191 protein-coding genes, 1 pseudogene and 1 riboswitch are annotated in these 230,686 nt (G+C 38.8%); of the genes and pseudogenes, 37 read left to right on the plus strand and 155 right to left on the minus strand.

Annotated features, from left to right (window positions below):
* Positions 1 to 13 precede the first annotated feature (13 nt).
* Complete coding sequence (locus R2R35_RS01715) at positions 14 to 1,111, plus strand: aldo/keto reductase (protein WP_317732775.1); 1,098 nt, start codon at positions 14 to 16, stop codon at positions 1,109 to 1,111.
* Positions 1,112 to 1,361: 250 nt separating this feature from the next.
* Here the strand turns inward: R2R35_RS01715 and R2R35_RS01720 are convergent, their stop codons facing one another.
* The 15 genes from R2R35_RS01720 to R2R35_RS01790 all read right to left on the minus strand — a co-directional run bounded on the left by R2R35_RS01720 (position 1,362) and on the right by R2R35_RS01790 (position 21,686).
* On the minus strand, positions 1,362 to 2,195 hold the full coding sequence (locus tag R2R35_RS01720) for a patatin-like phospholipase family protein (RefSeq protein ID WP_317732776.1): 834 nt from the start codon (positions 2,193 to 2,195) through the stop codon (positions 1,362 to 1,364).
* Positions 2,196 to 2,319: 124 nt separating this feature from the next.
* A complete protein-coding gene (locus R2R35_RS01725; RefSeq protein ID WP_317732777.1) occupies positions 2,320 to 2,874 on the minus strand; it encodes a DUF2087 domain-containing protein in 555 nt (184 codons plus the stop codon).
* A complete protein-coding gene (locus tag R2R35_RS01730) occupies positions 2,871 to 3,278 on the minus strand; it encodes a hypothetical protein (RefSeq protein ID WP_317732778.1) in 408 nt (135 codons plus the stop codon). The genes R2R35_RS01725 and R2R35_RS01730 overlap by 4 nt, the downstream gene beginning before the upstream one ends.
* A gap of 721 nt (positions 3,279 to 3,999) precedes the next feature.
* Positions 4,000 to 5,022 carry a glycoside hydrolase family 130 protein gene (locus R2R35_RS01735; RefSeq protein WP_317732779.1) on the minus strand — a complete coding sequence of 341 codons (1,023 nt, stop codon included), beginning with the start codon at positions 5,020 to 5,022 and terminating at the stop codon, positions 4,000 to 4,002.
* Between the two features lie 117 nt (positions 5,023 to 5,139).
* On the minus strand, positions 5,140 to 6,597 hold the full coding sequence (locus R2R35_RS01740; protein ID WP_317732780.1) for an extracellular solute-binding protein: 1,458 nt from the start codon (positions 6,595 to 6,597) through the stop codon (positions 5,140 to 5,142).
* A gap of 38 nt (positions 6,598 to 6,635) precedes the next feature.
* Positions 6,636 to 8,495 carry a hypothetical protein gene (locus R2R35_RS01745; RefSeq protein ID WP_317732781.1) on the minus strand — a complete coding sequence of 620 codons (1,860 nt, stop codon included), beginning with the start codon at positions 8,493 to 8,495 and terminating at the stop codon, positions 6,636 to 6,638.
* Between the two features lie 54 nt (positions 8,496 to 8,549).
* Positions 8,550 to 9,542: a carbohydrate ABC transporter permease gene (locus R2R35_RS01750; protein ID WP_317732782.1), complete on the minus strand. Its 993-nt coding sequence runs from the start codon at positions 9,540 to 9,542 to the stop codon at positions 8,550 to 8,552.
* Between the two features lie 18 nt (positions 9,543 to 9,560).
* Entirely contained in the window at positions 9,561 to 10,493 is a 933-nt protein-coding gene (locus R2R35_RS01755) for a carbohydrate ABC transporter permease (RefSeq protein WP_317732783.1), read from the minus strand.
* Positions 10,490 to 13,099: a DUF5696 domain-containing protein gene (locus tag R2R35_RS01760; RefSeq protein ID WP_317732784.1), complete on the minus strand. Its 2,610-nt coding sequence runs from the start codon at positions 13,097 to 13,099 to the stop codon at positions 10,490 to 10,492. The genes R2R35_RS01755 and R2R35_RS01760 overlap by 4 nt, the downstream gene beginning before the upstream one ends.
* 11 nt (positions 13,100 to 13,110) lie before the next feature.
* Positions 13,111 to 13,743: a YIP1 family protein gene (locus R2R35_RS01765; RefSeq protein WP_317732785.1), complete on the minus strand. Its 633-nt coding sequence runs from the start codon at positions 13,741 to 13,743 to the stop codon at positions 13,111 to 13,113.
* Positions 13,736 to 15,223 (minus strand): gluconolactonase, encoded by a 1,488-nt coding sequence (locus tag R2R35_RS01770; RefSeq protein WP_317732786.1) that lies wholly within the window; start codon positions 15,221 to 15,223, stop codon positions 13,736 to 13,738. The genes R2R35_RS01765 and R2R35_RS01770 overlap by 8 nt, the downstream gene beginning before the upstream one ends.
* A 13-nt stretch (positions 15,224 to 15,236) precedes the next feature.
* Complete coding sequence (locus R2R35_RS01775; protein ID WP_317732787.1) at positions 15,237 to 16,118, minus strand: carbohydrate ABC transporter permease; 882 nt, start codon at positions 16,116 to 16,118, stop codon at positions 15,237 to 15,239.
* On the minus strand, positions 16,115 to 17,074 hold the full coding sequence (locus tag R2R35_RS01780; RefSeq protein ID WP_317732788.1) for a carbohydrate ABC transporter permease: 960 nt from the start codon (positions 17,072 to 17,074) through the stop codon (positions 16,115 to 16,117). The genes R2R35_RS01775 and R2R35_RS01780 overlap by 4 nt, the downstream gene beginning before the upstream one ends.
* A 13-nt stretch (positions 17,075 to 17,087) precedes the next feature.
* Positions 17,088 to 20,087, minus strand: a complete 3,000-nt coding sequence (locus R2R35_RS01785; protein ID WP_317732789.1) for an extracellular solute-binding protein — start codon at positions 20,085 to 20,087, stop codon at positions 17,088 to 17,090.
* A 30-nt stretch (positions 20,088 to 20,117) separates the two neighbouring features.
* A complete protein-coding gene (locus R2R35_RS01790; protein WP_317732790.1) occupies positions 20,118 to 21,686 on the minus strand; it encodes a glycosyl hydrolase in 1,569 nt (522 codons plus the stop codon).
* 1,333 nt (positions 21,687 to 23,019) lie between these two features.
* Here R2R35_RS01790 and R2R35_RS01795 point away from each other — a divergent pair.
* Positions 23,020 to 23,700 (plus strand): transposase, encoded by a 681-nt coding sequence (locus R2R35_RS01795; protein WP_317731166.1) that lies wholly within the window; start codon positions 23,020 to 23,022, stop codon positions 23,698 to 23,700.
* 32 nt (positions 23,701 to 23,732) lie between these two features.
* Positions 23,733 to 24,599 carry an IS3 family transposase gene (locus tag R2R35_RS01800; protein WP_317734725.1) on the plus strand — a complete coding sequence of 289 codons (867 nt, stop codon included), beginning with the start codon at positions 23,733 to 23,735 and terminating at the stop codon, positions 24,597 to 24,599.
* Between the two features lie 562 nt (positions 24,600 to 25,161).
* On the opposite strand, the gene R2R35_RS01805 is transcribed toward R2R35_RS01800, so the two are convergent.
* The 24 genes from R2R35_RS01805 to R2R35_RS01920 form a co-directional block, all read right to left on the minus strand.
* A complete protein-coding gene (locus R2R35_RS01805) occupies positions 25,162 to 25,977 on the minus strand; it encodes a polysaccharide deacetylase family protein (RefSeq protein ID WP_317732791.1) in 816 nt (271 codons plus the stop codon).
* Positions 25,978 to 26,052: 75 nt separating this feature from the next.
* A complete protein-coding gene (locus R2R35_RS01810; protein WP_334309124.1) occupies positions 26,053 to 27,027 on the minus strand; it encodes an AraC family transcriptional regulator in 975 nt (324 codons plus the stop codon).
* A 26-nt stretch (positions 27,028 to 27,053) separates the two neighbouring features.
* Complete coding sequence (locus tag R2R35_RS01815) at positions 27,054 to 27,833, minus strand: ZIP family metal transporter (protein WP_317732793.1); 780 nt, start codon at positions 27,831 to 27,833, stop codon at positions 27,054 to 27,056.
* An 80-nt stretch (positions 27,834 to 27,913) separates the two neighbouring features.
* Positions 27,914 to 28,696 carry a GNAT family N-acetyltransferase gene (locus R2R35_RS01820; protein WP_317732794.1) on the minus strand — a complete coding sequence of 261 codons (783 nt, stop codon included), beginning with the start codon at positions 28,694 to 28,696 and terminating at the stop codon, positions 27,914 to 27,916.
* A gap of 284 nt (positions 28,697 to 28,980) precedes the next feature.
* Positions 28,981 to 29,406, minus strand: a complete 426-nt coding sequence (locus tag R2R35_RS01825) for a EutP/PduV family microcompartment system protein (RefSeq protein WP_317732795.1) — start codon at positions 29,404 to 29,406, stop codon at positions 28,981 to 28,983.
* Positions 29,403 to 29,780 (minus strand): BMC domain-containing protein, encoded by a 378-nt coding sequence (locus tag R2R35_RS01830; RefSeq protein ID WP_317732796.1) that lies wholly within the window; start codon positions 29,778 to 29,780, stop codon positions 29,403 to 29,405. The genes R2R35_RS01825 and R2R35_RS01830 overlap by 4 nt, the downstream gene beginning before the upstream one ends.
* A gap of 14 nt (positions 29,781 to 29,794) precedes the next feature.
* Positions 29,795 to 30,580: a glycyl-radical enzyme activating protein gene (locus R2R35_RS01835; protein ID WP_317732797.1), complete on the minus strand. Its 786-nt coding sequence runs from the start codon at positions 30,578 to 30,580 to the stop codon at positions 29,795 to 29,797.
* A gap of 112 nt (positions 30,581 to 30,692) precedes the next feature.
* Positions 30,693 to 33,269, minus strand: a complete 2,577-nt coding sequence (locus R2R35_RS01840) for a glycyl radical protein (RefSeq protein ID WP_442872281.1) — start codon at positions 33,267 to 33,269, stop codon at positions 30,693 to 30,695.
* Between the two features lie 272 nt (positions 33,270 to 33,541).
* The gene (locus tag R2R35_RS01845; protein ID WP_317732799.1) at positions 33,542 to 34,303 is read right to left on the minus strand and encodes a DeoR/GlpR family DNA-binding transcription regulator; all 762 of its coding nucleotides are present in this window, start codon (positions 34,301 to 34,303) and stop codon (positions 33,542 to 33,544) included.
* Between the two features lie 611 nt (positions 34,304 to 34,914).
* Positions 34,915 to 35,463, minus strand: coding sequence for a BMC domain-containing protein (locus R2R35_RS01850; protein WP_317732800.1), 549 nt, complete (start codon positions 35,461 to 35,463; stop codon positions 34,915 to 34,917).
* Between the two features lie 5 nt (positions 35,464 to 35,468).
* Entirely contained in the window at positions 35,469 to 36,821 is a 1,353-nt protein-coding gene (locus R2R35_RS01855; RefSeq protein WP_317732801.1) for a 4Fe-4S dicluster domain-containing protein, read from the minus strand.
* Positions 36,822 to 36,828: 7 nt separating this feature from the next.
* Positions 36,829 to 37,092, minus strand: a complete 264-nt coding sequence (locus R2R35_RS01860) for a EutN/CcmL family microcompartment protein (RefSeq protein WP_033166120.1) — start codon at positions 37,090 to 37,092, stop codon at positions 36,829 to 36,831.
* A gap of 123 nt (positions 37,093 to 37,215) precedes the next feature.
* Entirely contained in the window at positions 37,216 to 37,824 is a 609-nt protein-coding gene (locus R2R35_RS01865) for a phosphate propanoyltransferase (RefSeq protein WP_442872282.1), read from the minus strand.
* A gap of 168 nt (positions 37,825 to 37,992) precedes the next feature.
* Positions 37,993 to 38,271 (minus strand): BMC domain-containing protein, encoded by a 279-nt coding sequence (locus R2R35_RS01870; RefSeq protein ID WP_033167462.1) that lies wholly within the window; start codon positions 38,269 to 38,271, stop codon positions 37,993 to 37,995.
* A 336-nt stretch (positions 38,272 to 38,607) separates the two neighbouring features.
* A complete protein-coding gene (locus tag R2R35_RS01875; RefSeq protein WP_317732803.1) occupies positions 38,608 to 38,895 on the minus strand; it encodes a BMC domain-containing protein in 288 nt (95 codons plus the stop codon).
* 165 nt (positions 38,896 to 39,060) lie between these two features.
* Entirely contained in the window at positions 39,061 to 39,336 is a 276-nt protein-coding gene (pduA, locus tag R2R35_RS01880; RefSeq protein WP_033166117.1) for a propanediol utilization microcompartment protein PduA, read from the minus strand.
* 115 nt (positions 39,337 to 39,451) lie between these two features.
* Complete coding sequence (locus R2R35_RS01885; protein WP_317732804.1) at positions 39,452 to 39,766, minus strand: BMC domain-containing protein; 315 nt, start codon at positions 39,764 to 39,766, stop codon at positions 39,452 to 39,454.
* Between the two features lie 17 nt (positions 39,767 to 39,783).
* The gene (locus tag R2R35_RS01890; RefSeq protein WP_317732805.1) at positions 39,784 to 40,995 is read right to left on the minus strand and encodes a zinc-dependent alcohol dehydrogenase; all 1,212 of its coding nucleotides are present in this window, start codon (positions 40,993 to 40,995) and stop codon (positions 39,784 to 39,786) included.
* A gap of 33 nt (positions 40,996 to 41,028) precedes the next feature.
* Positions 41,029 to 42,363, minus strand: a complete 1,335-nt coding sequence (locus R2R35_RS01895) for an aldehyde dehydrogenase family protein (RefSeq protein WP_442872283.1) — start codon at positions 42,361 to 42,363, stop codon at positions 41,029 to 41,031.
* Positions 42,364 to 42,413: 50 nt separating this feature from the next.
* Complete coding sequence (locus R2R35_RS01900) at positions 42,414 to 43,166, minus strand: GlcG/HbpS family heme-binding protein (protein ID WP_317732807.1); 753 nt, start codon at positions 43,164 to 43,166, stop codon at positions 42,414 to 42,416.
* A gap of 53 nt (positions 43,167 to 43,219) precedes the next feature.
* Positions 43,220 to 44,020 carry a class II aldolase/adducin family protein gene (locus R2R35_RS01905; RefSeq protein WP_317732808.1) on the minus strand — a complete coding sequence of 267 codons (801 nt, stop codon included), beginning with the start codon at positions 44,018 to 44,020 and terminating at the stop codon, positions 43,220 to 43,222.
* Positions 44,021 to 44,461: 441 nt separating this feature from the next.
* Positions 44,462 to 45,220: a hypothetical protein gene (locus tag R2R35_RS01910; protein ID WP_317732809.1), complete on the minus strand. Its 759-nt coding sequence runs from the start codon at positions 45,218 to 45,220 to the stop codon at positions 44,462 to 44,464.
* Between the two features lie 136 nt (positions 45,221 to 45,356).
* A complete protein-coding gene (locus tag R2R35_RS01915; RefSeq protein ID WP_317732810.1) occupies positions 45,357 to 46,565 on the minus strand; it encodes a glutathionylspermidine synthase family protein in 1,209 nt (402 codons plus the stop codon).
* A gap of 117 nt (positions 46,566 to 46,682) precedes the next feature.
* Positions 46,683 to 47,516, minus strand: coding sequence for a hypothetical protein (locus R2R35_RS01920; RefSeq protein WP_317732811.1), 834 nt, complete (start codon positions 47,514 to 47,516; stop codon positions 46,683 to 46,685).
* A 326-nt stretch (positions 47,517 to 47,842) separates the two neighbouring features.
* Positions 47,843 to 47,943, plus strand: a riboswitch (guanidine-I (ykkC/yxkD leader).
* A 49-nt stretch (positions 47,944 to 47,992) separates the two neighbouring features.
* On the opposite strand from R2R35_RS01920, the gene R2R35_RS01925 reads away from it, so the two are divergent.
* Positions 47,993 to 48,721 (plus strand): hypothetical protein, encoded by a 729-nt coding sequence (locus R2R35_RS01925; protein ID WP_317732812.1) that lies wholly within the window; start codon positions 47,993 to 47,995, stop codon positions 48,719 to 48,721.
* A gap of 283 nt (positions 48,722 to 49,004) precedes the next feature.
* Here the strand turns inward: R2R35_RS01925 and R2R35_RS01930 are convergent, their stop codons facing one another.
* A complete protein-coding gene (locus tag R2R35_RS01930; protein WP_317732813.1) occupies positions 49,005 to 50,258 on the minus strand; it encodes an L-rhamnose isomerase in 1,254 nt (417 codons plus the stop codon).
* A gap of 143 nt (positions 50,259 to 50,401) precedes the next feature.
* Positions 50,402 to 51,811, minus strand: coding sequence for a rhamnulokinase (gene rhaB, locus R2R35_RS01935; protein WP_317734726.1), 1,410 nt, complete (start codon positions 51,809 to 51,811; stop codon positions 50,402 to 50,404).
* A gap of 300 nt (positions 51,812 to 52,111) precedes the next feature.
* On the opposite strand from rhaB, the gene R2R35_RS01940 reads away from it, so the two are divergent.
* Complete coding sequence (locus R2R35_RS01940) at positions 52,112 to 52,570, plus strand: MarR family winged helix-turn-helix transcriptional regulator (RefSeq protein ID WP_317732814.1); 459 nt, start codon at positions 52,112 to 52,114, stop codon at positions 52,568 to 52,570.
* Positions 52,567 to 53,409 (plus strand): DegV family protein, encoded by an 843-nt coding sequence (locus R2R35_RS01945; protein WP_317732815.1) that lies wholly within the window; start codon positions 52,567 to 52,569, stop codon positions 53,407 to 53,409. Before R2R35_RS01940 ends, R2R35_RS01945 begins: the two co-directional genes overlap by 4 nt.
* A 163-nt stretch (positions 53,410 to 53,572) precedes the next feature.
* On the opposite strand, the gene R2R35_RS01950 is transcribed toward R2R35_RS01945, so the two are convergent.
* Positions 53,573 to 54,904, minus strand: coding sequence for a LysM peptidoglycan-binding domain-containing protein (locus R2R35_RS01950; protein WP_317732816.1), 1,332 nt, complete (start codon positions 54,902 to 54,904; stop codon positions 53,573 to 53,575).
* 530 nt (positions 54,905 to 55,434) lie between these two features.
* On the opposite strand from R2R35_RS01950, the gene glmS reads away from it, so the two are divergent.
* Entirely contained in the window at positions 55,435 to 57,264 is a 1,830-nt protein-coding gene (gene glmS / locus R2R35_RS01955; RefSeq protein WP_317732817.1) for a glutamine--fructose-6-phosphate transaminase (isomerizing), read from the plus strand.
* Between the two features lie 250 nt (positions 57,265 to 57,514).
* On the opposite strand, the gene R2R35_RS01960 is transcribed toward glmS, so the two are convergent.
* The 3 genes from R2R35_RS01960 to R2R35_RS01970 form a co-directional block, all read right to left on the minus strand.
* On the minus strand, positions 57,515 to 60,124 hold the full coding sequence (locus tag R2R35_RS01960; protein WP_317732818.1) for an N-acetylmuramoyl-L-alanine amidase: 2,610 nt from the start codon (positions 60,122 to 60,124) through the stop codon (positions 57,515 to 57,517).
* A 159-nt stretch (positions 60,125 to 60,283) separates the two neighbouring features.
* On the minus strand, positions 60,284 to 61,675 hold the full coding sequence (locus tag R2R35_RS01965) for a sensor histidine kinase (RefSeq protein WP_317734727.1): 1,392 nt from the start codon (positions 61,673 to 61,675) through the stop codon (positions 60,284 to 60,286).
* A 13-nt stretch (positions 61,676 to 61,688) separates the two neighbouring features.
* Positions 61,689 to 62,393 carry a response regulator transcription factor gene (locus R2R35_RS01970; RefSeq protein ID WP_317732819.1) on the minus strand — a complete coding sequence of 235 codons (705 nt, stop codon included), beginning with the start codon at positions 62,391 to 62,393 and terminating at the stop codon, positions 61,689 to 61,691.
* A 201-nt stretch (positions 62,394 to 62,594) separates the two neighbouring features.
* Here R2R35_RS01970 and R2R35_RS01975 point away from each other — a divergent pair, with 201 nt between their 5' ends.
* From R2R35_RS01975 to R2R35_RS01990, 4 genes are read left to right on the plus strand one after another with little or no spacing between them, the layout of a single operon-like run.
* A complete protein-coding gene (locus R2R35_RS01975) occupies positions 62,595 to 63,350 on the plus strand; it encodes an ABC transporter ATP-binding protein (protein ID WP_317732820.1) in 756 nt (251 codons plus the stop codon).
* Positions 63,347 to 64,069: an ABC transporter permease gene (locus R2R35_RS01980; protein ID WP_317732821.1), complete on the plus strand. Its 723-nt coding sequence runs from the start codon at positions 63,347 to 63,349 to the stop codon at positions 64,067 to 64,069. The genes R2R35_RS01975 and R2R35_RS01980 overlap by 4 nt, the downstream gene beginning before the upstream one ends.
* A complete protein-coding gene (locus R2R35_RS01985) occupies positions 64,066 to 64,836 on the plus strand; it encodes an ABC transporter permease (RefSeq protein WP_317732822.1) in 771 nt (256 codons plus the stop codon). Before R2R35_RS01980 ends, R2R35_RS01985 begins: the two co-directional genes overlap by 4 nt.
* A 42-nt stretch (positions 64,837 to 64,878) precedes the next feature.
* The gene (locus tag R2R35_RS01990) at positions 64,879 to 65,154 is read left to right on the plus strand and encodes a hypothetical protein (RefSeq protein ID WP_317732823.1); all 276 of its coding nucleotides are present in this window, start codon (positions 64,879 to 64,881) and stop codon (positions 65,152 to 65,154) included.
* A 212-nt stretch (positions 65,155 to 65,366) separates the two neighbouring features.
* Here R2R35_RS01990 and R2R35_RS01995 read toward each other — a convergent pair whose 3' ends face one another.
* A complete protein-coding gene (locus R2R35_RS01995; RefSeq protein ID WP_317732824.1) occupies positions 65,367 to 67,652 on the minus strand; it encodes a beta-L-arabinofuranosidase domain-containing protein in 2,286 nt (761 codons plus the stop codon).
* A 351-nt stretch (positions 67,653 to 68,003) separates the two neighbouring features.
* On the opposite strand from R2R35_RS01995, the gene R2R35_RS02000 reads away from it, so the two are divergent.
* Positions 68,004 to 68,858, plus strand: a complete 855-nt coding sequence (locus R2R35_RS02000; RefSeq protein WP_317732825.1) for an AraC family transcriptional regulator — start codon at positions 68,004 to 68,006, stop codon at positions 68,856 to 68,858.
* A gap of 136 nt (positions 68,859 to 68,994) precedes the next feature.
* Here the strand turns inward: R2R35_RS02000 and R2R35_RS02005 are convergent, their stop codons facing one another.
* The 23 genes from R2R35_RS02005 to R2R35_RS02115 form a co-directional block, all read right to left on the minus strand.
* Positions 68,995 to 69,843 (minus strand): carbohydrate ABC transporter permease, encoded by an 849-nt coding sequence (locus R2R35_RS02005; protein WP_317732826.1) that lies wholly within the window; start codon positions 69,841 to 69,843, stop codon positions 68,995 to 68,997.
* Complete coding sequence (locus R2R35_RS02010) at positions 69,840 to 70,823, minus strand: carbohydrate ABC transporter permease (protein WP_317732827.1); 984 nt, start codon at positions 70,821 to 70,823, stop codon at positions 69,840 to 69,842. The genes R2R35_RS02005 and R2R35_RS02010 overlap by 4 nt, the downstream gene beginning before the upstream one ends.
* A 90-nt stretch (positions 70,824 to 70,913) precedes the next feature.
* The gene (locus R2R35_RS02015) at positions 70,914 to 72,332 is read right to left on the minus strand and encodes an ABC transporter substrate-binding protein (protein WP_317732828.1); all 1,419 of its coding nucleotides are present in this window, start codon (positions 72,330 to 72,332) and stop codon (positions 70,914 to 70,916) included.
* 312 nt (positions 72,333 to 72,644) lie between these two features.
* Complete coding sequence (locus tag R2R35_RS02020; RefSeq protein WP_317732829.1) at positions 72,645 to 73,655, minus strand: substrate-binding domain-containing protein; 1,011 nt, start codon at positions 73,653 to 73,655, stop codon at positions 72,645 to 72,647.
* Between the two features lie 171 nt (positions 73,656 to 73,826).
* On the minus strand, positions 73,827 to 74,573 hold the full coding sequence (gene truA, locus R2R35_RS02025) for a tRNA pseudouridine(38-40) synthase TruA (RefSeq protein ID WP_317734728.1): 747 nt from the start codon (positions 74,571 to 74,573) through the stop codon (positions 73,827 to 73,829).
* Positions 74,574 to 74,785: 212 nt separating this feature from the next.
* Entirely contained in the window at positions 74,786 to 80,206 is a 5,421-nt protein-coding gene (locus R2R35_RS02030; protein ID WP_317732830.1) for a leucine-rich repeat protein, read from the minus strand.
* Between the two features lie 244 nt (positions 80,207 to 80,450).
* Positions 80,451 to 81,578 (minus strand): response regulator, encoded by a 1,128-nt coding sequence (locus R2R35_RS02035; RefSeq protein WP_317732831.1) that lies wholly within the window; start codon positions 81,576 to 81,578, stop codon positions 80,451 to 80,453.
* Between the two features lie 215 nt (positions 81,579 to 81,793).
* Complete coding sequence (locus R2R35_RS02040; RefSeq protein ID WP_317732832.1) at positions 81,794 to 83,899, minus strand: glutamine synthetase III family protein; 2,106 nt, start codon at positions 83,897 to 83,899, stop codon at positions 81,794 to 81,796.
* A gap of 280 nt (positions 83,900 to 84,179) precedes the next feature.
* Positions 84,180 to 85,001, minus strand: coding sequence for a mechanosensitive ion channel family protein (locus R2R35_RS02045; protein ID WP_317732833.1), 822 nt, complete (start codon positions 84,999 to 85,001; stop codon positions 84,180 to 84,182).
* 179 nt (positions 85,002 to 85,180) lie between these two features.
* Positions 85,181 to 87,421, minus strand: a complete 2,241-nt coding sequence (glgB, locus tag R2R35_RS02050; protein ID WP_317732834.1) for a 1,4-alpha-glucan branching protein GlgB — start codon at positions 87,419 to 87,421, stop codon at positions 85,181 to 85,183.
* 29 nt (positions 87,422 to 87,450) lie between these two features.
* A complete protein-coding gene (locus tag R2R35_RS02055; RefSeq protein WP_317732835.1) occupies positions 87,451 to 88,101 on the minus strand; it encodes a YesL family protein in 651 nt (216 codons plus the stop codon).
* Positions 88,102 to 88,301: 200 nt separating this feature from the next.
* On the minus strand, positions 88,302 to 89,234 hold the full coding sequence (gene manA, locus R2R35_RS02060; RefSeq protein ID WP_317732836.1) for a mannose-6-phosphate isomerase, class I: 933 nt from the start codon (positions 89,232 to 89,234) through the stop codon (positions 88,302 to 88,304).
* A 341-nt stretch (positions 89,235 to 89,575) separates the two neighbouring features.
* Entirely contained in the window at positions 89,576 to 91,804 is a 2,229-nt protein-coding gene (locus tag R2R35_RS02065) for a YcdB/YcdC domain-containing protein (protein ID WP_317732837.1), read from the minus strand.
* Positions 91,805 to 91,971: 167 nt separating this feature from the next.
* Positions 91,972 to 93,210 carry a DUF1015 domain-containing protein gene (locus R2R35_RS02070; RefSeq protein ID WP_317732839.1) on the minus strand — a complete coding sequence of 413 codons (1,239 nt, stop codon included), beginning with the start codon at positions 93,208 to 93,210 and terminating at the stop codon, positions 91,972 to 91,974.
* Positions 93,211 to 93,394: 184 nt separating this feature from the next.
* A complete protein-coding gene (locus R2R35_RS02075; RefSeq protein ID WP_317732840.1) occupies positions 93,395 to 94,564 on the minus strand; it encodes a phosphoglycerate dehydrogenase in 1,170 nt (389 codons plus the stop codon).
* A gap of 13 nt (positions 94,565 to 94,577) precedes the next feature.
* Complete coding sequence (gene serC / locus R2R35_RS02080; protein ID WP_317732841.1) at positions 94,578 to 95,663, minus strand: 3-phosphoserine/phosphohydroxythreonine transaminase; 1,086 nt, start codon at positions 95,661 to 95,663, stop codon at positions 94,578 to 94,580.
* Between the two features lie 214 nt (positions 95,664 to 95,877).
* Entirely contained in the window at positions 95,878 to 97,563 is a 1,686-nt protein-coding gene (ilvB, locus tag R2R35_RS02085; protein ID WP_317732842.1) for a biosynthetic-type acetolactate synthase large subunit, read from the minus strand.
* A 66-nt stretch (positions 97,564 to 97,629) separates the two neighbouring features.
* Positions 97,630 to 99,303, minus strand: coding sequence for a dihydroxy-acid dehydratase (gene ilvD, locus R2R35_RS02090; protein ID WP_317732843.1), 1,674 nt, complete (start codon positions 99,301 to 99,303; stop codon positions 97,630 to 97,632).
* Positions 99,304 to 99,574: 271 nt separating this feature from the next.
* Positions 99,575 to 100,813, minus strand: coding sequence for a peptidase T (pepT, locus tag R2R35_RS02095; protein WP_317732844.1), 1,239 nt, complete (start codon positions 100,811 to 100,813; stop codon positions 99,575 to 99,577).
* Positions 100,814 to 101,010: 197 nt separating this feature from the next.
* Complete coding sequence (locus R2R35_RS02100) at positions 101,011 to 101,424, minus strand: EamA family transporter (protein WP_317732845.1); 414 nt, start codon at positions 101,422 to 101,424, stop codon at positions 101,011 to 101,013.
* Positions 101,425 to 101,547: 123 nt separating this feature from the next.
* Positions 101,548 to 102,024 (minus strand): GNAT family N-acetyltransferase, encoded by a 477-nt coding sequence (locus R2R35_RS02105; RefSeq protein ID WP_317732846.1) that lies wholly within the window; start codon positions 102,022 to 102,024, stop codon positions 101,548 to 101,550.
* Positions 102,025 to 102,225: 201 nt separating this feature from the next.
* A complete protein-coding gene (locus R2R35_RS02110; RefSeq protein ID WP_317732847.1) occupies positions 102,226 to 103,032 on the minus strand; it encodes a DUF5700 domain-containing putative Zn-dependent protease in 807 nt (268 codons plus the stop codon).
* A gap of 74 nt (positions 103,033 to 103,106) precedes the next feature.
* Positions 103,107 to 103,517 carry a GNAT family N-acetyltransferase gene (locus tag R2R35_RS02115; RefSeq protein ID WP_442872262.1) on the minus strand — a complete coding sequence of 137 codons (411 nt, stop codon included), beginning with the start codon at positions 103,515 to 103,517 and terminating at the stop codon, positions 103,107 to 103,109.
* Positions 103,518 to 103,754: 237 nt separating this feature from the next.
* Between R2R35_RS02115 and R2R35_RS02120 the strand changes: the two genes are divergently transcribed.
* The gene (locus tag R2R35_RS02120; protein WP_317732848.1) at positions 103,755 to 104,135 is read left to right on the plus strand and encodes an SdpI family protein; all 381 of its coding nucleotides are present in this window, start codon (positions 103,755 to 103,757) and stop codon (positions 104,133 to 104,135) included.
* A gap of 23 nt (positions 104,136 to 104,158) precedes the next feature.
* Positions 104,159 to 105,043, plus strand: coding sequence for an EFR1 family ferrodoxin (locus R2R35_RS02125; RefSeq protein WP_317732849.1), 885 nt, complete (start codon positions 104,159 to 104,161; stop codon positions 105,041 to 105,043).
* A 29-nt stretch (positions 105,044 to 105,072) separates the two neighbouring features.
* On the opposite strand, the gene R2R35_RS02130 is transcribed toward R2R35_RS02125, so the two are convergent.
* A complete protein-coding gene (locus tag R2R35_RS02130) occupies positions 105,073 to 105,708 on the minus strand; it encodes a DUF998 domain-containing protein (protein ID WP_317732850.1) in 636 nt (211 codons plus the stop codon).
* A 630-nt stretch (positions 105,709 to 106,338) separates the two neighbouring features.
* On the minus strand, positions 106,339 to 106,911 hold the full coding sequence (locus R2R35_RS02135) for a hypothetical protein (RefSeq protein WP_317732851.1): 573 nt from the start codon (positions 106,909 to 106,911) through the stop codon (positions 106,339 to 106,341).
* 116 nt (positions 106,912 to 107,027) lie between these two features.
* Between R2R35_RS02135 and R2R35_RS02140 the strand changes: the two genes are divergently transcribed.
* Both R2R35_RS02140 and R2R35_RS02145 read left to right on the plus strand, forming a co-directional pair.
* The gene (locus R2R35_RS02140; protein ID WP_317731048.1) at positions 107,028 to 107,327 is read left to right on the plus strand and encodes a transposase; all 300 of its coding nucleotides are present in this window, start codon (positions 107,028 to 107,030) and stop codon (positions 107,325 to 107,327) included.
* Positions 107,324 to 108,229, plus strand: a complete 906-nt coding sequence (locus tag R2R35_RS02145; RefSeq protein WP_317731047.1) for an IS3 family transposase — start codon at positions 107,324 to 107,326, stop codon at positions 108,227 to 108,229. Before R2R35_RS02140 ends, R2R35_RS02145 begins: the two co-directional genes overlap by 4 nt.
* Before the next feature lie 251 nt (positions 108,230 to 108,480).
* Here the strand turns inward: R2R35_RS02145 and R2R35_RS02150 are convergent, their stop codons facing one another.
* From R2R35_RS02150 to licT, 9 genes are all read right to left on the minus strand, one after another.
* The gene (locus R2R35_RS02150; RefSeq protein WP_317732852.1) at positions 108,481 to 109,143 is read right to left on the minus strand and encodes a hypothetical protein; all 663 of its coding nucleotides are present in this window, start codon (positions 109,141 to 109,143) and stop codon (positions 108,481 to 108,483) included.
* Positions 109,144 to 109,355: 212 nt separating this feature from the next.
* The gene (efp, locus tag R2R35_RS02155; protein ID WP_033166062.1) at positions 109,356 to 109,913 is read right to left on the minus strand and encodes an elongation factor P; all 558 of its coding nucleotides are present in this window, start codon (positions 109,911 to 109,913) and stop codon (positions 109,356 to 109,358) included.
* A gap of 117 nt (positions 109,914 to 110,030) precedes the next feature.
* Positions 110,031 to 110,465 (minus strand): type II 3-dehydroquinate dehydratase, encoded by a 435-nt coding sequence (gene aroQ, locus R2R35_RS02160; protein WP_317732853.1) that lies wholly within the window; start codon positions 110,463 to 110,465, stop codon positions 110,031 to 110,033.
* A 30-nt stretch (positions 110,466 to 110,495) separates the two neighbouring features.
* Positions 110,496 to 110,999 (minus strand): shikimate kinase, encoded by a 504-nt coding sequence (locus tag R2R35_RS02165; protein ID WP_317732854.1) that lies wholly within the window; start codon positions 110,997 to 110,999, stop codon positions 110,496 to 110,498.
* Between the two features lie 116 nt (positions 111,000 to 111,115).
* Positions 111,116 to 111,637 carry a YqeG family HAD IIIA-type phosphatase gene (locus R2R35_RS02170; protein ID WP_317732855.1) on the minus strand — a complete coding sequence of 174 codons (522 nt, stop codon included), beginning with the start codon at positions 111,635 to 111,637 and terminating at the stop codon, positions 111,116 to 111,118.
* Between the two features lie 512 nt (positions 111,638 to 112,149).
* Positions 112,150 to 113,772, minus strand: coding sequence for a phosphoenolpyruvate--protein phosphotransferase (ptsP, locus tag R2R35_RS02175; RefSeq protein ID WP_317732856.1), 1,623 nt, complete (start codon positions 113,770 to 113,772; stop codon positions 112,150 to 112,152).
* A gap of 45 nt (positions 113,773 to 113,817) precedes the next feature.
* Positions 113,818 to 114,075: an HPr family phosphocarrier protein gene (locus R2R35_RS02180; RefSeq protein WP_317732857.1), complete on the minus strand. Its 258-nt coding sequence runs from the start codon at positions 114,073 to 114,075 to the stop codon at positions 113,818 to 113,820.
* A gap of 267 nt (positions 114,076 to 114,342) precedes the next feature.
* Positions 114,343 to 115,098, minus strand: a complete 756-nt coding sequence (locus R2R35_RS02185; protein ID WP_317732858.1) for a glucose PTS transporter subunit IIA — start codon at positions 115,096 to 115,098, stop codon at positions 114,343 to 114,345.
* A gap of 315 nt (positions 115,099 to 115,413) precedes the next feature.
* Complete coding sequence (gene licT / locus R2R35_RS02190; protein WP_317732859.1) at positions 115,414 to 116,250, minus strand: BglG family transcription antiterminator LicT; 837 nt, start codon at positions 116,248 to 116,250, stop codon at positions 115,414 to 115,416.
* A 445-nt stretch (positions 116,251 to 116,695) separates the two neighbouring features.
* On the opposite strand from licT, the gene R2R35_RS02195 reads away from it, so the two are divergent.
* Complete coding sequence (locus R2R35_RS02195; protein ID WP_317732860.1) at positions 116,696 to 117,580, plus strand: aldose 1-epimerase family protein; 885 nt, start codon at positions 116,696 to 116,698, stop codon at positions 117,578 to 117,580.
* Positions 117,581 to 117,828: 248 nt separating this feature from the next.
* A complete protein-coding gene (locus tag R2R35_RS02200; protein WP_317732861.1) occupies positions 117,829 to 118,539 on the plus strand; it encodes a gamma-glutamyl-gamma-aminobutyrate hydrolase family protein in 711 nt (236 codons plus the stop codon).
* Between the two features lie 292 nt (positions 118,540 to 118,831).
* Here R2R35_RS02200 and R2R35_RS02205 read toward each other — a convergent pair whose 3' ends face one another.
* On the minus strand, positions 118,832 to 119,986 hold the full coding sequence (locus R2R35_RS02205; RefSeq protein WP_317732862.1) for an MFS transporter: 1,155 nt from the start codon (positions 119,984 to 119,986) through the stop codon (positions 118,832 to 118,834).
* Positions 119,983 to 121,101 (minus strand): beta-galactosidase BglB, encoded by a 1,119-nt coding sequence (bglB, locus tag R2R35_RS02210; RefSeq protein ID WP_317732863.1) that lies wholly within the window; start codon positions 121,099 to 121,101, stop codon positions 119,983 to 119,985. The genes R2R35_RS02205 and bglB overlap by 4 nt, the downstream gene beginning before the upstream one ends.
* Positions 121,102 to 121,296: 195 nt before the next feature.
* Between bglB and R2R35_RS02215 the strand changes: the two genes are divergently transcribed.
* On the plus strand, positions 121,297 to 122,211 hold the full coding sequence (locus R2R35_RS02215) for an AraC family transcriptional regulator (RefSeq protein WP_317732864.1): 915 nt from the start codon (positions 121,297 to 121,299) through the stop codon (positions 122,209 to 122,211).
* A 121-nt stretch (positions 122,212 to 122,332) separates the two neighbouring features.
* Here the strand turns inward: R2R35_RS02215 and R2R35_RS02220 are convergent, their stop codons facing one another.
* The 4 genes from R2R35_RS02220 to R2R35_RS02235 form a co-directional block, all read right to left on the minus strand.
* A complete protein-coding gene (locus tag R2R35_RS02220) occupies positions 122,333 to 123,997 on the minus strand; it encodes a hypothetical protein (protein ID WP_317732865.1) in 1,665 nt (554 codons plus the stop codon).
* A gap of 367 nt (positions 123,998 to 124,364) precedes the next feature.
* The gene (locus R2R35_RS02225; protein WP_317732866.1) at positions 124,365 to 126,017 is read right to left on the minus strand and encodes a CehA/McbA family metallohydrolase; all 1,653 of its coding nucleotides are present in this window, start codon (positions 126,015 to 126,017) and stop codon (positions 124,365 to 124,367) included.
* A gap of 371 nt (positions 126,018 to 126,388) precedes the next feature.
* Positions 126,389 to 127,354 (minus strand): ROK family protein, encoded by a 966-nt coding sequence (locus tag R2R35_RS02230; protein WP_317732867.1) that lies wholly within the window; start codon positions 127,352 to 127,354, stop codon positions 126,389 to 126,391.
* A 250-nt stretch (positions 127,355 to 127,604) separates the two neighbouring features.
* A complete protein-coding gene (locus R2R35_RS02235; protein ID WP_317732868.1) occupies positions 127,605 to 129,797 on the minus strand; it encodes a YgiQ family radical SAM protein in 2,193 nt (730 codons plus the stop codon).
* Positions 129,798 to 130,065: 268 nt separating this feature from the next.
* Between R2R35_RS02235 and R2R35_RS02240 the strand changes: the two genes are divergently transcribed.
* A complete protein-coding gene (locus R2R35_RS02240; protein WP_317732869.1) occupies positions 130,066 to 130,230 on the plus strand; it encodes a hypothetical protein in 165 nt (54 codons plus the stop codon).
* A gap of 81 nt (positions 130,231 to 130,311) precedes the next feature.
* Here R2R35_RS02240 and R2R35_RS02245 read toward each other — a convergent pair whose 3' ends face one another.
* On the minus strand, positions 130,312 to 132,402 hold the full coding sequence (locus R2R35_RS02245; RefSeq protein ID WP_317734729.1) for an elongation factor G: 2,091 nt from the start codon (positions 132,400 to 132,402) through the stop codon (positions 130,312 to 130,314).
* Positions 132,403 to 132,959: 557 nt separating this feature from the next.
* Between R2R35_RS02245 and aroF the strand changes: the two genes are divergently transcribed.
* The 3 genes from aroF to aroA all read left to right on the plus strand — a co-directional run bounded on the left by aroF (position 132,960) and on the right by aroA (position 136,497).
* Positions 132,960 to 133,973, plus strand: coding sequence for a 3-deoxy-7-phosphoheptulonate synthase (aroF, locus tag R2R35_RS02250; RefSeq protein WP_317732870.1), 1,014 nt, complete (start codon positions 132,960 to 132,962; stop codon positions 133,971 to 133,973).
* 14 nt (positions 133,974 to 133,987) lie between these two features.
* A complete protein-coding gene (locus R2R35_RS02255; RefSeq protein ID WP_317732871.1) occupies positions 133,988 to 135,091 on the plus strand; it encodes a prephenate dehydrogenase in 1,104 nt (367 codons plus the stop codon).
* Between the two features lie 116 nt (positions 135,092 to 135,207).
* A complete protein-coding gene (aroA, locus tag R2R35_RS02260; RefSeq protein ID WP_317732872.1) occupies positions 135,208 to 136,497 on the plus strand; it encodes a 3-phosphoshikimate 1-carboxyvinyltransferase in 1,290 nt (429 codons plus the stop codon).
* Between the two features lie 135 nt (positions 136,498 to 136,632).
* Here aroA and queA read toward each other — a convergent pair whose 3' ends face one another.
* The 3 genes from queA to R2R35_RS02275 form a co-directional block, all read right to left on the minus strand.
* The gene (queA, locus tag R2R35_RS02265; protein WP_317732873.1) at positions 136,633 to 137,685 is read right to left on the minus strand and encodes a tRNA preQ1(34) S-adenosylmethionine ribosyltransferase-isomerase QueA; all 1,053 of its coding nucleotides are present in this window, start codon (positions 137,683 to 137,685) and stop codon (positions 136,633 to 136,635) included.
* Positions 137,686 to 137,767: 82 nt separating this feature from the next.
* On the minus strand, positions 137,768 to 138,616 hold the full coding sequence (locus tag R2R35_RS02270) for a tRNA 2-thiocytidine biosynthesis TtcA family protein (protein WP_317732874.1): 849 nt from the start codon (positions 138,614 to 138,616) through the stop codon (positions 137,768 to 137,770).
* 48 nt (positions 138,617 to 138,664) lie between these two features.
* Positions 138,665 to 139,771 carry a cysteine desulfurase family protein gene (locus R2R35_RS02275; protein WP_317732875.1) on the minus strand — a complete coding sequence of 369 codons (1,107 nt, stop codon included), beginning with the start codon at positions 139,769 to 139,771 and terminating at the stop codon, positions 138,665 to 138,667.
* A gap of 358 nt (positions 139,772 to 140,129) precedes the next feature.
* On the opposite strand from R2R35_RS02275, the gene R2R35_RS02280 reads away from it, so the two are divergent.
* Positions 140,130 to 140,474 carry a hypothetical protein gene (locus R2R35_RS02280; protein WP_317732876.1) on the plus strand — a complete coding sequence of 115 codons (345 nt, stop codon included), beginning with the start codon at positions 140,130 to 140,132 and terminating at the stop codon, positions 140,472 to 140,474.
* 73 nt (positions 140,475 to 140,547) lie between these two features.
* Here the strand turns inward: R2R35_RS02280 and R2R35_RS02285 are convergent, their stop codons facing one another.
* From R2R35_RS02285 to R2R35_RS02395, 23 genes are all read right to left on the minus strand, one after another.
* Positions 140,548 to 141,105 (minus strand): GNAT family N-acetyltransferase, encoded by a 558-nt coding sequence (locus R2R35_RS02285; RefSeq protein WP_317732877.1) that lies wholly within the window; start codon positions 141,103 to 141,105, stop codon positions 140,548 to 140,550.
* Between the two features lie 160 nt (positions 141,106 to 141,265).
* Positions 141,266 to 142,018, minus strand: coding sequence for a hypothetical protein (locus R2R35_RS02290; protein WP_317732878.1), 753 nt, complete (start codon positions 142,016 to 142,018; stop codon positions 141,266 to 141,268).
* 88 nt (positions 142,019 to 142,106) lie between these two features.
* Positions 142,107 to 142,796, minus strand: coding sequence for an ABC transporter ATP-binding protein (locus R2R35_RS02295; protein WP_317732879.1), 690 nt, complete (start codon positions 142,794 to 142,796; stop codon positions 142,107 to 142,109).
* 74 nt (positions 142,797 to 142,870) lie between these two features.
* On the minus strand, positions 142,871 to 143,227 hold the full coding sequence (locus R2R35_RS02300) for a GntR family transcriptional regulator (protein ID WP_317732880.1): 357 nt from the start codon (positions 143,225 to 143,227) through the stop codon (positions 142,871 to 142,873).
* A gap of 398 nt (positions 143,228 to 143,625) precedes the next feature.
* Positions 143,626 to 144,162 carry a transcriptional repressor gene (locus R2R35_RS02305; RefSeq protein WP_317732881.1) on the minus strand — a complete coding sequence of 179 codons (537 nt, stop codon included), beginning with the start codon at positions 144,160 to 144,162 and terminating at the stop codon, positions 143,626 to 143,628.
* Positions 144,163 to 144,272: 110 nt separating this feature from the next.
* Entirely contained in the window at positions 144,273 to 144,428 is a 156-nt protein-coding gene (locus R2R35_RS02310; RefSeq protein ID WP_242860676.1) for a FeoB-associated Cys-rich membrane protein, read from the minus strand.
* Between the two features lie 81 nt (positions 144,429 to 144,509).
* Positions 144,510 to 146,639 (minus strand): ferrous iron transport protein B, encoded by a 2,130-nt coding sequence (gene feoB / locus R2R35_RS02315; protein WP_317732882.1) that lies wholly within the window; start codon positions 146,637 to 146,639, stop codon positions 144,510 to 144,512.
* A gap of 35 nt (positions 146,640 to 146,674) precedes the next feature.
* Positions 146,675 to 146,896 (minus strand): FeoA family protein, encoded by a 222-nt coding sequence (locus R2R35_RS02320; RefSeq protein WP_317732883.1) that lies wholly within the window; start codon positions 146,894 to 146,896, stop codon positions 146,675 to 146,677.
* Positions 146,897 to 146,909: 13 nt separating this feature from the next.
* Positions 146,910 to 147,122 carry a FeoA family protein gene (locus R2R35_RS02325; protein ID WP_033166028.1) on the minus strand — a complete coding sequence of 71 codons (213 nt, stop codon included), beginning with the start codon at positions 147,120 to 147,122 and terminating at the stop codon, positions 146,910 to 146,912.
* A 526-nt stretch (positions 147,123 to 147,648) separates the two neighbouring features.
* Complete coding sequence (locus R2R35_RS02330) at positions 147,649 to 148,968, minus strand: ATP-binding protein (protein WP_317732884.1); 1,320 nt, start codon at positions 148,966 to 148,968, stop codon at positions 147,649 to 147,651.
* Between the two features lie 116 nt (positions 148,969 to 149,084).
* A complete protein-coding gene (locus R2R35_RS02335) occupies positions 149,085 to 151,223 on the minus strand; it encodes a methyl-accepting chemotaxis protein (RefSeq protein ID WP_317732886.1) in 2,139 nt (712 codons plus the stop codon).
* 326 nt (positions 151,224 to 151,549) lie between these two features.
* On the minus strand, positions 151,550 to 153,310 hold the full coding sequence (argS, locus tag R2R35_RS02340) for an arginine--tRNA ligase (RefSeq protein WP_317732887.1): 1,761 nt from the start codon (positions 153,308 to 153,310) through the stop codon (positions 151,550 to 151,552).
* Between the two features lie 180 nt (positions 153,311 to 153,490).
* Positions 153,491 to 153,682 carry a PspC domain-containing protein gene (locus R2R35_RS02345; RefSeq protein WP_033166024.1) on the minus strand — a complete coding sequence of 64 codons (192 nt, stop codon included), beginning with the start codon at positions 153,680 to 153,682 and terminating at the stop codon, positions 153,491 to 153,493.
* Between the two features lie 241 nt (positions 153,683 to 153,923).
* Positions 153,924 to 154,925, minus strand: coding sequence for a DUF4097 family beta strand repeat-containing protein (locus R2R35_RS02350; protein ID WP_317732888.1), 1,002 nt, complete (start codon positions 154,923 to 154,925; stop codon positions 153,924 to 153,926).
* Complete coding sequence (locus R2R35_RS02355) at positions 154,922 to 155,704, minus strand: DUF1700 domain-containing protein (protein ID WP_317732889.1); 783 nt, start codon at positions 155,702 to 155,704, stop codon at positions 154,922 to 154,924. Before R2R35_RS02355 ends, R2R35_RS02350 begins: the two co-directional genes overlap by 4 nt.
* Entirely contained in the window at positions 155,701 to 156,024 is a 324-nt protein-coding gene (locus R2R35_RS02360; protein WP_033166022.1) for a PadR family transcriptional regulator, read from the minus strand. The genes R2R35_RS02355 and R2R35_RS02360 overlap by 4 nt, the downstream gene beginning before the upstream one ends.
* A 607-nt stretch (positions 156,025 to 156,631) precedes the next feature.
* Positions 156,632 to 157,504 carry an L-serine ammonia-lyase, iron-sulfur-dependent, subunit alpha gene (sdaAA, locus tag R2R35_RS02365; RefSeq protein ID WP_317732890.1) on the minus strand — a complete coding sequence of 291 codons (873 nt, stop codon included), beginning with the start codon at positions 157,502 to 157,504 and terminating at the stop codon, positions 156,632 to 156,634.
* A gap of 22 nt (positions 157,505 to 157,526) precedes the next feature.
* Positions 157,527 to 158,207, minus strand: a complete 681-nt coding sequence (gene sdaAB, locus R2R35_RS02370) for an L-serine ammonia-lyase, iron-sulfur-dependent subunit beta (protein ID WP_317732891.1) — start codon at positions 158,205 to 158,207, stop codon at positions 157,527 to 157,529.
* 328 nt (positions 158,208 to 158,535) lie between these two features.
* Positions 158,536 to 160,545: an ABC transporter permease gene (locus tag R2R35_RS02375; protein WP_317732893.1), complete on the minus strand. Its 2,010-nt coding sequence runs from the start codon at positions 160,543 to 160,545 to the stop codon at positions 158,536 to 158,538.
* Positions 160,538 to 161,305: an ABC transporter ATP-binding protein gene (locus tag R2R35_RS02380; protein WP_317732894.1), complete on the minus strand. Its 768-nt coding sequence runs from the start codon at positions 161,303 to 161,305 to the stop codon at positions 160,538 to 160,540. The genes R2R35_RS02375 and R2R35_RS02380 overlap by 8 nt, the downstream gene beginning before the upstream one ends.
* Before the next feature lie 294 nt (positions 161,306 to 161,599).
* Positions 161,600 to 162,586: a sensor histidine kinase gene (locus R2R35_RS02385; RefSeq protein ID WP_317732895.1), complete on the minus strand. Its 987-nt coding sequence runs from the start codon at positions 162,584 to 162,586 to the stop codon at positions 161,600 to 161,602.
* Positions 162,579 to 163,253 (minus strand): response regulator transcription factor, encoded by a 675-nt coding sequence (locus R2R35_RS02390; RefSeq protein WP_317732896.1) that lies wholly within the window; start codon positions 163,251 to 163,253, stop codon positions 162,579 to 162,581. Before R2R35_RS02390 ends, R2R35_RS02385 begins: the two co-directional genes overlap by 8 nt.
* A gap of 3 nt (positions 163,254 to 163,256) precedes the next feature.
* Complete coding sequence (locus R2R35_RS02395) at positions 163,257 to 164,156, minus strand: family 43 glycosylhydrolase (RefSeq protein WP_317732897.1); 900 nt, start codon at positions 164,154 to 164,156, stop codon at positions 163,257 to 163,259.
* Between the two features lie 460 nt (positions 164,157 to 164,616).
* Here R2R35_RS02395 and R2R35_RS02400 point away from each other — a divergent pair, with 460 nt between their 5' ends.
* Positions 164,617 to 165,081, plus strand: coding sequence for a transcriptional regulator (locus R2R35_RS02400; protein WP_317732898.1), 465 nt, complete (start codon positions 164,617 to 164,619; stop codon positions 165,079 to 165,081).
* 202 nt (positions 165,082 to 165,283) lie between these two features.
* On the opposite strand, the gene galT is transcribed toward R2R35_RS02400, so the two are convergent.
* The 18 genes and pseudogenes from galT to R2R35_RS02490 all read right to left on the minus strand — a co-directional run bounded on the left by galT (position 165,284) and on the right by R2R35_RS02490 (position 187,567).
* Positions 165,284 to 166,843 (minus strand): UDP-glucose--hexose-1-phosphate uridylyltransferase, encoded by a 1,560-nt coding sequence (gene galT / locus R2R35_RS02405; RefSeq protein ID WP_317732899.1) that lies wholly within the window; start codon positions 166,841 to 166,843, stop codon positions 165,284 to 165,286.
* 197 nt (positions 166,844 to 167,040) lie between these two features.
* On the minus strand, positions 167,041 to 168,033 hold the full coding sequence (gene galE, locus R2R35_RS02410; RefSeq protein WP_317732900.1) for a UDP-glucose 4-epimerase GalE: 993 nt from the start codon (positions 168,031 to 168,033) through the stop codon (positions 167,041 to 167,043).
* Between the two features lie 192 nt (positions 168,034 to 168,225).
* Entirely contained in the window at positions 168,226 to 169,386 is a 1,161-nt protein-coding gene (locus R2R35_RS02415) for a galactokinase (protein ID WP_317732901.1), read from the minus strand.
* Positions 169,387 to 169,519: 133 nt separating this feature from the next.
* A complete protein-coding gene (locus R2R35_RS02420; protein WP_317732902.1) occupies positions 169,520 to 170,440 on the minus strand; it encodes an ArsR/SmtB family transcription factor in 921 nt (306 codons plus the stop codon).
* Between the two features lie 310 nt (positions 170,441 to 170,750).
* Complete coding sequence (locus R2R35_RS02425; protein WP_317732903.1) at positions 170,751 to 172,412, minus strand: S8 family peptidase; 1,662 nt, start codon at positions 172,410 to 172,412, stop codon at positions 170,751 to 170,753.
* Positions 172,413 to 172,608: 196 nt separating this feature from the next.
* Positions 172,609 to 173,640 (minus strand): N-acetylmuramoyl-L-alanine amidase, encoded by a 1,032-nt coding sequence (locus tag R2R35_RS02430; protein WP_317732904.1) that lies wholly within the window; start codon positions 173,638 to 173,640, stop codon positions 172,609 to 172,611.
* Positions 173,641 to 173,778: 138 nt separating this feature from the next.
* A complete protein-coding gene (locus R2R35_RS02435) occupies positions 173,779 to 174,645 on the minus strand; it encodes a GNAT family N-acetyltransferase (RefSeq protein WP_317732905.1) in 867 nt (288 codons plus the stop codon).
* A 24-nt stretch (positions 174,646 to 174,669) separates the two neighbouring features.
* Positions 174,670 to 176,088: pseudogene (pyk, locus tag R2R35_RS02440) on the minus strand (pyruvate kinase); the annotation flags it as partial.
* A gap of 531 nt (positions 176,089 to 176,619) precedes the next feature.
* The gene (locus R2R35_RS02445) at positions 176,620 to 177,858 is read right to left on the minus strand and encodes a [Fe-Fe] hydrogenase large subunit C-terminal domain-containing protein (protein WP_317732906.1); all 1,239 of its coding nucleotides are present in this window, start codon (positions 177,856 to 177,858) and stop codon (positions 176,620 to 176,622) included.
* Between the two features lie 145 nt (positions 177,859 to 178,003).
* Positions 178,004 to 178,438, minus strand: a complete 435-nt coding sequence (gene sufU, locus R2R35_RS02450; protein ID WP_317732907.1) for a Fe-S cluster assembly sulfur transfer protein SufU — start codon at positions 178,436 to 178,438, stop codon at positions 178,004 to 178,006.
* Entirely contained in the window at positions 178,428 to 179,666 is a 1,239-nt protein-coding gene (locus R2R35_RS02455; RefSeq protein WP_317732908.1) for a cysteine desulfurase, read from the minus strand. The genes sufU and R2R35_RS02455 overlap by 11 nt, the downstream gene beginning before the upstream one ends.
* Positions 179,647 to 180,759, minus strand: coding sequence for a SufD family Fe-S cluster assembly protein (locus tag R2R35_RS02460; protein ID WP_317732909.1), 1,113 nt, complete (start codon positions 180,757 to 180,759; stop codon positions 179,647 to 179,649). Before R2R35_RS02460 ends, R2R35_RS02455 begins: the two co-directional genes overlap by 20 nt.
* A gap of 58 nt (positions 180,760 to 180,817) precedes the next feature.
* Entirely contained in the window at positions 180,818 to 182,221 is a 1,404-nt protein-coding gene (gene sufB / locus R2R35_RS02465; RefSeq protein ID WP_317734730.1) for a Fe-S cluster assembly protein SufB, read from the minus strand.
* A gap of 66 nt (positions 182,222 to 182,287) precedes the next feature.
* The gene (sufC, locus tag R2R35_RS02470; protein WP_317732910.1) at positions 182,288 to 183,028 is read right to left on the minus strand and encodes a Fe-S cluster assembly ATPase SufC; all 741 of its coding nucleotides are present in this window, start codon (positions 183,026 to 183,028) and stop codon (positions 182,288 to 182,290) included.
* Between the two features lie 279 nt (positions 183,029 to 183,307).
* On the minus strand, positions 183,308 to 183,478 hold the full coding sequence (locus tag R2R35_RS02475) for a hypothetical protein (protein ID WP_317732911.1): 171 nt from the start codon (positions 183,476 to 183,478) through the stop codon (positions 183,308 to 183,310).
* A gap of 36 nt (positions 183,479 to 183,514) precedes the next feature.
* Positions 183,515 to 183,649 carry a hypothetical protein gene (locus R2R35_RS02480; RefSeq protein WP_278248529.1) on the minus strand — a complete coding sequence of 45 codons (135 nt, stop codon included), beginning with the start codon at positions 183,647 to 183,649 and terminating at the stop codon, positions 183,515 to 183,517.
* 150 nt (positions 183,650 to 183,799) lie between these two features.
* Positions 183,800 to 185,506, minus strand: coding sequence for a S8 family peptidase (locus R2R35_RS02485; RefSeq protein WP_317732913.1), 1,707 nt, complete (start codon positions 185,504 to 185,506; stop codon positions 183,800 to 183,802).
* A gap of 183 nt (positions 185,507 to 185,689) precedes the next feature.
* Positions 185,690 to 187,567 (minus strand): DUF4914 family protein, encoded by a 1,878-nt coding sequence (locus R2R35_RS02490; protein ID WP_317732914.1) that lies wholly within the window; start codon positions 187,565 to 187,567, stop codon positions 185,690 to 185,692.
* Between the two features lie 826 nt (positions 187,568 to 188,393).
* Here R2R35_RS02490 and R2R35_RS02495 point away from each other — a divergent pair.
* Entirely contained in the window at positions 188,394 to 189,713 is a 1,320-nt protein-coding gene (locus R2R35_RS02495) for a hemolysin family protein (RefSeq protein WP_317732915.1), read from the plus strand.
* Positions 189,714 to 189,895: 182 nt separating this feature from the next.
* Here the strand turns inward: R2R35_RS02495 and R2R35_RS02500 are convergent, their stop codons facing one another.
* The 3 genes from R2R35_RS02500 to R2R35_RS02510 all read right to left on the minus strand — a co-directional run bounded on the left by R2R35_RS02500 (position 189,896) and on the right by R2R35_RS02510 (position 193,713).
* The gene (locus tag R2R35_RS02500; protein WP_317732916.1) at positions 189,896 to 191,986 is read right to left on the minus strand and encodes a sodium-translocating pyrophosphatase; all 2,091 of its coding nucleotides are present in this window, start codon (positions 191,984 to 191,986) and stop codon (positions 189,896 to 189,898) included.
* Positions 191,987 to 192,139: 153 nt separating this feature from the next.
* Positions 192,140 to 192,991 carry a MurR/RpiR family transcriptional regulator gene (locus tag R2R35_RS02505; RefSeq protein WP_317732917.1) on the minus strand — a complete coding sequence of 284 codons (852 nt, stop codon included), beginning with the start codon at positions 192,989 to 192,991 and terminating at the stop codon, positions 192,140 to 192,142.
* A 32-nt stretch (positions 192,992 to 193,023) separates the two neighbouring features.
* Positions 193,024 to 193,713: an N-acetylmannosamine-6-phosphate 2-epimerase gene (locus R2R35_RS02510; protein WP_317732918.1), complete on the minus strand. Its 690-nt coding sequence runs from the start codon at positions 193,711 to 193,713 to the stop codon at positions 193,024 to 193,026.
* 355 nt (positions 193,714 to 194,068) lie between these two features.
* Here R2R35_RS02510 and nagB point away from each other — a divergent pair, with 355 nt between their 5' ends.
* The 3 genes from nagB (at position 194,069) to R2R35_RS02525 (ending at position 196,313) form a co-directional block, all read left to right on the plus strand.
* Positions 194,069 to 194,782 carry a glucosamine-6-phosphate deaminase gene (gene nagB, locus R2R35_RS02515; protein WP_317732919.1) on the plus strand — a complete coding sequence of 238 codons (714 nt, stop codon included), beginning with the start codon at positions 194,069 to 194,071 and terminating at the stop codon, positions 194,780 to 194,782.
* An 80-nt stretch (positions 194,783 to 194,862) separates the two neighbouring features.
* Positions 194,863 to 196,002 carry an N-acetylglucosamine-6-phosphate deacetylase gene (nagA, locus tag R2R35_RS02520; RefSeq protein WP_317732920.1) on the plus strand — a complete coding sequence of 380 codons (1,140 nt, stop codon included), beginning with the start codon at positions 194,863 to 194,865 and terminating at the stop codon, positions 196,000 to 196,002.
* A 137-nt stretch (positions 196,003 to 196,139) separates the two neighbouring features.
* On the plus strand, positions 196,140 to 196,313 hold the full coding sequence (locus tag R2R35_RS02525) for a DUF1540 domain-containing protein (RefSeq protein ID WP_317732921.1): 174 nt from the start codon (positions 196,140 to 196,142) through the stop codon (positions 196,311 to 196,313).
* A gap of 109 nt (positions 196,314 to 196,422) precedes the next feature.
* Here R2R35_RS02525 and R2R35_RS02530 read toward each other — a convergent pair whose 3' ends face one another.
* The 3 genes from R2R35_RS02530 to R2R35_RS02540 all read right to left on the minus strand — a co-directional run bounded on the left by R2R35_RS02530 (position 196,423) and on the right by R2R35_RS02540 (position 199,920).
* A complete protein-coding gene (locus tag R2R35_RS02530; protein WP_317732922.1) occupies positions 196,423 to 197,046 on the minus strand; it encodes a DedA family protein in 624 nt (207 codons plus the stop codon).
* A gap of 879 nt (positions 197,047 to 197,925) precedes the next feature.
* Complete coding sequence (locus tag R2R35_RS02535) at positions 197,926 to 198,888, minus strand: S8 family peptidase (RefSeq protein ID WP_317732923.1); 963 nt, start codon at positions 198,886 to 198,888, stop codon at positions 197,926 to 197,928.
* A gap of 297 nt (positions 198,889 to 199,185) precedes the next feature.
* Positions 199,186 to 199,920 (minus strand): hypothetical protein, encoded by a 735-nt coding sequence (locus R2R35_RS02540; protein WP_317732924.1) that lies wholly within the window; start codon positions 199,918 to 199,920, stop codon positions 199,186 to 199,188.
* 356 nt (positions 199,921 to 200,276) lie between these two features.
* Here R2R35_RS02540 and R2R35_RS02545 point away from each other — a divergent pair, with 356 nt between their 5' ends.
* Positions 200,277 to 200,894 (plus strand): lactate utilization protein, encoded by a 618-nt coding sequence (locus tag R2R35_RS02545; protein WP_317732925.1) that lies wholly within the window; start codon positions 200,277 to 200,279, stop codon positions 200,892 to 200,894.
* On the opposite strand, the gene feoB (R2R35_RS02550) is transcribed toward R2R35_RS02545, so the two are convergent.
* From feoB (R2R35_RS02550) to R2R35_RS02565, 4 genes are all read right to left on the minus strand, one after another.
* Positions 200,883 to 202,886, minus strand: a complete 2,004-nt coding sequence (gene feoB, locus R2R35_RS02550) for a ferrous iron transport protein B (RefSeq protein WP_317732926.1) — start codon at positions 202,884 to 202,886, stop codon at positions 200,883 to 200,885. The genes R2R35_RS02545 and feoB (R2R35_RS02550) overlap by 12 nt on opposite strands.
* Positions 202,883 to 203,113, minus strand: coding sequence for a FeoA family protein (locus R2R35_RS02555; RefSeq protein WP_317732927.1), 231 nt, complete (start codon positions 203,111 to 203,113; stop codon positions 202,883 to 202,885). Before R2R35_RS02555 ends, feoB (R2R35_RS02550) begins: the two co-directional genes overlap by 4 nt.
* A gap of 50 nt (positions 203,114 to 203,163) precedes the next feature.
* Positions 203,164 to 203,973 (minus strand): AraC family transcriptional regulator, encoded by an 810-nt coding sequence (locus tag R2R35_RS02560; protein WP_317732928.1) that lies wholly within the window; start codon positions 203,971 to 203,973, stop codon positions 203,164 to 203,166.
* 201 nt (positions 203,974 to 204,174) lie between these two features.
* Entirely contained in the window at positions 204,175 to 205,932 is a 1,758-nt protein-coding gene (locus R2R35_RS02565; RefSeq protein ID WP_317732929.1) for a glycoside hydrolase family 2 protein, read from the minus strand.
* Between the two features lie 186 nt (positions 205,933 to 206,118).
* On the opposite strand from R2R35_RS02565, the gene R2R35_RS02570 reads away from it, so the two are divergent.
* The 3 genes from R2R35_RS02570 (at position 206,119) to R2R35_RS02580 (ending at position 210,513) form a co-directional block, all read left to right on the plus strand.
* Positions 206,119 to 206,928 (plus strand): AraC family transcriptional regulator, encoded by an 810-nt coding sequence (locus tag R2R35_RS02570; RefSeq protein WP_317732930.1) that lies wholly within the window; start codon positions 206,119 to 206,121, stop codon positions 206,926 to 206,928.
* 105 nt (positions 206,929 to 207,033) lie between these two features.
* Positions 207,034 to 208,356: an alpha-glucosidase/alpha-galactosidase gene (locus R2R35_RS02575; protein WP_317732931.1), complete on the plus strand. Its 1,323-nt coding sequence runs from the start codon at positions 207,034 to 207,036 to the stop codon at positions 208,354 to 208,356.
* A 369-nt stretch (positions 208,357 to 208,725) separates the two neighbouring features.
* Positions 208,726 to 210,513 (plus strand): methyl-accepting chemotaxis protein, encoded by a 1,788-nt coding sequence (locus R2R35_RS02580; RefSeq protein ID WP_317732932.1) that lies wholly within the window; start codon positions 208,726 to 208,728, stop codon positions 210,511 to 210,513.
* A 16-nt stretch (positions 210,514 to 210,529) separates the two neighbouring features.
* On the opposite strand, the gene R2R35_RS02585 is transcribed toward R2R35_RS02580, so the two are convergent.
* The 10 genes from R2R35_RS02585 to nifH all read right to left on the minus strand — a co-directional run bounded on the left by R2R35_RS02585 (position 210,530) and on the right by nifH (position 221,633).
* Positions 210,530 to 211,336: a homocitrate synthase gene (locus R2R35_RS02585; RefSeq protein ID WP_317732933.1), complete on the minus strand. Its 807-nt coding sequence runs from the start codon at positions 211,334 to 211,336 to the stop codon at positions 210,530 to 210,532.
* Positions 211,311 to 212,294: a homocitrate synthase/isopropylmalate synthase family protein gene (locus R2R35_RS02590; RefSeq protein WP_317732934.1), complete on the minus strand. Its 984-nt coding sequence runs from the start codon at positions 212,292 to 212,294 to the stop codon at positions 211,311 to 211,313. The genes R2R35_RS02585 and R2R35_RS02590 overlap by 26 nt, the downstream gene beginning before the upstream one ends.
* 54 nt (positions 212,295 to 212,348) lie before the next feature.
* Complete coding sequence (locus R2R35_RS02595; RefSeq protein ID WP_317732935.1) at positions 212,349 to 212,657, minus strand: 2Fe-2S ferredoxin; 309 nt, start codon at positions 212,655 to 212,657, stop codon at positions 212,349 to 212,351.
* Between the two features lie 92 nt (positions 212,658 to 212,749).
* Entirely contained in the window at positions 212,750 to 215,542 is a 2,793-nt protein-coding gene (gene nifB, locus R2R35_RS02600; RefSeq protein WP_317732936.1) for a nitrogenase cofactor biosynthesis protein NifB, read from the minus strand.
* A 59-nt stretch (positions 215,543 to 215,601) separates the two neighbouring features.
* Entirely contained in the window at positions 215,602 to 216,945 is a 1,344-nt protein-coding gene (nifE, locus tag R2R35_RS02605) for a nitrogenase iron-molybdenum cofactor biosynthesis protein NifE (protein WP_317732937.1), read from the minus strand.
* A gap of 118 nt (positions 216,946 to 217,063) precedes the next feature.
* Entirely contained in the window at positions 217,064 to 218,428 is a 1,365-nt protein-coding gene (locus R2R35_RS02610) for a nitrogenase component 1 (protein ID WP_317732938.1), read from the minus strand.
* Positions 218,429 to 218,430: 2 nt separating this feature from the next.
* Positions 218,431 to 220,020, minus strand: coding sequence for a nitrogenase molybdenum-iron protein alpha chain (gene nifD / locus R2R35_RS02615; RefSeq protein WP_317732939.1), 1,590 nt, complete (start codon positions 220,018 to 220,020; stop codon positions 218,431 to 218,433).
* A gap of 15 nt (positions 220,021 to 220,035) precedes the next feature.
* Positions 220,036 to 220,449 carry a P-II family nitrogen regulator gene (locus R2R35_RS02620; protein WP_331670207.1) on the minus strand — a complete coding sequence of 138 codons (414 nt, stop codon included), beginning with the start codon at positions 220,447 to 220,449 and terminating at the stop codon, positions 220,036 to 220,038.
* A gap of 17 nt (positions 220,450 to 220,466) precedes the next feature.
* Entirely contained in the window at positions 220,467 to 220,793 is a 327-nt protein-coding gene (locus R2R35_RS02625) for a P-II family nitrogen regulator (protein WP_033165984.1), read from the minus strand.
* An 18-nt stretch (positions 220,794 to 220,811) separates the two neighbouring features.
* Complete coding sequence (gene nifH, locus R2R35_RS02630; RefSeq protein WP_033165983.1) at positions 220,812 to 221,633, minus strand: nitrogenase iron protein; 822 nt, start codon at positions 221,631 to 221,633, stop codon at positions 220,812 to 220,814.
* Positions 221,634 to 222,230: 597 nt separating this feature from the next.
* Between nifH and R2R35_RS02635 the strand changes: the two genes are divergently transcribed.
* Both R2R35_RS02635 and R2R35_RS02640 read left to right on the plus strand, forming a co-directional pair.
* Positions 222,231 to 223,220: a calcium/sodium antiporter gene (locus tag R2R35_RS02635; RefSeq protein ID WP_317732940.1), complete on the plus strand. Its 990-nt coding sequence runs from the start codon at positions 222,231 to 222,233 to the stop codon at positions 223,218 to 223,220.
* Between the two features lie 37 nt (positions 223,221 to 223,257).
* Entirely contained in the window at positions 223,258 to 223,920 is a 663-nt protein-coding gene (locus tag R2R35_RS02640; RefSeq protein ID WP_317732941.1) for a CPBP family intramembrane glutamic endopeptidase, read from the plus strand.
* 161 nt (positions 223,921 to 224,081) lie between these two features.
* Here the strand turns inward: R2R35_RS02640 and R2R35_RS02645 are convergent, their stop codons facing one another.
* Positions 224,082 to 225,788 (minus strand): ammonium transporter, encoded by a 1,707-nt coding sequence (locus R2R35_RS02645; protein ID WP_317732942.1) that lies wholly within the window; start codon positions 225,786 to 225,788, stop codon positions 224,082 to 224,084.
* Positions 225,789 to 226,056: 268 nt separating this feature from the next.
* Complete coding sequence (locus tag R2R35_RS02650) at positions 226,057 to 226,602, minus strand: glutathione peroxidase (RefSeq protein ID WP_317732943.1); 546 nt, start codon at positions 226,600 to 226,602, stop codon at positions 226,057 to 226,059.
* A gap of 211 nt (positions 226,603 to 226,813) precedes the next feature.
* Between R2R35_RS02650 and R2R35_RS02655 the strand changes: the two genes are divergently transcribed.
* Both R2R35_RS02655 and R2R35_RS02660 read left to right on the plus strand, forming a co-directional pair.
* Positions 226,814 to 227,305, plus strand: coding sequence for a MarR family winged helix-turn-helix transcriptional regulator (locus R2R35_RS02655; protein ID WP_317732944.1), 492 nt, complete (start codon positions 226,814 to 226,816; stop codon positions 227,303 to 227,305).
* A gap of 280 nt (positions 227,306 to 227,585) precedes the next feature.
* Positions 227,586 to 228,446, plus strand: coding sequence for a LysM peptidoglycan-binding domain-containing protein (locus R2R35_RS02660; protein WP_317732946.1), 861 nt, complete (start codon positions 227,586 to 227,588; stop codon positions 228,444 to 228,446).
* On the opposite strand, the gene R2R35_RS02665 is transcribed toward R2R35_RS02660, so the two are convergent.
* Positions 228,437 to 228,778, minus strand: a complete 342-nt coding sequence (locus R2R35_RS02665; RefSeq protein ID WP_317732947.1) for a tyrosine-type recombinase/integrase — start codon at positions 228,776 to 228,778, stop codon at positions 228,437 to 228,439. The two genes, R2R35_RS02660 and R2R35_RS02665, sit on opposite strands and share 10 nt — an antisense overlap.
* 64 nt (positions 228,779 to 228,842) lie before the next feature.
* Positions 228,843 to 230,129 carry an Ig-like domain-containing protein gene (locus R2R35_RS02670; protein ID WP_317732948.1) on the minus strand — a complete coding sequence of 429 codons (1,287 nt, stop codon included), beginning with the start codon at positions 230,127 to 230,129 and terminating at the stop codon, positions 228,843 to 228,845.
* Positions 230,130 to 230,686: the final 557 nt, after the last annotated feature.

Consider the following 230,686-nt stretch of genomic DNA (forward strand, 5'->3'; position numbering starts at 1 on the left):
ACGGAGGTAGAAAATGTACTACAAACAATACGGTAATACTGACATGAAAGTATCTGCCATAGGCATGGGTTGTATGCGCTATGACGATGAGGATGTTAAAGCAGAACGCTATGAAAAATGTTCAGAAGTCGTTTTATATGCCCATGAAAAAGGTATAAATTATTTCGATACCGCACCTTTTTATTGTAATGATAAAAGTGAAATGATAACAGGACTTGCACTATCCCAGTTACCCAGAGACAGCTACTACATATCTTCCAAAACCAATCTGGGTACCATCGGCGGAAAAAGTACCCGCGATGCTTTTCGCAGCAGGCTTGAAACTACCTTAAGCAGATTAAAAGTAGATTATCTCGACTTTTATCATCTTTGGTGTGTTCTGAATCTGAATTCTTTCGAAAGCCAGTGTGAGTCTCTCTACGGTTTTTTTGAAGAAGCGAAAAAGGAAGGGCTTATTCGAAACATTGTATTTTCTTCTCACATGCAGGGAAATGAACTCGAGGATGCTGTTGCTGCAGATAAATTCAGGGGAATGTTAATCGGATATAACGCTTTAAACTATCGTTTCCGTCAAACCGGTATTACAGCTGCTTACGAAAAAGGTATGGGTGTAGTAGTAATGAACCCCTTAGGCGGCGGTTTAATTCCTAATAACCCCAAAACCTTTGAATACCTTGCAGAGGGTACTGATCTGACGGTTGCCCAGGCTGCTCTTAACTTTGTGGCATCCCATAAGGAAATCACCATAACCCTTTCCGGCTGTACTACCAAAGAGCATGTAGATGATGCCTGTAAGGCCGTAGAAAATCTGAAAGAGAGACCTGCAAAGGAAATCTTTGAGGAATATGAAAATAAAGGTGTTGCCTTAAATAACCTATGCACCGGTTGCGCTTACTGTAAACACTGTCCAAAAGAGATAGACATTCCTAAATTTATGGATGCCTATAATGAGAAACTTCTCGGAAATAATATGTACAACAGAATTAACTATCATTGGCATATACCTGTAGAAATGGCAGCTGAATGTATCAAATGCGGAAAATGTGAAAAGTTATGTACCCAGCACTTACCCATTATTGACCGTCTGGCTGAAATTTCAAAAGGAGCTTAAGACAGTTCCTTTTGAAATGTTTAACCTATAAAATCCATGGATCACGTTATGGCTAATTAAACCAGTCTGAACGTTGATACATGGATTTTGCTAATTTACTAAATACTTAGGTTTTTCTTTTGGAATATCGCTCAAAAGTATTCTAAGTTAATCCAATAGCTATTTAAAAAAGCTTCACAGTTCAAATTTAAAGAACCCGTCTTACGTTTTGAAGAGGCCGCTGTATCATTTATAAACTTCAAAGTACAGCTTAGAGAAGCTTCTCAATTTCTTTTAACTTACTGACAGCCATATCGTAACCATGACGATAATTCTTTTCAAGGGTATCCAAATCTTTTTCCAAGCTTTCTATTGGGTATTCCGGTCTTAATATTACAGCCTTTCCTTGCTTTTCAAGTTCTTCACAAAATGCAACTGTTTCGTTATACATTTTAGGCCGGTCTCTTAATACCTCTACCATTGCCGGATATTTATTACGCAGCATTCTCATAGCAATCTTACTGTCTTTTCCCAAGGTTCTTTGATAACCCTTTGGTCTTGTCAATATAATAAGATTCTTCTCATTACCGTCAGCAATAGCTTTTCTTATAGGTATGGAATCCGTAAGGCCGCCATCATAATACAAATTTTCTTTCCAATTAATTGCCGGAAAGAACATAGGCATCGCACAGGTGGCCTGTAATACCGTACATTTTTTATCCGTATCTTTGCCATCCAGGTATTCGACCTTTCCGGTATTGGCGTTGGTGACACCTACCACCACTTTTCCGTCGTACTGGTTAAAAGTGTCCCAATCAAAAGGATATAGCTTGTTCGGTATTTCATTGTAAACGAAATCCAGTCCAAAGAGACTTTTGTATTTGATTAAATTTCTTGTTCCTATATATCGTTTGTCTTTTCTGTAATTAAGAAGTATATCCAGGTTCCTGCCTTTCTGCTTGGACACATAGGAATACCCAAAACTTATACCAGCTGAAACACCGATACAGTACGGAAACAGAATTTCATGTTCTAATAAGGCATCCATAATACCAGCACTGAATATAGGGCGGAAGGTTCCACCTTCTAATATAATTCCAGACATTTACGTCACTCCTTTGCTAATAGCATTGTTATCGTTTATCTAAAAGTATAACAGAAGGGCAATCAATTAACAATGTTTGGAATTCACAGTAATTTCTTAAGCAACAGTATAAAAATAGTCTTTCTTACTTTTCTTTTCGTTTATAGCTGCTATTCCCCCGCTCAAAGAAGTCTTCTTCCACCATATATTTACGCAAGGTACAAAAATCATCATGAAAATCCGCCAATATAAGATTGACTTCTTTCTCCTTATATTCTCTATTATATTCAAATTTTTCTGCCAGCACATTTAAAATAATCTTACGCTTCTCCTTTTGAACCGGTATGCTCTTAAGTTTTCCTCTTTCAAAGAAGCTGTTGATAATTTTGTTCCGATATTTCAGCTCTCTTTCCATTTCAGCTTCATTTTCAGTAACCTTACTTAATATCAGTTCCTCCAGGGTATTGCCAAACACTTCCCTATTCACGCGGTAAATCATATAGTATTGCTCTTTCTCTGAGGTTACCAGTCCGCTGTCCATTAGTTTCTTCAAATGAAAAGATACCGTTGGAGGGGTTAGATTAAGCCTTTCTGCCAGAAGTTCTACATACATGGGTTCCTTGACCAGGTTTTTTACAATCTGAAGCCTGGATTTATCAGAGAGGCATTTTAATAATTTGATAACCCGCTCTTCTGTCATTGGTTTGCTCCTTCTAAGCTTTGCAGAAACAGAAGCTTAATAGCAGCAGTTGTTTCAAGTTTAATCGTTTCAATTATTCCGTCTTCTGTAATGTCATGATTTTCTGCAAAGAGAAGTTTTTCTTTCCATGGTTTACTTATCCTATCAATACAGCTTAGATACTCGTTCTTAAACCGTATAGTATATTCTGAGTCATAAAAAGCTCTATCCTTATCCAATTTATTAATACTGACCTGTAAACAGGAGAGAAAAATATTATAGACATTCAGTCTGATTTTTTCAAATACCGCCTCATCCTCTCGGTTATCTTTCTGCAGATAATTTATCTGGAATGTGATCCTTTCTTTTTCCGCTTCCATTGCTTTGCGGTAATTTGTGATTTCTGTACTATTCAATACTTCCATATTTCCTCCATTTCTACTCTTTTATAGCTTTATTTTGACTTTTAGAATGTTATTAATTTCTTCCATCATAATACCTCGAAATTGATAGAACATTTTCTATTTCATTGATAAATAACACGCTTTGTGTTAATTTTATACTATTTATGAAATTACTATCATTATATTCATCCAATTATAATTTGTCAACATATTTTTATAGTTATCTAATCATATAGTGTCTGGAAATCGTATTCGCATCCTCGGTATACAGCCAGCTTGAACATATAAACAATGATAATTCCAGAATATAAAAGCTTTTTACTCTATGAATGCAGCGTAGTATTTCACAAGCACCAAGAACGAATACGACAATCTCCATTAACGCTACCGGATAGAAATGCACACAATACAATAAGAAAGTTTAATTTATCAGAAAAGAAAAAAGGATTTTGCACCATAGATACTTAATCTATTTTGCAAAATCCCATTAATAATATTAAGATATGATTTCTATAAACTGTGCTTTTTCTATATACCAACCTTCTTCTATTATTTCAGGCTTCCTCTTTACACTAGCCTTCTTCTTTTATATCAGGTTTCCTCTTTACACTAGCCTTCTTCTTTTACGCTGGGCTTCTTTTTCACACTAGGATTCTTCCATTTCACTACAATTCCCTGATTACTATTCTTCCATTTCACTGCGTTTCTTTAAACTACGATTTTCTATTATATAACGCTTCTTCTATCTGTTCCCAACTTCCGTATCACTTCCGGATACATTGCTATGTTCCATTATATAAGCTATGATTTCATCAAATTGGGTGAAGGCCAGACCAACATAACTATCTGCTGAACCATAGTAAATGGCAATCTTACCAGACTCTGAATCGTGAATGGTAGCGCAAGGAAAAATTACATTGGGAACGAACCCTCTTTCTTCATACCACTCCTCCGGCGTAAGCAGGAAAGTCTCACAACGATATTTTACAATGGAAGGATTCTCAAGATCCAGGATTGCTCCTCCAATGCTGTATACATAGCCATTACAGGTACCGCTTACCCCATGATAGAACAGAAGCCAACCTTCACTGGTTTCAATAGGAGTTGCTCCGCTGCCGATTTTTAAGGATTCCCACCAGTTACTGCCTCTTCCCATAACATGTCTGTGTTTCCCCCAAAACGTAAGATCAGGACTCTCACTAACGAAAATATCACCAAAAGGTGTATGCCCGCTGTCAGAGGGTCTGCTTAACATAATAAAATTTCCATTGATTTTTCGGGGAAACAGCACTGCATTTCGATTATAAGGCAGAAATGGATTTTCCACTCTTTCAAAGCATTTAAAATCCTTTGTTTTAGCCATACCGATTGCCGCACCGTAAAAATCCTGACACCAAATGATGTAATAGGTATCCTCAACCTTTACCAGTCTTGGGTCATAGGCATATAGCGGCATAAAAGATTTGCCCTCACTATCCATAAAAGGTATTTTATTCTCATCAAACTCCCAGTGAATGGCATCCTTACTCCTACCCAGGTAGATATAAGGAATACCGTTCGTCTGCTCACCGCGGAAAACACCGATAAATTCATCCCCGTAGGGCATGACCGCACTGTTAAATATTCTGGCAACGCCTTTTACGGGATTTCGTCCGATAATCGGATTTTCTGTATATCTCCAAACCGGGGCATCCTTTAACCCTGCCGGACGTTCTTGCCAGGGAACATTTGGCACCGCAGGAGCTATCATTTTAATATCGCTCATAAATTCCTCCATTCTACCTTTTTACAGGGCGGCACCCCGCCCTGTAATTTCTATTTGTATACGGCAGCACTGCTGCTTTATCAGAAATAAATTACTGTTTCCGATACAATTGCTTTCTTATTTAAAATAGGCATCAAGGGCATCCTGTACCTGCTGTTTGTAGGTTTCCTGGAACTGTGCTGGCGTGGTCTCCCCTTTGATCAGTGAGTGAAGATCGTAAGAGACACCCAGCTGATTCCAAAGCTCAAAGGTTTCTCTGCTGCCGACATCTTCCATAATGGAGAAATTCTCGTTCTGTAGTGTCTCATCAGAAGCGGTAACTGCATACCACCAATACAGAGTCTCCTCATCATCTCGAACAGAAGTATCTCCGTCATACCAGTTCCACATATCATAAAGCACATTATAAACTGTTTCCGGATCTTTTACCCCTGCAGGAATAATATAGTATTCACCTGCTGATACCTTACCGGCATTGGTATCCTTATTACCGGAAGGACCTACCGGCCACTGAACATAGGCCGTATCAAATGCAAGGGTAGAGCCGTTAGCACCTGAGTAGTCATAATCCGCCTTATCCGCTGCAATCCACGCTGCAATAGGGAAGAAACCGATATTCCCTTCACGGTACTGTCCCCTCATGGTGGTAGCGTCATCGCCGCTTTCAAAATCATAAGGATAGGCAACATTATATACATTGTACATATCTGACATCATCTGCAGGGCTTCACCAGTTGCCGCAGAAGAAAGCTCCTCTTTTTTCGTTGAGGCAATATGTGCACCGTTACTCATAAGCAGCTGCTCGAAGGTCTCATTTTGGAAGCCGCAATAGCCATATTGATCCGTCTGACCATCTCCATCCGAATCCTTTGTCAGTACCTTACAGTATTCAATGAATTTATCCCAGGTCCACTCTCCACGCTCATATAGTTTCCTGGGATCTTCCAGATTATTGTCCTCCAGCATCTGCATATTGAAACCTAAAGGATAGGTTGCTTCTATCGTTGAAGCTGCTTCTACCCTCTTTAGCAGTGTTGCTTTACCATCCCCCAGGTCCAGGTATGTAATATTCTTTTGTGTGGTAAAAAGATCGTTATCTGCCGGAAGAACGGTTTTCAAATCGGTAGCCAGACCATTAAGTGCTGCCGGAATACCAAACGACAATTCTACCAGGTATATGTCACAATCGGGTGTACCTGCAAGAATGGAATTATTTATAGATTCCTGAACGCCTGCATACGTCAGGTTTTTCCAGAAGAAATCTACATTGTATTTATCATGGATCTTTTTAACATTATCAAATTTTAAATGCGCTACATCCAAACCGGAATAGGAGGGATCATCTTCTACGGACTTATGAGAGCTGTCATAGTATTGTATCCACCAGGTACCAATATTGATGGTTCTTTTCTCACCAGTATTCCTGACAGGTTCAGTTGTAGGTGCTTCTGTGGCACTTTCTGTGACTTCACTGCTGGCGGGAGTGTCTTTCTCAGCCTTTTTACTGCAGCCAAACATTGACACGACCATCATAACAGATAAGCAAAGAGCTATTACTTTTTTCAAATTTTTCATTATTCCATATCCTCCTTCAATGTCCCCTTCTCTTGCTATTATTTAGCGGCCTGACCTACACTTACGCTGTATACTTCCCACGGCGTATCCGATTCACATTGCATCATGGTTCCCCAGGTGGATTTGTCTTCTCCACAGAACTTTGCAATCTGCTCGTAGGTTATTTGTGCAATTCCATCACTGTTTGCTGCCTGCCCATTGGTACCATCACCGACTCTCATCCAGCCTGCAGCTGCTCCGGGCATTACCAGCCACAATTTCCCAGATTCACTGGAGTATTTAACAGAAATTACTGATCCTGGTACCAAGGCATCCAGGATTTCCTGCGGCATATCAAAGCCATTTTGAGCCCAAGCATCTGCTTTGCAGGCAAAATCTTTAAAGTCTACCACATTATTTAACATGTTCATAGTAGAAGCTGTTCCTACTCTCACACTATATACTTCCCAGGGTGTATCGGATTCACACTGCATTGTGAGCCCCCAGGCAGACTTATCTTCACCACAGAATTCAGCAATTTGTTCATAAGTAATGTAACTCTTGCCATTATAACTTACAGCAGAACCATTGGTACCATCCCCAACTCTCATCCAGCCTGCAGCTGCTCCGGGCATTACTAGCCACAGCTTGCCGGATTCACTGGTATAGCTAACTTCAACAACAGAACCCGGCACCAAAGCATCCAGGATTTCCTGCGGCATATCAAAACCATTCTGTGCCCAGGCATCTGCTTTGCAGGCAAAATCCTTGAATTCCACTGGATTGGATAATCCGTATACCGGTGACTTTGTGCCAATCTTTACGCTGTAAACCTCCCAGGCTCCGGAAGCCTCACACTGCATGGTCGTACCCCAGGTAGCTTTGTCTTCTCCGCAGAATTCAGCTATTTGCTCATAGGTAATCTGCGCAACGTTTTTAGAGTTGTTAATAAAAGCTTTGCTATTGGTACCATCTCCAACTCTCATCCAGCCTGCAGCTGCTCCTGGCATTACCAGCCACATATCACCATTTTCGCTGGTATACTCGATTTCTACAACAGAACCGGGTACCAAGGCATCCAGGATTTCCTTTGGCATTTCAAAACCGTTTTGTGCCCATCCGGCTCCCGTGCAAGCAAAACCTTCAAAGTTCACCGCATTGGTAACTGCTGCCAGATTGGACAGATCGATTCCGGTACTTTCAAAACCTTTAGGGGGTGCAAATGCAACTGAACTATTTGCTGTCAGTACATTACCAGAAGCGTCCAGGAAACGGATATCATCGATATACATCGTAGCATTTCCATTTCCTTCTGTAACTCCATTATCGGTCTTTAGGCAAATAATAAAGATATTGCCGGCATCTGCTATGAATTCTTTTCCAGTATCCAGCTTCGCAACTGCTTTGTTTGGATTCTTGGTATCCAGATATACAGACCAGTCATATTTAGTCTCTTCAAGTTTTTCACCGGTCCAGGTAAGGATATTTCCGGATGAAGCGCTGAAACCGCCATTACCGTAATCTGTACCAATCGTCATCTCCAAGGCAGCCACTTTAGCAACGTCAGCTCCCAGAAGGCTGGTAGCATCAAATCCAACATAAGGAACCTTTCCCTCCATGTTCTTTACCTGCAGCGCTTTACTTCCGTTGTAATCTACAATTGATAATTCTGAATTATCTGCATCCGCAGACTGGGTATACAAAGAAACAAACCCCATATTACCGTCTTCAAAATCCAGGCTTGCCGATACTGTTTCCGGAACCGGCTCTTTTTCCGTTTCCGGTGTAGCGGTCACTTCCTGAACAATCTCGTTTTTTACATTTGCGTCCGTCTTTTTTGTACCGTCACCTTTACAGCCCACGAAAGTCAAAGCCATGGTGCCCACCAATAGGCAGGCTAAAATTTTTTGGTTCTTCACCTTTTTCACTCCTCCTTTTAAGATAAAAGTTAATAGCTTCCAGGCAAGAGAAAACTACCCCACAATACCGCTTCTCTCCACACCCTCTATAAAGTATCTCTGTAGTAAAAGATAGATAATCAATATAGGTAAGATGACTAATATAATGCCGGCATTCAGATATAATTCCTGTATGGCTGTATCCAGGATCTTATAATCGTTTGCAATGGTTGCCTGCAATATGGAGATCTTTTTACTGATTACCACGTCCTCACTAATCAAAAATAACTTTGCAAAAAAAGTATCATTGAACTGCCATACCATTGAGAACACTGCTACGGTTATGACAGCCGGTGTGGCGTTTACCAGCATAATCTTAAAATAGGTATACCAAACGCCTGCACCATCTACAAAAGCTGCCTCCTCGATTTCTTTGGGAAGCCCTCTGAAAAATTGATTAAAAATGTAAATATATAAACCTGATCTCAGCCCGCAGCCCAGAACTGTCATAATATACATAGGAACCGGAGTTCCCATAAGGTTGATAGGCGAACCTGTTAGTGCGGTGGCAATGCCAAATGGATCAAACTGTCTAAAGGTTATGTACAATGGCAGCATAATAGTATGTACAGGGATAACGATCATCACCACCACACAGCCAAACAAAAGCTTCTTAAAAGGAAAATCAAATCTTGCAAAACCATATCCTACCATGGAGCATATAAGAATCTGCAACAGCATCAGGGACAAAGTGTAAAACAGATCCCTGGCCATGGTAGGCAGATAATCAAGAGACTCATAAACAAGCCGGTATCTTTCCAATGTTGGAAATTGTGGCAAAACAAATACCATTGGATTGTATGCATCCCGATCTGAGGAAATGGAGTTCACTATCATACCAATGACCGGTGACAGGATTACATATCCAACACCAATCAATATGGCAATTCTTGATACGCTGATCAGAAATTTCTTCACATTATGAAGCAGGCTCTTACCCTGATCTTTGTCACTTGCTATAGCTTTTATCTTCAGGAAACCATCCGTTAAGGCAGAATTTTTAATCATGATATGCTTCTCCTTTCCTCAATTGTAGTAGAAAGTACGCTTCTGTATCAGCCCGCAGACTGTTACCAGAATAATACAGGTAATTATGGTTGATACCAGACTGAATACACTGCTCAACCCGTAATTAAAATCATTAAATGCTGTTTTATATGCCAGATCAACTACTCCGCTTTCCGTGAAGCTGTCTACTATGGTATATACCACGTTGGTTATGATATGGGGCATTACCATAGGAAAAGTTATCTTCCAAAAGGTTTCATAACCAGTAGCCCCTTCAATCTTTGCCACCTCGTACATAGAACCCGGTATGGACTGCAAAGCAGCAATAAATATGATTATCTGCACGCCGGAAGCTGCTATGATATCATTGATACGCGCTACAGCAGTTATAATATAATCAATTAACGTTACCGGAATACCCAGATTCATGAACATATCAATAAAAAAGTCAATGTCCAGAGCAAGGGTAGAGCCAGCTGAGGCTGAAGACGATAACATCTCTGCTGCCTGGGACGAAATCCCCCCCTGCATCATCTGAGCAGATAATTCCATGGCCGCGGTAATTGCCCCGGAATTCAGGATAATAGGCAGAAAGAAAATTGCTCTTACGACGGTTCTTCCCTTAAATTTTTTGTTGAGTAGTATTGCCATAAATAAGCTGAAGAAAGTAATTAACGGAACATCCACCAGCATATCCAGTACGGAAGTCGTAAGTATCTGTTTAAAAGTACCATGAACGCGGAAGGCATAACGGAAATTCTCCCAACCCACATTTGTAAGACTGTAACCGCCATTTAAAGCATCCATATTCAACTCAGAAAAGGCAAACTGTCCTGCCAGAAGTATGGATCTGACATAAAAGACCAGAAATCCAACAAACCAGGGAAGAATAAATAAAAATCCTGTCATCTTACGTTTTTGGAGAAGGGTCATTTTTTTCTTTCTATTCATTTCGTCTCCTCCAATCGATAGCCTTCTGCCGGTACCTCATACCCATCCGTCAGCTGTGCTGTATCACTGTAGTTGATATAGATAATGACACCATTGTCATAAGTAACCTTTCTTACTCCATTTGAGAGGATTTCATGATTCTGCATCACTGCTCCCCTTACCTGACTTAATGGTTCATTAACCTGTTTGTATATTGCAATTGCATCAGTCTTCCAAACTCCGAAAGTAGTCGCATAATATCTGTTTAATCCGGTATTCTTCATCTTGTTTGATTCTTCCCAGGTGAAAATATAATGAGGCGATGCTCCGCTTTCTATCATTTTAAGCACAGTTTCCTTCATGCCTTCTTTGTCCTCATAATTTAACAGTTCTGTAGAATAGGAAATACTGCCATGAAGAATCATTTCATAAAGTGGAATCCGTTCATCTACTAGGAGGAAATTATTTTGTTCAATGGGTACGTTTATAATATCTGAACTGTATGCAAAGCTATAATCATTGGCACTATTAGTCATCAGCTTCTTACCGGTACCTTTTAGCAAGTCAAGCTGTCCTAACACCACTTTAAGCGCTTCTTCCCTGTCAATTATATTCGTACGTTTTTTATCAGAATAAACGATATTTCCCAGATCTCTTAAGGAGATACCTTCTATGTCATAGCCCTTAATTTCTTTTACGAATTTACTCACATATCTGGGCAGATATCTGGGTGATAGCAGATTGTAGACCGTCTCCATATACCCAAGACTTGAAGTACTTCTTAAGGTCGTAGGATTTACCTGCCCTAAGGCTACCACATAACCTGCTCCGTAATACTTAGAGGCTTCTGCATTATAGTTAAAATCCTTATCAGCATAGGTTATCTGTTGCAGGGCAACATCTGCATATAGTTTTCCGCCGTGTTTCTTTAAAGTTTCACCAAGGCTTTCAAGCTCCGATTTTCCTCCAAGTTTTCCAGGAATCTTTATCTTATCAGCTGTATTATGATAATACCCGCCGTTAAACCAACCTTGCAGATTCATCACCTGGTTGTTTATTCCCTGCACTGCCAGTTCCTCAGATATCTTGCCAGCCTGATCAAAAGTAGTCATGGAAAAGGTATGAAGATACTGTTTCCCAAGAAAATGAGCCGTTTCCTTTACCCCGCTGATAATATCATAATAAAAGGGGATATCTCCGGTCTGTGTGTCAGGAGTAAGTACACCTTTTGCTATCAGCTTTTCTCTGTAATAACCTGCAAGGCCTGCATAACCCTTATATTCCTCTGTCAGGAAAGTATATTTTACTTCCAGATTGGCATCATATAGCTCCGGCTCCAGTACTAATACGTCCTGGCTGGTATTTCCGAACATCCTTAGATTATCGGCTGTACGAAGCACAAACGTTGGATACGCATAATTATACTCATTATATACACCAGAAATTCCGGCTGTTATCAGCGAAAGACTTGCTCCGCTTTCAATGGTTACCAGCACAGAGGACTTCTCTCTGCAGATTCCAAACAATGGTAGTTTGGCACTTATACTGTTCTCCGTAGTCGTATAATTTGCAGCCAGCGGATCAATGTCATAGACATATTGTGAATAAGAAGCTGCTGTGATCTTTCCGTTATTAAAATCAATCAAAGAACCGGAACCATTTGGTACCACCATATAGCCATTTTCTGTTGTATTCGCAGCTGCCATATAACGCAGTAACTGAATCCGGTAAATTGATCCGCCGCCGTATTCTTCGATGGCAGACACTGGAATGGACACCTTTAATCCATCTTCCACAAGCCTGTATTCCAAAGGAATCTGAAAGGAAATGGGTAATATGGTTTCAACACCTGCAAGTTCCATTTGTTCTTCATATTCCTCATTTGTCCAGCCAATCGAATCAAGCCATTCCTGAATTTTTTTGATGGTTTTGGGATTCTTCTTAACAACACCATTAAGTTCCAGCATATCCTTTGTAGTAGAACTTTCTATGTAATACCTCTCTAAGGATACGGAATCCTTCTCTGAAAGTTTTCCAAGGATTTCTTCTAATTTTTCACTGGTAATGTATATTGGGATGATACCGGTCTTACTGCTATTAAAGTCTCCCAGACGGTAAATATAACGAAGTCCATTTTTAAGACTCTCAACCGTTACCTGTCCTTTTTCTACCGCCATGCTGTAGGAATCATAGGTACCTGATTTTACCTCGGGATTATAATAATTTAGGATAAATTGGGATTTAAGATAATTCATATTGGCATCGTTGGCAATGCTATCCTCTTCTGCCGCTGGAGGATTGGAGTAACTTATTTCTCCATTTCTCTTATCATAAATTGCAACTGCAGCAGTGGCAGTATCCGTATACAATTTTAAAAACTCATTTTCACATACTAATTCCATCCCGGGTACGTCTGTTTTATTTTCTTTTACCGGTTGGTACTCTTCTCCGGTTTCATAATCGTAACTTGTCAGATAATCTCTGTACTTGTCGTAAGCCAGATAATGAATGGCATAATAGATTAGATAGATTATTCCAACTATCAGCACAGTACTCAAGACACAAAGCACGATTTTCTTCATCAGGCTGAAGGGCCGATGGTGTTGCTTCTTAATCAAAGTCTTCATGCTTACGCCTCCTAAGTTCTAAATATTATCTCAGTGTAGATACTCCGAATAAATGTCACTACCATGCCCAGAAGATTTGACAGGAGCAATAGCAGAAAGATAATTACCAACATGGCTAAGAAGGTAATAAATAAGGTGCCTAAGGTTTTCCCCAATGTATAGTTATGTACCTGCATAATACCGATGAGCATTAAAAGGATACCAAATACAATTCCTGCCCCCAGGAGCAACACATAAAAAGGCTGTTCATCATCTGCAATAAACCAACTAATCAAGGTACCGGCAGCCAGTACCGTACTCATGGGTACGGTACTGTAGCCGACAGCTATTGCAATGTCCTTCATTCTGCCTTCACCATTCATCAGACAGGTCACAGACCAGTTGCTGACACATATCAAGGCATAGAAGGCCAGGACACCTAAAAATTCAAAATAACTATCCACAGACCTGGGATCCACATCACTTACCACGAAACTGGCAAGCAAACGGTTTGCGCTAAAACAAGCAGAAAACAGGATTACCATTAATATTGCAAGGGGAACACTGCCTCTATTTTCATGGCGAATCCAGTAGTAGCCGTCCATGGGATGAGAAATGGTGTAAAACATATAATTCCATTTGTCTTTAGAAAAATATTTACCCATTTATGTTTACCCCTTTCTTTCTATTCCTTACGTATTTATAACCCTTAAAAATTACGATGAGTATAACGATTCCTGTAAGAAAATAACTTGCATTATCTATCAGCACACTATTGCGGAAACGCTTATATGCGATGGAATAGTAGTCACGGTTCATACCAAGTTTTAGATATTTCATTGCCAGTTCATAATCTCCTGCCGTAAGATATGCTTTTCCGATACCCGTATTGGCAAGTTCATTATTCTCATCAAGCTCCAATACTCTGCGCCATAAAGCTACGGCTTCTGCTTCGTTGCCGTCAAAACGAAGCGCTACTGCTTCATTGATCAGTCTTCCGTATTCCGTTACGGAAAAGCATATTATCTCTCCCCTGTTGGCATCAAGTACTGCAAGATTTCCTCCAAGGTCCTCCACTGCCACAGGCATGGAGAATGTTCCTTCCTGAGTGCCCAAGCCGCCAAAGATATAAAGCAGGTTTCCTTCATGATCATAAGTAATAATACGCCCTCTCTTACGATCCAGGCAGGAGTATATGCCATTATCCCTGTAAACTACATCTGTAAACTGAGAAGGTCCTGAGTAATCGGTAGAACCGGCAATCCAAAGATCACCTCCCACATTTTTATTGGCACCTTTTTTTATGACATCTTCTCCTTTGGGATTTAACCTTCTGACCCCCTGTACACCGGTAGAGTCGATATTGGATGCATATACAAACCCCTCCGGATCGATGTCGATACCGGTGAACTCTGTAGGAATATATAGCTGTTGCTTAGAACGTTCTTCTTTTGTTGCAATTCTCTTCCAGAATTTTTCCCAGAGACTTATTTCAACCTTGATGGTACCAAAGAAGCTTGAAAAAGTACCGTCCGCTTCAAATACCATAATACCCTCGAACATATTTTGAGCAATAACATAGATTCTATCTGCATAATCAACCGTTATTTTTAATGGTATGAAAACATACCCCTGCTCTAAACTCTCCGACTGAGGATTCTCAACAATCTTAAACAAAGTACCGTCCTGGTTCAACACAACGATCCGCCGGTTTTGAGAATCAGCTATGTATATCTGGCCTTTTTCAGAAACACTAACCCCATATGGTTGATTAAAGGTATCCTCTTTTCCGCCGTTATCAAAGGAAGTTATAATATTTACAGCTTTTTTCATATCCTTATCCAGCACGACAATCCGGTTATTTCCCGTATCAGCCACATAGACCCTGCCATCGGCTGTCTGGCAGATATCCTGGGGTGTAAGAAACTTTCCGACAGCCACTCCCTGATAAGTCAGCTGCTCTCCGCGTATGGTACCAGCCGGAATAAAGGCTGCCGGAGTAAAATGGACATATTTGCGGTAATCGTAATTATAGGTATCATAGGGGAGTTTGGAAGCCTTAACTTCTTCTGACGCTAAAATCGTAAGCAGGAGCACGGTCAGACAAAGGGATATGATCTTGTGTGATTTTCTAATATGTTTCATCCTCTACCCCCTATTAATCTTTCATTCCGGATGATGTCATAGTTTCCAGGATATTCTTCTGACATATGAGGAAAAATGTTATCGGAACTGCGGCAATTATAAAGGTTACTGCAGCCGCAGCTCCTGCTCTTGCCATTCCGCCTGCTGAAATTTGCTGTAACGCAAATTGCAGAGGTTTAAGGCTTTCATCCCGAAGAAATGTACTGCCGGTATTTCCCCACATCTGCTGAAATTGAAAGATTGCCAGTGTAAGCCAGGCAGGCTTCACATTGGGCATTACAATTCTCCAGTAAATCTGCCATTCGCTTGCACCATCAAGTCTGGCGGATTCCATAAGGGAGTCTGGAAGTTGTTCCATAAACTGCTTCATCAGGTAAAGTCCCATTCCAAAAGAACAGGCAGGCAGAATCAATGCCCAGTAGCTGTTATTAATATGAAGCCAGGAAATGATCATATACTGAGGTGTCTGAGTTACTGTCCAGGAAAACATCATAGACAGCACTACCAGATGAAAAAGAATATTCTTTCCCGGAAAATCATGCTTTGCAAGGGGATAGGCTGCCAGGGAAGCAATAATTACATGCCCCAGCATTCCACCGCCTGTAATAATAACCGTATTTAATATGTATCTTGAAAACGGAACCCAGGAATCATTCATTAAGGTAAATAAGTCGGTAATATTCACCAGGGTAGGGTTTCTCACAAATATTTTTGGTGGAAATTGGTATAACTCATCCAAGGGTTTTAAGAAATTGTTGATTACCATGATAAGTGGCAGCATCATTGCCACACCACAGATAGCCATAATGATAAACAGCAAGGAATTACCTGCCATGGAACGGTTCAACCGCTTTTCTCTTGGTCTGAAAAAACGCAATTTCAGCTTCTTCATCATTCTCCTACCCTCCTTAGTCCCTTCTGTACCAGCAAGTTCGTACCTATCATCAAAAGAAACAGTACCGTTGCGATTGCAGAGGCATAACCCATTTCAAAACGTACCGTACCATAATCAAGCAAATGGGTAACTACTGTCGTTCCGGAGTAGTTAACGGAAGGATTACCGGCCAGCTGTATGGAGACATCTGCTATGGCAAAGGATTGCGTAATCTGCATTACCGCACCGAACATAAGCTGAGGTTTCATGGCAGGTAATGTCACATACCACAGCTCCTGCCAGCGATTTTTAACGCCGTCCAGTGCTGCTGCTTCATAAAGAGATTTATCAACAGTCTGAAGTCCGGCTATAAACGCCAGGAAACCTGTTCCAAGACTTAACCAAAGCTGCACCACAATCAGGAAAGGAAGCACCCATTTTTCTGTCTTCATCCAAACGATTGCTTGATCCAGAATACCAAGATCCATAAGCAGACCGTTTAAATATCCGTAACGGTCACCAGACAGAATCAAAGCCCACACCACATAAGCATTACCGCATATACTTGGTGCATAAAATATCAGGGTCAGAAAGGCACGCAGCCAGCCTTTGAATTCATTAATTATCCATGCAAATAAAAGACACAGAAAGTAACTTACCGGACCGGTGATGACAGCCAGTATAAGTGTATTCTTTAAGGATTTTAAGAAAATGTCATCCTCAAGGAATAGCTTTATGTAATTCTTCCAGCCAATAAATTCCGGCAGTTCCAACATATTATAATAAGTAAAGCTAAAGGCTATACTCATAACCACTGGAAGCACAGTAAAAAAGAAAAATAATATAAAGTAAGGAGCCAGCATCAAATAAGAAGCTTTGCTCTTTTTCATCCGGTATCTCAACGTTCCTTGTTTTCTTGCGATTTCCAGAGCCTCCTGGGATACATTTATCTGGGAATTATTTTTATGTTCAGTCATCTCTTTCCCTCCGTTATTTTCTCTTGCCATCCAGTTCAAGCTCTTCCCGTTTGTAAGTAATTTCCGCATTTACATAGATGATCTTATCCATTAATTCTTCTCTTGGCAAAGCTGTATCCGTATTGGTTACCACTTTGAAAAATGCATTGTAGACATTTCGCCAGGAATAATATCCCCCGGGTACCTGCGGAATACCTTTCACCCATTTCATGGATTCCTGTAACGCTTCAAAATCCTCCACAGGCCAGGGCATATTTAAAAAGGCTTCATAATTAGCTGTTGGAACTCTTGCCGCAGAGCCCATAAGCCCTTCCATTTCACGTCCATACTGTGTCTGTGTATCCTCGCTGGTCCACCATTTTAAGAATTCCCAGCTTGCTTCCTTATTCACAGTGTCTGCCATAATCATACTTGCAAGTCCTGTACTTGCCACGGAATGATCCACTGTACCGTCTGTTTTCACAGTTCCAGGTATTTGGGTAAAGCTCCAAAGTCCTGCTATATCCGGTGCTGATACCGCAAAATTATTATAGGTGGTATAATCAGCTATCATAATCGGACACTCACCGGTTCGGAAACGTTCTTCCACACTGGTTTCCTTATCCAGTTTATAATCCGTATAATATTCACAGAAATCCTTAAAGGTATTTACTGCTGTATCTGAATCCAGTGCAGATGCCGTCCCATTCTCTGTGTAATAAGCTCCTCCATTCTGATAGAGCATTGATGCAAATATCTGTTCTGTCGGCAGCATACCAAATTCCATCTGATTTTTGGCAAGGACAGCCATCGCCACCTTTACCTCTTCCCAGGTCGTTGGTACTTTCATTCCGATTTCAGCTAAGATATCTTTCCGGTAGAACATGACCGGATAAGTGATAGTTTCCGGTAACGCATAAACCCCATCGTCATAAGTAAACTGAGTAGTTGCAGCTTCCAAGAACCTTGATAGTATCTCATCTGCATCCGTAAACTGCTTGAGGTCAAGTACCGCATTCCGGATTCCGTAGTTGACCGGTGTATCATTTCCGGTGTTCAACACAGCGCCTGCAGCGCCGTTGGTATTTGCTACCTGAATAGCCACATCCGGCCCTTCTCCCACCAGTGTCGCCTTTAGCAGCGTAGACATATCCACCAGCTGTACATTCACACTGATTCCCGACTTATTGGTAAAACTTTCATCAATCAATGATTTTATAACATTAGCCTGATCACGTCCGGATCCAATCCATAAGGTAATGGACTGGGTTCCCTGCACTTTATCATCAGTCACACTTCCTATGGAGTTGTAATCAACAATAAATGAATAAAATAACCGCTTTATCTCAAATGCAGCCTTATCAAAAAAGGAATCTCCGTCATAGGTATTTTTTTGATCTGGTGAATAGACATTGATACGGTCTACCTGCAGTGGCTGATTAATGGCCTGGGTTATCCAATTCCCCAAGGCTCTTACATTGATCTTATATGCTGTAATAACTCTTACAAAATACTCTTCATCTTCAATCAGCTTATCCAGCTGGTCCCGCATGGTCAAAAGTACGGCTTTTTTATCCGTATTCTTACCCGCTACTTTTGAAAGCTCATCAATTGCCTGATTCAGTGTATCCCTTGCCTCCGTAAGCTTACCCTTTAACTCCGGCAGTACTGTCGACAGCTGATAATCACGATAGGTATCCGGTTTAACACCAATTACTTTTATAACCTGCCTGTATATACTGTTGAGCTGTTGTACAGAATCCTTGACAAGACCCACGATTTCCGAGAATTCTCCCAATACGACTTCCATCCTTAGGCTATGCTGTCCTTCTGACAGATAAAAACGATAAGCTTTATCATCTTTATCAGACAGTATATCTTCTCTCCAATCCTGGCTATAATCAAAAGCATAAGAGGACATTTCCTGAAAGGGAACTGCCCCATCGATGGTAATACGCCTGGAAACATGAATACCTCTGGAAAGACTCTGTTTATCATATAGGGATATGTAATAATATCCACTCTCCGGAACAGTAAACTCCCATTCAATCCATTGTCCTACAAGCCTCCAGGAATTACCTCCAATAGTATTATTGAGCAATTCCCTGGAGCTGGAGGGAGAAACCGCAGGAGATGATTGATCCTGTTTCGGGTAAAGCATTTGTGATGATGTTTTTGTGGCATACTCAGCCTCAATCCGTATATTGGTATTGCTCGCATCCTTACCGCCCTTAGAATCCCACTCAGCTTTTATATCTACATAGGACTTTGTGATTCCTTCGTTGTCAAGTACCAGTTTACGGATTAACATGGGCTCCTTTAAAGAAATCAATGAGATTGTATGACTGCCTTTTTCAAGGTAAATGGATAATACCTCCGTTATGTAACCGTTACTATCATACAAATATCTGCTCTGCCATTCCGGTACCTCAATACTTTGCGGTTTTACATCATTTCCCTGATTATCCTTTTCCCAATTTTTTATCGTTACACCAGCTTTATTTACATAAAAATCTTTTACATTGGTGCTCCATACTCTGGGGAAAGTAAGTAAGGCCAATTCCTGATAAGGAAGTTTTCCGTCGATAAAAACACTTCGTTCTATATCAGAATTTTTACCCTCTACCGGGTAATACAATACGGAGAGGTTATATAATCCGGTTTCTGCTACTTCTGTTTCAAACTCTATAAGGGAGTCCTCTCCTGTCAGAACACTGGTTCCTTCCATACCTTCATAATTCGTGTATATTTCTGGTTCGGTAATTTTATTGTTCTCTTCATATCTTACATAATCAGCTGCCATAACCTCCATTGTACGGCTGGGTCTGTTAGACTCTTTGTGTTCCTCCCTGTAGGTCTTATAGGAGGGAATGGAGGTATCAATGTTATAAGTACTGATAACATCATCAAATTCGTCCATCGTCATTTCTGTCTTAGCAAAGCTCTGTACTTCTCCTATTAGAAACAGAGGCAGTAAGACTGTAGCTGTTAATAACAACGCCATGATTCTCTTACAGGTTGCCCTGGATATCATATTCATTACTCCTTCCGCCGCCCCCGGCTGTTATTGATCCCCTTTAATACTGTCACTACTGCGGATTTTATATGTATTTAAGTCAGGCAGATCTTCTCTGGATATTACATCTTTGTCTTCATATACCTTTTTGATCATTGACTCCTCCGTATATTGCTCACTTAAGGTGAAAATTGCAGTATTTTTAGCAACAAATTCACCTTGCCAGGTACACCACATACCCCACATCGCTCCATCCCGTCTTGCAAGATCCGGATCAAAAAGACATCCATTTTCCGTAAGATACACCATTTTCCTCTCATTGCTGTAATTCTTTGATGCATTCAGATAAGAAGATATCTGTGAGGTATATACTTTCTCTCCAGGATAGATATCCTCACCGATGATGTCCACATATTCATCCCCTGGATACCACTCTGCATTCTGTCCGTTCCATACCCAAATAAGATTATTCAGCCCATATTCTCCTGTAAGTCTATCGTAAAGCAATATGTATAGCTTCTTATAAGCTTCCGGTCCAGATGCTCCCCACCAGAACCAGCCACCGCTTGCTTCATGGAGTGGTCTCCAGAGAATCGGAACGCCTGCTTCTTTTAGAATCATGAGCTGTTCTGCAATAGCATCAATGTCCTTCATGAGCAGTTCATATCCCTGGGTATCCTCTCCACTCATAATCTTTTCCAGATTAATATCCGTTGAATCCGCATAAAATCCCCGGTACCATTCTCCTGTCAGATATTTGGACGGCGCATTCCAGTGCCAGCAGAAAGTAACAATACCTCCGTTATCCCAATAATCGATTGCATAATTTGTTGCATATCCCTTACTTCCATTTTCCACCATAGAAGGTGTGTATTCAATAAAGTCCAGTCCCAGTACTGCTGGTGTCTTACCGGTGATCTTTTTTATTATCTGAAATTCTTTTCCATACTGCCCTGTATCACAAAACTGTCCGGAGAGAAACTTTTTACCATAGATATCACACAAATAACTATATAACCTCTTAGTTTCCTCAGAAGCATGCTTATCAGACAGTTCTGCCTTAATATTATAAATTGAGGAATCTATTGGTTCTGACGTGAGAACTTCAAGATAATCCAACCATATATAACCCCAATATTTTGAAAGGCTTATTCTATGCTCTCCTGCCGCCAGATAAACTCTTGTCAAATAAGTATCTGTAAAATCTTCTGCTTCAACAAATACTGTTCCCAGACGTTCTCCATCTACACTAACGTAATTGTGCTTTTCTCCGCCTTTACTTGCACTTCTGAAATTCAAATCATAAAAGCCCTCTTTCTGAATGGTAACTGTAAAGGTACATATATCAGTATCCTCTTCAAAACCCTCGATGTATCCGGTTCCCGAATACCCCTTAAGTATCGGCTTGGAAACCATCTTAACATTGCCGGACCAAGCAGCCTTCTCTGCTTCGTAAATTCCTACTGTTTCCTGGACAAAGGTACTAACAGTTCCAGTCTTCTCTCTCTGTTCCGTTTTTCTTCCAACAGTATTACCACTTTCATCAGTGCATCCGTTGGCCATAAAAGCCATAACAACTGCGGTGATAAAAAATACTGCCTTCTTTCTCTTTTTCATAATTCACTCCTCAAGCCTAAATTAACATAATATCCATTAAGGCATTTTACTGGTTTATCTTAGTCTTTCCCCATAAGGTTTAAACTTTGATTCTATTGTCTGAATTTCATTGATGGAGTTGTTACTGTAATTTTGTTTTTGTTTGTTGCGCTTATTTTTAAAACCAAATTGTATCTCACTTTTTTATCAGTAGGATTATACCCCTTGGTTTTAATGTTAAATTTGTTTCTCTTGTTCTTTGTCCTTAGAATAATGTCTCTTAATTTTGTTGATAGAATTGTTTCTCTTGATTTTTGTTCTTAGAATTATGTCTCTTGGTTTTGTCGATAGAATTGTTTCTCTTGGTTTTGTTCTTAGAATTATGTCTCTTGGTTTTGTCGATAGAATTGTGTCTCTTGTTTTTTGTCGATAGAATTGTGTCTCTTAATCTTTGTCGATAGAATTGTGTCTCTTGATTTTGTCCTTAGAATTGTGTCTCTTGATTTTGTCCTTAGAATTGTGTCTCTTGATTTTGTCCTTAGAATTGTGTCTCTTTAATTTTGTCCTTAGAATTGTGTCTCTTAATTTTGCCCTTAGAATTGTATCATTAGAATTATGTCCTTGATTTATGTCTTTCTCATAGTGTCTTAATATATCGCTGACACTGTTTCTTTAATTTTTTCCATTAACATCTTATATTTAATTTTGTTTTTCGAAAAAGACGTCTTTTTTTCATTGTAGTGTACGTCTATTTTCTGTTTTCAAATCATCTTGAATCTCTGGAGTTCTCATTAAGTTTATGAATTTTGTCGTTAGGCTACCTTTTACTTTTATAATTTATTCATTTAAGTCATTAATTTAAGTTAATTTAGCGTTATTTACTTTCATTTACTCTTCCAAAACGTTTCCTAACTCATATGTTAATATTACTATATAATCCTTATTACTTCAATACAAATTATACAATTTGTTAGTTTTGCTAAATACACCCCCATTTATTTGTGCACAATTACTTTTATGATACATTTACAAGAGTTTAGTATGTCGTTTTTTCTCGTATTTCATCAGCTAAAAAATTGATTAATACTGATAAGTTATTTTTTTAGCTTTTTACCCTATCTATTTAGCCTCTTTTAGCTTGTCCACATTAACTAGTACCAGCTATTGAATATCTGATCATTTATAACCGCATTAATTTATTATCCTGTCTTAGCTAATTTATAAAGTTAACTCAACGTATTATCGCATTCTTAAGAAAAGAAAAAAACAGACATGCTGCTAACGTGATATGCTTCCCTCTAAGTAGACAAGTGAAATAATAAAAAACTTGTTACTTAGGAGGAAGCATATTTTTATGGGAAGAAAAGCTAAGTTTTCTTTCGAAATAAAGATAAATATTGTTCAAAGATATTTATCAGGTAAGACCTCTGCTAATCATGAAGCGCAGTTATTAGGTATCAGCGGGACACGCATTTTGGAGTGGATTTCTTTATATCAATCTTTGGGAGAAGAAGGTCTTATTACTACTTCCCAGAATACCGCTTATTCTTCGGATACAAAAAAAAATGCTGTACTAGATTATCTAAATGGTAAGGGTTCCTATTCTGAACTCTGCAGAAAATATGGAATTCGTTCATCATCCCAACTACGAAACTGGATTTTGAAGTATAATGGTCATGAGAAGCTGAAAGCTTCCGGAACAGGAGGCCCTATTATGACCAAAGGTAGAAACACCACATTTGATGAGCGAGTGGAAATAGTACAGTATTGTATTGCACATAATCACAATTACAGAGAAACAGCAGAAAAACACCAGATATCCTATCAGCAGGCACGCAATTACACCATTAAATATGAATCAGATGGAGTTGAAGCTTTAAATGATAGTCGTGGAAAAAGGAAATCGAAAGAACAAATGAACGAGTTAGAGAAACTCCAGGCTGAAAACAAGATTTTGAGAGCAGAAAAAGAACGAGCCGAAATGGAGGTATCCTTCTTAAAAAAACTCGAGGAGATAGAAAGGAGGCGGTATTAAGCCTGATTCGCCATGAAAGTATTTACCAGGCAATCAAAGAGGAAAACGAAAAATACGGCTATCCTATACATACTTTATGTAAGCTTGGTGGTATTTCCCGCTCTGCATACTATAAGTGGATAAACAGGAATATCCCCGCATGCGAAACCGAAAACAGGCGCATAGCAGATATCATTGAACGGATCCATGAGGAATCCCCAGATAAAGGGTATCGAAGAATCCGGGATGACCTGGAACGGTATCATGATATAAAAGTAAATGATAAACGCGTATTGAGAATCTGCCGGAATCGGAATATAAAATCAACAATCAAGTACTCTAGTTATGGATGTACAAGACAAGCAGTAAACCCATACTACATAGCAGAAAATTTACTCAACCGCGAGTTTAAAGCGGATGCACCCAACAGGAAATGGCTTACCGATGTAACTGAATTTCACTATTACATTGGTATCGAAAAGCATAAAGTCTATCTTAGCGCCATATTTGATTTGTATGACCGTCGGATTGTATCGTACATCATTCGTGACAACAACAATAATTCGTTAGTCTTTGATACATTTGATGCTGCGATTGAGACCAACCCAGGTGTTTGCCCACTATTTCATAGTGACAGAGGATTTCAATATACAAACAGGATTTTCCGTTCAAAAGTTGAATCAGCAGGAATGACTCAGAGTATGTCAAGAGTGGCAAAGTGCATTGACAATGGGCCAATGGAAGGGTTTTGGGGAATTATTAAAAGAGAGCGTTATTATGGAAAACGTTTTACGAGTAAGAAAGCAGTTGTTGAAATGATCGAGAAATATATGAAATACTATAACAATAAACGCTTACAAAGAAATCTAGGTGTATTAACTCCGATGGAGAAACATGAGTTATATCTACAGGCAGCATAAAAAACTGCCAGTAAGTTATACTTTACTGGCAGAAAGATTTATATTTTTTTAATTGTCTACTTGACGGGAAGCAGTTCAACGCTTGTCTGTTTTCTTGCTATACCAAACATCAAGAAATCAATAATCCTAAAGTCGAAAAAACATCTCCTGTAGCTCCATTCTTTTTCCGATTTCCAATGTATGTTTTTTTATTTCATCAGATACGAATATCTCCATTGCCTTACCATATTCTCCCCAAGCACCGGAGAAGTCCGCATCCAAAAGTCTTTACATATTTTCCGTCTACATATACTTCATACTGCCCATCTGTACCATTGATAAACATCTGATACATTAAACCAATACTAGAGGCGGCCTCCACCGTAAAAATAATACTCTCCTCTCCGCTCGTTGTACTCTAGTTTCCTGGAAACCTGGAATTTACATCATTCTCAACAAAACTCCCCCAACTATCAGGTTCGAGAGTTTTACTATTCAAAATGGTGGCCTCCTTATATATCTCTTGGGTTATTGGGGGATTATCTCTTTTTTTGAAATTGCACTTAACCTTATGTTCGCTTAACTAGTTGTCTAAAGTTACACTTGTACCACCCTTAATTTCAAATACTTTACCATTTACACTGATCCAGACAGAATTAAAAGAAGGATTATATACCTTATCCCCGCTCACAGTAAAACAAAGTCTGTCAGCTGCTTCCATATAATCCACTATTTCTATATTGGTAGCATACCATATATCTGTTCTTCCCCCTATCATTTCACAGAACTCTTCCATCAACTCCCAGTTGTTATCAATTGTAAACTCATAACTGTGACCCCATACATACATCATGTAAAGGTATTGCGTCTTAAAAAGGTTGCAAAACTCCTTGCCAAGTTGAAGTAGATTATGATTATGGTGGCAGGTTGCTTTCCATTCGTAGTAATCAGAGGGAAGTGTAAATCCATCAGAATTACCGACAATTCTAGCGTAACGAATTCCCATTGACGGCAGGAGCTTCTTAATGGAATCCGAATAGGAGCCATTGGGATAGGACAATCCCCTGACCGGATAGCCCATGATATCCTCTAATTCCTTCCTGTCCTTTAATACCTGTATGGCCACCTGCTCAATTGGAGAACGGGCAATGGTCGGATGCGTACTGGTATGAGCGGACACCTCATGACCTCGGTAAAGCTCTATGTATTCTGAGGAGGGAATGTATTGTTCTCCCTCAAGGCCTGAATTCAAATGGAAAGAACCTTTGATACCATATTTGTTGAATATTGATATAAGTTTGCGGTCCTCTAATTTACCGTCATCGTAACTCATGGTCAATACTTTATGTTTTCCTTCCGGGTAACAAATATATATATTTTTAAGTACCTGATCGTCCACTTTTTTTCCTCAATCTTTCTGATATTCTGTATAATGGTTGTATACTTAAACTGGTATACTTTTGATTCCACTGTGTCACTGTTCCTGCTGTTTCATGGTTCGGTATTGCCTGGGCGACATATTATATTTTTCTCTGAATACCTTATGAAAATAACTGGTATTGTCATATCCAACTGCTGATATGATATCATTAACCGAAAGCGTCGTATTTCCAAGCAATTCTACTGCTTTTTGAAAACGTTTTCGCTGCAATAGTTCCTTATACGTATAGCCTGTGCTCCGTTTGACAAGTCTGCTAAGCAGATAGACCGGTTGATTTAAGTCCTTTGCCAGTACTGTCAGATTGCTGTCCCGATAATTTTCTTCTATATGGCGTAATACTGATAATGTGAGGTAATTGTCATAAGGGTCATCCTCTCCTTGCTCAATTTTATCCGTATAATTTAAGAGTTGCAGAAATAACAACCCCATGGTTGTCTGATTAATCTTTCTCTTGTTGACCTGCTCATTTAAAATAGACCATATCATATTTTCGATAAGATTCTGAACCGGCAGGATATCCGCTACTTTAAAATACAGATAACCCGCAGTTTTATTGTCTTGGCGCAGAGAGTCCACCAGGAAATTCTTCAGCAGATTCTCTCCATCCAGCATCTGAAAAGCGACATCAAAGAATTCTGTCAAAACAATAAAGTTAATGGCAATATCCTCCAAACCGGCAGGAAGTATTTCCTGATAAGCATTCTGGTTCAGAAATAGCATATCTCCCTGATTTAATACTACCCTACTGTTATCATTTATAATGTGAGTAGTACTTCCGCTTACCATATAAATAATTTCGATATAGTTATGCTTATGCTTCGGAAAATGTACAAATCGGGTATGTGTTCTGACATCTATGAGTTTACCTTTGGCTAGCATCTTCTTACTGTCAATGACAAAATCCTTTTCACTGGTATACAGATCTCTGGCTACCGTACTGTTTCCGGATAAGATATTCTGTTCTTCTTCTGTTATTTCTTTTAATTTTTCTAACAGTTCCTGGTGAATGATACCCACTTCCTTTCCGAAAAATATTAACCTAAAGCAACATCTAAAGTCATCATGATCATAAACCCGATAGCAAAACCAATAGTACCGATATTGGAATGCTCTCCTTCCGATGCTTCCGGTATCAATTCTTCAACCACCACATAGATCATTGCTCCTGCTGCAAAAGATAGTAAATAAGGCAGTACAGGAACTACCAGACCTGTTAGGAGAATTGTTATCAAGGCAGCTATAGGTTCTACAATTCCAGAGGACATACCATAAAGGAATGCTTTTCCCCTACTGGTTCCTTCACTTTTAAGGGGAAGGGATATAATTGCGCCTTCCGGAACATTCTGAATGGCGATACCGATAGCAAGTGCCATAGCTCCGGCAAAGGTTATGTCAGTATTTCCCTGCATCAATCCAGCAAATACCACACCTACTGCCATTCCCTCCGGAATGTTATGAAGTGTTACAGCCAGCACCAACATTGTGGTTTTCTTAAAGGTCGTACTGATTCCCTCCGGCTCTTCCCTGTCAAGGTGTAGATGTGGAACAATTTTATCTAGTAACAGCAAAAAAGCAATACCTAATCCAAACCCTGTTATCGCAGGCACAAATGATAATTTTCCCATATCCTCTGACATGTCAATTGCCGGAATCAGCAGAGACCAAACAGAAGCAGCCACCATTACACCTGAAGCAAATCCCAGCAGTATTTTTTGAACCAGCGGATTGATTCGATTTTTAAGCAGGAACACAAAAGCTGAACCCAGCGTTGTTCCTATAAAAGGAATTAAAATTCCCAAAGAGATAGTATTCATAATAAATCACCTTTCCTAAAATAAACTTCTAAATATCATTGATTTTATATAAACTTATTTATATAATTTCTCTGGTTTTATTAATATGAACGATAAACAATGTCTTCATATTCATATTCAAAACCTTTTTTTCTGTACAAATTATATGCCTTTTCATTTTGAGTATCCAAATCTAGATAAAAATAATTCAAGTTCTCCCTTTTCAAAACTTTTGATAGTTTAGAAAGAGTATAATCGAGGAGTTCACTTCCATAACCCTTCCTTTGATCTGATTTCGTTACAGCGATATACTCAATACGTCCATAACCAAGATTTTCGAACCATATCCATAATATAGCACCTGTAATATTACCATCACGTAATGAATAAGACATTTCATAGCCCTGTTCGAGATATTCGTACAGGCTATCAATATCTTCTTCCACCCAATCCTCCAGTACTTCTTTAAAAAGCTTGTTTATTTGAATAAGAATATCTTTATCGTCTCTTGTTGCAGAATAGATAATTCTATCTGGTTTCATAGAATAAGGCTTATTCTTATACAGCTTTATTTTCATTGTTATGTGAGAAGAAGATAAGGTAAAACCATTTTCTTCCAACACTTTGCAAAGACGTGTATTCTCCTTTATTACATCGAATGAGATTAATTTGTCTTGATATTTATACATATTTCTAAGCAGGTTTATACTCTCGAGTATATTTTCATATGTATAATTCTTTTCTTTCATAACAGGGCCAATGATAATTCCCTTTTTTTTATCAATTTCCATAAATCCTATAATTCCCAGATTTTCATCCTTTTCTTTTATCATATAAAAGCAATCATTTATATTTTGATTGTTTTCATTCATTTCATTTTCCACATCCTTAAGGTCTCCGCGAGGAAACCCAAACCCAAGACTGTTATGACTGTAACTGAGCTTTAGCATTTCATTCAGAAAGCTGTGGTCAACATCTTTAATATTACTCAAATACATAAATATCTCCTCGTAAACTACACTAAATTATAATTTTAAGAAATGTCAAGGATTAATCTCTCATCTTCTATTATAGTAAATAAAGAGAAAAAGCGCAAACATTCTTAAAAAAACTCCTGGGTTTTTATATACCCCGGAGTTTCCTGCTGTATAGCAATAATATTAAATTCCTATTGCATAAGATATTGTCTCAGTTCTATTACTCCTTCACCGGTAACTGCACTAATATAGAAAATACGCTGACAGCCTGCCAGCTTTAACCATTCTCCCGCTCTGGCACAGTTAGCTTCTCTTTTGTCTATTTGAGTCACGATACCTATTACTTCTCTGTTAACAAGACTGGTTATGTTGGGACTGAACAGGGAATAATCCTCTGTAGCACTGAGCAGCAGCCCGACAACATCTGCTTCATAAGCGTAGAGTGCCAGTGCACTTGCAAGAGATTTTGTCTGAGCATATTCACCGGGCGTATCAATCAGCATATCCGTATAAGCGGTAGCCTGAGTTTTCGCATATTGAAGTTTCTCACCTTTTAATGCCTGGGTAAGGGTTGTTTTTCCACTTTCACTTCTTCCGATCAGTATCAGTTTTTTCATGTTCTGGTAAGCTCACATACGGAAAAATTTAGTTTCTCCACCGCATACTCCAGTATTGCTTTCAGCGAAGCCTCTACTTCCGAAACACTTCCAGTTACAATCAAGGTACCGCTGAAACGATCAACAAATCCCAATTCCACACCAGAGGTCTTAATTGCAATATCTCCTGCTATTATAGCTGTTTCACTGGGTGATACCGTAAGAATGCCAATGGCAGCTTTCTGATAATCAATTTCAGGATTCAGACCCAGCTTTTTATACAGAACCTGATCCGGTCCTGCAATAATATGCGCCAGTGTAATCTGTTTGCCGGGAACGATTTCCTGAATGATTCTCATTTTATTGTCATTGGATATCATATCCTGAAAATTCATCTGTTTCTCCTTCCTTATCCGCCTATCTGACAATTAAGACCTGATTTCAATGCTGCCTGAAGGAGCTCCTCCAGGGTTTCGTTGCTCAAAGGTTCTGCGTGCCGCATCTTATATTCTCTGCCAAGTCCGGTGTATTTGTCCTGACCTAATCTATGATAAGGCAGCAGATGTAAATCGGTGACTCCCGGAAGTGATTTTGCAAATTCTGCTATAGCACTGATTTCCTTGACAGAAGCATTGAATTCCGGGATTACCGGTATACGGATAACCAGGCGGGTCCCGTCGTTATTTTTATTTTTTTCTGCTATCTTTCGGGCATTTTCAAGTATCAGACCATTGGGTCTTCCGGTATATTCTTCATGCTTGAATGAATCCATGTGCTTTATATCCAGCAGATAGACATCCAGCCAGGGAAGATATCTCTCGATTACAGAAAACTCAGAATAACCTGTACTTTCCATTGCTGTATTTATACCATATTCCCTTGCCGTTTTTAACAGTTCCACCGCAAAGTCCGGCTGGCAGAGAGCTTCACCTCCAGAAAGAGTAAGCCCACCACCAGACCTCCTATAGTAAGGAAGGTCCTTCATAACCTCTTCCATTACTTCCTCTACGGTTACATCTTTCCCAATAACCTTCGGCTTTCCGTCCACAATCATGGTCTCAATCTCACGTTCCTGAGATTCCGGATTACAGCACCATCTGCATCTTAAATAACATCCCTTCAAAAACACGATAGTCCGTATGCCGGGACCGTCATGAATGGAAAATCTCTGTATATCGAATATTCTTCCCGTCATTATAATTCCTTTCGTGAATATCATTCTTTATTAGATATTCCTGAATCAACCTAATCCCTTTTTTACGGAATGTCCTGCTTTTTTCTTCTTTTACAAGCATCTGCTTATCTCTTTATCCCGGAAATCCCTGTTCCGTTCTGGCAATAATATCATCCTGCAGCGACCTGGACAAAGTCGTAAATAACGCACTGTAACCAGCAACTCTGACTACCAGGTTTTTATAGTTTTCAGGATGCTTTTGTGCATCTACCAGGGTATCACGGCTAACTACGTTGAACTGCATGTGACTTCCCTTCTGGTCAAAATATGCTCTTATCAGTGAGATAAAGTTATCAATTCCTCTGACACCGCTAAGAGCAGAGGGATGGAATTTCTGATTGAATAAAGTACCATTAGAGGCTATAAAATGATCAAGCTTTGCCACCGAGTTAGCTGCTGCCGTAGGTCCGTGAGTATCTCTTCCGGATGCCGGGGATACACCATCGGCAATCGGCGTACAGCTTAATCTTCCATCAGGAGTAGCTCCGGTCTGAGCTCCTAAAGGTACATTGGCCGATACAGGATATAATCCGGCCTGATAAGAACCACCTCTGGGATTCTTATAATTCTCCATGGGTTTCGTATAGGTATAGGCTATTTCCCTGGCAAAAAGATCCACATCTTCTATATCGTTACCAAACTTTGGAAGCTCGTTTATGTCATTTAACAGTTGTTCCCATCTGTTTTCCTGGGTGCTTGAAACTCCGTCCTTTAAAGCAACAGCGAGGATGTCTTTTATCTCTTTTTCTCCTACCTTGACTCCCTGTTCCAGCAGTTTCCTCACAACAGCTTTTGTTGTTTCTTCTGCTTTTAAGGCGGATATTTTTACTGCTTCTGAAGAGGATATTTCATGTCCAAAATTGCTCTCCATAGCATTTTTGAAATCAAGAAGCGTATATTTCTTTTGCTCGAATACCAGTTTCTTAATTGCATAAAGTGCATCCGTCATATTGGCGATACCAAAACCTTGCGGTCCGGTAAAGTTATAGATGGCTCCGCCTTCCTGTACACTTTTTCCTCTTCCGATACAATCCTCCACCATGGAAGAAAGATAAGGCAGGGGGCACCTTTCACAATGTGCAAGATCAATGGAATTATCTGCATTGACCAGCAGCTCTATCATATAATTCATTTGCTTTTTATAAGCTTCAAAGAGTTCCTCAAAAGAGCTCATCTCTTCTACTTCACCGGTTGGAACGCCCACCATTACTCCATTGTCTCTACCGTTATGAAAGGTAAATTCCAAAGGACGTAACATATTAAAGAAAGCAGCATCATGCCAACCATCAGTCTTGCCAGCCTTTTGTGGTTCCACACAACCAATGATATTGTATTCTCTGGCATCTGCGAGAGTCAGCCCTCTGTTTACCAGGGAAGGAATCACAACTTCATCATTATAGTAAGCCGGAAGTCCAATCCCCGTTCTAGTAAGCTTTGCTGCTTTTACCAGAAACTCGTGAGGTGTTTTATTCCATACCCTTACGGACAACGATGGCTGAGGGAGCATTACATGCATGGAGGCCTCTATGCTCATATAGGAAAGATCATTGGTCACATCAATGCCTTCTCTGTTTTGACCACCTGCTATAAGGTTTTGAAAAAGGCTGTATCCTGCAAATCCTTCTGCAGAAGCCGCATCTCTAACTTTATTCAGATCATTTAACTTGACCCAGATGCAATCCATCAGTTCCTGGGCAAAGTCTATGGTTATTTTCTCTTCTTTCAAATCCTTTTCATAATATGGATACATATATTGATCGAATCTTCCAGGGGATATGGAATGTCCGCTTGATTCCACCTGCAAAAGCATTTGAACAAACCAGAAGGACTGGCAGGCTTCATAAAAGGAAGTAGCACTGTATCTTGGCACTCTGCTGCAGTTTTTAGCTATCTGAAGCAATTCTTCTTTTCTCTTTAGATCCTCGCAGGCTGCTGCTTCTTCCTTTGCCAGTACAGCATAACGTTCGGCATAGAGACAGGCAGCTTCACAGCTTAAAATAACAGCTTTTAAAAATTCACTGCGTTTTCCGTAATCCATATCGGAGACTTTAAGCTCAGCCAGCGCTTTAACCGCTTCTCCTTTAATTCCTTCATAACCCTTTTCCAATACTTTCTCATAAGCTACTGTAACGTGACCAACCCCATTATAGAAATAGTTTCCGGGGGTAAAAACATTATGTTCCATGGCAAGCTTTGTTTCCGGTGCCATATAAGAGGTTGCCAGCTCACTGGTTGTTTTGCCCTCCCAGTATGTATAAACCTTTCTTAAGGTTTCTTTTGTATCTTCCGTAATATAGAAAGGATCGGCACTTCTCTTCTCAATTGTATCAAATTCTTCCAGCAGCCACTGATAGGAGAACTCAGGAAAGACCTGACAGCCCCTTGGTGCCTTGGTAGCGCTACCAGCTATCAGCTCTAAAGGACGTATGGTAATGGGAATATTCTTTAATATATGATAAAAAGCTTTGGCTCTTCTTCTGATAATCGGTTCTCCTTCGGTACTTTTATAGCTTTCCGTAAGAAGAACTGCTCTGTCAGCTTCAATTTCCGGCATAGAGGCATATAAATTCTCTATGAGCATTGAAATACGGGGGCTTTTTACAATTTCTTTTGAAGGATGAAAGCCTTCTCTATCCTTTACATTAATCATGCCAATACCCATTGCTTACTGCCTAACAGGCAGACATAGCAAGCAACCTATCCTTTCTATATTGTTCCTATAATACCTAATTGACTTCCTTATCTGTACAGTATCCTTATCTCATTGCAGGATTCTGATTCGAGTAAAATCCCTTGCGTATTTTTATTACTTTCTATTTGATAAACTGTAATTCTAATCTGTTATCGTAGATTTCAATAATTCCTTAAAAACAATTAGGATGTTTTTTCATATCTGATTTTTTAGAAGGTAATTACAGTGTTTTATTCATATTTTAATGATATCTTCGTTGACTGAAATACCTGTTTCCAGGTATCTGCAGGTTCTTTGTCTGTAATAACATAATCCAGATTGTCCAGTCCGCCGATACGGGTAAAGGATATCTTATCAAATTTAGAGGAGTCAGCAGCAAGTATCCTGGTACTGGCTGATTCCAGCATCAGTTTCTTGATCTGGGCTTCCATTTCATTGGAATCAGTTATTCCCCGTTCCATATCAAGGCCTTTGCAAGAAATGACCGCTTTATCCACATGGTAATTCTCCAGCATTTTTTCTGCCTGATAACCCACCAGCGAAAGTGAACCTTCCTTCAGCATTCCACCGGTAGATAGCACTTTCCACCCTGCCATTTCGGATAATTCGAGAAGGATTTCAATGGAATTGGTAATCAAAGTGATATTCTTTTTGTTTTTGAGATGTTTTGCTGCATAGACAGCAGTAGAACTGGCATCCATCATTATGTGATCCCCGTCCTCGATCATAGAGCATATAATATCTGCAATGTATTCCTTATTGGATACATTGGCTTTTTTTCTTACAGTAAAAGGTAGGTCTACATTAAAACTTTCATTTAGAATAGCTCCTCCATAAGTTTTTCTGGCAAAACCTTCTTTTTCAAGCTTTTCCAGATCCCTTCTTATGGTTTCCTCTGTCACTTCAAAAACTGAACTCAAATCACTTACCACAACTCTCTTATCCCTCTGCAATATCTCTAATATCTGATTTCTTCTTTCTATTGCAAGCATTGTCTCTACCTACTCTCTTTTATAGTTAGCCCCTCTAATCTTTACTTGACGATTAAATGGTGTTTTGACACCAAAGTAACATCTGTTAAAGTTCCGGGGATGTGAAAGCTCATTCTCTTTCACTCTAGCATCTTTGGTATTATAAGAGTTTTGTATCTTTCTTATAATAAGGATGCCGGCATTTTATAACACTGCCTTTTATTGGTATTTTAATAGAATTTTTTGATAAGTTCTATTATAAACAAGTTCATAAGATGTTGTAAAGTAACTGTTACGTTCTTTCTTTTGAAGTACTGTCCGCAGTTCCTTTGAAAGTTCTGTGTTGCTTCTTCTAAATCTCTGTATTTTTCAGTTCAGTATTTTTTTAAATTCTTTATTGTTTTTCGAATTATATTTTATTCTTTTCGAATTCATTGTCGCGTTTTCAAATTCTGTGTTGTACTTTTCAATTTTTGTTCGTACTTATCAAATACTGTGTTGTTCTTTTCGAATTCTGTGTCATTCTTTTAAAGGCTGTGCTATTTCTTGACAGTACCGAAGTTTTATCTCTAAGTAAGAAGGTACCATTATCAATAAATTGCAAAGTAAAAATATAAACTACAAAATATCTGCTATATAATACTCTCACACAGCTTTCTGTCAGGATTTGCAATAATTGCAGAATCAAGCAGCATTGCTGATTCACTGACTGCCGCTTTAGCTTTGTCAATGGCGGCTTCTACTGCTGCAATCTCACCGGTTAACAACATATAGGATTTTCCGCACATCCCTCTTGCAATTCTTAGTTCAATCAGTGTAACCTCTGCAGATTTTGCCGCTTCATCTGCTGCCACTATTATAGAAGCGGCGGAAAAGGTCTCAAGAACCCCTAGTGCCTTTATACTTTCTATTGAAGCTGCTCCATAAATGGCGGCAAATATGGAATCATGAGGATTTCCAAGTATGAAACTGTCAATTAAGTGTTCCCTGTATTTAAGCCTGGCAGCTTCAATAGAAGCTTTCACTGCAGAAAGTTCACCTTTTAACAGGATTATATATTTACCGGGACATACCGTCTGAGCTTCCAGAATCTCAACCTGCGCTGTTTTTAACATGGTATCTGCGGCAAGAAGTCCCGTGGATACTGTCTTGTATTCTACCATTCCGATTGCCTTGCTCATAGCGTTTACATCCTCTCATTACTGTTTCGTATTATTATGTAATCCTCTGTTATTTCAATTACCTCACCATTTATGGAAGAATGGATCGGCAAGGAAAGCTTATCATCTGCTGCCTCAGCAATCTTACTGCCAAATATAACTGTATCACCTTTCTTTACCTTCGCTACCGCTTTTACTCCAATGTGCTGAGCAAGCTTTATCTTAACCTGGTTCGTTTGTAGCAGGGTATCCACCAAAGGTGCTTCTTGGTTATACTCTGTTAATCCGATTCTTGCTGTAAGCCTCTCCATAGGAACTTTCCGGTATTCTCTTAAAGATAAGGGCTCTTTGTATTTTACTTCTTTATCCGGTGTAACACCTTTGCCCCTTAGCCCATTCTTATACTGGGTTATCAGCCTTCTGGGAGACAGATCCTGTGGACAGGCATATAGCTCACAGATACCGCAGGAACAGCAATAAAAAGTATGAAGAAAGGGACTCAGATCCTGATGCACAGCACCGACACCACTTGTGGCCGACCGCATAAACAAATGAGGTGTTATGGGGTGACCAAGGAGATTCCTGGGACATAAATCGGTGCACATTTCGCATTGACAGCATACAGACATTGCCCGCTTCATATCAACGGAAACATCGGAGAGCATTCTCTGAACCAGTTTATGGTTTCTGTCCAATACAAGGATAGCATTAGTGGTCTTAGTAACACAGTCATAAGAAGAAACCACCCTGCCGGTCATAGGCCCACCCATAATAAAGACCGGAGATTTTACTGTTATCCCTCCTGCTGCCTGAATGACTTCTCTTACTTCCATACCGACAGGTGCTAATACTGTCTTGGGAGCAGTAACTTCTCCGGCTATGGTAAGATACTTTGCATTCACCGGCCCATTGTTTTTTAACGCCTTATGAATATTGAAAATTGTTTCAACATTAAATACAGCAACACCCTTCTGAATAGGAAGTCCACCAGGCGGGATTGTTATACCAAGGGTTTCATGTATCAGTACTACTTCATCTCCCATGGGATAAACTTCCGGAAGAAGTTTTACTTCAATTTTGGGATAAGAGTGCCGGTTAGCCTGTAACGCCTCAACTGTCCCTTTATACGCTTCCTTCACGGCAATTATTGTTCTCTTCGCCTCCAAAACCTCTCCTATCAAAGCAAAGGTTTCCATGATTTCATAAGCATATTTTTCAAGGAGCTGTCTATGCACCTTTAGCAAAGGTTCACATTCTGCACAGTTTAACAGGATTGCCTCTGCCCGTTTATCAAGTTTGGCATAGGTAGGAAAACCTGCTCCGCCTGCGCCTGCCACTCCATGCTCTTTTACAATACCGATAAGTTCCTGTATTTCCATGCTGAAATTACTCCAATCCGATTCCGTCGTCTACAATGCCTACAATAGCTGCATCCACCGGAGCACTTTCCATACGGCATCCGATGCGGGCACCGCTGCCCTTTACCACCAGTACAACTTCCCCAATACCTGCTCCTACATTATCAATGGCTACGAATCTTCCGCTTTCTTCCATTTTATCAAAGGGTTCCACAATAAGGAACTTACAGCCTATGAGGTTCTCATTTTTTCTGGTTGCTACCAGGGAACCAACTACTTTGCCGACTATCATACAAACTCCCATCTGCGTGCTTTCACACACGAACAAATCAGGATGCAACCTCTTTCCAGGATAATAGGGTATATTATTCTTGCTTCTATCATACCCCAGCCTGATTTGATATTCCTGACCGTCTTACTTTATGATTATTGCAGTATCGCCTGTTGCGATACCAGCTGCATTTGCTTCATCTGTGTCAATATGCATTTCCAGCGTATAACTTGCATCTACTCTGATTGTCACATGATTAAAGGTTGTTCCTCTTTCATTATCTGCTTTCACAGATACCACCTGACCATTTACAACTCCGGCGGCTTTTGCATCAGTGGGAGCCATATGGATATGGCGTTTGGCAACGATACAGCCCTCCTCCAGATAAACAGCACCTTTCGGTCCAACAATAGAAATCGGTGCAGAACCTTTTATATCACCGGATTCTTTAATTGGTGCTTTGATTCCCAGTTTGATAGCATCGGTTTTTGATATTTCTACCTGGGACATTTTCCTGACAGGTCCTAATATTCTTACATTTTCCATTGCTCTTAGTTTGTAACCCACAATGGTAACCAGCTCATTTGAGGCATACTGTCCACCCATAAGTTCCTTCTTCTTTGTCAGCTCATAACCTTTTCCAAAGAGTACCTCAACATGCTCCTGTGTCAGATGTACATGTCTTGCAGAAACACCAATTGGTACGGAATAGTCGTTCTCGGAATTATTTTCCTTCATTGCTTTTAATACCATAGCCGTTATTAATTCTACGTCTTTTTCTTCCAAAGGATCCACCTGCTCTTTTAATGATTCGTGTTAAGGACAGGAGCCGATGTTATCAATGACATCTGCTCCTGTTACCCTGCATTTTTTCGTATACCTTACTGCTGCCGTTTCATTTTAAGTAATGGTTGGTTCCGATTACTTTAATGCAGGAAGAATTTTTTCAACATCTGTATGAGGTCTGGGAATTACGTGTGTTGCTACCAGTTCACCGAGTTTTGATGCACTGCTTGCACCAGATTCAACCGCTGCCTTAACTGCACCTACATCTCCTCTTACCATAACACTTACTAATCCGGATCCGATTTTCTCAGTTCCAACCAATGTAACATTAGCTGCTTTTAACATTGCATCAGCTGCTTCGATTGCTGCTACTAAACCTCTTGTTTCTACCATTCCTAATGCTTCCTGTGCCATTTTGACCTCCCTTACAGCGGTTTCCGCTGTTTCATGATTGATTTTATTATTATTTTCTGTTTCCTTGCTTGTTCTTGCTTTTCCGGCTTCCTTTATATCAGTAGCATTGCTTTCTGCTGTTACCGCTTTATCTGTTACAACAGTTGCTTTCGCATTCGCATCAGCTGTTTTTACTGTCTCAAACGCTTTTCCAACTTCAGCTGTATTACCAGTGTCAACTGTCGCTTTTACTTCAGCTGCTCTGCCTGCCTTACGGCGGCTTCTGGACTTGTTCTTTTCTGATTTGATACCATTTTCTTCTGGTCTGTTTGTTTCTGCCATGACTACCCCTTATCTCTACTGTTTGTTCAGTCTGGCTGCACTGATGTTAACCATTCGAATGGTTTCCTCATGGGGATTAGGAATAACGGCATGTACGCAAGGTTTCATAGCTGTTTTTGCGGCCGTTTCCACAGCATGGGATACTGCTGATACATCTCCCTGCACGATTATGGTTACCAAACGACCTCCAAGCTTCCTCTCCCATGTTACGAATTCCACATCAGCAGTCTTAAGCATTACATCCAATGCCTCTATAGCAGCTGTTACGCTGGGAATTTCAATAAATCCTAATGATTTCATCATTGGCTCCCATCTGCGTGTGTTGCCACGCGTCAAAATCCGGGAGAGTGAAAGATGATTTGCTTTCACTCTTACCTCTTTCAATAAAACTCTGATAAGATCATATACTTTTTATTAGCTTATAATATCTTATCAGATCATAAAATCTTATCAGATTATAAAATCTTATCAGATTTTAGGTAGTATTTTCTCAACATCTGTATGAGGTCTGGGAATTACATGAACTGCTACCAGTTCACCTAATCTGGCTGCTGCATTTGCACCAACTTCTGTAGCCGCCTTAACTGCTCCTACATCCCCTCTAACCAATACCGTTACAAGACCGGAGCCGATCTTCTCTGTTCCAACCAATACAACTTCTGCTGCCTTCACCATTGCATCTGCTGCTTCAATCGCTGCTGTCAGTCCTCTTGTTTCAACCATTCCTAATGCTTCCTGAGCCATTTTAATATCCTCCTGTTTTTAAGATTTAAACTATCGATTCATTTTTATTTGAATTATAACTTATCCATTATAATGTTTCTTACTTTTTGTTAGTCCACACAAGACTTTTTGCATTTCAGCTTTTATCCAAGCCATTTAATGAGAGCATTTTCTGGGTTCCGTCTTCCGGGTTTGCAATTACATGTTTTGTAATTACACCGGACACTGCATTAGCGGCAACTTCTGCAGCTTCCACCGCTGCTCTGACGTCCTCTACATTACCACGGAATTTCACCATAACAATTAAGGGAACCGGGAGATTATCTGCATTAGCCGGCTTATTACGGTCAAAGGTCTCCAGAACTACATTCGCAGCTTTACAGCCGGCATCGCCTGCTACAAAGGCAGCAACCAATCCGTACACCTCTATCATGCCTACGGCCATCGCCATTTTGCTACCACCCTTTCTTATGCCTCATTGATTACGGCTATTTTTAGTCCTTCCATTTTCAGATTAGTAATAAAACCTTCATTAATCTGGTTCAGTGGATATTTATGGGTAATCAGCTTGTTAAGAGGAATACCGATTCCTTTGGCTCTCTTAATAAAATCAAAAGTTGTAGCATAATCTCTCAAGGTATACACCCAGGATCCAACAGTAGTGATTTCTTTCGCACAGATATCAAAGTGAGGATTTATCGTAGCATCACCGCCGTTGATAAAGAACCCAAGCTCACAAAGTCCACCACCATTACGGATAAACTTGTAAATATTAGAATGTCCTGCCGGGGAACCGGTGCATTGGAAGGCGAAGTCTGCCAGATAACCACCAAAAGCTTCTTTCACTCCCTCAGCCAGTTCTTCTGTGCCTTTGTAATTCTTGAAGTTTACATATCTTTCTGCACCCATTTCTTTTGCAAAGGCCAGTCGCTTATCCTCTCCGTCTACTGCAACGATATTCTCGATACCCATTGTACGAAGAACAGCAATACAGATTAAACCGATTGGTCCGCATCCCTGAACCACAACACGGCTGTTGAACCTTAAGATACCTGTGGTCTTGGCTCTTTCAACTGCATGAATCAATACGGCACAAGGCTCTATAAGAATTCTGGATTCCAGATCCAAATCACTTACGTTAAATACCGTTGAGCCGCCTCTGATAATGATGTAATCAGAGAACCATCCATTTAAATGAACCTCGTCATCAGGCAGAAGACCATAAACATCTGCTCCGCCTACATTCTGTTTATTCAAATCAAACATAGTAATGTCCGGATTATCTTTAAAAATCATACAGGTTACAACCTTATCACCGACTTGCAGTGACTTGCCCGCACTGTCTTTCTTAACATTTTTTCCGATCTTAACAATTTCACCAGTGCCTTCATGTCCCAGTACAACGGGAATTAAGGCAAAGGGATCTCTCTTGTATTCATGAGCGTCCGTTCCGCAGATGCCGCAGCCCTCGACCTTTACCAGGATGTCATCGTCTCCCAGCTCAGGAATCGGATATTCTTTCAGTTCAATATTTTCCAGTTTTGTAAGTACAGCAACTTTAGCAGTCTTTGGAATGAATCCAGCCTTAGCAGGAACTCCTGCATTACTGTCTGCTTTCTTATCGCTGGTCATCTCTGCCAGTACCTGTCTTACAATGTCTTCAATGTTCAAATTCTCCATTGTATCTCCTCCTGCTTTCAATATACAAATCCATTAACGGATACAAAGGCTGTCTGCCATAACACAACGTCTTTGTTTGGTAAAGGTACGGGCTGAGGTAAGTCCTTCCCCTGTTCTGCTGGCTATGGTAAAGGTACAAAAGCCTTCTCCGCCGAAACCAAGAGCTGCATATGAAGGTGCATTTTTTACAAAAATAGCCGTATCTACTGCTTTTCCAAACCTTGTCAGATTGTCTACATTCTTAGAATGCATATGTGCAGAATGACGATTGCCATGCTCCAGCCACACAGCTTTTTCTATAGCATCATCAATATCTTTTGCTCTTACAATTCCCAGTATAGGCATCATCAGCTCTTCTGCAATCAATGGATGTTCTTTCTCACCTTCAAAAATGATACAACGGATATTCTCAGATGTTTCAATACCAATCATGGACAATATTGTTCTGGCATCCTTACCTACACATTTACGATTCAGTCGGTTATCCTTAAGTACCACGGCAGTTAATTTTTCCTGTTCTGCTTTGGAGATTACATAGCAGCCGTTTTCAATGAGATAATGCAATAATTCATCCATGATCTTACCGACTGCAACAACCTCTTTCTCAGCAATACAGGGAAGATTGTTATCAAAAGTACACCCGTTAACAATATCCATTGCGGCTTTTTTGATATCAGCTGTTTCATCTACCAGAACAGGCGGATTACCTGCTCCTGCTCCAATTCCTCTTTTTCCGGAGGAAAGAACTGTCGTAACAACACCCGGTCCGCCGGTAGCTACTATAAGCGGGATATTCTGATGCTTCATCATGATATCTCCGGAAGCTAACGTAGGTTTTATGACAGATACCGCAATGTTATCCGGTCCGCCGGCTTCCCTGGAGGCTTCATTTACCATATGTACTGCCAGGTTTGATACGCCGATTGCCGCCGGGTGGGGATTGAATACCACAGTATTTCCTCCCGCTATCATGCCGATACTGTTGCAAAGAATGGTCTCACTGGGATTGGTACAGGGGGTTATGGCTCCGATTACACCAAAAGGTCCCATCTCTACAAGAGTAAGTCCTCTGTCTCCCGACCATGCTACTGTTGAAATGTCCTCTGTACCCGGTGTCTTCTCTGCTAACAATTGATGTTTTAATATCTTATGTCCTACATTACCCATTCCGGTCTCTTCCACACCCATGCGGGCAAAGAGCTCAGCATTCTCCAGGGTTTTTTTGCGGATATTAGAAATGATTTTCTCTCTGGAATCCATGGAGAGCTGCTGCATAACCTTCTGAGCTTTCATTGATGCTCCGATCGCATCGTTCATATCTGTAAATATACCCGACAGCTTCTGCTCTTCCTTGTTACCGGCTTCCATCTGCAGAAGGACTTTTCTTACGATGTCCTTCACTTGTGCTTCCTTTAAATTCACGAAAAAGCCTCCTTAAATTTTTCTTTTCCGTAAGCTGCAAGAGCCGCGTCCTGACTTTCTGTCCCTCCGCTGACACCCAGGCCGCCAAGAAGGTTCTCCTTAAGAAATAGGGGTTCTCCTCCTCCGAAAATAACTATTTTGCCTCCATTTGTATGCTGTATTCCATAAAGCTCACCGCCCGGCTGACTTAATGTCTTTAACTGCATCGTAGACATTTTAAGTGCTGCACTGGTGTAGGCTTTGTTTAAGGCAATATCAAAACTTGCAATATAGGAATCATTCATGGCATGAACCGCAATTGTTCTGGCACCCTTATCCGCCACTGCGATAACTGCTGCGACTCCGATTCTTTCGGCTTCTCTTTCTATTTCTTCCATGAGAAACCTGGCTTGGGATAAGGAAATCCTCTCCAGAGTCTTATGCATATCTTCTGCATCCCTAAGAACTGTCTGTAATATCGTCTGCGAAATCTGCTTTTCCTTTCTGGATTTTATGGAAAGGCCGGTTTCATTAATGGCTGTTCTTACGGCGTCCGCAATGGCTGTTTCAACCATATGAGCTCTGGCATTAACAACCTCCTGCAAAGCACCTGCAAGGAAAGTGCTTACTGCTTCGTTTCCGCAGTACTCCATGACATTGCTGATTCTTTCCTTTAGAAAGTTAAGCTCTTTATAAGTTCGTCCAGGTTGTTTTTTTTCCTGGCTGTTGGTTTCTATATTGCGGTTTTTGTTAATCTCTTTCTCTTTCATATTAACACCCATGCATACTGCAAGCTGACTTGCAGTGCTGTTCGAATTGAGTATTATTTCAGTCCTAACTGTTCCATGACTTTTTTTGTAATATCCGCTACAAGCTGACTGGTATCTACTTCTGCAGTTCCGTGGTTTCCGCAGTTACCATGGCAGTTTGCTTTGCCGTCCTTGTTATTCTGGCAAAGGTTTGCAGGATGTTTACCGGTCATACCGAACTGTCTGCGGATCTCGTATAATCTCTGTACCTGAGATTCGGACAGCTCTTTGGGTCCTCCAAGCTGCTTGGAGATATAGAGAAGTTTTGCATAGAACTCAACGGATTCCATCTTGTGGTAAGCGTTCAATAAGGAATCTCCAAAAGTTAAAGCCCCATGATTCTCTAACAATACCGCATCATAATAAGGGAGGTATTTAGATACTGCATCAGGAATTTCTTCTGTTGAGGGAGTACCATACTCTGCGATGGGTACGCAACCTAAGGTTATAACAGCTTCAGGCATAATAGGCTGAGTTAAAGGAATTCCCGCTATTGCAAAACCTGTAGCATACATAGGATGTGCATGAACAACAGAGGTAACATCAGGTCTTTCTTTATATACACGCATGTGCATCTTGATTTCAGAAGAAGGTTTGAAATTCCCATTTGCCTGAATTACTTTTCCTTCTTTATCAACCTTACATATGTATTCCGGTGTCATAAAGCCCTTACTTACACCGGTAGGTGTACATAAGAATTCGTTGTCACTTATCTTAACAGATATGTTGCCGTCATTGGCTGCAACCATTCCTCTGTTATAGATTCTTTTACCTATTTCGCAAATTTCCTTTTTGATTTCGTACTCTGACATCATAGTGCAATCTCCTTTAATTATGTGGTATTTATTTGTTTTATGTGCATTTATCTGTATTGTATCACTGCAAAACTAACAAGTCAATATCTATATATTGGTTTATAACAACATTATGTGGTTTTTATTTGTTTTTAATGTCCTTAATACAAGTTTTTTACAATTAAAGTAACTCTATTTCTTCCCTAAAAACCAGATTCTACCCATTTTGCAATGAGTATTGGTCACAATGGCAGTTTATTTGAAAAGTTGGTATGCTCCTTGGTATTACTACAATAATACTGGATAAATAAATTAATGATTTCAGACGAATTGATCTCAGGCAAACCATAATACTTATTATTTATCTAACTTTAAAAGAGAAGCTTTATTATCTGCTGTTTTAGGGCACACAATAAAACTTCTCTTTATAGTTAATTTAAATTCATAAATGCAAATTATATATTAGCCCAGCCCATAATACCTGCCGCCGGAACTGCTTTGGGTAGGTTCGGGTATTTTTCCACCAAATCCACCTGTTCCATTTCTTGTTAATCCGGTTATTACTCCAAAGCGATATAACAGGCTTTTAAACCCTGAGGGTTTTACCACATTAATCTCTTTTATATCAGCATTGTCTCTGGATAAATAAACCTTTATATTCTGCTCCTGATAACGCTTTAGTATATGGGACAAATCATTTTTTATTTCGTCTCCCCGAACAATTACCTTTCGAATCCCATTTTCTTTAACATAAGAAGCCGAAGGCATATCCTGTGGAAATACACACCAGCGGTTATCATATTTTCCTGGTTTTTTTCCGCTTCCTTCCATTCGGTTGGAATCCAGCATAAATACAGGAGGTGCTGTTGCCTCCAGCTGCAAAGTACTTAGAATTTCAGCTCCCCTATATAAAGCAGACACTAAATGCTCTACTTTAACAATCATATCCGAGTTATTTGGTCCATAAACACCGTTATAAAGAGGAACAGGTCGATATCCTAGCTGTGCAAGTGCAAGACTTGTTTCAACGCCTTCACCTGCCGGAAGGTCAAGAATGATCATCGTATCTTTTGCTGCTTCTGAAATCCACTCTATTTTCGGAATATTTAAGCTAAAATAATTACTTCTTGGGGCATTGGCAAATAAAACAGGTTTCGCCCATTCCACCCACAGAGTATCCATAGGTGCCCATATTTTATATACTCTTAAATTGTCCTTCATAATTGTACCCATCACAGGTTTTCTGTGATTATGCCACCAACAGGATATTATATCTTCAAATTTATTTCCTGTAAGGAACTAAACGGCATCCCTTCTTTTTAAAATTTATATTGTTTCACTTAGCTGCATATATCCTTTACTTTTCAACTAATATAGGTATATCCTTTGCTCTGGCATCAATTCTTGTATAGGGACTAATTCTACCATAAAATCCAGCACTTCTACCATCTACCGTAAACACTCCAACACATAAATGATAATTCTCCCTATTTTCAGCTGAAATCGGACTACTTATAAATTTTCGTTGAGCCAGCCAGGAACCGGGATACTTTCTGGCTGCTTTAAGAATCCTATTATATTCTTTGTCAGAAATCGCTTCTTTCATGGATATGCCTTCACCAACTCTACCTAAAGCTGGCTTAAATATGTATTCAAAATCAGTTGAATTAACTGCTTTTGGTTCCAAAGTCTCTGGCAGTAATTTCTTCCATGTAGGGATTGATATTCCTAATTTATCCCACACCAAAGGCAATCGCTTTGATTGAGCAAATATTGCTATAGGATGATTACAGGAAGGTGTTAATGTATCATAATAGCCTCTCCAGTCAGATTTTTTGGGTAGGTTCGTCAACCATTCCAGAGGAAAGAATCGTATGATACCGTCCAGTTCCCCTTCATAACCTTCTAAAATGCTAACTGCTTTTTTATCTTTCCACTTTATATGGTCAGGTGCTGCAGAAAAAGTTTTAAACTTGTTTTTGCTAAAATAATTACTTAAAAATTCCATGACCTGTCTGTCATCCGAATAGGATGTGGCATGAACAAAAGCGATGGTTCCCTGTTCTTTTATTTTCTCATGAAAGGCATTGACCATACTGTCTGCTATATTCTTACGAGGTTCATAGCCATCAAAATATTTTGCTGCTATTTGTGGCAATACCGAGGCTTCTGCCATTCCTCCTGGAACATCACTGTTAACTTCTGAGACTGCCCATCCATTATCTATCGGATGAAAATCAAAGCGCATCAGCCTAACATTTCGGCTGCTGTCATATTCATCCAACTGATCAAGTGCCTTTAAAATATCCTTTGGAAGCCCAAGTTTTTTTGCCAAAGCAAGCTTTTTAACCAAAGCTTCTTCTATCATAACAGTTTCTCTTGCCAAATCTTCTGCCCATAATTCTAATTGCCTGGCAGTTTCTTTATTCATAAGCAGGACCTGTTTCGCAACCGTATTGTGATCCTCTACCTGAGGGTCCCATTTATATGCGCGAAAAATAACTTCATAGCGATAGTCCGGATATTTTTCTTCCGGTATCATACCAAACTTTAACGGCTGTTCCATATTACACCTTTCGTAAATATCAAATCATCGATTTGATTTCCTTTTTAATAGTTTAAAGCATTGTTTATATTCCATTCCACTTTCCCATATGTCAGGTTGTCAACCATATGTCAGGTATTAGCTACCATATATTGGGTTTTCATTAGGAGCGGGCAAAACCAGTACTGTTATAATTGCAATAATTATATACAATAAACCAATTGCAATAGATGTGGTTAAAACGGAGCGGTTGTCTCTTTCATCCCCTGCTTCCGTTTTCTTGCTATAATATTTTTCAATCAAGAAAGCAAAAAGTGTTAAAGGAAGTACCGGCCACCCATCCATAAATTCCACAAGGGTCATATAGAAGGAGGTCCAGTCACCGGCAGAAGCTCTACCAAGAATTATGCCGCTTGCCAGCAAAAATAATCCATATCTTATTCCAGTATTGATGTCTCTGTCAATGGTTACACGCTCAGAGACCTGTGCATATATACAAAAAAATATCCCAATTAGTATCCAGACAATTAAACCAAGCCCGCCGGCTATCAATACGGTCCACCACCCCGGACCATCCCCTAAATTAGCACCGGAATATATGAAAGAGAGCCCAAGAAATCCTCCTGAAACAGTAAAAACCGCTGCTTTGTTCTGCAGATTAAAGCAGTCATCCTTCCAGGATATATCCCAAAAGTATGCCATCATCATTAATCCCAAGGATAAAAATGCATAACCAATCATTAAATAGAACTGTATGTAAAAGCTGCTGTTTACAACATCAAATGATGCAAGAACTTTTAAAGCAAAATAAATAATTACCAAAGCAACAACAGGAAGCCAACCAAGAACATATCTTGTAATTCTTCCTCTCTCCGGTATCCAGCTTCCAAATACCATCTGATACCACCTTCGTATAAAACGAATTGTAAGATAAACGGATGCTGCGAATACTATAAGTTCCATCTCATACATAATAAACTCCTTTACCATGATTCTTCTTTCAATGTATACAAACAAAATTAACGAACATGAATGATTGCAATAATCTAAGTATAAATTTTAACCTTTGTTTTCTTCTATTTAGTACTACTTATTTCATTTTACAAAAGGAGCCAAATAATGTCAACTATCCTAATAATATTGTAAGTAGTTCCTAACTTATTTATAATCAATACCTACGGAATTAATTATAAATAAATCCTTTTCACATATATATCTTATATTTTAAACAGCTTGAATTTTTCATTGACATTACTTACACTTTTTGATAATATAATGTCGAACATTTGAATAAATGCTAAATTGTTTTCTAGGGTTCCGTAATAATATTATTAGTCTGGTCCAAGAGAAAACGCACAACTGCTTGTTGTGTACACGGAAGGATAAAAGCCTGGGAGTATTAAATACTCCCAGGCTATTTTTTTGTCTCAATAAAGGAGGAAAACGTTATGTGGGGATTAATCATTTCAACTATTATAACAAGTGCAGCAGACAGCCTGAATCCCATTGCAATCACCCAGCAATTTGTTCTTCAGGGTATGGTTAAAAAGCCAAAACATATCTGGTATTTCATTATACCAACAGGAGTAGTAAACCTTGCCAGCGGTTATCTTGCTTATTATGGACTTATCTCGTTAATAGGCGATTATTTCGCTAAACTGATTGACAGACATGCAAGAATTGTATTTACCCTGGAACTGATTCTTGGTATTGCTTTTCTTATTGGTGTTTGCTATATCCTGGAGAATGCAAAGATTGATTCCTTAAAAAAGCAAATCAGGTTGATGCAATCCGGCGAAACAACTGACCACGACGAAGAAGTAGTAGCAAGTAAAATCAAATCCGTGTCTCCCCTTGCCCTGATTGCTTTAGGTGTTGGCGCTACAATCTCAGAACTAGCAACTGCCCTGCCCTATTTTGCTTTCCTGGCTATTTTGTTCAGTAATCCGGTATCTTTCCTGGAAGTAACCATTTTACTGGTTGTGTATAATCTAATTTATATGTCTCCGTTAATGGTCTTATATTTTGTTTATGTAAAAGCACAGGATAAATTTGATTTACTTTATACGCTAATTAAAAAACAGATAACAAAATGCTCTAATATCTTGGCTCCCACTGTTGTTGGTGCTATTGGTGTATTTCTGGTATTTCATTCTGTATCCCTTTTACTGAAATAATTTTAATTTGGTATATAATTTCAGTTTCCTTTTTGCAGCATGTTATCTGGTTTGAAGTAAACCAGTTATAATCCTGAGCCTTAAAGCTGATAAAACCTACGATTCCAATTCAAATACCAAAAACAGCATAAAAACTCCGCATCTCACACGATAGGATATCGTAGATTTGCGGAGTTCTATTTTACTTTTGTACCAACACTGACAGATGGTGGAGAAGATAATTGTTCGTTGGCTGATTTGATTAAACGATTAGATTTCTACCATTTAATTTATTATTATGCAATTAATTCCTCTTAGATAAAACCTCAGCTTCATATGCTGTAACTTCCGCAAACCAGTCTTCTCTTTCAGGTACTCCGCTGGTCTCGCAGAAATAGTTCCAGACATCGCCAAAGGGATAGAATTTTAATTCTTCCTGTAACATCATAAGCTCTGTAAACTTATTTTCATTCTGAAGGGATGCCAGCTTTTCATTAGGCAGCAAGGTAGCATAAAGCAGTGATTTCAGCATATTCCTCATACCAACTACCCAGGCAGAAACACGGTTGATGCTGGCATCAAAGAAATCCAATCCGATCAATACTCTGTCAAGTGCATTACAGCGTACAATTTCTTTTGCAATTTCCTTGGTTTCATCATCAAAAAGTACCACATGATCGCTGTCCCATCTGATTGGTCTGGTTACATGAAGAGCTAACTTATCAGAGAATAACAGCATGGAAGGTATTTTGTCTGATACAACCTCTGTAGGATGGTAATGACCATTGTCCAACAGGCAGAGAATATCATTCTTTGCTGCATAGTTCATGTAAAACTCATGAGAACCAACTGTGCAGGCCTCAAGTCCGATACCGAATACTTTGGATTCAACGGCTACATAAACTTTGGATTTATCGTAAGGTGTTGCAATTATCTGATCCAGGGAATCCTTCAGTCGTGCTCTGGGGCTTAATCTGTCAGCAGGAATGTCCTTAAAGCCGTCTGGAATCCAGATATTTAACAAACAGTGTGTGTTAAGCTCTGTTGCAAAATATTCAGCTATCTTAATGCACGCAATCCCATGATCGATCCAAAACTTTCTGATATCCTCCTTCTCACTGGATAAGGTAAGTCCATCTGCCTTAGGATGTGCAAAATAAGTGGGATTGAAGTCAAGTCCAAGGCCTCTTTTCTTTGCAAATTCCACCCATTTAGCAAAGTGCTTCGGCTCAAGTTTATCTCTGTCGACCTCTTCACCGGGTTCAAAGATAGCATAGTTTGCATGCAAATTAATACGGTGTTTTCCGGGAATCAGACTTAAGGTCTTGTCAATATCAGCCATTAATTCTTCTGGTGTCCTTGCTTTACCAGGATAATTACCTGTTGCCTGAATACCTCCAGATAACTGAGTAGCCCCTTCAAAGCCATTCACATCATCTCCCTGCCAGCAGTGCATGGAAATCGAAGTTCCAAGCACTTTCTTTATTGCTTCCTCTGTATCAACTCCTAATCTTTTATATATTTCTCTTGCAGATTCATATCTCTGTTTTGTAGTCATCGCTCTTCTCCTTATAATAAGAAATAAAATATTTATAGATTGTTATATTAAATATTGAATAACCTTAGTTACATAATCCTCTTAGCATTGCTTTTCATAAGCAATAATATTACTTGCTATTTATTTCCAGTCATTGCTTGTCATTAAAAGCTTGAATTAAAAACTCGAACACCAAAGGAATCATAAACACATTTTCTTGCTTCAATAATGTCTTCAAATACATCAGTTTTTAACATCTGTGCTAAAATATTCCCCAGTGCCGTTGCTTCAGAAGGTCCTGTACATACGTCTTTGCCTGTATGATCAGCTGTCAGCTGATTCAGATAATCAGCATTGGAACCGCCACCTACAATATGTATGCGTCGAAAGCTTCTTCCTGTGAGCGCTTCAATTTCCTTAACTGCATTGCTATAGCTTGCAGCCAGGCTGTTATAAATGCAGGCAGCCAGTTCTCCAATTGTTTCCGGCACTTTCTGCCCGGATGCTTTTAAATAATCCTTGATAGCCTGGGTCATGTTATCCGGAGCCAGGAATACCGGAGCATTTACATCAACAATTGATGGGAAAGAACTGCTTTCTTCAGCCATTGCACACAGCTCGGCAAAAGAGTATTTATCCTCCAGTTCATGTCTTACAGACTGAATCATCCATAATCCCATAATATTTTTGAGATAACGGAATCTGTAATCATAACCGCCTTCGTTGGTAAAGTTCGCAAGTCTGCTTTCTTCTCTGCAGTCAGCTTCCATTCTCTCAATACCTATTAAAGACCAGGTACCGGAACTGATATAGAGATAATCATCATCGGAAGCTGGTACTGCCAATACCGCAGAACCCGTATCATGAGTAGCAGGCAGTACAATCTCACAGTCAAAGCCAATCTCTTCCTTTATCTCCCTGCGAAGATTCCCAAGAGAGGTTTTCGGTAAAGAAATCTTCTGAAAGATCTCTTTCTTAATTCCCAATTTATCAAGCAGGGCATAATCCCAATCCTTTGTCACAGGATTTACCAACTGACCGGTCGTTGCATTAGTATATTCCTGCGCTTTTTTTCCTGTCAGCAGAAAATGAAAATAATCCGGAATCATTAACAATGCTTCTGCCTTTTGAAGTATTTCAGGACTTTTGGTCTTAACTGCCGTCAACTGATAGATCGTGTTAAAAATCTGTTTCTGAATACCGGTTCTGTGATACAGCTGCTCTTCCTTAATGATCTTATAGACCTCATCATCCATGCCCGCTGTTCTTTTGTCACGATATCCAACGGTAGGCCCAAGAACCTTGTCTTCGGTATCCAAAAGGACAAAATCCACTCCCCAGGTGTCAACACCCATACTTACCGGTATTTTATCTGCTGCTTTGCACTTTTTAAGACCGTTAAGGATTTCCTGGAATAACTGGTCCAGATCCCAGCATAGATAACCTTCTTTTTCGATAAGTCCATTTTCAAATCGGTAGATTTCCTCCAATTGAAGCTTTCCATTGTCCAATGAACCCAGAATATGCCTGCCTCCGGAAGCACCGATATCAACCGCCAAATAATAGTTTTGCATCACTATAACCATGCCTTTCTCATAACCTGCTCCTTTTCCCTTGCAGGGAAATTATGCGTGTGAAATATATTGTTTATATAGTGACATTATAACTTGATTCCCCACAAATGATAAGGACGTGGTTCAATAAATTTTACGTCCTTATTTGCAGTTTCGACAAAAGTACTTTGAATATCAAATTATTATTGACAGAAAGCATATGCTCTGATAAAATATTATTACTTTGATATTCAAAGTATTTTAATGAACGGATATTACAAATTACAGTACTTAGGGTATACCTTGGTGTAAAGGAGCCATATGAACCAATACAAAGAAGAACTAAATACCTTTCTGGTAGAAATTTTCCATGATATACTTCGACTGGAAGAAACTGCTCTTGCAAAAGACGACTTTAAGAACCTGTCCGTACATGAGATGCATGTCATAGAGGCGGTATATGACGGTAACAAAGAAGGTCTTTACTCCATGAGCGAGATAGCTGCAAGGCTGATGGTAACAGCCAGTACTCTCACTACTTCTGTTAAAACCTTAGAACAGAAAGGCTATTTAAAACGCGAGAAGCAGCTCAGCGATAAAAGATATGTAAAGGTCTGCCCAACAGATCTAGGCCTGAAAGCCTACTGCTGCCATAAGGAATTTCACCAACGCCTTGTAAACGGGGTTGCTGAAAAATTAAAGGAGGAAGAGCTCGTAACACTTACTACCGCCCTCTCCACCCTCCATCAATTCTTTCAAAGTCCAAAGGAGGACCAATGAGTATAAAAATATTAACTGATTCAACTTCCGATATGAACAGAGAACTTGCAAAAGAACTGGATGTAACACTTGTACCGCTTCGGGTTATTTTTGAAAATGAGGATTATCTGGATGGGGTTGATATAACCGTCGATCAATTTTACGAAAGATTAGTGAAAGCCAACGTACTTCCAACGACCAGCCAGCCTACACCCGAACAGTTCCTGCCCTATTACGAGGCTGCAAGGGATAATGGTGACACCTTGATTGTAATTACCGTCGCCTCAAAATTAAGCGGTACTTATCAAAGTGCTCAGATAGCGAAAGATATCGTTGATTACACTGATATTCATATTATTGACAGCGAAACTGTCACTCTTGGACTTCAGCTATTAGTACGCGAAGCGTTAGCTCTTCGAAACAGCGGATTATCCGGTGAAGATATTGTCAGAGAACTGGAGAACAGTAAGCAGAACATACGTCTATTGGCTTTAGTCGAAAGCCTTGAATATCTGAAAAAAGGCGGTCGCTTATCCAGTGTAAGTGCCTTTGCAGGCGGACTACTAAATATCAAACCCATTATTGAAGTAAAAGATGGCGCAGTAGGTGTTGCAGGTAAGGCAAGGGGTCTGACCGGTGCCTATAAGAAGCTTGCAGAACTCGTAGCTTTAAATGGGATAGATTTAAATCGTGAAATCTGTCTAGGATATTCTGCTGGTAAGGATACAATGAACGGTTTTCTGGAGCATTCTCAACATGACCTTGGTATTCAGAGTTTCCTTGAAAGCCCTATTGGTTCTGTTGTAGGTACTCATGCAGGTCCCGGCGCCTGCGGTATTGCTTTCTTTTGCAAAAGTTAATTAAATCTTAAAAGTACAGTCTGATAGCTTAATCTCAGCTTTCAGACTGTACTTAATCCAATCAATATTTTATATGCCAACTATCAAGCATAGTTTATCGAAAGCTCTATTCGTATATTACAACACCTTCTCTGATTCATCGAATAATGAATCTTGACTGCTCTTACATTTCCTGTATAAAACGATCATATCTTTTAACCTTGTAATGTGAATTAATAGCAAGCCATGTCTGTGTATAGTAATACATGATATTCCATACAGCTACCCCATGTAACCCATATACCTCTACCAGATTAAGAATTGCTTCATATGTTCTTGCATCTTTGAACCAGACGTAATGACGTGCTCCTGATTCAGTATAATAATAAAAAGGTGTCTGTGAGGTTTGATCGTAATGAATATCAACCCCTAGTTGGTTTGCAAGATTAATTGCACTGGCATTGGTAAGCAAGGCTCCCAGCGATTCATTTTCAATATAAGGTAATTCCCAGTCGTATGCTATACGGGTTAATCCAAGCATTATTTTCTCTGCCGGGATCTGTGTTACAACGAAATCAAGATATTGCTTCAAATACCATGGGGTAGTCTGTTCCATATCACTTATGTGACCTTCCTGCCAAAGATAAGTAATAAGAATTACATAGTTGGCGGCGCTGCCCATCTCTGCATAATATGGGCTGTCGTACCCAATGCCCGGACGGTATTTAAATGCATTTGGAGTAATACTTACAAAAACTACATAGTTTTCCTGATTTAATTCTACTGTAACTTTTCTTACAAATTCTGCATAAGCCGGCAGATCTTCTGTCAATAAGTGGACAAAGGACAGATTTACTCCCATATATCCTTTTGTTTTCATAGTATATAGAATGTTGAATATTAGTTTATCCTGAACTTCCGGATTATTAAAAATAGAGTGACTTGCTGCATAACTCCCTCTGCCTGCGTCTGTCATATTAGAAACACACATTATTGGTGCTACTTCATACTCCAGTGCAAGGTTTATAATCTGTGAATCGTTAATATTCTGCAGATTACCCAAAGGGTCAACCCTATAATTCAAAATAGTCAGATAAGTTAAAGATGGCAAGGTTTTTCTTAATATTGGCTCTTGAATAGTAACACTTGTATAACCCATGATATTTATTTCTTTATCCGTGTCGTAACTAATTACCAGTTCTTCTCCGACAGTTAAGCTATCTTTATCTGTAATGCTTGGGTTTAGGCGCAGCAATTGCAGAACGCTAATACCATTATCTTCAGCGATACCTTGGATAGTATCTCCCTCTTTCACTATATAAGATCTACCAGGCGGTTCAATCATAATAGCCTGCCCGATACTCGGCGTAATATCCGGAGTCAGATTATTGTCTGTAATTAGTCGTAAAAGTGAAATATTATTTTGCTCTGCTATCGTTGAAAGCGTTTCCCCACCTTGAAATACATGTATCATATTATCGTTCCTTTTTTTACTAATATATGCAATGCTTTTCATAATTCAAACCACTTTTATTATCCGAAAACCATGTATTTATGCTGATTGTTTGTATTTATAATCACTTGATGATTGTGGTTACGATTATTTGTCTGATTGACTTATTCTCTTTATAATGATAATATAGCTTAGTAACTTTCAGTTCTTTTTGATATATAGCACAGAAAGGAGTGAAACGCATATAATACTTACGTATGGTAACTATTGATCGAACCAACCCAGGGTTCTTACAACAGAAATGTTTAAAATTAGCGCCATGTACCTCTTTGGGTAATTATTCAGAGGTTAACGAGGTAGGGAGTCAGCGAAATCTTCGGCGGATGCTCTCTCATAGGCTTGGCTGTGTGAATTGCTGAAAAAACCTCCGGGTAACCGGAAAACAACAGCGGCAATACCAAGATAATTGAATTAGGAAATAGAAATCCGGTAATCTTATAGTTATACTATTTTACTATAAGATACTATCGGCTTGCTCTTTCTGCGAATTCATAAATATTCGAACTTTGAAAACAGAATAAAGGAGAATTAATATGTGTGGAATTATTGGATTTACTGGTTACGCTGATGCAAAAAAGGTTATGATCGACGGTCTTACTGCTTTGGAATACAGAGGATATGACAGTGCCGGAATTGCTTTCTTTGAAGAAAATGGTATTAAGACCCTTAAAACCATTGGTAAAGTATCTGTTCTGGCAGACAAGGTAGCGAAGGAAGTCGTAGCAAAAACATCAGAAAGTACCTGTGGTATCGGTCACACCAGATGGGCAACTCATGGAGGTGTAACTGATACAAACGCACATCCTCACACTTCCGGAAAGGTTACTCTGATTCACAACGGTATAATCGAAAATTATCGTGAACTGGAGCTGAGTTTAAAGGAATCCGGTAGAACTCCCGTATCACAGACAGATACAGAAATTGCTGCTCTTCTTATTGACAGCCTTTATGATGGTGACGCCATAAAGACAATTAAAAAAGCGGTTGAATTACTTGAAGGCGCATATGCCTTTTGTATTATGTTTGCAGACCAGCCGGATATTATCTACAGCCTTAGAAACAGCAGTCCTTTAGTAGCCTGCCATACCAAAGAAGGTTCCATTATAGCCTCTGACATGGTTGCTCTTATTGACTATTCCAAGGACTATTTTGTAGTACCTGAAATGCATGTGGTGATTTTAAAAAGAGACAGTATTTCACTAACGGATTTGGATGGAAACGAAGTCAGCCCTCGTATGCTGCATGTAAACTGGGATATGACTGCAGCCAAAAAAGGCGGTTATCCTCATTTTATGCTAAAAGAGATTCATGAACAGCCGGATTCTCTTCGTAATACTATCCTTCCAAGAATTCAGAATAAACTTCCGGATTTTACGGCTGATAATATTCCGGATTCCCTCTTTGACGGTATTTCAAGAATCATTATAACAGCCTGCGGGACTGCTATGCATGCAGGTCTTATCGGTAAGGTAATGCTTGAGAGACTGCTCAGATTTCCAGTTACAGTAGAAATCGCCTCCGAGTTCCGCTACCAGGACCCTATTATAGATAAATCCACCCTGGTTATCACAATTTCACAATCAGGCGAAACAGCTGATACTCTTGCAGCATTAAAACTTGCGAAAGAATATGGTGCTTCCACTCTTTCAATTGTAAATGTAAAAGGTTCTTCTATTGCAAGAGAGAGTGATTATGTACTCTATACCCATGCAGGCCCTGAAATAGCTGTAGCCAGCACAAAAGCCTATACTGCTCAGTTATCTTGCCTTTATCTGTTAGCCTTCCGCTTTGCTTATGCAACCGGTAAGCTTGAAAAAGAAAAATGCATAGAAGAAATGCACGAACTCTTAAATATGATACCTGCACTGGAAGAGACGATTTCTTTTGATAAGAAGATCGAAGAAATCAGCAAACAGTTAACTGAGAAGGAAGATTTATTCTTTATCGGCAGAGGTCTTGATTATGCTCTCTCCTGTGAAGGCTCCATTAAGTTAAAAGAAATCAGCTATATTCATTCAGAGGCGTATGCTGCAGGTGAATTAAAGCATGGCACCCTTTCCCTGGTAACAGAAGGAGTCCCTGTTGTAGCACTTGCAACCCAACAAAAGGTTTACTCCAAAATGATCTCTAACATCCGTGAGGTGAAGGCAAGAAATGCATTTGTCGTATTAATCACAATGAAGGGTCAGGAAGCAGAACCTTCCATTTATGATTATCACATTACCTTACCGGAGGTCAAGGATACTTACGCACCTTTTCTGGCAGCAATTGTATTACAGCTTCTGGCTTATTATACCTCCTTGCACAGAGGTTTAAATGTAGATCAGCCCAGAAACCTTGCAAAATCTGTAACCGTGGAATAATACAATTAGTATTAAAACAAACATCCGAAATCAACTTTTCTTCTAATAAAAAAACCGATGCAATTAGGATTAAGTGCTCTTGTCAATTAGACAGGAACTCTTATATCCTAATGGTATCGGTTTTTTATTTAGGTATTCTCATTCATTCTGGTGCCGAATGGGGTGCTACCGATTCTATCTGGAAAGTATCAATCTTTCAGTTAAATCGATAAATTTCAAAACTCTGACATCTGGGTATAAAACATATAAATTACCTGTAGGTTGGATAGACATCAAACAACTGACAAATGGTATTATAGATAGCATATGCTGCATTTTCCTGAAAAACTTCGTCTGTCAGAAGGGTCAGCTCGCTCTTATTTGACATATATCCAAGCTCAATAAGAACTGCTGGAACATTCGCTGCTTTGGTTACCACTAAATTCTTGCTGGAAATATAACGTTTATTTGTCCCTAACTGCTCTGTCAGATTATCCAGTACGAAATTGGCCAGTATTTTGCTGTCCAAGCCTGAGGCCGTGCGGTTACTATTGGTACTGGTATAGTATATCTCTGTTCCTTTGGGTTCACTTTTTGTATTTGCGTTCATATGCAGGCTCACGAAAATATCTGCATTTACCTGATCTGCAATAGCAGGTCTTTCATAAAGTCCCAGGGAGGAGTCATCTGTTCTGGTATAATATACTTTAACCGGTGAATCCGGGCTGTTAAAGTATTTTTCAGCCAATTCATAAAGAATCTTAAGATTTAAGTCTTTTTCATAAACCGTCTTACCATTCATGGAACGCATCGCTCCCGGAGCAGAACCCCCATGCCCGGGGTCCAGTACAACAATATTCTGATAGATATCCCTGGGGTTACCAAGTGTAACGGTAACTTCTCCATTTCCCTGATCCTCCAGACGGAATCCCTGCAAAGCAGCAGTGTCGATAACAATCTGAGTCTCCCCTCCAATTACCAAAAGACCTGCTGTGTTGATCACATCATCAGACCAGCTAATCGCATACTGGTTGTAAAAAGAAGCCCATTCACCTGGTATCTTAATGATAATGCGATTTTTCAGATACTGATCTTCTGTGGTAATTTCACTGTAAGACACTCCATCAGGAAGTTTAAAGCGCAGAGAATAATCACCGCCACCGCTACCACTCTCTTTGTTAAATACTACGATACAGGTATTGCCGTTCTGTTCTACTCGATAGTTATCCTTGGAATTCTTAACAAAGTTAATTACTGTGTTATTCCCAAGAGCAGAGGTCGTGACAGATTTTATAGCGGTTAATGAGGTCTGAATACTATTATCTCCTGTACCATTAACCGTAGAAGGAAATTGCAAAGTTACGGTATCTCCCGTCTCCTTAACCTGAGCCTTAAGGCCCTTCATACCGGTTATCTTAAGGTATTCCTTGCCCTGTGAAACTCCAGCTTCTATCCGGTTTACTATGTTTCTGTAAAGTTTTACGTATAAGATGCAGCCATCGGCAGACTGGGACAATTCATACTTAAAACCAGTCTCTGAAAGGTTAAAACCGATATTAACTGCCGTAGCAGCCGTTGTATCCATAGTTGCAGTTACACTTTGAGCAAGTAATCCGTTTGCATAAAAAATCTGATAATTTGTAGTAGCATTATTAATATGCAGATTAAGTAAACCGTTACTGCTTGTCAGGGCAGCCTTACTAAATGGTAGATTTCCATAGATCGCAAAGGTCTCACTGTTTGCAGTATTATCTGATTTTGTAATTGCTGTAATATAAGAAGTCGCACTTTTATCCTGTGAAATTTCTGTTGTTTCAGTCAAGCCATTTAATTTGTTATATTCCTCCGTAAGTGCTACTGACAAATCCCAATGAAAAGCTATGCTGTCGGGTACAGGTGTTGCTGGTGAACCAGTTCCCCCTGTAGTATCCGGAATAGGAATAATCTCGCTCTTTGTCAATACTGAGGTTTTAGAGGCAGAATTCCATATATAGTCATAACCCAGGCTGGCAGCAACAAAGCTGGCCGGAACCATAATATAATCTGTACTATTATCCAGATTGGTTATAAGCAGCGGTGCTGTATCCATGGTTCTTTCTCTTCCGTTGACAAGTGCTGTTTTCTGGCCCATGGTCAGCACCACTTCCGTGCTGTCTTTTGTAAGGGTTAATACACCGGAAGCTTTATCATACTGATATTCTGCACCCACAGCGGATTCTGAATATACCTTAACCCCTTGTACCAAAGTCGTATTATTCATAATTATTCCCGGCATGTCACTGACATCAACTGCTTCTCCGTCAACTGTCACCAGCCCTCTTGTACCTGTGTAGTTCACTTCTTTTCCATTGTATGAAATATGTAAAGGATTCGTTATGCATCCAGTTACGGTACTGTTATTCCATGTATACACGCAGCCAAAACTATTTGCAACAAATTCAACGGGGACCAGAAACTTTATCTTACCCGATTCTTTAAACTTAACTTTTACTGCCGCTTGCGGCATTGTAACTTTCTTATTGTTTAATAATGCCGTTTTACTGCCAGCCGTAAGAACAAGTTTCGTCTTGTCGGAAGACAGGGTCAGCACACCTTTTTTATCATTATAGGAAGCTGTCAATCCAATAGGTGACTTTACAAACACCTCAAGATAGGAGGCTAAGGATGTTCCGTCAATAATGACTCCAGGGGTTCCTTTCATATCAAGGTTGTTCCCGTCAAAGCTGTATTTAACCTGTTTACCTGTATATTTCAGAGTTTTTTTGGTATTGTAAAAATAAAGATTTAACTGGGTTGCTGCTGAAACCTCTGAAATAGGGATGAACAGTAGAATCAAGGTCAGTAATCCCAATATACTCCATTTGATAATTTTATTCTTCATCTTAACCTCTATTCTTGCGCACGCTCTTTGCGCATACCAAGTTTGTGGTGCACAAGCACAAACTTGCGGTTGAAAATTTTATTTTTCAACCTGCTCCCCTTTTATCTTAATTTTACTGTGAAATCTATTCTATAGATTATTACAGATTGTATTAACCCACTAATGTATTTGCTTTAGGTCTATTTCGACAGAAAAACCCCCATAAGAACTGTTTTCAATTTTTACACTTCCTTGATGGGCAGCAATAATCTGTTTTACGATCAGCAATCCCAAGCCATGCCTCTGCTCCGTTGTATTTTCATCACACACCATGTAATGTGGTGCGTTATTTAAGCTGATCAGTGTATTCTTATCTGCTCCGATTCCATCATCTTCTACTTTGATCAGACAATGACCTTGCTTCTCTTCTACAGAGACATATATACAGCAGCCTTCTTCATTGTGATTTATGGCGTTCTGAATCAGATTTGCGATTGCTCTTTTGAACAACGCCTTATCTCCAGCTATCATACAGAGGTTTATATCCTCTTTTGTTGTCCAGATAATAGGATGTTCTGCTAATCCAAGATTCAGAAAGTCAACAACAGCCTGTCGGACTATGGTTACTGCATTAATATTCTCAAGATTTACCGGCTGCATATTATATTCAAGCTTCGAGGCAAGATTCAGATCCTGTATCAGATGCTTCATCCGCTCACTTTGATGCCTTATGACAGAAGCCTTCTTCCTTGTGTCTAAGGGAAGATTTATATCCTCTTCCAATTGTCCTGCATATCCCATTACCATGGAAAGTGGTGTTCTGATATCATGAGACACTCCAGCAATCCAGTTTGCACGAGCGGTATCTTTCTTTTTCAGCTGATTGTTCTTACCCTTTAGTACCTCTGAAGTTCGGTTGATATTTGCTGCAATCTCAGACATTACACCTTTTTCAGGCAAATAGACTCCTTTTTCTTCCGGCAGATCCTGAATTCCCTCCAGAAGAGGTTTTAAGGATTTAATCAGTTTTGTATTGGCAAAAAAATAAATCAGGAATATTATCAGGATATTTCCAGCCAAAACACACAGAACTATCTGGGGCAGCTGCGCAATAAAATCATAATCCCAGCTGTTATACATGTGCTTCCAATAACTTGTTTTCGGAAAACCAACGACTGTAAGTCCCGCCGCCCCTTTTCCTGTAAAGGTTGGATAATCCTTTAAATAACCTCTGGTCAGAGACACGATATCTGAGAGGGTATATTCCTTGGGTATCTCTTCCGGTAAATTATCTGTGTGCCAGATTACCTTATGCGACTCATTATCAATAAGAATTGCCCACGCTTTATTCTGAACAAGCTTCTCTGTCATCTCTGAGGATAGTTTATAGTCCCCTGATTTCTGTACAGTAATTGCCTTAGCTGTCTGACTTGCCATCAGCCAGGGTGAGCCACCTTTATTCTGCTGTATTCCTATTATTGCAATTGCCAGTATATTAAATACCAGGAGCAGAAAACTGCTTAATACCAAAAGCCCAAGAAAGCGCCTTATAAGTTTGGGTATACTTTTCATCACACTTTAATTCTCATCTCCCCTCCGTAAGCAATCTGTAGCCAAGCCCTTTTATGGTTAAAAGCGACTGTGGTTTCGAGGGGTTTTCTTCTATCTTTTCTCTGATTCTTCTTATATGTGCCATGAGGGAATTTTCATATCCAAAAGGATTTTCTCCCCAGGCTGCTTCACAAAGAGCATCAATGGTTACGATTCTTCCTGCATTACGGTAAAGGACCTGAAGTAATTCATATTCCTTTGCTGTTAACGGAATAGTTTCCTCCTTCTTTCTTACAACCGCTCTTTCAAAATCAATTTCACTGTCTGCCAGCTTGACCAGTGGTTTCTCATACTTATAGCTCCTGTGGAGTATTGCTTTTATTCTGAATAAAAGCTCCTTGGGAAGAAAAGGTTTTACTACATAATCATCAGCACCAAGCCCAAAACCCCTGAAACGATCCTCATCTTCTCCTCTTGCTGTTAAGAAAAGTACCGGATAATCCCCTGACTTCTTTAACTGCTGCAACAGTTCAAAGCCATCCCCATCAGCCAGCATTACATCAAGCACCGCCAATTCAGGCTGTACCCTGGAAGCTGTAAGAACCGCTTCTTTCACACTGTTTGCAGTGTAGATATTTTGATAACCCTCCTCTTTTAATATGGAAACTAACATATTGATAAGTTCCTGTTCATCATCGACTAACAGGATACGTTTTTGTTTAAGGAATTCAAATTCCATCCGTTCTCCTTCAGTGTTAATACTTTATATTTATCCTAATGTACAAATTTCAGCTTTATTCCTGCTTCCAATTCAATTATACCACAAATTATGGAGAATTTTACTTGAAAGGAAAAAATGTAAGGTAATCGTAAGGATATGGGAAGGTTGCTACAAGGTTGATGTTATAGACTTAAGTTGTAATCAGAAAGGAGTCAATTTATGAATATTATTGAAACAAAGAATCTTACAAAGAGTTATTCCGATTTTACAGCCGTTTCAAATGCAAACCTTCACATTCAAAAAGGGTCTATCTATGGTTTTCTGGGTCCCAATGGAGCAGGCAAGTCTACTACTATGAAAATGTTGTTGGGACTTATAAAACCTACAAGTGGGTCTTTTTCCATTGCCGGCATGAACTACCCATATAACCGCCAAGAAATCCTAAGGCAAATTGGTTCCTTTATCGAATCTCCTGCTTTCTATGGCAATCTTACCGGAGAAGAGAATTTATATATCCTGCAAAAGATCTTGGGTCTTCCAAAGAGCAGTGTAGAAGAAGCCCTGGAATTAACAGGCCTTACGAAATATCGGAACCGACTGGCAAGAAAATATTCGTTAGGAATGAAACAACGACTTGGCCTTGCGGGAGCATTAATCGGCAGGCCACCTATTCTTATTCTGGATGAACCAACCAACGGCTTAGACCCTGTAGGTATACACGAGATAAGGACTCTTATCCGCAGCCTGCCTCAGAAATTTGATTGTACTGTATTAGTTTCTTCCCATCTGCTCTTTGAAATTGAACAAATAGCCGATGATATCGGTATTCTTAATCATGGTAATGTTCTCTTTGAAGGAACCTTGGAAGAATTGAAAACAGATGCTTTAGCCAAAGGTTTTCCCACAGAGAATCTGGAAGACACCTTTCTTGCTATAATAGATGAGGATAACAGGAAAAGGAGTAGCAATTTATGAGTCTTATGATAGAATTCAAGAAACTGAAGAGGACAGGTTTTCTCCCCGCTATTCTTATAGGCGGATTATTCGCCTCAGCAATTCCTTTGGCAAATATGTCTTTTCGTTCTTCTATTTATGTCAAGCTTTCAGAATCACCTTTACAAATACTATTTACGGCTAATTGGAATCCGGTAGCTTTGCTGAATCAGTTACTGATGATAGCTGCTGCCTGTATACTGTATCAGATTGAATTTGCGGACAATGGCAGGGATAAGATGGAGACATTACCAATAGGACAGGGGTTTGCTTTTATATATAAGTTTATCCTCTTAGGCTTATCCTACATAGCTTTTCTGTTAATGGAAGCTACTGCTCTTACTATCTGTACTGCGAAATGGTTTACAATTTCTGATGGATTTTATACAGAACTCTTAAAAAACCTCGGCTTTTTAGTTCTACTTGCACTGCCTTCCGTAGCTCTCATGACTGTTATCTCATCGGCCTGTAAGAATATGTGGATTTCCTTAGGGATTGGAGTTATACTCCTTTTTACTGCAAATGTTATACCTTCTGCCGGATTTCCACTGTCTCTATTTCCTTTTGCCCTTCCTTTTCGGCAGTTCTATCTGATAAAAGCGGCAGAAATCACTGGATATCTATGTTTCAGCCTTGTGGAGACAGTTATTTTTATATTTACAGGGGTTGTTTATAACAGGATAAGGAGGAGGTTACAGTGAAATTAATTGAATTAATCGGCATCGAATTACAGAAAATCAAACGCTCCAAGATATTATTGATCCTCATACTGCCAGCTATCATACTTTGGATACCGGCAGTAGCCAATGCTGGCATTAATTTTAACTATCATAAAGAAGGAATTTCACCAGAAAACTCATTTTTTATACAGACTCTTCTGGGTTTTGCCTGGTTTATGTATCCAGCCGGTATGGTAATTAATACCGTTCTTTTAACGCAGACGGAAAGAGGTGGCAGAGGTATGGTCAAAATGCTGTCACTGCCAATAAATAGACAGCAGTTATGCGTTGCTAAGTTTATCGTCCTGTTGATACTGGCTGCTGCACAGATTTCCATTACAACATTGTTGTATTATCCCAGTGCTCTTCTGGCATCTCATATACAGGATTATAACTTCCTCCTCTCCCCGCTGCAGGTATGGAAAGAGGCAGGGTTACTGTTTATGTCTTCCTTGCCAATGGCTGCCGTGTTCTGGTTAATTGCTGTCTGTATCCGCACTCCTGTCTTTGCAGTCGGAACCGGTCTGGCTTCCATCGTACCTTCAATCATTTTAATAAACAGTAAGGTATGGTTTATTTATCCAATGTGTTACCCTTTCTATGTAATAACCACGGAATATGGAAAACTGGCAAGTAACTTTGATACCTTTTCTTTGACTTTAATTCCCTGGATTCCTGTAGCTATTGCTCTGCTGGTTATAAGTACGGGTATTTCCTGCCTTTTATTTGGCAGAAGCGAGAACCGTTAACCTTTATAGATTTATCATTGATGAAATCAGAAAAGAGGCGTTATGAAAAAAAATAAGATAATCACTGTATTATGTACCCTAATGCTATTTATACCCTGGTCATTGATTGTTCTAAGGAGCAATGACTGGGCACTGAAATCACCTACGGCGGAAATTATGATAGGCTGTTACTCTGCTTTTATGGTATTTGGGGGGATTTTTACGATTGCTAATTATATAAAAAACCATAACCAGAATGTCCTTATGAAAATTTGCCTTATTATAAATGGAATGTATGGAATCGTTGGTGCTGTTGCTTTGTTGTTAATGTTAATTTGATTCCTGCTATAATAATTCACTATTTTCATATCAAACAAATGCCGCTATAAAAGAGGGTGCTGTTAAAGGTCAGGACGAATCCTTTAACAGCACCCTCTAACTTATTCATATCTGTACCAGCCAATTCATTAATGAATATGTTATAAGTTTAAAAAATTCAGTTTATATCAGGTACAAAGAGTTTGAGCTTTGATATTTTTCTTTCGCTCTCTCTATAACTCTCTGTGTATCGTTAAATAATCCCAGATACTAAATTCCTCATTTGTTTTCTCTGCCTGCAGTCTTATCGTTACCTGCTTCTTACCAGCAATTAAATTCTCAGGAATCTTAAAGCTTTTGCGAACCAATCGTTCTTCCTCTTCATCTCCTATAACATACTTAACGAAAAGCTCTCCATCTATCGTTATAAGGACAGTTTTTCCGGAATCCCATCTGTGAAAGCCTGCTGCTAAAATATTTACCGCTTCCGGATCTACTTCCATTTGGTAACTGAGCCAGCCCTTGGCTTTTATTACACGTCCGACAAACCCTAAACGTTCTCCATTGTGCGTAAATTCACTTTGAATATTATGAGAAAGTTCATACTGATCATTGCTGACAGGTACTCTGTCTATTACAGCTTGTTCAAACCTCGCCTTCTCTTTTTCGGCATTAATCTGCGCTGCCATCTCAGAAGAATTTTCGCCATACAGCTTCCAGTAGATTCCGTATCTTTCTTCATATTGCTTATAATGAGGAGTGAATATTAAGTTATCATCCTCATCGGTGCCTTTCAGCCGAAATACCAGTGCCCCATTTTCTTTTTGGAGATTTTCTGAAAGATTATCAAACCATTCCTTAAGATCACCTTTAATAACGATATAGTCCTTTATCTCAAATTCTTTTAAAGGGATATCAACTGCTACGCCTGTCTGTCTAATCTTCATTTCTGCTTTCCCCAGTGCAGCACTTAATACAACAGGTCCATAAGCAAAGGCATATACATTAGGGTTATCAGGCAAGGTGACTGCTCTGACTGCTAACGGAAATTCAAGGGAAACCATATCCTCTGCTTTCCACTCTTCCTCAAGTACGATATACCTATCCTTTGGTGAAATCAAGAAAGGTACTCCATTTACGCTACCTTTCACTTCCCCGTTGACCCATTCAGGAATTCGTATTTTTAGGGCAATTTTATTGTTTTCCTCTCCTGGGGATACTATCTTAATAGTAACTTCATTGCTTTCTGGAAGGTTGGCATATTGTATTATTCTGATTCCCTTCTCCTCCCAGTTGATTTCCGAGTTCACAAATCGGTTAATATACAGGCTATTTTCATCGTAATAGTAAATTCCATCATTTAATTTCGTGAAGTTCTCCATTCCGGTTCCCGTGCAACACCAGAATTTATCAAAGGGGGTACCGTACACCTTAAAAAATCCAGAGGCCATGGGTTGGAAATAGGTTGTCATTCCAGTTTCCGGATTCTGTGAGGACAGAATCGAATTTATTTGTGTCCTTTCATAGAAGTCAGCATATTTTCGTTCTCCTGTAGCCTGAAACAGCAGCTTTGACAGCTTGAGCATGTTATAGGAGTTACAGGTCTCACAATTACAATTGGTTCTTTCTTTATCAAGGATATCCGGAAGCCCGAAATGCTCCCACTCGCTGTTGCCTCCGGTAATATAGGTATGATGCTCTGTTACCATCTCCCAAAAGCCTTGTGCTGCCCTCAGATAAAATTCCTCTCCTTCTCCCAATACCATATAACGGTTTAAAGCACCGATTATTTTCGGTATGGTGGTATTGGCATGTTTATTATTTAATATATCTCTGCCCTCTGCCATTGCCTCAAGCAATGGTAGTTCATCAAAACTATGAGCAGCAGCCAGATGCTCTGGTTTCCCAGTTATCTTGTACAGTTCATACAGGGCATCATTCATACCCCCGTATTCCACCGATAATACTCTCTGTTGTAATTCTTCTGACCAGGCGGAGGTTCTCTTATATACCCAGTCACCTAATGCAGAGGCTATCTCAAAAGCTTCCTTCGATTCTGTTGTATTATAAACAGAGATGATACCTGCCAGAATCTTATGCATGGTATACCAGGGTACCCAGGCAGGTCTTCGGTTCTCCACCCTGTCAAACAATTCTTCGGTAGAGGCAAATAAAAAGCCATCTTCTGTCTGGCAGTTCTTTAACTCAGAAATAAGGTAAGCAAGTTTGTCTTTTATCTCCTCTGAGCCTGTGTTTTCATAAGCCTGAGCAAGTGCAGTAAGATAATGACCCAGGGTATGTCCCTGTATCTCCGTGCTTTCCCATCCAGGATATCTCTCCGCTCTTCCTTCTTTGCCTTGTCTTTCATAGAAACCGGCAAGTAGTCTATCTGGTTCCAGCGCTGTAAGATATTCCAGCTCTTTCTGCAATGCATTATTACTGTAAGCATCGGTTATCTTTACCTTATCCAGTTTAAAAGCCCTGATTTCAGGTGTGTGTATTCTACCCGCTATGTTCATTTATCTTTCCTCCGTTAAGATATCAATATTTGACTGCTCTCATTATAGCAACTATGAACCCCTGAGAAAATAGCAGAACACTCGATTAGGTGTCATTTCGTTATATGTACTTTAATTATATCTCAACGAACTGATATCTTTCTAATATTTTTAACCGAACATAATAACTGTTTACACATAAATTATTTACTTTTCACTTGTATTACTATATAATTTTACTATATATTTCTTTCCATCCATCATAAGATGCTTTACAAAGAAAGTTTGTTTTGGTGTAATTACGTTAGGTTTATAAGATTATCGGAATTGGAATCAGAGAGAAACACCGGAACGTGTAGAAAAGAGGTAACCATGGAGATTTTTGAATTTGATGTCAGAGAGCCTTTAGCTTATCAGTACACAGGAAAGTTTAAAGCACCATCTCCTGAATGGAAGCACGAAGCCTTTCCTCTAAATGAATATGAATTGTTTGTTATTACAGAAGGTTGTCTCTATATAGCGGATAATAACGGACGTTACACCGTCAGTAAAGGAGAGCATCTACTACTGACACCTACGCAGAATAATATGCGCACTGGTTTTCAGCCCTCGGACTGCAGTTTTTACTGGCTGCATTTTCGGGCTCCTCATGGAATAATAAAGAAAGAAAAGGATAAAGAGCTTCCCCTTGACTCTCAAAAGATCTATCTTCCTCTTCAGGGTACTTTACCTGCTGTTGAGAAGGTTATTATACTGATGAAGCAGCTGCAGGATTCTGTTCGCTCGAATTATGATCCGAATTTTATCAATTATACCACCACTATTATTTTATGTGAGATTTATAATCAGTTTTTCCCTAAGAAAGCTGCTTATATATCCGATTCCAACCGTCAGATTTACAATGATATCCTGGATTATATCAGACTTACCATCTATAAAAGCATTAAAGTATCTGATATTGCAGAGCATTTTGGTTACAATGAGAAGTATCTTTCCCATTTATTCAGTACCATAGAAGGTCTGCCCTTAAAGCAATATATCCTAAAGGAGAAAATGGATCAGGCGAAATATATGCTTACAGACACCAATGATACCATCAATCAGATCGCTGCTGCCTTAAGTTTTACAGATAATCATAATTTTATGAAAGCCTTCAAGAAAATCGTGGGCTTTACTCCCACTGAATATAGAAATGCCTACTCCAAAAGACTCCTATATGATAAATAAGGCCAAGAATTTTAAGAAGCCACCAGAAGAAGCCATAAATATACCTCGCAGATATCCTAAACGGTATATTTATGGCTTCTGTTCCAAGTTCTATATGGTGCGTATCTTTAACTGATGGGTAAACCGGCAATTGTTCTTATCCTTTTACAGCTCCATTTGTTAATCCGCTGTAGATCTGCTTCTGGGCTAAAATAAAGATAATGAGCGCCGGAATCATAGTAATCAATACGCCAGCACAGATATAGTTATACTGGCTCCCCAAGGGGCCGGTAAAGGTAAAGAGAGAAGTTGATACGGTAACCAGTGTTGTTTTCGTCTGCAGGTAGAGGTTAGACATATAATATTCGTTATAGGTACCAACCCCTTTTAAGATCATAACCGTAATAATAGCAGGTTTTAATAAGGGCAGTAATATCTTAAAGAATACTCCAAAGTAGGTGGCTCCGTCCATAATAGCCGATTCATCCAGCGAAAGTGGTATATTTTCAAAAAACTGAATGAAGATATAGATTCCGATAACATCTGCTCCCATTAGCAGTATCATATAACCCGGCAGTGAATTAATGAGATTTAATTTGTACATTATCTGATAAACTGTTACCTGTGTTGCAATTCCCGGAATCAATGTAGCAAATAGGAAAAGATTACGCAGCAGGTTGTTGCCCGGAAAGGAAAACCGGTTAAGTATATAAGCCAGCATGGTTCCAAACATGATGGACCCGGCCAGGACAACTACAAGAACAAGAGCTGAATTAAAAAAAGCAACATTCATATTAGCTTTCTGCCAGGCAATCTGAAAATTCTCAAAATACCCCCAACTCTCCGGCAAAGTCATTACATTGGTGGATCTGTATTCACTGTCTGTTTTAAACGCTGTAATAACACAGACAACAATAGGAAGTATGGATATAAAAGCCATTAGGACAAGGGAGGCGTATTTACCCAGAACTCTCAGGAAGTATCCAAATTTCTGAACGAAGGTCATTTTGTTCCCTCCTTTTTACCTAATTTTCTTGCCGTTTTTCTGGATACATCACTGTCATTATCACCGGCTAGTGAAAACCCGATTCTCTGTAGTATTGTAACAATAACAATAATAATCATTAAAAATACAGCCATAGCCGAAGCAAGGCCGACCTTCTGATACCTGTGAGCGATGTTGTGCATCATCAGGAAATAGGTAGAGGTTCCAAAAGTTCCTCCGGTAATAACAAAAGGAGGTTCAAAGGCACTTAATGAACCAGTAATGGATAATATCAGATTAAGCATAATGATTGTTTGAATACTGGGCATAATGATATATCGAAACTGCTGCCATCTATTTGCTCCGTCAAGTCCGGAAGCTTCATATAAATCATTATCCACGGACATAATAGCACCAATGAATAACACCATATTCTGGCCCATATAACGCCAGATTGATGTAGCTGCCAGAGAGTAGTTATTGATTTTCGTATCCTTCAACCAATAAGGCAGACTGTCTGTGGAAAAACCAATCCAGGACAGAACCGTATCAAGAACAAAACCTCTGGTATAAAAGAACTTGAAAATAAATCCTACTGCAATTCCGCATACCAGATAAGGAAAAAAGATTGCACCTTTAAAAAACCCTCCGGCCTTTGTCTTAAAACTTAATAAGGTGGCAAAATAAAGGGCAAGAGCTAACTGTATTATTGATGCTCCCATATAATACAAACTCAGTTTAAAGGTCTGAAGAATATCCTTTCTCGTCAATACCTCCATGTAATTGTCTAATCCCACAAAAGTTCTGCTTCCAATGTATTTCATATCATATAAACTAAACCGTATCATATTAAAAAACGGCAGATAAGTAAAGGTAAACAGTAAAAGCACCGGTATGAACATAAAACTTATTATTATAATCGTTCTCTGTACTTTTCTTCTGCCCAGCCATTTCTTCAGACTAAATGGTTCTTTTGGTGCTAGAGACCCTGTATCACTCATTGATACCCTCCTGTCAACAGAAAAACTTTTGCAAAAGTACGGTCCAGTCCGTCTTTTGCAAAAGCATTTTCTTTATGAAATTTATAAGAATTATTCGTTAACTTTGATATCCAGTTCCTTTTGAGTATCTGTCCATTTTGTATTCCATTCATCAATAATATCTTTCAGAGGTGTACCGCTAAGCGCAGCTTCTACCACCGCCTGAACATGGGCATTATCAGCATTTAAGCCAACTTCTGATTTTGTGTTGAGGTCATTAAAAAGAGTCTCTTCACCAGCAGGAGCCGGATTATCAACTACTAATTCTACATCCTTAAAAGCATCAAGTACTGCAGGATACTCAGCACCTTTTACAATAGGAATACCACCCTCATCAAAAGCAAAATTAGATTTTTCAGTTAACCATTTCACATAGAGCAAAGAAGCGATTTTATTGTCATCCGAAGATTTTGCATTGATTCCATAACAATAATCAGGTCCTGCAGATGCATACTGTTTCCCATTTACTGAGATGGGGAAAGGCATATAGCCTATATCATCCGCATTATCACCTGCCTGCTGCATCTGAACCACTGCCCAGGAGCCAAGTACCATGGTTCCAATCTCTCCTTTGTTGATCATACCTTTACTGCCTTCCCAGTCTGTTGTTGTGGGGTCATCTTCAACCAGACCTCTTTTTACAGCTTCATACAGGGTGTAATATACTGCATATGGTCCAGTTTGGTCACCTTTGTCAGTAAAAGGGTTCTTCCCATGAACCAGTTTATTATTCATATAATCTGGATCACCAGTTGCTGAACCTCCGATATATGCATCCCAGGCACCCATGGTCCAGCCGGCAGCAAAATTCGTATATAAAGGAATAGCCTTTGTTTTATCTTTGATTTTCTTAAGAGCGTCCAGGAATTCATCAGGTGTCTTTGGCAGGTTTGTTATACCAGCATCCGAAAATACTTTTTTATTATAAACTACACCTTGGGCATTACCTGTGGAAGCAATACCATACACCTGACCATCTAAGGCGAAGTTATTAATAAATTCGTAATTCGCACCTATTTTATCTGTAGTACCAAAGGACTGGAAAAGATTCGGTAATTCTTTCTTATCGACTGTGGTGGGAATCATCATGATGTCACCCCAGTTACCGGTGGTAAGTCTTATGGTAACATCATCTGCATAATTCGTAACGGCTTCATATTCTATCTTTATGTTAGGATAGAGTTTTTGAAATTCTGTGATATAATCTTTGAACTTGGTATCTACGATATCGGTTCTGTGCGTTAACACTTTGATAGTGGCGGAAAGATCTTTATAATCCTCCCCCAGCTTAACAGTATCAATCGTTGGTATTCCATTGTCAGTATTGTTATTATTACCTGTTGTACTCGTAGGCGTCGGAGTAGTGTTATTGTTGTTTCCCTGGTTTTTATTACCACAGGCAGCAAGTGAAAACACCATCACGGCAACTAACATTACACAAATAAATTGTTTCAAGAAAATTTTCTTCATTACGATGTAACCTCCCTTGGTTAGGTAATTTTAAGTTATCGATAACTTATAGTAATCTAATACAAATATTCTTTGTAGAAGATTCTCTCCTATATTTTGGCTAATTTTTTGCCAAATATACATATACTGTAAATTTTAAACACCATAAGCAGTAGGATTATTTTCTTGATTATTATCTTTTCAAAGCGTAAAAAATACGCATAACAACAAAAGAGAGAGCCAAGGCTCTCTTCTATGTTCATACGTATGAAGGATTCAAAGGTTGAAATTTATGAATAACTTTTTGATAAACAAACTTCATCATATTACTGATTAGTTGCTTATTCTTTTAACAGAATCCCTTATAATAAGCTTTCCGTTTATTACCACTCTACCTATGCGGTAATTCTCTCTCTCAATTTTACTTATTATAGCCTCAACCGCCTGCTCTGACATCGCTTGGATATCAACCTCAACCGTTGTTAGTTTGGGACTTGAAAGTGTAGCATAGATATAATTATCAAAACCTACAACAGAAATATCTTCTGGAACTTTATAACCCTTTTTCTTTAATTTATTAATTAACAGATAAGCAACACCATCATTGTTACAGACAAATGCTGTTGGCATTTTTTCCGGAAACTCTATATTTATATAGGAACCATCTTCGCTGCGATCTGCCAGAACCCATTCTTCTCTTAAGTTAATTCCATTGGAAAGCAAGGATTTGTAATAACCGAGATACCTGTCAAGAATACTGCTGGTAGATAAGATATTCCCTACAAAGGCAATGTCTTTATGTCCCTGAGCTATCAGGTGATTCGTCATAATAAAAGATCCATAAAAACTATCACTTACCACAGAATCGATTTCCAGCAGTTCATCATAGAAATCCAGGAATACCAATGGTATAGCCATACTATTTATAAGACTGACATAATCAAAGCTCATCTGCCCAAGAATGATTACACCATCAACCTTATTATTCTGGATAACATTAGGCAGAAGTAACTTTTTCTCCGTATCACGGGTAATAATTTCCATAATTCCGTAATAATCCACCTTTGACAGTGCTTTGATAACACTCTGGTACATCTTAAGGTAAAATGCATCACCATCGTCTCTGATAAACCTGTCCGCTACAATTATACCAACATTATAGCTCTTGCCTTCTTTCATATTTTTAGCAAGTGTATTATAACGGTATCCCATTTCTTCTGAGAGCTTTTTAATCCTATCCTTTAACTCTTCGCTTACTCCATCTTTATCTGATAGTGCTTTAGAGACCGTAACAGTACTAATATTCAATCTTTGAGCAATATCCTTCATAGTTACGTTCTTCATCTAAACCCTCCGTTTAATTATCCGCATCTGATATAAATTATAGCGTTTTTTCGAAGGATAATCAATGTGAAAACGTACTAAATTTAGCTAATATTTTGTTAACATTAACTAATTTTAAGTAATTATATTAATTATATTTTTTATTGAATAAATCAGAACACCCAAAACTTTTTACTCATATTTTACATCCTGTAGAAAAAGCCCCTTAGCCTCCGCAGTTTCGCCGGCTTTGCTTCTCTCACCGCTTAACAGGATTTCATCCAGGTATTCAGGTACTATCTTGCCTTCACCGATCTCCATCAAGGTACCGGCTATGATTCTTGCCATATTAGGCCAGAAATCATCTGCCTCCATAATGATGTCCACTGAATTGATATCTGCCTTAATCTGTATGCTCTTCATTACTCTGACGGTTGATTTCTTCATTCGTTTATTATCTGAGAATGCTTTGAAATCATGTTCTCCTACCAGTTTCTCTGCTGCTTTTCTCATAAGTGATACATCAAGCTTATGAAAGCAATAATAGTTGTATTTTCTATCAAAAACAGAAGGCACCTCACCCGTGGTAATCTTATAAATGTATTGAAACGCCTTTGCATTAAAGCTGCTGTGGAATCGGTCCGGCACCTCAAATACCTCCAAAACTGCAATATCTCTTGGCAGATAACGGTTCAAATAATGCTTTATTTCATATAGCTTCATATCTGTATTCGTCTTAAAATTGGCTATCTGTCCATAGGCATGAACACCTGCTTCCGTTCTTGCCGCTCCAATTACCTCGACCTTTTCATTTTCCATTTTACTAAGTATGCTCTCCAGCTTGTCCTGAATTGTTATACTTTTATTGTTGCCAGGCTGCTTCTGCCAGCCGTCATACCTCGAACCATCATACTCCAACACCAGTTTAATATTGCGCATCAAAAAATATTCCTCTCTTTTCTTATATATACTCCGGAAAAACCGGAGTTCCTTCTACCTTACATTATTATATAATTAGACACAAAAGTAAATAGAGAATAGAAAGATATTGCCGATTAAGCCTGCAGCAAACGTACACAAATTGTACGCTTCTGCACACATAACCGGCAATATCGCATTCAGGTGGTGCATGCACCAGCCTCAATATACATCTACTTCGCCTTTACGGTAACTCCCGAAGGCATTCTAAAATCTGCAAATGAATTTTTGTAGCTTTTTAATTCTTTCTTTGGTACATAGATAACACCTTTTCCATTGATGTCTTCAAACACACAAGGGAATGGCATAACTGGTGCTTTCGTGCTCTTAAAGGTTACTTTTACAAGCCCTGAGTGAGCAAAAGCACAGCCGCGGATTTCCTTTACTGTAGCTGGTATTATAACCTCTTTTAAACCTTTGTTTACACTAAAAGCATATGCTCCTATAACCTTAATCTTACTGTCAACTGTAATCTTGCCTGTCGCAGAAGGATAGGATAACAGAGTGGTTCCTGCCTTATCAAGCAGCATGGAGTTTCTAGCTGAGTAATTAGGATTCTTAGCAGCCACCTTAAAGGTTACAAGATTCTTACTGCCGGTAAAAGCAGTTGAGGAAATATCCGTTACGGTGCCTGGTATGGATACAGACACTAATCTTGATACCATATAAAAAGCACTTTCATCAATCGAGGTAACATTATATTTCTTCTCGTTGATTGTAACGACTTCAGGTATGGTAACCTTTGCAGGCAATTTGTCATTTACCTGGTTATTTGCAACTGCCACTGTACCGTTGGTAGTCTCACTGGCGTCTTTGGTTATACGGTAATTGATATTATCAACATTTACAAGGCTGTTATAATACTGAATGAAACCAACTTTCGTGGGTTTAACAGCCGACTGTACATTAACCTGGATTGTATATACTTTTGTTGCAGTTTTGTTCGTTACCGCAGCCATAAGAACCGCTTTTCCTGTTTTCTTGGCAAAAATAACACCATTTTCATCTACGCTGATATAGGTAGGTGTGGATACATGGTATTCAACTGATGCGCCTTCCGGAAGATTTTTAATCTCAACAAGAGTTGTCTGTCCTGCGGTGGCTGTTATTGTCTCCGGAATACTGATTTCTTTCGGAGTAGTGGGAGTACTGTTATTTCCGTTATCCGTCTCTTCTGCTGCTGTAGTATATACAACACCATAAGTTGAAAATCTATCTGTCTCAAATTGTAATTGAGTACCGCTATTTATAACAGTTGTAGGCAGATTCTCACTTACACCCTCATGGTATCTCACCACCTGATAGTTATAACCCGTTCTGTAAGAAGCAGGTATATCTATCATGATAGTTACCGGTTCCTGGGTATTGGAGATTTCCGTATCATTCGCAAATCCATCATAAGAAACCGTTTTTATCAGAGTTGCGTCAAAGAAAAAGCTTGTACTATTTCCAAATAATCCATCTACATATGCTTTCAAAGCATCTTTTTCTTCTGTCTTCTGTGGTTCGCGGATCAACAACAGAACCTTGATGGAAGTTACGTTTCCATCTGCAACATCAGCTGAGATATCGACTGTATTAAGCAGATTGCTGTTTCCGACAGTTGCAGTTACTACCGTAGTATCAACCTTAATCTCTGCCTTTAAATCTTTATCCAGTTTCTTGATCTTTAAGGTATAGCTGTTGTTATCACTAAATTTAACCGTAACAGAAGGGTTTGCTTTTGTGCTGTCGTATTTGACTTTAATCCTTAGAGGATTATTTAGAAGTTCAACTTCACAATCTGTACCGAACACCTCAATATCTGCTGTAGCAGTATTCAATACGGGTAAAATATAAAGTTCACCGTCTTCTGCATAAACAGTGAAGGTCTTCTCTTCTTCTGAATCAGGTATTACCTGGGGGTAACTGGTTACATCATCAATAATCTGATAAGCCTCACATCTTAGGATTTTTACATCATCCTCTTTTGTAGTATTGTCTTTTTTAGCCGTTGTAAAGGACCAGGTACTCTGAGAACCAAATTCAGCCATTGCATTATTTGTTACACTCTTAATGAAGTTTGTGTCAAGTTTAATGTAATAACTGGTTTCATATTCTAAGGCCTTTGGAAGTTCAACGGTTACTTTGGTTCCATTAACCTTCACTTTATTGTTACTGCTGTGGATATCCGTATATTTCTTTCCGGTCCTGGAATTATAAACTGTAAGATATCCGTTTCCTTTCACAACCTTCTCGCTTGCTTCAAAGCTTATGAGGGTATTAACTGGGGCATTTGCTTCTCCGTTAACTGGTGATAAGATATCAGCAATATAAGGTATAGTACCAACATAAGTAAAAGGCCCTAAATATCCGCTACTTTCATTGCCTGCTGCATCTACTGCCTTATAGTGAATATAATAAGTACCGTCTTCCGGGAAGGTGAATTTAACATCCGGCTCTGTGCCTTCAATCCAACTGTCTGTATCAGAAGGAATTTCTTTGGATTTTGTAATAATTACTTTGTAGGAAATTGGTTCCATGCTTCCTTCATCCTGAAAGCTTATAACGATTTCCTTGTCTCCAGTGGTTACATCGTTACCGATACTAGCGGTAACAGAAGGTCCAGTTATATCCGCATAGGTAAACGGCCCCATAACTCCTGTAGAGATATTCTTTTCATTATCCTGTGCATAGTAATGGATATAGTAAGTACCGTTTTCTTTAAAGTACACTTCTCTTTGTGCCGTTTCGCTGTAATCAGACCAACCATCTGCACCCATTTCTACAGGCTCAGTACTTTTACTGATATATACCCTCTGTTTCTTGACTCCGCTGTTGTCAGTAAAGGTCAACACTACTTTACCTACCTCAATAGTTGAACCCACTGGTATGTTACTGCTTACAGCAGGGCCGGTAGAATCCTTGTAGGTGATAGGTCCTAAAGTACCCTGTCCAATATTGCCAGCATAATCAATTGCTTCGTAATGAATGTAGTATTTTCCTACACCTGATAATGATACAGTACGTGTAAGATGTCTGCCCGGTGTCTGCCATATCGTTTCCTCGGAGATTTCAGGGCTGGTATCAACACTGACCCTCTGGGATTTTAATCCACTGCCACCTGCATCTTTAAAGGTAATTACTACTTTATCATCTCCTGTCGTTGCATTGTCCGCAACGTTTGCTACTGCTACAGGTGCAATCTTATCATCGATTACTTCAACAGTTCTTGCAAAGACCTCAGAAGTTCCATTTACACTGGTAACCGTAAGGCTAATCTTATATGTTCCTGCAGGATCTCCACTAAAGTCAATAACCCCGCTGGTTATAGCACTTCCTGTTACTGTTTCTACATTAATTTCTTTTTCATAAGGCACACCATTTCTTGTTACCGTATAAGTACCAGTGACCTCTTCACCATAAATATCATAACTCTTTTCTGTTAAGACAAGAGTGTCATTTATTCCTTTTAGCAGAGTAGCTTCTGATAATTCGAAATCTGCAAATGGCCTGAGCTTTCTCGGTAAATTATTTTCATCCGTATAACTATAGCTGTAACTAATCTGTCTGGTATAAGGACTGCTGACAGCTCCATTTAAATCCGTTACAATCAATGATACCAGATAACGATGGTCGGGTTCAATAATTGTTATCGGTGAATCTGAAATCACCCAGGCAGGGTTCTCAACGGATAAATCAATATATTTCCATATAGTCTTTGTAGTATCAAGACCAAATCCATCAGGATCATATGATAAATCATTGTAGGTTACAGCAGCACCTGTTACTACCGTCACTGCAGATCCGGTTGCTACCGTTACCTCTCCAACGGTTTCAAGGCTAACCTCGTCTGGTGCTGTTCTTGCTTCTTCCGAGGTTCCTTCCTCACCAGGTTCTTTTCCTGAAGGACCGGTAATTGCAGGTCCGCTGACAGTTGCTGTAAAATATGCAACGGGTTGTCTGTGGGCTATTATGGTGCGCACTAACACATCTTCATAATAGATTTCATATTTACCCGGCAGACTGAAATCACACTCCAAATCTGACATCGGAATATTACTCTTACTATAGATACCTTCTGGATTGCTAAAGCCCTCTATGCTATGAACAATCTTCCATCTTCCGTCAGGCCAATTCACATCGGCTGTGTCAGAAGCGGATGCACCATTTACATTAATCTGTACGCTTTCTGAAGTCAGTATATAAGCTGCTCCTGCTTCATCAGATACCTGTCTTGGCTGATTATCCTGCAGAATTTTTTCTGCAATGGCAGTAATCTGCTTATCATAAGTATCTGTATCCGCATTATCTACATTTATAAAACCGCCTCTTGAATCATTTAATCCAATAAATTCCTCTGTCTGCTCTTCATTGGTATCACTACCCCAGCCAAGGTATGTAACATCATCATTGTTTAAACGGTTGATGATTTCGTACTCAGTCTGAGTATCCTCAAAATCTTTTATAACTTCCTCATTCAGATTAACGATATATCTTGAAGTTTTCGGATTCCACTCAGGTTCTGTGATAACTTCCTTTAAAGTCTTTGCTTTTTCTGTTGACATGGTAAGATTCTTTAAGGCCAGACTGGTGGGTAAATTACAACCATGAGCCCGGTAACTGGACAAAGGTCCAAATCCGAAAGAAGTTGCCTTCTCAAAGCTAACCATAGTTGCCTCATTATTATTTCCATTCTGTGTCCAACTTACAATATTCGAATCATCTAAATCAGTTGTAATTTCAGCTGTACTTCCCTTATACCATACTTTTACATTTGAAGGCTGTGCTTCAATTTTAATTTTACGGTATTTAACATTTGATGAATATACAGATGAAAAAGCTAGTTTTTTAAACCCAGCTGAATTAATAATACCTGGGTTATTTAAATGATGTAAGTCTTTTGTACTTAAATTATCAAATTTATAAAGGGCAATCTCCTGACCTCTGCCATCTCCTCCATACTGCAGGAATAACAGATAACCTGACATCTTTTGTGTGTTATTTGAGTAAGTGCCTGTCATTGTCGTGTTGAACAAAAAGCCCACACCATCTAAGGCATCATAAGCTTCATTCTCAATAATATCAAACTGAAATGTTTTGGTTGTAGGGTCACTATTTTCCAGATACATAAAATCCTTGTATGCGGAGGAGCCATATCCTGTAAAGAACAAATCTGCTCCATTATTCGTAGCTTCTAAATGACTGAGATTTTTATAGTAGGGATGACCCATCTGTTCATTATTACTTCCTGTCAGTTCAGTATAATTGTGACTTTCATCACTAATGACCGGTGAGCCAAAAGTATGATCATAAACCCACCAGTTAAAGCTACTGCTGCTGGTACTTACGGATTTTGATTCCAACTTAGAAATATTAATATCCTCCTCTGGAATCTGCCCCAGTTCTAATAGCTTTGCCTTTAAATCTTTTGAAAAACCGGAGTAGTCAACATTTGTCGCTCCTACAGCCAGTGCCACATCGATTTTCTTGTTGACTGTTACAGTAACTGCCGGATTTGAATCAGTTTGAGCACTTACAGTAACATGACTATTTGAGATTAATCCAACCAGCAGGGCAATAATCAGACAAATAGCAATTCTTCTTTTCTTCATTCACATTCTCCTTTCTAGTTTCCTGATAACCCATACTATTATATTTCGTAAATTCAACAGAAAAATAATATATACTACAGGCTTCGACATATTATACCAATTAAATCTTACAAAAAACTTACATAGGCCATATAGCCTATGAATCAAAAAAACCGTTAAGGATAGCTTTCCTGCTATGCCTAACGGCTTAAAAATGTTTCTGATTTATATTATTTACGAAATTTTTTTTATAATGATACCAAAGTCAGCCGATTAATTCCCCCTGTATCTGCAGGTCCATATATTTGATAAAACGCTTGTCTATATCCAGATTCAAATCATTTTTCATAACCCTGGCATATTTATGATAAAGTGATTTATACTTTTCTTTCTTTTCTAATTCTATGTAGAAACCAAGCAATTCTTCATAACCACGACTTGACAAGGAATTAATACTTATCAGCTTTTTTAATATACTCTCATATTTTTCAGCAGATATCTCTTTGTAGTATTCAGCCATTGAGAGCATAATCTCTTCCATTTGTATATCAACCCATTCGTTGATTTCATTTGTCCAATCTGTATCCATATTGGTAAAGACCTCACCATGGTATATTCCGGTAAGCCGTTCTGCCTCCAGCAAATTCTCCTCGGTTATCCGGCTGTAATTTCTTATGAATACCGTCAAATCGTACAAATCACAAATACCTCTTTTTATAAATACTTCGAAATCCTTATTAAATTTAAAATATGTCTCGTCAATACCATAACTGCACAAAGCCGCCTTCAGTCTGGAGACCGTCACATAAAAATTATTCCGGTCCAACCCTTCTTTTCCAGTAAATAATAATGACATTAACTCGTCCCGGTAAATAGCTTTATTCGCCTTGCAAATAAGATAACTCAATAATTCCTTTGTCTTACTTGTGGGAAATTTCATTGCTTCTCTTCCACTGCACGTAACTTCAAATTTACCGAAACACTTCATTTGAATTATCTGATTATTACTGCCTTTTTCCTTTTCCAAAGTCAACAGCGTATATTGTCTCTTTATGCTGTCCATCATCTTCGTAATCTCTCTCTCTGTAACAGGTTTTAGCAGGTAATCCATAGGATGAACCTGAAAACTTTCAATGGCATACTCGGAAAATGCAGTTATAAATACAATGATAACATCGGGTAAACGGCTTTTTATACTTTGTGCCAGTTTTAAACCGTTCAGTTCCGGCATCTCTATATCAACAAACAAAATATCCGGCTTGTCTGTTTCTACATTTTTTAAAGCCAATAGCGGATTGGTATAGGCAGCCGCTATTTCCACCTCATGTTTTTTCAGAAAATAGCATAGTAAATCAATGGAATGTTTCTCATCATCAACAATTATTACCCTCAATCCCCAGTCTCCTCCTTCGCAACTACGAATAGCACACCTAAATCATATATCACATTTGCTCCTGATGCAAGTACCGATGAAGAAATTATTTATAACAAAGCATACTCCATGGTTTGACCTGATTAGAAGGAATTTAAAAGGACTGCCCTCTAAGCACCTATTATGTACTTAGCGGCAGTCCCATATTGGATGAATATATATTCTAGCTGGTGTAATTATACTTCAAATAATAAATCTCCATAAGTAGGTACCGGCCAAAGCTCTTTATCAACGATTAATTCCAGCTCATCAATAGGTGTTCTTAAAGTACTCATAGCAGGGAATACAACGTTTTTAAAGTATACAGCCTGTTCCTGACCTTCTTTATCAGCAGCTTCTGTTACAACTTCCTGTAATTTACCAAGAGCAGCTTTTGCAGAAGCTAAAAGTGTGGAGGTCTCTTTTAACAGGCTTTCCTGAACGGATACGTCTGCGTCGGGAACTGCTGCCTTAATAGAATTAATGGAGCCAGCAAGACCTGTAGCATATTTGATCGCGGCGGGAAGGAAAAGCTTGTTTGCCATTTCAATCATAGTCTTTGCTTCAATATTAATTGTCTTTGAATAGGCCTCAAATTCAATTTCCGCACGAGAATGAAGCTCAACTTCTGATAAAATTTTATATTTACCAAATACCTTGATAGCTTTCTCTGTAGTCATAGCAGGAATTGCTTCTACAAAAGATTTCAAATTAGGAAGTCCTCTTCTTTCAGCTTCAGCTACCCACTCGTCTGAGTAACCGTTGCCATTGAAGATGATTCTCTGATGCTCTGTTAAAGTCTTCTTGATCAAGTCATGTACAGCAATATCAAAATCTGCTGCTTCTGCAAGCTCATCTGCAAATTTGCCTAATACATCAGCTACAATAGCATTTAAGGTTGTATTCGGACCAGCGATGGACATGGAGGAGCCAACCATTCTGAACTCAAATTTATTACCAGTGAAAGCAAAAGGTGAAGTACGGTTTCTATCTGTAGCATCCTTCTTTAATTCAGGAAGTGTATGAACGCCAGTATTTAACTTTCCGCCTTGTTTACTGGTCTTAGCGTCACCAGTTTCAACAAGCTGTTTAACAACATCTTCCAACTGCTCTCCAAGGAAGATAGAAATAATAGCCGGAGGAGCTTCGTTAGCACCTAATCTGTGATCATTTCCTACATTGGAAGCAGAAAGACGAAGTAAATCTGCATTATCATCAACAGCTTTGATGATAGCGGAAAGGAACAACAGGAACTGAATGTTCTCATGAGGTGTCTTACCAGGATCCAGGAGATTCTTTCCGGTATCAGTTACGATAGACCAGTTGTCATGTTTACCAGATCCATTAACACCTGCAAAAGGTTTCTCATGAAGCAGGCATACAAGACCATGGCGGTTAGCAACCTTCTTCATTGTTTCCATTACCAACTGATTGTGATCAGTAGCAATATTAGCAGTAGAATAAATAGGTGCTAATTCATGCTGAGCAGGAGCAACTTCGTTATGCTGTGTCTTAGCTAAGATACCAAGCTTCCAGCATTCTTCGTTCACTTCCTTCATGAATGCAGCAATTCTTTCCTTTAAGCTTCCGAAATAGTGATCTTCCATTTCCTGACCCTTGGGAGGTTGAGCTCCAAATAAGGTTCTTCCGGAGAAAATAAGGTCAGGTCTCTTTAAGTACTTTGCTTTATCTACTATAAAGTATTCCTGCTCGGGACCTACGGAGCAAGAAACAGATTTAACTTCATCATGTCCGAATAATTTAAGTAAACGTACTGCCTGATCGCTTACTGCTTCCATAGAACGAAGAAGAGGTGTTTTCTTATCAAGCGCTTCGCCGGTATAGGAACAAAATGCAGTAGGAATGCAAAGTGTAACTCCAGAAGCATCTTCTCTTAAGAAAGCGGGTGAAGTACAATCCCAGGCGGTATATCCTCTTGCTTCAAAGGTTGCTCTTAATCCGCCGGAGGGGAAAGAAGATGCATCGGGCTCACCTTTGATTAATTCTTTGCCGGAAAATTCAAGTATGATTTTACCGTCGGAAGTAGGGCTGATAAAGGAATCATGTTTTTCAGCAGTGATACCTGTCATAGGCTGGAACCAATGGGTATAATGGGTTGCTCCTCTTTCGATAGCCCAGTCCTTCATAGCATTAGCAACAACATCAGCTACTGCAGGATCCAGTTCCTCTCCATTCTTGATTGTTTTCTTTAAAGCGGCGTAAACTTTCTTGGGTAAACGTTCTGTCATGGTTGCCTCATTAAAAACATCAACGCCAAAGATTTCAGTCAATTTCTCTGCCATAAAAATCTCCTTCCATACATTTATATTTGTGTTCTTTAACATATTTATTATGGATACAAATACAGTAGACCACTACATATACGTTAAAAAAATTATGTAATCCACATCAGTACTTGTATAAAAAAAGCGTCCCCAAAAAAGCTGGGAACGTCTTTGCTCCGGCATATATTTTGCCTATAGATAAAATACCACTTTTTCATAAAAAAGAAAAGCCCTTTTTTGAATTTTTTTTAGTTTTTTATGAATAAGTTTAAAATGTCCTTGAATTACCGGCAATTCTTTATACCATTATAACCTGTTTTTCATCAAATTCCTTCTTGATAGTCTCAAGAAGCTCACATTTACAGGTGAAATAATCTTCTGATTTAACCCATGCCCTGATTCCCATACTAATGCTGCCGGCATCAAAACTATTTATAAACACTAAATTAGACGCTTCTTTCATTACATATTTATTTTTAGCTAAAATATCTTCCAAGATATTTCTGATTCTGTCTATCTCCTCTGAGCGGCCAACAGCTACTGTAATATCAAGCCTGCGTTTTACTTCGTTGGTTGAATTTACAATATTAGCATTGGACAAAGCACCATTTGGCATAACAACAAGCCTGTTATCTGCTGTCAGCATTTTTGTATAAAAGATATCTATGGAAATGACCTTTCCTTCATTTCCAAGATGAGTGATGTTATCACCTACTTTGAACGGGCGAAGCAGCAGGATGATTACACCACCGGCAAAATTTGAAAGTCCGCCCTGTAAAGCTAAACCGATACTCAACCCTGCAGATCCTAAAATGGCAACCAGACTGGCATCTTTTACTCCAAAAATCTGAACCAAAATGATCCAGGTAAGTATTATATAAAGGATTGCCCGAAGAAAGGCCAGCAGAAAGCCTTTCACGCCTGCTTCCATTTTCCCTCTGATAAATGCCTTTTCAAACATTCCAAGCAACACTTTAATAACTTTTTTCCCAATAAAAATAACGATTAAAGCAATCAAAATATTAATAACAAATTCAAAGCCGCTGCTGATAAGACTTTTCCAGATATTATCTAAAGTTGTTACCACATCTTGTTTCATCGTTGTCAGGATTTTTTCCATACCAATCAATCCTTTCTGTATATTTTAATCTGTATATTTTTTTATCTGTCTCGTATTCCATCCATTGTATCTTTGAGACGGTTTTTCATTATCTAATAAATTTTCATCCTAAGAAGCTTTTGGTTTATCTCGTATAAATGATTAAACCTCTTAGTTCATTCTATTGTAATAAATTCACTTCATTTTTTCTTCTTAATTGCTGCAGCTGTCTCTTCGCAGGTAAATATACTGATTCCCAAAGGCGGTACTACGATAGAGAGAGAATCCTTTCTTCCGTCAGCAACGGCAGGCTTTGACTGCTTTACTCTCTTATTTACATTCCCCTGCCCGCCAAACCGAAGACAGTCACTGTTAAAAATCTCTTTGTATTTTCCCTGAAAAGGCACTCCAAGAAGAAAATGCTCATACACAACCGGTGTAAAGTTACAGATTATCAGCAGGGTTTCACTGCTCTTATCTGTTTTTCTTACAAATGCTATAATACTGTGATCGGCATCCAGACAACTGATCCACTCAAACCCTCTATTTTCAAAATCACAGGCATAAAGAGCCGGATATTTTTTATACAGATGGTTTAGCTCCTTTACGTATAAGTTCAGGGAAGCATTCCGTTCTTCTTTTAACAGTCCCCAATCGATTTCTTTCTTTTCATCCCATTCGCTGAATTGCGCAAACTCCTGTCCCATAAAAAGCAGTTTCTTACCGGGATGACACAGCATAAATCCATACGCAACTCTGAGATTTGCAAATTTTTGTTCAATTGTACCTGGCATTTTGTTAATCATGGAGCCTTTGCCGTGAACCACTTCATCATGGGATAACACCAGTATGAACTTCTCACTGAAGGCATAGACCAGACTGAAGGTAAGCTCTCCATGTCTGCCTTTTCGGAATAAGGGATCGCTTTTCATATAACCGGTAAAATCGTTCATCCAACCCATATTCCATTTCAAATCGAATCCCAGTCCCTCTTCTTTTAACTCTCCTGTTACTTTTGACCAGGCAGTTGATTCTTCGGCAATTAGTAAACTGCCGTCTTTTCTCTTCTTTACGATGGAATTTAAATGCTTTAACATTTCCACTGCTTCCAGGTTCTCGTTGCCGCCATATTTATTAGCAACCCATTCTCCATGGTTTTTCCCATAGTCCAGATATAGCATGGAGGCAACCGCATCCATACGTATCCCGTCAACATGATACTTCTCTATCCAGAAAAGGGCATTGGCAATAAGAAATAAGGAAACCTGTGGTCTTCCATAATTGTAAATCAGCGTCCCCCAGTGAGGATGGCTTCCCTGTCTGGGATCCAAATGCTCATAAAGGCAGGTCCCATCAAAATTAGCCAGTCCAAAGCTGTCTCTCGGGAAATGAGCCGGTACCCAGTCCAGAATCACACCAATCCCCTGATTGTGAAGATAGTTCATAAAAAACATAAAATCATCCGGTGTGCCATAACGGGAAGTTGGCGCATAATACCCTGTTACCTGATACCCCCAGGAGCCATCAAAAGGATGTTCCATTACCGGCATCAGTTCCACATGGGTATACCCCATCTCAATTATATAATCCGAAATGATTGGTGCAAGTTCCCGGTAATTATAAAATTCTCTGTCATCTCCCTTACCAGCATTCGGTTTTTTAAAAGACCCCAGATGAAGTTCGTAGATGTTAATAGGACTTTTACGGTAATCTGAATGTTTGCGGTTATCCAGCCACTTCTCATCAGACCACTTAAACTGATTAAGATCATGAACAATGGAAGCAGTATCTGGCCTTAGCTGGGCTCTGCTGGCGTATGGATCGGCTTTCATAACCATCATTCCGCCTTTTACTTTTATTTCGTATTTATAGAGTTCTCCCACTCTTAAACCTGGAACAAATAGTTCAAAAATACCGGAGTCCTTTAAACGCTTCATGGGATGTCTTCTTCCATCCCAGTTGTTAAAGTCTCCGACAACACTTACTCTGACAGCATTTGGCGCCCAAACAGCAAAATGCACGCCTGAAACGCCGTCAATGTCCATCGGGTGAGCGCCAAGTTTATCATATATGGTATAATGTATGCCTTTTGTAAAGCTGTTTAAATCCCCTTCCGTAAGTACCTGACCAAAAGCATAAGGATCATATAACTCCATCTTTGCATCGTTATCATAAGTCACAAGCAGAGTATAGGAAGCGATTCTTTTCAAATTCGGAATCAGAACAGCATAAAACCCGTCCTCTTCCATTGTCATGGTATATTCCTTAGCAGGTTTTTTAAGCTTCACTTTTACTGATTTTGCGGTAGGTAAATAGGCTTGTATAAGAAGTCCCCTGTCTGTAAGATGAGGGCCAAGAATATTCTGGGGGTTATCCTCCTCCGAATATACGATTGCTTCAATTCCCGCCCAATCCATTAAATCATAAAGCACATCCTCCATAAATAAAACCCTCCGCACCCTTTATTTTCTTATTCCAGATACCATTCGTCTACTCCGGTATTTTCTTCCTCATCCTCTTTCTTAGGCATATACTTTTTAAATACCCTTTCCATCAGGAAGGATATGAGCAATGCACATACTGCCGGTACAAATACAACAGTAAAAGCAAACAGATATATCACTAGCGCGAAAAATAACACGATAATAATCATAAGTATTGTACTGGGCAGATGCCTGATTGCCATAAAAAATGAGGTTTTAAATAATTGCTTTACACTTGTCTTAAATCTGGACAATACCGGGAATACATAAATACTTATGCTTAAGAGTATAAAAAACATACCCGTAAATATGCTGAATAATATAGCACCAGTCGTTGACTGCTGTACTTTTGCATAATTCCAGTCAAAAGCCAGAATTAATGCCGCAGCTGTTATTATAAGACCGCTTATTAATCCCTGCTTGAAATTTGCCTTAAATGCTTTAAAATACTCTCGCGCTATATAACCTCTGTCTCTTCTTAAAGACTTGGCTGTAGCATAATAAAGTGCAGTCAGGGCCGGCCCGATCGTAAATATCGGAATACAGGTTACCAGAAATAAAATACTTAAAAATATTGCATCTACGATCTTATTCAATCCGGTAAAAATAGGATTATCAACGTTAAAAATACTGCTCATGGGTTATCTCCTTATACTCGCCTATTTGTTTTTCATAAAATGATCTTAATGCGTATAACTGGATTTTTCTTTTGTAATGCTTCTTTCCGTTCCTTAAAGCTGCATAATAATCTTACACAACCTTATAGCTGATTATTTCCTATTAAGTTTTCTATTTTAAAATTTATACTTTACAACTTCTGACGCTTAAAATAGATTGTTTATATGTGCGAAGTAATCAGCTCAATCGTTCCCTGGATTGAATATTCACCATAACCGAAAGGCAGGATAAAATGGTCACCTTTTTTTATGTCTTTACCGTCTATTTTACCTTCACCTTCTATTACGCTGAGTATTGTAAAAGGTTCTGACTGGTTAAAGCTTGTACTGCCATTCACTTTGATTCTGTCCACCGTATAATAATCACACTGAACCAGTTCTTCAATTTCACCATCAGAAAATACTTTTTTCTTTCTTTCCGTATCTTTTAGCTGCTGAGGGCAGGTTATAACATCAATACTTTTGTCAATGTGGAGTTCTCTGGGTTGTCCATTCTGTAATCTGCCGTAATCATACAGTCTGTAGGTAATGTCACTGTTCTGCTGGGTTTCCAGAATCACGGTTCCAGCCTTTATGGCATGCACGGTTCCCGGTTCAATCTGAAAAAAATCACCTTTTTTTATGGGAATAACCCTTATAAGCTCCTCCCAACGGTTATCTCTGATCATCTCTGTCAGCTCGTCCCTGTTCTCAGCATTATGACCAATGACAATTTTACCATCTTCTTCACAATTAAGTATATACCAGCATTCGGTCTTACCCAAAGATCCCTTTTCATACTCTTTGGCATAAGTATCATCCGGGTGCACCTGAATGCTCAAATCCTGTTTCGCATCAATAATCTTTACCAGAAGCGGAAATACCTCTCCAGGCACACTTCCAAAAAGCTCTCGGTGCTGTGCCCACAGACTGCTCAAGGTCATGCCTTTATACTCTCCTGTCTTTACCGTACAATCACCGTTTGTATGGGCGCTGACTGCCCAGCACTCACCTGTATTGTCACTGGGGATATCATAATGAAAATCTGTCCTGAGTCTGTTCCCTCCCCATATCATTTCTTTAAATACTGGTTCTAAAAATAGTATTTCTTTCATAACTGCCTCCTAAAAATAAGTATAAGCCTATGTTTATATTACCACAAATCTGAAGCTTAAAAAAGTGAAAATTCTCTAAAAATATTGATTCCCGCACCAGAATCCATACATATTGCCAGCTTAACTGCGGTTCTTCCTTCCTAAAAGGTGTAAAAACCCTTATTTTACTTGCATTTAATAGTATACCCTTCTTACTTGCTTTGAGAAATCATCTATTTTATTATATTAACAGGGAGTGTGTTAGCAGAAAATCATTCTTTGCATTATAACCTGGAATAGCAAAAAAGCCGGACTTATACGGCGAACCTCATAGGGGTTTCCGTATAAATCCGGCAATTATTTTATTCCATAGAGTTTAACATTGCTACTACCAGATCCGCTGCATCCTGACGAGTAAGTGAGTCGCCGGGGCGAAGCTTATTATCAGAACCAGGCAGTAAGATCTTTAGACCGTAAGCTATTGCTGCATAACCCATATCAGACTGGCTGATAGAAGCCTGATCGGATATGTTTACGGAATAAATACCGGGAATTGCTGCTGCTTTTTCAAGCCCCAGAAGCTGAACTGCAAATTTAGCTGCATTCAATCTGCTTACTGTACTTCCGGTAAGTTTATATTTTGAAGAGTTATAGTAGAAATTAGCTTTCTCGATAAAGTTTATTAGCTCCTCCGCAGTAATTGCCTGGGTAGGTTTATAAAGTCCGCCGTCAAACCCAATCCCCATGTTGGCAAGAAGCTTAATATTTCTTGCAGAAGAATTCCCATCTATATCAGTATAAGTGTAAAGCCCTGTAGGTTTTACATATTCTTTCCCTTCATAGTCAAGCTGTTTTCCTGTAAAAGGTGAAAAATATTCAGGTGTAATATCGGTACGGTATACAAGTCGTACAGAAGGTGTCTGAGTGTAAACAGCATCTGAGGCAGTTGTATTTTTAGCAGTGGAGATACTATTCTCATAATACACTTCGTAAATCAGCCTGTAACCCTCATTTGCAATATAGTTGGTAAAAGCCTTATCAGCCGAGATAATATTCTTAGGCGCTTCAAAGGTTATATTCTTATCCCAGTTATAACCAAAGGAGTATACTTTTCCAGTTACACCATCAACTGCTCCATTAATATTATTGGCAGCATAGGCAATTCCTTCATTTACTCTCTGATAATTATAGCTGTATCCGCCATATACAGGTTTACTATCTTTGTAAGCTATAACATAATCCTCGGAACTTCCGGTATATTCCGTATTCTTAAAATAATCCGGAACCTGCTCTTTTATAAAGCTCTCAAGAGTAGCCTTCCCTTGTTTCTGTGTATATTTAACATTAACGCTTTCCCATTGTTCTTTAGCGGAGCTGTAATAATTCTTCGTACTGGAATGATAAGAAATGATCTTTCCGGTCTTGGCATCTACAACAGCATAAGCATATGCCCGGTAAGTATCCTTTGAACCCTCTTTCGCTTCTCTGGGATCAGCGAAATTAATATTCCATACATAGGAGGCATCACTGCTGTCACTATTACGTTTATACAGATTAGCGTTAACTGATGTCATATTCTTATCGAAAAGCAGCTTCGTATTATTCTTAACAGCATTAATTGCATTTGTTTTGGTAATAAGTCCTTTGATACTGTCAATTTCATTTATTTCTTCAGGAGTGAAACCTGAACTGGCATCTTTTGCAGAAGTTTCTGCTGTGGCTTGATTTAAACTGTCAGAAAGCCATTGGTTCTGCGTCGTATAGACCTTGCCGGATACTGCATCTACTGCGATATAGGAATTGTCGGGGCTATATACCAAAAAGGCTTTAACACTGCTGCTTTTACCGTCTGCATTCTTTACATAAGCACTTTGATAAGATAATGTCATTTTTATATTCTTACCAATTTTTGCTGCTGCATCTTCCTTTGTGATTTTAACAGTCGAGCCGGGAATAGAAACATCATACAGCCAGTTGACAGAATAATTTGTTACTTCACCTGTCTGGTAGTTAACGGCTACGCTAACTGTGTTATCCGGCATAGGAATGCCATTTTCAACTCTTTGATACTCATAGGTATATGTGCCATCATAAGAAGAAGCAGATGAGGTTTCTGTATATTGAAGCTTACCTGCTATATCAGAAGCAATTGACTTGATAAATGTATCTGCTTTCGTCTTCAATTCTTCCTGAAGATAAACTGGTTTATAGGATTTATCCGTATTAAAAGAATAATTCGAGATCCGTCCTTTTGAGTCACAGTTTACATTGATGGTTTTACTGCCGTCCTTATTAGACCAAGACAGATTCCAAACATATGAATTCCCACTTCCTGAGTAATAATTATAGGAAAAGTTTGATAACTCTGAGGGAACGGTTATTTTGCTTTTTACAGCTGTTATCATCTTCTCAAGTTCTGCAGAAGATGCAGTTGCTTCCGTGTCAACACCTGCTGCTGCCTTAGTGGCTATCATTTCAATCGTATTATTAGAAGCCAGAGAGCTGGCATCTGCCTTTAAAAAGGGTGTCGGAAGTGTACTAACAATAAGGGCACTGGTTAAGATTACAGTCCCTATTTTTTTTGATATCATAAAAATTCCTCCTTTACTATAATCTCTTTCAATTTCCTTGTTCAACCATTAGACGATGTAAATAATGGTATGGTTCCATTATTTTTCTAAATAATGAAATATTTTTTTTGATCTTTTCATTTTTTATATTTAAGGAGTAATTGATACCAAATATGTCTTTTCTACCGTTATATCTGGTGTATAAATAATCCGCTTCTGAGCTTAGGCTCAAACCAGGTTGACTTAGGCGGCATTAACGCTCCAGCATCGGAAACGGCCATTAATTCCTTGATTCCTGTAGGATACAGTGAAAATGCAACCCTCATATCCTCTGATGCTCTTCTCTCTAACTCAGCAAGTCCTCTGATTCCTCCAACGAAGTCTATTCTTTTATCACTTCGGGGATCATTTATACCCAGTATATTTTCAAGCAGGTTTTCCTGCAGTAAAGATACGTCCAGACCTGCAACGGGTTCATCATCTTTTCGATATTCATTTTTAATGACCAGCCTATACCATTTATTTTCCAGATACATTCCATATTCACCTTTTTCTTTTGGTGCATATGCTTTACTGCCCAGCTCCTCAAGTTTGAAATATTCCGCTGTCTTTTTAAGAAATTCCTCTTCTGTATGGCCATTTAAGTCCTTTACCACCCTGTTATATGGCATAATAAGAAGTTCTTCTGCCGGAAAAAGTACAGACAAAAAGAAATTAAATTCTTCTTTTCCGGTATATTCCGGTTGTTCCTCTCTTCTTTTTAAACCTACTTTTACAGCAGAAGCTGCTCTATGATGGCCATCAGCAATATAAACAGCCGGTATCTGTTCAAATTCTTCTTTTATATTGTTTACAGCTGCCTCTTCATCCAGTTTCCAGATATTATGGGTGATACCGTCATCTGTAGTAAAACCATAGAGTTTATCTTCCAGCTTTTTGCTGTTAATAAGTTCTTTCACTCTTTCAGATTTGCGGTAAGTCAGAAAAATAGGACCTGTCTGAGCATTGCATCTGTCAATATGATTTATTCTGTCAAGTTCCTTATCCGTTCTGGTATTCTCATGACGTTTTATTACACCATTCACATAATCATCAACTGAAGCACAAGCTACAAGCCCTGTCTGGCTTCTTCCCTCCATAATAAGCTCATAGATATAGAAACATTCCTTTTCCTCTGAAACAAATTCACCGTTTGTCAGCATTTCTTCCAGTAAATTCTTTGCTTTTTCATACACAGCAGTATCATAAGTGGAAACATGATCCGGAAAATTTGTTTCTGCCCTGTCTATTCTAAGAAAAGAATGAGGTTCTTTTGCAATTTCCACTTTGGCCTCCTCACGGTTATAAACATCATAAGGCAGCGCAGCTATTTTTTCAGCCAGATCTCTCCTAGGTCTGACTGCTTTAAATGATTTTATCCTAGCCATAGATTTTACCTCCCAGTAATAAAATATAAGTATTTTATGTTTATTTTTCATCAAGATACCTATTAATAAAAATTGCCTTTTATAATAGCCCTGAAACGTTTCATTCCTGTTCAAAAAAGGCTAATACCAGAAGTATCTTGATATCCTCTGGCATTAACCTACCTGTCAACTATTCTTTAGAGTATTAAGACAAGGTTCTTACCTTTAATACTCCGTCTATCCTTTGAAGTTTATCTGTAAATCCATTTTCAATGGTACCTTCAATATCAATAACCGTATAGGCATAATCACCTTTACTTTTGTTAATAAGGTTGGAGATATTGATATTTTCAGCTGAAAATACTCCTGTAAACTGTGAAAGCATATTGGGAATATTCTTATGATTAATTGTAACCCTGGTTCCTCCGGCAAAGGTCCCGGCATCACAATCCGGATAATTTACGGAGTTTTTGATAATACCGTGTTCCATATAATCTTTGATCTGTTTAACAGCCATCACCGCACAGTTATCCTCTGACTCTTCCGTGGAGGCACCCAGATGAGGAATAGCAATTACGCCTTCCATCCCTGCTGTCTTGTCATTGGGGAAGTCTGTTACATAGGAGGATACCTTGCCGGATTTTAAGGCTTCTTCCATATCCTCATCATTTACCAGCAGATCTCTTGCGAAGTTAAGGATTACCACGCCATCCTTGCATTTTGACAGAGTTTCCTTGTGAATCATTTTCTTTGTATCCTCTATTAAAGGCACATGAAGTGTGATATAATCGCATTCTTTGTAGATATCTTCTTTGGATTTCACTGCAATGATATCTCTGGATAAATTCCAGGCATGTTCAACTGATATATAAGGGTCACATCCATATACCTGCATCCCTAAACGATTCGCCGCATTGGCAACCAGTACTCCGATAGCTCCTAATCCGATAACACCAAGCTTCTTACCCTGGATTTCTTTCCCTGCAAACTTTGCTTTGCCTTTCTCCACCAGTTTTGCAACATCCTGCTCCTCTTTGATGGTCTGTACCCAGTTGATACCACCCACGATATTTCTGGAAGCCAGCATAAGTCCTGCAATAACTAGTTCCTTAACACCGTTTGCATTTGCTCCCGGTGTATTAAATACTACAATACCATCAGCCGCACATTTATCAAGAGGAATATTATTAACACCTGCTCCGGCTCTGGCAATGGCTTTGATACCTTCTGGAAGTTCCAGCTCATGCATGGAAGCGCTTCTTACAAGAACAGCATCTGCCGCGTCCAGACTGTCCTCTTTCTTGTACTCCTCTGTAAAAAGGTTAAGTCCAATAGAAGCTATGGGGTTGAGGCAATTATATTTAAATTTTGACATAAGCACTCCTTTTTTATTTTAGATTTCTCGCTTCAAAATCCTTCATGAATTCAACCAGTTTCTGAACACCTTCAATCGGCATTGCATTATAGATACTTGCACGCATACCGCCTACGCTTCTGTGTCCTTTTAAGTTCTCAAAGCCAGCTGCTTTTGCTTCCTTTACGAATTTGGCATCCAGTTCTTCATCTCCGGTAACAAAAGGAACATTCATAAGAGAGCGGTCTTCTTTTACAACGGTGCCCTTAAAGAGTTTGCTCTCATCCAGGTAATCATATAGCACTGCTGCTTTCTTTTCATTCAGTTCTTTCATTGATTCCAGGCCTCCAAGCTTTTTGAGCCATTTGAAGACTTTGCCGCAGATATAGATTCCGTAAGCAGGCGGTGTGTTATATAATGATTCATTGTCTGCATGAATCTTATATTTTAACATAGTAGGTGTACCGGGAAGGGTATCCTCCGTTATTAAATCTTCTCTGATAATAACGATAACAACACCTGCAGGTCCCACGTTCTTCTGCACGCCGCCGTAAATTACACCATATTTCGAAACATCCACAGGCTCTGACAGGAAACAGGAGGATACGTCAGCAACCAGGGGTTTTCCTTTGGTATTCGGAAGTGTCTTGAACTTGGTTCCGTAGATGGTATTATTCTCACATATGTAGACATAGTCTGCATCTTCACTGACAGGAAGATCTGTGCAATCAGGAATATAAGAGAAAGTCTTATCCTCAGAGGATGCTATCTTATTAGCAGTTCCGTAAATCTTAGCCTCCTGGAAGGCTTTCTTAGCCCACTGTCCGGTAACAATGTAGTCAGCAACTTTGTTCTTCATTAAGTTCATGGGAATCATCGCAAACTGCTGTGAGGCACCACCTTGTAAGAACAGCACCTTATAATTATCCGGGATGTTCATAAGTTCCCTAAGGTCTGCTTCTGCCTCATGTATTATTGTCTCATAGGGTTTGGATCTATGACTCATCTCCATAACCGACATTCCGGTTCCTCTGTAGTCTAACATCTCTTCTGCTGCTTCTCTTAGTACTTCCTCCGGTAACACCGCAGGGCCTGCTGAAAAATTATAAACTCTTGCCACTTAAATATCCTCCTTATATGTTCAGTCAGAGCACGGAAATTGAGCTCCTTTGCTCTGCCAGATTTACGCTTGACCACTTTAATCCATTACATTATAAAACTTAGTTAAATTATAGTCAATATATTATTAAAAAACAGATATTCCCAAATAATGTTACAACATATGAATGACATATAAGTTGAATGATTTAATCTTCGGAAATATCTGTTTTTGCTTATTTATTATTTGCTTTTAAGTCTTCTTCAGTAAAGACTTCTTCTATTGCTGCTCCCGGTGCAACCATGGGCCATACTTTGTCATCACTTTCAATAATACAGTCTATTACAACCGGAATATTCAGAGAAATTGCTTCCCTTATCACTCCTTCTATTTCTTCTTTTTTGCTAACCCGATAAGCCTTCGCTCCCATAGCTTCAGCCAGCTTCACAAAGTCCACGCTATCAGATAAGGTTGTGTAGGAATATCTTTCTCCATAGAACAGCGACTGCCATTGTCTAACCATTCCCAATACATGATTATTAAATATAACCTGAATGATAGGGATATTGTATCTGGTAGCCGTTGCAATTTCATTCATATTCATACGGAAACATCCATCACCGGCAATATTAAATACTGCTTTATCCGGATTGGCTACTTTGGCACCAATACAGGCGCCAAGACCGTAGCCCATGGTTCCAAGACCACCTGAGGTGATAAAAGTTCTTGGATTCTTATATTTAAAATACTGGGCTGACCACATCTGATGCTGGCCTACCTCTGTCGTAATAATTGCATCTCCGCCTGTTATCTCATATAATTTTTCGAGAATATAAGGACCAGTGAGTCCGCTTTCACGATATTTTAAAGGATACTTTTCCTTCATGGCAAGTACATGTTCCATCCACTCTTCATGCTTCTGATCAGAAAGTTTCTCATTAAGAGCCGTTAATACTTCTTTGATATCACCTATCAGAGCATGATGAACAAGTACATTTTTATTGATTTCTGCGGCATCAATATCAATTTGTAGTATTTTTGCATTTCGTGCAAAACGTGCTGTATTACCGGTTACTCTGTCGCTGAATCTGGAACCGATGGTTATTAAAAGATCACACTCCGTCACACTTAAATTAGCTGTCTTTGTGCCATGCATGCCAAGCATTCCAGTATAATAAGGGTCATCTCCGCTAAAGGCACCTTTTCCCATTAAAGTGTCCGTGACCGGAGCATCTGTCTTTCTTACCAGTTCCCTTACTTCTTCATAGGCGTCAGATATTACAGCTCCACCGCCTACAAAGATTACAGGTCGTTTGGAATTTTCAATAAGCTCCAGGGCTCCTTCAATATCTTCGGTGGTAAAGGTATTATTGATCCGCTCTATAACAGGTGGTTCTACTCTTAAATATTCTGCTTTATTAGCAGTAACATCCTTAGCGATGTCCACCAGGACAGGTCCCGGCCTTCCGGTCTGTGCAATTAAAAATGCTTTCCTTAAGGTATCTGCAAGCTGGGTTACATCCTTTACGATAAAGTTATGTTTGGTTACCGGCATGGTAATACCCGCAATATCAACTTCCTGGAAACTATCCTTACCAAGAAGATTAACGGCTACGTTTCCAGTAATTGCAACCATTGGTACTGAATCCATATATGCTGTTGCGATACCGGTAACCAGATTCGTGGCTCCAGGTCCGCTGGTAGCTAAGCATACACCTACTTTTCCAGTGGATCTTGCATAACCGTCAGCTGCATGGGAGGCTCCCTGCTCATGGGAGGTTAATATATGCCGTATTTCATCCTGATGTCTGTATAATTCATCGTAGATATTTAAAACAGCTCCTCCGGGGTACCCGAATATAGTATCCACTCCCTGCTCCTTTAAACATTCTACTAATATCTGTGATCCTGTTAACTGCATTCTACACCTCTCTATTTTAGCCTAATCGTGATCTTCCAAGTAAATGGTGCTTGTTCTTGTTCTTACTTAGAATTTACCCGGTACCTCTAATATAGCGCCTCTGCTGGCTGAAGTTACCATAGCAGTATATCTTGCCAGATAACCTGAGGTTACTTTGGGCGCTTTCGGCTGCCATTTTTCTCTTCGTTTATTAAGTTCTTCTTCAGAAACTGCAACATTTAAAACATTGGCGGTAATATCTATCTGAATAATATCACCCTCTTCAATTAGAGCAATATTTCCGCCTACCGCTGCTTCAGGGCAAACATGTCCGATACTTGCACCTCTGGAAGCGCCGGAAAATCTTCCGTCGGTAATCAGAGCTACACTGGAGCCAAGTCCCATGCCCATAATAGCAGAGGTTGGATTAAGCATCTCTCTCATACCCGGGCCGCCTTTTGGACCTTCGTAACGAATAACCACTACATCTCCGGGATTGATCTTACCGCCTTTAATTGCAACGATAGCATCGTCTTCACAATCGAATACTCTTGCTGGTCCTTCATGCTGAAGCATCTCAGGAGCTACAGCGGAACGTTTTACTACTGCGGAATCGGTAGCCAGATTACCTTTTAGGACAGCAATTCCACCTGTTTCACTATATGGATTATCGATGCTTCTTATAACCTCTGTATCCAGGTTTATACAGTGTTCTATATTTTCTCCTACTGTTTTGCCGGTTACTGTAATCAGATCGGTATACAGCAGGTCTTTCTTATTTAATTCATTCATTACAGCGTATACACCGCCAGCTTCATTCAGATCCTCCATATATATATGACCTGCAGGTGCCAGATGGCATAAATTCGGTGTCTTTGCACTGACTTCATTGGCAAGTTCAAGATTTAAATCCACTCCTGCCTCATGTGCTATGGCAGGTAAATGAAGCATACTGTTGGTAGAACAGCCAAGTGCCATATCCACTGTCAAAGCGTTTAAAAATGCTTCCTTCACCATAATGTCTTTGGGTCTGATATTCTTCTCCAGGAGTTCCATAATCTTCATACCTGCCTGTTTCGCAAGACGAATCCTTTCAGAATACACTGCTGGTATCGTACCGTTTCCTTTTAAGCCCATGCCAAGTACTTCTGTTAGGCAATTCATACTGTTTGCCGTATACATACCGGAACAGGAACCTGCTGTAGGACACACTTTGCAGGCATATTCCTCTACATCCTCTTCTGAAATCTTTCCTGCGCTGTAAGCTCCAACCGCTTCAAACATACTGGAAAGACTAGTCTTCTCACCCTTGACTCTGCCTGCAAGCATAGGACCGCCGCTTACGAAAATAGTTGGGATATTGACTCTGGCAGCTGCCATTAAAAGTCCCGGTACATTCTTATCACAGTTTGGTACCATTACAAGAGCATCGAAAGCATGTGCCATTGCCATGGCTTCGGTGGAGTCAGCTATTAAATCTCTGGTAACAAGGGAATATCTCATTCCAGTATGTCCCATGGAAATTCCGTCGCAAACAGCAATTGCCGGAAACACGATAGGGGTACCACCAGCCATTGCAACTCCCATCTTAACTGCATCCACAATCTTGTCCAGATTCATATGGCCCGGTACAATCTCATTGTAAGAGCTGACAATACCAATAAGAGGTCTGCTTAGTTCTTCCTTGGTAATGCCTAAGGCATTAAAAAGCGATCTATGGGGTGCTTGTTGTATTCCTGTTTTCACTGAGTCACTGTTCATAGCAATACCACCTTTTCTTTAATTTGACGCTGTAATGTATAAAATTACGGTGTTTCCGTATATAATAACTTAATTTAAATAAAAAATCAATACATAAATCTTTAATAAGATAACTTTAGGCAGGGGTTCAGTTAACAATATAATATGCCCCAACATTACAAAACTGCCGGAGCCTGCATATTTCCTATATACAGCCACAAAAAAGAAGTATTCACCAAAAGGTATCAGAGCCACCCTTGGTAAATACTTCGTAATGTTTGAGTTTATTCAATTATTTTGAATTTTCCTGTGTTGCATATATTTCCACAATTTTTAATAAAATTTCAACAACTTTCTCCATGGATTGTACCGGTATATATTCGTACCTGCCGTGGAAGTTGCTGCCACCGGTGCAGATATTGGGGCAAGGCAGACCCATATAGGATAATCTTGCACCATCTGTACCTCCACGGATGGGAACAACAATAGGTGTAACCCCTAATTCTTCCATAGCACGTCTTGCATTATCGATTAAATGCATATGGGGTTCAACCTTTTCTTTCATATTATAATAGGAATCCTTTACCTCAACGTTAAAAGTTCCGGCTCCATACTTGTCATTAAGGTATTCCCCAATTTTTATAAATCTGGCTTTCTTGGCCTCGAACTGTGCTTTGTCATGATCACGTATAATATAAACAGCCCTTGCAGAGTCTACGGTTCCCTCCAGTGCATTTAACATATAAAAGCCCTCATAATTTTCTGTATGCATGGGGTCTTCATGAGCAGGCAGCATGTTCTGAAATTCCATTGCAAGGAGCAGGGCATTTACCATTTTATTTTTAGCGGAACCCGGATGAATACTCTTGCCTTGAATCTGTAATTTCCCGGAGGCTGCATTGAAGTTCTCATACTCGATTTCACCTAACTCACCACCGTCAACAGTATAAGCAAAATCTGCACCAAAACCTTCCACATCAAAGAAGTCTACCCCTCTTCCTACTTCTTCGTCCGGTGTAAAACCAATCTGAATGGTTCCATGCTCTATTTCAGGATGTGTCAGAAGCGTTTCGGCAAGCGTCATGATTTCTGCCACCCCGGCTTTGTCATCGGCTCCTAAGAGAGTGGTTCCGTCCGTTACGATTAAGTCTTTTCCCTTGGAAAGAGTTAAGCTGGGATAGTCAATTGGGCTCATCTTTATGTTCAGGTCTTTGTTCAGTACGATTTCACCACCGTCATAATTCTTGATAATCTGGGGTTTGACATCCTTTCCGCTGATTGCATTGGAGGTATCCATATGAGATACAAAACCAATTACGGGAAGCTTTTTACTTGTATTAGCCGGTATGGTGGCATACACATAGCAATTATCGGACAATCTTACATTGGACGCTCCGATTTCCTTTAATTCCTTTACGAGGATATCTGCCAGATTTCTTTGTTTCTCTGTACTGGGTACAGCTTCTACATCATCCTGGGATTGGGTATCTACTTTTACATATTCTAAAAATCTGTCAATTACATTTTTCATGCTTTACACCTTTGTATATCACAGTCAGACTGTGATACTGCCGCAGACTTTATTATACAGAATGATTCCTCTGTAGGCGGCAACCTTTCTTCTATTTTTTACATAAGAGCTTTTGATTCCGATACGTTTTTGCTGCTATAGCTCTGTTTGCAGGACAGAACCTAATGCTAATATATACTTGCACTTACCTGTACACCTCATAAAACTAATACAAGCATCCCAATGGTAATAATTATACCGCCTAAAATGGTTTTGGCATTGAGAGGTTCACCGAGAAATAGAAATGCTAGAATCATAGTTATAACAACGCTGAATTTGTCAATCGGGACAACTTTGGAAGCATCTCCTATTTGCAGTGCTTTGAAATAGCATAACCAAGAAAGCCCAGTTGCTATACCGGATAAGATCAAAAAAATCCAACTCTTTTGTGTTATGTCCGGTATGTCTTTGTATTTACCTGTGAGAAAAACTATAAGCCAAGCCATGAATAGTACAACAATGGTTCTAATCGCAGTACCTACATTGGAATTCACGTTTTTCATACCGGTTTTCGCAAGGATTGAGGTTAATGCTGCAAAAAATGCTGACAATAATGCGTAAAAAATCCACATTTTACTATCTCTCCCTTCTCTGTTCTATTGTATACAAAAGAATTAAAATACTCAAGTATTATTTTGATTGTAAAATATCCGCACAGTGTTTTTTAGTCTTCTTTACTCAAATGCCATTTTCAGTCATTTGAGCACCAGTTCAAACTCAATTTCATGTTTTATCGGAATCCCTTCAAAACCATTTTGAGGAATCTGTGGTTTTAGTTCTCTTGATTTTTCAATTGCATTATGATACATGGCCGCAAAATCAAATCCTCGCTTTTGATAAAATCGCATAGCTGACGTATTATCATTTGTTGTTATCAAAAAAATTCTCCTGCAATTGTTAACTTTGGCATCATTTATAACAGTGTTAAGCAAAGAAGTACCAACCCCTCGGTTTTCTTTGAAACTGTCAAGGGAAATAACTTCACATTCCAAATTATAAATATAATATGTTATTATACCTATAAGAGAATCCTTCTCCATGGCTACATAACCATCCAGCTCGTCAGTATTATGAATCTTACCTCGGGTTATAATGATTGAACTGCCCCAAGTTTCAGTTATCGCAGCTGTTACAGCTTTACGTAATCCTTTATCTATTTTTATAAGTTCCATACATATCTCCTGTTCTCTGAATAGGATGTGTCTAAAACGGCTTGTACCGGAGGTTCCACTTTGTGGAAGCCAATTTACGAAAAACAGCAAGATGCGATTTTGGGCCGGTAGGGATATATTCCAAAAAATACAACGCAAATACTGCAAAGGGAGCCTTCCAGAAGGTACAATGAGTTTCAGATACACCTGACTTCAAATATTTTACTTTACCGCTTTAGTAGAGAAGCCGGCATATCCTTCTCTAAATACTGTCCTTAAACCTTGTATCCCATTTTTTTGCCAGCATTCCACTAAATAGAACATTCCGCTCATGCAGGCAAATTTATCATAGTAATTGCCATAAATAGCATCCTGCAGATATTTTTCCTGTTCATGTTTATCTGTTGCTTTAAGTGCTTCTTTCATTTTAACTTTGGCTGCTTCTTTCACCTTATTCCATCGCTCCTCTTTCCAGTTAATGGAACTGATATCTTTATCTTCAAAAGAAACCAAATGAGCAAAACCTTCATGAAAAGTATTAGCATCAAGATTAGTAAGGTAACAATCACTGAACGTATCGTAATCTATACCGGTAACAGTTTCACCAATACAAATATGACACAATTCATGGGTTAATAAATTATGTATAACGGACCTCATATCACAATGTTCCTCGTATTTCACCCATAAACCAAGGTCCAGAATAACATGGTTACACCCGTCGGGAGCTTTTAGCACTGTTGCATCATTAGGCTCAGGAAACCCTACGATAAGATTAACCGTTACCTCACCGATTATACACTTCCACTCCGGAAAAATCGCTTCCCAAATGTTTAAATTACGGGGAATAAAACTCTCTACGATTTCTTTGATTTTCGAATAAATTCTACTTACAGCCTCAATATGTTCCTTTTCGTAGGATGGATTCTGAAAACAATATCCTTCTTTTACGAAGTACCAGTTGTCAGAGAAAACATCGACTGATTTCCCTTCAATATATGCTTGCACTATTGCTGATTCTAATCTCATTTTGTCCCTCTCTTGCTTATCCAAATTATTTCTTGATTTCCTGTATCAATTTTTAATTAAGCCAGTTTTGTATTTCAATCCCTCTTCTTTATTAAACCGAATTTCACTCTGTCCAATTGATAATAAGATAATATTGCATCATCATAAAGATGATCAAACCCCAGTTTCTCCAACACATGCTTACTTCTATAATTCCTATGTACTGCATCGGCATAAATCGTCCTAAGGTTCAATACCTCAAAACCGTATGCAAGGATAAGCCTTTCTGCTTCAGAACCATACCCTTTGTTTTTAACTTTATCCTCAGACATGACAATACTTAGGGTCGCACAGTCATTTATAGTATCAATACGTTTTAACTGGATTTCGCCAATTACAACATCATCACAGACAATAGCAAAAAATATCCTGGAAGCATCCAGTACCTTCAGTTCATAATACTGATCTACTTTTTCTTCGTGATAGACATATTTTGTCTCTGTCATCATAGGATCAGAAATGTATTTCCTATGGAATTCATGATATAAATTATCTTTCCGAACTCATATTAATTATAGCTATTTCCATGTAATATTTCTATAAAGTAATATTTGAACCAGCTCAATCATTCTTTGAGTGGCTTTTTTTTACCTCTGTCAAATTATTGTAGTATACTGTATAATAATATAGACTTCTTTATTTTCATATTTCATTCAAATTATTATCAAAAGGAGGAATTCGTTATGTTATTTATCTTTTTAAGCATTTGGATTTTCATTGCTCTTCCTCTACTCATGGCATTCGTATGCATTTCCATGAACAGTTCAATACGGGATAATCGTAATAAAAGTGCTGGTTACAGAACCAAAGCTTCTTTAAAATCCCAGAGTAACTGGAATATGGCTAACACAACCTTTGGTTATTGCTCCTTTCTTATTGCCCTCTTAGAGATAATAACTCTTATTCTGACCTATAAGGTACTTATTCCAAGAAACCTAATAGATTCCGGAGTCCAGAGTTTATATATTAATTCTTTCGTTTTTATATTAAGTATTTCAGGCTCTATCATTTTTACCGAACTTAAGTTAAAAAAATATATAAAAGCTGATTCGGAACAACATTAATATGTCTGTTATGGAGGAATCTTATGGATATTATGAAACCCATTCATATTGCTTACTTTAGTGGAACTGGCGGTACCGCACTGGCTGTTGAAACTTTAAAAAATACTTTCCTTCGCAAAGGGCTGAAAGTAGAAACGACAGATGTCAGTAAAAATCTGTTCAAGGAAATGAAAGATGATTTTCTAATAATTATCTACCCTGTATACGCCTTTAATGCCCCAAAACCTATGGAGCAATGGCTTGATTGTATACCTCTGGTACATAAATCGTCCCCTGCTGCTGTTATTTCCGTATCCGGAGGTGGTGAAATATCTCCCAATACTTCCTGCCGTATGAGGGTGATTAAAATGTTAGAGCAAAAAAATTATGAGGTTCGTTATGAATCTATGATTGTCATGCCCAGCAACTTTGCAATTGCATATGAAGAGGTTGTTAATGCTATGTTGTTAAGGGCATTACCCTTAAAGGTGACGGAAATTGTAAATGAAATACTTTCGGGTAAACCCTGCCGTAAGAATCCACTGGTAATCGATCGCATATTTTCACGTTTAGGGTTATTCGAAAGATTATTTTCCGGTAAAATCTTTGGCAGAAACCTTAAAGCAACCGATGGTTGTACCGGTTGTTCCTGGTGCAGCAAAGAATGCCCAACAAGGAATATCAGTATGTCAGATAAGAAGCCCGTTTTTCATGATAAATGTGTTCTCTGTATGCGTTGTGTCTATGGTTGTCCCCATAACGCAATTACTCCTGGAATCGGTAAATTTCTCGTCTTAAAGAACGGATATAATCTGAAAAAGACTTCTGCCCATACTGCCCATCTAAAAGTATTTCCACCGGTAAAAAACATGACAAAAGGAATCTTATTAACGGGTGTACGAAAATATCTTGAAAAATATTATTTATAATTCAGAATTTCCATATGTATCAGTAAGTTTCATTTACGAACAAGCTTGGTATCAAAGGTATAAAGGGAAGATAAAAAGAACACAAACAACTGAAGTGTATAAATAACCAGCCTCTCAGATAGTCCCAGTATATTAAGCTCCATTCCCATGCCTATGGGATTGGTTGCCCCAAATATCGTAATAAGGAATGCTGTAAAGAGGCAGATTCGTCCTAGGATTTTTTGTTTATCTTTTCTCAGGTAGCCAAAGGCAATTATAAAAGTTGAGAGAATCGTAGTAAACACTACTACTACCGTAACAATAATATGCATCATATTTTGAAAGTTCATTTCTTTTTTATCGCCGGTTAAAGGAAATAGGTTATAACCAATCACCGTTGTGACTGCCATAACAAAAAACAGGATATAACCTATCCGAGTAACTAAATGATTTTCCTTCCAGGTTCGTAAAATCATCCCTATAGTGAATATCAGAAAAGTTACTCCATAGATTAATGTAAATACTCTTAATAAATTTGCATTGGGTGCACCATCTGCAGTCAGAGAACTAATATCTGTAGTAATTGGATTATATTCTTTCCATAACAGCTGTCCTAAAAATACATGTAAAAAATAAAAGAAGGCACTTATCATACCTAAAGGCATAAGCCATTTTGTAATTTTCATAACATTCCTTTCCGTTTTTGAAGTGTCCTTATTTAGCATTCTTATTTTTCGATCCTATTTTTTGTTCGTATTTTTTGTTCTTTAATTTATGCTCTTATTTTTGAGTTCTAACTTTTGTTCTTAACTTTTGCTCTTATTTTTCGTTCATATTTTATTATACTTATATTGAGTTTCTAATTTTTTCTATTATTTTGAATTTCTGTTTTTAGTTCTTGGGTTGAGTTTCTATATAACAATTTTTTCTATCAGTAACCATAGGTTCTATTATACAACAGCTCTTACATAAAAACTATTCTTAAAACAATTTATCGTTTGGATTGTTATATTTCTTTTGCATCTTAAGGTGTATTCGAATACTCGTTGTATTGTTCTGAATGTACCACTTTGTGGATTTCAGCATTACTTTTGGAACGTAACACCACTACCCTAAATCACGCCTTTCTGTTTTTCGCAAATAACCTCACGCAAAGTGAATTTCCAGATTTATACATATTCTTCAGATACACCCTGGTTAATAGTAAATTATATACGTGCAGTATGTATAAAATAAAAAAGCGTAATTTTAGGATCATCATATCCTTTAATCACGCCTTTTAATAAAACATTATATATATATCCAAATTTTTAGTATCAATCATTAAGCTTTAATTTTTTCGTGAATATATTGCTGTTTACCCCTGCGTCGATAGTGGCAATATATCGTATATAATCATTCATTGTTGTTTCTATCGCTTTTTCAGCCCTATAATATACTGGGTATTGTACGGCACTTTTCTGAATATCACTGCCAAGAGTTATATATTTAATTTCTTCTTCATCTATTGGTGAGAAATTATTTATCTCATATTGATCTGCAGATGTAAAACCAAAGAGTAGGATTCTTCCATTTTCCCTGCCTGCAACTAGAAACGATACTTTGCTATCCTCGATTCCTTTTGCAAGTTCACACAGGTCATAGATAACGGTTGTAGGTTTTAATGTATTAATATCAACCTTCGACTCTACTGCTAATCTACGATATTCATTCAGGATAAACTCGCAATCTTCTATCATTCCAATGTATCCTACAATACAATCGTCATTAAGGTATATTATTTTCTCATAAACTTCAGATGTAATTTCACTGGTTTCAAAATTAAGAGCAGTTCCATCACACTTTACAACTACTCTGTTCCTATTTGCTACTGCTATTACAATACTCATTTTTATCTCCTTTGTTTACACCGTTCTGTTGGGATTGATGTTAGCATCTAATTAGTACAAAACAAAATGAGACAATCCCTTGAAATAATGTATAATAACAAGAGGAGGAACTCATTATGCCAAGAAAATCAAAACAACACACTAAGCAGTTCAAGTTGGATGCTATCAACTATCGCAAGGAACATCCTGATCTTACACAGGTTGAATGTGCCAAGAATCTCGGAATTGGTATAAGTACCTTAGCCAAATGGGAGGCTCAGTTCCGTGACCATGATGGTGACATTCCCGTTAGAGGTTCCGGTAACTACGAATCAGATGAACAAAAGGAAATCGCTCGTCTCAAACGTGAGCTCCGTGACGCTCAGGATGCACTTGATGTGTTAAAAAAAGCCATCGGCATTCTGGGGAAAGATTGACAGAAGCTATCTATACCGAAGTTTCTGCCAAGGTAGAGGCATCTAAAGTCACAAAACGCCGAGTCTCTACTTCCGGAATGCTGAAATTTTTAGGCGTGTCTCGCTCTGGATATCATGCTTTTCTGAACCGAAAAGTCTCTTCCACCAAGCAACGTAAAGAGGCTGTCAAAAAGGAAATCCAGAAGATTTATGATAGTTCAAAACAGAATTACGGCGCTCCTAAAATCACCAAGGAACTTCGCAAATCTGGGGAAACCATTGCCCAGCGCACAGTAGGTAAATACATGCGTGAAATGGGTATCAAAGCTCAGTGGATTAGACCTTGGACCACTACAACCAGAGACTCTGATTTCAGTGATGAACTTCACAACATTCTTGATGAACAGTTTAATCCAGAACGCCCTAATGCTGTCTGGTGTACCGATATCACTTACATTTGGACACAGGACGGATTTGTCTATCTCAACTGCGTTATGGACTTATTTGCGAGAAAGATTATTGCCTGGACTCTTTCTGATACTATGGAAGTGTGTTCCGTTATCGAAACAATCAATAAAGCAAAAGCTTGTCGAGACACCGATTTTCCTTTGATTATACACTCAGACCGTGGTAGCCAGTATGTTTCTAATGCCTGGCGAGAAGCCACTGTAAATATGCAACGAAGTTATTCTCATACTGGCTATCCTTACGACAATGCCTGTATTGAATCTTTCCATTCTCTCATCAAACGAGAATGGTTGAACCGGTTTAGTATTCATAACTACAACCATGCATATAAGCTTGTTTTTGAATATATTGAAGCCTTTTATAACACCGTCAGAATACACAGCTATTGTGATTATTTGTCTCCAGACGAATATGAAAAACTGTATGAGAGGGCTAAGTCTCTGCCTGCTGCTTAACATGCAGAACTTCTCATTTTAATTTGTACTAAATCTTGACATAGGACCAGGATTACTATTCTCCATATCATATATAATGTTATCAATGGTTTCAATGTTTTCAGGAAATTTAATTTATATACTGTTTATCTTTTCGGTCAAATACAGATTATAATACAATTTTTATTAGAGAGAAGCAACACAATGCCGAATAAGAACAGTCATCTTTCACATTCCCAAATAAGTCATATAGTATCGTAATATCTCGCAGGTCAGAAATCTGTTAGCTTTTTTAATTGCTTTTTCCCAATATTATGGGTTACTACCTTCTTCTTACCTTTTGTATCAACAGAAGTGATAATCTGATTGCCCGTATTACAATTTGTATCAATAATTTTAGATTCTCCTGTATTCACATTTTCAGACAATTCTGTTTTACCGATTAAATACCAGTCTTTGTTTTGATAACGAAATCTATAGGTATAACCCCATCTCCAGGCACTTCCTCCATAAAAAGAAACAACAATGGTACCTTTATTATACACCATTCCGTCAAAGGGATCTCCAAATACGCCACCCTCTCCTTCTCTCATTATCAGATTGGCTGATTGAACTGCCAATTTATAAGAGCCATCTTTTTTCTGTAATATAATAAATAGGACTCTTGGCTTGCCTCTGTCTTCCTCATCATCCGTTTCATTCCCTGTATATTCAATAACAGCTGCAATATCTTTTAATTTATCTTTATTTAAATCTCCCTTAACCTTACTTATCAACTTCCAATCTTTCGGAATAAAGTCATCCAAGTTATTTCCGGAAGCTTGTATTTGGATATCTGTTGGTTTACTTTTACTTTCAGCCGACACAACCTTATCATTCAGGCAATATAAAAAAGAAAATGTAATAATAATAAAAAGTACCCTTTTTTTGAACATACCAATCCATCCCTCTCTCATTCGACATATCCTATTAAGCAATTGCTTTTGATTAGAAAATAGGCAACCTTACAAACCTTACAATAATTTGTAATATATCTTAGAATATCAGCTCTGCAATGTATTTATTTCCCTTAAGTATAAAAATTGCGTAATCCACAGAAAACCTTGATTTCCCTTGGATTACGCTCATATTATTCTGAAATATTCGATTACACTCTCTTTAAGTATTCACCAGTTCTTGTATCAATACTGATCTTGTCGCCTTCTTCTACGAATAAAGGAACATAAACAGTTGCTCCGGTTTCAACTACGGCAGGCTTTGTAGCACCCTGAGCAGTGTCTCCTTTAAAACCTGGTTCAGTGCTTGTAATAACAAGCTCAACGAATAACTGAGGCTCGATTGCAAATACTTGTCCGTTATGGGAAAGCATCTTAACCATATCGTTCTCTTTTACAAATTTTAAAGAATCTCCAACAGATTCTTCATTAAGAGCAAACTGGTCAAATGTGTTAACATCCATAAAGTTATAAAGCTCTCCGTCATTGTATAAGTACTGCATATCGGAACGTTCAATGTGAGCCTGAGGACACTTCTCAGTAGGTCTGAAAGTTCTCTCTATAACACCACCACTCTTAATATTTCTAAGCTTTGTACGAACGAAAGCAGCTCCCTTTCCGGGTTTTACGTGCTGAAATTCAATTACCTGGTAAACATTATTATCTAATTCGATAGTTAAGCCATTTCTAAAATCGCCTGCTGATACCATAAATGATATTTTCCTCCTTAAATTAACTACACTATAGTTTATCTTATTAATCATTTTTTTTCAACTATTTTTTATAAAAGCGTAAAAAAACATACAATTAGAACGATTTCATATTAGCTATTTTACCAAAGATAATATTGCATCAATCGCTAACACATAACCTTTCAGTCCAAGCCCCACTATCTGACCGGTACACACAGGCGCTGTTACAGATATATGTCTGAATTCTTCCCGCTTGTGTACGTTAGATATATGTACCTCAATAACTGGCACAGTTATAGATGCCAGTGCATCTCTAATAGCATAACTGTAATGAGTAAACGCACCGGGGTTAATAATTATACCCTGAGTCCCGTCAAAATATGCTTCCTGAATGCGGTCAATGATATTGCCTTCCGTATTGCTCTGAAAGATATCAACAGTTATGTTCTCAATTATAGCTTTTTCCTGTATGAGGGACTTAAGATAACTGTAATCCTCAGCTCCGTATACAGATTTTTCCCGAATTCCCAAAAAGTTCAGATTGGGACCGTTAATTACCAGCAATTTCATCTTAACTGTTCCTCCTGTTTGCTCTGTCCATTAAATACTTTCCAGAATACTGTTAACTACTTCTTGCAGATTTTTACCCTCTGTTATTATCTTTATATGCGCAGCTTCTTCATAATGGGGAAGACGGTAGTCATACAAAGCTTCCATACGATTGGAGCCATCCTTATCTACCAGCAAAGGTCTTGTTGTATCACTTTTTAGCCTTGCTGCCAGTACTTCCTTGGATGCTTCCAGGTAGATGACCGTTCCAAGCTCTTTTAACAAATCGGCATTTCCAGGTGTTATTGGCAAACCTCCACCTACGGATAAAACTGTTCTCTGCAATATACCCACGAAATCTCTGACAGTTTCTGTCTCCATTTGCCGAAACACTTCTTCTCCCTGGGTTTCAAATATTCTGCTGACTGGTTGTCCTTGCTTCTGTTCAATATACTTGTCCGTATCCAGAAAATCATACCCAAGTCTCTTCGCCAGCTGTTGCCCCGCTGTTGTCTTACCACAGCCCATAAATCCTATCAGTATTATGTTATTCATATGTTCTCTCTCTATATATTTGACGAATAGCCCTCTTCTCTCTAGTATAACTAAGCTTTAATAAATTGAGATTTCTACACCATAGAGAGTTTCCTGATCTAAGTCAAATCCATATTTCATTTTTTATGAATATACTTTCTCTTTTTGTGTAAGTTTTTATAAAAGAATAACACGACTTTCTCCAGATAACGCTTAAGAATTATCTGAATTTCAATGTCCTTTCCCACCGGCTTGACAAAGTAACTCTTCAGTCCTGCCCTTCTTGCTCCATAAACATCCGTGAACAATTGATCGCCCACAAATACGGTATTCTTCAGATTCGTTCCCAGAACTTTAACACCTTTTAAATATCCTGTTCTGGCAGGTTTATTTGCTTTAAAAACATAACTTTGATGGAGATCTTTATTAAATCGCTTTACTCTTTCTTCACTGTTATTGGATATAAAACAGACTTTAAAGCCTAACTCCACCAACTCTCTTATCAGTTTCTTCGCTTTATCATCCGCGTCTTTACCATGTTCAACAAGTGTGTTATCTATATCGAACAGAATCCCTCTGTACCCTTTTTTATACAGGTCAGCGTAATCTATTTCATAAGCGGAATCCGCAGATTCATCCGGGTAAAAAATATGAATCATCTTATCCTCTCTTTCCGATTTCAGCAATTGGTTTTTCCCATAGCTTTTCTCACAATTATATCAGATATGAATAGTTGTTGGCAAGACTCCTATTACGTTATATTCAGGTTGTGAAGCTACCAGTAATAATATTCATATGGAACCATAAAAACGGACGAATGATTCCAGGCTGGAATTCAATTCGTCCATTTATAAGGGTGTTTAAGAATTACATTACTTTTTGTTAGCGCTCTGGTTCTTCAGATATCAATATCTTGCAATATCTGCTTCTTATTACATCTACTACTTGTTATATTGATAGCTTGCCAAAACTAATTCTAGCTATAACAGCTTGGTATATCAGCTTTTTTATATTACTTCTAGTTGTATTAATTCTTTGTTATATTTAATTCTTGCTATATTTAATTCTGCTATATTTAATTCTTGCTATATTTAATTCTTGCTATATTTAATTCTTGCTATACTTAATCTTGCTATATCCTCTTATATTTATTTCTCTTTATATTTCCTTCTTATATCTGCTTACGAATATTATTAACTGCATTGCGGACCGGTAATATGAATGGAGAGGAAACGGATAATTCATCTATTCCCATATTAATAAATGTTTCCGTCATCGTAAGGTCAGCACCAAGTTCTCCGCAGATTCCAACCCAGCAGCCTTCTTTGTGTCCGTTGTTGATTACCATTTGAATCATTTTAAGAACTGCCGGGTGGCAGGCGTCATAGAGAGCATCCAGTTTAGGGTTTTGGCGGTCAATAGCCAATGTATACTGTGTCAGGTCGTTTGTACCAATACTGAAGAAACTCACTTCTTGCGCCAGAACATCACTTTCCATAACTGCGGCAGGAGTCTCTATCATAATGCCCTGCTCTATTTCACCATAAGCGATGCCCTGTTCTGTCAGCTCCTTCTGTACCTCACTTACAATGATTTTAATCTGCCTTACTTCCTCTACAGATATTATCATAGGATACATTACTGCTAAATTGCCATATACACTTGCTCTGAGCAAAGCTCTTAACTGCGTTTTAAAGATATCCGTTCTGTCAAGGCATATTCTGATGGCTCTGTAACCCATTGCAGGATTTTCTTCTTTCTCCAGGTTGAAATAATCAATCTGCTTATCTGCTCCGATATCCAATGTACGAATAATTACCTTTTTACCATCCATTTTTTCAAGAACGCTGCGATAGGCATTAAACTGCTCCTCTTCTGTGGGAAAAGTATTTTTCTCAAGATAGAGGAATTCACTTCGAAAAAGACCGATTCCTTCTGCATCATTTTCAAGTACCTTAGACACATCCTCTACACTTCCGATGTTGGCATAGAGATTGATTTTTCTTCCGTCTAAGGTCTTCGTCTCCTGCCCCTTAAGCTTCTGCAAGCTCCTGCTGCTCTCTATATCCTCCTGCTGTTTCTTTCTCATCTCAGACAGCACTTCATCATCGGGCTCGATAATCAGCGTACCCGAATAACCGTCCAGAACAGCCATTTTACCATTTAATTCTGATACTGCAGGAATACCTGTCAGGGCTGGAATGTTCATGGTTCTTGCTAAAATTGCAGTGTGAGAATTAACAGACCCCAGTTCAGTGAGAAATCCGAGTATTCTGGATTTATCCATTTGAACAGTTTCGCTGGGGGATAAATCTTTTGCCAGAATAATAGCTGGTTCTGTCCAGGTATCTTTATTTACCTGTTTCTTTAATAAGCAGGAAACTATTCTTTCAGAAATATCCTTTATGTCAATTGCTCTCGCTTTAAAATATTCATCTTCCAATTCAGCAAACATCTTTGAGAAATTTTCACCGGTTTGATTAACTGCGTATTCTGCATTCACTTTTTCCTGGGATATCATGTTTAATACAGAGTCGATGTAATCCTCATCTTCCAACATCATGGCATGTACTTCAAAAATAGCTGCACTTTCTTCACCGGCTTCTTTTAAGGCTTTTTGATAAAGCTCCTGAAGCTCCCTGAGGGCTTGTTCTTTTGCTTGTCTAAAGCGTATGATTTCCTTGTTCTCATCTTCAATCTGTTCTCTTTTTATTACTTGTTCTTCTTTTTCGTAATAAAAAATTTTCCCAATGGCAATACCATTATATATTGACTTTCCACTATAATTCTTCATTTATCAGCCTTTCATAACCCATAATTACTGTAATTTGCAGATATTTTATAAATTAGCATTAAAATATTCTTCCAGTCTTTCTATTGCCAGTTCTTCATCTGTTCCTTCTGCAGTAATTGTTACGGCGGCCGCATTTTTTACTCCCAAGGACATAACCGCCATCAGCTTTTTTAAGTCAGCTGTTTTTCCTTCTGTTTCAATTGTTACTGCTGCCTCCAGGTCTTTCACAAGTTTCACAAGCTGACCTGCTGGTCTTGCATGGATACCAATTGAGTCTGTTATTACATAATTAAATTTTTTCATGTTAATTCCCTGTCATAGTTTTACTATGCCCGCTTACAATGCGGCCTTTCTTTTCTTCCATAATTTTATAGGCATATATCTTTCTATCTAAATATATACACTTTAACAACAAATAATCATGATTGGTACAGCCTAAGTCAGGGCTCCTCCGTTAAATGGCTGCCATCCTTTTCAATCCCTTTCTTATATCAAGCGAAACTTTTCTTTTTATAATAAAGCCGAATTAGCTGGCTTTCCTACTTAGAATTCATTCATAAACTAATTTCATTAAGGTAAAATGGTCAGAAAATCATCTTTTGCTCTGACTGTATCCTTATCCGTTACCAGCACTTCCAGATAATCCTCTGGATTACTAACAATTATTGGAGTTGTTATATCATAACCGGCTTTTTGGATCTCCTCCATATCAAATTCCAGCAGCAGCTGACCTTTGGTAACTCTTTCACCCTGTTTTACTTTTGCTGCATAGTATTTTCCACCAAGTTCTACCGTATCCATTCCCACATGAATCAGTATTTTAACGCCTGCATCACTGACAAGTCCAATAGCATGTTTTGTTTCAAATACTGTCTCAACTTTACCGCTGTCAGGTGCATAAACCTTGCCTTCTAACGGAAGGATCGCAGCACCTTTTCCTAAAATTCCCTGAGAGAAGGCTTCATCCGAAACCTCGGACAGACTAATAACCTGCCCGCTTAAGGGTGCACCTAGTATTAATTTTACTTTTTTAAGAGTTCGGGGCTTTTTAGCTTCCTCAACCGTTTTGGCATTGTCAACATAATGTCCCAGCTTTTGAAGCTCCTCACATACATGACTTACATCTGTGCCAATGATTATCTGAAACTGTCCGTTTTTTGTAACGGCACCTTGTACCCCTTTCAGATTTTTAATAGCTTCTACCTTTGCTTTTTGGGAATCTTTTAATTGAAAACGAAGACGTGTCATACAATTTGTAACACTAATTACATTTTCCTGACCGCCTACATATTTCAGAATTTCGGACGCCAAATTAATATAATTCATTTTAACCTCTATTCTTGCGTACGCTCTTAGCACATACCAGGTTTGTGGTGCGCAAGCACAAACTTGCGGTTGAAAAATTTATTTTTCAACCTATCCCTTTTCGTGATATATCAAACTTTTCTTTGATATTCAAGTAATGTTTAATTATTCCTTACTCGATAACTTTATATAAAAAGACCCGAAAAAAACAGCTCTTAAAGTAAATAGTTAAATTTACCCTGCTGCTTTCTCCGAGTCTTGCTGAACCTAATCATAACAATCTCATAAACATTGCTTTCCTTACACACCTATATATCGTAATACCATGGTTAACAACTAATCCACTTTATTTACTACTCGTGAAATATGAATTGTCAGATATAATAACTCATCCGAACTTAATACATATCCAAATTTATCCTCTATAAATCTGCTAACTTCCACAACACATTCATATTCCTTCTTATATTTATTAATCACCAGTTCAAGAACATCCTTATCCCCTTCCGGATAATTTGTATTATTTAAGATTCTCTGTGCAAAGAATTTTAAATGCGTTATATATCGATAATAATTTAAGGAATTTTCATCGTATTCAATTTTGAAATAATCTTTTACAATATTAGAGATTTCCTGCATTATTTCCGTCAGCTTAATGGCTGTGGCCTTGCCTTCACCTATTTCTGCATTCACAAAATGCAAGGCTATATGAGCAGCTTCATCTTCAGGTAATTCAATTCCTGTCTTCTGGTGGATAAGTTCCAAGGCAGAAATACCAATGGAGAATTCATCCTTGTAGAAGCGTTTGATATCATGAAGGAGGGGATTCCTGACATAGATACCGCCTCTGGCATTCTCAATTGCATTGGATATATGGTCCGGCAAGGAGATGTAAATGGTGTCTACCAGTTTTTTTCCGTATTTTACTTTAGCATCCTCAATTATTTGCTGGGAATACAAAATGCAATCCATCGATATATTATTTACCAACTCTACAAACTGGCTGATTACCTTATCATCTGTGGGAGCAAATTTCTTTTCTATTTTCGATTCATCAACCGTATCTCCTCTGGCTTTTTGAAATCCCAAACCCGAACCAAACAGCACATATTCCTGCTGTTTCTCATTCCTTGCCACGATTGAATTATTATTTAATATACGTACGATCTTCATAATCTGCCTACTTTCTGTCCAACGATATCAGCGAATTCTGTTACTCCCCTTTAATCCTTAAGGTTGTGCTTCCGTATGAATTGCTCCAGCTAGTATACACTCTTCTTAAATGAAACTTAATAAATAAAAAAGACAAGAAATACACCGATAGATGTAAGTCTTGCCTGATTGAACAGTAACAAACTTTGAATGTAAAGCTATTATAATAAAATTATTAAGCCTTTACCATTGACACATCTCATAAAAATAATATCGAATTTTTGTATACATTTCACACAGCTATACTTGAAATACCCAAACACATCAGCCTTGATTTTTATGTAATGTATGGTATAAATAGTTTTTCCGTGTTAAAATAAAAGCTAACTTTGCTTATTGAACTATGAATATCTCTGTCCTATAGATCTTAAAGGGCCTTGAGAATATAATTGAACCGGAGGTTATTATGACATTACATGTATTAGAAAATGATGAATTAACTTTGAAAATCCATGAAACAGGTGCAGAGCTGACTGCAATATTTGATAAAGTAAGCGGACAAGATTATTTATGGAATGCAGATCCTGCTTATTGGAAGCGTTCTTCTCCTGTTCTTTTCCCGTTTGTAGGAAGCTTAAAGGATAAGAGCTATAACTATAAAGGAATTGCTTATCCCATGTCACAACATGGCTTTGCCAGAGATATGGATTTTCATGTATCTGATGCAACTGAAAATTCTATTACCTTTAGCCTGGAATCTACAGAAGCTACACTAAAAGTATATCCTTTCCCTTTTATCCTTAACATAAAATACACTTTAACAGCCAGAGAAATTGAGGTTGCCTGGGAAGTCATCAATAACGGCAAGGATACCATGTATTTCTCAATTGGTGCACATCCTGCCTTTTTCTGTCCCTTAAACAAAGAAGACCGACAGGAAGATTACTATTTTTCCTTTGATCAAAAAGCTCCTTTTCTTGTTACGAAAATCAATGAGTTTGGACTGACTGTAACAGCGGAAGAACCTGGCTTACTCACAACAGAGCAGGGAATTCTGCCTATTCGTTCAAAGCTTTTTAAAGATGATGCTCTAATAATTGAAAATAACCAGTCCCACAGAGTCTCTCTTTTAAAACCCGATAAGACTCCCTATGTTACTGTTGCTTTTGATGCTCCTTTGTTCGGTCTTTGGTCACCAGCGGGTAAAAATGCACCTTTTGTATGTATTGAACCCTGGTACGGAAGATGTGATTCCGATAATTTCAACGGTTCCTTGGAAGAACGTAAATGGGGAAATAAATTAGAAGTTAGCAAAAGCTTTAACGCGTCATATACTATAACAATCGAGTAACCAGATACCAGCGATTATTCTCAACAAACATCCAATTAAATCCGTGTATCGCCAGTTCAGAAATGGGAATCAGGAAGAAATCAAATAACTGTTTTTCAACTACGTATTCAGGAATATCAAATTCAAAGATTTGCTATTTTCGAGAGGATACTGGTTCGGTTGAAAAATAAAATCTTCAACCGCAAGTTTGTGCTTGCGCACCACAAACTTGGTATGCGCAAAGAACGTGCGCAAGAATAGAGGTTAAAATGAAAATCCCTGTTATAGGTGTTACCCCCCACTACGAACCCGATAATAATAAGCTTTGCATAGCTTCCATGTACCTGGAAGCTATTTTGGATGCAGGTGGAGTTCCTCTTCTTCTTCCTCTGAAAGCTAATGAAGAAGCACTAAAGACAGCAGTTTCGGTATGCGATGGTTTCCTTTTTACAGGAGGCCCGGATATCGATCCCTTCCGCTTCGGCGAGGAAACCCTTGAGGAATGTGATGTGGTATACCCTGACAGAGATCAGATGGAAGAAGCAATTTTTAACCTTGCAATTGATACCGGCAAGCCTGTTTTTGGAATCTGCCGCGGAATACAAGTACTGAATGTATTCTTTGGAGGTACCTTATTTCAGGACATTACTGCTCAATTCCAACGAGAATTAAAACTGTGCCATTCTCAGAAATCCGGTCGTACTGTTCTTTCACATAGTGTAGCAATCGAAAGGGATTCTCTTCTTTACGACATTCTTAAGGAAGATACCTTAATGGTTAACAGCTTTCACCACCAGGGCATCAAGGATGTAGCCCCTGGTTTGGAAGTGGCTGCAAGGTCGAGGGATGGACTGGTAGAAGCTGTGTATTTAAGAGACCACCCGTTCTTTCTTGCCGTTCAATGGCATCCGGAACATCTCTTCCGGGTTAATGAAGGAGCAAAGAAGCTGTTTACTGCTTTTGTGAATGCCAGCCGGTAATTATGTATACAAGAATTGAAGTACTGCATCAGGTAAATTTCTCTTCTGGCAGTATCTGCTCTCTATACTCAGAATGTTAAGAGGAATTAGGCGTAGTATTTCTATTAACTAGTATGCTACGCCTGTCTGTTATGAAACAGTATCAGGAGGATACTCCCCTGGCCAGACGTTTATCCTATAATAGGGAGAAAAGGAAATGAATGGTGTCATATTATTGCTTTGATAATGCTTTCGCATATTATCTGTAACAGCCGAATACCTGATATGTTCCATCTAATCAATACTCCTGTAATTATATAACTTCCTTTTTCTTACACCCTACAAAAATCATATAACTAATATAAAATGCCGCCATACTAATGGGCAGTATCATAATCGATAGCTGTAGTCCATAAATATCCACCAATTTTCCAAATGCCATATTAAAAGCAATATCGAATAAAGTAGCAAGACTGATAACAGCCCCGGTTGCTGTAGCTATCCTGTCTTCCTCGTAAAAAAGCCGTATCATAAGTACCAGAGTAGGGTAAAGAATCGATATCCCAAGGCCAGACAAGCTTAATAGTATAATTCCCGGCTTGCCTGCCAGAATCCCGGTTATATAACCTACGGTACCCACTCCTCCAAATACTGTAATACTTTTCTTCACGCCTAATTTTTGTACAACCGGCGCAAATACTAGCCTTCCCAGGGTAATCCCCCCAAAAAACAAAGACAGATACTTAGAAGCCTGCCCGGAGGATAATGCCAGCTCATTCATTCCATAAAGCAGCAGCCAGTTAAGTATTCCATGTTCTGCGATAAAATAGAAGCCAAAAATCAAGGTCAGGCTCCAAAAAATCGGTGCTACCAAAATGTCCTGATAAGATACTTTCTTCCTATCTTCCTGCCTGACCTCCGGAATATCCGCAAGCAGCAGAAAAATCAACCCAACCACTGCAAGCACAGCAAGAAACAGATTCATTCCTTGCCAGGAAGCGTACCTCTCTGGAAGCTTTCCGCCTAAATTCTGGCTGGTACTGGTACCAACTCCCTGAAGAAAGAAAAGAATATTTACTATTATCCCCGGCGAAGCTGCAAAAACCGCCGGTACCAGAATATTTATAGTAGTATTAATAAGAGTAGAGGCTCCCATACAGAAAAACATACCAATTAGTAAGAGCACATAACTATCAGTTAAGATAAACAAAGCAGCTCCGCATATCCATATACTTATTACTGCCAGCAATGCCTTTTTCTTATGATACCTGTCAAGGAAAGCTCCTCCAAAAAACAGAAATATAAGATTCCCCAGGTAACTTACGGTAATTATCAAGGATATCTGAAATGCGGACAGTTCAAAATGTTCACGAAACATTACCGCAAAGATTCCTCGCAGGCTGTCACTTGCCCCCATTACAATCATAATTATCATAAAGCTGATAAATACGACAGCTTTTTTTCTCATAGCTTTGCAGTTCCATCCCTTCCCAAATCTTCTGTTATTTCCAACAGAAAAAGGATAGCCAGTGCCTGTCCATAGGGCATGGAGCGGATTGCTATTTCTTTATAGAACTGTTTATTTTCTCTTCCCATGGCAGTTCCATAGGAGACCTGGTTCACCATACCCTCTCCGGTAATATTTGAAAGAATGGGCTCCAAGGCCTTGTATGCACATTTTTTATAGCTATTGTCAATAAGCCCAAGGTGTGCTGCCTTTAAGATTCCATAAGCAAAACCACAGGTTGCACTGGACTCTGTATACGAGGTATTATCATCTATTAAGGTATGCCACATACCGCTTGTTCCCTGGTATTTTTCCAAAGCCTCTACCTGTGCTTTTAATGCCTCCAGAAGAAATCGCTGTATACTGCTTTCGCAATTCACCATATTTAAAAATTCAGGTATTGCGATTGTCACCCAGCAATTCCCCCTACCCCACAAGGCTTCCGCAAAATTATGGTTTCCATGAAAGGTCCAGCCATGATACCATAAACCTGTCTTTTTATCAGTAAGATACTTTACATGTATTAAAAACTGATATTTGGCTTCTTCTATATATTCAGGTTTATTTAATATTCTTCCATAATTGGCAAGAAAAAGCACTGTCATAACAAGCGTATCATCCCAGAGCTCCTGATTATTTAAGGTATCAGAGGTAATATGCTGAAAACCTCCTTCTTTGGTTTTCGGCAACCCCTTCATTATCCATTCAGCCCATTCAGCACAGACTGCATGGAACACAGGATTCCCCGTGTACTCGGCTGCATAAGACAAAGTCAGCATCGGGGCACAGGTATTAATATTTTTAGATGGAAGCCCATTATCAATCTGCTCGTTGTAATATTTGAGAATCAAATCCAGATACTTCTCTTCTCTTGTTCTTTCAAACAGCTTCCAAAACCCAAAAAGCCCAATGCCCTGTGTCCATTCCCAGTAACGGTACCTCGTAATATCGTCTCCTGCAAGGTTCTTGGATTTCATATTTGTCAGAAAATCCGTATCATCCTCATAAAGCACTTTTTGAAAGCTCTCTATCAGCACATTTAATTTTAATTGTATAAATGCATCTTCCTTAAGCATTGTTAGTATCCTTTCATCTGTCTCCTAAATTTATATACTTTGATTGTTAACTTTAGTATAGCAAGTAATTGCACCTAAAACTATGCTTCTTTTGCGTATTTTGCCTTTTATATTGCATTTATTGCTTTTGTACAATATACTTATTTCAAGACTTTATAAGTACACCTTAGAATCTATTTGAAAGGAAATGAGCTGATGCTGTTAGATAATCTGATTCTTTATGAAAAATGCCATCTGGTAGAAATAAATAAACCAGAGGACCCTTTTTTTTATTTCATTGATTACGATGACCGTTCCTATAACATTAACATGGAGTTCCAACATTTTCACAGGTTTTATGAGCTTTGTATCTTTCTTGACCAATCCGCAGACCATATCATAGAAGGGGATATATATGACCTCCAATTCGGTGATATCGTAGCCTTAAGGCCTTCCCGGCTACATAAGACCCAATATCCTCATGGTACACCTAAGAAGCGTCTTATTATTAATTTTAATCTGCCTATGGAACTTGAGGGCATTGCAGAGGATCTTACCGTTTTATTCTCCCTCTTTGATAAAATCGTTCCTATCTACCGGTTCGAAGGCTCCTATAAAGAAGACCTCTTTCATACCCTTAATGATATCTTCATACTATCCAAAAAGAAGACCCCCATTAATAATTTACTGATTCATACGAAGTTCATGGAATTCCTGACAAAGATCTATCTCTATCAGGACCAGAATACCTATGTTGTTCATTCCTCTGCTGATAATCTGATCAACAAAATATACTCTATTACCTCCTATATCCATGAACATTACAAAGAATCTTTGTCACTAGAGGTCTTGTCTTCCCGGTTCTATATCAGCAGTTATTACTTGTCGCACCAATTTAAAAAGATTACCGGCTTTACCTTAAACAACTATATCCAGATGACTAGAATAAGAACTGCCCAGCAGCTGCTTCTGTCTACCGATACCAGGATAACAGATATTTCAGAATCCTGTGGCTTTTCCAGCTTCTCCCAGTTCAATCGCACTTTTCGAAAATACTGTGGTCTTTCACCCTCAAAGTATCGAACGGACAAGGATGCAAAGGCTATGGTTTCTTTTCGTATAACAGAATAAGTCTTGTTGTTTAAAGGTATAAAAAAGGTTGTTCACAAGGGGATGGAGATATGTAACCGGCCAATGACTCATGCCATCCGGCAGCCATAATACAGCATTCTCTGTTTTGCCAAACTCCTGTTTAAAGAATTTCTTTCCTTAAAGTATCCTTATTTTTTAATGTAAGTGTGACGGTTTTTTCGCAGGGTGTATATTCATTCAGATATATGGTAAAACCTTCTGTATTTACTTCTTCCCCTGAGTAATGCCCTTTAAAACTATGGCTGCCAAAACCCGGTCCAAGTATAAACTGTCTTCCGTTATACTCTATCTCCAGATATCCTGACTTCAAAATCATATCGGCACCCTTTTCTGCCTTCATATACATTGTTTCATTTTCCAATATGGCACCTGAAGGTATGCAGATTTCCAGTCTTAAGGGCAGACCTTCCAAGCCTTCTGCCCGCATCCCAAACTCCAGGCCTTCTGATAATTCCCTTATGGTTACTGTAATCTTAATTTCACTGTTTTTTAATATCTCTCTTTTTGTGTGATCCATTTTCCACCAGTCACTGGTACCGGAGTAATTTTTAAATGGCTGGTAATAAGAACCTTCAGCCACTGCAGTCAGAATAAATTCCTTCTCCTTTACCGCAAGATTTTGGGGTATAAAGTTTCTGACAGACCCATAACTTTCACCTATTTTAACATAGATTTGCGTATCTCCTGCTTTCATAAATAAGAAGGTGCTTTTATTGTTAATTATGGTATAAGCGAACTTTTCTGTCTTTACCCTCATAACACCTGCATCCTGATAGAATTTACGATATTCTGTAAGAAAGCCATAATCTTTGAACTGATAATTCATCATCGCATCATGAAGCATCAGTATATGAAGGCAATCAGGAGCGAGTCCTCCTCGTTCCATATTATCTCTGATTAGTTTATGGGCAGCTCCATCAAAACTTTGGTCGTAAGTTAGGCTGGTCATATAAAGGTATTGGTAAAAATATTTATCCGCATAATCAGACCTTCCCTGATCCTGTCTGGTGGAATTCTGTGTAAATATAGTATCGTCCGGATCTATGTAGGTTAACATCATATGAAGATTTCTTATGGCATATCCCAGGTATTTTTCTTCCCCGGTTTCTTCATACATGGCTATCATTGCATTGTTAACGACTGCATTGTAATTCCCCGTAGAACGCTCTGCATATTCTCCGTCTTCGTTGCCATCAATTCCTTCTGCAAGGTACTCACTGGCTCTGGTTCTATACCTTTCAGCTTTTAAAGGCTCCTCCGTCAGTCCCACTCCCTGAAGCAAGGCTGCACATATTGCCCACCTGTGGTTTGGTGTATGAAAACCGCCTGAGACGATGGTGTCCAATGCTTTCGTTAATACAGTGAAATATTTATCTTTTAGAATTTTTGTACTGTTATTCTTATCGTATTGTAATAGAATTCGATATGCTGCAATAAGCCTTTTAAAGCAAAAAGCGGTATCTGCAGCAGATTTGAAATTGCAGGAGGGGTAATCGAATCCCCCATCTTCCCTCTGACAGTTAATAACGAAATCCATGGCCAGATTTACAGCCTTTAGCAATTCTTCATTGTGATAATACTTACTGTCCGTATTAAAATATACCGATATTGCAGTGGTCAGCACATATATCGTCGGCTTTGCTTCAATGATATCTCCCTGAAGCCCCCCAAAATCAGGTCTTCCTGAAGCCTTTACCTGATTTCTCAGAAAATCTGATACTCTTTTATCCGCTGACCGGACAATATGCCTCTTATATCTCTCCATTATAACACTCTCCTAAACCCGCGTATCTTCTTATTCTTTCTATCTGTTTACTCTTTCTATTGTTTACTCTATCTATTGTTTACTCTTTCTACCTGCTTGCTCTTTCTATTAGCTTACTCTTTCTACTGGCTTACTCTTTCTATTAGCTTACTATTTCTACTGGCTTACTCTTTCTATTAGCTTATCAATTCTCCCGTGTATGGAATCAAATAATTGCTGCTAAGGCATCAGAAGGTCATCCATATTCTTGTCCTAAAATTCCAAAGTGGGTATGAATCCATCATATTCTCTGATAAAGTTTTCTGCCATTGCGTTTAATTTCGCGTCTGTTTCTCTATTATTCTGGTACATTATCTTTATCAAGTCCTTATACCTCCTCAGCCCGCTTTATGAAAATAGGGTTTGTTATTGCCATATTGGTACAATCACTTTCTGCCTGAATAACAATCCAGCGGACCTCCTCCAGGGAATAATGAAAAAGTGTAAAGCTGTAATCAAAACAACCATTAATGCATCTCGTTTCCTCTAAGGATATAACTTCTTTTATATTATTGTTTTTATAAAGATTTATCCGTTCTAAAGGACGGTTTGCCAGAAGCTTAAGGTTTATATCGGCAATTTTATTATGTAAAATATACGTATTGCCGGGATAGGTCCCATCAATATCCGGTATCAGAACAGGTCCATTAGTAAGATAACTCCTCCCTTTTCTTAGACTGTCAAGTATTCTGAATCCGTTTTTCTCACCACTCAGATAAGTATAAGTTCTGACTCCTCCACTGCCAAGATTACATTTAACCCATTTTTCAAATACCATCAGTTCTTTCTCGCAAAGACTGAGAAAACTCTCTGACAGGGAAAGTATACCCTCTGGCAGTTTAAGTCTGCCATCTCGTATAAGGTTCTCCAGCCATCTTATTTTGCCGTATAGTTGAACGTAATCATTGGCTAAAATATTGTGAGTGTCACTGCCTGCTGTAGCTGGCAGATAGATACCTTGCTCCAACAATTCCAACCAGAAACGAAAGGCCTTATGATTGGTCGTTCCCGGATACATTGGATTGGAGCCGTTCCAAATTTCCATCGTATCAAAGGTGGTAATAATATCATTAAAAGCAGGGTTCCAGCTAATGGCTCTGCTGTGGTCTCTCGGATGATTAATCTGCGCCAGCCCTCCTGCTTCTCTGATACTATCTGTTATCCGGATAAATTCTTCTCTCAGGTAAGTATCATTCCTATGTTTATCATCCGGTATTTGATATATCATATCTTCTTTAACACCCAATGACATTACATGACCATTTGAAGTAGATATCTCCTTTGAAATCAGCGGTGTGAACTCCTCCGTTCCAGTTCGCTCCCACTCTGTATGATTTAATGTATTATGATGGTCACTTAAAGCCCCAAAGGTCAGTCCTAAAGCTCTCATTGAGTGCGACACCTCCATAGGACTTTCCACTACAGGATCGGTTCCGCCGTAAACCGGGCTGCTGTATATACTGTGATGATGCAAATCACCGCAGTACCAACCCTTTTCTTTTAAATTAACAATAGATTCCAGCTTTTGAAGTACTTGCGTGGTTCTCCCCGTTTCTATAACAAGTTTCTGCCAATAGACAGGATATTCAGAACCTCTTGTGATTTCCAGATGGTATTGTCCGGCGGGGTAGCTCTTCTCCAATATTCCCTGCTCATTGGTCATTTCCCTGTACATGTGCAATTCACCATTGTCCAGATAGTTATCAGCAGGGGTACCTCCACCCGTTGAAGGAAATAGCTTAACCTGACAAAGGAGCCCTTCTCCTTGTTCCCCTACTGCTTTTAGCTTTAGGATTCCTATCTCTTTATTTCCTGGCTTTTCCTCATAATTATAACCACTATATACAGCAAACTCTTCCAACCATAAAATTAATTCCGTAAATTTACTGCTGTTCAACTCCTTGGCCTGAAAACCCTTATTATTGACAGTGCTCCAGGCCATGTCTGCTAAGATTGAAAAGAATTTTGATTCCTTTGACATACTTTACCTCATTTCTCCCAAAACAATGAGACAGCCTATGCCGCCTCATTTTCAAAAGCAAAACCAACATCCCGTTTCTTGTTCCTTTACAGTTTGATTATAACAAGCCAGAGTATCCATATCTATGCTTTAATTGCTTTTATTTCAGCTAAATATTGCATTTATTGCATTATGTATGTTTATCTTGTAACTATTGAATTCTTTGTTACAAGTTCTATATATAATCCTATAGGAGAAAAAACGATTGAAATTAATAAAATGGTATAGCAAAGTTCTCCTGCTAACACATTATTAACTCAACCGTTTGTTTATGTATCAATTCAGTTTTATTCTGTACTTATAACTCTCTAATTCAGGCTTGATTATTCCTGCTAATGAACGTCACAAAGATGTAACATTGCTGCACCAATGAGGCCGGCATCATTATTAAGTGTTGCTGTTACGATTTCCGGCTGCTTTTTGGAGGTCCTGGAGTAGCTTTCTTTTTTAACGAGCTCTTTTAGCGGTTCAACAAGTACCTCTCCGGCATTGCTGATTCCTCCACCGATACAGATAATATCCGGTTGAAAAATATTAATGATATTTATTACACCGGCCCCAAGATAGATAATAAAATTCTCAAGTACCTTCTCTGCGGTTGCATCATCTTGCGAAATTCCCTGAAATAACGTCTTGCCTTCAACCTTGCTTATTTCTCCCTGGCAAAGTTCCCAAAGTACAGATGACTTATTTTCATTCATGGCTTCTCTGGTCTGTTCAACAAGTGCAGTTGCAGATGCATATACCTCCAAACACCCTCTGCGTCCGCAGTTGCAGTATTTTCCGTCTGCCTTAATCACCATATGTCCCAGCTCACCTGCAGCATAATTGATACCTTCAAAGATTTTCCCATTCAAAATAATGCCACCTCCTACACCAGTTCCGAGAGTAATCATTACCATGGAATCAGAACCTTTGGCTGAGCCAGCAAGATATTCACCCCAGGCTGCTGCATTGGCGTCATTGTCAAAGAATACTTTCGTCCCCTCAAATGCAACAGTAAGAACCGGTAAGAAAGGTTCGTCACAAAAAGCAAGGTTGTTCGCAAACTCAATCATACCAGTATCCCAGTTTGCTGTGCCCGGAACACCTACACCAACAGATTCTATATCTGAAAGTTTCAGTTTGTTTCTGAGAAGAATCTGATCGGCAAGAGAACGTATATCTGTGATTAGTTCATCCGAGGTACCACCTGCTCTCGTAGGAATACTATCCTTATCCAATAATTTGTACTCTTCATCCACCAGTCCTACAACCAGATTTGTACCACCCAAATCAATCCCCAAAAAGTATCTCATTCCTTTCATCCTCCTCTATTATGTATTAATTCCAGAAAAGATTAATCCTTGTGATGATTGCTTTTTATTCGTATTATAATCTTATACAGGCTATGTTATATAAACACAAGCTATCAAAAGATAAAAGAAAGACATACATCCTTAGTTTTTTGACGCACCCTGATTTCTCTGAAGCATCCGGTTATATGTCTTTCTTTATGCAATTATTTTATTAAATATAATAAATATCAAAAGCCTGGACTCTGATTTTTTATCTTTTTTTAGTAATCTTCTGACCTTGTTTCTTATTTCCGTGATTACTGTCCTTCTTTAAGACAGATCGGTTATTTGCCATACCAGCCTTTTGGGTTCCCCTGTTCTTAACCGTCTGATTATTTGCAGTATGCTGCTTTGTCGATTGGCTATTTACAGTTTGATTCCTATTCTGTTGGTTCTTGCTCTGTTTGGTCCTTACAGGTTGGTTCTTCTCCTGCTGATATTTTGCAGCTTGGGTCTTCTCCTGTTGATTTTTGCCTGACTGATTGCTGGTTTGCTGGTTCTTTACAGATCTGCTGCCTGTCTGCTGTCTGTTTTCCGTACTTCTTCCTCTGGACAGCCCTTGCTTGCCATCAGAACCTTTCTCTTTTCTATATCCTGAATAGGCATTTCCCCTGGGTCTGATAAGGCACTTCTTATCAAAGCCGATTAAATCCCGTCTTCCAGCCAAGGTTAGTGCTTCCTCCACAAGATCGTAGTTTTTGGGATTACGATATTGTATCAAGGCTCTCTGCATGGCTTTTTCATGAGGTGTTTTTGGTACATAAACCTGCTTTAAGTTTCTGGGATCCAAACCAGTATAATACATACAGGTGGATATGGTGGAGGGCGTAGGATAGAAATCCTGTACCTGCTCGGGCATGTACCCTAAATCTCTTAAGTACTCAGCCAGAGCAATTGCCTCTTTTATAGTAGAACCGGGGTGCGAGGACATGAGATAAGGTACTACGAACTGCTTCTTACCCAGTTCTTCATTGGTCTTCTTATACTTCTTCTTGAATTCCTCATATACTGCATTTTTGGGTTTTCCCATCAAATCAAGTACACTGTCACTAATATGCTCGGGAGCAACTTTAAGCTGGCCGCTTATATGGTGCTCGCAAAGTTCTTTCATAAAGGTCTCATCCTTATCCGCTATAAGATAATCAAATCGGATGCCGGAGCGGATAAATACTTTCTTAACCCCCGGGAGTTCTCTCAATTTTTTTAACAGGGAAAGATAATCCTTATGATCTACCTTCAAATTCTTACAGGGTGTGGGAAAAAGGCACTGCTTATTCACACAGGCACCTTTACTGTTCTGCTTTTCACAGGCAGTATGCCGGAAATTGGCTGTAGGTCCGCCGATATCATTAATATAACCCTTAAAATCCTTGTCCCATATAAGGTGATTCGCCTCAGCCATAATGGATTCATGACTTCTGGTCTGTATTATCCTTCCCTGATGAAAGGTAAGGGCACAGAAGCTGCAGCCACCAAAACATCCCCTGTTGCTGACTAAGGAAAATTTCAATTCCTCAATGGCCGGGATTCCCCCTAACGGAATGTAGGAAGGATGATAATCTCTCATATAGGGAAGAGAATATACACGATCCATTTCTGCCTGAGTCAGTGGCTTCGCAGGAGGATTTTGAACCACATACTCTGTCTCTTTGTACTTCTCCACCAGCCTTTTACCGGAATAGGGATCCGTATTACAATATTGAATATTAAAACTTTTTGCGAATTCCAATTTACTTTTCACGATTTCCCCATAATCCGGGAGATTCTCTGCATCATAGACGGAATCAAGGCTTCTGGCCTTATAGACTGTACCATTTATAAAGGTGATATCAGAAACAGCAAGTCCGCTGTCTAAAGCCTCTGCAATTTCTACAATGGATCGCTCTCCCATACCGTAGGACAATAAATCCGCCTGGGAATCCAGCAGAATAGAACGCTTTACCGTATCACTCCAGTAATCATAATGCCCCAGTCTTCTTAAGCTGGCTTCTATTCCGCCTATGATAATAGGCGCATTCTTATAAACCTTTCGTATGAGATTACTGTAACATATGGTTGCTCTGTCGGGACGTTTTCCCATAACGCCTCCGGGCGTATAATAATCCATATTTCTCTTTTTCTTGGCAACAGTGTAATGATTTACCATGGTATCCATATTACCGCCGCTTACCAAAAAGCCAAGTCTTGGCTCTCCAAGAATCTGTATGCTCTTTTCATCTTTCCAGTCAGGCTGGGCGATGATGCCTACCTTAAATCCATTACTCTCCAAAACCCTGCTTATGATTGCCGGTCCAAAGGAGTGATGGTCAACGTAGGCATCCCCTGTAATATATACGAAATCGCACTGTTCCCAACCTCTTTTATCCATGTCTTCTCTGCAAATAGGTAAAAAATCTTTTATCATCTATATCCTCGCTTATTATCGGGTATTTCATCAACTTTTATGTTATTTATGACGCCTACTAAGTATACCCCACTTTTAAGCGTTCGTCGACAACTTTATTTATGTTTTCATGGTTAAACCACAGTCTTTATACGAATATCACTTATCGTTCGGCTTAAAAGACTGCGGTATCTTTTATTCTTTCGGAAGAAGTAGTTGAATACTTACATAATAACGCAATAAATTAACTTCCTATGGTAATACTAAAATAAAAAAGGAGTAATGAGTTATGGATAAGAACTATTATGAGAATTATTCAATTGCCTCCATATCCAGTGAAGATGTACAAGCAATTACAACTTTAGAAAACGAATTAAGCAGGAAATCAGAAAATCCTGTTGTTTTAATTGCCTATCAGCCTATTGCCGGACAATCAAAAGAAGAGGACACTTAAACCAGCAAGATAAAAGGCTCCGTACTTTCCAGTATCATTCGCGGAAAGTTACGGAGCAAAAGTTTATATAAAAATCAGCCTCTATTCACCAGCTGCCATCAATTCTTTCTCATTTTCATCAATTACTTTTTGCTGAACATCTCCCGGTGCCTGTTCATAACGGTTGAATTCATAGGAAAAGTCACCCGCACCACCGGTCATGGATCTTAAGTCTGTGGAATATCCATAAAGCTCTGACAGAGGAATGTCGGCTGTTATTTCTTGTTTTCCCAAGGCCTCAGGGTTCATACCAAGCACTCTTCCTCTTCTTTTATTCAGATCCCCCATAATATCACCGGTATATTTATCCGGTACCAGCACCTTAAGAGTTGCTATCGGTTCTAAAAGAACGGGTGAAGCCGAAAGGAATCCCTGTTTAAAAGCTTGAATCGTTGCCATTTTAAAAGCCATTTCAGAGGAATCTACAGGATGATAGGAGCCGTCAACCAAAGTAGCCTTTAACCCTACTACCGGATAACCTGCCAAAGGACCTTTTACAACGCACTCTGCAATACCTTTTTCTACAGCCGGGAAGTAATTCCTTGGAACAGCACCACCGAAAACCTTCTCTTCAAATACGTATTGCTCTTCTGTATTACCGGAAGGTTCAAACTCAATATGCACATCTCCGTATTGCCCGTGACCGCCTGATTGTTTCTTATATTTGCCCTGTACTTTGATTTTCTTACGCAGGGTTTCACGGTAGGGAACCTTGGGTTTCATAATCTCAATTTCAACTTTATATTTATTGTACAGTTTTGTTACTACAATTTCAAGCTGCTGATCCCCGATACCATAGAGAAGGGTCTGCCTGTTCTCCTTATCATTAACCACTTTTAGGGTCAGGTCTTCATCCATGAGTTTGGCAAGGGCCTGGGACACTTTGTCGTCATCCCCTTTATTTTTCGTTTTAAATCTTTGGGAGGTATAAGGAACCGGCATCACCGGTTTATCAAATAATACAGGAAAAGCTTTGGTTGAAAGAGTATCTCCGGTTACGGTATTGCTTAGTTTACCGATAGCTCCGATATCTCCGGCATGAAGTTCATTCACTTCAATTTGCTCTTTCCCTCTTAGAATATACAGACGGGATATCTTCTCCTCTGTTTCTCTTTCTGCATTGAAAATAGACGAATCCGATTTCAGAATACCGGAACAGATTTTTATCAGTGAGAATTTGCCGATAAAAGGGTCGGCAATGGTCTTAAATACCTTGGCTGACATAGGCAGCTCTTCTTTATAGTCTGCCGGAAAGGAGGCACCGGTTTTTACTGCTGTTCCTTTACACTCTCTTTTTACCGGTGCCGGGAAATACTTTTCCATTGCCTGAAGTAGCATGGCAGGCCCCTGGGCATTGATACCGGAACCCATTAATACCGGAACTACATTTCCACCTATAACATTCTCTCTTAAGGCAGAGGATATTTCTTCAGCAGTGAATTCTTCTCCGGAAAAATACTTCTCCATCAGCTCTTCGCTGGTTTCTGCAACAGAATCTAATAAGGTTTCCCTGAATTTATTTAAATTCTCCATGGAATATTCGGGAATGTCACATTCCTCATATTTGCCCATAGAGGTGAATCTTCTTCCTGCCATTTTTACTACATTAACAAAACCTACAAACTTCTCATTCTCCCGAATCGGTATATGAAAGGGAGCTATTCTTTTGCCGTAACGATTGGTAAGTTCCTCCACCACCTGTCTGTAGCTGGCGTTGTCATCATCCATATCTGTAACAAAAAACATTCTGGGTAAATTATACTTCTCACAATATTCCCATGCCTTTACGGTTCCTACCTCCACACCTGCTTTGGCTGATATCACAATCACTGCAGCATCAGCAGCAAGAAGTCCTTCTTCTGTTTCTCCTGCAAAATCAAAATAACCGGGGGTATCCAATATGTTAATCTTTGTATCCTCATAGACAATGGGGATAACAGAAGTGCTGATAGAAAAAAGTCTTTTGATCTCTTCCTTATCATAATCGCTAATGGTATTACCTTCTTCTACTTTTCCCTGACGCTTTGTGATTCCTGCTGAAAATGCCATAGCTTCTGCCAAAGTAGTCTTACCGCAGCCACCATGGCCTAACAAAACAACGTTACGAATTTTTTCCGAAGTGTAAACATTCATTCTTTTTTCCTCCATTGCTATTTTATTATAAATCGATATAAGTTGAACTCCGTCTATCCAGACATATGTAACTTTTACCTGAAACGCTTTTAATTCAAGCAATTATAAACCTCATTCAACTTATATTGTATTATAGCTATATTTTACTAAAACTAGTCTGATTTTACAACCACTTTATATGTAATTGACATTATTAATGAAGTATTATATATTTTTATCAGCACATTTTATATCAAAACGTCTTTTTACAGCTATTTTTTCTTTTATTCTACAAATTTATAAACGAAACCAAGTTCTTCTTCTACTATATGTATAGAAACTTCATATATACCTTGCTTTTCCGTCTTGTTCACGCTTTAAACCGTTACACTTTAAACTGTTACACTTTAATGTTTTGCAGTATTGACATATGTGTCAGATAGGAGTACAATAGATAAGAACGAATAACTATAACTGTTCACAGATTAGGTCAGAATATTTTACCTTTTATAAGCCAGTGAAAATATCCTGCCCGCAGAGCTGATGAACAGAAGGATAAAACATTAAATGGAGGCTATATGATTATCGTAATGAAACCAAATGCAAAACAGGAGTCCATTGATAATATTATCAGAATAATTGAAGGGAAAGGACTCACTCCCCATTTGTCAGCAGGTAATGAAGTTACTATTATCGGTGTGGTAGGAGACAAATCCAGATTACAGGATCAAAATTTAGAAATAGCGGAAGACGTTGACCGTGTGGTAGCCGTAACCGAAAGCTATAAGCTTGCCAATAAAAAATTCCATCCTGAACCCAGTGTCGTTAGAGTCGGTAATGCTACAATCGGAGGCGATGAGCTTGTTATTATGTCCGGTCCCTGTGCCGTAGAGAGCAGGGAGCAGCTTTTTGAAACCGCACATGCTATCAAAAAGGCTGGTGCCCAAATTCTAAGAGGCGGTGCTTACAAACCCAGAACCTCACCTTATGCATTCCAGGGGCTTGAGGAGGAAGGCCTTAAGTTTATGAAAGAAGCCAGGGATGAAACCGGACTTGCTGTTGTGTGTGAGGTTACCAGTCTTGCTGCCATTGAATCTGCCGTAAAATACGTAGATATGCTGCAGATCGGTGCCAGAAACATGCAAAACTTCTATCTGCTGAAGGAGGCAGGCAAAACCGGACTTCCGGTATTATTAAAACGAGGCTTATCTGCTACCATCGATGAATGGCTTAATGCTGCTGAATATATTATTGCAGAAGGAAATCCAAATGTGGTATTATGTGAAAGAGGTATCAGAACTTTCGAAACCGCTACCCGCAATACTCTTGATATCAGCGCCGTACCGGTTATAAAGGCCAAAAGCCATCTTCCCATTATCGTAGATCCCAGTCATGCCTGCGGCGTAAGAAGCTATGTGAAACCACTCTCCATGAGTGCTGTTGCAGTTGGGGCTGACGGTCTTATGGTGGAAACCCATCCAAACCCTGCAATCGCTTTATCTGACGGTCCTCAGTCTCTCACATTCCCTCAATTTGATAAGCTTTGTGAAGAGCTCCGCCCCCTTGCAGCCTTAATGGGCAAAAAATTCTAAATTCGGAGAATCCTATGAACGACTCTATCGTTGGCTTTATCGGCTTTGGATTGATAGGCGGCTCTCTGGCACATGCCTTAAGAGAGCAGAATCCAAAGCAGAAATTAATAGCCTATCATTATAACAAAGAAAAACTTAATAACGGTCTATCGGCAGCGCTCTCAGAAGGAGTACTTAGTGATGTGGTCTATGACCTGGAAGAATTAAAAGACTGCGAGCTTCTCTTTTTGTGTGCACCTGTATTATCAAATATTGCTTATCTTGCCTCTATCAGAAATATTGTGAAACCGGAATGTATCATAACTGATGTGGGCAGTGTTAAAGGAAATATCTGTGCGGAAGCGGTAAGACTTAACATGGGGCATCAGTTTATAGGAGGCCATCCTATGGCAGGCTCTGAGAAAACAGGTTATGCTAATTCCAGCAGCCTGTTATTAGAAAATGCCTACTATATTTTAACGCCTACTGCAGATACCTCTGAATCGGTCAAAACAGCGCTTTTCGAGCTAATAAAATCCCTTGGTTCTATTCCGTTATTCCTTAAACCCGATGAACATGATGATATAACAGCTGCAATCAGTCATGTACCCCATATTATCGCTTCCGGTCTGGTAAATACGGTAAAGGCTGCGGACAAAGAGGACAAGATGAAGTTGCTTGCAGCAGGCGGCTTTAAGGATATTACCAGGATAGCCTCTTCCTCTCCTGTTATGTGGCAGAATATCTGTCTTACGAACACAGACAGTATCCTGCACTTTCTGGAGTCATACATCACAAGCTTAGAAGATATTAAAACTGCGCTCTTGGAACAAAAAGAAACGGATATTTTTGACTTTTTTAAAGAAGCCGGCGATTACAGAGATTCTATTCCAGGCTCTTCTCATGGACTGCTTAACAAAGTCTATGATTTATACCTGGATATTATGGATGAGACAGGTGCTATCGCTACCATTGCAACTTTACTGGCAACCAACCAGATCAGTCTTAAGAATATCGGGATTATTCATAATCGGGAATTTGAACAAGGGGTTTTAAGAATAGAATTCTATAGTCAGAATTCTTGCGATATGGCCTCTGTATTGCTTCGCAGACATAATTATATTGTATATGAGCGTTGAATCCCGGTAAAGTAATTATTCTACAATTGTATCCGTACTTTTCTTCTTAGATCAGACTATATATAACAAAATCATTAAGATATTTAACATAACTATTATTGCAACCGGAGGTCAATATGATTATAACACGTTCAAAAAGTTTAAAAGGCAGTATAAAGGTTCCCGGCGATAAATCCATCTCACACCGCAGCGTAATGTTCGGTGCTCTTGCAAAGGGCACAACAGAGGTGACAAACTTTTTAGAAGGTGCGGATTGTCTGTCCACTATAAGCTGTTTTCGCAGAATGGGTATACATATTGAACATACCAAAGGAAATACCTCTGTTCTTGTACGAGGCAAGGGTTTGAGAGGGTTAAAGGCACCCGAAGGTATGCTGGATGTTGGCAACAGCGGAACAACCATGCGCCTTATGTCTGGAATCTTATCCGGCCAGCTTTTTGAAACAACCATCACCGGAGATGCCTCTATACAGAAACGCCCTATGGGCAGAATAATAGAACCCTTGTCACAGATGGGTGCAAATATCAGCAGTATAGGCGGTAACGGTCTTGCTCCTCTGTCAATAACACCGGTCAGCAGCGGACTGGAAGGTATACACTACCTTTCAAAGGTTGCATCTGCACAGGTGAAATCTTCTATTCTCCTGGCAGGACTTTATGCAAAAGGCCCAACTTCTGTAACCGAACCCTATGTATCGAGAAATCATACTGAAATCATGCTAAAAAGTATGGGCGCAGATATAATTTCGAAAGATACCACTGTTACCTTGCAGCCAGGTGCAGAGCTTAGAGGAAATCGCATCGAGGTACCCGGAGACATCTCTTCTGCGGCTTATTTTATTGCTGCAGGCCTTTTAGTACCCGGCTCTGAAATTCTTATTAAGAATGTAGGCATTAATCCTACCAGAGATGGGATTATACGTGTAATAAAAGCCATGGGAGCAGATTTTGAGATTCTTGACATTCGCAATACAGATTCAGAAGCTACCGCCGATATCTTTGTACGCCATAGTAATTTAAAAGCAACGGAAATTGGTGGAGACATTATTCCAACCCTGATTGACGAGATTCCAGTTATAGCTGTTATGGCTTGTTTTGCAGAAGGCACCACGATAATCCGGGATGCTGCGGAGTTAAAGGTAAAAGAATCCAACCGTATTGATGTTATGGTAAAAAATCTGTCTCTCTTAGGTGCTAAGGTACAGGCAACAGAGGACGGTATGGTGATAACCGGTGGTTCCAGTTTAAAAGGAACTATCATAGACAGCATGGAGGATCATAGAATAGCCATGTCCTTTGCCATTGCAGGTTTATTGGCAGATGGGGAAACCAGTATATTGAATGCTGAATGTGTGAATATCTCATATCCCGGCTTTTACGATGATCTAAAGAAATTAGCCCAATAAGATTTTTTGTATAAACTTTTATGAAATTATACTGCCGGTCATTCCAATCATTATTGTTGGTATGGCCGGCAGCTTTTTTATACTCATAAAACATTATGTCTGAGAAGTAAATCCGATTTCTCTAAATAGCAGCAGCTAAGATATAAACATGGCATCCCCAAAGCTAAAAAACCGATATCGTTCTTTTACTGCTTCTTTATAAGCTGACATTATATTATCTCTTCCGGCTAACGCAGAAACTAACATCATCAAGGTTGACTCCGGAAGATGAAAGTTTGTAATCAAACCGTCCAGAACTTTAAAACGGTAACCGGGATAAATAAAGATGGTAGTATCTCCGCTGCCGGAATGGATGACACCGCTCTCATCCGAGGCAGATTCTACGGTACGGCAGCTGGTGGTACCCACACAAATAATTCTGCCGCCTTTCTTTTTCGTCTCATTGATAATTGCTGCCGCTTCCTCTGTAACCTGATAGAACTCCGAATGCATATGATGTTCCAGAACATTGTCAACTTTAACCGGCCGGAAAGTACCAAGTCCCACATGAAGAGTTACATTGGCTACTGCTATACCCATTTGCTCAATCTGCTGTAAAAGTTCTTTTGTGAAGTGCAGGCCTGCAGTTGGTGCGGCAGCAGAGCCTTCTTCTTTGGCATAAACTGTCTGATAACGGTTCTTATCCTCTAATTGATGGGTAATATAGGGTGGTAGGGGCATTTCACCAAGTTTATCCAGTATCTCTTCAAAGATACCATCATATTGAAACTGAACCAGACGATTGCCGTCCTCCAGCTGATCAATAATCTCTCCCTTTAAGATACCGCTGCCAAAGCTTATTCTTGTACCTGTTCTTGCTTTTTTCCCAGGTTTTACAAGTGTTTCCCATATATCATTTTCTCTGCGTTTTAACAGGAGAAGTTCAATTCTGGCACCAGGTATCTTCGTATCCCCACCTTCTCCTTCATGGATTTTCTCACCCAGGAGTCTTGCAGGAATAACCTTGGTATTATTAATCACCAGGCAGTCTCCTTTTCTCAGGTAATCTGTTATCTGTTTAAAGATTTTATGTTCGATCTCACCGGTATTCTTATTAAGCACCATCAGCCTTGAACCCGAACGATCTCTTAAGGGATCCTGTGCAATAAGTTCTTCCGGTAGATCATAATTGAAATCCTGTGTCTTCATGTTTAAGCCTGCCTTTTACCAAGTTTCTTCAATGGATTTGGACTTTTATGGCATCCTTTCTGTATTATGCTCAACCTTTTCGTTATTCTTCTTCCGTAATCTCTGTTCTGTCATAGTCGTCTAAAAAGCTGTGAGGAACCTGATGTTTCTGATAACCGATCATAGTATCCAGGTTGACATTGTGGATACTTCTAAATATATTCATATCGATAACACTGCTTGTCTGTCTGAACTTCTTTACCAGTTCTTTCATTTCCTGGCGTTTGGAGCCCATACCGTTGTCTCCGAGCATACAATTTTCAGTCAGTCTGCAGGCACATTGTATGAAGGTAAGATCATTGTATTTCTTCCAGGCAAGAATATCAGCTTCTTTCACCATATATAGAGGACGAATCAACTCCATACCTTCATAATTCGTGCTGTGAAGTTTCGGCATCATACCTTTCATTTGTCCGCTGTAGAGCATGCTCATTAGTACGGTTTCAATCACATCATCAAAATGATGCCCTAAGGCTATCTTATTACAGCCCAATTCCTTCGCATGCTTGTAGAGATATCCCCTTCTCATTTTCGCACACAGATAACAGGGTGAATCCGGCACCGAAGCAACAACTTCGAAAATATTACTGTTAAATACCGTAATCGGAATATTCAGATATTCTGCATTATCCAGTATTATCTGTCTATTATAAGGATTATAACCCGGATCCATTACCATAAATACGAGGTCAAATTGGACTCTGCCATGTTTCTTTAGCTCCTGCATGCATTTTGCCAGAAGCATGGAGTCCTTACCACCGGATATGCATACTGCAATCTTGTCCCCTTCACTGATTAACTGATAATCATTCACCGCCGTAATAAATTTTCTCCAGATTTCCTTGCGGAATCTTTTTATGATACTTCTCTCAATATCTATATATTTGTCCATAATTCCTCTTTTCTAACTTGCCATTTCTCTATTACATTGGCTCTAATTTTACAAAGCAGCTTCAAACACCTCAAGAAACGTATCAATCTCCTCTTCCGTTGTCATATGACTTAAACTGACACGCAGAGTGGCAAGAGAAAGCTTCTTGTCCTTTGTCATGGCATAAACGGGTTTGGATACGGTATTAACAGCACAGCAGGCTGATTTGGTCGCAACATAGATCTCCTTCTCATTAAGTGCAGACTGAAGCATATTGGTATTTTTGTTTTTAATGCTGATATTTAATATATAGGGAGAACTATTTTCAGGTGTGTTTATAACAATGTTCTTATTAACTTCAAAGGCCTTGCGGAGCTTTCTATTCAAACCTGAAACAATGTCTCTGTATCGTTCAAGGTTTTCTGTTGTTAATTCAATTGCTTTTTCTAATGAAACTGCCAGTGCCAACGCCGGAGTACCGCTTCGAAAACTTGTAGTACTTAAACCTCCATGTATCAGTGGCTCCAGCATAACATTCTCTTTTTTGAGTAATAACCCAATGCCTGTCAGTCCATAAATTTTGTGACCGGAACAGGTAAACAAATCCATATGCTCAAAAGCCACCGGTATCTTACCAACTGCCTGGGTTGCATCAACATGTAGGAAACAATGTGGTTTTTGCCTGATTAACTCATATATCTTATCTATTGGCTGGATAACACCTATCTCACTGTCTACAAGAGCCAATGATACTAAAATGGTATCCTCTCTTAAAAGCTCTTTTAAATGTTCCAGATCAATCTCACCAGTTTTGGTGACATTAACAAAATCTATTTCAAAACCTTCATTTTGCAGTGCTGCTGCCGGTCCTGTTACGGAGGCATGTTCTAAAAAGGAAGTTATGATATGTTTGCCGTATCGCTGATAACTTTTTGCAACACCTTTAATTGCCTGGTTATTGGATTCACTGGCCCCAGAGGTATATATTATTTCTTCTGGTTTAGCGGACAGCATGCTTGCAATATGAGCTGTAGCCTCCTCCATTCTCTTCTTTGCCTCAAGACCAAGTGCATGAGGCGAATTGGGATTCCCTGGATATTTAAGTGCGGCATCTCCAAAGGCTTTTAAAACGTCTGCTTCAAGGGGAGTATGGGCTGCATAATCTAAATATATCATTGTAACCTCTTTCCTTCTATCAATATATAATTTTACGCATTCAATTAATAGTCTAAGTATAAATTTTTTATTTGGTCATCTTTGTTATGACTAACTGACAACATACGAGATTTATCATACTTTTCCGAAAGAGTTTTGTCAATCCCAATGGAGAGAAATCTCTTATTGATAAGATCCATTTTCATAAGTATTCCGCTTTTACAAACAAACGTTCCGCAAATATTCACAACCTTTCAACGGAAGCGCTGTTCCTTTAATGACATTATATTCATAAGAACATTATATTTCATGGTTTGTTTATCAAATTTTACAAAATTTTTATAAATGTATTGCATTATCTTCAAAAGCATAGTATATTATGAAGAAAAATGAAGAAAGGGTGAATAAAATGAATTTTACTCATACTAGTGGCGCATCCGAGCATCACAATAATGAATTCGAGCATATTAAGGAAACTATTTTTAAGTTATGTATCGGTGATATTCCCTTCACTTCCGTTGATAAGCCCGTTACTCTTGATTACAAAAACAGAGAAGTTCTTTTATTAATAGACGGAGAAGTATTAGGTAGTGTTCCTTTTGAAATCATATATTTTGATATCAAGAGAAGACAATTGGATGTCAAGGATTATGCTCATGCTATATGCGAGCTCATCAGTGAAGAAATCAGCAAGCTAACTATTGTAAAAACGGCTCTTGCATAACAAGCAAAATGCGCCCTGCATACAGGCGCATTTTTTTATATACTATTTCTTATCTTATGAAATCTGATATTTTCTATTGAGAAGCTTTCAAAAGGCTTTTTTCATTATTCTCTTTTAGATAAAGCCTGTAAATATTATGGAGATACTTTTTGTTTCGAAATAATACATATTCAGAACCTTTTACCTTGAAGTTCAAACTTTCTGCAAGACGTATCGATTTCACGTTATCAACAGAAATCATAGCTCTTATTTCTTTCACTCTCATGACCTCATCAGCATATACGATTATTTCCTTTAAAGCTTCTTGCATATATCCCTTTCCCCAGAACTCTTCTCTCAGATCATAACCAATATCAATTATTCCTGCATTCTTATTCCAGCAATGAAATCCGCAGGTTCCCATTTTTGCATTATCCTTTTTTCGTATTATAACCCAGCGATGCTGTAATCGTGATTCAGGGTAGATATAGAAATCTATGATTTCATCAGCTTGCTCAAGTTTTGTCAAAGGTTCTGCATCAAACAAATATCTGTTGACTGTATCATTTGAAAATTGATGGAATATAAAGTCCCTGTCTTCTGTTTCTATATTTCTTAAAAGCAGTCTATCCGTTATCAGGTTCTTAAACATGATACCTCCCCAACTCCCGTAGCTGAACTATCCGCATACAGATAGTTCACAGCTAAAAATCAATAAATTTATACTTATTTATTTCAATAACCATATATTCCTGCAGAACAGCAGGCAGTTTCTCAGTACGGTCTGCTCTGCCTCCTAATCAGTAAAGAAATTATACACTGACCTTCTTATCCAGCATCCATGCTGTAGTGATATAGGCAATGATTGTTACAACTGCATGAAATAGTATTCCAAACACTAAATAAGTATCGTTATTTAAATTGATACCGAAAGCATACAATAGAAAGTCTTCAAACTTACTTATTGCAATAATCAAAATAAAAAAGGCTGCAAAACTGATGAGGCTTTTTCCTTTCTTATCTGCAAGGAAAGTACTGCTTAACGTAATGGAAAGATAAGAAAGTGTAATTATTGTTATCCAGGTAACCAGGACAACTAAAATCACCAGTATTATATATTTATAGTCCAGATTTATATTAAACTGAAGATTAATAAACTCCTTTAATATTCGATTGATCTCGCCTATAGATGAATATTTTGCCAACAGGGCTGCACCATCTATAAGAAATAATAAGGCAAAGGCGAGACCGGACAACATTATCTGAAGAGCAGAACTTACAACCTTGGCACCAATAATCGAATATGTGGTATTTGGTGTAAGAAAGAGCATGTAACTGTGTTTTTGTTTAAGGTCACTTTGAAAAGTCATAATAGACTCAAAAGCTATAAAAAATAATGCTCCAATGGTAAACATACTAAGCAACCCAAGAGCCAGCCCTATGGTTTCACTTTTATCCATAATAAATCCTGTAAAGAACATGATTTCACCAAGTAATGCTATTGCTAAAATTATTATCTTGGAAAATGCCTGCTTTCTTAACTCATATTTCATTAATTTTAACATATTTCCTCCATCCTTGCGTACTATACGCTTTCTATACCAACAATATGGTTCTATATTAAGTACTACGTCTTCTCTCTTTAACGCTTAATCAAGCATAAATCTCTTTGTATAATTCTACGATAGACTTCTTATGTGTTTCCCTTAACGCCTCTGCATCACCTTCCAGAACTACCGTACCATTCTTAATAAAGACTGCATTATCTACAACAGCTTCCAACTCATCTACCAGATGTGTCGAGATTAGAATGGTATTTTCCTCACTCACTGCTTCCAGTATTGTCGTCATAATCTTTTCCCTTGATATAATATCAATACCGTTAAGCGGTTCATCGAGCATATAAAGGTCTGCTTTGCGGGCAAGGGTTGCGGCAAGCTTTAGCTTAGCTGCCAGACCAGAGGACAGTGATTTTGCATGGTCTTTCTTATTTAAATCCATTCTAACCAGCAATTCCTCATACCTCTTTCTGTCAAAGTCTTCAAAAAAATCCTGATAGTATTTACCCACATCATCGATGGTCATATAATTATAGAAAAAAGGCTCCGTTGACATATATGCTACCTTCTTTTTTGATTCTACACCGATTGGATTTCCCATAAAAGTAATACTTCCGCTGGTGGGTTTTACAAGACCGGCTGCCATTTTCATAAAGGTTGTTTTCCCGCTGCCATTGGGTCCCAGAAGTGCATATATCTTTCCTCTCTCTATATCAAGACTTAAATTATCAACTGCTACCTTTGACATGTATTTCTTTTTCAAATTACTGCATTGCAAAAACATATGAATTCCTCCTATTATTCCTACTGATTTAAAACTTTTTCTTTGATGAAAACTTACAGTATCTGTATTTCATACTAATTTGTATATCTTTCATCCAAAAGAGTCATTATTTCCTGCTTCTGTATTCCCAAAACCCTCATTCCACTAATAAACTGTTCCAATAATTCATTAGCCATATCTTTTCTGATGCTTATAATTTTCTCATTCTCTTCTGTTACAAAAGTACCAAGCCCTCTTTTTGTAAAGCAGATATCCTGTAACTCCAGTTCACGGTAAATACGACTGGCTGTATTAGGGTTAATTTTATACTTTAAAGCCATATCTCTGCCTGATGGCAATTTATCACCGGGTTTTAATACCCCTGTAATAATATCTTTCTTAATATCCTGAATAACCTGAATATATATCGGGATATTATTATCAAATTCCATATTTACCTCTTTTCTTCAACCGTATCAATGTTGTTCCAATAAACGTGTTATGAAACACCCGCCCTCTTTCTGTTTTCTTTACTAGTGCACTATCTGTATAGTACACTAGTATTTTATATCTGTCAATAGGTTTTATTTTAATAATTTATTTTACTTGTACTTTACAACTTATATAAAATATCCGTAATTATGAAATAGTAAAAATAATTCTTAACACAACAAAAAAGCTGTTTAATAATCAGCCTGACAAAACTGGAATGGTATATAACTCCATATCCTGATTGCAGAATGCTTTAAACAGCTCAATTATATTCATTTGTCTAATATTCTTATTATCAACTATTCTTATTACCAACTAACCTTACACTACAAGTCATAAGAATTTATTTCATAGGAAATCATGAAATATTACGCTTATTACAATGATACTGGCAACCTGTATTAGGACAACTACAGCTATTGAATACATCTTCTTCACAGTAATCACTGTCATCATTCTGGCTTTTGATCAATACAGTTATATTTTCAACATCCTCAACACCTTGAGCTGCTAACATTTTCTGCAATTCTGTAAACCATAATCCTTTTTGTACTTTTAAGGTTTTATTGTTGCTTTCATCTATATAAAGTGTCTGTTCTTCTTTTAAGTTCAGATTTTTATAGTCAATTTGATATAAGTTCTTTCTGTTTATAACACCCAGATCTTCGAGAGTTTTCACCATACGGTAAACCGTTGCAATACCTACTGTAGTATCCTTTTTTACTGCTTTATAATAAATTTCTTTACAGCTGGAGCATTCATCCTCCAAAATCACATCAATTAATAGTCTTCTCTGTTCGGTAATACGAAATTTCTTTTTTCTTAATTCGTTTATAATTATTTCTCTTTTATGAATCTTGGCTAAAATAGTTTCTGATTCTATTGCTGCATTCATGGCTGATATCCCCCTTTACAAGTGGTTTAGAGCAAAGGGCCTTTTATCTGATCTTACTTGATAAAAGGCCTATTACCTATATTCCTACGTCTATTGTTTCAGTTGATACCTTATTTATTGCAAGAATCAGTTGCTTTACTACAGCCGGAACAACCGCATCCACAGCCAGCACCTTCTTTTTTGGACTTCAGTGTTTTAAATCCGGCAAATCCGATGCCACCAAAAACAATAGCTCCAACTACGATGTTTGCAATTATAGTTCCCATATGAACCTCTTTTCTGGATAAACCATTTCTTTTATCCTATATAAACAAAATTAACAGTGTAGGAAAATATTCTTTATACATTTACTGGTTACGAACCTTTTTGTCTTTTCCTGCAGAGGGTTTGCGAACCAGTAGATAAATCATGATAACAGCTAAAAGTAATCCAACAGCAGTTCCAATACTAAATCCATTTCCGGAAACGAAATTTCCGATCTGGAATACTATCGTTGCTACAATATATGCAAGAACTGTCTGATAGCCTACCGCAAATAGTGTCCATCTGCTTGAACCCATTTCACTTCGGTTAGCTCCAATTGCCGCAAAACAAGGAGCACATAAGAGATTGAAGATTAAAAAGCTGTAAGCAGATAACTGAGTGAACTCACCCTGCATATTCTTCCAGAACTCTCCACCATCTTCAGCAACATCTGCAAAACCATATAAAATACCAAAAGTACCAACAACATTTTCTTTTGCAATAAGACCTGTTACGGAAGCAACTGCTGCTTTCCATTCACCCCATCCAAGAGGAATGAATATAGGAGCAATTACACGACCGATGCCTGCAAGAATGGAATCTTCAATATCAACCATCTGGAATTTCCAGTTAAAAGTGCTTAAGAACCAAACTAAAACAGTAGCCAGGAGAATGATTGTTGTAGCTTTTTTAACAAAGTGTTTTGTTCTGTCCCAAACATGGATTAATATACCCTTGATACCAGGAAGGTGGTATGCAGGAAGTTCCATAATAAAAGGTGCCGGATCTCCTGAAAAGATTCTGGTTTTCTTTAACACAATACCAGAGAAAACAATAGCAGCCATTCCTACGAAATAAGCAGAAGGAGCAACCCAGGAAGCTTCGGGGAATAACGCACCTGCAATAAGTGCTATAATCGGGAGCTTGGCACTGCAGGGGATAAATGTTGTAGTAATAATTGTCATTCTGCGGTCATGTTCATTTTCTATGGTACGTGTAGCCATAATACCAGGAACACCACAACCTGTACCAATAAGCATAGGTATGAAAGATTTACCGGATAAGCCGAATTTACGGAATATTCGATCCATAATGAAAGCAATTCTTGACATATATCCGCAGTCTTCTAAGAATGCCAGGCACAGGAATAAAACCATCATCTGAGGAAGGAATCCGAGAACAGCTCCAACACCGGCAACAATACCATCTAAAATCAGGGAATTCAGCCAATCAGCCGTACCAAGAGTCTCAAGAAGATTATTGATAGTAGTAGGTACCCAATCACCGAACAAGGTATCATTTACCCAATCTGTTGCCATACCGCCGATTGTATTAATAGAAATAAAATAAACCAAAAACATTACAACCGCAAAAATAGGAAGTGCAAGCCATCTATTGGTCACAATTGCATCTATTTTATCAGTTGCACTCTTTTTTGAGGTATTCTTTTTATGAACTGCCTGTTTAACAACTTTACCTATGTAAGCATAACGCTCATTGGTTATGATACTTTCACCGTCATCTTTCAGTTTGTTCTCGCATTCCTGTACAACTTCCATAACTGCTTTTAAGGTACTGTCGTCGAGAGCTAAGGATTCTAATACTTTCTCATCCTGTTCAAAAAGCTTAATAGCAAGCCAGCGTTCATTGGTACTATCCACTTTTCCTTTGATCATTTCTTCTATCTTAGCAAGTGCATCCTCTACCTCTTTTGAAAAACTGTGCTTTGGTGTAGCTGCCGCCTTTGCTTTTGCAAGCTCTACTGCTTTCTGAGCAACTTCTTTGGACCCGATTCCTTTGAGGGCAGAGGTCTCAACAACAGTACAGCCTAACATTTCTTCCAGTTTCTTTAGGTCAAGGGTATCTCCGTTCTTACGGACAACATCGATCATATTAAGAGCCATTACAACCGGAATACCAATCTCCAGCAGCTGTGTGCTCAAATAGAGATTACGTTCTATGTTTGATGCATCAATAATATTAATTATAGCATCCGGCTTATCATTAACAAGATAGTTTCTGGAAACAACTTCTTCAAGAGTGTATGGAGATAAGGAATAGATACCAGGTAAGTCCTGGATTATAACATCTTTCTGTCCTCTTAGAGTACCTTCTTTTTTTTCTACCGTTACGCCCGGCCAGTTACCGACATACTGTGAACTGCCTGTCAAATCATTAAACATGGTAGTTTTACCACAGTTGGGATTACCTGCTAAAGCAATTTTGACTGTCATTTTCAATTTCCTCCCGTAATAAAGCTCTTATCCTATTACTTGCTGACTTCAATCTGTGCAGCCTCATCTTTTCTAAGACTCAATTCATAACCTCTGATATTAATCTCTATAGGGTCCCCTAAAGGTGCTATCTTAACTACCTTAACATCAACACCGCGGGTAATACCCATATCCATGATTCGGCGCTTCAGCGGTCCTTTCTCACCAATACTTACTACTGTTCCCGTCTCGCCGGGCTTTAAATCCCTCAAAGTCATTTTCCTTTTCCTCCTAAGCTACCATGATTTTAGTTGCCAGATTTTTATTAATTGCTACCCTGACACCTTTTACCATAATGATAAAACCGCTGTCATTTTCTGATAACAATTTAACACTTTCACCTTTAACAAAGCCTAAATCCTGCAAATGGCGCTTAATATCGTCCTTACCTGTAAAGTCTACTATAACTTTTGTCTCTCCAATTCCAGCAAATGCCAGTGACATACTACCACACTCCTTTATCCATTATGAAAGCCATTATCATTTATATAGTATTATATGCCCATTGATTTTGCTTGTCAACGACATATTGTATTCAATTGAAAATAAATATCATTTTTAGGAATATTTTCAACTGATAATTATTTAACGGTTATAATTATTACTTTTCAGCTAATGTATTATCCACATATACTATAATCAGGCTATTCTATGCTTTTCCAGATACTTTCAGCAGCTATATCATAATGCATTATAATAAAGAAGAAACTGCTTTACTCTGAAGTTGCAAATTTACAGACTAATTGTAGTTTCTCCTGTATATACATATTATGATATTTTTTGCTTCCTCTATCAATTCACTTACCCAGGGTGTCTGAAAACTCATTGCACCGTTTTAAATACTCACTTTGGGGTATTCTTCGTTGCAATTTTGAAAACGTAAGACCACTATATCCCCCAAAACGTGCCTTGCTGTTTTTCGCAAATTTTCTCTCACAAAGTGGGTCCTCCTGTCCGGCACAAGAAGTTTTCAGACGCACCCTAACAGATAATTAATAAATTGCTGCGCTGTTCTTCCGGAACGTCCTCCATGACTCATTTCCCATCTGTTGGCTTCCAGGGTGAGCTCCTCTTCACTTAATTGCAACTGGGGATGTTTCTCAGCCAGACCCTTTACGATCTTAAAAAATTCTCTCTGATCAGGTTTGGAATAATTAATTGTAATTCCAAAGCGTGCAACCAAAGACAGCTTCTCCTGCATGGTATCACTTCTGTGTAGTTCATCCTTTGACATATCAGACCTGTCACTCCAGGTCTCACGTATTAAATGTCTTCTATTAGAGGTTGCATAAATCAGTACATTATCCGGTTTTACTTCTAATCCGCCTTCAATGACTGCTTTCAGATATTTATATTCAATTTCAAATTCCTCAAAAGATAAATCATCCATGTAAATAATGAACTTATAATTTCTGTTCTTAATTTCTGCTATAACGGAGGACAGATAGTGAAACTGATGTTTATATATTTCTATTATTCGAAGTCCCTGATTGTAGTATTCATTCAGGATAGCCTTAATACTGGAGGATTTTCCAGTACCACTGTCTCCATAAAGCAGACAGTTATTTGCCTTTCTTCCTTGAACAAAAGCTTCGGTATTCTCAATGAGCTTTTTCTTTTGCAGCTCATAGCCAATCAGGTCTTTTAGATGTGATTCATCGGTATTAAAGATAGGAATGATGTCCGGTTCATTTTGCTTTTCCTGTATGCGAAAAGCCTTATTCAGTCCGAATTTTCCTACCCCATAATCTTTATAAAAATTAGTAACCACCTGCAGGAGCTCCTGTTCGCCGGAAGCCTCTGCAATCGCTTCTGAAAGCAATTTTATTTTGTCACTTACACTTTTATTGTAACGCCTCTCGTTTTTTTCTATTGCCTGGTAGTTGGTAATGGTCGAGAAGCAGTTAATCTCAAGTCGTTCTTCCACTCGGGAAAAATCATATTCGGATAACTTTTTAAATATCATCAGATCCGAAGCAGCAAATACATTAACCGAACCTTCCAGGGTACCTTTCTTCTCACAGCTGATACTAAATGGATTCTCACTAACTGCCAGTAAATAAGCCAGGTAATTCTGCCACAGGTTCCTATCAAAACCATAGTCGGTTGCCAGTACCAACAGCTGGTTCATCTGCTCGTAAATCTCACTAATAAATTTCTCTTTTGCTTCAGACGAAACTGCATCTGGAAATTCCGCATCCAGTCTTTTTATAATATCAGCCAATGTATAGAGAATCGTATTCTCTTTTGTATGTCTGTATATAATGAGTTTAGCTGTATATTGATACATCTTTTTCCCTCCTGTGCTAAGCTTTTATTCATTCCCACCTAATAAAGCGTCCGCAGAATCCTTATACCCTATACTACTCTGCTTTCTTCATCCGGTAATTTATTTATTATACCACATTAAACACGAAACATGTTTATTGCTTCATTTAAATCTTTTGAATTCTCAGCCAATACCAGGGAGGCTTCCTCCAAGGCTTTCACGGAGGCATTCTGTACGTGTACTGTATCTTCAACCAGCTCAGAAGCCGCCAGGGTCTGCTGTGAGATTGCAGAAATACTTTCAACAGCACTAAGTGTTCCGCCTCTTGCAGAATCCATATTTGTTACATTCTGTCCAATAACCTCCAGACTGTTTGCAAGTTTTTGTATTCCATCTCCAATGTTTCTGAAGGTAGAAATGGTATTCTCAACAATACCGTTCTGTTCACTGACAATCTGCTCCGCATCCTTTGCAATACTTACAGTATCTGTAGTCTGCTTGATAATATCATCGATAACACTGTTTATTTCACCTGCAGCTTTTATGGACTGCTCGGCAAGCTTTCTTATCTCATCTGCTACTACAGCAAATCCCCTGCCCGCTTCACCTGCTCTTGCAGCTTCGATGGAAGCATTAAGTGCCAGCAGATTGGTCTGATCTGCTATTTCATTAATAACCTGAATAATCCTTTCAATGGAATGTGATTTCTGCTCCAATGCGGTGATATTATTCATAACAAATCTGGTAATGTCATTGGTGGCTTCTGACTGTTTTGAAAGTTCCTCCATGGTACCGATACCCTTAATTATCATATCCTTGGAGTTTTCAGCAATTATCTCGATCTCTTCTATACTGGTATTGACAGTCTTGATTTTCTCAGATAGTTCATCCATTTGCACGAGGCAATTTTGAGAATCCTGTGCCTGTCCGGATATACCATGGCCAATCTCATTAATCGATAATGAGATTTCACTGCTGGCTGCTGCTATGTCCTCGGAAGCTTTTAAGACATTGCCCGCTGATTCAGAAACAAGCCTGCTGACATTTGTAACTTTTAAAATGAGTTTTCTCATATTATTTATCATGTCTTTAGTATTTCCCGCAAGAATAATAAATTCATCCCTGTGTTTGTGCTCCATGGCTACGGTAAAATCGCCTTCAGCCAGTTGCTTAAGACTTCGGTTAATATGTTTAAGACTTGCGGCGATTCCTTGTGAAAGAAATGCTGCAATCAGCACAGCAATAACAGCTGCTACCACTACAATTATCGTGGTAAAGGACTTAATGCTGCCAGCCTGTTCCATAAAGCTGGCTTTTGGAATCAAAGCGCATAATACTACTCCTGTTCCTGCTATTTTATTATATAAGAAAAGATACTCCTTTCCATCATACGTAACATAATTTTGTCCTTTAGCGGCAGCTCCTGAAACTGCATTCTGATAATATTTCTCTGTAGTAAAATGAAACTCTTCTTTGTTGTTGCCTAAGGATATAGCCGTTGTTTCATTTTTCTTATCAGTGCCTGCTTTGATCAGCATTTCATTACCATCGGCTGTAACGACTCCTACGATACTGTCCTTTCCAAAATCCAGATCCTTCAGGAAGCTGTTAATCTCTCTTTTCTTTATGTCTATTATAATAACACCTTCATCAATCTGAAACTTCTGAACAAGAGAAAAAGCGTAATCCTCTGTTTTGGTACCTAATCTTTCGTCCACTACAGGATGACTTCCTATCCAGAAATGGTCAATCTTTGTATCAGATATTTTTGTAAAAATCGGATCATTTTTAAGTTCATTATAAAAGCCTTCTGCAGAACGGTTAGAGCTGGTGGCGACCAGGCTGTGTGCTTTTGGTATGATATGTATGTCCTCAATCATTGATTCAGAGTCAACTTTCTTTACCAGGTCCGTACTGAGGCTCTGTATATATGCTTTCTTGTTAAAATCATCTGTAAAATTCTGATTCTGAATATAATAATAGATTCCCGTATCCTTCGTATACAACGAAGCTATGGATTCTACACCTTTAAAACCATAATCCAGATATTTAGCAGCCATCTTCATTGTATTTTCTGTAGATTTCTCATAATTGCTTACCAATCCATCCGAGGCTTTCCAATAGGATAATAATCCAAGGCCTATGATAAAAAAGATTGGTATTGCAAATCCTATGATTAATTTAAAGCGTATCCCCACTAACCTCTTTTTTTCCTTAGCACTTATTCTCTTACTGCTCCTTGTTTTCTTATCTTTGATACGTTTACTTCTTTTCATAATAACCCCTTTCGTGAATATCAAAACAAGATATGATATTCCTGAATTCGTAGCGAAAAACAGCGTTTTGTTTTCCAACCCCAATACCCATCTGCGCGCCTTCTCACACCTTCAAATAAATAGGATGAAAGCCGGCTTTTTCAACCTGGCACCTGCTGCCAATACTTTCAGTCTTCCTCAGATTAACGCTTTATAGCTTTATTACAAAAAAGTGTCGATGAGCTACTCAATAAGAGTGGCCTCATCGACACACCAAATTTTACATCAATTTTTTATGAAATGCAAGTTAAAATCTCCAAAAATGACAGACAAAAAACTACTTCTTTCTACATTCTTTCTGGAGACTCAAAACCTAATAAATCGATACCAGTTTCAAGTATCCCTTTTACCAAAGTTATTAAAGCTATCCAGGATTTCTGCTTCTTCTTATCTTCTTCCGCAAGAATCTTGTTCTCATGATAAAAGCTGTTAAATGCGTTTGCCACTCCATAGAGGTACTGACAAATCTTATGAGGCGCATATTCATTACCGGCTGCTTCCACTACATCATTAAATCTTGAAGCCTCTAACATAAGATTTATCTCAGAAAGAGTTTTACCTGGGATAAGTGCCTCCGTTGTTATCGTGTCATTACCATATTTCTGAATAATGGATTTAATCCGTACTATCGTATAGAGTAAGTAAGGGCCAGTATTTCCTTCAAAGGAGATGAAACGCTCCAGGTCAAAGATATAGTCCTTGGAGGCCTGGTTTGAAAGATCTCCATATTTTAAAGCGGCAAGACCAACAATCTTTGAGATAGCTTCTGCTTCCTGCCTGTCCATCTCTCTGTTTTCAAGCATCTTTTCAAGAACAGCATTGCTGATATTGCTGATAAGATTCTCAAGACGCATAACACCACCGTCACGGGTCTTAAAAGGTTTACCGTCTTTTCCGTTCATTGTACCAAATCCAAGAAAAGTAAGTTTTGTTTCTTCCTCTACCAGCTTTGTCTTCTTTGCACAACGGAAAACTGTTTCAAAATATAATTCCTGTCTCTTATCTACTACATAAAGAATCTCATCCGGCGCAAATAATTCCATTCGTTCCACCATAGTAGCAAGATCGGTGGTGTTATAAAGAGTACCACCATCAGACTTTAATATCATACAGGGAGGCATTTCTTTGGTATCTGTCTCTTCTTTCACATCGACAACCAAAGCACCTTCACTAATTCTTGCATAATTATGCTCTTTCAGATATTCCACCATACCAGGTATATAACTCTGGGCATCGCTTTCCTTCTTCCAGAGGTCGAAATCCACCAAAAGGTTATCATAATTCTTTTTCAGATCTTCTATGGATACATTCAATATATGCTGCCACAGGGCAAGATACCCTGTATTACCGTTTTGAAGTTCTACTGTAGCTGCTTTCGCTGCTTCTCTGAACTCATCATTTTCCTTCGAATAAGCACTTGCTGCGGGATAGATTTGCTCCAGCTCACTGATTGTAAAAGGTGCCTCTTTCGGGTATTCACCTTCGTAGTCCTTCTTAAAATATACTAAATCCGGCTGATCCATCTTAATCTTCATCATAATAAGACCAATCTGCAGTCCCCAGTCCCCAAGATGTACGTCACCAATAACATTATGTCCTAAAAAACGGTCAATACGTTTGATGCTTTCACCGATAATTGCCGGACGTAAATGTCCTACATGAAGAGGTTTGGCGACATTGGCACCGCCGTAATCTATAACGATTGTTTTTGGTTTATCGGTTTTCTCACAGCCATACTGATTCTCCCTGGTAAGCTGTTTTACATAACCGGTTATAAATTCACTGGTTAAAACAATATTAATAAAGCCGGGTGCTACTGCTTCTATCTTCTCATAGGCATTGCTTTTTGACAGTACTTCTACTACTTCTCCCGCAATGGCAAGAGGTGCTTTCTTGTAGACTTTAGCTGCCGCCAGCGCACCGTTGCATTGATATTGACATAAATCAGGTCTGTTAGAAAGTGTAACAAAGCCGTACTTATTCTCATAACCACAGCTCTCAAAAGCCTCCATAACTTCCTTCCCTATGATATCAATTAATTTTTGCATTTTTTGTCCTCCGTTAAAGCATTACATAGATTCCAGAATAGATATATCTATTCGTGGTCATTAAAAAATACTTTATCATAATTACTTGTTCCTGTAAATAACTATTCATAAAATAACAAAAACAAGCCGTTCTGATACGGCTTATTTTTGTCATGAAATATTCATTCTTCCTATCAGTTCTTACGGTTCGTTCGGAACTATAATTGCTGCAATCAAATAAATCCAGATGCCCGCTGAGGCACCGAAAAATGCAAGCAGTACAAAAACCAGTCTGACTATTGTTGGGTCGACTTTCAAATAATCCGCTGCTCCGCCGCATACTCCCGCAATCATTCTGTTACTTCTGGAACGGTATAATCTCTTATCCTCCATAATCTCTACCCTGCCGCAATCATACCAGTCTAATACTTTTTCTTATTCCTACTGCTGGCAGTATGCGGCATTTCCTTTCTTATATAATATTATAATTAGTCTGTCTCAATAATTCTGTTACATTAATATGGTATCTATTCACAGTACTGTGCTTTTTCTCTATTAGCTTTATTATACCATATATTTCTTTTGATAATGCACTCCCAATCAAATTGCTTTTACAGTTTCAGTTTTACCATTATCAGTCTATATCCATATCTATGCCACCTAAATCACAGGATAAAATCATATTATTGGCTGCTTTGTTCTTTTGTGTAATCTGGGTATTGACACCGCTGTATCTTTCACCATTTAATGAAAGGGAGCCAAGTTTACAGTTAATGGAATAATCATAATCTTCTTTATTACCTTCAAGATCCAGATCAATATAACCCATGGAAGAACTGATTTTACTCTCACCGGTTATGACTCCGTCAATATCTACACTGCCAACGGTACATTCAATTTTTACGTTATGAATAGCTGCATCATCTATTTTAAGCGTACCTGCTGCAACTTCATAAGTAGATTTCGATTCCATATGCAATTCGTCAATGATAATGGAACCGGCACCTATGGAGAACCTACCGGTATCAGCAGCAAGCATATCTGCTTTAATCAGACCTGCTTCAACAGACAGGTCAATTTTCCTTGCTACAAAATCCTCCGGCAAGGTAATATAGACCTCAACTGCATCGGTTCTCCTTTCCATATCATCAAGATCAATATCAACTCCAAAGACACTTAAGGTCCCTGCCTCCCCAGAGGTACTGCTCTTTTCTCTGATAATCCATTTACCATCCTTTACTTCACTGACTATCCTATTCTCAGCATTCTCACTAACATCAATCGAAAAAGAATCACCTTCTCTTATCTGCAGCTTTCCAGCCAGCATATTGATCTCAAGTTCCTTTATATCTTTATAAGTAATAGGATATCCAGATGTAGTATCCTTATTGTCAATGGAAGCAGCTTCTATGAGATACTTTTTTGTTTCTGCATCAATTTTATAGTCAGATGTATCACTGCTATCCTCATAATCTTCATCGATCCAATGAAACCAACCATTTGCCAGATTAAAATTAACGTTAGACCACTTGGCATATATCTGATTATCCATACTAAAGGCTACCACTCCCAAAATAAAGCCTATTGCTATAGCTCCTCCGGCAATTCGTAATAAATTCTTCAGAAATACCCTCATGCGTATACCCTCCTTTTTTGGAAGATCTTGTTCCAGATCATCTTAATCCAATTAAATACAGCAGGTATTGCTTTCCCTGCTATCCAGATAGTGGCAATAGCAAAGAGTATTCCCACACCAAAAACTATAAGTCCACCCCCGGTTAAACTTAAGCCCAGAGCTGGTGATATGGATAATTGAAATACACCTGATAGGGCAAGCACAATACCAGTAATCAGCATGGCAACAGAGACGGCAAAAAATGCAATCCAGATACTGAAAATCGTTGCAACTACAGCTACGAATAAGGCAAATATTGTTGCTGCTACCGGTATTGCCATCGGAATACCAAAAAATAAAAGAATAATCAACAGTATGGTATTTCCGGTATTATGTTTGTTCTTATAGTCTTTTGCAGTACTATTTTTGTAGTTGCTGCTATTATTTTTGTAAGAATCACGACTATCTGCTGTTGTGCTTCTCTCACTACCGTTAGTGCCGGTATCTTTATCGTTTCTTATATATCTGCTGAAAACAGGTAAATTAGTTTTTTCCTGATATGCATTATGAAAGCCGTTCTCCGAAAAATATCCTTCTTCTGTACTTCCATACTCAAGGGATTTTTTGATACTGTCTGCTACTTCCTTGGGAGATCCCAACTCCATGATTACCGTTTCTTCCTCTTCCAGTCCTGCTTCGTCAAAATAATTCCGATAGAACTCAAGAGCTTCGTTTCTTTCTTCTTCCGGAATATCCACCAGTAGATATCCCAACTCCTGTATAAACTCATTCTTTGTCATGAGACTTCCACCCCCACAAAAATGTTATTAATCTTAGCCGCGTAAATCTTCCATTCTTTTATATAAAGTTTTAATTGGGCTTTCCCTTTATCCGTAATCTTGTAATATCTTCTGTTCCGGCCGTCAAATGCCTGATCATAGACTTCCAGACAATCCTCTTTCTGAAGTCGTCTGAGTACCGGGTACAGGGTGGACTCCGATATTTCAATAACCTGACGTATATCCTGGGTTATCTTATAGCCATAGGTACCTTCCTGATCTTTGGATACGATACCAAGAACAATGGCATCCAGTAAAGCTGCTCCTGTATTAAATACCATGATAACTTCTTCCTTTCTGACAGAATTCAAATAACCCTTCATTAAATGCTCGCAATTTATCATTTTTATAATGCTGAGTATATTATCTAATCCGCTATATTATATGTCGTATAATATTGTTTGATAAATAAAATATAAACAATCACAAAGGAATTGTCAAGAAAAATTTGTGTTCTAATGCTATTTTAATAAAAACCTTTTAATAATAGTTCTTGAAGCGTTTTCGAAACATTCATTCTAGACATCCCTTAACTATACAGCAGTTTTGGTGCAAAAAAAGAAGCACAACAGTTATCCTACCGTACTTCTTTATCAATAATTTATATCCATAAATAAAAATCAAAAGCCTAATTTTCATCAGATTTCAGGTGAAATGTACAAACCAGAAAGAACGAATGCGCCTATGGAAAGGTATTAGAAGTCCTTTTCCCTGGATATTTTGTGCTATATCATAAAGCAGATTGTCTGAGCGCAGCGAGTTTTCTGCTTTATGATATGTCAAGCGCAAAATATCCAGGGAATTAGGACTTCTTATACCTTGGAATCGAAGCATGAGTTTTTTCTGGTTTGTACATTTTACCGTCCCTTGCCAAACACTAACTATCTATCAATTACAAAGCCCGCACAAAGCACAAGCACTTGGTGCCGCTGCCATACCCCCAAGAGCAGTTTCCCGAAGCTCACCCGGAAGTCCTTTCCCCACGCGGTACATAACATTGACTGCCTCATCAAAAGGCACTACATTTCGAATTCCGCTCAAAGCCAGCTCTGCTGATATTAATGCATTTGATACACCTATTGCATTTCTCTGCTGACAAGGTGCTTCCACCAGTCCACCGATCGGGTCACAAACCAACCCCAGAAGATTAGAAATTGCACTGGTCGCCGCATGAAGGCTGCTCTCAGGGCTTCCACCCAGTAGTTCTGTAACCGCTGAGGCTGCCATGGCAGAAGCACTGCCAACCTCTGCCTGACAGCCACCTTCCGCACCGGCAATGGTCGCATTGTAGGTTATCAAATATCCTATAGCACCAGCGTGGAACAGGGCCATAATCATTTCCTTATCCGAAAAGCCATACTCCTCCTGCATCGCAAGAAAGGTACCGGGTATAACACCCGAAGCACCAGCCGTTGGCGCAGCAACAATCAGTCCCATAGAACTGTTAACTTCAAGAACGCCCATAGCATAGGATATTGCCTTTGACATCAGCCCTCCGCAGGCAGATGGGTCACCGGACATTCTTCTTTGTGTCAGTTTTAAAGCTTCTCCGCCAATTAATCCCCCCATGGATTTAAGCTTTTTTGTAAGAGCATCTTTAGCAGATGCCTTCATGATATTCCAGGAATGTTCCATTCTTAATAATACCGTATCCCTGTCAGTCTGACTGATTTCCATCTCTCTTAGCAGCATAACCTCAGAAATGGGTATTTGATTCTCCTTGCATAATTGTAGCAGCACTTTTCCTGTTTTAAATTCCATCTTCTGTTTTGTCTCCTACTCTTTATAGCTTTTCAATCAGAAAGGCCTGATATATATTGGGTAAATCTTCTATTTCATCTATTACTGCTGCTTCAATAATATCATCAGCTTCAATTATGGAATAAGCAATCGCACCTTTATTTTCTCTGTATAGTTTCATAAATGCAATATTAATTGAAAATTGTCCCAGAATATGAGTAACTGCTGCAACCACACCTGGTAAATCTCTGTGTTTAATCACAAGTGTATAATAATCACCCGACAAATCAATCTCCACACCATTGATTTTCTTAAGTTCTGCTCTTCCACCGCCAACAGAGATACCAGTAACGGAGGTTTTCTCACCCTTTTCATCTATTATAAGGATGTCAACCGTATTCGGATGAATATCCTTCTCTTCTTTGTTTATGATAAAATCATAAGCTAAACCGGCAACCTCTGCATAATGAAAGGATTCTTTAATCCTTCCATCCTCCGTATCATAACCTAAAATCCCTGCTACCAGAGCTCTGTCCGTACCATGTCCTCTATATGTCATGGCAAATGATCCATATAAAGTAAAAACCACCTGCTTAATCGGATTTTTCACCATATTGGCGGCAAGTCTTGCTATTCTTAATGCTCCCGCCGTATGAGAACTTGAAGGCCCTATCATATTGGGGCCGATAATATCAAATACACTGATTTCTTTCGATGAATACATGCGAACACCTTTCATATTCAAGCCGTTAAATAAGCTGTCCTTTTTGTTTTCTGTAATTATATAAGAGTATAGCACAAAATACCAGAAATTAATACAGCATACCTGACGATAATCACCACGAATACAAAATGGAATTGCTTGATAATAACTAGGGTGCGTCTGAAAATTGCATGTGCCGGACTGAAGGTTTTACTTTGTGGGAGGTATTCCGTGGTGTTCATTCAACTGCCAGGTATAACTATAGCTTATTACCTTTAACTAAAACCGGAGTATAAAAAATCCCCCTCTGCTTTCATTTACCGAAAACTTCGGGGGTATCTCTATCGATTTAGAATTTAATGATTCGGTAATAAGTCCTTGCGGTAAATTTATATACACATACATAAATGACTGCAAATATAACACCTGAGCCAATAATGCAAACAGTTGAAAGCATTGTGTCAAACAGGTAGAAGGATTCAAGCATTTTTATTATCATATGTCTGGCAGCGCTAAGATGAAGAACTGCTGCTGCAAGAGGAAGGAAGAATACCAGCAGAATCTGTCTGCTTATGGTCTTTTTCACTTCTCTATCATCCATTCCTACTTTCTGAAGTATTTCATATCGTTCTCTATCGTCATATCCTTCTGAAACCTGCTTAAAATAGATAATCAGAACTGTAGCACATAAAAACATGATCGTAAAGAATATCCCAAGAAAGAGTAGCCCTCCGAAAAGCCCGTAATCCTCTTGCCGTCTTAAGTCAATTGAAGATACAGTAATTGTATTGCCTTCTGCTGCACTTATTAACTTCTCTTTAAGATTGTAGGTAAATTCCAGCTGATCTTTTTCATTTCCTTCCATATTCAGAATGAATTTGTAACTACTAGCATCATCCCACTTCTGCTGATAATAATTCTCCAGGAGTTTTTCAGCATTCTGTTCATCGGCTGTAATAAGGAATATATCTGTAACCGGAGTATTTTTCCCTTTGTTAAAGACTGTATCAATTAATGTATCCTTTATAACATAGTCCTTATCAAGTGTCTTCATATCTATCAGTTTAAGATCCTCTTTATCCGTTAATAATAACACTTCCTTATCCGCAAGTTCCCGGTTATCACCAGTTACAGCTATATATTCTGCTAAAGGAACCACTTGCAACCCACGAATCTGAGACCATAACTCATACATCGGGGTATCCCTGTCAATTTCAGGGCTATTATACGGTAATATCTTACCATTAAGTAAAAACACAGATGAAGTAGCCGCCCTGTTATACCTATAGAAATCCTGAATCATTATTCCTTTTGCACTTGCTTCTTTATCAATAATATCATTTATACTGTTTATCTTCTCCTCTGATAGCCGGTCGTGTATTATAATCTCAAGGTCATTGGGATTATTGTACCTTATAATATCCTCCTGTCCCAGATAAAGAGCAACACAGGTGGATATTGTTACGAGAACCATTGTTGAGAGAATACAGATATTAGCCAGACCTGCAGCATTCTGCTTCATACGGTGGAATAAACCGGAAATGGCAATGAAATTTTTCGCCTTGTAATAGAATTTCTTCCGACTCTTTAACCGATGTAAGACAAACTGGCTTCCAGCCTGGAACAGTAAGTTCGTAGCCACTATTACCATAAGAACAGCAACAAAGAATTGGTTGAGAGCTGCGCCACCATTTTTTACGGTATTCGCCATATAATAAGCAGTAACCAATAATGCTGTTCCTATTAAGGTCTTTAACAGGACAAAGCGTACTTTCTTCTCACCGACCTGCTCTCCTTTCAGCAGATCAATGGGGTTAGCAGTCCTTACTTGTATGAAATTAAATGCTGTGGTTAAGACGAATATAATCGCAAACAACACTGTAGTTATTGAAAAAGGTTGCCAGTTTAAGGAAAAATGGCTGTCAGGAGACACCTTTAAAGTTTTCAGCAGCAATAAAAATATCAGATTTCCGAACACACAACTGGATACAATACCAAGTACCAGGGATATAGAGCTTAATATAAAGTTCTCAAAAATAATAATACGGCTTATATGTCTTTTCTCAAGCCCCAGTATTCCATAAAGTCCGAATTCTTTCTTTCTTCTTTTTATCAGGAAACTGTTGATATATAACATGAATATGATCGTGGTTATACTCATTATGATCATACCTAAGGCAAACATTGTCTTTATACTGTCTTTTTCTGGAACATTTTTTAACCCGTCAGTGGTCATAAGGGTGACTACCATAAAATAAATAGCAGAAAAGATGATATAGGATATGGCATAAGGAACATACATCCCCTTGTCTCTTCTCAGATTAGCAGCTGCCATTCGTAAGTAAAAGTTCTTAGCCAATGTCAGCACCCCCCTCTGACAGCACTGACAGATTAGAGACTATTTTATCAAAGAATTCTTTCTTGTTATCCGCGCCTTTATATACCTGGCTGAAAAGCTCCCCATCTTTGATGAACAGGACTCTTCTGGCATAACTTGCTGCCATGGCACTGTGCGTTACCATAAGGATTGTCTGACCATTCTTGTTCAGTTCTTCAAAGAGTGACAGTACCAGCGTAGATGCTTTTGAGTCCAAGGCACCGGTAGGTTCATCTGCCAGTATCAATTTGGGATTGGTTATAACCGCTCTGGCCATAGCCGTTCTTTGCTTCTCTCCTCCTGATACCTCATAAGGGAATTTCTCCAGAAGTTTCTCAATCCCAAGCCGCTTTACCAGGGGCAGGAGTCTTTCTTCCATAGACTCTACTGATTCTCCTGAAAGTACCAAAGGAAGCAGAATATTATCTTTTACCGAGAAGTTATCTAATAGATTAAAGTCCTGAAATACAAACCCGAGGTTCATTCTTCGAAAGGCTGACAATTCTCTGTCCTTTATGACTGACAGACCCTTGCCCTCCAGATAGATCTCTCCCGAAGTAGGTTTATCCAAAGATGCTATGATATTGAGTAAGGTAGTCTTACCAGAGCCGGAAGCTCCCATAATAGCAATAAACTCACCTTTAGCAATGTCAAAGCTGACATCATTCAGGGCACTAACTTTCTGCCCGCCTAACCTGGTACTGTATACTTTTTTAAGATTTTGAACCTGTAATAATTCCATGTTGATCCTGCCTTTCATTTACTGCTGTTTTATTAAATTCATAACCAGAACTCCGTTGTTCTTATGCATTCATTATAACGAAAGGCTTCTCCTGTTTCCATCGATTAACATTACATATATAAATTTAAACTTACAATCTTGTCACATTTTAAGCAGCTTTGAACTAGGCTGCTTTGAACTAGGCTAATCTGAACCCCCGCCGCACCATCCAGACCATATTCTGTTTCAGTAAATTGCAGAAATATACTATAAAAAGAAGCGTCCAACTCTGTTAAGCCAGGTTTCTTACAACCCTTAATCAAATATCTCAACGGGGTTTTCAGGAAATTCTAGAATAGCTTTTGTACCTAAGCCAAGCTTTGATTTAATAATAATACGGATTGAAATAGCATCCGCAACCTTTTTAGACAAATACAGGCCGATACCACTGGCCTTCTTATCCAGCCTGCCATTATAACCGGTGTAGCCTTTCTCAAATATCCTCTCAAGGTCTTCCGGTCTGATACCTATACCTGTATCTTCTATTACAAGTTTGTTCGCATCCGCATAGATTGCTATTCCACCTTTATTCGTATATTTAATTGCATTGGATAACAGCTGTTCAATGATAAATGAAATCCACTTACTGTCTGTCAGAGCATAAAAGCTTGAAGGTTCTATGGTTACACTTAATTTTTTATTGATAAAAAGTGAGGCATACTTTTTTACACTTGTTCTGATGATTTCAATAAGTTCATATTCTCGAATAACAAGGTCGGAAGCCAGATTCTTAATTTTTACATATTGCAGTGCCATTTCAACATATTGCTCTATCTTAAATAACTCTCCTTCAATAATCCTATTATCCAAGGAACTCCGGCTGTTTTTTATTGTTAGTTCCATAGCTGCTATTGGAGTCTTAATCTGATGCATCCACATCGTATAATACTCCATCTGCTCCCGGTAGTCCTTCTCCATGGCCAGCAGGTTCGCCTTCATGTCATTATATAGGTTTGTAATTATCTCCTGATAGCTCGATTCCAGTGCATTACATGAAAGCGGCAGCTCCATAAGCTCCAGCTTTTTATTCTCAATAATAACCTTTAACCTTCTCCATCTTTTCTGATAAAAATAGATATCAATAATAATATAAACCAGCACAATAAAGGAATAGAGTATCAATGCATAAAGAATGGATATCAATTCATGAGCGTAAAGAAAACTGACTAAAGGAAAAATAATCCACAATATCAGTAACAGCAATATAAGATTAATGCGGTATTTTAGATAGTCCTTAATCATGAATCATATACCCCATACCTTTCTTCGTCTGTATAAAATCTTTTAAATCCATATCCTCCAGCTTCTTTCGCAAACGGTTTACATTCACTGTCAGGGTATTGTCATCTACAAAACAATCACTGTTCCACAGGCACTCCATAATTTCTTCCCGCAATACCACCCGGTTCTTATTCTCCATTAGAAGTTTCATTATCTTAAATTCATTTCTGGTAAGCTCAATAACTTGTCCGGCTGTTTCCAGACAGGTATCTGCTAAATTAAGTGATACCCCTTTTATATCCAATGTTTTACTCTCCACGTAATAATCATAAGTCCTTCTTAAGAGCGCCTGTATCTTTACCACCACCACATCCATGGAAAAGGGTTTGGTAATATAATCATCCCCCCCCAGATTCATAGCCATTACCAGATCCAGATTCTCTGTATGTGAGGTTAAAAATATGATTGGCACCTTTGATTTCTTCCTGATCTCACTACACCAGTAAAAGCCGTTATAAAAGGGCAGGGAAATATCCAAAAGAATCAAATGGGGTGACAGCTCTGCAACCGTCTCTGCTACCTTATTGAAATCCGAAACACACACCGCCTGAAACCCCCATTTAATCAGATTCTCCTGCAATAAGGAAGCTATGGTCATATCATCTTCCACTATCAGAATGTTATACATATTTTATCCTTCATCTCTTTCACAATATAAATTTTTACCATCTGTTGTCAGTCTCACAGCCTGTACTGCTGTAATCGCTTTTCTGCTGTCACTTTCCTCTTTTTCAAAAGGGTGGCAGAAGTAAAACAGGTATGCTTCATCATCAATTACCAGCACATCTGCATGATGACCAATTCCGGTATCCATTAGTTTCATGCCTGGTTTCTCTAAGAGATTAGCCTTGCAGCGATTCCAACGGGTAAAATCTTCTGATTGGTATACCCCAAGGCCTTTCCAGAAATCCGTAATCATCCATTTCACGCCGCCAAGCACAAATACATTGGCACCTTCATGAGAACAGTCATTAATTTCTTCTCCTGTCACTTCCCATTGATACAGATCCCTGCTTCTGGCAGCGTATGTATGACTGTTATGATTTTCGTCCTTGTACCACAATTTGAACAACCCTTTTTCTACCTCATAGACACAGGCATCAATTACCCGTTTGGAAGAAAGCTCTATTTCACCAGCATATTTCCACTCCCAAAGATTATCTGCCGTATAATGGAGCATTCTTCTTTCATAATTCCAATCAGTAGGTATACCGGTTATATAGGACACATACATATGATACTCACCTAAGGCATAGATGATTTCCGGTGCCCAGAAGGTATTATGGCCAGGTTCAATATCAAGTCCCGGTAATGTTCCTCTGTACAGCCATTTCCTCAAATCCTTTGAGGCGGCAACACCTATCTTAGACCCATGAATGCTGGATACACCAATCTGTACAGCAGTAGACCTTCTCTGGGTATAGAACATATAATAGCATTCCTCTTCTCTGTTCCAGATTACTGCCGGATCCGTTGCTCCATCGTAAATTGGATCTCTGAATAAAGGGGATGGAAATTCTGTAATTTTCATAAAACTCCTTTCGTGAATAACAAGCTGTAAAATATTATACAAATTGTAAATCGAACTATAACATATGTCAATGTTTCTATGGTATTATATGGTTATCTCAGTCTGTAAGCCTAAATACCAAAAGACAGTTTCGCTTTCTTATATCATCTCCCATTTTTGTAAATATCTTATAGATAATTGTTAATAAATGCTATATAATTATAATATACCTCTAAAATATTGATAGAATAAACGAAGGATAACCGAAATATATTTGATAATTACAAAGCGATACTTTAATCCTTGCACCGTTTGAGAGCCTTGCGCGGCTTCATATCCTTATATATCGGCTCACCCAGGAAACAGGGAGAAATTGAATAAGTACCGTGCTAGCTATAGCCGAAAAGCATAGCAGAACAGGAAATATCATTAATACAAAGATAATCTTATAAAGAATGAATTTACTGAAAGGAGATTGTTTATGCAAGATGTACGTGTTATTGATTTTCCCAGATTAAAGGTGGTGAGTTCAGGTCCTATCACCACAATGGAGGAGTTTGAGAATTTTGATCGCTGGTGGTCTGCGATTGATTCCAAGGATTACATAACTCCCCGGGATTTTATGTGGTACAATGAAAAAGAAAATTATATGGAATGGATCTTCGCCGTTCCAAAAGATTGCTACGATTTTGGTAATTATGCTCTAACCGAATTTCCCGGTGGTCTTTATGCTGCTGTAACGTCAAAAGATACAGAGGAGGACTGTAAATTAGCAAAAGAAGAAATCAGCAAATGGATAAATGACTGTAAATGTTTTGAACTATCTACTCCTGGCAATGACAAAATAACGAGATATACAATGTCACATATTGTAACCCCTCGCATCTTTAAGAAAAAAATGGGTTATCATCTTACCGATACCTTTGTACCTATTATAGCAAAATAAATCGTTGCAATAATTCCTGGCAACCCTTTGATAACAAAAGACATATCTCTTTTGCCCCCTGATGCGGCAGTGAGATATGTCTTTTATGTGAAAGGACTCTATTGTATATCAGCACGCTTTATGAGTCAACAGCATGTATTCTGTTTTGTTAAACCAACTGTCCACTTGCAGACAACTGATTCTTTCGCATTTGAACTATCTATTATTGATTCAAAGAATGAATAAATCTTTCAAAGGCTTTTTGTCCTTCCATATTTCGTTTGTATACTCCTGCATGCTCTAACACCTTCATAAATACAATACCGATTTCCTGTTGAAGGATTTCTTCTATATTATCAGAAGTAACCAAAGGATACTTGGGAAGGAATTCTTCCATCCATAGCTTATGTTTATAGATAGCCTCCTCCTCTAAGATATCTCTTCCGGACAAGATTGCTTCACGAAGCTCTTCCATCTCATCCTTCAAACGTGCCGGCAATACAGCAAGACCCATTACTTCTATAAGTCCGATATTCTCTTTCTTAATGTGATGCAGTTCACCATGGGGATGGTAGACGCCAAGAGGATGTTCTTCTGTAGTAACGTTATTGCGAAGCACCAGATCAAACTCATACAGACCGTTTTTCTTTCTGGCTATGGGGGTAATTGTATTATGAGGTTCTAATTCCTTACCTGCTTCCCTCTGTTCCTCTGCTTCAGCCGTTGTCAGAAGTTTTCCCTCTAAATCGGAGTATGCATATACGAAAGCGCTTTCATCTGTATAGCTTCTCCAGGCTTTTAAGATATAGTCACCCAATTCCACAAGTTCCTGAGGTTCTTCACCACGAAGCCTGATGACAGACATAGGCCACTTAACAATCCCTGCCTGGATTTTCTCATATCCTTTTATCTTAAATTCTTTCTCAACCGGTGCCTTAGCCATAGCAAATTCATAATTACCGCCTTGAAAATGATCGTGGGTAAGTATGGAACCGCCTACAATCGGGAGATCTGCATTGGAGCCAACAAAGTAATGAGGAAACAATTTAACAAAATCAAAAAGTTTCTGAAATGCCGGTTTATCGACCTTCATAGGGGTATGTTCACTGTTTAATACAATACAGTGTTCATTGTAATACACATAGGGTGAATACTGAAAACCAAAACCCTGATTATTAATCGTAATGGGTATAATTCTGTGATTCTGTCTGGCAGGATGATCCACTCTTCCGGCATATCCTTCATTTTCCACACAGAGGAGGCATTTAGGGTATCCGCTCTGCTTCTTTAACTTGGCTTCTGCTATGGCTTTGGGATCTTTTTCAGGTTTTGACAGATTAATGGTTATATCCATATCGCCGTATTCGGTTTCCGTTATCCATTTAATGTCCTTAATAATACGATATCTTCTGATATAATCGGAATCCTGGCTGAGTTTGTAGTAATAATCCGTAGCCTTTTTAGGGTCTTCTTCGTAAAGGCTGTTAAAGGTTTTAACCACTTTGGATGGTGGTGGAATAAGAAGCCCCATTATTTTTGTATCGAACAAATCCCTGTAAACGATACTGTCGCTTTTTAACAGGCCTTTTTCAATGGCAAATTTAAGAATTCCCTCTAATATCTCTTCTAAATCCATAGTAGTGGTAGCTTTATCAGGCTCTTCATACTCCTCAAGCTCCAGGACCTCCAAAAGCTTATTTATGGTATAGTATTTATCCTGCTTCTCAATTAAGCCTGCGGCCAATGCATACTCAGTCAATGCTTTTATATATTGATTAATCATATTTTACACCCATTGCATATCACAGATATCTGCGATATTGCCATTCATAAAACGAACAAAAGAATTTTCCGGCAACCTTTCATTTTCTAATTTTCTTTTGTTCTCGCTTAGGGTGTGTCTGAAATACAATGCACCGTTTTTGAAAGCTTCGTCCGGCACAGGCAAACTTCAGATACCCTATATGCAAAACATTGCTGTTATTTAGTCTTATAACCTTCCGGATGGCTCTGGTGCCACTTCCAGGCAGTTGCAATGATTTCCTTAACATCTTCAAATTCAGGTTTCCAGCCAAGGATTTTTTTTGCTTTATCACTGGAGGCAATTAGTTTTGCCGGATCTCCTGCTCTTCTGGGAGTTGTAACAGCAGGTATATTAGAGCCGGTTACTTCTTGTGCCGCCTCAACAATTTCCTTAACGGTGAAACCAACACCGTTACCCAGGTTAAAGATATCACTTTCTCCACCCTTTACCAGATAATCTACCGCCAGGATATGCGCCTGTGCTAAATCTGTTACATGAATATAATCTCTTACACAGGTACCATCTTTTGTATCATAATCATCGCCATAGATATTAACGGCTTCTCTTTTCTTATTGGGAACCTGAAGCACTAGAGGAATCAAATGAGTTTCCGGATTATGCGCTTCACCGATTTCACCGCTCTTATGTGCACCGCAGGCATTAAAGTAACGAAGTGATACATATTTTAAGCCATGGGCCTTATCTGTCCATTTAAACATCTTTTCCATGGAAAGCTTGGTCTCGCCGTAGCAATTGGTAGGCTCCGTCTTATCCGTTTCCAGAATGGGAACTTTCTCAGGCTCTCCATAGGTTGCAGCTGTTGAAGAAAATACAATCTTCTTCACATCATGTGCTATCATGGATTCTAAAAGTACCTTCGTGCCATTCAGGTTATTATCGTAGTATTTAAGAGGATTGGTCATACTTTCTCCAACCAGTGAATTGGCAGCAAAATGAATAACAGCATCAATCTTCTCCTTTTCCAATACACTGTCAACAAAATCCCTGTTACGGATATCCCCCTGATAGAATCTGGCTTTCGGATGAACAGCTTCTTTATAGCCGGTTTCCAGATTATCTACGATTACCACATCTTCGCCTTTGTCAATTAATTCATAAACTGTGTGAGAACCGATATAGCCGGCTCCTCCTAATACTAAAACTGTCATACTTTACCTCACATTCCTCCGCCTTTATGCGGCATACGCTTTTAAGCAACATCATCTTTTACAGGGTATAAATTTCAATTTATCCCTTTCGTGAATATCAAATCTTCGATTTGATATTCCTGAATCCGTAGTTGAAAAAACTGTTTTTAAAACTGTTTTTGGTTTTTTAACCTATCTCTATGCTGTAATTTCTTATAACCTTACTGGACCATCTCCCACTTCAACTACATAGAAATCAGCCTTATAGCCGATTTTATCTTCGTAGATTTTACCGACATTTTCAATAAAGTTATCTACATCAGCGTTTTCCACGATACTTACAGTACATCCCCCAAAACCAGCTCCTGTCATACGAGCTCCGATAACTCCTTTCTGCGCCCAGGAAGCTTCTACAAGTGTATCTAGCTCTATACCTGTAACTTCGTAGTCATCTCTTAAGGATACATGAGAAGCATTCATCAGTTCACCAAACAAGGATATATTTCCGGCTTCTAAGGCTTTTACTGCTTTGACTGTCCTTTGATTTTCATATACTGCATGTTTTGCACGCTGCGTACGGACAGGATCGCCGATTAAAGCTTTATTTTTTTCAAATTCTTCTTCCGTAAGTTCACCAAGAGATTTAATATCCAGCTTGGTCTGCAGTGCTGCAAGTGCATCTTCACATTCCTGTCTTCTTTCGTTGTATTTGGAATCGCCTAGTCCTCTTTTTTTGTTGCTACAGGCAATAACAATCTTTGCATTCTCCAGTTTGATTGGTGCATACTCATAAGCCAGATCGCTGGTATCCAGGAATATGGCATGATCTTTTTTACCCATTGCAATGGCAAACTGGTCCATAATACCGCAATTTACACCGATAAAGTTATTTTCAGCATACTGGCTTACCAAAGCGATATCAACCAGGCTGATATCCAATCCGAAAAGTTCTTTTGCTATAAAACCTGTAAGTACTTCCACAGACGCAGAGGAGGATAATCCGGAGGCATTTGGTATATTTCCGAAATATAAGAGATCCATGCCTTCATCAATTACGAAACCTCTTTCCTGCAGTGTCTTAATTACTCCTTTGGGGTAATTTGCCCAATCATCCTTCTTATCATAGGTAAGACCTTCAAGTGATACGCTGATTACGCCAAGTTCTTTAAAGTTCAGAGAATAGAATCTTAGTACCTTCTCACCATTTTTTCTTGCTGCTCCGTAAGTTCCAATGGTCAATGCACAGGGAAACACGTGTCCGCCGTTATAATCTGTATGTTCTCCAATTAAGTTAACCCTGCCAGGCGCAAAAAACAATTCCGCTTCACTGCCTCCAAATACTTCCTGAAAACTTGATAATAATTCCTTCTTCATCGTAAACTCCTATCCGTATGCTCTTGCACACTTAAAATCAGGCACTTAACTCCTGTTATTTTGTAAACTCATTTCTTATTTAGGATGCCCTATGCTTTTTGCTTTAAGCATCCCAAAAGTCCTGCTCTAACTGTCAGAAAACCAGTTTCATACGAATATCCTGCTGATAATCACCAAAGCCGTTTCCAAATAAGTTAACACCTCCTATATGGACCGCATCTTCTTTGATTCCAAGTCTTACGGATATATAAGCATTGCCAGCCAGTTCATAAGTATCAATTGTCCTGTTATTTACCGGCATATCATCGATAAAGGTTCCCTCCTCTGATAATTTCCAGGTCTTTAAAACTCCGAACTGGGAATTTTTATCAGGCCACCAGACTGGATTGTATTTTCCTCTTCTTCCTCCAAAATCTCCGGGACAAGTCCAGGTACCAGCCTCAATACCATTAATCCATAACGTTATATCGGAAGGATGATTCAGATTAAACTCATGATCTTCAGAGCACAATTCCATGGATATTTCCATACGTTTAAGCTGTCTGCTGGTAAGCAGATAATTCGGGAAACGATACTCCACATATCCTTTGCCAAACCATAAGAGTTTTGCCCCGGTTCTGCCTGGATTATAGAAACACCTGGGTTCGTCTTCCTCATCAATATGACTCTTCTCATTGACAATGCCACAGGTTGGTTCCACATAATAGTCAACAAAATTACCTATTGGCATATTTATTATTTCAGAATCCTCTTCCCTGTTGGTTTCCATATTCAGCTCCAGAGTCCTTACTTCCCTTTTACATATTTTCATAGAACCTCTTACTGCCGGAACCAGCTCGGTCGCTATGAGTCCTGCCTCTTCTAACAGCTTAACATGAGTTGCAGCAGAAGATTGGGGAAGATTTAACTGCTCTGCTATTTCATTGATGTTATAATTACCTCTGCATAAAAGCTTTAATATTTCCAGCCTTATTTCTGCTGATAGTGCCTTGGCACTTAGTGCCATACTTTCTGTATCATCTAAATCAAGCCTGATAATTTTACTCAATATCACTGCTCCTTTATATCAGATTTTTTGATATAAACTTGTTTTTTTGTTATAAATATAATATCATAATTGAACGAAAAAGAAAAGTATCCGGGATTAGTTTGCAACATTTTAACAAAAAAATTTAATAGTATTTTCTTTGTTCCTCTCCAACAGGCTTTCACACTGTCTTTTTAGAAAAGCATAAAAAAAGCCGGTAGTATTATTATACTCACGGCTAACAAAAAATTATCGGTTTTCCTATAAACAGCTGGTGCTAAGTGATGTGTATTGTCGGAATGCAATCAGTACCAGGAGCAAAATGCTGACAATTTTATTATTGTATATATCCATAACCCCAATCTTTGTTGGGGTATTTCATATCCCGCCTCCTGACAGCATTGATCATCAAACTGTTCTTAATGGCGGCGGTAGTCACCAGCCGGCTGTCATTCTGGCTTAAACCTTCTTGTAATAGTCCCGCGCAGATTCCTGCTGCATATGCAACTGCCAGACAAGTTCCTGAAATCGGCAATATGGTATTATAAATGGTGGGTGCAAGAAGATTTATTCCAGGTGCAGTAATGGTGGGTTTCGGCAAATTCATGGAAGTAAAGCCTCTTCCGGTAAATGGTGCAAGGGTGATATTAACCGGTTCATAGGCACTGATTGTTATAGGAAAATCAGCATTCCCAGGACCGGAGATGGTTGTATAGGGATCGGCATTATAGAAAAAAGTCTCTTCTGAAATAAAATTTCTTATTGGCAGCCACATATGAAATTCCGTTTCCAGATTATCCGTGCCCGATACGATAAACTGCCAGACCCCATCTGTTATATTACGAAACCGAAACATGATAAGCTGCTGTTCCGAGTATGCTTCACTGTTATAACTATCAATAAAAACTACCATCTCATGATACATTATACTTATATTTCTTTGGGAGGCAAAATCAGACTTCAGATCATATATAATTTCACCGTTTGGTGCTATAAGCCTTACATTCAAAAGACTTGGAAGCACTCCCCACATTTCTGCCGTGAAGTTTTTATCTTCTTTCCCGACATTCAGATATACCGTGTCGGAGTTGAAAGGCGGAGTCAGCATCCGAAAGTAATGATGGCCCTGATCCCCTTCGTTACCTGATGCCAGCAGGATACAGATTCCGGGTTTATTGGTGTTTTCATTAATGTAGTTACATATTATATCTTCCCCTTTATGAGAACCCTGGGAAGAACTTAACCCCAAACAGATAACAACGGGTTTTTGCAGTCTTTCTGATGCTCTGATCAGATATTCAATTCCCATCATAAGGTCATTTTGCTGAAAACAAACCTCGTCTTTCGGGATTCCATAGAAATCCATCAGATAGCTTTTAGCTTGTTTTAATTTCACTACAGCAAGACTGGCCCCCGGTACTACTCCCAAAACATCTACGATATTATCCGATAGCCCTGTAGCAACACCTGCCATAGCGGTACCTTCACCAATCGAATCGATTGACGGAACGATGTCCAAGGGGTTACTGGAAGCCAATGCCTGGTTTATCTCCGCTGCTGTATATTCCGTTCCGTAATAAAAATCTCTGGGATAATTATTGCTTATAATTGTCTGATCCCAAATCAATTCAATTTTTGTTGTTTTATCTTCTTTGATAAAAATCTGATTCTGGTAGTCTATACCCGTATCAATTATACCGATTACAATTCCAACGCCTGAATTTTCGCTGGTATTAACGCTATGAGCACTGACTCCTTCTGCCCGGCCAGTAAAAAAGGCAGTGAGGCCGAAACATTTTGGCAAAATATGATAACCGAATTCCTGAACCGCATTTTCATTAAAATCTTTAACCGGTATGTGCACCACCGCGTAGTTTTCATTTATTAAATTATAAGTATACTCATGATAGCGTTCAAAAAACTGCAGATTATTATTGTATTCCACAACCAGATCAGCAAATGCCTCACTTATTATCGTATGTCTCTCCCACTCATTCATATCATACCGGCTCCTTGGCATGGCTTAATACTTAATAGTTTAGCATTATGCATTAATTACTAATAATTTATGTCAGTTTTCAATATATGTTTCCTTAAAACTATTTTTTTAATAATTTGCCGGTTTTGATTAGAATACACTATGAGAGAATCCCGGAGTTCGTAAGCTGAACCGGCAAAGCTTTAAGACAGCTTACTTAACGTCTGCCATCTCTTACAATTAAAGTGCTATACCCCATCTGTCTTAAGACTTCCTCTTCTCTTGCAGCTTCATCAAGGTCATTAAATCTGCCTGTGATTACAGCATAAACTTCACCCTGTCTAATGATATCAGCGGGTATATCGTTTTCCATCAAATTTCTGATCAAGTTGTTGGCATTATTAATATCGTTAAACAACCCAAGCTGAATATGATAAATTGCCTGCTCACCGTTTTCACCTTCTCTGTATTCCGTATCTGTTTCCGATTCTTCGTTCATGCCGTTATAATCCTGGTTGTTACGTTCCTGGCCTCTTCCGCTCCGGGTATTCCCATTCTGGTTTTCTTCATTTTGATAACTTCCATTTTGTGAACTACCATTTCCGGTATTCCCGTTCTCATAATTTCCGTTTTGTGAACCGCCGTTTCCAGTATTTCCGTTGTACATACCCTCTTGGCTGTAATCTTCCTCTGAATACTCTCCATCAACCTCTGTATTCTCACCAAGCGTATCCAGAATAGCTGCTGCTATTGCATATGCGATCTCATCAAATCTTTCATCAAACAGAGTATTATCCGAATCTGTGTTAATAAATCCCACTTCAACTAATACCGCCGGCATGTTTGTTCTACGCAGAACTGCCAGATCTGTCCTCACTGTTATACCAAGATCTGAAAATCCAACTTCCTCCAGCTCCTGATTGATATTTGCCGCAAGTACAGCTCCAGGATCATCCATAGCAAATACCAGTGATTGCACCCCGCTGTAAGTATTGGGTGTAGGGCTTGCATTTCTGTGAATAGAAACGAAATAGTCTGCACCTTCCAGATTAGCCATATAAGCTCTTTCCAAGGGTGATACATAGACATCGTCTACTCTGGTATAGAGTACATCCACTCCATTGTTAGTAAGTATTTCACCTATTTCCAGTGTCAGGTCAAGATTGTCGTATTTTTCCATACGCCCAAAATATACTGCACCATTGTCATATCCGCCATGTCCGGCATCTAAAATTATTCGACTAGCCATAGATAGCCTCAAAGTATTCTTTTAGCATATCATATGCCACTGCCAAGTCCCTTGTTACTCTTACGGATACTAGTAGCAATACTCAATTTATTCAATCTTCCCTTTTCTAAAAAGAACGAAGCGCAGTCAGAGTTTCTCTTAAATTGTCATATAATGATAATCGTATTGTTCAACAATGGAAAATCCAAAGGTTTTATACAGCTGCAAGGCTTCCTTACTTTCGCTTTCAACCTGCAGCAACACCTTTTCTCTTCCCATATCTTTTATTTCTGATACAGCCCATACAAGAAAAGCTTTTCCATACCCCTCTCCCCGGTACCTCTTTCGGATACCAAAACCATAGACAGAGGCATCCTTGCTACCAAGATGGAGACTTAAAATTCCAATGGCTTTTCCCTTTGAACGCAGAAGAAAGGTCTGTGTATTGGAATCCTCAAGTGAAAGTTCCAACATTTCCTGTACTGTATCCTGCTCCCATTCAAATATTTCCCGGAATACTTCTATCCCCTCCATCAGATTATCCCCAGTTAGCTGTTCTACCAATAAGGTCTCCTGAAATGCCTTTTTATAGTTCCTGTCAGATTTTATCTCGTAAGACAACAAATAATCTGCTCTTCCAGCCTTTGCTTTTAAGGCTTCTGCACACGCCTTACCGGTAATACTTTTATTTTCAACGACTAATACTGCAATGGAAATATCAAATTTCTTAAGCTCCTTAACCGCTTTCTTATAAAGAGATTTAAAATAACCCTGCCTTCTGTGGGAAGGCAGGGTATAGGCTGAAATTTCGGCTTCATCCGGAAAAGGTTGGTATAGTATCAAGGTACTTATGAGAACTTCCTTCTGATAGAAGCAATAGTAACTCTTAAGTTCGGGATAATAATTGTCACCCTCCTCCAAAACCGGCAGCCGCTTAAGTTTGTCATTTTCATTGCAGGCAGTAATCAGTTGATTGATATCTTCCCTTTGCTTTTCATTCAAAGTGTGAAGTGTAATAATCGACATATACTCCCGCCTTTATTAATAATGGTTTCCCGCAATATGAACTTTAATAATGTTCGTCGTTCCGGAAGTTCTTAGAGGAACACCTGCTGTAATAACAGTTAACTCACCATGCTTTAAATAACCTTTTTCTTCTACAGTAGCTACCGCATGCTCAAATAAAACGAATGTATCCTGCTCTTCTTTGATCAGAAGTGGTTTAACACCCCAGGACAAATTAAGCTGTCTGCAAACATGCTTCTCAGTAGTACAACCGATAATAGTGCATGCCGGACGGTATTTGGATATCATTCTGGCAGTCTGTCCGGACTGGGTAACGGTTATAATCATTGCTGCATTCAGGTCATGAGCTGTAGTACAGGTTGCATGAGAAATTGCATCTGTAATACTTGGATTCTCTTCTGTCTCCAGCAAACGGAAACGTTTCTTATAATCGATATCCTGCTCGGTGCGAATAGCAATACGTACCATTGTCTTAAGTGCATCCACCGGATACAATCCTGCTGCAGTCTCACCGGATAACATAATAGCACTGGTGCCATCATAAATAGCATTGGCAACGTCAGTAGATTCTGCTCTGGTAGGTCTTGGATTCTTCATCATAGAATCAAGCATCTGAGTTGCTGTAATTACCTGTTTGCCTGCGTTATATACCTTCTTGATGATCATCTTCTGAATTACAGGAACGTCCTCTAAAGGTATCTCTACCCCCATATCACCTCTGGCAATCATAATACCGTCAGCTGCTTCAATTATCTCATCGATATTTTCAACGCCTTCCATATTTTCAATTTTAGCGATAATGTTAGTTCCTGTATGATTATACTCAGCAAAAATTTTACGAATTTCCATAATATCTGCGGCACTCCTTGTAAAAGAAGCCGCGATAAAATCATATCCCTTTTCGATGGCAAAAATGATATCATCTCTATCCTTAGCGCTGATAAAGGGCATTGTAAGTTTTGTACCAGGTACGTTAACTCCCTTATTGTCGGAAATCGAACCGTCATTCTGAACGGTACAGATGATATCTGTCTCAGTAAGGCTTTCAACTGTCATTCCTACGAGACCGTCATCAATCAGAATGGTAGCTCCAACACTTATGTCTTTTACCAGATGCTCATAATTTATATAAACAATATCCTGTGTTCCTTCTATTTGTCTGGTTGTCAAAGTAAATGTTTGTCCTTTTACCAGGCTTACCTTTTTTTCTGTAAATTTTCCGATACGAATCTCAGGTCCTTTTGTATCCAGCAGAGCCGCTATGGGAATATCCAATTCCTCCCTGATTTGTCTTAATCGAACCAAACGGCCATAATGCTCCTCATGATCAGCATGTGAGAAGTTAAATCTTGCACAGTCCATACCTGCAAGAGCCAATTCTCTCATTACGTCACCCTTATCCGTTGATGGGCCTAATGTACAGATTATTTTGGTCTTTCTCATACCTTAATCCTCCTTGTGAATTTTTTAATTATTTCAAATCACCCTGGATACAGATTACATTTCCACGAAATCACCTAATTTTTTCTATTGAAAATATTCTGCATAAGCGGAATCTTAATTTTATCATCTTCCTGTACCACACATGAAATTACTATGGCATTTTAACGTCGAAAATGAAACTATCCTAAAATTCTTCTTATAAAATCCCTGCGTCCCTTAACCCACGGGAATAATAATACACCATTTTCCATAATAAATCTACAGAAAAATAATATATTATCTTAATTAATAGAGTATTTTACATAAGTCTTTTTGTCTATACAAGAATTCTACAAAGAATTTACTGACTTCTTACTCTTTCCTAACATTTCATACAATGGTATTTTTCCCCATAATTAGTATGTTTGTTAATTTCTTAACTATATATTAATGATACGCTAAAATCCCATCTTAATTTTGTTAAATACCTCCAGACACTACCTCCCGCAAACTGTCCTCTCTGTATGTGTACAACAAAACTTAAGTTTATACTTAAAATTCTCTCGTAAATATATCACTATGCTCCAGCAGACTCTCTACCGTATCAAACCCTAAACGATGCAGCAGTTCTATTACATAAGGATTGTCAATGGGTGTGGGGTAAGCCGCACTGTCTCCATACGCATTAACATGCTGTCTTCCCTCTTCCCTGTCAATCATAACCTTAGGACCGCCTACACATCCGCCTACGCAACCCATTCCTTCAAAGAAATTTGCATTTCCATTCCCCTCCAGCAGTTCGTTAATCATCTGCTTACAGGACGGTACACCGTCTGCCTGTCTGGTTTTCACATGGATTTTCCTGTCAGGATTCAATCGCTCTACTGTCCCTTTGACTGCTTCACTGACTCCGCCGGTTCTGGCATAAATTCTGCCGGCTCTTGAGGAATGGTCTTTTTCGCTCTCATCCATTTTGCCTGGGTCAATACCTGCATACTCAAAAATATCCTGAACCTCCTGAAAGGTAAGAACAAAATCAACCGCATCACTGATATCCTTTTCCCTTGCTTCTGCTTTCTTGGCTACACAAGGTCCGATGAATATGGTGATTGCCTCCGGATGCAGTACTTTAATGGTTCGTCCGCAGGCTACCATGGGAGAAACCGCTCCCGGAACATGGGGCATAAGATCCTTATAGATTCGTCTTATCATACCTATCCACATAGGGCAGCAACAGCTGGTCAATTGATAATCCTTTTCAGTCAGAATGTTTTTATCAAATTCCAGCGCTTCTTTTAAGGTTAAAATATCAGCAAATAATGCTACTTCTATCATTCCCTCAAAGCCCAGATACTTAAAGGCATTTCTAAGCTTACCAGGTGTTACCTCTTCATTGAACTGGCCTAAGAATGCAGGAGCTATCAAGGCATATACAGGGCCCTTTGCCTCATGGATAGCCGTCAGGGCAGGAAGTACATCCTTGCTGGCTGTCAGCTTATCCGCCTTACAGGCATCAACACAGGCACAGCAGCCGGCACATAATTCTTTATCAATTATCAATTTTCCGTTCTCATCTTTTTTGATAGCTTCAAAAATACAGCTGTCAACGCAGGCAGACGGCTTATCCGGAGGGCAGGAACATTCACCTATATGCAAAATCGGAGGATATTTCTTTGGATTTAACAGGCAATCCAATTGATGGGGATCATATTCATCAAAATTGATATTTTTTTCCTTTCCATCAACATAATCCTTCGTTAGCTTGCGATACATATCATCAAATCTAGTCATAGAACACCTCACTTTTCATAGTCATTATTTTTTCCAAAAACTTGTTAAATAACCAAAATGCCATAAAAAGATGCAAATTGCATACTTCTATGGCATTCTCCTACTTATTTATAGATTATGTTCTAACTATTTCCTCTGTTAAGGCTTATTCATTGTCCTTATTTATCGTCTCTGACAAAGTATGCCAGCCCAATACTGCGCATTTGACTCTGGCAGGCATGTGGGATATATCCTTAAGGGCAACAGCATCCTCCAATATCTCTAGCTCATCCTCCTTTTTAATTTCATTTTTTATCATACCAGTAAAGGTCTGTGCAAGCAATTCTGCTTCTTCCAGACTTTTACCTTTTATCAAATCTATCATAATCGATGCAGAAGCCTGGGATATTGCACATCCGCTGCCTACAAACGAGGCATCCTCTATGATACCGTCTTTGATGTTTAATTCCAGCTCAATCTCATCTCCACAGCTTGGGTTAATACCGCGTTTCGTCCTGTCTGGATGTTCAAGATGATGTTTGTTATGATTGGAATTCGCATGTTCTCTTAAGATTTCCGAATATACATTTTCAATTCCCAAGACCAAGCCACCCCCTCACTTTCATTAAGCTCGTTATAAACCTATCAATATCTTCTTTGGTATTATAAAAATAGAAAGACACCCTGCAGGTAGCCGCCGCTCCTAAATACCTCATGAAAGGCTGAGCACAGTGATGACCCGCACGAATACAGACACCATCTGCATTTAATAAGGAGGAGACATCGTGAGGATGCACCTCTTGTATGTTAAAAGATATTACACCGTTTCTGTCATCCGCAGTATGTTTTTCACCATAGATAGTAACATAAGGTAATTCCCTCAGTCTGTCAAGAGCATAAGTGGTAAGCTCTTCTTCAATTTCTCTAATTCTGTCATATCCTGTCTCTTTGAGGTACCCGATTGCCGCTTTCAGACCTATTGCGCCTCCCACATTTGGCGTTCCCGCTTCGAATTTTTGAGGCAAAGGTGCAAAAGTTGACTCCTGTTCTGATACGAAATCAATCATTTCCCCTCCGGTAAGAAAAGGAGGCATTTCTTCCAGAAGAGCTTTCTTTCCATAAAGAACGCCAATTCCCATAGGACCCAGCATTTTATGTCCGGAAAAGACTGCAAAATCTGCATTAAGATCAATTACATCCAAGGGATAATGAGGAATACTCTGTGCACAGTCAATAACGGTTACAGCTCCTACACTATGGGCTTTCTCTGTTATTTTCTTAACAGGATAAACGGCACCGGTCACATTCGACACATAGGCAAAAGCCACAATTTTCGTTTTAGCTGTAATCTTTTCTTCTATCTCCTCTTCTTTAAGACGTCCTTGCTCATCTGTATAGAGATACTTTAAAACTGCATTTTTCTCTTTGGCAAGCTGCTGCCAGGGTATTAGGTTGCTGTGATGCTCGGAAATGGGGATGAGAATTTCATCCCCTTCTTTAATATTGTTTTTGCCATAACTATAGGCTATAAGATTCAGGCTTTCCGTTGCATTTCGGGTAAATATGATTTCCGCAGCATCTTTTGCTTTAATAAAATCTGCAACGGCGTTTCTTGCCTCTTCATATTCAAAAGTTGCTTTTTCACTGATATCATACAACCCTCTATAAGGATTGGCATTGTATTCTTTATAATACTCTTCCACTGCTTTTATGACAGACTCCGGCTTCTGGGTAGTAGCCGCATTATCAAGATAAACCAAAGGTTTTTCACCCTTCCCTTTTAACAGGGGAAAGTCATTGATATACACATTACTGCAGGCTGCTGACATGGCTCATCCTCTCCTTCACATAATTGCTGACTTTTTCCTTTAATTCTTCTGTGGGGATGTTTTTTATAGCCGGATGAAACCAGGCTTCCAGCATTAGTTTTTTCGCTTCGGTTTCACTTAGTCCTCTGGACATCATATAAAAAAGCTTATCCTCATCTATCTTTCCGCTGTTTGCTGCATGTTTACCCGATACATTTTCCTCTCCGCATAAAATTAAAGGTACGGATACATTTTTTATGGTTTTATCAAAGAGCAGAGTATATTCGCCTTCTGCACCTTCTGCTCCGGCTGCCCCTCTTTTAAAGTCTATTGTACCTCTGAATATTTTTTTGCTGCTGTCCAATAAGGCTCCGTTAATATTCATCTCACTCTTTGAATTCCGGCCGTAATGATTGACCACATAATTAAAATCCAGGGAACGGTTCTTATCACCAAAATAAATGGTATCTACCTGGAACTCGCTGTCATCACCCTTTAAATCGGCCTGAATACCGCTGGCCAGATAACCAGCACCTAATTCACACTGGGTAATTCTTACCTTTCCGCCTTCTTTGCATTCCGCTCCAATATTGCTTAGATGTACCCCGGAATCCGGCAGCAGCTGTATCTGAATAAGGTTTATCAAGGCATTTTTACCGGCTATCAGATACAATAACCCGCCATGAAATAACGGTTCTGCTTCTTTTCCTTCATAAGTAAGAACCAGGGTTATTTCACTTCCTTCTTCTGCCACAACGAACATCTCTTCTGCCAATGCCGCGCGCTCCTTATCCAGCAGATTATTTATATACACAGGCTCTGATAACCGTTTACCCTTTGGGCAGGTTAAGGTTAGCTTTCTATTCTGGTTATTTCTTATAAATTCCTCTGCACTTTCACCCATTCCGGTCTGGGGAATTTTCTGAATTGAATAAGTATTATCTTTTGTTACTACAAGCTGGTCGAGGCTCTCACCTGTAAAATCAGAGAACTTTACGGGTTTAATATCCGGAATTTCCTGCCTGATATTTAATTCATTAACGCCCAGCCAACGAAAAGTCTTCATTGGCAGTTTATTGGTATTTTTTAATTCCAGTATCATCGTTTTCCCCATTTCTACGCTGCTGTTTCGTTCCTGTTGTTTCTGTGTCCAGCGCAGACACAAACATTAGCTATCCTATACTGCCTTCCATTTCAAGGCGTATCAGCTGATTCATTTCCAACGCATATTCCAAAGGAAGCTCTTTTGCTATAGGTTCAGCAAAGCCGCTTACAATCATGGCTCTGGCATCCGCTTCACTTAATCCCCTGCTCATAAGATAAAAAATCGTATCATCACTGATCCTGCCTATCTTGGCTTCATGTCCGATATCCACATTATCATTTCGAATATCCATAACCGGGATGGTATCAGAACGTGACTTAGAATCCAACATTAAGGATTCACAGGATACTGCACACTTGGCACCATCTGCTTCTGTTCCCATTACAACAGCACTTCTAAAAGTACTTGTGCCGCCATCCTTGGATATTGATTTTGAACTCATATGGGAAGAAGTGTTAGGTGCTGCATGCACTACCTTAACCCCTGTATCCAGGCTCTGACCATTACCCGCAAAGGTTATACCAGTATACTCCATCTTTGCATTTTCACCCTTTAAGATACTCATGGGGTACAAATAGGATACTCTGGAGCCAAAGGAGCCGGATACCCATTCCATGGTTGCGTCTTTCGCCACCGAAGCACGCTTTGTATTGAGATTAAACATATTCTTAGACCAGTTTTCAATGGTTGAATAACGAAGCCTTGCGCCTTCTCTGACAAACAATTCCACACAGCCCGCATGGAGATTGGCTACATTATATTTAGGTGCTGAACAACCTTCAATAAAATGCAGATTTGCTCCTTTATCCACTATTATCAGCGTATGCTCAAACTGTCCTGCTCCGGGAGCATTTAAACGGAAATAGGATTGCAGAGGGATCTCAACAGACACACCAGGCGGTACATAAACAAAGGAACCACCGCTCCATACTGCTCCGTGAAGAGCAGCAAACTTATGATCTCTTGGAGTTACCAGCTTCATAAAATGCTCTTTTACCAGCTCCTCATGCTCTCTTAAGGCACTTTCCATATCGGTATAGATAACACCGAGACTTTTAACCTCTTCTCTGACATTATGATACACTACCTCTGAGTCATACTGCGCTCCCACACCTGCCAGAGAGGTACGTTCAGCCTGGGGTATTCCCAAACGCTCAAAGGTATTTTTGATATCCTCCGGAACCTCCTCCCACTTTAACTGCATCTGAGTGTTCGGTCTGACATAAGTAACGATATCCTCCATATGAAGCCCTTCAATACTTGGCCCCCATACCGGTATATCCAATTCATTGTATATTTTTAAAGATTTCTGCCTGAATTCTCTCATCCAAGCCGGATCATTTTTTTCAAGTGATATGGAATTAACGATTCCGGATGTCAATCCTCTGGATGCTTTGTAGGAGGCATTAACCTTATCTTTGATGTCGTATATACTTCGGTTAACATCTTCAACATAAGTCTTATTTTTCACTGTTTCCATCATTACCTCTCTTTCCCGTCGCTCACACGACATATCTATGAATCATACCGCCTTAAGTTATTTATGCAGCGCCTTAAAGCCTTTCCTGTTGACCGTCTCAACGAGCTCCGGTCCACCAGTCATGATCAGTTTACCTTCGGAAAGAATATGAACATAATCAACATCCAGATACTCCAGAATCTTTGTATTATGTGTTATGATAAGAAGTGCATTCTCTTTACTCTTAAAGGCTTTTACTCCCTTTGAGACAATTTTTACCGCATCAACATCAAGGCCGGAATCCGTCTCATCCAGTATGGCAAGTTTGGGATTTAACATAAGCATCTGAAGAATTTCAGACTTTTTCTTCTCACCTCCGGAAAAGCCCACATTTAAATATCTGTCTGCATATTCCCTGTCCATACCAAGGTTTTCCATGGTCTTGCCCAGCTCTTTCCGATATGCCATTACTTTTGGCAGTTTGCCGTCAATAGCTGTTTTGGAGGATCTCAGAAAGCTTTCAAGGCTTACTCCGGTTAATTCCTCCGGATTCTGAAAAGAAAGAAATAACCCTTTCTTCGCTCTGACATCTGTTTTTTCATTTGTGATATCCTCACCCTCAAAAAGGATTTTTCCTTCTTCAACAATATATTTTGAATGTCCCATGATAGAATAACCAAGGGTTGACTTACCAGCACCGTTTGGTCCCATAATCACATGAACTTCTCCTTTGTTCACCGTAAGATTCAACCCATTTAAAATATCCTTATTTTCCACACTCACTCTGAGCCCTTTGATCTCAAGTAATTTCTCTGACATGTATACATCACTGACCTTTCTACATAATTTTAGCAGCTTATTAATTCCCACTATTTTAATTCCTACTAATTTAATCCCTATTATAATACTCGGATATAATCTTTGCAAGCCCTAAATCATTCTCTTTTGCATTTCCCTGCCAATAGCACCCTATTTATACAACCCTTGCAGAACAGAAAAAGCCCTATAGTATTTCCATCTTTAAACTTTGATTGTTTCTGATCTCTCAAAGCGTAAAGACGAAATACCATAGAGCTTTCTCCTTTTACAGATTCTTAGCTACCATTTTCCGTCGAACTTTATGGGATTGGCCTTTTCATGACCGCTTTTTGCTTTACCCTGAATCTCAGGTACAGGCTTCTCTTCATTCTTCTTGCCCTTAAATCCGATATGCTCCATTGTTCCATGGGGTTCTTTTGGGTCCGGACGTCTCATTCCGGCTTTTGCCATTTCAATCCCTCCTTTGCATCTTAGGACAGCAACTGCTTACACATCATTATGCTCTGCTGACTTTTTCTTGGCATTTCTGTTCTGGTTCTGATTTTCTCTGGTTATTGGTGTCTGGTAATTTGCTTTTTCCATTCTTGCCTTTTTGTTATCAGGCTGACTGTCTTTTGGCATAATAACTCCTTTCAGTGAATATCAAATTCAAGATTTGATATTCCTGCATCTGTAGTAGAAAAAAGTCTGAAGGTCAACAACAAAAACCCCCATAAAAATTATTGCAGGATAAGTATGCTTCCACCGTGGAATCTTATTCATTTTAAAATTTTATAATGTGGATTCTCCTCTTAAGCTGTCAAAAGTCCTGTAAATATCAATCATACCAAAGCCCCATACTTTATTGGGGTAGGCTTCATTGGTACTTCTCTTAACACCACGAATAAGAAATTGCTTTACGGCTGTTGAATCCATGTAAATCAATTTACCGCGTACAAGTCCCCATTCCAAAAGCAGCGCACCAATTCCTGCCGTTACAGCTGCAGCCATACTGGTGCCAGTTTTAGCTACAAAACCTTCAGAGCTTGGACATAGCAGTTCGACTCCAGGTGCAGCAAGTTCCGGCTTTATGTTATTTAACCGTGTAAAGCCTCTGCCTGCATTTAAATAAATACTTTGATTTCTGTAATCATAGGCAGTTACAGTTATTGGTATACCCGCATTTCCTGGCGTTGTAATTGTAGTTTCCGGGTTGGGTTTTACAAATCTGGTGGCCTCTCTTACAAAACCGGTCATAGGAAGCCAGATATGAAAACCTGTGGTTATATCCTTGATTCCATATACCCTGAAACGCCAGATGCCCGGTGCAGGTCTGACGAACCGCAGAAAGATGAGCTGATCTCCGGTCTGAGCCTCTGCTATCAGATAACTTATATATAAAATGGTACTTTCAAACAAAAAACGGATGGTTCTGCTTTCTCCAAGCCTGGCCGGTATTCTGGGTATATATTCTCCCGAAGGCGAAGTGATATCAATGGAATATACGCCAGGGGCCTGCCCCCAGAGTTCCATGGTAAAACCATTTTCATCTTCAGCAACATTTACTTCCACTAAATTACTGTTAGTTGTATCTTCAACGGTACCAAAGTAATGGTGTCCGGCAGCACCTTCGTTTCCAGCAGGCAACACAACAACTACCCCATTTCTTTCACCCAGTCTTGAAAGCATAAGGCTTATGGGTTCCCTGCCGTCATGGCCTCCCATATTAGACCCCAGGCCTATGCAGATAACAATGGGTTTATTTCGTTGTTTTGCCAGATTTACAAGATAAAGTACACCTGCCATAATATCATTTTCCTGGTATGCGATGGTTTCAGCCGGAACAAACAGATATTCCTTGAGATTTTCTTTTGCCAGTTTTAACTTAACCATTGCCAGCTCTGCTAAGGTTGCAATTCCGGTAAAGTTCTCTGCCTGTACTTCACCTCCGCCTGCTAAACCAGCCAAAGCCGTTCCATGCCCCAGTTCATCCACACTAGGTACAACGGATAAAGGTGCTTCACTTCTAAGAGCTTCATTTATATTATCTTCTGTGTATACCTTTCCATAATTGTAAGTCTCCGGTGTTGCCTCCGGATTAACTATGGTTTGGTCCCAGATTGATATAATTCTGGTAGTATTGTCACTTTTTCTAAATACAGAAAGTGAATAATCAATTCCTGTGTCAACAAATCCAAGAATAACACCTTCTCCTTTCAGATTAAGTCCGGGAAGTCTTGCTAATCTGTTAAGTCCAACTGCTTCAATTGTTGGTGATTCCAACAATCCAAATAATTTAGGTATGGCGGTATAGCCTATGTCCCCAACCAATCTTTCCTGTGTTTTACTGACAGGTATATATGCCACCGCATAAGTATCGTCTAAAATCTGCATGGTCTCACCATAAACATCTTTCATACGTGTAAGATCCGCATCATACTCAATTAATACATCTATATAGTCATTACTAATTATTTTATTCTGCTCTTCCTGCGTCATACACCCTGCTTGAAAACCATTTTGGTTATATATATGTTGTTTTCTTCCAATTAATATCAAAGGCATCAATAGAAAACAACAAAAAGAGTATGAGATTCTTTTACAATTCCTCTCATACTCTTTCAGCGATCATTCATTCTGCTGATAACAGCAATATATTATTATTTTACATCTTAGTTATCATTAATATCTCATGGGGAGAATATCTCCATAATCCTCCAAGGAACCATTATTAAAGAAGCAGTCAATAATCTCTCTTCCTAACGGATCAAGATCATCTGTCTTAAACTTAACCAGCTCTTCTTTAAAGAAGTCTACTAATAACTTAGCTCCCTTATCATAACCTTCAATACCAACTTCAGCCTGAAGTTCTGGACGAAGGAAATCCTGTCTGATATAACGTCCGTCAATGCGGATAGATTCCTGACAATAACCAAGGATATTGCAGCGTGCTTCCACTAACTGCTCAGGCTTGAACTTAGCGCCGCCTCTTCTTGCAATATATTCTCTTGCCACCCACTGAGGCATGAAACCAACTTCATATACACCGATGTGCTGATTAGGAATCAGAACATATCTGGTATGAGTGGAATGCTTCACCTGATTCAAGAGCAGGTTAGCCTGTGTTACCATCTTTCCGGTAGCAAAAGGCCAGTAGGAACCAACACCTTCACTGGTCATCTTATTGGTAGAATTAATACTGGGATTATTGTAACCTCTGGGTGCTACAAGTCTCCACAGCCATGCAAGTGCCGGAGGAAGTACGTGGAATAAACCGATTACACCGTAGCTGGGATTCTCTTTTGTGCAAGGTGGTGTTCTAACACCAAAACTCCTGATATCAACCTCAGCAAGTTCACTGACTACATTCTGCACATACTCTCTGGGCAGAATAACTCTGGGATTGGGGCAGGGTTTGCCATCGGAATCAATAATATGCTCCCAGGGAAGACAGGTTGCCTTCTCAATAGCCTGCATATTAATATAGACCAATGGTCTGGGGGGCTGAATAAGTATACTCTCAAGCTGAGGAGAATCCCCGTATTTCTTTATGTTATCAAGACGTAAGAACCAGCCGTCTTCCGCATCCTTAACAACCAGTTTATGGCTTTCATTCTGCATATCTGTATGGCATAGAGCCATATCATCCGTAATAGGACGAAGCTCGCAGGCATCTACCAGTTCGATATATGTCTTTTCTTTGGTAAGGGTGTTCACACCAAGAACAACTTTACCATCTAACTCTCTGTGAATGTTTTCTGTCATTTCACTCTTACCGCCGCCGGATGCACCTTCATGCATAATAACTATTTCATTGTCATATGGAGTGATAACTTTAACCGTTGAAGCGTGACATGTCGTCCAGCCTTCACGTTCACCTATATTTAAAAGCACACTGTAAATACCTTTTTTGGCACTGGGACCTGGATAAAGATTATAAGAGAATACTTCATGTACGTCATCCAAACGATTATGGACTACCACCTGTTTACCATCAAAATGAGTATGACGGAATGGAGGTGCAAGATAAACCACTGCCTTTGGTTCAAAGCCACTTTCAATATCGTTAACGCTTACAAACTCCTGTAAGTCAGCTAAAGCAGCACCAAAAAAGCCTGCGTTAACAGGTGCTAAAAGAATAGCGGGATATCCGTACTCTCTTCCACCGGCCATAAAGGGAACTATAAAAAGGTCCTGTTTCTTAAGCCACTCAAATGTCGCGTCTCTCAGTTCGCTGAAATCCTTTTTGTAAAGGTCCTGATATCTCGGTTTGTCTGACTCTTTCTCATCAGATACCAGATTACAGTCCGGGTCTCTTCTTCTCATATAATCTTCCGGATAGTTACCAATAACACCGTTTCTGCATCTGGTTACGGTAGCTTCCAAAACAGAGCCTTTGCCTTCCACGTCATACCTTACTTCATAATCGTTTCCGCCTTCAGGGCCAAAGGAAAGAGCCAGCAATTCCTCTTTTGTAGCAGGGATTACTACGCTCTTACAACTGTCCAGTATTGCTTGTAATTCTTTCGAAAAATTAAATTTCTGTAACAATTCTTTCACCTAATCATCCTTTCTAGCTATATGCCATTTCTGGCTATCTGCTACCCAGCCTGTTCCTTCATCAGTTGTGTCAATTTATACAGCATTCCTGACGAATGCGTTTCCTGAATTGACATATTCTGTATCCCAGAGCCGTTTAGCATAGTACCTTCCAACATTTATTAAACCCGATCTCCTATGTAATGTAAGACACCGGCTTCCTACAACTTGTCATAAGCTGCTTCTTGCTGTCTGCTGTACTTGTCAACATGTTAGTTACCTGTCTGCCGTCTTAATTCACCAGTTTTCAATTCAATATGAAGTATGCATTTTTTCCTGAAAAAACCGCTTAAATCAGTCCTTTTTGTAAACGCTTACTTTCTCTCCGATTATAAACCATTTTGTGGGTACTGTCAACCTGCCTTTTTCAGACAAAATCCTATCTTGGCATGAGAAAAGTCTTGAAAATACAGGCTTTTCAAGACTTTGCATAATTGTATACAACAAAACAATTTAGAATTTTAAGAGTATTTATCAATAATTTAGAATTGGGACTTCTTAAAATTTTTCCCGTTTATAAAAGTACAAATACATGTATTTTTATAAGAGTACTTGCATAATCAATTACCTATTACCGCTTCATCATCTTTACGCATCACATCCTATTATACTTTAATTCCGCTATCTTATCCGAAGTCTGCCAACAGATAAAGTATTTTTTCCCATTTGTTATCCTTGTATTTCCTATGTTTTCATGGGGTTTTTTAGAAACCAGTACTAAAAACTTGCTATTTTGTCTAATCTATGCTATAATAGATACAAAATTTTTTTAGGAGGAATAATCATAATGGATCCTGACCCTGACGGGGATAGTATTTTTTTACAAATACTAATACTAATCGTTATAACACTTATCAATGCATTTTTTTCCTGTGCCGAGATGGCCATGGTATCATCAAACAAAAACAAAATCAAAAGGCTTGCTGATGGCGGTAATAAAAAAGCCGAACTGGTGCAGAAGATCATGGAGGAACCCACAAAGTTCTTATCAACCATACAGGTTGCCATAACCTTAGCTGGTTTCTTCTCAGCCGGATCTGCAGCTACCGGATTATCCGGACCTATGGGAGAATTTCTTTTGAAAATTCATATTCCTTATGGAGATGAAATTTCCTTTTTCCTTGTAACAATAATACTTGCTTTCTTTACATTGGTTTTCGGTGAATTGGTTCCCAAAAGAATTGCTCTTTCGAAAACAGAAGAAATCAGTATGTTTGTAATTGGCCCTGTTAACCTTTTATCCAAAGTAGCATCACCATTTATCAAATTGCTTTCTTTCTCGACCAATCTGGTTATGAAATTATTTGGTTCAAAGGTAAATGTTCAGGAGGATATATTATCAAGAGAAGAGATCAAGTCTTTAATTGATGAGGGACAAGTACATGGGGTACTAAATGAAAATGAAAGGGAAATGATTAATTCCATCATCGAATTTGATGATACACTTGCCAAAGAAATTATGACCCCCAAGGTTAATGTTTTTGCCATCAATATCCTTGATCCCATAGAAAACTATGTAGATAGGTTGATGGACACAAAATATTCCCGAATCCCGGTATATGAGGATGATATTGATAATGTTATCGGTATTTTATATTTTAAGGATTATATGAAGGAAGCTATCAAGGTAGGCTACACCAATGTCAATATGCGTTCTATTCTAATCAAGCCTTATTTAGTGCCTGACAGCAAGAATATTTATGAACTGTTCAAAGAGCTTCAGGTCTCTAAAAACCATATTGCTGTATTGATAGATGAATATGGAGGATTTTCCGGTATTGTTACCATGGAGGATCTGGTGGAAGAAGTTATGGGAGATATCGAGGATGAATACGATATTTATGTTCCCAAAATTAAAATGCTTGATAATTCCACTTACTTATTGGATGGCTTACTTACAATAGACGAGCTTAATGAAGAATTAGATTTAGGCATTTCTTCTGAAAATTATGATACCATATCCGGTTTCCTCATTGATACTATGGGTGCTATTCCCAGCGATGATGAAGACCGTACAATAGAAATTGATAACCTGGTATTTAAGATTATCTCCGTTAAACAAAAGAGAATCGATAAGATTAAGCTTTATATCGGAACCGTATCTTAATTCACGTAAATACTTATAGCATAATTTAATAGAATGCGTAAAAAGAAGGGCTTATGCACCTGTAGTATGGTAGATGACTTACCAGCTGCAGAGCAAAGTCCTTCTTTCTATTTTTATTTTTCTTATCTTATATCAATCATCAATAAAAGCTTATGTCAAGTAATGCGAGCACCTCTCATACCTCAGCCAAACAAGGAAATAGTAAGGAAGACCGTAGCAGTAAGGGAAGCAATGAGCGATACCACAGTGATCTGAGTATTTAGAGATGGACCGGCTGTATCCTTAAAAGGATCTCCTACTGTATCTCCAACTACTGCCGATTTATGAGCAGCTGAATTCTTGCCCCCATGGTGGCCGGATTCCACATATTTCTTCGTATTATCCCATAACCCACCTGAATTGGACATAAATAAGGCAAATATTAAACCGCTTACAATATTTCCGGTAATGAACCCGCCTACAGCTGATACACCACCAATAAATCCAACAAGAAGCGTTGCAATAATAGTCATTAAGCCAGCCGGTACCAGTTCCTTCAGCGCCCCATGGGTAGCAATTTCAATGCATTTATCGTACTCCGGTACGACACCGTCTTTGCCTTCCTTCAATCCTTCTATTTCCCTGAATTGTCTGTGTATCTCATCAACCATCCTCTGTGCGTTTCTGTCCACACCTAACATCAGCATGGCAGAAAACAAAGGAGGAATTGCCGCTCCGAATAACAGTCCGAAAAAGACTGTCGGATTCAAAATATCAAATCCGGTTATAAGCGGTCTGCCAAGTTCTGCCGCAGCAGTATTCACTTCACTGATAAAAGCACCTAACAAGGCAATAACCGTAAGTCCTGCAGCTCCTATGGAGAACCCCTTAGTAACAGCTTTTACGGTATTCCCGGCACTATCCAGGGTATCTGTTATTTCCAGGGCTTTCTCACCCAGCCCACCCATTTCAACCAGGCCTCTGGCATTATCAACAATGGGTCCATAAGCATCGTTGGAAATAATCATGCCTACAATGGACAACATTCCTACGGCAGCCATAGCTATACCAAACATGGGATAACCAGCTCCTAAAGGTTCACATATCTTATAAGCTGCCAATGCTGATATACCAATTCCGATCATGGAAGGCAGAATACTCATAAGCCCATAGGATATACCAGATAATATGGTAAAGGCCGGACCTGCTTCCGAGGCTTTGGCTACCATATGGACAGGTTTCCTGGAATCATCAGTAAAATAATCACTGGCAAGGCCAATAACAACGCCAACTGCAAGACCAATGGCACTGGCAAACCAGATACGCCATTCAAAGTTAAATATATATGTAGCAAGTGCTGTCAGTACACCGTATAATGCTGTCGTTACATAGGTATTACTGTTTAACGCTCTGCCGGGATTGCCGCCTTCTTTCATTCTTGCCGTCAGTACACCAGTAATGGAGGCAAGAAGTCCCAAGGCGCTATAACAGAATACCATACTGGCATTGCCGCTTCCTCCGCTGCTTTTATCCAGAGCACTTGCCATAACCAGCGCTGCTGCCATAGAAGCTACATTGGAATCAAATAGATCCGCACCCATACCTGCCACATCACCTACATTATCTCCTACATTATCAGCAATAACAGCCGGATTTCTCGGATCATCTTCCGGAATTCCAAGTTCCACTTTCCCTACCAGATCGGCACTGATATCGGCAGTCTTTGTAAAGATGCCACCGCCGGCCTTGGCAAATAACGCCATGGAGCTGGCACCGAAGCTGAAGCCAAGAAGGGCTGTTGTATTATCGGTAAGCAGCAGTACCAGGGTGACGCCAAGAAGGCTGGAACCTACCACTGCCATTCCCATAACTGCTCCACCGCGAAAGCCTGCCATAAAGGAAGGTCTGATACCCTTGACTGATGATTCTGCTGCTTTGATGTTCGCAATAGTGGCTATGCTGATACCGACCTTTCCCGCTATACCAGAAAAACAAGTACCAAAGATGTAGGACAATGCCATTAACACATTGTCAAAAAGACCGCCTTCCCAAACAGGATCAGGCAAAAACAGAAAGATAACAACTGCGATCACACCGCAGAAACGGGATAAAACTTTAAATTCCTTCGCTAAAAATGTGTTTGCACCATTACGTATCAGCTTTCCTACCTGAGCAATCCGCTCATTGGAAGAAGGCCTCTTGTTTACCCAGCGATACAGCCAGAAGGCTGCAATAAAAGCAAGTATTGAAACAACAATGGATGCTGCTTGAAAAATCTCTACCCTGATATCCATATTTTCCATCTCCAATCTATTATAATGCAATTTTATCATAGCATTTATGGAGGTTATGTTCAATATAAAGTTATTTATCTATATATTATTATACACATTGCACGTATTTAATGTAATATATTTCCTTATAATTTATGCATTATTACATCTTGGTTATAACAGTTTTCCGGATATTGATTCTGTTGTCCGTGCCTTGTTTTCTGAGCACTGGTTATAATGCTTTACAAAAAATTGAAGATATAAGATTTCGAGAATATAAAGCTGAACAATGGATGTGGTTGATGCACCACCATCCAGTGGTCCTTCATTCGAACCGCATAAAAGAATGGCGTCAGCCTGCGCGGTGAGAGCTGTTTTGGCAAAATGGGTTATGATAACGGTAGGACAGCCATTTTGCTTTAATAGCTGATGAACCTCTATCATATCTTTTGTTGAACCGGAATAGGAGAAAATAATTGCCAGGTCCCTGGAATCCATAAGTGAGGCCGCTATATGCTGCATATGCCCATCTCCCGTAAATTCAACATTTGGTATAATTCTCATAAACTTTTGTTTGGCCTCCAATGCTATTGTTCCCGAAGATCCTACTCCAAAGAAATGAATACGTCTGGCCGCTGACATAAGATCTGCTGCTTTGGCAACCTGCTCATACTCCAGCAGCTGAAAAGTCTCCTTAAGCCCGTCCATATGAGCAGACAAAGTCTTTTCACATATTGTCCTGGTATCATCTCCGCTTTCTATGATACCAGCAACCTGTTCCTTAATTTCTCCCATTTTTGTTATATCCTGTGCCAGAAGCATTTTAAAATCCTGATATCCATTTAATTTTAATTCCTTACAGAATCGAAAAACCGTGGTATCTCCCACCATACAATACTGCGCCAGGTCAGTAATTGATGTATACAGCACCTTTCTGGGATTTTCAAAGATATAATCTGCTACTTTTTTTTCGGCTTTCGTAAATCCAGCATAGTTTTCTTTTATTCTGTCCAGTATTCCTGCCATGTTACCCTCCCACTCTTTCTCTATAATATCGTTTATTTTCTAATGGCATTGATGAATTTTTTCGTTATTACAGCCGGTCTTGTTATGGCAGCCCCTACAACTGCCGCAAATACACCGGTATTAAGCGCTTCTTTCAACTCCTCCGGCGAACTGATTCCTCCTTCAGCAATAACTGGAATCGGGAGCTTTTCCACCATCTCCTTCATAAGTGAAAGTGCTGGAAGTTTCTCATTTCTGGTTTCCCTTGTATACCCGCAAAGGGTGGTACCCACAATATCAAATCCTAGTACAGAGGCTTCCAAGGCCTCTGTAAAGGTAGCGCAATCAGCCATAAATATCATCTCAGGATATTCTTCTTTGATTTTGAGAAAAAGCTCTTTTAAAGTCATCCTCCCAGGTCTTAATCGATTGGTAGCATCCAAAGCAATAATATCAGGCTGAACCTCCATAAGTTCCTTTACTTCTTTTAGGGTTGGTGTAATATACACCTCACTGTCATTATAAATACTCTTGGTGAGGCCAATAATAGGTAAGTCTATGGTTTCTTTGATACATCTGATATCCTCAGGTGTATTTGCTCTGATACCGCAGGCTCCACCTTCCTTTGCAGCCAAAGCCATCCGCGACATGATATAAGAGCTGTATAATGGTTCTTCCGGCAATGCCTGGCAGGATACAATTAATCCCCCTTTGATCTTCTTAAGCACTTCTTCTTTCTTCATTCGGACTCCCCTCTGTATGCCTATTAACTGCTTCGTTCTTTAACTACTGTGTTTTCGCAAACCACTCACATTCACATTTACCAACTATAAATCTAGTTTTAATGAAAAATATTTTCTTATTAGAATTGTAGCCCTGTATTTTTCATCTGTCAATAATATCTGTCTGGTTAGCCTAACTCTCAGACTTTTCACTCTCTAAATTAAATATATTTTTCTTTATTTGATGAAAATATATTTTATTTTCCTTGATTTTTAGAATTTCATAAGATACTATAGAATCAGATATACTACGAAAGAATATCAGTGCTGTAATCTTTATTCTTTCATTATAAAAAATCCTTGTGAGGTACGTATCATGAATCTGATTAAAGCCAACGGTTATAAAGATCTAAGCAGAAAAGCAGCTAATGTAGTCTCAGCTCAGGTTATCCTTAAGCCTTCAAGTGTCTTAGGGCTTGCCACAGGCTCAACACCTGTGGGAACTTATGAACAGCTTATTGAATGGTACAAGAAAGGAGATATCGATTTTTCCCGTGTTGTTTCTGTAAATCTGGATGAATATTGTGGTTTATCACCTGAAGATCCCCAGAGTTACCGATATTTTATGAACGATCACTTCTTTTCTGATATAAATATCAAACCCGAAAATACGCATGTTCCTAATGGACTGGCGCAAGACTTAGAATCTGAATGTATTCGTTATGAAAATCTCATAGCCGATTTAGGAGGAATCGACCTTCAGGTATTAGGTATCGGACATAACGGACATATTGGTTTTAATGAACCCGGTAATTCCTTTGAAAAAGCTACCCATATCGTAGAACTGAACGAAACCACTCTCCAGGCTAATGCCCGCTTTTTTCAGAATATCGACGATGTGCCAAAGAAAGCTATCACTATGGGTATCAAATCCATTATGCAGTCAAGAAAAATACTTCTGATCGCAAACGGCCCGGACAAAGAAGAAATCATTCACAAAGCAATATTTGGACCGGTAACTCCCGATGTTCCCGCTTCCATCCTGCAGTTTCATCCTGACCTGACTGTTGTTTGTTCCTTTGAGGGATGATATGAATACGATATGAATACCCGCTAAGCTATATTTCACCATTTTAGCCTGTGGTTCATGATTGCAGGCTTAAGAAAGGCATGGTTATTAATATGTTATTTCAGAACGCATCTGTCTTTATTGATGACAGCTTCCAAAAAGCAGATTTTAAGATACTAGAAGGTAATTTTTCAGAAATTACAAGCCATAAAAGCAATGAGCTGAAAGAACCTGCCATTGACTGTACCGATAAACTCATTCTTCCAGGTTTTATTGAACTCCACTCTCACGGTTGCATCGGTTATGATTTTACCACTTCTTCACCGGAAGAGTTAAAGAAAATGTGCGGTTTCTATGCAGCAAACGGTATTACTTCCCTGCTTGCCACCACTATGACAATCGGTTATGATACATACAAAAGAGCTATGTTAAACATCAAAAAGGTTTGTGAAGAAGGAACCGGAGGCAGCCGTATTATTGGCATTAACATGGAGGGTCCTTTTTTAGGAGCTTCCAAAAAGGGTGCCCACGATACCCGTTATCTTCTATCTGTCAATGAAGAGAAATACGAAGAACTCAATGGGCTTTCTGGTGACAGAATAAAAATCATTGATCTGGATCCTGATCTTCCAGGCGCTATACCATTTATAGAGAAGTACAGCAAAGATAAAGTAATATCTCTGGCTCATACCTCCTGTGATTATGATACTGCAGTAAAAGCCATTAAGGCTGGAGCCAGCCATGTAACCCATCTGTTCAATGCAATGAATGGACTTCACCACCGAGCTCCTGGTATAGTCGGCGCGGTATCAGACTATAATGTAAATGCTGAAATCATATGTGATGGTATCCATATTCACCCCTCGGTGATACGACTTATGTTCAAGGCGGTTCCTGAGAAACTAATCCTAATCTCCGATTCTATGAGTGCTGCCGGTTTGGAGGATGGTATCTATGAACTGGGCGGACAGAAGGTAACGGTAGAAAACGGAAAAGCAGCTTTAGAGGACGGTACCATTGCAGGCTCAACAACAACTATTTATAAAGCATTCCTTAAAGCACTGGAAATAGGTATTCCTTTAGAACAAGCAATCTTAAGTGCCACCCTTTATCCCGCAAGAGCAATAGGTGCCGATAAGGTAACTGGCTCCATAGAAACAGGCAAAAAAGCTGATTTTATAATTATGGATAAAAATTACAAAATTGAAAGTGTTTATTCTGACGGTATTCAGATTTTTTAAGTTTTATATATAACAATTTTACTGCTTTAACAATATGTAACTGAATAAAAAAACATGAAAAAACCCATTCTAATTAATGCAATGAAAATTAAAATCGATTGCTAAAAGCATTGTGCTTATTAGAAAGGAGTTTTAACATGGAAATTAATTCAAGCATCGGATGTAGCGTAACAGAATGTCAATACCATGCAGGTGAGAAGCAGTATTGTACACTTGATAAGATTATGGTAGGAAAATCAGAATCCTATACCTCCAAAGTGGAAGGTACAGATTGTGAATCTTTTAAAGTAAACGAAAACAAGACATATTAATAGCAGTTAAGGACAAAAAAGACCACTGCCCGATATAACGAATCGGCAGTGGTCTTCTTACATCTTTTTATTTTTTCTTACCATGAATTCAATACAGGAATTAGAATAGCTACTCTTTCTCTTTCTTCTTGCTCTTTTTATAAAAATAAAAGGCAGCACACAGGATAAACAATACACCTAGTACTATTACGGTAATATGAGTTAATGTGTCTGTCTTATCGACAATACTTTCCCAGGAATTGCTGGCGGCTTTTCCCAGAAGCACTAATACCGTATTCCACACCAGGGAACCTATGGTGGTCAGAAGAAAGAAACTCCAGATATTCATATTTGCCATACCAGCTGGTATGGATATCAGGCTTCGGATTACAGGTATACATCTGCAGATTAAGACCGTTACTTTTCCTTTGGAGTTGAACCAGTTATAAGCCTTACTGACATCTTCTCTTTTAAGACGCAGAATTTTACCTATACGACCATCCAATATCTTACCCAGTCTATCCATTGTCAATAGATTGCCTGCTCCATACAGAATTGCCGCACCCAGTAATGAACCAATAGTTGAGAATAAGATAACACCTTGGGCAGTCAGACTCGTATAGGTGGTCATAAATCCGCCAAAGGTTAAGATAATCTCAGATGGTATAGGCGGAAACACATTCTCCAAAGCAATGAGAAAAGTAATTCCCAGATATCCGAATTGATTCATAAATTCAATAATCCAATCTTTCATATAACCTCTTTCTAAAATAAATTTCCAGTATGTAGATACCAATCCATTATATTGTAAGACAGACAGGATTACAACCTACTTTTGAAATAAGTCAAAAATAGTGTATTTGCGACAAACAATATCTACACTGCTTTTAAAACTTTATTAAGAGTATGTATAATATTTAAGAAATCATACATAATAAAGAGTGGATAGCAAATCAAAAACCTTCCTTTTAGAACATGAACCTGACGCAGATAGCTTCTATCACAAATATAAGTACAGTTTGTTAATGAGTAATGTCTTGAAGGAATAAAAGGCTTTGTGTAGTTATCCTTTCATATAAAATTGAAAGTACAGTTTTATCCTATTCTGTATACAAAATAAAAATGGGTTAATCATAGAAGCCTTTCTAACGAAAATCGTTATGTCAGGCTTCTTTTTTATTGCCTTCTATCTTTCCATCAATTACCTTGGTTTTAGCGGATAGTTAACGGTTATCTGCGTATAATAAGGATTGGATACAAAGCAAATGATTCAAAAGCCCTTGTTTAATACATGTGCTCAAAATCAAATGCCGCCTGTATTCCTTTAACTAAGATAAAATAAGCAGTAAGTCTCGAACTGCAAAAAAACTTATTCACACAGCAAATTTAGGAGATGGTTAAGTTGGACTGGCTTATGTCATAAAAGTTATTCGGATCCAAGTAGTTTGCTAAAAACTGAATATTGAAAGAGACAATTGATATAAGGCAGGAACTAATACTTCCTGCCTTATATTCATAATCATAAAATCCTATATTATCAATATATTTTCCGTTCAATCAATCTTCAAATTTGTATGAATTAAAAGCTTCTTACATCAGCTTTTTTACATCTGAACTATCTTCCTGCATCACTTTATTCTTTCGACAAATCTATAAGTCCATTACCTTGGCTTCTCTTATCAATTCCTAAAGAAACAGTTTTCTTAACCAGCTGCGCATATAGTTCCGCTTCCGTTAATGTTCTTCCAAAATTTGCTTCACTTTCATTTATTATCAATGCCAGAGCTCCTGATACGTGCGGTGTTGCCATAGAGGTTCCACTTAAGGTAGCATATTTGCCGCCGATATAGGTTGAAAGTATTCCCACACCGGGAGCAACAAGATCCACATTATCGTTACTGTTACTGAATTTAGCAATCTTCTTATTAAAATCAACGGCACCTACTGCAATTGCTTCATCATAAGCTGCCGGGTAGCTAAGTTCGTTGGTATTGCTATTATTATCACCTTCATTACCAGCGGCACAAACAACCAGTATATTTGCAGCAACTGCATCCTGAACAGCTTTATGGAGCTTTGCTTCGTTACTCGGACCACCAAGGGACATGGATATAACTCTGACTCTTTCTCCATTTTCCCCTCTCCAGGTTACCGCATAATTAATTCCTTCTATGATGCTCTTATAACTTCCGCTTCCGTTTTTATCCAATACCTTAACGATTAATAATTTTACTAGAGGCGCTGCTCCTACTACACCTGCGTCATTCTCAATTGCTGCAATTGTTCCTGCCACATGAGTTCCATGACCGTTGTTATCCTCATATTTATCCGGACTCATAGCATAATCACAGGTAAAGTTCCTGCCACCAATTATTCTTCCTGCCAAATCCGGATGATCTGTCTGACAGCCTGTATCAATAATTGCAACGACCACACCTTCTCCTTTTTTCCCTGCGTCCCAAAGGTGAGGTGCATTTATCATCTGAATACCTTCCGGTATTTCACTTGCACTTTCATGAATTTGCTGTACATCAAAAGGGATTAACTTAACCCTCTTCCTGCTTAATTCCATGAGAAAATTATGAAATAGCTTCAAGGCACATTTTCCTCTCTTTCTAATGCTCTTCCGATATACTCCTGGAAGGCCAGTGACAATCTGATAACCCGGTTTCTAACAATGATTAATCAGACTATCTATACTAATATATTGTCAAATGACGAAATATGTACCATTTTGTCGTATTGATTACCATCTTTTCTCGAACAAGAAGCATAGGATTGTATTTATACCTGTATGTTTTATGATAAAATCAGACTTACAGCCAATGAAAGATGGACATAAAAAAAGCCCTGCTGACGGCTTAAAGTCAACAAAGCTTCTTTTATACTAATATTATTTTGTTTCTTTCTTTCTCTGAACGAAGTAAACAATTCCGCTTAATAAAAGGATAAAGGTTATAACTGCACCGATAACCACGGGTGAACGCTGGGCAGTAGTATTGATTTCAGCACTGATTGGTGCAGCTGTTGTTATTCCTGATTCAGCAGCTTTACTGGAATCAACTGTAGTAGATGTAAGCTCCACTTCATTGATTTCTTCTCCTGTACCGGTTGTCTGATCGTCCGTCCCAGTGTCTGAGCTTCCCTGAATGGTCATAATACCATCATCCACAAGATTTTCGATAGGCTCCTCTGCCTCTTCTCCTTTATAAACCGGTTCTTCTCCGGTTGCTGCACCTGAAGCATAGATTAACTCCGGAGCAACACCTTCTACTACTGAAATATTATCTTTTCCAAGTAATTCATATACGTAATTTTCTTTTTCTGCATTAAAAGGTATAATCGCTACTTCTACTGCTGTTTCAAGGGGAGCCGTATAGGTAACGGTTATTCCCTTCTCTTCAAGATCTTTTACCTTATCTTCAAACAGGATTTTATCAACTTCCAACTGTTTCTGCATCATTTCCTTTACCTGTGGATTATCCATACTTACACCAGTTGTATATAGTATTTCGGGTGATGCGGTAGTGTCAGAAGCTTCCGTTTCTGCTGCTTTCGCAGTTCCGCCATAAAGCAGTGTAATTGTCATTGCAAGCATTGCAACCTTTAATAAATTCATTTTTCTCATATTTTTCTCCATTCTGGCTGACAGCGGCCAATAAACTATTTACAAACGCAAAGTTTCATATAATTGAAAAAGTAACAAAGTAACATTCATTATTCAAATTAATTTTTATAATTTCAGAAGTTCCTCCTTTCCTTTCCCTTTATGACAATTAGACGATGGTCGCTTGAAAGAGGTTCCCTGTTTTTATATGGTATTTTATTACAGCTGCATCTATTTGCACTAAAATGTGATTATTGTTATACTAGTATTACCTTGCCAGCAGCACCTAGGGCGTATTGGAAAACTGCTTGTACCGAACTGGAGGTTCAGAGTTTTTACTACGACCATTATCATACAAAAAGAAATTGAGGATTAACATGGATAAACGAATTGAAAAAACTGTCAGAAATCTAAAAAGACATAATATGTCCGGATATTATATAGAAAATAAAGATAATCTATTAAGCTTGCTTAAGGAACTGATACCCCCAGGAGCAACTGTTGGGTGCGGTGACTCTGTCACCTTAGAGGAGGCCGGTGTATTTGATTTTATAAGACAGGAGAATTATCACTTCCTGGACAAATTTAAGCCCGGTTTGTCCAAAGAAGAAAAACGCCAGATATATCTGCAAAACTTTGCTGCCGATACATTTCTCACTGGTGTCAATGCAATAACAACTGACGGGAGACTGTTTAATATTGATGGCAACGGCAGTCGGGTTGCTCCTATGCTTTATGGACCAAATCAGGTAATCGTTGTTGCCGGTATCAATAAACTCACTGACACCCTTGAAGATGCAATCACGAGAGCAAGACAGACAGCCGCTCCTTTAGATGCCAGGCGTCTGGGTAAATCCACACCCTGTACTTCTTTAAACCGTTGCATCGACTGTAGTCATAAGGAGAGAATCTGCAATGACTTTGTATTGATATCCGGTCAGTTTGCAGCTAACCGGATAAAAGTAATACTCATAAATGAAGAGTTAGGCTATTAATAGCCTGATAGCTCCATATACCATCCATGCGCATACCCAGGCAAAGAGGGTCTGATACAGCATTATCCATATTGCTGAAATAGTATTGAGCTCTCTTCTGATGATACTGACAGCCGCCACACAGGGAGAATAAATCAGTGTAAAGATCAAAAAGGAATAGGCAGAAGCCGGTGACAGAAGCTGATGAAGCGCAGCCGGCAGATGTTTAACTCCTTCTCCGCTAAGAACTCCCAAGGTACTGATAACTGCTTCCTTTGCCATAAAACCGGTAAGAAGCGCCGTAGAGATCCTCCAATCTTCAAATCCCAGGGGTTTAAACAGAGGCGTCAGAAGATGTCCGATATCAGCCAGCATGCTCTGTGAACCTGCTACTGACGGTTCCAGGTTCCAGGTGAATTTCTGCAAGAACCATATCAGGATCGAAGCCAGGAATATAACAGTAAAAGCCCGTGTAAGAAAATCCCTGGTCTTATCCCATAACATGAGTAGTACACTTTTAGCACCGGGAATTCGGTAATTGGGCAATTCCATGACAAAACGCTCTGCTTCCCCTTTAAATATGTACTTTTTATAAAACAATGTACTCACAATCCCCATTAGCAGCCCGAACAAATAGAGGGATATCATGACCAGAGCACGATGGTTGGGAAAGAAAGCCATGGTAAACACACCATATATCGGAAGCTTTGCACTGCAGCTCATAAAAGGTATCAGAAAGATTGTCATTTTACGGTCTCTGTCGCTGGGCAGGGTACGGGTTGCCATAACTGCCGGTACACTGCACCCAAAACCAATTATCATAGGAACGAAACTTCGTCCTGAAAGCCCGATGTTCCCCAAAAGCTTATCCATTATAAAAGCAACCCTTGCCATGTACCCGCTGTCTTCCAATAAGGCCAGAAAAAAGAATAGGATGACAATGGTCGGTACAAAAGATAACACACTGCCAACACCGGCCAGAATACCATCCGTAACCAGTGAAACCAGTATATCCTTAATTCCGGCCCTGACCAGGATATCTCTCAAAAAATCAGTTAATACCTGTATCCCTCCGGCTAACAGATTACTTAAGAAACTCCCGATAACTCCAAACGTCAGCCAGAATACACTTAACATTATTAGAATAAATACCGGTATTCCAATGTATCTGTTTGCAAGTACATTATCAATCCTGAGACTCCTTCTCTTATGTATACTTTCCCCAGGCCTGACCACTGCCTCACTGCACAGACTGTCAAGGAAACGGTATCTCATATCAGCAACTGCTGCTTTTCTGTCTGTCAGGAGTGTGTTCTCCATGGTACGAATCCTTTTTTCAATAGCCTCTCCCAGATCTTTTGTAATAGTAATCTCTTCTTTTACTCTGCCGTCATTTTCCATCAGCTTTATTGCATGAAAGGCAGCCTTCTTATCTTTTCTGTCAGCTTTTGTAAGAATAGTTGTAATTTCCGAATAGGTTTGAGCACAGAGACCAGTATAAAAATTTTGCTGCTTCGGCGTATTACGATTTACCACGGTTTCAAGGGCTGTACTAATTAACTTCTCTATTCCCTGATTCCTGACTGCTGCTATAGGAATTACCGGAACACCCAAACTATCCTCCAGTTTTCTGATGTCAATGGTACCACCATTGGCGCTTACTTCATCCATCATATTCAAGGCGATTACCATAGGGATATTGAACTGGATTAACTGCAGGCTCAGATACAGGTTTCTCTCAATATTAGTAGCATCTATAATGTTAATGATACCTTCCGGATGTTCCTTTATAAGAAATTCTCTTGTTACGATTTCTTCTTTGGTATAGGGCGATAAGGAATATATCCCAGGAAGATCAACAACCACAATATCCTTCTGTTTACGAATCATCCCTTCTTTTCTCTCAACCGTTACTCCCGGAAAATTACCAACATGCTGATTTCCACCAGTCAGCTGATTATAAAGCGTGGTCTTACCGCAATTCTGATTACCAATCAATGCAAACGTAATCATAGCTTATCCTCAACAACCTCAATATTTTTGGCATCCTGACGGCGCAGTGTCAGTTCATAACCACGAAGGCTGATTTCTATTGGATCCCCAAAAGGAGCTGTTCTCCGTACCATAACTACAGTTCCCGGGGTTAATCCTAAATCCAATAAACGGTCTCGCAATGCACCTCTTCCGGTTACAACAGTTATTCGACCTTTTTTTCCAATCTTTAATTGATCCAGTGTCATAACAAGATTCCCTTCTTTCTATAACACAATGTAAAACCGCCCCCTTCTGGTTATTCCTCAAAACTGTCTTTTCCTTTATTCAAAGCACTCCTATATTGCATGGGCGTTACCCCCTCCATTTTCTTGAAATTTCTGGAGAAGGCAGATAAATCATAAAATCCGCAGGATAAAGCAACTTCCGTCATATTATAAGTTGTCCGCTGAAGCATATATTTGGCAGTCAGAATCCGGTATTCTGTCAAATACTCTTTCACGGATTTCCCCAGAAAGTGTTTAAATATCTTGAACAGATAGGTTCTGTCAATCCCAACATATCTTGCAATATCAGAAACACGTATATCATACCCGTAATTATGCCGGATAAAGGTAAGCGCCTTCACATAATAGCCTTGCTCTGCCGCCTCTTCTTCCTTCTGATGAACTCTTGCGGCAGTGGAGAAAATAAGATAAAACAAACCGATAAGCTCGTATTCATTACTGTCAGCCCTGTCAAACTTGGCAACCAGCCGGTCAAGATAATTGCCGCAGTCTTCTACCCTTAAGATATCACAGATTGGATACTCTTGGGTAAAGCCTGCTTTTTTTAGCATTTCTTCCGTCTTCTCGCCATCAAAGGCAACCCAGGCATATTCCCAGGGTTCTTCCCTGTCTGCTTCATAATAGGTAATCTCCTGAGGACGTATGAGGAAAGCTTCACCTTTCCCTACCTTATACTTACTTCCCCTGGATTCATAGATCCCTTTGCCGTTTAAAATAAAATGCAGCAGATAATGGGGTCTGATGGCCGGACCGAAATAATGACCGGGGCTGCAGGCTTCTTTACCGCAATAATAGATATTTATATCTGATTTGTTGTTCATATATCTCCTAACCCTTTACACCTTCAGTGATTCATTCGTACAATGTAATTTTCGGCACATTACCCTACCTTGTAATATCCTGCTTTAAAATATAAAATCAAGATATTTTATACAGCTTCCTAAGGCATTACACAAATACAGGAATCAGGCAGGGCTGTACAACTATCCAATTAATCTTAATGTATTATCGCACATACCCATTTATTCTTCAATAGCCGCTTTTTGAACATTTATTTCACGAATAAGCGCCGGATCGAATTTGGCTTCTCTTGTATAGGTGTAAAGCCCATTAACCTCCTGCTCCACATCGTATAGCTGTGTATAGCAGAATCCGCTTATTCTCTTATTTCTTAACAAAGTAGTTGTTAAACTCCTGTACCGATTAAGAAACTCCTCCCGGCTCCCAGGTCTTTTACCATATCCCCAGCCTTCGCTGTCAGCTTCACTCCACCAGATGCCGCCGTATTCCGATACAAAATATGCCTGATCATTATAACTTTGCCTCTCAGGAAAGGTAACGTAAGTCTCCCCGCCTTCCCCCATGGCTTTAAACTTCTCGGCAAACAGCTCTTCCTCCTGTTCATAATCGTGTATATCAAAGATATCCGTCACCACGTGGAAATTACCGCTGGTATCAATAACAGGCCTTGTTCCGTCAATTGCTTTTGTAACTTCATAAACGATACGCAGCACGGAGTCTTCCTGTCTTGTAAAGTTCTGATCCCAGGTCTCATTAAAAGGACACCAGCCTACTAAAGCCGTACTGTTAAAATCCCTTTTAACCGCTTCTATCCATTCGGGAAGAAATACTGTTAAAGCGGAACGCTTCGTTATATCAAGCCCCCAATTACCATATTCCCCCCATACCAGATATCCCAGGTGATCTGCCCAATACAGAAAACGTGGTTCAAATACCTTCTCATGTAGCCTGGCACCATTAAAACCCATTTCCATAGACAACAAAATATCCTGCTTGAGTGCTTCGTCTGATGGAGCTGTATAGATCCCCTCCGGATAGAATCCCTGATCCAATACGAGTCGCTGAAATATTTTTCTGCCGTTAATACGTACCCCCTCTTTATCATAATAAATATCCCTAAGTCCAAAATAACTGGTTACCTCATCAACCTTGGTCTTCTCTTTCCACAAAGAGATTTTAAGGTCATACAGATTTGGTTCACCAGGCATCCAAAGGTACTTCTCCAACAAGGAAAGGCTAAGTTCTGTCTCATTGCTTTTGACAAGAGATTCCGTTTTCCCCATAAATTCCCCTTGAAAATAAGCCTCTGCTTTTACCATCAACCCTTCTGCTGCTCCTTTTATGTCACATTGCAGATTTAGAAGTCCTGCTGATGCATTTGGATAAAACTTAAATCTATCCAGATAGCTCTCCGGAACATATTCCAGCCAAACAGTCTGCCATATACCGGTTGTCCTGGTATAGTCACATCCAAAGGAATAATATTGTTCACATTGCTTTCCTCTTGCCTGTTCCCCTGATCTTACATCATCTTCCGCACATAGGGTTATGGTATTATCTCCCGCAGCGATGTAATCTGTAAGGTCAATTGTAAACGGTGTATACCCTCCCTTGTGCTCTCCGGCTTTCTGGCCATTGATCCACACTATGGCATGATAATCTACCCCTTGAAAGTGAAGTAAAATCCTCTTACCCGCTTCCGGTGTCAAGGAAACATTTCTTCTATACCAGACCATGTTCATAAAATCTTTGCAGCCGATACCGGACAGACTGCTTTCCGGGCAAAATGGAACCTGTATTTTCCTTGAGAATTCACCACCCTCAAACAACTTTCTGTCAATACCGCTCTTTCCGTAGTCAAATTCAAATTCCCATTCTCCATTCAGGTTCAACCATTCCTCTCTGACGAATTGAGGTCTTGGATATTCTGCTCTGGCTTTCTTTTCATCTTTTGTAAAATTCATTGTAAATTCATTCATTTCGATTCCTCCTGTTGAATTTCTGTCTGCTGAATTTCTGTCTGCTGAATTTCTTTCTGCTAATCCCAGCAAATTGTCATGTCCCACGTTTTTTTCACTTTACTTCCTCTGAACATAATTGTATTATAATGCTATAAACAGGTATTAAAAATAGATTTAATGATAAATAAAGTGAGGATTATGCGCATGCATGAAGATATTTACAGCTTCCTTCAAGGTGACTTTGATGAAGCTGAATTTTATATAGAAATGACAGGGGTCTCCTATTGCGATGAATCCTATCGTATCTCCAGAAAATCGAGTGATATTTATGTTTTCGAATATATATTAGAGGGGGAAGGCACCGTTATCTGTGATGGAAAAGTATTTACGGCAGCAAAAGGGGATGTATATATCTTAAAGAGAAAAAGCAACCATGAATATTTCTCACACAAAGACAACCCCTGGACCAAGATATGGTTTAATGCCAAAGGTTCTTTGATAGAGATGCTGCTTTCACTTTATAACCTGAATCATCTGATGCATCTAAAAGACATTCCGCTAAGCCCTTTCTTTTTTCGCATATTTGAAACAGCCAGGAGCACAGATAACAGCAGGGACTTTGAGAGAGGTGCTGCTCTTATTTTCTTTGAAATGATACTCTGCTTAAAAGAGCTGCATTTTACTGCTGCTGCCGTTAAATCCGAAGATGCAGTATTATTAAAAGCCTATTTGGATAAGCATAATAAAGAACAGGTGTCTATTGATGTGCTTAGTAAGTTAATCTATCGCTCACCGTCCCAGACAATTCGGATCTTCCGGCAAGCTTTTGGCATTACCCCTTACAAATACTTGATGAAGCAAAAAATGGAGCTGGCTAAACTATTGCTACTAAATACCAATATGACCATTAAAGAAATCTCCCTGGAGTTAAACTTTCACGATGAACACTACTTCTCGAATTATTTTAAAGACAATTACGGTTTGTCACCGTTAAATTACCGTAAGACGAACTGAGTTGCAACATTATGACAAGTTTTTAGAAACAAAATAGAAAGACATTCCTCCCTGATAACTGTATTATAAATATAACAATCATTACGAAACAGGAGGAAGGAAAGTTTGATTAAAATTGTATTTATGGGTGCGGGGAGTACTGTATTTGCCAGAAATGTATTAGGAGACTGTATGTGCACACCAGCATTACAGGAAAGTGAACTGGCGCTTTATGACATTGATGCCAAAAGACTGGCAGAATCCAAGATAATTCTTGATGCAATCAACAAAAACATAAATCATAGCCGTGCATCCATCAAAACCTATTTAGGAATTGAAAACAGGAAGGCCGCATTAAAGGAGGCTGACTTTGTAGTTAATGCCATACAAGTCGGAGGTTATGACCCCTGTACCATTACCGATTTTGAGATTCCAAAGAAATACGGTCTGAGACAGACAATCGCTGATACCCTGGGTATCGGAGGTATTATGCGGGCCCTCCGTACTATTCCTGTTATGGAAGGTTTCGCAAGGGATATGGAAGAAGTATGCCCCGAAGCATTGTTTCTTAACTATACCAACCCAATGGCAATGCTTACAGGTTATATACAGCGTTATTCAACCATTCAGACAGTCGGTTTATGCCATAGCGTTCAGGTCTGCTCCGAAGGCCTCTTAAAGAAACTGGGGATGGAGGATAAATTAGAGGGCCGAAAAGAGCTCATAGCTGGTATCAATCATATGGGCTGGCTTCTGGAACTGAAAGACAGAGCTGGTAATGACCTGTATCCGGAAATTAAAAAAAGAGCAGCAAGGAAAAATGCCGAAGAGAAACATGATGATATGGTAAGGTTTGATTATATCCGTAATTTCGGCTATTATTGTACCGAGTCCAGTGAACATAATGCAGAATACAATCCTCTCTACATTAAGACCCGCTATCCTGAAATGATCGAAAAATTTAACATTCCCCTGGATGAATATCCCCGCAGGTGTATCAATCAGATTGCGGATTGGGAATCGGAAAAAGAACGAATTCTGGATAAGGGAAACATAATGCACACCCGTTCCCACGAATACGCTTCTTATATTATGGAAGCAGTAGTCACCGGTAATCCCTATAAAATTGGCGGGAATGTACTGAATAAAGGCCTCATCGAAAATCTCCCTGCCGATGCCTGCGTTGAGGTTCCCTGCCTGGTGGATAACAGAGGTGTCAATCCTTGTCATGTAGGGCGTCTTCCGGTACAATGTGCAGCAATGAACATGACAAATATCAATACTCAGCTTCTGACCATAGAAGCTGCTGTAACCAAAGACCGCAGCTATATATACCAGGCCGCTATGCTAGACCCTCATACTGCCGCTGAATTAAATCCAGAGGATATCAGAAATATGTGCGACGAATTAATTGAAGCCCATGGGGATTACATGAAAGATTATCAGTAAGGATAAACATTAGGTGAATTCCGGCTATTACTCCCCTACGGTTTGAAAAGCGCCGTATATTCAAGACTGTCTTACAGGCTGATACTATAAGGATTAGCACCTATGTATAACAAATGGTAAATTGTAACCATTGCATATTAGTAAAACATAAATATGCTACACTTGCACAGCATTTACGTAACAAAATAAGCAGTTGCAGCCATTCTCGGGTTGTTGCTGCTTATTTGTCGTATATTGTTATATTTTAAAATTATATGTAGATATTCTAAAACTTCTTTGCTATAATCATCCTAAGATATTGGAGAGTTCAATCGATATCTTGCATTTTAAGTATTATACGATACCTTTCAAAGGATGAGGAGGAACTCTATGTTAAAAAATTTATCCTTAAGAAATAAGCTGTTGCTTATGATAATTCCTGCTATTCTGGAATTAATCCTGCTGCTTTATTTGTATGCTGCAGATAACAATTCCACCTTTCATAAGAGTAAGGAAATATTCTACAATGATTTATACCTAGTTCATACCAGTCTCTTAAGCAGTGACAGGGACTTTTATCAAGCTGATCAGGCCGTACAGCAGATTAACTCCGCTGATACTTCTGATGAACAATTGTTGATAGATTTAAATGCGGTTTATTCACAGAATGCCCAGCAGGCTAGTGATAACGCCAATAAAATCACAGAAATACTAAAGAACAATCAAAAGATCCTTGATTCTTATACTCCTCATAGTTTATTTATTTTGCTATATGGTTCAGAAACAAAAGATGATCCCAACGGTTATCTGGGAAAAGACAAGACCCTAAAAGTCTTGCTGGAAGAGTTTAATTCTAATTTTGATATTTGGAAAGCTTCCTATAATCCCGAAACAGGGGATGGGGATTTCCACAGCATGGAAACAGCTTTTAATGCTGCCAGAGGCTCTCTTGATGAGATGCAGGATCTGCTGGTACTATACGGGGATTATTCCTCACAGCAGCTGCAAGAGAATATTTCAGCTAAAATATTGCAGGTTGTAATCTTTACCGTATTAATTATTACGCTGATATTACTGTTATCTTTCGTGATGATAACCTATTTGAGAAAGCACCTTCGGACGATCACTGTGAATATGAATGAATTGGCGAAGCAGAATCTTGCATTACAACCTTTGAAATTAGACGGAAAAGACGAGCTGGGTATATTATCCACTTCCTTTAATGCGGTATTATCTTCCTTAAAAGAAATTGTAGGACAAATAGACAGTACCTCCCGTGAAGTAAGCGACTCTGCTGATCTGATGAACAGAAATGCAGAAGAAGTAAGCACTGCTACCGGAGAAATCGCTAAAGCGATTGGAGAAATAGCCTCTACTGCTACTTCTCAGGCTTCCGATACCGAACAGTCTGTTATGGAACTGGAAAAGCTGGAACAAATTATTATAAGCAATACCCAAAGTACAGTTGTACTAACAGAGGCAGCAAAACAGATTAATGAAGCCGGAAATGAAGGGCTTACACTGGTTACCACTTTATCAGAAGTTAACAAGAGCAGCCAGGAGGCTTTCTATCAAATATTTGAAGTTATTGGGAAAATTGATGCCAGTGCAGCCAGAATCGGAGAAGCCAGTACCTTGATTTCTGAGATTGCTGAACAAACCAATCTACTCTCCTTAAATGCAAGCATTGAAGCTGCCAGAGCCGGAGAAGCCGGCAGAGGATTTGCAGTTGTAGCTGATGAAATCAGAAAGCTTGCAGAACAGTCATCTCATTCTGTTGATATCATAAATGAGATGTTAAAGGATCTGCAGTCTAACGCACAGCTTGCCAACCAGCAGAGCAATCTGGTGAAAGAAACTGTTGTGACGCAGACAAACAGTGTGACTGAAACAAAAGATAAATATATTGCCATTACTGACAGCCTGAAGATAATTAATGCACAGATAGAAAACCTTGATTCCATCAGTCAGGAAATGAGTCATAGCTGTAATAACGTGATATCACACATCAGCAGTTTGTCTGCCAGCGCAGAGGAAAATGCATCGACTACTGAAGAAACTTCTGCAGGATCTGAGGAAATCTTAGCTTCCATGTTATCTATAACTGAAGTTAGCAATAATGTCAATAGCCGTGCAGAAGAATTAAAGGCACTGATTGCAGGTTTCAAAACAGAATAAGTAACAAGCGGACCTGTTACATTGCTCCCTTTAAGAGTTCATAACATTCCGCTTCCAGTTCCCTGACTTGCTTCTTTGTCATCGCAAACTGAAAGATTTCTTCACTGGCATGAATAAAATCATAGAAATTACAGTTGCCAGTTCTTTCACCGATACCAAATAGAGTGCAGTCTACATAGGCTGCTCCTGCTTTGGCACCGATTATTGAATTAGCGACTGCCATTCCCAAGTCATTGTGTACATGCATTTCAACTTCAATGTCTGTATGTGCTTTTATCGTTTCAACAATTTCTTTCGTCCTGCCCGGTGTTAAGACGCCTACGGTATCAGCCAGCCGTATAACCTTAACACCGGATTTCTTTAACTCTTTTATAAGGCTTAGAATAAAACCGATATCCGATCTGGAAGCATCCTCCAGTCCAACAGTTACGTCTATTCCTTTGCTTAAGGATATATCTACGCAATCCAGAATGTTTTTTTGCACCCAGGCTTTATTTTTTTTTAGTTTACTATAAATCTGTATGTAAGACACCGGAGTTCCGATATGAAGAATATGGGGTTTACAGACCAGAGATTTTTTTACATCTTCCACATTCATACGGCTCCAAACTGAAATCTTAGCATTTCTGGCACAGGAAACAATCTCTCCAATACAATCACTTTCTGATTGTCCGAGACAGGGGATTCCGGCTTCTATTTCATATACACCGACATTATCAAGAAGTTTTGCAATTTTAAGCTTATCTTCTCTGCGAAGAGCAATACCGGGGCTTTGTTCCCCGTCTCTTAAGGTTGTATCAACGATGTATTTTATTTCCTTCATTAGCACCCACCTTTGCTGCAATTTGTGCGAACTCTTCATCACAAAGACTGCTTCGGCTATCCGAACAGACTTCCTTAATCTTATCAAGCATTTTTAGTATTACTGTTTCCTCTGGAACCGGCAGGAGAAGTTCTTCCAGTTTCATCTTAACAGCTTTGGTACCAGAATGCTTACCAATGACCAACTCGGACTTTCCGCCTACGCAAGCAGGTTCATAGGCTTCATAGATAGCTGGATTTTTGCTCATCGCATCCGCATGAATACCTGATTCCACCTTAAAGATACATTTGCCTATTACAGGTTTTTTATTGCTTATGTTCGTATCGGTAATTTTCTCGTAAAGCTTTGTAAGTGCCGGCAGTACCGTAAGATCTTTGTTCGGTTTATGCCTGACCACAAGGCGGAGTGCCATAAGCACTTCCTCTGTCGCACCGTTATTCTTATGACCTGCAAAGCTTACCGTAACATCGGTACCATAGCTTAACAGCCACTGAATGGCCATTGCACTGGCACAATGGTATGTATTTTCAGGATTCAGATTTACTTTTGTATTTGGAAGATTTTTCTTAATCTCCTCCATAGCTTTATCATAACCGTTACACATTAAATCGTCAAGACCTGCAATCCGAAGTTCTCTGCAATGAGAAATAGCACGGAGTTTGATAATCTCTCTTATATCATTAATCTGAATTTCCGGCATAAGATTCTCCAGATTCTCATGAAAATGGCAGGTATACCGGTAAAACCCCGTATACCTGTCGATATCTTCGGCATAGTCAACCTGAAGGATGTATTTACCGTCATCCGGCAGGTACTCCATTTTTTCATATGCAGCAAGTGATATTTCAATCACATCAATGCCAATCTCTCTTAATAATCTGCAAAATAAATGAAGGTCCTCCTTTGAAGGCAGGCATTTATCAAATCCGGTTAAGGTATTATCTGTTATGCGTAGCATCTTTTACCCCTCCTGACTATTCGTGTTCATAATTGTTTACATGCTTAAACCTTTTTATATCATCAACTCTTTTACAGGATTTCCATTTTCAAAATGCTGTTCTATAATCGTTTCAACATTCTCCTCTGTTAAGTTTCCGTACCATATTCCCTCCGGATAAACCACTGCAACCGGTCCTTTTTCACAAATCCCAAAACATCCGGTATTGGTTATCATTACATCCCCGGATAAATCTCTTTCATCGACTCCCTCCATAAATTTCTGGACAATATCGACAGAATCCTTCGAAAAACAAAACCCCTTTTGCACCCCATTGATTCTACAGCTGGTACAGACAAAAATATGATATTTAGGACTTACCATAACAATACTCTCCTTTTCTTATATATATTCCTTTAATTTCTTAATAAACAGATAACAGCAGGCAGGCTTTCTATACAAGTTAAATAATTTTACTATACTGATAATTTACATTCACTTATTGCCTTTTTAACAGAATCTTCAATTCTGTCGTAGGTAACAAGCACATGAATACCTTTTTCCTCTAGCTTTGATTTGGGGGATTCACCGATACGCATGGCTACAACAGCTGTACAGTCGGATATCGTTTTTAAGATCGAGGTAATCTTATCCTCCTTCTCCTCGCAATCCAGCACTCCGTTACAATATTTCTCCACTACCCGTCTTTCTTTGAATTGAGCAGTACCATTTTTGTATTCAAAAATATAGAATTCTGACACCTGACCAAAATGTTGGTCAACCAAAACACCGCTTTTTGTTGCTACTGCAACATAGATACCCTTGTTTCTTTCCAAAAGGTCTTCGGTTTCTTCATGCTTCTTCTGCTGTTTTAATGTTTCCGGATAGTCCAGTAGTTCCTGTTGCTCCTGTGCTTCCTTCTCATGACAGGCATTAAACTCAATGGAACGGTCATCGCCCAAAGCACCAATTGCATCTGCCCTGCATTGTTTACAATGATACATCTGCTTCATGGTCTCACCGCATTTTTTTCTCATTGCCATGATTTCCTGATTGCTAACTAACGGTATTTTCTCGAACACACTTCCTTCCACCGGAATCAGCTGCATAATATTTGTGATTGCAGCACCAAGGTCTTTCACCTTTTGCACCACTTCCGGAATGTGTTCATCATTTATTCCCTTTATCATAACGATATTAACCTTACAGACAATTCCCCTTGAAGCCAGCATCTTAATTCCTGCCATTTGGTTGGACATCAGAATAGCAGCTGCTGTTTCTCCAAAATAAGAATTTCCCATATAGTTCACATGGCGGTAGATTTTAGCACCAATCTTTGGATCAACGGCATTCATCGTTACTGTAATATGGGATACCCCCAATGCAATTAATTCTTCTGCATATTGTGGCAACATCAGACCATTGGTGGAAAGACAGAATGTAACATCTTTGTCTTCCTGCCTGATTAATGCCAGTGTACGCTTTGTTTCCTCAAAATTAGCAAGCGCATCACCTGGACCAGCAATACCGATTACCGAGAGCTTTGAAACCTTTTTCTTAACGTACAGGTATTTCTCATAGGCTTCTTCCGGGTTTAGAACCTGTGTTGTAACCCCTGGTCTGCTTTCATTGGGACAGTCATACTTTCTCACACAATAGTTGCAGCTGATATTACATTTCGGAGCAATCGGAAGATGCATTCTGGCATAATCATGGGCTCCGCAATTAAAACATGGATGTGTCTTACTCTTCTCCTCAGGTGTTTTATCAGTTGCTTCCGCTGTAACTTTTAAGCTTTCGTTTATATTTGCTTCAGTCCATACATTCCGCTTCTCTTTCAAGAGATTTTCAGACTGGTTGTTTTTATTCTCCATCTCCCCTCCCTTTTGTAAACCCTCTTTGAAATATTTTGCATAAAGTTCTTTGCGAAATCCAGTTTCCTTGCCTGCTAATATAACATTGGATATGTCATCAAGAAAGGTAAGCGCACCATTATAGCCAATAGTCCTAAGTCTTTGTCCGCCCACTCTGTCATGAATCGGGAAGCTTCGCCTAACCAGTTCAATTTTTAGATTTTCAGATATCCTTCTGCCATCTGAATTACCAATCAGGACATTTACGGATAGTTCCCTTGCCTTCTCCTCGATCGTCTTGAAGTCTGTATCACTGAGAATTTCAAAATCCTCCACAAAATAACGGTCTGCGACCTCTTTAATCTCCTCTGTAAGCTTAGCTATTATAGACGGGCATTTGGAGCCAGTGGCAACAAGAACAGGTAATACACCGTTTTCTACACAAAGTCTTACAGTAGAATAAACAAAATCAGGTTCACCAAAAACAGCTGCCCTTGCTTCCCCATTATATTTATGCGCATCAATCATGGCATCCAGGAATCTTCCTCTTTCTTTTTTAAGCTTATCCGGAATCTCCTTTCCTGACAAGCTTGCAAGTAAGCGTATCAGAGTGTCGTTATCTCTTAAGCTGACCGGCAGATTGCATTTCTCATAGGGTACCTGATACTCTTCAAACAGGTATTCTGCAACAGATGGATTTTCTTCTGTAAAGGAGGAAATCTCAATAGTAAAGGCTGCACCTCCCATTTTACGAATATCACGTATGTCTGTTCCTTTTGAGGGCAGCTTCTCATATTCCGGCTGATATACTCCGTCCAGATTCTCAGAAAGATCCGGTAATAGTATATACTCCAGGGAAAAGCTCTCCAGAAGTTCTTTCAGATACCTGGTATCTCCCGGAGACAAGGGAGCCGTTATAACATTTATCTTATTGTTTTTGTTTTCTTCCATCTGAACCTGGCTTACAATACTATGCAGGGCTTTCATATAACCCTCAAATTGCGTTCCTGCATAACCAGCAGAGGGTATGGAGATAATTTCCACTCCATTTGCTTCCGGGTTCTCTCTGCGGAATTTATCAATAATCCGGTTTATATCTTCTCCAATGGTTTCTGCCAGACAGGTAGTTTCCACTGCAATTACCTCGGGTTTGTAAATAGTTATTAGATTTTTGAGTCCCTTTAGCAAATTCTGTTCTCCACCGTATACAGTTCCTTCCTCTGTCAGAGAAGAGGAAGCAATATCTACCGGTTCATTGTAATGGGTTGCCATATGCCTTCTGATATAAGTACTGCAGCCCTGTGATCCATGGAGGATGGACATGCATTTTTTGATACCGTAACAGGCAGTAACAGCTCCCATGGGCATACACATCTTACATGGGTTTACATTTAGATTAACTAGATTCCCTCTCATTCCCTTTCTCCTTTCTGAGCAAATTCCCATCACTCTTAAATTTGTCTTCAGGGAATAATTTAAAGTTCAGCCTGTATATATGTCCAAACCGGATTATTCATGCTGCTGTTTATTTCTTTCGTAAAATTTATAACTCCGTCAAACCCGCATAGAGGATGTTTCCGTTCATGATTATGGTCACAGAAAGCAATCCCAAGCTTATAGGCCAGGGGGCGCTCTTTTACTCCTCCTACCAGAATATCTGCTCCCTTTTCCTTCATGAATTTCTCAAGTTCAGCCGGTGTTGCATCATCAAGAATAACCGTATTCTCTCCTACCAGGCTCTCAATTACCTCATAATCATCCTTCTTGCCTGTCTGAGTTCCCACTACTACAGTCTCCATCCCCATGGACTCAAACTGCCTGATCAACGATATGGCCTTAAAGCCACCGCCTACATAAATAGCAGCTTTTTTGCCTTCAAGATTTCTTCGGTACTGTTTCAGGAAACTCTGCAATTTCTCCGTCTCAGCCTGTGTAAAATCAATTGCCTTCTGCCTGGCCTCACGATCACCAAGAGCTTCAGCAATACGTATCAGAGAACTGGTGGTATCCTCTATCCCAAAGAAACTCACCTTGATATAGGGGATATTCATTTCTTCTTCCATGCGGTTTGCCAGATAGGTGCTGGAACCGGCACACTGTACGATATTTAACTGGGCAGCCGGTGCTTCGATAAGTGTTTCATAGCTTGAATCACCGGTAAAGGTGGATACTACAGGAATTCCAATTTTATTCAGATAATCCTTAATTATCCACATTTCACCTGCCAGATTAAAGTCTCCCAGAATATTTACTCCTTTTCTTTTCTTGGGGTTATGACAGGCTATCAGCTCCATAATAGCATTACAGGCCATTTTGTAACCCACGGATTTATTTCCGGAAAAACCCGGGGATTTCACCGGTATTACGCGCATATCATATTTTTCTGACATGGTCTTACAGACAGCATTCACGTCATCACCGATTACACCTACAATACAGGTAGCATATACAAATATCAGTTTTGGATGATGTTTCTCAGCTATTTCCTCAATTGCCAGTGTAAGTCTTTTTTCACCGCCGAAAATAATATCTGGCTCTCTTAAATCTGTAGAAAAACTGTTACGATAGAGCTCCTCACCACTGGATAAACTTCCTCTGATATCCCAGGTATAGCTGGCGCAGCCAATAGGGCCATGGACGATATGAAAGGCATCTGTTATTGGATTTAATACCACTCTTGCACCGCAATAAACACAAGCTCTCTGACTGACGGAACCGGATACACTGTTGGCATCACATTTCATACCATTTCCACCGCAACCATCTCTCTTCTCGTAGATAAATTCCTTTCTGTCTTCTAAAACATTGGCATTCTCCATAGCCCGCTCCCTTTCTGTACAGTTTCTATAAATAAACAAAGCTCCCGTATAATGACAGCTTCGTCACAATTACGGGAGTTTCCTATAACAATCTCTAACTTTAATACCAGAAGTATAATTACATAACCATTTCAAAATCTTCTTCCAGGCTGTCTCTATCCTGTCTGTCCATAAGGGCATTGGTTATCAGCTCTGCCAGTCTCATACCGCCCTTATAACCTACCAAAGGCATATAAGAATGTACATAACGGTCAATAATCGGAAAGCCTGCTCTTATAAAAGGAATATCTTCTGCTCTGGCAATATGTTTTCCATGGGTTCCTCCTATGAGCAGATCAACACCTTCATTCTTAATCCACTGGTGGAGCTCATACAAATCTCCATAAGCTTTAACCTGGCAATCTTTCATACCGTATTTTTCAAATAAACCTTTCACTTCGTTTTCAAAGGCCTCTCCCGGGGTACCGGTCAGTACATATTTTGGTATCATACCCATTTCCAGAACAAATTCTGTAAGTCCTATTACCGTATCCGGATCTCCATAGATGGCAACCTTCTTATTATACGTGTAGGGATGGATATCAATTAAGATATCAACCAGCTGACCTCTTTCTTCTTCCAATTCATAGGGAACTTCTGCTTTCGATATGGATTGAAGAGCCATTACAAAGTTGTCGGTCTGCGTAATTCCAATAGGCATGGAAAGTAATTTATAGGGAACATCACACTTCTTCTGCAATGTTTGACCACCCCATTCACTGGAAAATTTACCAATGGCCAGAGTCTGATCACAGTCACCCAGCTCAATGACCTCCTCTACCGTCGTTCCGCCTTTGGGATACATCTCAAATTTACCGGTCATAGGACTGTCCATTACACCGCTGGTATCCGGTAACATAGTAAAGGGTACTTTCATCTGCCTGGCAATTTTTTTCATTTCTCTCATATCGCCAGGATTTACAAAACCAGGTATAAGTGCTGTCTTACCGTTGCTTTTACCCGTTTTAACAGATAAATAACTGATGAAGCTGCCTACCATATTGGAGAATCCGGTTATATGTGAACCTTTATAACTTGGTGTATTGGTATGCACAATGAACTTTCCTTCCGGAATATCGATGCTTTTAATGATTTCATTTAAGTCATCACCGATAGTCTCAGATAAACAGGTGGTATGCACTGCGATAATTTTCGGGTTATAGATTTCAAAAATATTCTTTGCTGCTGTTCTTAAGTTACTGCCACCGCCAAATACGGAGGCCCCTTCTGTAAAGGAACTGGAGGCCGCCATTGCAGGATCCTTGAAATGTCTTGTTAAGAACATTCGGTGGAAGGCACAGCATCCCTGAGAACCATGGCTGTGAGGGAGACATTCATGGACACCAAGTGCTGCATACATTGCACCTACCGGTTGACAGGTCTTAGCAGGATTCACTCTTAAGGCCGTTCTTTCATAGGGTTCTTTTTTTGTGTAATCAAGCATTTTTATTCACCTCCTAAGGTTCCTTCCAGGATGGGAGCAGTTTTCCAGGGAGCCTTTACAAAGCTCCAGGCCGGGGTATATATCCCCATAGTTACGTCTCTGGCAAAATTCACAGCTCCTCGAAAACCTGCGTAGGGACCGCTATAATCGTAGGAATGCAACTGTCTAGAGAGGATACCGCTTTTTTGTGCAATAAATTTATCTTTAATACCGGAGAAAAAAATGTCCGGTTTTAATACTTTTAAAAATTCTTCTGTCTCATAGTGATTCAGGTCATCAACCATATAGGTTCCATCAGGCATATCCTTTATCAGTCCGCCATAGTAGTCGATCAGTTTTTCTTCTTTCAGCTTGCCTATTTCTTCTTCTGAAAGATAGAGATGGTATTTCTCCTTATCCGGTTCAACCGTTATGGATTCAATGTTCTTGCTGTCTGCATCCGGTTTAATAAAAGGAAGCACTTCTCTTCCTTCGTACTCATCTCTGTGTCCGAATTCATAACCTGCAAGTACGGTGTTCACCCCAAGGTCATGAAGGAGGAATTGATAATGATGAGATCTGGAACCTCCTACATAGATTGCTGCCGTCTTGCCTTTTAGCTTACTTTTGTAATAAGCCATATCATCGTGGATAAGTCCGATTTCATCAGCAATTACTTCCTCTGTCTTCCTGGTAAGTTCAGCATCATTGAAATATTTAGCAATATTCCTCAGAGTTTCCATGGTTCCCTTTACACCTATAAAATTAACCTTCATCCAAGGCGTGCCATATTTCTCTTCAATCATCTCTGCAATATAGTTAATGGAACGATGGCACTGTACCAGGCTTAAATTTGCCAGATGTGCATTCTTTAAATCCTCCATACTGCTGTCACCGGTAAAGGTAGAGACCACCTCATAACCGATTCTCTTAAGAATTCTCTCTGTCTCCCAGCCGTCACCGCCAATGTTGTATTCACCTAAAAGATTAACTGAGAATTTATTCTTGATCTGTCTGTCACCTTCTCCAATTACAAAACGCATGATCTGATTGTTTGCGATATGATGACCGGCTGACTGACTGACACCTTTATAACCTTCACAGCTGTAGGCAATACACTTGATTCCGTATTCTGTTTCCGCCCATCTTGCAACCGCATGGATATCATCACCGATAAGACCTACAGGACAGGTTGAACAGATAAAAATAGTGGAAGGATGGAATAAATCTATCGCTTCTGTAATTGACTGTTTTAACTTCTTTTCACCACCGAACACGATATCTGGTTCCTGCATATCTGTTGAAAAGCTGTATTGCAGAAAATTATCAATGCCTTCTTCTTTCTTTCCTTTATGACGCCTTGTACCCCATGCATAGTAGGAACAACCGATAGGCCCGTGTACTATCTGAAGAGCATCCTTGATAGGGCCTAAAACTACACCTTTACAGCCCGCATAACAGCAGCCGCGTTGAGTGATAATTCCTGGTATGGTACGAACATTCGCTGCAATCTGGTTATCATTCTCATTGTTTCCTATGTCTACCATGTGTTCTTTACGATTTTTGTAAACACGTGAATTATACTGATCCAATACTTTTTCCAATGCACTCACTGAAGGCCACCTCCTTTAATAAGCTTCTGTTGTTGATTCCCCATTACGAACCTGATAATTCTCATATATGGGTAATACAAATATCTTGCCGTCTCCCGGATGTCCGCTGGAATTCACTTCCATAATAGCTTCTACCACTTTGCTGACATCCCCATCCTCTACTACGATGGTAAATACTCTTTTTGGTATCAGTCTTGTAGCTTCGGTTAAATGCTCACCGGAAGGATCAAGGGGAAGTTCACCATTTTCTACAATCGTAGTTAGAAGATTCATGTCAATTAGCTTTTTTCCTCTACCCAATACCTTTCTGCAGGTGAAAGCAGGTATTCCGGCCGAAGCCAACGCTTCCTTGGTCACATTGACTTTGTTCTGTCTGACAATCGCCATTACTTCCTTCATCACAACTCCCATCTGTGTGCCCAATGGCACACTGCCTCTTTCTTATCCTACAGACCTTTTTTCTTGGTACTGATGGTATATGCTTCTTCTACCGGACTGATAAATATCCTGCCATCACCAAAATGTCCGGTTTCACCGGTTCTGGCATATTTCATGATAATCTTTACCACATCATCCTTATCTGCATCTTCCACTACAATCAACAGCATTTCTTTTGGTATTTCATCGTAGAAGATTTCACCGACTTTGACACCCTTTTGTTTTCCCCTGCCATATACGTCCATTTTTGTTACTGCGGGATAACCGGCTGATAACAATTCCGATAAAACAACGCCAACTTTCTCAGGTCTGATAATTGCTCTTACTAATAACATCACGCCACCTCCTAGTATTTATACATCCATTAATCCATGCTCCATTAAAAGTTCTTCCAATCTGTCAATTGACAGCGGTTTGGGTATAACAAACATGTCATTTCCATCTATTTTACGTGCCAGCTCTCTGTATTCATCTGCCTGAGGTACCTCCGGGCTATAATCGATTACTGTCTTTTTATTGATTTCAGCTCTTTGTACCGCATTGTCACGAGGCACAAAATGAATCATCTGCGTTCCAAGTTCTTTTGCTATTGCAGATACCAGCTCTGCCTCTCCGTCTACTTTTCTGGAGTTGCAGATTAATCCGCCTAAACGAACACCACCGGTATTCGCATATTTCATAATACCTTTTGAAATATTGTTGGCTGCGTATAACGCCATCATTTCACCGGAACATACGATATAAATCTCCTGGGCCTTTCCTTCACGGATAGGCATTGCAAAACCACCGCATACAACGTCTCCCAATACATCGTAGAATACATAATCCAGGTCATCGGTATAAGCTCCCAACTGTTCCAGCAGATTAATCGAAGTAATAATACCACGTCCGGCACAGCCGACTCCAGGTTCCGGACCGCCGGATTCAACACCTTTAATTCCTGCAAAACCTTTCTTTAGAATATAGTCAAGATCGATGTCCTCTCCTTCTTCTCTCAACGTATCGAGTACTGTTTTCTGTGCCAATCCCCCAAGGACCAGTCTTGTGGAATCAGCTTTTGGATCACAGCCTACTATCATGATCTTCTTTCCCATTTCTCCTAACCCGGCTGTTAAGTTCTGGGTTGTTGTTGACTTACCAATTCCGCCTTTACCGTAAATTGCGACCTGTCTCATACTTAAATCCTCCTTCAAGAAAATTACTGTCAATAGTAAAAGACGCCATTACTTTCGTAATGACGTCTCTGTCTGATAGAGTGCATGCAATTTCTATTGAAGTGATTTTATCATTTTGACTGGTAGGTTTTCAATGCATCGATTTGTCAATCATTTCTAACATAATACTATTTTTTTTGCACAGTTTCAACTAGCAATTTTCAAAGCTTTAAAAAAAAAATTAGTACTGCTGTGGAAATTAGTGATAATGCAGTAAGGATTCATTTTATTCTTGACATTTATAAAACTATTGAATATAATAATCATGATTTTCCGGTTGAGCATTATTTGCTCAAGGTTTTGAGCTTTAGGGTGGAGAGCTTGTATTAGCTTTCCACCCTTTTTATGTATTTTAAGTTCAATAAACGTTAGGAATATGAAGGCTGCCCTGAAAATCCGGGATTTACCTTTTATGAAAGTTTACGTTATTAATGAGTAGTGTGTTACCTGTTACATTAATAAAATTTACTTAAAAATTTAAGTTGAGTCTCCTAAATGAATGCAGTCAATATTAATCAAGTACATCTCAGCAAATTAATAAAGAAAAGGGTGGTTTTTATGCAGTTAATTTTACTTATCATAGGTTTGGTATTAATTCTTAAAAGTGCAGATATTCTCATTGACTCTTCTGCTAAAATAGCACGTAAATACGGTATTTCTTCTTTTATTATTGGTATTACGGTAGTTGCCTTTGGAACCAGTGCGCCAGAACTCGTTGTTGGAATTCTCTCAGGCATACGTGGTACAAACCAATTGACACTTGGCAATGTCATAGGGAGTTCATTATCTAATCTTGCTTTGATTGCTGGTCTGTCCTCAATGATTCTGGCACTTATAATAAAGGATTCTCTGGTAAAGAAAGAACTTCCCATGCTACTCCTATCTGAAATTATTCTTTTGATTATGATGCTAAGTAGCAATACTATGAAAAGATTTTATGGTATCCTTTTATTATGTGGATTTATAATGTTTATGTTATATGTTATTCTAGATGCAAAAAAATCTATTCCTGCTACATTTGACATCGATGGTGATTTGGATACAGATAATGACGGCAATGGTCTTAACAATGAAATAATACAGAAGAAAGAGAAGAGTTTATTTCTGTTATATATATTAACATTCCTTTCACTTGGTGGTTTAATTATAGGTGGAAAACTTACAGTAGACAGTAGTACACTGATCGCATCAAGATTCGGATTAAGCCAGACCCTGATTGGTATCACCATTGTATCACTGGCAACAACCATGCCCGAGCTAGTAACCAGTATTATGGCAGTAATCAAAAAAGAACCCGATATTGTGATAGGAAACTGCATCGGTAGCAATCTGTTTAATATACTTTTTGTCCTTGGTGTATCTACTACAATATCACCAATATCAATTGAAAAATCCTTATGGATTGATTTAGTTATTACAATAATATTGACCATTTATATTTTTATTGTATCCGTTCTTCGAAAAAAAATAAATAGATTAGATGGCATACTGCTTTTTATTACTTACCTTTGCTTCATGACATATAAAATAATTACAGTTATTTTTTAGTATTCACCAATTAACTAAACCATGATAAAGGAGATCTATGTTAAATAAGAATAATAAGAACTATATTTTAGTTAGTGCTGCTCCGATTCTTTGTATTACAATGCTGCTATTTATTCCGCTTCTAACTAATCGAATTGGTAAGACAGCAGGATTTATTATAGGATTCTGTATTTATTGGTTTGTTTTTTGTCTGCCCATCTCTATGTATTGTTCTGATGGATTAAGTAAGTTGAGAGAAATCTATACTCTAAAATCAAATATAACAACTGTAAGTAAAAATATCTTTTATTTTTTATCATTTGTACCATGTATTGCCACTTTTTTTGCAGTATTTAAAGAGGTGGCTCCAATAGCAGGGTTTCAAGTTTTAATTATTTCATTGGTATTTGCACTAATTAATGGAACTTTTGAAGAAATGTTTTGGCGTGGAATTTATAATAAGATTTTTAATAATAACATTTTTTTAGCATACATATTTCCAACATTGTTTTTTGGAATTTGGCATATAGCATTGTACATGGCGCATGGAATACTATATCAGGGTGGATTTGCTTCGTTAGTTGGTGGTTCTATTTTCATGGGATTATTATGGGGATGGGTTGCTTATAAAACAAAATCTATTAAAGTTGTAACAGTAGCACATATAATAACCAATTTTTTTGCTTTTACTGGTCTAATTTATCAAAACTGGTTCAGCTGATTCAAATTATACCTTTCAAATGGCTGACTCTGTCTATCATTTCATCTTGGTATTCATACATGGGTAATAGAGTCACATGTACATCAATATACAAAATTTATTGTGCATTTCACTTTAAATTAGTAAGGAGCTGCAGATTGCACTGCAGCTCCTTACTAATTCTAATCTTCATCCTGTAACGCAGCAAATCCAGTCTCACCTGTTCTTACCTTTATGACATCTTCAACATCATAAACGAATATCTTACCATCTCCGATATTTCCGGTATAAAGAGCTTTTCTTGCTTCATTAACAACAGTTGCCACCGGTACCTTACTTACGACTATTTCCACTTTAATCTTTGGAAGTAAGTTCATATCCATTGGAACTCCACGATAAAATTCTGTTGATCCTTTTTGAATGCCACAACCAAGAACATTGGTTACCGTCATACCTGTTACTTCAATTGCATTCATTGCTTTCTTTAAATCCTCAAACTTACTTTGTTTTGCTATAATTACAATTTGTGTAAGTTTTTGCTTATCCTCGGATACAGTATAACCGGTAGTAGATACCTTAACGGCCTGTGTAATTGGCACTGTTCCTAAAGGAGCTGCAACTTCACCGCTACCTGTAAAAACATCAGGAGAAGGCATAAAGTCTGCATAAGCACTGGTTAAACCATGTTCCTTGATATCAAGTCCCAGAATCTCTTCTTCTTTTGAAACTCTAAGTCCTACAATAGTTTTTATTAAATAAAAAGTAATAACCATTGTAACAATAACCCATGCAGCTACAGAAACAACACCGATAAACTGTGTTAATAGCAATTTCACTCCACCACCGTAAAAGAGCCCCTCTTCCTGAGCAAATAGGCCTACAGCAAGGGTACCAAACGCACCGCATAAACCATGAACGCCAATCGCACCTACAGGATCATCAATCTTTAGTACTTTATCAATAAATTCTATACCAAACACAACAACAAAACCTGCAAGGATACCAATTACAGCTGCTCCCAAAGGTGATACCAGGTCACATCCAGCTGTAATAGCTACAAGTCCGGCTAAAGAACCATTCAAGGTCATAGAAACATCCGGTTTCTTATAACGAATCCAGGTAATACACATTACTGTGACAGTCGCAACAGCCGCAGCCATATTTGTTGTTACAAATATACTTCCCATTGCTAAGATTGCATCGTCTCCGGTTGCAGAGACTGTTGAGCCGCCGTTAAATCCAAACCAACAGAACCAGAGGATAAAAACTCCTAATGCACCTAAAGTTAAGCTGTGGCCTGGTATAGCTTTAGGTTTTCCATTCTTATCATATTTGCCGATTCTGGGTCCTAGTATTTTAGCTCCGACCAAAGCTGCAACACCACCAACCATATGAACAGCAGTGGAACCTGCAAAATCATGAAATCCTTGTTGAGCCAGCCAGCCGCCACCCCAAATCCAGTGTCCAGAAACAGGATATACAAAAGCACTAATAACCATACTGTAAATGCAATATGAAGAGAATTTCGTTCGCTCTGCCATTGCACCTGATACAATTGTTGCCGCTGTTGCACAAAAAACTGTTTGAAAAATCAAAAATGCCATAAGTGGAACGCCACTGGGTAATATTGAACTATAATCCCCCTTAACCATTGGATCAAAACCACCAATTAATAGACCAGAGCCACCAAACATGATGCCAAATCCGAACAACCAGTAAATTGGAGTACCAAGACTGAAGTCCATCAGATTCTTCATTATGATGTTACCGGCATTCTTTGCTCTAGTAAATCCTGTCTCAACCATTGCGAAACCTGCTTGCATGAAGAAAACCAATGCAGCAGCAACCAATACCCAGATTGTATTAGATGATGAATATAAACCTTCCATAATTCCCTCCTTAAATAAAAAAACGCCAATTAAGTATTCCTTTTACTTAATCTGCGTCTCTGCAAAAATATTTTTTTGAGTTCCTATATCTGTTTCATTTCTTATACTATAACCCGAGCAAAATTCACTCCCTTCAAATAAAATAAAAAAGGCTGCAGATATCATCTGCAGCACCTTTGCTTATTTATATTAATAAAGTATATAAAAAACATATACCAATGTCAATATGTTTCTAAATTTTTTTATTTTTACTGTTACTGTCGTCTAATTAAAGAAGTTCACGTACCTTTTCATCAACGATTCCCATATTATCTGTAGGCTCAAATCTTGCAACCACATTACCTTCCCGGTCAACCAGGAATTTCGTAAAGTTCCACTTAATGCTTGGCTTTTTAGCAAAGTCAGGGTCAGCTTTTCCCAACATCTCATTTAAGACAGAGGTTAACTCATGACCCTCATCAAAGCCATTAAACCCTTTCTGCTCAACCAGGTATTTATAAAGAGGATGAGCCTCGTCACCATTTACCTCAATTTTGGAAAACATAGGAAAAGTGATTCCAAATTTCGCATCGCAGAAGCTATGGATTTCTTCATTGGAACCAGGTGCCTGTGCTCCAAACTGATTACAAGGGAAATCAAGTATTTCAAACCCCTGGCTATTATATTTCTCATATAAATCCTGTAATTCATCATACTGAGGTGTAAAGCCACATTTGGTTGCTGTATTTACAATAAGCAATACCTTTCCTTTGTATTCATCAAGCCCTACTTCTTCATCCTTATAGTTGTTTACTTTAAAATCGTATACTGCCATAAATTTATTCCTCCTTTTATCCGTGTAATAAAATTGATGCATTCTCATTTATCTCTATTTAATTGTACAAAATATATATGTCTTTGTCAATACTTACTATTGACATTTTATACGATTTTTATTACTATTAAATTGCACAAAATTAATTTACTTGTAACTGACAGCAGTTATGCACCGCATCACTCAGCTGTAAAGAAAGAAAGGAAAAGCCATGAACAATCAAAATAACATGGGTACCCAGGGCAAAGAACTTCTACCGGGAGAAGAAATGCTTCGGCTTGACAACCAGCTTTGTTTTGCCCTGTATGTCTGCTCCAAGGAAATAATAAAAAAATACAAACCCATTCTGGAACCGCTTGGACTGACTTATACCGGATATATAACCATGCTGGCCCTCTGGGAAGAAGACGGTCTGACTGTAAAAGATCTGGGAAATAAACTATACCTGGATTCAGGGACCCTTACCCCCTTGCTTAAAAAGCTGGAGGCACAGGATTATATCACCCGAATCAGAAGTTCAAATGATGAACGTAATGTTGTGATTACCTTAACAGAAAAAGGACAGAACTTAAAATCCCAGGCAATCCAGGTACCTCACGACCTTATTTGCTCTGTTAAGTTTGATATGGAAACTATTACAGATACTCTTGGCAGTTTGCATGGAATCATGGAATTGCTGACACAGGAAGAAGAAGGATTGTAAATCTACTTTTACAATTAGATATGATTAAATTAAGAAGACCCGGTCATTAAGTGCTAATGTTGTTTCTTATACAATAGTACTTAACGACCGGGTTTTATATTATTAATTATAAACAAATGAATGATGCAGCCGTTTAGTTTACAAAACCCTTCAGAACTTTCAAAAATTTGCAGCTTAGCCACTTCTTTATTAAAAGCGTGTAAAAAATACCATTTTATTCACATACCCGTAATACCTGCATAAACTGATTATAAAATCGAATTACAGGAGCCCCTGTCTTATGACAATTTATGTCGTTAAATCGGGTGATACCATTTCTTCCATCGCTGCACAGTTCGATGTAACACCGACAAGGATTATAACCGATAATCAACTTACTAATGCCAACAATTTACTTGTCGGCCAAAGCCTGGTTATCCAGTTTACCGAAGTGACTCATACAGTTGTGGAAGGTGATACTCTTTTTGGTATAGCGCAGCAATATGAAGTAACGCCTACCAGAATTCTGCAGAACAATCCTTGGATTGCCGATACAGAGTCGCTCATTCCAGGGACGACTATTGTTATCGCATTCCGCCGTGACGAAAACTTTGGGGATATTGTAATAAACGGCTACGCTTATCCTTTTATCGATCGTACTGTATTACGCAAGACTCTTCCCTTTCTCACCTATCTTTCTCTGTTCAACTACGGCTTCACGCCAGAAGGAGAATTAATCCCTATTGATGACAGTGAACTCATTCAAATAGCCAGAGATTATAATGTCGCACCCCTTATGGTATTAGCCCCTATGGACGAGACCGGTAATTTCAACACTGAAATTGCGCATAATATGTTCATTAACCCAGAAGGTCAAGCGAATCTAATTGATAATATACTTACCACCATTCAAGCCAAAAACTACAGTGGGATAGATATCGATTTTGAGTTTATACAGCCTGAAGACAAAGAAGGATTTATTAATTTCATTGCCGCTGTTCATGCAGCATTAGAACCCTTGGGGTATATTGTAACAGTTGCGTTAGCACCTAAGACTTCCGGAGATCAGCCTGGTTTGTTATATCAGGCTCATGATTATCCCCGTATTGGTGCTATTGCGGATAAGGTATTATTAATGACCTATGAATGGGGTTATACATAAATCCGTCTTTGATATATGTAATACGAGTTCGGCTTATGTGGTGATTTAAATATAAATTCAAAGTCTTTTTTCCCTTGAATATATTCATCTATTTGTCCTCTCAGAAAATTATTGATTGGAATTAATTTCTCCTTATGAGTTTTTTTCTCTCGGATACTGATAAATTCTTTCATGCGAACATCTCTTACTCTTAAATTAAGTATATCTGATATTCGTAGCCCTGTGTATACACCCATCGCAAACATAAGGACATCTCTTGCATTTCTGGATTTTAGATAGTCGTGAATATCTTTTACTACGGCTTTCTCTCTTATTGGTTCAACAGTGTTCAATGTTCGCCTCCTTTCTCTATTTTATGAAAAAGAAAACCCCTAACCGAAGTCAGGGGCCAATTCATTATTCCGTAATTCTTACTCTTATAAAGATTTTTCCAATCTCTTTACCATCTTCATCAGTAGCTGTGATGAATGTTAAACCTTCACCCACTGCAGTAACCTTGCCTTTGCTTGTTACGGTTGCAATTGTAGGATCATTAACTGTCCATGTTACCTTTGCTGTATCTTTCGCATCATCTACTGTCAGCCTGCATTTTTCACCGATAAGTAAATCAACAGCTAACTGATAATCCAAGTCTACAACCAATACATTTATTGTATCTGTGTATTCTCCATCTTCACTTGTGCAAGTAATAACAGTATCACCTGGCTTTAATGCTTTAACCTTACCATTAGCATCGACTGTAGCTACGGTTGCATCAGATGATGTCCAAATTAATTCTGTGTTATCTTCTAGATCTTCACTGACACTAAGCTGCTTTACTTCATTCTTTTCAAGAACTAATTTTAATACATTATTTGCTTTTAATGGAGAAGCTGATACTTCATTTGAATCAATGCTTTGAGTATCAGATAATTTTGCAGTTATTACGTAGTAATAAGTTGTTCCAGCAATTGCACTTTTATCAACATAACTATTTGTAGTCAAGTCAGTAGCTACTGCTGTATATGGTCCACCTTGTGTAGTTGATCTTTTGATATTATAGCTTATTGCATTTTCGACTGATGTCCAAGATAAATCAACTCCTATAGCACTTCCTGTAGCAGATGCAACAATACTCTGTGTGTTATCTGGTAATATTTCTGCTGAGAAGTATCTATTTCCTATGGTATCATTACCATTTTTGGTCCAAATCCACTTAGCCGGTTTTAAGCTATATACTCTTACATCATCGTATGAACTATTAGTAATAGTTGGAGTTGTATACCCTTTACCGAATCCAGTTTTACTTACCTTAAACGTATCTATGTTACTTAACAATGTCGTACTATTATTCGCAAACTTTAATCCATATCCATTTAAAGTAAACTTTCCAGCAAATCCGGCTATGCCGTCTGTATCTGTAGCCTCAATATGCAGATAATATTTTTTATTGCTTGATAATTTTATATTTCCGCTTAGAACATTATGCCATAGACTTCCACTTGTTATAAGCGTACCTGCTTCATTATCTGATTCACTAATGTAAAGATTAAATTTGTCATCAACTGCCATTGTATAATCTAATGTCACTTCATTACTTTCACTTGCTGACTCTGCAGCCTGAACGCTCTTAGGCATTATAAAAGTGAAACTTAGCAACAAGGTAAACATTAAAACTTTCAATAGTTTCTTTTGTAAATTCATATTATATCTCCTCTTTGGTTTATTTCCCAAATTGTACATCTTTTTCCATGTAAAATACAGTCTATTATTACTATAATTTGAGAGTTATACTGTAATTTTGTAGATTTTTAGGTGCCCTGCAAGAAAGCTCACCTCTTATCCGTTGGTTTTGGGTATGGATAAAGCACAAAAACACCTAGCTTTATGGGCTAGATGCTTCTATCTATTCAATCATTAATGTTTGATTCTTAGCTTTTCTATCATATAGCTAATCAATGTAAAAATACAATTAATAATCAAAAACAAAAAGGTTATATATGCCGTATCAGCGACATTCCTATCTTCCACAAAATAAAATATCAATAAAAAAAACAAAGATAATTTAAGTAATAATACCATGATTTGTTTTAGTATTACTTTAATCATTTTGAAGCCTCCATCCAAATACCTGTATTGTCATACTCTCATTAACCCTTAACTTTGTCAAGGTTTAGAAAAAGTACCCCGAAGTGTGCTTACTTGTTAAAATGTTAGTTTGTAAAGATTTTTTTAATATTCGCTGGTAAGTGCTACAAGTA

The organism is Anaerocolumna sp. AGMB13020, assembly GCF_033100115.1.
Classification (GTDB): domain Bacteria; phylum Bacillota; class Clostridia; order Lachnospirales; family Lachnospiraceae; genus Anaerocolumna.

Bases quoted from the DNA above. Each gene is read 5' to 3' on its own strand.
- R2R35_RS01715 (WP_317732775.1), top strand. From the start codon at position 14: ATGTACTACAAACAATACGGTAATACTGACATGAAAGTATCTGCCATA.
- R2R35_RS01720 (WP_317732776.1), bottom strand. From the start codon at position 2,195: ATGTCTGGAATTATATTAGAAGGTGGAACCTTCCGCCCTATATTCAGT.
- R2R35_RS01725 (WP_317732777.1), bottom strand. From the start codon at position 2,874: ATGACAGAAGAGCGGGTTATCAAATTATTAAAATGCCTCTCTGATAAA.
- R2R35_RS01730 (WP_317732778.1), bottom strand. From the start codon at position 3,278: ATGGAAGTATTGAATAGTACAGAAATCACAAATTACCGCAAAGCAATG.
- R2R35_RS01735 (WP_317732779.1), bottom strand. From the start codon at position 5,022: ATGAGCGATATTAAAATGATAGCTCCTGCGGTGCCAAATGTTCCCTGG.
- R2R35_RS01740 (WP_317732780.1), bottom strand. From the start codon at position 6,597: ATGAAAAATTTGAAAAAAGTAATAGCTCTTTGCTTATCTGTTATGATG.
- R2R35_RS01750 (WP_317732782.1), bottom strand. From the start codon at position 9,542: ATGATTAAAAATTCTGCCTTAACGGATGGTTTCCTGAAGATAAAAGCT.
- R2R35_RS01755 (WP_317732783.1), bottom strand. From the start codon at position 10,493: ATGAATAGAAAGAAAAAAATGACCCTTCTCCAAAAACGTAAGATGACA.
- R2R35_RS01760 (WP_317732784.1), bottom strand. From the start codon at position 13,099: ATGAAGACTTTGATTAAGAAGCAACACCATCGGCCCTTCAGCCTGATG.
- R2R35_RS01765 (WP_317732785.1), bottom strand. From the start codon at position 13,743: ATGGGTAAATATTTTTCTAAAGACAAATGGAATTATATGTTTTACACC.
- R2R35_RS01770 (WP_317732786.1), bottom strand. From the start codon at position 15,223: ATGAAACATATTAGAAAATCACACAAGATCATATCCCTTTGTCTGACC.
- R2R35_RS01775 (WP_317732787.1), bottom strand. From the start codon at position 16,118: ATGATGAAGAAGCTGAAATTGCGTTTTTTCAGACCAAGAGAAAAGCGG.
- R2R35_RS01780 (WP_317732788.1), bottom strand. From the start codon at position 17,074: ATGACTGAACATAAAAATAATTCCCAGATAAATGTATCCCAGGAGGCT.
- R2R35_RS01785 (WP_317732789.1), bottom strand. From the start codon at position 20,087: ATGATATCCAGGGCAACCTGTAAGAGAATCATGGCGTTGTTATTAACA.
- R2R35_RS01790 (WP_317732790.1), bottom strand. From the start codon at position 21,686: ATGAAAAAGAGAAAGAAGGCAGTATTTTTTATCACCGCAGTTGTTATG.
- R2R35_RS01795 (WP_317731166.1), top strand. From the start codon at position 23,020: ATGGGAAGAAAAGCTAAGTTTTCTTTCGAAATAAAGATAAATATTGTT.
- R2R35_RS01815 (WP_317732793.1), bottom strand. From the start codon at position 27,833: ATGAATACTATCTCTTTGGGAATTTTAATTCCTTTTATAGGAACAACG.
- R2R35_RS01825 (WP_317732795.1), bottom strand. From the start codon at position 29,406: ATGAAAAAACTGATACTGATCGGAAGAAGTGAAAGTGGAAAAACAACC.
- R2R35_RS01830 (WP_317732796.1), bottom strand. From the start codon at position 29,780: ATGAATTTTCAGGATATGATATCCAATGACAATAAAATGAGAATCATT.
- R2R35_RS01835 (WP_317732797.1), bottom strand. From the start codon at position 30,580: ATGACGGGAAGAATATTCGATATACAGAGATTTTCCATTCATGACGGT.
- R2R35_RS01840 (WP_442872281.1), bottom strand. From the start codon at position 33,269: ATGATTAATGTAAAGGATAGAGAAGGCTTTCATCCTTCAAAAGAAATT.
- R2R35_RS01845 (WP_317732799.1), bottom strand. From the start codon at position 34,303: ATGCTTGCAATAGAAAGAAGAAATCAGATATTAGAGATATTGCAGAGG.
- R2R35_RS01850 (WP_317732800.1), bottom strand. From the start codon at position 35,463: ATGAGCAAGGCAATCGGAATGGTAGAATACAAGACAGTATCCACGGGA.
- R2R35_RS01855 (WP_317732801.1), bottom strand. From the start codon at position 36,821: ATGGAAATACAGGAACTTATCGGTATTGTAAAAGAGCATGGAGTGGCA.
- R2R35_RS01860 (WP_033166120.1), bottom strand. From the start codon at position 37,092: ATGATAGTCGGCAAAGTAGTTGGTTCCCTGGTAGCAACCAGAAAAAAT.
- R2R35_RS01865 (WP_442872282.1), bottom strand. From the start codon at position 37,824: ATGGTATTAAAAGCAATGAAGGAAAATAATTCCGAGAACGACTATTCC.
- R2R35_RS01870 (WP_033167462.1), bottom strand. From the start codon at position 38,271: ATGGCACAGGAAGCATTAGGAATGGTAGAAACAAGAGGTTTAGTAGCA.
- R2R35_RS01875 (WP_317732803.1), bottom strand. From the start codon at position 38,895: ATGATGAAATCATTAGGATTTATTGAAATTCCCAGCGTAACAGCTGCT.
- pduA (WP_033166117.1), bottom strand. From the start codon at position 39,336: ATGGCTCAGGAAGCATTAGGAATGGTTGAAACAAGAGGACTGACAGCA.
- R2R35_RS01885 (WP_317732804.1), bottom strand. From the start codon at position 39,766: ATGGCGATGGCCGTAGGCATGATAGAGGTGTACGGATTGGTTGCTGCC.
- R2R35_RS01890 (WP_317732805.1), bottom strand. From the start codon at position 40,995: ATGGAGAATTTGAACATTGAAGACATTGTAAGACAGGTACTGGCAGAG.
- R2R35_RS01895 (WP_442872283.1), bottom strand. From the start codon at position 42,363: ATGGAAGCCGGTAACAAGGAAGAGCAGAAGCTGTCGGGTATATTTACA.
- R2R35_RS01900 (WP_317732807.1), bottom strand. From the start codon at position 43,166: ATGAAAGAGAAAGAGATTAACAAAAACCGCAATATAGAAACCAACAGC.
- R2R35_RS01905 (WP_317732808.1), bottom strand. From the start codon at position 44,020: ATGATGTCAGAGTACGAAATCAAAAAGGAAATTTGCGAAATAGGTAAA.
- R2R35_RS01910 (WP_317732809.1), bottom strand. From the start codon at position 45,220: ATGAAGGACAATTTAAGAGTATATAAAATATGGGCACCTATGGATACT.
- R2R35_RS01915 (WP_317732810.1), bottom strand. From the start codon at position 46,565: ATGGAACAGCCGTTAAAGTTTGGTATGATACCGGAAGAAAAATATCCG.
- R2R35_RS01920 (WP_317732811.1), bottom strand. From the start codon at position 47,516: ATGTATGAGATGGAACTTATAGTATTCGCAGCATCCGTTTATCTTACA.
- R2R35_RS01925 (WP_317732812.1), top strand. From the start codon at position 47,993: ATGTGGGGATTAATCATTTCAACTATTATAACAAGTGCAGCAGACAGC.
- R2R35_RS01930 (WP_317732813.1), bottom strand. From the start codon at position 50,258: ATGACTACAAAACAGAGATATGAATCTGCAAGAGAAATATATAAAAGA.
- rhaB (WP_317734726.1), bottom strand. From the start codon at position 51,811: ATGCAAAACTATTATTTGGCGGTTGATATCGGTGCTTCCGGAGGCAGG.
- R2R35_RS01940 (WP_317732814.1), top strand. From the start codon at position 52,112: ATGAACCAATACAAAGAAGAACTAAATACCTTTCTGGTAGAAATTTTC.
- R2R35_RS01945 (WP_317732815.1), top strand. From the start codon at position 52,567: ATGAGTATAAAAATATTAACTGATTCAACTTCCGATATGAACAGAGAA.
- R2R35_RS01950 (WP_317732816.1), bottom strand. From the start codon at position 54,904: ATGAAAAGCATTGCATATATTAGTAAAAAAAGGAACGATAATATGATA.
- glmS (WP_317732817.1), top strand. From the start codon at position 55,435: ATGTGTGGAATTATTGGATTTACTGGTTACGCTGATGCAAAAAAGGTT.
- R2R35_RS01960 (WP_317732818.1), bottom strand. From the start codon at position 60,124: ATGAAGAATAAAATTATCAAATGGAGTATATTGGGATTACTGACCTTG.
- R2R35_RS01965 (WP_317734727.1), bottom strand. From the start codon at position 61,675: ATGAAAAGTATACCCAAACTTATAAGGCGCTTTCTTGGGCTTTTGGTA.
- R2R35_RS01970 (WP_317732819.1), bottom strand. From the start codon at position 62,393: ATGGAATTTGAATTCCTTAAACAAAAACGTATCCTGTTAGTCGATGAT.
- R2R35_RS01975 (WP_317732820.1), top strand. From the start codon at position 62,595: ATGAATATTATTGAAACAAAGAATCTTACAAAGAGTTATTCCGATTTT.
- R2R35_RS01980 (WP_317732821.1), top strand. From the start codon at position 63,347: ATGAGTCTTATGATAGAATTCAAGAAACTGAAGAGGACAGGTTTTCTC.
- R2R35_RS01990 (WP_317732823.1), top strand. From the start codon at position 64,879: ATGAAAAAAAATAAGATAATCACTGTATTATGTACCCTAATGCTATTT.
- R2R35_RS01995 (WP_317732824.1), bottom strand. From the start codon at position 67,652: ATGAACATAGCGGGTAGAATACACACACCTGAAATCAGGGCTTTTAAA.
- R2R35_RS02000 (WP_317732825.1), top strand. From the start codon at position 68,004: ATGGAGATTTTTGAATTTGATGTCAGAGAGCCTTTAGCTTATCAGTAC.
- R2R35_RS02005 (WP_317732826.1), bottom strand. From the start codon at position 69,843: ATGACCTTCGTTCAGAAATTTGGATACTTCCTGAGAGTTCTGGGTAAA.
- R2R35_RS02010 (WP_317732827.1), bottom strand. From the start codon at position 70,823: ATGAGTGATACAGGGTCTCTAGCACCAAAAGAACCATTTAGTCTGAAG.
- R2R35_RS02015 (WP_317732828.1), bottom strand. From the start codon at position 72,332: ATGAAGAAAATTTTCTTGAAACAATTTATTTGTGTAATGTTAGTTGCC.
- R2R35_RS02020 (WP_317732829.1), bottom strand. From the start codon at position 73,655: ATGAAGAACGTAACTATGAAGGATATTGCTCAAAGATTGAATATTAGT.
- truA (WP_317734728.1), bottom strand. From the start codon at position 74,573: ATGCGCAATATTAAACTGGTGTTGGAGTATGATGGTTCGAGGTATGAC.
- R2R35_RS02030 (WP_317732830.1), bottom strand. From the start codon at position 80,206: ATGAAGAAAAGAAGAATTGCTATTTGTCTGATTATTGCCCTGCTGGTT.
- R2R35_RS02040 (WP_317732832.1), bottom strand. From the start codon at position 83,899: ATGGCAGAGAAATTGACTGAAATCTTTGGCGTTGATGTTTTTAATGAG.
- R2R35_RS02045 (WP_317732833.1), bottom strand. From the start codon at position 85,001: ATGGAAAAAATCCTGACAACGATGAAACAAGATGTGGTAACAACTTTA.
- glgB (WP_317732834.1), bottom strand. From the start codon at position 87,421: ATGGAGGATGTGCTTTATGATTTAATGGATTGGGCGGGAATTGAAGCA.
- R2R35_RS02055 (WP_317732835.1), bottom strand. From the start codon at position 88,101: ATGAGCAGTATTTTTAACGTTGATAATCCTATTTTTACCGGATTGAAT.
- manA (WP_317732836.1), bottom strand. From the start codon at position 89,234: ATGAAAGAAATACTATTTTTAGAACCAGTATTTAAAGAAATGATATGG.
- R2R35_RS02065 (WP_317732837.1), bottom strand. From the start codon at position 91,804: ATGATATCAAAAAAAATAGGGACTGTAATCTTAACCAGTGCCCTTATT.
- R2R35_RS02070 (WP_317732839.1), bottom strand. From the start codon at position 93,210: ATGGCTAGGATAAAATCATTTAAAGCAGTCAGACCTAGGAGAGATCTG.
- R2R35_RS02075 (WP_317732840.1), bottom strand. From the start codon at position 94,564: ATGTCAAAATTTAAATATAATTGCCTCAACCCCATAGCTTCTATTGGA.
- ilvB (WP_317732842.1), bottom strand. From the start codon at position 97,563: ATGCAGTTAACAGGATCACAGATATTAGTAGAATGTTTAAAGGAGCAG.
- ilvD (WP_317732843.1), bottom strand. From the start codon at position 99,303: ATGAACAGTGACTCAGTGAAAACAGGAATACAACAAGCACCCCATAGA.
- pepT (WP_317732844.1), bottom strand. From the start codon at position 100,813: ATGAAAAATGTAATTGACAGATTTTTAGAATATGTAAAAGTAGATACC.
- R2R35_RS02100 (WP_317732845.1), bottom strand. From the start codon at position 101,424: ATGTGGATTTTTTACGCATTATTGTCAGCATTTTTTGCAGCATTAACC.
- R2R35_RS02105 (WP_317732846.1), bottom strand. From the start codon at position 102,024: ATGGAACTTATAAAAATAGATAAAGGATTACGTAAAGCTGTAACAGCT.
- R2R35_RS02110 (WP_317732847.1), bottom strand. From the start codon at position 103,032: ATGAGATTAGAATCAGCAATAGTGCAAGCATATATTGAAGGGAAATCA.
- R2R35_RS02115 (WP_442872262.1), bottom strand. From the start codon at position 103,517: ATGACAGAGACAAAATATGTCTATCACGAAGAAAAAGTAGATCAGTAT.
- R2R35_RS02120 (WP_317732848.1), top strand. From the start codon at position 103,755: ATGTTATTTATCTTTTTAAGCATTTGGATTTTCATTGCTCTTCCTCTA.
- R2R35_RS02125 (WP_317732849.1), top strand. From the start codon at position 104,159: ATGGATATTATGAAACCCATTCATATTGCTTACTTTAGTGGAACTGGC.
- R2R35_RS02130 (WP_317732850.1), bottom strand. From the start codon at position 105,708: ATGAAAATTACAAAATGGCTTATGCCTTTAGGTATGATAAGTGCCTTC.
- R2R35_RS02135 (WP_317732851.1), bottom strand. From the start codon at position 106,911: ATGAGTATTGTAATAGCAGTAGCAAATAGGAACAGAGTAGTTGTAAAG.
- R2R35_RS02140 (WP_317731048.1), top strand. From the start codon at position 107,028: ATGCCAAGAAAATCAAAACAACACACTAAGCAGTTCAAGTTGGATGCT.
- R2R35_RS02150 (WP_317732852.1), bottom strand. From the start codon at position 109,143: ATGTTCAAAAAAAGGGTACTTTTTATTATTATTACATTTTCTTTTTTA.
- efp (WP_033166062.1), bottom strand. From the start codon at position 109,913: ATGGTATCAGCAGGCGATTTTAGAAATGGCTTAACTATCGAATTAGAT.
- aroQ (WP_317732853.1), bottom strand. From the start codon at position 110,465: ATGAAATTGCTGGTAATTAACGGTCCCAATCTGAACTTTTTGGGAATT.
- R2R35_RS02165 (WP_317732854.1), bottom strand. From the start codon at position 110,999: ATGAATAACATAATACTGATAGGATTTATGGGCTGTGGTAAGACAACA.
- R2R35_RS02170 (WP_317732855.1), bottom strand. From the start codon at position 111,637: ATGATTCATATTTTTTACCCGGATGAATCTGCGGATTCCGCTTATGAA.
- ptsP (WP_317732856.1), bottom strand. From the start codon at position 113,772: ATGAAGAATTATAGTGGAAAGTCAATATATAATGGTATTGCCATTGGG.
- R2R35_RS02180 (WP_317732857.1), bottom strand. From the start codon at position 114,075: ATGAAAAAATTTAATTATGTAATAACAGACTCAATTGGTATCCATGCA.
- R2R35_RS02185 (WP_317732858.1), bottom strand. From the start codon at position 115,098: ATGAATTATATTAATTTGGCGTCCGAAATTCTGAAATATGTAGGCGGT.
- licT (WP_317732859.1), bottom strand. From the start codon at position 116,250: ATGAAGATCGTACGTATATTAAATAATAATTCAATCGTGGCAAGGAAT.
- R2R35_RS02195 (WP_317732860.1), top strand. From the start codon at position 116,696: ATGACATTACATGTATTAGAAAATGATGAATTAACTTTGAAAATCCAT.
- R2R35_RS02200 (WP_317732861.1), top strand. From the start codon at position 117,829: ATGAAAATCCCTGTTATAGGTGTTACCCCCCACTACGAACCCGATAAT.
- R2R35_RS02205 (WP_317732862.1), bottom strand. From the start codon at position 119,986: ATGAGAAAAAAAGCTGTCGTATTTATCAGCTTTATGATAATTATGATT.
- bglB (WP_317732863.1), bottom strand. From the start codon at position 121,101: ATGCTTAAGGAAGATGCATTTATACAATTAAAATTAAATGTGCTGATA.
- R2R35_RS02215 (WP_317732864.1), top strand. From the start codon at position 121,297: ATGCTGTTAGATAATCTGATTCTTTATGAAAAATGCCATCTGGTAGAA.
- R2R35_RS02220 (WP_317732865.1), bottom strand. From the start codon at position 123,997: ATGGAGAGATATAAGAGGCATATTGTCCGGTCAGCGGATAAAAGAGTA.
- R2R35_RS02225 (WP_317732866.1), bottom strand. From the start codon at position 126,017: ATGTCAAAGGAATCAAAATTCTTTTCAATCTTAGCAGACATGGCCTGG.
- R2R35_RS02230 (WP_317732867.1), bottom strand. From the start codon at position 127,354: ATGAGATACTTTTTGGGGATTGATTTGGGTGGTACAAATCTGGTTGTA.
- R2R35_RS02235 (WP_317732868.1), bottom strand. From the start codon at position 129,797: ATGATAAAAGATTTTTTACCTATTTGCAGAGAAGACATGGATAAAAGA.
- R2R35_RS02240 (WP_317732869.1), top strand. From the start codon at position 130,066: ATGGATAAGAACTATTATGAGAATTATTCAATTGCCTCCATATCCAGT.
- R2R35_RS02245 (WP_317734729.1), bottom strand. From the start codon at position 132,402: ATGAATGTTTACACTTCGGAAAAAATTCGTAACGTTGTTTTGTTAGGC.
- aroF (WP_317732870.1), top strand. From the start codon at position 132,960: ATGATTATCGTAATGAAACCAAATGCAAAACAGGAGTCCATTGATAAT.
- R2R35_RS02255 (WP_317732871.1), top strand. From the start codon at position 133,988: ATGAACGACTCTATCGTTGGCTTTATCGGCTTTGGATTGATAGGCGGC.
- aroA (WP_317732872.1), top strand. From the start codon at position 135,208: ATGATTATAACACGTTCAAAAAGTTTAAAAGGCAGTATAAAGGTTCCC.
- queA (WP_317732873.1), bottom strand. From the start codon at position 137,685: ATGAAGACACAGGATTTCAATTATGATCTACCGGAAGAACTTATTGCA.
- R2R35_RS02270 (WP_317732874.1), bottom strand. From the start codon at position 138,616: ATGGACAAATATATAGATATTGAGAGAAGTATCATAAAAAGATTCCGC.
- R2R35_RS02275 (WP_317732875.1), bottom strand. From the start codon at position 139,771: ATGATATATTTAGATTATGCAGCCCATACTCCCCTTGAAGCAGACGTT.
- R2R35_RS02280 (WP_317732876.1), top strand. From the start codon at position 140,130: ATGAAGAAAAATGAAGAAAGGGTGAATAAAATGAATTTTACTCATACT.
- R2R35_RS02285 (WP_317732877.1), bottom strand. From the start codon at position 141,105: ATGTTTAAGAACCTGATAACGGATAGACTGCTTTTAAGAAATATAGAA.
- R2R35_RS02290 (WP_317732878.1), bottom strand. From the start codon at position 142,018: ATGTTAAAATTAATGAAATATGAGTTAAGAAAGCAGGCATTTTCCAAG.
- R2R35_RS02295 (WP_317732879.1), bottom strand. From the start codon at position 142,796: ATGTTTTTGCAATGCAGTAATTTGAAAAAGAAATACATGTCAAAGGTA.
- R2R35_RS02300 (WP_317732880.1), bottom strand. From the start codon at position 143,227: ATGGAATTTGATAATAATATCCCGATATATATTCAGGTTATTCAGGAT.
- R2R35_RS02305 (WP_317732881.1), bottom strand. From the start codon at position 144,162: ATGAATGCAGCAATAGAATCAGAAACTATTTTAGCCAAGATTCATAAA.
- R2R35_RS02310 (WP_242860676.1), bottom strand. From the start codon at position 144,428: ATGGGAACTATAATTGCAAACATCGTAGTTGGAGCTATTGTTTTTGGT.
- feoB (WP_317732882.1), bottom strand. From the start codon at position 146,639: ATGACAGTCAAAATTGCTTTAGCAGGTAATCCCAACTGTGGTAAAACT.
- R2R35_RS02320 (WP_317732883.1), bottom strand. From the start codon at position 146,896: ATGACTTTGAGGGATTTAAAGCCCGGCGAGACGGGAACAGTAGTAAGT.
- R2R35_RS02325 (WP_033166028.1), bottom strand. From the start codon at position 147,122: ATGTCACTGGCATTTGCTGGAATTGGAGAGACAAAAGTTATAGTAGAC.
- R2R35_RS02330 (WP_317732884.1), bottom strand. From the start codon at position 148,968: ATGTATCAATATACAGCTAAACTCATTATATACAGACATACAAAAGAG.
- R2R35_RS02335 (WP_317732886.1), bottom strand. From the start codon at position 151,223: ATGAAAAGAAGTAAACGTATCAAAGATAAGAAAACAAGGAGCAGTAAG.
- argS (WP_317732887.1), bottom strand. From the start codon at position 153,310: ATGCAAAAATTAATTGATATCATAGGGAAGGAAGTTATGGAGGCTTTT.
- R2R35_RS02345 (WP_033166024.1), bottom strand. From the start codon at position 153,682: ATGGAGGATAAGAGATTATACCGTTCCAGAAGTAACAGAATGATTGCG.
- R2R35_RS02350 (WP_317732888.1), bottom strand. From the start codon at position 154,925: ATGAGGGTATTTCTGAAGAATTTATTACGAATTGCCGGAGGAGCTATA.
- R2R35_RS02355 (WP_317732889.1), bottom strand. From the start codon at position 155,704: ATGACAAAGAATGAGTTTATACAGGAGTTGGGATATCTACTGGTGGAT.
- R2R35_RS02360 (WP_033166022.1), bottom strand. From the start codon at position 156,024: ATGGTATTTAATACAGGAGCAGCTTTACTGGATGCCATTGTTCTTGGT.
- sdaAA (WP_317732890.1), bottom strand. From the start codon at position 157,504: ATGGAATTTAAAACAGGAAAAGTGCTGCTACAATTATGCAAGGAGAAT.
- sdaAB (WP_317732891.1), bottom strand. From the start codon at position 158,207: ATGTATTCATCGAAAGAAATCAGTGTATTTGATATTATCGGCCCCAAT.
- R2R35_RS02380 (WP_317732894.1), bottom strand. From the start codon at position 161,305: ATGGAATTATTACAGGTTCAAAATCTTAAAAAAGTATACAGTACCAGG.
- R2R35_RS02385 (WP_317732895.1), bottom strand. From the start codon at position 162,586: ATGATTAAGGACTATCTAAAATACCGCATTAATCTTATATTGCTGTTA.
- R2R35_RS02390 (WP_317732896.1), bottom strand. From the start codon at position 163,253: ATGTATAACATTCTGATAGTGGAAGATGATATGACCATAGCTTCCTTA.
- R2R35_RS02395 (WP_317732897.1), bottom strand. From the start codon at position 164,156: ATGAAAATTACAGAATTTCCATCCCCTTTATTCAGAGATCCAATTTAC.
- R2R35_RS02400 (WP_317732898.1), top strand. From the start codon at position 164,617: ATGCAAGATGTACGTGTTATTGATTTTCCCAGATTAAAGGTGGTGAGT.
- galT (WP_317732899.1), bottom strand. From the start codon at position 166,843: ATGATTAATCAATATATAAAAGCATTGACTGAGTATGCATTGGCCGCA.
- galE (WP_317732900.1), bottom strand. From the start codon at position 168,033: ATGACAGTTTTAGTATTAGGAGGAGCCGGCTATATCGGTTCTCACACA.
- R2R35_RS02415 (WP_317732901.1), bottom strand. From the start codon at position 169,386: ATGAAGAAGGAATTATTATCAAGTTTTCAGGAAGTATTTGGAGGCAGT.
- R2R35_RS02425 (WP_317732903.1), bottom strand. From the start codon at position 172,412: ATGAATGAGTGGGAGAGACATACGATAATAAGTGAGGCATTTGCTGAT.
- R2R35_RS02430 (WP_317732904.1), bottom strand. From the start codon at position 173,640: ATGGCTAGTCGAATAATTTTAGATGCCGGACATGGCGGATATGACAAT.
- R2R35_RS02435 (WP_317732905.1), bottom strand. From the start codon at position 174,645: ATGTCGATTATTACACTTCACACTTTGAATGAAAAGCAAAGGGAAGAT.
- R2R35_RS02445 (WP_317732906.1), bottom strand. From the start codon at position 177,858: ATGACTAGATTTGATGATATGTATCGCAAGCTAACGAAGGATTATGTT.
- R2R35_RS02455 (WP_317732908.1), bottom strand. From the start codon at position 179,666: ATGTCAGCAGCCTGCAGTAATGTGTATATCAATGACTTTCCCCTGTTA.
- R2R35_RS02460 (WP_317732909.1), bottom strand. From the start codon at position 180,759: ATGGGGAAAACGATGATACTGGAATTAAAAAATACCAATAAACTGCCA.
- sufC (WP_317732910.1), bottom strand. From the start codon at position 183,028: ATGTCAGAGAAATTACTTGAGATCAAAGGGCTCAGAGTGAGTGTGGAA.
- R2R35_RS02475 (WP_317732911.1), bottom strand. From the start codon at position 183,478: ATGGCAAAAGCCGGAATGAGACGTCCGGACCCAAAAGAACCCCATGGA.
- R2R35_RS02480 (WP_278248529.1), bottom strand. From the start codon at position 183,649: ATGCCAAAAGACAGTCAGCCTGATAACAAAAAGGCAAGAATGGAAAAA.
- R2R35_RS02485 (WP_317732913.1), bottom strand. From the start codon at position 185,506: ATGACGCAGGAAGAGCAGAATAAAATAATTAGTAATGACTATATAGAT.
- R2R35_RS02495 (WP_317732915.1), top strand. From the start codon at position 188,394: ATGGATCCTGACCCTGACGGGGATAGTATTTTTTTACAAATACTAATA.
- R2R35_RS02500 (WP_317732916.1), bottom strand. From the start codon at position 191,986: ATGGATATCAGGGTAGAGATTTTTCAAGCAGCATCCATTGTTGTTTCA.
- R2R35_RS02505 (WP_317732917.1), bottom strand. From the start codon at position 192,991: ATGGCAGGAATACTGGACAGAATAAAAGAAAACTATGCTGGATTTACG.
- R2R35_RS02510 (WP_317732918.1), bottom strand. From the start codon at position 193,713: ATGAAGAAAGAAGAAGTGCTTAAGAAGATCAAAGGGGGATTAATTGTA.
- nagB (WP_317732919.1), top strand. From the start codon at position 194,069: ATGAATCTGATTAAAGCCAACGGTTATAAAGATCTAAGCAGAAAAGCA.
- nagA (WP_317732920.1), top strand. From the start codon at position 194,863: ATGGTTATTAATATGTTATTTCAGAACGCATCTGTCTTTATTGATGAC.
- R2R35_RS02525 (WP_317732921.1), top strand. From the start codon at position 196,140: ATGGAAATTAATTCAAGCATCGGATGTAGCGTAACAGAATGTCAATAC.
- R2R35_RS02530 (WP_317732922.1), bottom strand. From the start codon at position 197,046: ATGAAAGATTGGATTATTGAATTTATGAATCAATTCGGATATCTGGGA.
- R2R35_RS02540 (WP_317732924.1), bottom strand. From the start codon at position 199,920: ATGAGAAAAATGAATTTATTAAAGGTTGCAATGCTTGCAATGACAATT.
- R2R35_RS02545 (WP_317732925.1), top strand. From the start codon at position 200,277: ATGGATAAACGAATTGAAAAAACTGTCAGAAATCTAAAAAGACATAAT.
- feoB (WP_317732926.1), bottom strand. From the start codon at position 202,886: ATGATTACGTTTGCATTGATTGGTAATCAGAATTGCGGTAAGACCACG.
- R2R35_RS02555 (WP_317732927.1), bottom strand. From the start codon at position 203,113: ATGACACTGGATCAATTAAAGATTGGAAAAAAAGGTCGAATAACTGTT.
- R2R35_RS02560 (WP_317732928.1), bottom strand. From the start codon at position 203,973: ATGAACAACAAATCAGATATAAATATCTATTATTGCGGTAAAGAAGCC.
- R2R35_RS02565 (WP_317732929.1), bottom strand. From the start codon at position 205,932: ATGAATGAATTTACAATGAATTTTACAAAAGATGAAAAGAAAGCCAGA.
- R2R35_RS02570 (WP_317732930.1), top strand. From the start codon at position 206,119: ATGCATGAAGATATTTACAGCTTCCTTCAAGGTGACTTTGATGAAGCT.
- R2R35_RS02580 (WP_317732932.1), top strand. From the start codon at position 208,726: ATGTTAAAAAATTTATCCTTAAGAAATAAGCTGTTGCTTATGATAATT.
- R2R35_RS02585 (WP_317732933.1), bottom strand. From the start codon at position 211,336: ATGAAGGAAATAAAATACATCGTTGATACAACCTTAAGAGACGGGGAA.
- R2R35_RS02590 (WP_317732934.1), bottom strand. From the start codon at position 212,294: ATGCTACGCATAACAGATAATACCTTAACCGGATTTGATAAATGCCTG.
- R2R35_RS02595 (WP_317732935.1), bottom strand. From the start codon at position 212,657: ATGGTAAGTCCTAAATATCATATTTTTGTCTGTACCAGCTGTAGAATC.
- nifB (WP_317732936.1), bottom strand. From the start codon at position 215,542: ATGAGAGGGAATCTAGTTAATCTAAATGTAAACCCATGTAAGATGTGT.
- nifE (WP_317732937.1), bottom strand. From the start codon at position 216,945: ATGGAGAATGCCAATGTTTTAGAAGACAGAAAGGAATTTATCTACGAG.
- R2R35_RS02610 (WP_317732938.1), bottom strand. From the start codon at position 218,428: ATGCTTGATTACACAAAAAAAGAACCCTATGAAAGAACGGCCTTAAGA.
- R2R35_RS02625 (WP_033165984.1), bottom strand. From the start codon at position 220,793: ATGTTATTAGTAAGAGCAATTATCAGACCTGAGAAAGTTGGCGTTGTT.
- nifH (WP_033165983.1), bottom strand. From the start codon at position 221,633: ATGAGACAGGTCGCAATTTACGGTAAAGGCGGAATTGGTAAGTCAACA.
- R2R35_RS02635 (WP_317732940.1), top strand. From the start codon at position 222,231: ATGCAGTTAATTTTACTTATCATAGGTTTGGTATTAATTCTTAAAAGT.
- R2R35_RS02640 (WP_317732941.1), top strand. From the start codon at position 223,258: ATGTTAAATAAGAATAATAAGAACTATATTTTAGTTAGTGCTGCTCCG.
- R2R35_RS02645 (WP_317732942.1), bottom strand. From the start codon at position 225,788: ATGGAAGGTTTATATTCATCATCTAATACAATCTGGGTATTGGTTGCT.
- R2R35_RS02650 (WP_317732943.1), bottom strand. From the start codon at position 226,602: ATGGCAGTATACGATTTTAAAGTAAACAACTATAAGGATGAAGAAGTA.
- R2R35_RS02655 (WP_317732944.1), top strand. From the start codon at position 226,814: ATGAACAATCAAAATAACATGGGTACCCAGGGCAAAGAACTTCTACCG.
- R2R35_RS02660 (WP_317732946.1), top strand. From the start codon at position 227,586: ATGACAATTTATGTCGTTAAATCGGGTGATACCATTTCTTCCATCGCT.
- R2R35_RS02670 (WP_317732948.1), bottom strand. From the start codon at position 230,129: ATGAATTTACAAAAGAAACTATTGAAAGTTTTAATGTTTACCTTGTTG.